This window comes from Acinetobacter lactucae (genome assembly GCF_001605885.1).
GTDB lineage: Bacteria > Pseudomonadota > Gammaproteobacteria > Pseudomonadales > Moraxellaceae > Acinetobacter > Acinetobacter lactucae.
The window spans coordinates 1-190,655 of the sequence record NZ_LRPE01000034.1 but is presented as its reverse complement, the minus strand read 5'-3'; the positions used below and the strand labels follow the sequence as shown (position 1 = coordinate 190,655).

Annotated in this window: 184 protein-coding genes and 2 pseudogenes; 101 read left to right on the top strand and 85 right to left on the bottom strand. The window is 39.2% G+C overall.

Features of this window, described 5'->3' with window-relative positions; genetic code table 11:
• Positions 1–300, top strand: a pseudogene (locus tag AWW73_RS12335) (KGG domain-containing protein); the annotation flags it as partial.
• Between the two features lie 62 nt (positions 301–362).
• Here AWW73_RS12335 and AWW73_RS12330 read toward each other — a convergent pair.
• The gene (locus AWW73_RS12330; protein ID WP_002114518.1) at positions 363–596 is read right to left on the bottom strand and encodes a hypothetical protein; all 234 of its coding nucleotides are present in this window, start codon (positions 594–596) and stop codon (positions 363–365) included.
• A gap of 286 nt (positions 597–882) precedes the next feature.
• Here AWW73_RS12330 and AWW73_RS12325 point away from each other — a divergent pair, with 286 nt between their 5' ends.
• A complete protein-coding gene (locus tag AWW73_RS12325) occupies positions 883–1,494 on the top strand; it encodes a LexA family protein (RefSeq protein ID WP_031948022.1) in 612 nt (203 codons plus the stop codon).
• A gap of 71 nt (positions 1,495–1,565) precedes the next feature.
• On the opposite strand, the gene AWW73_RS12320 is transcribed toward AWW73_RS12325, so the two are convergent.
• Positions 1,566–2,177: a LysE family translocator gene (locus AWW73_RS12320; RefSeq protein WP_057106261.1), complete on the bottom strand. Its 612-nt coding sequence runs from the start codon at positions 2,175–2,177 to the stop codon at positions 1,566–1,568.
• Between the two features lie 156 nt (positions 2,178–2,333).
• Here AWW73_RS12320 and AWW73_RS12315 point away from each other — a divergent pair, with 156 nt between their 5' ends.
• Entirely contained in the window at positions 2,334–2,789 is a 456-nt protein-coding gene (locus AWW73_RS12315; RefSeq protein WP_062849796.1) for an Lrp/AsnC family transcriptional regulator, read from the top strand.
• A 57-nt stretch (positions 2,790–2,846) separates the two neighbouring features.
• On the opposite strand, the gene AWW73_RS12310 is transcribed toward AWW73_RS12315, so the two are convergent.
• Positions 2,847–4,463, bottom strand: coding sequence for a purine-cytosine permease family protein (locus tag AWW73_RS12310; protein ID WP_016144950.1), 1,617 nt, complete (start codon positions 4,461–4,463; stop codon positions 2,847–2,849).
• A gap of 195 nt (positions 4,464–4,658) precedes the next feature.
• On the opposite strand from AWW73_RS12310, the gene AWW73_RS12305 reads away from it, so the two are divergent.
• The 3 genes from AWW73_RS12305 to AWW73_RS12295 all read left to right on the top strand — a co-directional run bounded on the left by AWW73_RS12305 (position 4,659) and on the right by AWW73_RS12295 (position 9,507).
• On the top strand, positions 4,659–8,123 hold the full coding sequence (locus AWW73_RS12305; protein ID WP_081409611.1) for a hybrid sensor histidine kinase/response regulator: 3,465 nt from the start codon (positions 4,659–4,661) through the stop codon (positions 8,121–8,123).
• Positions 8,120–9,079: a response regulator transcription factor gene (locus AWW73_RS12300; protein WP_062849794.1), complete on the top strand. Its 960-nt coding sequence runs from the start codon at positions 8,120–8,122 to the stop codon at positions 9,077–9,079. The genes AWW73_RS12305 and AWW73_RS12300 overlap by 4 nt, the downstream gene beginning before the upstream one ends.
• A 143-nt stretch (positions 9,080–9,222) precedes the next feature.
• On the top strand, positions 9,223–9,507 hold the full coding sequence (locus AWW73_RS12295; RefSeq protein WP_062849793.1) for a GNAT family N-acetyltransferase: 285 nt from the start codon (positions 9,223–9,225) through the stop codon (positions 9,505–9,507).
• 106 nt (positions 9,508–9,613) lie between these two features.
• On the opposite strand, the pseudogene AWW73_RS18695 reads toward AWW73_RS12295, so the two are convergent.
• Positions 9,614–9,726: pseudogene (locus AWW73_RS18695) on the bottom strand (hypothetical protein).
• 64 nt (positions 9,727–9,790) lie between these two features.
• On the opposite strand from AWW73_RS18695, the gene AWW73_RS12290 reads away from it, so the two are divergent.
• The 5 genes from AWW73_RS12290 to AWW73_RS12270 all read left to right on the top strand — a co-directional run bounded on the left by AWW73_RS12290 (position 9,791) and on the right by AWW73_RS12270 (position 13,679).
• The gene (locus AWW73_RS12290) at positions 9,791–10,450 is read left to right on the top strand and encodes an amino acid ABC transporter permease (RefSeq protein ID WP_002054848.1); all 660 of its coding nucleotides are present in this window, start codon (positions 9,791–9,793) and stop codon (positions 10,448–10,450) included.
• Positions 10,440–11,105 carry an amino acid ABC transporter permease gene (locus AWW73_RS12285; RefSeq protein WP_062849792.1) on the top strand — a complete coding sequence of 222 codons (666 nt, stop codon included), beginning with the start codon at positions 10,440–10,442 and terminating at the stop codon, positions 11,103–11,105. The genes AWW73_RS12290 and AWW73_RS12285 overlap by 11 nt, the downstream gene beginning before the upstream one ends.
• Positions 11,106–11,107: 2 nt before the next feature.
• Positions 11,108–11,839 carry an amino acid ABC transporter ATP-binding protein gene (locus tag AWW73_RS12280; RefSeq protein ID WP_001130360.1) on the top strand — a complete coding sequence of 244 codons (732 nt, stop codon included), beginning with the start codon at positions 11,108–11,110 and terminating at the stop codon, positions 11,837–11,839.
• A gap of 30 nt (positions 11,840–11,869) precedes the next feature.
• Positions 11,870–12,730: a transporter substrate-binding domain-containing protein gene (locus AWW73_RS12275; RefSeq protein ID WP_062849791.1), complete on the top strand. Its 861-nt coding sequence runs from the start codon at positions 11,870–11,872 to the stop codon at positions 12,728–12,730.
• Between the two features lie 82 nt (positions 12,731–12,812).
• Positions 12,813–13,679, top strand: a complete 867-nt coding sequence (locus AWW73_RS12270) for a cysteine ABC transporter substrate-binding protein (RefSeq protein WP_000209985.1) — start codon at positions 12,813–12,815, stop codon at positions 13,677–13,679.
• Positions 13,680–13,926: 247 nt separating this feature from the next.
• Here AWW73_RS12270 and AWW73_RS12265 read toward each other — a convergent pair whose 3' ends face one another.
• The gene (locus AWW73_RS12265; protein WP_062849790.1) at positions 13,927–14,862 is read right to left on the bottom strand and encodes a LysR family transcriptional regulator; all 936 of its coding nucleotides are present in this window, start codon (positions 14,860–14,862) and stop codon (positions 13,927–13,929) included.
• A gap of 91 nt (positions 14,863–14,953) precedes the next feature.
• Here AWW73_RS12265 and AWW73_RS12260 point away from each other — a divergent pair, with 91 nt between their 5' ends.
• Positions 14,954–15,592, top strand: a complete 639-nt coding sequence (locus tag AWW73_RS12260; protein ID WP_062849789.1) for a LysE family translocator — start codon at positions 14,954–14,956, stop codon at positions 15,590–15,592.
• A gap of 626 nt (positions 15,593–16,218) precedes the next feature.
• Here AWW73_RS12260 and AWW73_RS12255 read toward each other — a convergent pair.
• The 5 genes from AWW73_RS12255 to AWW73_RS12235 all read right to left on the bottom strand — a co-directional run bounded on the left by AWW73_RS12255 (position 16,219) and on the right by AWW73_RS12235 (position 21,773).
• The gene (locus AWW73_RS12255; protein ID WP_062849788.1) at positions 16,219–18,180 is read right to left on the bottom strand and encodes a family 2A encapsulin nanocompartment cargo protein cysteine desulfurase; all 1,962 of its coding nucleotides are present in this window, start codon (positions 18,178–18,180) and stop codon (positions 16,219–16,221) included.
• Positions 18,155–19,087 carry a family 2A encapsulin nanocompartment shell protein gene (locus AWW73_RS12250; protein WP_017481581.1) on the bottom strand — a complete coding sequence of 311 codons (933 nt, stop codon included), beginning with the start codon at positions 19,085–19,087 and terminating at the stop codon, positions 18,155–18,157. Before AWW73_RS12250 ends, AWW73_RS12255 begins: the two co-directional genes overlap by 26 nt.
• Before the next feature lie 240 nt (positions 19,088–19,327).
• Positions 19,328–20,269, bottom strand: coding sequence for a serine O-acetyltransferase EpsC (gene epsC, locus AWW73_RS12245; RefSeq protein WP_081409607.1), 942 nt, complete (start codon positions 20,267–20,269; stop codon positions 19,328–19,330).
• An 18-nt stretch (positions 20,270–20,287) separates the two neighbouring features.
• Positions 20,288–20,797, bottom strand: coding sequence for a rhodanese-like domain-containing protein (locus AWW73_RS12240; protein ID WP_062849786.1), 510 nt, complete (start codon positions 20,795–20,797; stop codon positions 20,288–20,290).
• A gap of 238 nt (positions 20,798–21,035) precedes the next feature.
• The gene (locus AWW73_RS12235; RefSeq protein WP_062849785.1) at positions 21,036–21,773 is read right to left on the bottom strand and encodes an SDR family oxidoreductase; all 738 of its coding nucleotides are present in this window, start codon (positions 21,771–21,773) and stop codon (positions 21,036–21,038) included.
• 125 nt (positions 21,774–21,898) lie between these two features.
• Between AWW73_RS12235 and AWW73_RS12230 the strand changes: the two genes are divergently transcribed.
• A complete protein-coding gene (locus tag AWW73_RS12230; protein ID WP_062849784.1) occupies positions 21,899–22,819 on the top strand; it encodes a LysR family transcriptional regulator in 921 nt (306 codons plus the stop codon).
• A gap of 36 nt (positions 22,820–22,855) precedes the next feature.
• On the opposite strand, the gene yghU is transcribed toward AWW73_RS12230, so the two are convergent.
• The 3 genes from yghU to AWW73_RS12215 all read right to left on the bottom strand — a co-directional run bounded on the left by yghU (position 22,856) and on the right by AWW73_RS12215 (position 25,379).
• A complete protein-coding gene (gene yghU, locus AWW73_RS12225) occupies positions 22,856–23,716 on the bottom strand; it encodes a glutathione-dependent disulfide-bond oxidoreductase (protein ID WP_062849783.1) in 861 nt (286 codons plus the stop codon).
• Positions 23,717–23,748: 32 nt separating this feature from the next.
• The gene (gene yfcF / locus AWW73_RS12220; RefSeq protein ID WP_062849782.1) at positions 23,749–24,375 is read right to left on the bottom strand and encodes a glutathione transferase; all 627 of its coding nucleotides are present in this window, start codon (positions 24,373–24,375) and stop codon (positions 23,749–23,751) included.
• A 98-nt stretch (positions 24,376–24,473) separates the two neighbouring features.
• Positions 24,474–25,379, bottom strand: coding sequence for a LysR family transcriptional regulator (locus AWW73_RS12215; RefSeq protein ID WP_062849781.1), 906 nt, complete (start codon positions 25,377–25,379; stop codon positions 24,474–24,476).
• 110 nt (positions 25,380–25,489) lie between these two features.
• Between AWW73_RS12215 and AWW73_RS12210 the strand changes: the two genes are divergently transcribed.
• Both AWW73_RS12210 and AWW73_RS12205 read left to right on the top strand, forming a co-directional pair.
• Positions 25,490–25,921 carry a CidA/LrgA family protein gene (locus AWW73_RS12210; protein WP_062849780.1) on the top strand — a complete coding sequence of 144 codons (432 nt, stop codon included), beginning with the start codon at positions 25,490–25,492 and terminating at the stop codon, positions 25,919–25,921.
• A gap of 11 nt (positions 25,922–25,932) precedes the next feature.
• On the top strand, positions 25,933–26,622 hold the full coding sequence (locus AWW73_RS12205; protein WP_004792992.1) for an LrgB family protein: 690 nt from the start codon (positions 25,933–25,935) through the stop codon (positions 26,620–26,622).
• Here the strand turns inward: AWW73_RS12205 and pdxR are convergent.
• Positions 26,605–28,119, bottom strand: a complete 1,515-nt coding sequence (pdxR, locus tag AWW73_RS12200) for a MocR-like pyridoxine biosynthesis transcription factor PdxR (protein WP_062849779.1) — start codon at positions 28,117–28,119, stop codon at positions 26,605–26,607. The genes AWW73_RS12205 and pdxR overlap by 18 nt on opposite strands.
• 115 nt (positions 28,120–28,234) lie before the next feature.
• On the opposite strand from pdxR, the gene AWW73_RS12195 reads away from it, so the two are divergent.
• A complete protein-coding gene (locus tag AWW73_RS12195; RefSeq protein ID WP_062849778.1) occupies positions 28,235–28,870 on the top strand; it encodes an FMN-binding negative transcriptional regulator in 636 nt (211 codons plus the stop codon).
• A gap of 42 nt (positions 28,871–28,912) precedes the next feature.
• The gene (locus AWW73_RS12190; RefSeq protein ID WP_062849777.1) at positions 28,913–29,506 is read left to right on the top strand and encodes a GNAT family N-acetyltransferase; all 594 of its coding nucleotides are present in this window, start codon (positions 28,913–28,915) and stop codon (positions 29,504–29,506) included.
• 7 nt (positions 29,507–29,513) lie between these two features.
• Here AWW73_RS12190 and AWW73_RS12185 read toward each other — a convergent pair whose 3' ends face one another.
• The 3 genes from AWW73_RS12185 to AWW73_RS12175 form a co-directional block, all read right to left on the bottom strand.
• Positions 29,514–30,701 (bottom strand): MFS transporter, encoded by a 1,188-nt coding sequence (locus AWW73_RS12185; RefSeq protein WP_062849776.1) that lies wholly within the window; start codon positions 30,699–30,701, stop codon positions 29,514–29,516.
• Positions 30,702–30,710: 9 nt separating this feature from the next.
• On the bottom strand, positions 30,711–31,385 hold the full coding sequence (locus AWW73_RS12180; protein ID WP_031948047.1) for a cupin domain-containing protein: 675 nt from the start codon (positions 31,383–31,385) through the stop codon (positions 30,711–30,713).
• Between the two features lie 135 nt (positions 31,386–31,520).
• On the bottom strand, positions 31,521–32,291 hold the full coding sequence (locus AWW73_RS12175; RefSeq protein ID WP_062849775.1) for an SDR family NAD(P)-dependent oxidoreductase: 771 nt from the start codon (positions 32,289–32,291) through the stop codon (positions 31,521–31,523).
• A gap of 145 nt (positions 32,292–32,436) precedes the next feature.
• Between AWW73_RS12175 and gcvA the strand changes: the two genes are divergently transcribed.
• The 10 genes from gcvA (at position 32,437) to madM (ending at position 40,799) form a co-directional block, all read left to right on the top strand.
• Entirely contained in the window at positions 32,437–33,351 is a 915-nt protein-coding gene (gcvA, locus tag AWW73_RS12170; RefSeq protein WP_062849774.1) for a transcriptional regulator GcvA, read from the top strand.
• Positions 33,352–33,460: 109 nt separating this feature from the next.
• On the top strand, positions 33,461–35,140 hold the full coding sequence (gene mdcA, locus AWW73_RS12165) for a malonate decarboxylase subunit alpha (protein ID WP_062849773.1): 1,680 nt from the start codon (positions 33,461–33,463) through the stop codon (positions 35,138–35,140).
• Positions 35,140–36,024, top strand: a complete 885-nt coding sequence (locus AWW73_RS12160; RefSeq protein ID WP_062849772.1) for a triphosphoribosyl-dephospho-CoA synthase — start codon at positions 35,140–35,142, stop codon at positions 36,022–36,024. Before mdcA ends, AWW73_RS12160 begins: the two co-directional genes overlap by 1 nt.
• 2 nt (positions 36,025–36,026) lie before the next feature.
• Entirely contained in the window at positions 36,027–36,326 is a 300-nt protein-coding gene (locus tag AWW73_RS12155; RefSeq protein ID WP_000448951.1) for a malonate decarboxylase subunit delta, read from the top strand.
• Positions 36,319–37,170, top strand: coding sequence for a biotin-independent malonate decarboxylase subunit beta (locus AWW73_RS12150; protein WP_062849771.1), 852 nt, complete (start codon positions 36,319–36,321; stop codon positions 37,168–37,170). Before AWW73_RS12155 ends, AWW73_RS12150 begins: the two co-directional genes overlap by 8 nt.
• On the top strand, positions 37,167–37,994 hold the full coding sequence (gene mdcE / locus AWW73_RS12145) for a biotin-independent malonate decarboxylase subunit gamma (RefSeq protein ID WP_062849770.1): 828 nt from the start codon (positions 37,167–37,169) through the stop codon (positions 37,992–37,994). The genes AWW73_RS12150 and mdcE overlap by 4 nt, the downstream gene beginning before the upstream one ends.
• The gene (locus AWW73_RS12140; RefSeq protein ID WP_081409606.1) at positions 37,985–38,593 is read left to right on the top strand and encodes a malonate decarboxylase holo-ACP synthase; all 609 of its coding nucleotides are present in this window, start codon (positions 37,985–37,987) and stop codon (positions 38,591–38,593) included. Before mdcE ends, AWW73_RS12140 begins: the two co-directional genes overlap by 10 nt.
• 12 nt (positions 38,594–38,605) lie before the next feature.
• Positions 38,606–39,538 carry a malonate decarboxylase subunit epsilon gene (mdcH, locus tag AWW73_RS12135; RefSeq protein ID WP_062849769.1) on the top strand — a complete coding sequence of 311 codons (933 nt, stop codon included), beginning with the start codon at positions 38,606–38,608 and terminating at the stop codon, positions 39,536–39,538.
• A gap of 53 nt (positions 39,539–39,591) precedes the next feature.
• Entirely contained in the window at positions 39,592–39,993 is a 402-nt protein-coding gene (gene madL / locus AWW73_RS12130; protein ID WP_031948058.1) for a malonate transporter subunit MadL, read from the top strand.
• Between the two features lie 44 nt (positions 39,994–40,037).
• A complete protein-coding gene (madM, locus tag AWW73_RS12125) occupies positions 40,038–40,799 on the top strand; it encodes a malonate transporter subunit MadM (protein ID WP_000338775.1) in 762 nt (253 codons plus the stop codon).
• A gap of 54 nt (positions 40,800–40,853) precedes the next feature.
• Here the strand turns inward: madM and AWW73_RS12120 are convergent, their stop codons facing one another.
• The 5 genes from AWW73_RS12120 to AWW73_RS12105 form a co-directional block, all read right to left on the bottom strand.
• Positions 40,854–41,771 carry a LysR family transcriptional regulator gene (locus tag AWW73_RS12120; RefSeq protein WP_000401810.1) on the bottom strand — a complete coding sequence of 306 codons (918 nt, stop codon included), beginning with the start codon at positions 41,769–41,771 and terminating at the stop codon, positions 40,854–40,856.
• A 112-nt stretch (positions 41,772–41,883) separates the two neighbouring features.
• Entirely contained in the window at positions 41,884–43,290 is a 1,407-nt protein-coding gene (locus AWW73_RS12115; protein WP_062849768.1) for an aminotransferase-like domain-containing protein, read from the bottom strand.
• A 92-nt stretch (positions 43,291–43,382) separates the two neighbouring features.
• Entirely contained in the window at positions 43,383–43,517 is a 135-nt protein-coding gene (locus tag AWW73_RS18680; RefSeq protein ID WP_000749813.1) for a hypothetical protein, read from the bottom strand.
• 14 nt (positions 43,518–43,531) lie between these two features.
• Positions 43,532–44,539 carry a cytochrome d ubiquinol oxidase subunit II gene (gene cydB / locus AWW73_RS12110; protein WP_005076463.1) on the bottom strand — a complete coding sequence of 336 codons (1,008 nt, stop codon included), beginning with the start codon at positions 44,537–44,539 and terminating at the stop codon, positions 43,532–43,534.
• Entirely contained in the window at positions 44,532–45,977 is a 1,446-nt protein-coding gene (locus AWW73_RS12105) for a cytochrome ubiquinol oxidase subunit I (protein WP_031948060.1), read from the bottom strand. Before AWW73_RS12105 ends, cydB begins: the two co-directional genes overlap by 8 nt.
• 643 nt (positions 45,978–46,620) lie before the next feature.
• Here AWW73_RS12105 and AWW73_RS12100 point away from each other — a divergent pair.
• The 4 genes from AWW73_RS12100 (at position 46,621) to AWW73_RS12085 (ending at position 52,083) form a co-directional block, all read left to right on the top strand.
• Positions 46,621–47,439 (top strand): hypothetical protein, encoded by an 819-nt coding sequence (locus AWW73_RS12100; protein WP_062849767.1) that lies wholly within the window; start codon positions 46,621–46,623, stop codon positions 47,437–47,439.
• Positions 47,440–47,557: 118 nt separating this feature from the next.
• Positions 47,558–48,853 (top strand): acyl-CoA dehydrogenase family protein, encoded by a 1,296-nt coding sequence (locus AWW73_RS12095; protein ID WP_062849766.1) that lies wholly within the window; start codon positions 47,558–47,560, stop codon positions 48,851–48,853.
• Between the two features lie 177 nt (positions 48,854–49,030).
• Positions 49,031–50,422, top strand: a complete 1,392-nt coding sequence (locus AWW73_RS12090; protein ID WP_057106780.1) for an LLM class flavin-dependent oxidoreductase — start codon at positions 49,031–49,033, stop codon at positions 50,420–50,422.
• 194 nt (positions 50,423–50,616) lie between these two features.
• On the top strand, positions 50,617–52,083 hold the full coding sequence (locus AWW73_RS12085; protein WP_057106779.1) for an MFS transporter: 1,467 nt from the start codon (positions 50,617–50,619) through the stop codon (positions 52,081–52,083).
• A 60-nt stretch (positions 52,084–52,143) separates the two neighbouring features.
• Here the strand turns inward: AWW73_RS12085 and AWW73_RS12080 are convergent, their stop codons facing one another.
• Positions 52,144–53,328, bottom strand: coding sequence for a hypothetical protein (locus AWW73_RS12080; RefSeq protein WP_062849765.1), 1,185 nt, complete (start codon positions 53,326–53,328; stop codon positions 52,144–52,146).
• A gap of 440 nt (positions 53,329–53,768) precedes the next feature.
• Here AWW73_RS12080 and tauA point away from each other — a divergent pair, with 440 nt between their 5' ends.
• From tauA to tauD, 4 genes are read left to right on the top strand one after another with little or no spacing between them, the layout of a single operon-like run.
• Positions 53,769–54,809, top strand: a complete 1,041-nt coding sequence (gene tauA / locus AWW73_RS12075; protein ID WP_081409604.1) for a taurine ABC transporter substrate-binding protein — start codon at positions 53,769–53,771, stop codon at positions 54,807–54,809.
• A 9-nt stretch (positions 54,810–54,818) separates the two neighbouring features.
• A complete protein-coding gene (locus tag AWW73_RS12070; RefSeq protein WP_062849763.1) occupies positions 54,819–55,613 on the top strand; it encodes a taurine ABC transporter ATP-binding protein in 795 nt (264 codons plus the stop codon).
• Positions 55,610–56,479, top strand: coding sequence for a taurine ABC transporter permease TauC (gene tauC / locus AWW73_RS12065; RefSeq protein WP_016144989.1), 870 nt, complete (start codon positions 55,610–55,612; stop codon positions 56,477–56,479). The genes AWW73_RS12070 and tauC overlap by 4 nt, the downstream gene beginning before the upstream one ends.
• Positions 56,480–56,487: 8 nt before the next feature.
• Positions 56,488–57,369, top strand: a complete 882-nt coding sequence (gene tauD / locus AWW73_RS12060; protein ID WP_062849762.1) for a taurine dioxygenase — start codon at positions 56,488–56,490, stop codon at positions 57,367–57,369.
• Between the two features lie 66 nt (positions 57,370–57,435).
• On the opposite strand, the gene AWW73_RS12055 is transcribed toward tauD, so the two are convergent.
• Positions 57,436–58,170 (bottom strand): aspartate/glutamate racemase family protein, encoded by a 735-nt coding sequence (locus AWW73_RS12055; protein WP_062849761.1) that lies wholly within the window; start codon positions 58,168–58,170, stop codon positions 57,436–57,438.
• Complete coding sequence (locus AWW73_RS12050; RefSeq protein WP_062849760.1) at positions 58,167–59,636, bottom strand: NCS1 family nucleobase:cation symporter-1; 1,470 nt, start codon at positions 59,634–59,636, stop codon at positions 58,167–58,169. Before AWW73_RS12050 ends, AWW73_RS12055 begins: the two co-directional genes overlap by 4 nt.
• A 395-nt stretch (positions 59,637–60,031) precedes the next feature.
• Here AWW73_RS12050 and AWW73_RS12045 point away from each other — a divergent pair, with 395 nt between their 5' ends.
• Positions 60,032–60,772 carry a GntR family transcriptional regulator gene (locus AWW73_RS12045; protein WP_081409603.1) on the top strand — a complete coding sequence of 247 codons (741 nt, stop codon included), beginning with the start codon at positions 60,032–60,034 and terminating at the stop codon, positions 60,770–60,772.
• Positions 60,773–60,820: 48 nt separating this feature from the next.
• On the opposite strand, the gene AWW73_RS12040 is transcribed toward AWW73_RS12045, so the two are convergent.
• The gene (locus AWW73_RS12040; protein ID WP_062849758.1) at positions 60,821–61,711 is read right to left on the bottom strand and encodes a LysR family transcriptional regulator; all 891 of its coding nucleotides are present in this window, start codon (positions 61,709–61,711) and stop codon (positions 60,821–60,823) included.
• Positions 61,712–61,907: 196 nt separating this feature from the next.
• Between AWW73_RS12040 and AWW73_RS12035 the strand changes: the two genes are divergently transcribed.
• From AWW73_RS12035 to AWW73_RS18670, 3 genes are all read left to right on the top strand, one after another.
• Complete coding sequence (locus AWW73_RS12035; protein WP_031948072.1) at positions 61,908–62,594, top strand: hydrolase; 687 nt, start codon at positions 61,908–61,910, stop codon at positions 62,592–62,594.
• 109 nt (positions 62,595–62,703) lie between these two features.
• Positions 62,704–64,578 carry an amidohydrolase gene (locus tag AWW73_RS12030; protein WP_062849757.1) on the top strand — a complete coding sequence of 625 codons (1,875 nt, stop codon included), beginning with the start codon at positions 62,704–62,706 and terminating at the stop codon, positions 64,576–64,578.
• Positions 64,579–64,634: 56 nt separating this feature from the next.
• Entirely contained in the window at positions 64,635–64,796 is a 162-nt protein-coding gene (locus AWW73_RS18670) for a DUF1427 family protein (RefSeq protein ID WP_058061669.1), read from the top strand.
• A gap of 68 nt (positions 64,797–64,864) precedes the next feature.
• Here AWW73_RS18670 and arsC read toward each other — a convergent pair whose 3' ends face one another.
• The gene (gene arsC / locus AWW73_RS12025; RefSeq protein WP_062849756.1) at positions 64,865–65,293 is read right to left on the bottom strand and encodes an arsenate reductase (glutaredoxin); all 429 of its coding nucleotides are present in this window, start codon (positions 65,291–65,293) and stop codon (positions 64,865–64,867) included.
• A gap of 83 nt (positions 65,294–65,376) precedes the next feature.
• Here arsC and AWW73_RS12020 point away from each other — a divergent pair, with 83 nt between their 5' ends.
• Genes AWW73_RS12020 through arsH form a run of 4 tightly spaced genes read left to right on the top strand, consistent with a single transcriptional unit; the run spans position 65,377 to position 67,942 of the window.
• Complete coding sequence (locus tag AWW73_RS12020; RefSeq protein WP_016141299.1) at positions 65,377–65,706, top strand: metalloregulator ArsR/SmtB family transcription factor; 330 nt, start codon at positions 65,377–65,379, stop codon at positions 65,704–65,706.
• 5 nt (positions 65,707–65,711) lie between these two features.
• Positions 65,712–66,185: an arsenate reductase ArsC gene (locus AWW73_RS12015; protein WP_016144999.1), complete on the top strand. Its 474-nt coding sequence runs from the start codon at positions 65,712–65,714 to the stop codon at positions 66,183–66,185.
• Between the two features lie 10 nt (positions 66,186–66,195).
• Positions 66,196–67,242: an ACR3 family arsenite efflux transporter gene (gene arsB, locus AWW73_RS12010; protein ID WP_062849755.1), complete on the top strand. Its 1,047-nt coding sequence runs from the start codon at positions 66,196–66,198 to the stop codon at positions 67,240–67,242.
• Positions 67,229–67,942: an arsenical resistance protein ArsH gene (arsH, locus tag AWW73_RS12005; protein WP_062849754.1), complete on the top strand. Its 714-nt coding sequence runs from the start codon at positions 67,229–67,231 to the stop codon at positions 67,940–67,942. The genes arsB and arsH overlap by 14 nt, the downstream gene beginning before the upstream one ends.
• Positions 67,943–68,001: 59 nt before the next feature.
• On the opposite strand, the gene AWW73_RS12000 is transcribed toward arsH, so the two are convergent.
• Entirely contained in the window at positions 68,002–68,904 is a 903-nt protein-coding gene (locus tag AWW73_RS12000) for a LysR family transcriptional regulator (RefSeq protein ID WP_016145002.1), read from the bottom strand.
• Positions 68,905–69,005: 101 nt separating this feature from the next.
• On the opposite strand from AWW73_RS12000, the gene AWW73_RS11995 reads away from it, so the two are divergent.
• The 3 genes from AWW73_RS11995 (at position 69,006) to ahpF (ending at position 71,831) form a co-directional block, all read left to right on the top strand.
• A complete protein-coding gene (locus AWW73_RS11995) occupies positions 69,006–69,566 on the top strand; it encodes a chromate transporter (RefSeq protein WP_001017026.1) in 561 nt (186 codons plus the stop codon).
• Complete coding sequence (locus AWW73_RS11990) at positions 69,566–70,087, top strand: chromate transporter (RefSeq protein WP_000501457.1); 522 nt, start codon at positions 69,566–69,568, stop codon at positions 70,085–70,087. Before AWW73_RS11995 ends, AWW73_RS11990 begins: the two co-directional genes overlap by 1 nt.
• Before the next feature lie 178 nt (positions 70,088–70,265).
• Positions 70,266–71,831, top strand: a complete 1,566-nt coding sequence (gene ahpF / locus AWW73_RS11985) for an alkyl hydroperoxide reductase subunit F (protein ID WP_062849753.1) — start codon at positions 70,266–70,268, stop codon at positions 71,829–71,831.
• A gap of 54 nt (positions 71,832–71,885) precedes the next feature.
• Here the strand turns inward: ahpF and AWW73_RS11980 are convergent, their stop codons facing one another.
• From AWW73_RS11980 to AWW73_RS11945, 8 genes are all read right to left on the bottom strand, one after another.
• The gene (locus tag AWW73_RS11980; RefSeq protein ID WP_062849752.1) at positions 71,886–73,892 is read right to left on the bottom strand and encodes an esterase/lipase family protein; all 2,007 of its coding nucleotides are present in this window, start codon (positions 73,890–73,892) and stop codon (positions 71,886–71,888) included.
• Positions 73,893–74,007: 115 nt separating this feature from the next.
• Positions 74,008–74,949, bottom strand: a complete 942-nt coding sequence (locus AWW73_RS11975; RefSeq protein WP_016145005.1) for an ABUW_2363 family tetratricopeptide repeat lipoprotein — start codon at positions 74,947–74,949, stop codon at positions 74,008–74,010.
• A gap of 105 nt (positions 74,950–75,054) precedes the next feature.
• A complete protein-coding gene (gene cysE, locus AWW73_RS11970; RefSeq protein WP_016145006.1) occupies positions 75,055–75,867 on the bottom strand; it encodes a serine O-acetyltransferase in 813 nt (270 codons plus the stop codon).
• Complete coding sequence (locus tag AWW73_RS11965) at positions 75,860–76,699, bottom strand: RNA methyltransferase (protein ID WP_016145007.1); 840 nt, start codon at positions 76,697–76,699, stop codon at positions 75,860–75,862. Before AWW73_RS11965 ends, cysE begins: the two co-directional genes overlap by 8 nt.
• Positions 76,700–76,713: 14 nt before the next feature.
• Positions 76,714–80,277: a DNA polymerase III subunit alpha gene (gene dnaE, locus AWW73_RS11960; RefSeq protein WP_062849751.1), complete on the bottom strand. Its 3,564-nt coding sequence runs from the start codon at positions 80,275–80,277 to the stop codon at positions 76,714–76,716.
• Positions 80,278–80,476: 199 nt separating this feature from the next.
• A complete protein-coding gene (locus AWW73_RS11955) occupies positions 80,477–81,544 on the bottom strand; it encodes a type II asparaginase (protein WP_016145009.1) in 1,068 nt (355 codons plus the stop codon).
• A 671-nt stretch (positions 81,545–82,215) separates the two neighbouring features.
• Positions 82,216–83,523 carry a dicarboxylate/amino acid:cation symporter gene (locus tag AWW73_RS11950; RefSeq protein WP_062849750.1) on the bottom strand — a complete coding sequence of 436 codons (1,308 nt, stop codon included), beginning with the start codon at positions 83,521–83,523 and terminating at the stop codon, positions 82,216–82,218.
• A gap of 473 nt (positions 83,524–83,996) precedes the next feature.
• Positions 83,997–85,427, bottom strand: a complete 1,431-nt coding sequence (locus tag AWW73_RS11945) for a pyridoxal phosphate-dependent aminotransferase (protein ID WP_016145011.1) — start codon at positions 85,425–85,427, stop codon at positions 83,997–83,999.
• Positions 85,428–85,666: 239 nt separating this feature from the next.
• On the opposite strand from AWW73_RS11945, the gene msrB reads away from it, so the two are divergent.
• From msrB to AWW73_RS11925, 4 genes are all read left to right on the top strand, one after another.
• Positions 85,667–86,086, top strand: coding sequence for a peptide-methionine (R)-S-oxide reductase MsrB (msrB, locus tag AWW73_RS11940; protein ID WP_002114184.1), 420 nt, complete (start codon positions 85,667–85,669; stop codon positions 86,084–86,086).
• Entirely contained in the window at positions 86,083–86,568 is a 486-nt protein-coding gene (locus AWW73_RS11935; RefSeq protein ID WP_002114194.1) for a glutathione peroxidase, read from the top strand. Before msrB ends, AWW73_RS11935 begins: the two co-directional genes overlap by 4 nt.
• An 8-nt stretch (positions 86,569–86,576) precedes the next feature.
• A complete protein-coding gene (locus AWW73_RS11930) occupies positions 86,577–87,413 on the top strand; it encodes an AraC family transcriptional regulator (protein WP_062849749.1) in 837 nt (278 codons plus the stop codon).
• 64 nt (positions 87,414–87,477) lie between these two features.
• A complete protein-coding gene (locus AWW73_RS11925; protein ID WP_062849748.1) occupies positions 87,478–88,110 on the top strand; it encodes a LysE family translocator in 633 nt (210 codons plus the stop codon).
• A 54-nt stretch (positions 88,111–88,164) separates the two neighbouring features.
• Here the strand turns inward: AWW73_RS11925 and dapC are convergent, their stop codons facing one another.
• From dapC to AWW73_RS11895, 6 genes are all read right to left on the bottom strand, one after another.
• Complete coding sequence (gene dapC, locus AWW73_RS11920; protein ID WP_062849799.1) at positions 88,165–89,334, bottom strand: succinyldiaminopimelate transaminase; 1,170 nt, start codon at positions 89,332–89,334, stop codon at positions 88,165–88,167.
• 25 nt (positions 89,335–89,359) lie between these two features.
• Positions 89,360–92,023: a [protein-PII] uridylyltransferase gene (glnD, locus tag AWW73_RS11915; RefSeq protein ID WP_062849747.1), complete on the bottom strand. Its 2,664-nt coding sequence runs from the start codon at positions 92,021–92,023 to the stop codon at positions 89,360–89,362.
• Between the two features lie 27 nt (positions 92,024–92,050).
• On the bottom strand, positions 92,051–93,268 hold the full coding sequence (purT, locus tag AWW73_RS11910) for a formate-dependent phosphoribosylglycinamide formyltransferase (protein WP_081174232.1): 1,218 nt from the start codon (positions 93,266–93,268) through the stop codon (positions 92,051–92,053).
• A gap of 102 nt (positions 93,269–93,370) precedes the next feature.
• Positions 93,371–93,760: a tautomerase family protein gene (locus tag AWW73_RS11905; protein ID WP_062849745.1), complete on the bottom strand. Its 390-nt coding sequence runs from the start codon at positions 93,758–93,760 to the stop codon at positions 93,371–93,373.
• Between the two features lie 131 nt (positions 93,761–93,891).
• Positions 93,892–94,233, bottom strand: coding sequence for an L-valine transporter subunit YgaH (ygaH, locus tag AWW73_RS11900; RefSeq protein WP_057105800.1), 342 nt, complete (start codon positions 94,231–94,233; stop codon positions 93,892–93,894).
• A 1-nt stretch (position 94,234) separates the two neighbouring features.
• Positions 94,235–94,957, bottom strand: a complete 723-nt coding sequence (locus AWW73_RS11895) for an AzlC family ABC transporter permease (RefSeq protein ID WP_062849744.1) — start codon at positions 94,955–94,957, stop codon at positions 94,235–94,237.
• 121 nt (positions 94,958–95,078) lie between these two features.
• Here AWW73_RS11895 and AWW73_RS11890 point away from each other — a divergent pair, with 121 nt between their 5' ends.
• Positions 95,079–95,549, top strand: coding sequence for a hypothetical protein (locus AWW73_RS11890; protein WP_205630325.1), 471 nt, complete (start codon positions 95,079–95,081; stop codon positions 95,547–95,549).
• Between the two features lie 56 nt (positions 95,550–95,605).
• On the opposite strand, the gene AWW73_RS11885 is transcribed toward AWW73_RS11890, so the two are convergent.
• On the bottom strand, positions 95,606–96,313 hold the full coding sequence (locus AWW73_RS11885) for a Crp/Fnr family transcriptional regulator (protein WP_062849742.1): 708 nt from the start codon (positions 96,311–96,313) through the stop codon (positions 95,606–95,608).
• Between the two features lie 92 nt (positions 96,314–96,405).
• Between AWW73_RS11885 and AWW73_RS11880 the strand changes: the two genes are divergently transcribed.
• Positions 96,406–96,927, top strand: coding sequence for an Mpo1 family 2-hydroxy fatty acid dioxygenase (locus AWW73_RS11880; protein WP_062849741.1), 522 nt, complete (start codon positions 96,406–96,408; stop codon positions 96,925–96,927).
• 47 nt (positions 96,928–96,974) lie between these two features.
• Here the strand turns inward: AWW73_RS11880 and ychF are convergent, their stop codons facing one another.
• The 8 genes from ychF to AWW73_RS11840 all read right to left on the bottom strand — a co-directional run bounded on the left by ychF (position 96,975) and on the right by AWW73_RS11840 (position 105,457).
• A complete protein-coding gene (gene ychF, locus AWW73_RS11875) occupies positions 96,975–98,066 on the bottom strand; it encodes a redox-regulated ATPase YchF (protein WP_062849740.1) in 1,092 nt (363 codons plus the stop codon).
• 93 nt (positions 98,067–98,159) lie between these two features.
• The gene (locus AWW73_RS11870; protein ID WP_001153960.1) at positions 98,160–98,819 is read right to left on the bottom strand and encodes a methionine ABC transporter permease; all 660 of its coding nucleotides are present in this window, start codon (positions 98,817–98,819) and stop codon (positions 98,160–98,162) included.
• On the bottom strand, positions 98,800–99,876 hold the full coding sequence (locus tag AWW73_RS11865; RefSeq protein WP_081409602.1) for a methionine ABC transporter ATP-binding protein: 1,077 nt from the start codon (positions 99,874–99,876) through the stop codon (positions 98,800–98,802). Before AWW73_RS11865 ends, AWW73_RS11870 begins: the two co-directional genes overlap by 20 nt.
• Before the next feature lie 5 nt (positions 99,877–99,881).
• The gene (locus AWW73_RS11860) at positions 99,882–100,715 is read right to left on the bottom strand and encodes a MetQ/NlpA family ABC transporter substrate-binding protein (RefSeq protein WP_062849738.1); all 834 of its coding nucleotides are present in this window, start codon (positions 100,713–100,715) and stop codon (positions 99,882–99,884) included.
• A gap of 13 nt (positions 100,716–100,728) precedes the next feature.
• Complete coding sequence (locus tag AWW73_RS11855; RefSeq protein ID WP_016145026.1) at positions 100,729–101,559, bottom strand: MetQ/NlpA family ABC transporter substrate-binding protein; 831 nt, start codon at positions 101,557–101,559, stop codon at positions 100,729–100,731.
• Positions 101,560–101,573: 14 nt separating this feature from the next.
• A complete protein-coding gene (locus AWW73_RS11850) occupies positions 101,574–102,986 on the bottom strand; it encodes an LLM class flavin-dependent oxidoreductase (RefSeq protein ID WP_062849737.1) in 1,413 nt (470 codons plus the stop codon).
• Entirely contained in the window at positions 102,986–104,209 is a 1,224-nt protein-coding gene (locus AWW73_RS11845; protein ID WP_062849736.1) for an SfnB family sulfur acquisition oxidoreductase, read from the bottom strand. Before AWW73_RS11845 ends, AWW73_RS11850 begins: the two co-directional genes overlap by 1 nt.
• 12 nt (positions 104,210–104,221) lie before the next feature.
• Complete coding sequence (locus AWW73_RS11840) at positions 104,222–105,457, bottom strand: SfnB family sulfur acquisition oxidoreductase (protein WP_081409601.1); 1,236 nt, start codon at positions 105,455–105,457, stop codon at positions 104,222–104,224.
• 345 nt (positions 105,458–105,802) lie between these two features.
• On the opposite strand from AWW73_RS11840, the gene AWW73_RS11835 reads away from it, so the two are divergent.
• The 5 genes from AWW73_RS11835 (at position 105,803) to AWW73_RS11815 (ending at position 110,367) form a co-directional block, all read left to right on the top strand.
• The gene (locus AWW73_RS11835; protein ID WP_016145030.1) at positions 105,803–106,567 is read left to right on the top strand and encodes a glutathione S-transferase family protein; all 765 of its coding nucleotides are present in this window, start codon (positions 105,803–105,805) and stop codon (positions 106,565–106,567) included.
• 532 nt (positions 106,568–107,099) lie between these two features.
• Entirely contained in the window at positions 107,100–107,993 is an 894-nt protein-coding gene (locus tag AWW73_RS11830) for an amino acid ABC transporter substrate-binding protein (RefSeq protein ID WP_016145031.1), read from the top strand.
• Between the two features lie 94 nt (positions 107,994–108,087).
• A complete protein-coding gene (locus AWW73_RS11825; RefSeq protein ID WP_016145032.1) occupies positions 108,088–108,930 on the top strand; it encodes an amino acid ABC transporter permease in 843 nt (280 codons plus the stop codon).
• Between the two features lie 2 nt (positions 108,931–108,932).
• Positions 108,933–109,610, top strand: a complete 678-nt coding sequence (locus tag AWW73_RS11820; RefSeq protein WP_016145033.1) for an amino acid ABC transporter permease — start codon at positions 108,933–108,935, stop codon at positions 109,608–109,610.
• A gap of 13 nt (positions 109,611–109,623) precedes the next feature.
• Complete coding sequence (locus tag AWW73_RS11815; RefSeq protein ID WP_002114298.1) at positions 109,624–110,367, top strand: amino acid ABC transporter ATP-binding protein; 744 nt, start codon at positions 109,624–109,626, stop codon at positions 110,365–110,367.
• Positions 110,368–110,415: 48 nt separating this feature from the next.
• Here AWW73_RS11815 and AWW73_RS11810 read toward each other — a convergent pair whose 3' ends face one another.
• Positions 110,416–111,729, bottom strand: a complete 1,314-nt coding sequence (locus AWW73_RS11810; RefSeq protein WP_205630324.1) for a DcaP family trimeric outer membrane transporter — start codon at positions 111,727–111,729, stop codon at positions 110,416–110,418.
• Positions 111,730–112,071: 342 nt separating this feature from the next.
• Here AWW73_RS11810 and AWW73_RS11805 point away from each other — a divergent pair, with 342 nt between their 5' ends.
• Positions 112,072–112,542, top strand: a complete 471-nt coding sequence (locus AWW73_RS11805) for an Lrp/AsnC family transcriptional regulator (RefSeq protein WP_002050132.1) — start codon at positions 112,072–112,074, stop codon at positions 112,540–112,542.
• Between the two features lie 47 nt (positions 112,543–112,589).
• On the opposite strand, the gene AWW73_RS11800 is transcribed toward AWW73_RS11805, so the two are convergent.
• From AWW73_RS11800 to AWW73_RS11790, 3 genes are all read right to left on the bottom strand, one after another.
• Complete coding sequence (locus AWW73_RS11800; protein WP_016145035.1) at positions 112,590–113,339, bottom strand: YebC/PmpR family DNA-binding transcriptional regulator; 750 nt, start codon at positions 113,337–113,339, stop codon at positions 112,590–112,592.
• A 161-nt stretch (positions 113,340–113,500) separates the two neighbouring features.
• Entirely contained in the window at positions 113,501–114,046 is a 546-nt protein-coding gene (locus tag AWW73_RS11795) for a 1-acyl-sn-glycerol-3-phosphate acyltransferase (RefSeq protein ID WP_016145036.1), read from the bottom strand.
• A gap of 185 nt (positions 114,047–114,231) precedes the next feature.
• Complete coding sequence (locus tag AWW73_RS11790) at positions 114,232–114,804, bottom strand: TetR/AcrR family transcriptional regulator (RefSeq protein WP_062849734.1); 573 nt, start codon at positions 114,802–114,804, stop codon at positions 114,232–114,234.
• Between the two features lie 327 nt (positions 114,805–115,131).
• Here AWW73_RS11790 and AWW73_RS11785 point away from each other — a divergent pair, with 327 nt between their 5' ends.
• The 6 genes from AWW73_RS11785 (at position 115,132) to acnA (ending at position 123,457) form a co-directional block, all read left to right on the top strand.
• Complete coding sequence (locus AWW73_RS11785; protein WP_016144331.1) at positions 115,132–115,995, top strand: hypothetical protein; 864 nt, start codon at positions 115,132–115,134, stop codon at positions 115,993–115,995.
• Positions 115,996–116,227: 232 nt separating this feature from the next.
• Complete coding sequence (locus tag AWW73_RS11780; protein ID WP_005066204.1) at positions 116,228–117,820, top strand: peptide chain release factor 3; 1,593 nt, start codon at positions 116,228–116,230, stop codon at positions 117,818–117,820.
• Positions 117,821–117,889: 69 nt separating this feature from the next.
• The gene (locus AWW73_RS11775) at positions 117,890–118,732 is read left to right on the top strand and encodes a hypothetical protein (RefSeq protein ID WP_062849733.1); all 843 of its coding nucleotides are present in this window, start codon (positions 117,890–117,892) and stop codon (positions 118,730–118,732) included.
• A 90-nt stretch (positions 118,733–118,822) separates the two neighbouring features.
• Positions 118,823–119,764, top strand: a complete 942-nt coding sequence (locus AWW73_RS11770; protein WP_081409600.1) for an RsiV family protein — start codon at positions 118,823–118,825, stop codon at positions 119,762–119,764.
• On the top strand, positions 119,764–120,576 hold the full coding sequence (locus tag AWW73_RS11765) for a TatD family hydrolase (protein WP_062849731.1): 813 nt from the start codon (positions 119,764–119,766) through the stop codon (positions 120,574–120,576). Before AWW73_RS11770 ends, AWW73_RS11765 begins: the two co-directional genes overlap by 1 nt.
• 124 nt (positions 120,577–120,700) lie before the next feature.
• On the top strand, positions 120,701–123,457 hold the full coding sequence (gene acnA / locus AWW73_RS11760; protein ID WP_062849730.1) for an aconitate hydratase AcnA: 2,757 nt from the start codon (positions 120,701–120,703) through the stop codon (positions 123,455–123,457).
• A gap of 46 nt (positions 123,458–123,503) precedes the next feature.
• Here the strand turns inward: acnA and AWW73_RS11755 are convergent, their stop codons facing one another.
• On the bottom strand, positions 123,504–124,259 hold the full coding sequence (locus tag AWW73_RS11755) for a DUF4261 domain-containing protein (RefSeq protein ID WP_032005567.1): 756 nt from the start codon (positions 124,257–124,259) through the stop codon (positions 123,504–123,506).
• Positions 124,260–124,369: 110 nt separating this feature from the next.
• Between AWW73_RS11755 and AWW73_RS11750 the strand changes: the two genes are divergently transcribed.
• The gene (locus AWW73_RS11750) at positions 124,370–125,131 is read left to right on the top strand and encodes a tRNA threonylcarbamoyladenosine dehydratase (RefSeq protein ID WP_039764299.1); all 762 of its coding nucleotides are present in this window, start codon (positions 124,370–124,372) and stop codon (positions 125,129–125,131) included.
• A gap of 70 nt (positions 125,132–125,201) precedes the next feature.
• Here the strand turns inward: AWW73_RS11750 and AWW73_RS18665 are convergent, their stop codons facing one another.
• Positions 125,202–125,324: a hypothetical protein gene (locus tag AWW73_RS18665; RefSeq protein ID WP_081033649.1), complete on the bottom strand. Its 123-nt coding sequence runs from the start codon at positions 125,322–125,324 to the stop codon at positions 125,202–125,204.
• Between the two features lie 96 nt (positions 125,325–125,420).
• Here AWW73_RS18665 and AWW73_RS11745 point away from each other — a divergent pair, with 96 nt between their 5' ends.
• On the top strand, positions 125,421–126,320 hold the full coding sequence (locus AWW73_RS11745) for a LysR family transcriptional regulator (protein ID WP_081409599.1): 900 nt from the start codon (positions 125,421–125,423) through the stop codon (positions 126,318–126,320).
• An 8-nt stretch (positions 126,321–126,328) separates the two neighbouring features.
• Here the strand turns inward: AWW73_RS11745 and AWW73_RS11740 are convergent, their stop codons facing one another.
• From AWW73_RS11740 to AWW73_RS11720, 5 genes are all read right to left on the bottom strand, one after another.
• The gene (locus AWW73_RS11740; RefSeq protein WP_061874674.1) at positions 126,329–126,841 is read right to left on the bottom strand and encodes a hypothetical protein; all 513 of its coding nucleotides are present in this window, start codon (positions 126,839–126,841) and stop codon (positions 126,329–126,331) included.
• A gap of 334 nt (positions 126,842–127,175) precedes the next feature.
• Positions 127,176–128,180, bottom strand: coding sequence for a tRNA dihydrouridine(20/20a) synthase DusA (dusA, locus tag AWW73_RS11735; protein ID WP_062849728.1), 1,005 nt, complete (start codon positions 128,178–128,180; stop codon positions 127,176–127,178).
• Positions 128,181–128,325: 145 nt separating this feature from the next.
• A complete protein-coding gene (locus AWW73_RS11730) occupies positions 128,326–129,513 on the bottom strand; it encodes an MFS transporter (protein ID WP_062849727.1) in 1,188 nt (395 codons plus the stop codon).
• Between the two features lie 18 nt (positions 129,514–129,531).
• A complete protein-coding gene (locus tag AWW73_RS11725; RefSeq protein WP_062849726.1) occupies positions 129,532–129,939 on the bottom strand; it encodes a RidA family protein in 408 nt (135 codons plus the stop codon).
• A gap of 68 nt (positions 129,940–130,007) precedes the next feature.
• Positions 130,008–130,934: a DMT family transporter gene (locus AWW73_RS11720; protein WP_061874677.1), complete on the bottom strand. Its 927-nt coding sequence runs from the start codon at positions 130,932–130,934 to the stop codon at positions 130,008–130,010.
• A 239-nt stretch (positions 130,935–131,173) separates the two neighbouring features.
• On the opposite strand from AWW73_RS11720, the gene AWW73_RS11715 reads away from it, so the two are divergent.
• Genes AWW73_RS11715 through AWW73_RS11705 form a run of 3 tightly spaced genes read left to right on the top strand, consistent with a single transcriptional unit; the run spans position 131,174 to position 134,094 of the window.
• On the top strand, positions 131,174–132,301 hold the full coding sequence (locus AWW73_RS11715) for a Re/Si-specific NAD(P)(+) transhydrogenase subunit alpha (protein WP_062849725.1): 1,128 nt from the start codon (positions 131,174–131,176) through the stop codon (positions 132,299–132,301).
• A gap of 11 nt (positions 132,302–132,312) precedes the next feature.
• Positions 132,313–132,627, top strand: coding sequence for a proton-translocating transhydrogenase family protein (locus AWW73_RS11710; RefSeq protein ID WP_000230434.1), 315 nt, complete (start codon positions 132,313–132,315; stop codon positions 132,625–132,627).
• A 12-nt stretch (positions 132,628–132,639) separates the two neighbouring features.
• Complete coding sequence (locus AWW73_RS11705; protein ID WP_016144344.1) at positions 132,640–134,094, top strand: NAD(P)(+) transhydrogenase (Re/Si-specific) subunit beta; 1,455 nt, start codon at positions 132,640–132,642, stop codon at positions 134,092–134,094.
• Positions 134,095–134,147: 53 nt separating this feature from the next.
• Here AWW73_RS11705 and AWW73_RS11700 read toward each other — a convergent pair whose 3' ends face one another.
• From AWW73_RS11700 to AWW73_RS11675, 6 genes are all read right to left on the bottom strand, one after another.
• Positions 134,148–134,969, bottom strand: a complete 822-nt coding sequence (locus tag AWW73_RS11700) for an SDR family NAD(P)-dependent oxidoreductase (protein ID WP_062849724.1) — start codon at positions 134,967–134,969, stop codon at positions 134,148–134,150.
• A 207-nt stretch (positions 134,970–135,176) separates the two neighbouring features.
• A complete protein-coding gene (rsfS, locus tag AWW73_RS11695; RefSeq protein ID WP_001047580.1) occupies positions 135,177–135,578 on the bottom strand; it encodes a ribosome silencing factor in 402 nt (133 codons plus the stop codon).
• Between the two features lie 81 nt (positions 135,579–135,659).
• Complete coding sequence (locus AWW73_RS11690) at positions 135,660–136,454, bottom strand: hydroxypyruvate isomerase family protein (RefSeq protein ID WP_062849723.1); 795 nt, start codon at positions 136,452–136,454, stop codon at positions 135,660–135,662.
• A gap of 13 nt (positions 136,455–136,467) precedes the next feature.
• Positions 136,468–137,337, bottom strand: a complete 870-nt coding sequence (locus AWW73_RS11685; RefSeq protein WP_057105186.1) for an NAD(P)-dependent oxidoreductase — start codon at positions 137,335–137,337, stop codon at positions 136,468–136,470.
• Between the two features lie 12 nt (positions 137,338–137,349).
• Positions 137,350–138,138: a crotonase/enoyl-CoA hydratase family protein gene (locus AWW73_RS11680; protein ID WP_016144348.1), complete on the bottom strand. Its 789-nt coding sequence runs from the start codon at positions 138,136–138,138 to the stop codon at positions 137,350–137,352.
• A gap of 94 nt (positions 138,139–138,232) precedes the next feature.
• On the bottom strand, positions 138,233–141,040 hold the full coding sequence (locus tag AWW73_RS11675) for a GacS-like sensor histidine kinase (protein WP_016144349.1): 2,808 nt from the start codon (positions 141,038–141,040) through the stop codon (positions 138,233–138,235).
• Positions 141,041–141,212: 172 nt separating this feature from the next.
• Between AWW73_RS11675 and cysM the strand changes: the two genes are divergently transcribed.
• The 4 genes from cysM to AWW73_RS11655 are packed head-to-tail and all read left to right on the top strand — an operon-like array spanning position 141,213 to position 146,714.
• Complete coding sequence (gene cysM, locus AWW73_RS11670; protein ID WP_016144350.1) at positions 141,213–142,145, top strand: cysteine synthase CysM; 933 nt, start codon at positions 141,213–141,215, stop codon at positions 142,143–142,145.
• A gap of 12 nt (positions 142,146–142,157) precedes the next feature.
• A complete protein-coding gene (locus AWW73_RS11665; protein WP_016144351.1) occupies positions 142,158–142,976 on the top strand; it encodes a 3'-5' exonuclease in 819 nt (272 codons plus the stop codon).
• A 9-nt stretch (positions 142,977–142,985) separates the two neighbouring features.
• Positions 142,986–144,377, top strand: coding sequence for a 23S rRNA (uracil(1939)-C(5))-methyltransferase RlmD (gene rlmD, locus AWW73_RS11660; RefSeq protein ID WP_062849722.1), 1,392 nt, complete (start codon positions 142,986–142,988; stop codon positions 144,375–144,377).
• 30 nt (positions 144,378–144,407) lie between these two features.
• On the top strand, positions 144,408–146,714 hold the full coding sequence (locus AWW73_RS11655) for a RelA/SpoT family protein (RefSeq protein WP_002117181.1): 2,307 nt from the start codon (positions 144,408–144,410) through the stop codon (positions 146,712–146,714).
• 48 nt (positions 146,715–146,762) lie between these two features.
• Here AWW73_RS11655 and AWW73_RS11650 read toward each other — a convergent pair whose 3' ends face one another.
• Positions 146,763–147,536: an SDR family oxidoreductase gene (locus AWW73_RS11650; protein WP_062849721.1), complete on the bottom strand. Its 774-nt coding sequence runs from the start codon at positions 147,534–147,536 to the stop codon at positions 146,763–146,765.
• A gap of 113 nt (positions 147,537–147,649) precedes the next feature.
• Here AWW73_RS11650 and mazG point away from each other — a divergent pair, with 113 nt between their 5' ends.
• From mazG to yjgA, 9 genes are all read left to right on the top strand, one after another.
• Positions 147,650–148,456, top strand: a complete 807-nt coding sequence (gene mazG / locus AWW73_RS11645) for a nucleoside triphosphate pyrophosphohydrolase (RefSeq protein WP_062849720.1) — start codon at positions 147,650–147,652, stop codon at positions 148,454–148,456.
• Entirely contained in the window at positions 148,425–148,829 is a 405-nt protein-coding gene (locus AWW73_RS11640) for a ComEA family DNA-binding protein (RefSeq protein ID WP_057105200.1), read from the top strand. Before mazG ends, AWW73_RS11640 begins: the two co-directional genes overlap by 32 nt.
• A gap of 125 nt (positions 148,830–148,954) precedes the next feature.
• Entirely contained in the window at positions 148,955–150,418 is a 1,464-nt protein-coding gene (gene pcnB / locus AWW73_RS11635; RefSeq protein ID WP_031947378.1) for a polynucleotide adenylyltransferase PcnB, read from the top strand.
• Entirely contained in the window at positions 150,415–150,897 is a 483-nt protein-coding gene (gene folK / locus AWW73_RS11630) for a 2-amino-4-hydroxy-6-hydroxymethyldihydropteridine diphosphokinase (RefSeq protein WP_016144358.1), read from the top strand. Before pcnB ends, folK begins: the two co-directional genes overlap by 4 nt.
• Before the next feature lie 45 nt (positions 150,898–150,942).
• Entirely contained in the window at positions 150,943–151,752 is an 810-nt protein-coding gene (gene panB / locus AWW73_RS11625) for a 3-methyl-2-oxobutanoate hydroxymethyltransferase (protein WP_002117298.1), read from the top strand.
• Between the two features lie 3 nt (positions 151,753–151,755).
• Positions 151,756–152,604 (top strand): pantoate--beta-alanine ligase, encoded by an 849-nt coding sequence (gene panC, locus AWW73_RS11620; protein WP_062849719.1) that lies wholly within the window; start codon positions 151,756–151,758, stop codon positions 152,602–152,604.
• Positions 152,605–152,627: 23 nt separating this feature from the next.
• A complete protein-coding gene (gene rapZ / locus AWW73_RS11615) occupies positions 152,628–153,479 on the top strand; it encodes an RNase adapter RapZ (RefSeq protein ID WP_005066272.1) in 852 nt (283 codons plus the stop codon).
• On the top strand, positions 153,476–153,745 hold the full coding sequence (locus AWW73_RS11610) for an HPr family phosphocarrier protein (protein ID WP_000567533.1): 270 nt from the start codon (positions 153,476–153,478) through the stop codon (positions 153,743–153,745). Before rapZ ends, AWW73_RS11610 begins: the two co-directional genes overlap by 4 nt.
• Before the next feature lie 2 nt (positions 153,746–153,747).
• A complete protein-coding gene (yjgA, locus tag AWW73_RS11605; RefSeq protein ID WP_014208401.1) occupies positions 153,748–154,284 on the top strand; it encodes a ribosome biogenesis factor YjgA in 537 nt (178 codons plus the stop codon).
• Positions 154,285–154,329: 45 nt separating this feature from the next.
• Here yjgA and AWW73_RS11600 read toward each other — a convergent pair whose 3' ends face one another.
• Entirely contained in the window at positions 154,330–155,967 is a 1,638-nt protein-coding gene (locus AWW73_RS11600; RefSeq protein ID WP_062849718.1) for an acyl-CoA synthetase, read from the bottom strand.
• A gap of 393 nt (positions 155,968–156,360) precedes the next feature.
• On the opposite strand from AWW73_RS11600, the gene thrS reads away from it, so the two are divergent.
• The 4 genes from thrS (at position 156,361) to AWW73_RS11575 (ending at position 160,172) form a co-directional block, all read left to right on the top strand.
• Complete coding sequence (thrS, locus tag AWW73_RS11595; RefSeq protein WP_062849717.1) at positions 156,361–158,283, top strand: threonine--tRNA ligase; 1,923 nt, start codon at positions 156,361–156,363, stop codon at positions 158,281–158,283.
• A 5-nt stretch (positions 158,284–158,288) separates the two neighbouring features.
• Entirely contained in the window at positions 158,289–158,840 is a 552-nt protein-coding gene (gene infC, locus AWW73_RS11590) for a translation initiation factor IF-3 (protein ID WP_075383312.1), read from the top strand.
• A 229-nt stretch (positions 158,841–159,069) separates the two neighbouring features.
• Positions 159,070–159,690 carry a glutathione S-transferase N-terminal domain-containing protein gene (locus AWW73_RS11580; protein ID WP_062849716.1) on the top strand — a complete coding sequence of 207 codons (621 nt, stop codon included), beginning with the start codon at positions 159,070–159,072 and terminating at the stop codon, positions 159,688–159,690.
• A 53-nt stretch (positions 159,691–159,743) separates the two neighbouring features.
• Positions 159,744–160,172 carry a YqaA family protein gene (locus AWW73_RS11575; RefSeq protein ID WP_061874688.1) on the top strand — a complete coding sequence of 143 codons (429 nt, stop codon included), beginning with the start codon at positions 159,744–159,746 and terminating at the stop codon, positions 160,170–160,172.
• A 40-nt stretch (positions 160,173–160,212) separates the two neighbouring features.
• On the opposite strand, the gene nreB is transcribed toward AWW73_RS11575, so the two are convergent.
• Entirely contained in the window at positions 160,213–161,463 is a 1,251-nt protein-coding gene (gene nreB / locus AWW73_RS11570; RefSeq protein WP_062849715.1) for a nickel resistance MFS transporter NreB, read from the bottom strand.
• Between the two features lie 238 nt (positions 161,464–161,701).
• Between nreB and rpmI the strand changes: the two genes are divergently transcribed.
• The 4 genes from rpmI to AWW73_RS11545 all read left to right on the top strand — a co-directional run bounded on the left by rpmI (position 161,702) and on the right by AWW73_RS11545 (position 163,478).
• Positions 161,702–161,896 (top strand): 50S ribosomal protein L35, encoded by a 195-nt coding sequence (gene rpmI / locus AWW73_RS11560; RefSeq protein ID WP_002054552.1) that lies wholly within the window; start codon positions 161,702–161,704, stop codon positions 161,894–161,896.
• Positions 161,897–161,907: 11 nt separating this feature from the next.
• Complete coding sequence (rplT, locus tag AWW73_RS11555) at positions 161,908–162,267, top strand: 50S ribosomal protein L20 (RefSeq protein ID WP_000124858.1); 360 nt, start codon at positions 161,908–161,910, stop codon at positions 162,265–162,267.
• A gap of 92 nt (positions 162,268–162,359) precedes the next feature.
• A complete protein-coding gene (locus AWW73_RS11550) occupies positions 162,360–162,917 on the top strand; it encodes an NADAR family protein (protein ID WP_062849797.1) in 558 nt (185 codons plus the stop codon).
• A gap of 57 nt (positions 162,918–162,974) precedes the next feature.
• Complete coding sequence (locus tag AWW73_RS11545) at positions 162,975–163,478, top strand: GNAT family N-acetyltransferase (RefSeq protein WP_062849713.1); 504 nt, start codon at positions 162,975–162,977, stop codon at positions 163,476–163,478.
• 6 nt (positions 163,479–163,484) lie between these two features.
• Here AWW73_RS11545 and AWW73_RS11540 read toward each other — a convergent pair whose 3' ends face one another.
• A complete protein-coding gene (locus AWW73_RS11540) occupies positions 163,485–164,477 on the bottom strand; it encodes a hypothetical protein (protein WP_062849712.1) in 993 nt (330 codons plus the stop codon).
• Between the two features lie 158 nt (positions 164,478–164,635).
• Here AWW73_RS11540 and pheS point away from each other — a divergent pair, with 158 nt between their 5' ends.
• From pheS to AWW73_RS11525, 3 genes are read left to right on the top strand one after another with little or no spacing between them, the layout of a single operon-like run.
• Positions 164,636–165,616 carry a phenylalanine--tRNA ligase subunit alpha gene (gene pheS / locus AWW73_RS11535; RefSeq protein WP_062849711.1) on the top strand — a complete coding sequence of 327 codons (981 nt, stop codon included), beginning with the start codon at positions 164,636–164,638 and terminating at the stop codon, positions 165,614–165,616.
• Positions 165,617–165,648: 32 nt separating this feature from the next.
• Positions 165,649–168,030, top strand: a complete 2,382-nt coding sequence (pheT, locus tag AWW73_RS11530; RefSeq protein WP_062849710.1) for a phenylalanine--tRNA ligase subunit beta — start codon at positions 165,649–165,651, stop codon at positions 168,028–168,030.
• A complete protein-coding gene (locus AWW73_RS11525; RefSeq protein ID WP_000126166.1) occupies positions 168,027–168,323 on the top strand; it encodes an integration host factor subunit alpha in 297 nt (98 codons plus the stop codon). Before pheT ends, AWW73_RS11525 begins: the two co-directional genes overlap by 4 nt.
• A gap of 145 nt (positions 168,324–168,468) precedes the next feature.
• On the opposite strand, the gene AWW73_RS11520 is transcribed toward AWW73_RS11525, so the two are convergent.
• Entirely contained in the window at positions 168,469–168,702 is a 234-nt protein-coding gene (locus AWW73_RS11520; RefSeq protein ID WP_062849709.1) for a hypothetical protein, read from the bottom strand.
• Positions 168,703–168,796: 94 nt separating this feature from the next.
• Here AWW73_RS11520 and AWW73_RS18660 point away from each other — a divergent pair, with 94 nt between their 5' ends.
• Positions 168,797–168,922 carry a hypothetical protein gene (locus AWW73_RS18660; protein WP_002117184.1) on the top strand — a complete coding sequence of 42 codons (126 nt, stop codon included), beginning with the start codon at positions 168,797–168,799 and terminating at the stop codon, positions 168,920–168,922.
• A gap of 194 nt (positions 168,923–169,116) precedes the next feature.
• Here the strand turns inward: AWW73_RS18660 and rho are convergent, their stop codons facing one another.
• Both rho and trxA read right to left on the bottom strand, forming a co-directional pair.
• A complete protein-coding gene (rho, locus tag AWW73_RS11515; RefSeq protein ID WP_016144371.1) occupies positions 169,117–170,385 on the bottom strand; it encodes a transcription termination factor Rho in 1,269 nt (422 codons plus the stop codon).
• 322 nt (positions 170,386–170,707) lie between these two features.
• On the bottom strand, positions 170,708–171,034 hold the full coding sequence (gene trxA, locus AWW73_RS11510) for a thioredoxin (protein WP_016142169.1): 327 nt from the start codon (positions 171,032–171,034) through the stop codon (positions 170,708–170,710).
• Positions 171,035–171,309: 275 nt separating this feature from the next.
• Between trxA and ppx the strand changes: the two genes are divergently transcribed.
• Genes ppx through AWW73_RS11485 form a run of 5 tightly spaced genes read left to right on the top strand, consistent with a single transcriptional unit; the run spans position 171,310 to position 176,409 of the window.
• Positions 171,310–172,830, top strand: coding sequence for an exopolyphosphatase (ppx, locus tag AWW73_RS11505; protein ID WP_031947390.1), 1,521 nt, complete (start codon positions 171,310–171,312; stop codon positions 172,828–172,830).
• Between the two features lie 18 nt (positions 172,831–172,848).
• The gene (locus AWW73_RS11500) at positions 172,849–173,670 is read left to right on the top strand and encodes an acetyl-CoA carboxylase carboxyltransferase subunit alpha (RefSeq protein WP_062849708.1); all 822 of its coding nucleotides are present in this window, start codon (positions 172,849–172,851) and stop codon (positions 173,668–173,670) included.
• Positions 173,607–175,007 carry a tRNA lysidine(34) synthetase TilS gene (gene tilS / locus AWW73_RS11495; protein WP_081409598.1) on the top strand — a complete coding sequence of 467 codons (1,401 nt, stop codon included), beginning with the start codon at positions 173,607–173,609 and terminating at the stop codon, positions 175,005–175,007. The genes AWW73_RS11500 and tilS overlap by 64 nt, the downstream gene beginning before the upstream one ends.
• A complete protein-coding gene (gene proC / locus AWW73_RS11490) occupies positions 174,982–175,818 on the top strand; it encodes a pyrroline-5-carboxylate reductase (RefSeq protein ID WP_081409597.1) in 837 nt (278 codons plus the stop codon). The genes tilS and proC overlap by 26 nt, the downstream gene beginning before the upstream one ends.
• Before the next feature lie 21 nt (positions 175,819–175,839).
• Positions 175,840–176,409, top strand: a complete 570-nt coding sequence (locus AWW73_RS11485; protein WP_016142164.1) for a YggT family protein — start codon at positions 175,840–175,842, stop codon at positions 176,407–176,409.
• Positions 176,410–176,463: 54 nt separating this feature from the next.
• Here the strand turns inward: AWW73_RS11485 and polA are convergent, their stop codons facing one another.
• The gene (polA, locus tag AWW73_RS11480) at positions 176,464–179,235 is read right to left on the bottom strand and encodes a DNA polymerase I (RefSeq protein ID WP_062849705.1); all 2,772 of its coding nucleotides are present in this window, start codon (positions 179,233–179,235) and stop codon (positions 176,464–176,466) included.
• A gap of 154 nt (positions 179,236–179,389) precedes the next feature.
• Here polA and AWW73_RS11475 point away from each other — a divergent pair, with 154 nt between their 5' ends.
• Entirely contained in the window at positions 179,390–182,194 is a 2,805-nt protein-coding gene (locus tag AWW73_RS11475; protein WP_062849704.1) for a DUF2339 domain-containing protein, read from the top strand.
• On the opposite strand, the gene AWW73_RS11470 is transcribed toward AWW73_RS11475, so the two are convergent.
• Together AWW73_RS11470 and AWW73_RS11465 are read right to left on the bottom strand one after the other, a co-directional pair.
• Positions 182,184–183,101 (bottom strand): mechanosensitive ion channel family protein, encoded by a 918-nt coding sequence (locus AWW73_RS11470; RefSeq protein ID WP_057105225.1) that lies wholly within the window; start codon positions 183,099–183,101, stop codon positions 182,184–182,186. The two genes, AWW73_RS11475 and AWW73_RS11470, sit on opposite strands and share 11 nt — an antisense overlap.
• Before the next feature lie 9 nt (positions 183,102–183,110).
• On the bottom strand, positions 183,111–183,932 hold the full coding sequence (locus AWW73_RS11465) for a hypothetical protein (RefSeq protein WP_031947397.1): 822 nt from the start codon (positions 183,930–183,932) through the stop codon (positions 183,111–183,113).
• Between the two features lie 96 nt (positions 183,933–184,028).
• Between AWW73_RS11465 and gspE the strand changes: the two genes are divergently transcribed.
• Positions 184,029–185,519: a type II secretion system ATPase GspE gene (gspE, locus tag AWW73_RS11460; protein ID WP_016144379.1), complete on the top strand. Its 1,491-nt coding sequence runs from the start codon at positions 184,029–184,031 to the stop codon at positions 185,517–185,519.
• Positions 185,520–185,575: 56 nt separating this feature from the next.
• Here gspE and AWW73_RS11455 read toward each other — a convergent pair whose 3' ends face one another.
• The 7 genes from AWW73_RS11455 to AWW73_RS11425 all read right to left on the bottom strand — a co-directional run bounded on the left by AWW73_RS11455 (position 185,576) and on the right by AWW73_RS11425 (position 190,515).
• Entirely contained in the window at positions 185,576–186,007 is a 432-nt protein-coding gene (locus AWW73_RS11455; protein WP_002117290.1) for an organic hydroperoxide resistance protein, read from the bottom strand.
• An 88-nt stretch (positions 186,008–186,095) separates the two neighbouring features.
• On the bottom strand, positions 186,096–186,533 hold the full coding sequence (locus AWW73_RS11450) for a MarR family winged helix-turn-helix transcriptional regulator (RefSeq protein WP_057105226.1): 438 nt from the start codon (positions 186,531–186,533) through the stop codon (positions 186,096–186,098).
• Positions 186,534–186,698: 165 nt separating this feature from the next.
• Entirely contained in the window at positions 186,699–187,073 is a 375-nt protein-coding gene (locus tag AWW73_RS11445; protein WP_002117255.1) for a DUF4951 domain-containing protein, read from the bottom strand.
• 14 nt (positions 187,074–187,087) lie between these two features.
• Entirely contained in the window at positions 187,088–187,912 is an 825-nt protein-coding gene (locus AWW73_RS11440; RefSeq protein ID WP_061874695.1) for a carbon-nitrogen hydrolase family protein, read from the bottom strand.
• A 20-nt stretch (positions 187,913–187,932) separates the two neighbouring features.
• Entirely contained in the window at positions 187,933–188,454 is a 522-nt protein-coding gene (gigB, locus tag AWW73_RS11435) for an anti-anti-sigma factor GigB (RefSeq protein WP_002117273.1), read from the bottom strand.
• A gap of 102 nt (positions 188,455–188,556) precedes the next feature.
• Positions 188,557–189,525 carry an RsbU family protein phosphatase GigA gene (gigA, locus tag AWW73_RS11430; protein WP_016144383.1) on the bottom strand — a complete coding sequence of 323 codons (969 nt, stop codon included), beginning with the start codon at positions 189,523–189,525 and terminating at the stop codon, positions 188,557–188,559.
• A gap of 111 nt (positions 189,526–189,636) precedes the next feature.
• The gene (locus AWW73_RS11425) at positions 189,637–190,515 is read right to left on the bottom strand and encodes an MlaA family lipoprotein (RefSeq protein ID WP_062849703.1); all 879 of its coding nucleotides are present in this window, start codon (positions 190,513–190,515) and stop codon (positions 189,637–189,639) included.
• Positions 190,516–190,655 lie beyond the last annotated feature (140 nt).

The following is a 190,655-nucleotide window of genomic DNA, read 5'->3' as shown; positions in this document are numbered from 1 at the left end:
GGTGGTCGAGGCCGAGGTCGCAGCCGTGATGACGACGACGATGATGATGATCGCGGTGGCCGTTCAGGCGGACGAGGTCGTGGCCGCAGTCGTGATGATGACGATGATGATGATCGCGGTGGCCGCTCAGGCGGACGAGGTCGTGGCCGCAGCCGTGATGACGACGATGATGATGATCGCGGTGGCCGTTCAGGTGGACGAGGTCGTGGTCGCAGCCGTGATGACGACGATGATTATGATGGCCGTGGTCAAAACTCTCGTAATCAAAAACGTGATGCCTACGGACGTTTTACGTCTTAAGCAGAATGTTTTAAAAACAAAGGAGGCTTTTGCCTCCTTTGTTTTTAGCTTACTTACTTTATTTACTGGGGAAGAGGTTGTAGGCCTTTTACAATATCAAGATATTCAGACCCGTTTAACCAAAAAGATTTCTTTAAAAATAGCGTCGTCATAATACTTTCGGCTGCTTCGCTATCTGGATTTTCACAGAATAACCCATAGCTTTCACCTAAAACCGCATCATTTTCAATGAGACGGATATAGTAAGCATGTTGCTCATTTGCATAACCTAAAACCGCATCACGTTGATTTTTCATTTCGCATGTCTCCATACCAAAAACTGAATTTAACCAGAATGTTAAATGTTCAGAATCTCATTTGATAAAAATCAAAAACAGTCAGCGATAAAGACTATTTCAAAATAGGTTTTGATTTTCTTCAAATTACCATTTCGCTTAAAACATCCCTGTTAAAAACAAAATGGATTAAAATCTGATCATGAGATTTATTGTTATGCAAAAAAAATATTTCGTCAACTTGAAAATGTAACTTTTTCAAGTTACATTGTGTGTGTAGGATTTGAACGGTGATAAGGGAGGCGATATGCCAAAGAAAAAAGAGTTCGAGCATGGTGGTGCACGAGAAAATGCCGGACGTAAAGCACAGTTCAATGAACCCACAAAAGTTATTCGTGTTCCCGAGTCCCAAGTTAACTTTATCAAAAATTGGTTACTGAATAATGTCAAAACCAATAACTTGACCGACTTTAACTCAAAACTTAATGTTCAACAGGTCCACCCGAATAACGATAAAATTTACCATATTCCTTTGGCAACTGAACGTGTTGCTGCAGGTTTTCCTTCGCCTGCGCAAGATGATATTGAGCAAGCACTCGATTTAAATGAATATTTAATTAGAAATGAAAATGCCACGTTTATTGTCAAAGCTAATTCTTTGTCAATGTTAGACGCTGGAATTGATATTAATGATCCACTTATTGTAGATCGTAGTATTCCCGCTAAATCGGGAGATATTGTGATTGCACTCATCGATAATGATTTTACCGTCAAGCGCTTAATGATTGATACTCAATTTCATCCACCTAAAGTTTGGCTAAAAGCAGAAAATCCTGATTATCAGAATATTTATATTGAAGAAGGGCAAGAATTGGTGATTTGGGGAGTTGTGACGTATAACCTCAAACGAATGAGATAAATTTTTCTTATATTTTATTATTTAAGTTACTGACCCGAAAAGTGAGTCAGTAACTTTTTGCTGAATATCTTTTAAATTTGCCCAATCAATAAGCACGTTGCAATAACGACCATCAAACCACCTGAAAAACGGCCAACTAACTGTGCTGCTTGTGGTCTGGTTTTCAAAATAGCCTCTGAACCATAACCCACCATTAAGTAAATAATTGCGCAGCTAATCATATGGACAACACCGAAGGCAAGAATCTGTGTCGTTACAGGCCATGAAGCAGTAGTGTCAATAAATTGAGGAAGCAGGGCTAAAAAGAGTAAAAAAACTTTTGGGTTTAAGCCACTCACATAAACACCTTTGGTTGCCCAGCTCAACCATGACTTAGCTTTTTCAGAATCGGACTCGTTGGGAGTAGGAGGGGTAAGTAATAAGTTTATTCCCATCCATAACAAATAAGCAGAACCCGCGACCGTGAGGATCATTAGAGCAGTTGGATTATTTGCTACAAGCAGACCAACACCCGCGGCTACCAATAAAATCGTAATCAAGTGCCCAAATAGCATACCTGCAACGGCGGGTACAACGACTTTTCCCTTAATTCCTGCCGAAATGGCATAGGCCCAGTCTGCCCCTGGCGTAATAATAAAAAGAATGGAGACACTCCAAAATGCAATAAAAATGTTAAAAGCCATATGCTTATCTCGGCAAACTATTTTCCAAAGGTTTCGCTCGTGATTTAGAAAAAATCCCTATTTATTCGAGCTTGTTGAAAATAATATGCTCATGTATTTAGAATGTGCTTTTAAATGTTTGCTCATATCACACTCATTTGGGGTAAATTTTTCTAAATGGATCGCATAGATAAAAAGATTCTTGCTGAATTGCAATTAAATGGCCGATTATCTATTACTGAATTGGCAGAAAAAGTAGGCTTGAGCATTTCACCTTGTCACAGACGAGTGAAGGCTTTGGAAGAGTCGGGAGCGATAAAAGGCTATCGGGCAGAGCTCGACCCAAACTTAGTGGGATTTGAATTTTCAGCGATTGTTTTTATTACGCTTAAAGAAGGTGATAAACAGGCCGTTGAGAAGTTTGAAAATGCGGTAATAGACATCCCGCAAATTATTCAGGCCCAACGTTTATTTGGTGAGCCAGACTATTTGCTGCATGTGGTGGCTAAAGATTTGCCGGCTTTTCAGCGTTTGTACGATGAAAAATTATCCGCTATTCCAAGTGTGCAACGGCTCATCTCAACCATTGTGATGAAAGATGTAGTGCCTGAACGTTTATTTCCGATTGGCTAAGAATCATCAGATGTAAAAAAAGAAGCTTTAAAGCTTCTTTTTTAGTTTTAACAATATTTAAGCATCGAGTGTTTTACACAAAGAGCAGATCGTGCCGTTATGTTTGTGAGAGAACATAATATCTGGACGCTCGTAACCTTGCTCACATACGCGGCAGTGGTAAACTGTTGCAACTGGTGTACCTTCAGCATCGTAACGTGGTTCTTTAATACCGTCATCGTGTGACTTGATGTAGTATTTTCCTTTGGTTAATAAACCCATGATTGGCGTTAATACAAAAGCAAGTACAAGTGCGATAAGTGGTGAGTAAGGTGCTAGGAAACTACCCAATAATCCGAAGAACGCTGCAATTGATAAGCCTGCTGATACAAGGAACGCCACCATACCAACAGGGTTTACGTTGTAGAGCATATCACGGCGGTATTCCGGCTCTTTCGGTGAAAGTTTTAACACATATTTGTTGATTGAAATATCTGTTGCAACAACCACAACCCAAGCAATCGCAAAGTTTGAATAGAACCCTAAGATTTTACCCAGTACCGCAAACATGTTGCCTTCCATCAAAGCAAGCGCAATTGCCAAGTTCACCATCACAAAGACAATACGGCCCGGATAATGTTTGCTAATACGAGTGTAGGCACTTGTCCATGCAAGGGAACCAGAGTAAGCATTGGTCACATTAATTTTAATTTGAGAAATAACCACCAAAATCACTGCAAGTGTTAAAGCAGCCCAGCCCGGAAGCATGTCATGAAACGCCGCATTAAACTGTTGAACAGGTTCAGTGCTGTTTACGCCCGGTATTTTAGTAAGTAAATAGAAACCTAGAAATGCCCCAATAATTTGTTTAATTGCGCCTAAAATCACCCAACCCGGACCCGCTGAAATAACTGCAGCCCACCATGCTTTGTTATTTTCTTTTGTTTTTGCAGGCATGAAGCGTAGGTAGTCAATTTGCTCACCGATTTGCATGATTAACGATAAACAAATACCAGCACCCAGCATGATTGCAGCCATGTCTACAGTTGCAAAACCTTCGTTACCTGTGAAAGTTGCAAACTGGCTGACTAAGGTAGGTTCTTGGTAAATTAGATAGGCTACAGGACCAATCATCAGAACGAGCCAAAGCGGGGTAGTCCAGACTTGTAATTTACTCAAGGCTTTCATGCCGTAAATGACGAGTGGAATGACCATAACGGTTGAGATGAGGTAGCCGGCCCAAAGCGGAATACCTAAACCGAGCAATAACCCTTGCGCCATGATTGAACCTTCAAGGGCAAAGAAAATAAACGTGAAACTGGCGAAAATGATACTGGTCAAGACCGAGCCGATATAACCGAAGCCTGCGCCGCGGGTAATCAAGTCAAGGTCGATGTTATAGCGCGCTGCGTAGTAGGCTAAAGGAATGCCAGTTAAGAAGATAATAATCGCTGCAAATAAAATGGAGAAAACAGCATTGGTTGTTCCGTAAGACATACCAATACTGGCACCAATAGAAAAGTCAGCAAGATAGGCAATACCACCAAGAGCAGTAATAGCGACAACTTTGGGACTCCAGCGCCGAAAGCTGTGTGGAGCATAACGTAAAGTATAATCTTCTAAGGTTTCATTCACTGCTTTTTGTGAATCTGTACCTTGCACAGTGTCCAGATTTGGATGTTCAGATACACTCATAACATCACTCTCCCAATCATTTTCGGTCAATCAACACAAATATTGATCATTGTTTTTTGATGGTTTTGAGTGTGTGATTTTTGGGGAAAATTGAAAATACGTTATTTTGCGTATATGTGCTTATTAGAAAAAATCGCCATGATAAATGACTTTTGGCATAAGGATTGCTGGGTTTAATGCAGCCACATGCCAAACATGAGTGTTATGCCAGATTCTTCCCGCCCCCAACAAGCGCCACAACGTGTGATCAAAACACGCCGTGAATATAATATTTGGGTGGCAGATGAAAGTATCGAAGACTATGCGCTCCGCTATGCACCTACCTCAGTAAGAAAATGGTCACCTTGGACTGTTACCAATACCGCAATCTCGACAGTCAGCTTTCTTGCGATGGAGGCCATTGGGGCGACCATGCTTTGGCAGTATGGCTTTAGCAATGCATTATGGGCAGCAATTGTCGTATGTACCATCATATTTTTGACCAGTTGGCCGATTAGTTACTACGCCGCAAAATATAATGTAGACGTCGATCTGCTTACTCGTGGTGCAGGTTTTGGCTACATTGGCTCAACCATTACATCTCTAATTTATGCCAGCTTTACCTTTATTTTACTTGCGTTTGAAGCCGCAATTATGGCGATGGCACTTGAACTTGCCTTAGGTATTCCACAAGTTATTGGTTACTTAATTTCTGCTTTAGTAATTTTACCTTTAGTGGTCAAAGGCATTGGTTTTATTAATAAAGTTCAGGCGATTACACAACCAATCTGGCTCTTATTGCTGTTATTACCGTGGTTTTTTGTACTTTGGAAACAACCACAAATTTTAAGTAGTAGCTTGCATTTTGTTGGGGCAGTTTCAAATTCAACCGACTTTAACGTGTATTACTTTGGTGCGGCGTGCACTCTTATTTTTTCATTTGTGATCCAAATTGGTGAGCAAGCTGACTATTTACGTTTCTTACCGCAGAAAGAAAAGAATAGAACCGCATGGCGGTTTGCCGTTTTTTTAGGTGGTCCATCTTGGATTATTTTCGGATTTCTAAAAGTATTGATGGGCATGCTGCTGATGGTGTTAGCTTTTCAGCTGTTTATTCCTGTCTCTGAACTAGACAATCCGACTTATCTGTATTGGGTTGCCTATCAACAATTTATTCCAAACCCTCAGCTTGCTTTAATTCTTACATTAGCACTGGTTTGCTTGGCGCAAATTAAAATTAATATGACCAACGCCTACGCTGGTTCATTGGCATGGTCTAACTTTTTTGCACGTCTGACGCATAGCCATCCTGGGCGAATTGTCTGGCTTCTTTTTAACGTTTTTATCGCCATCGTTTTGATGGAAATGGGCATTAGCCATGCAGTTGAACGCATATTGGGGCTATATAGCAATATTGCTTTGGCATGGATTGGCGCCGTTGTTGCCGATTTAATTATCTGTAAACCTTTAGGTTTAAGTCCAAAGGGAATTGAATTTCGCCGTGCTTATTTATATGACATTAATCCCGTAGGTGTGGGTGCCTTACTCATCGCTTCAGTGTTATCAATGCTGAGTTATTTGGGCTTTTTCGGACTCATGGCGAAAGGCTTGGCGAGTTTTATTGCTCTAGGGAGTGCGGTTTTATGCGTGCCTGTTATTGCTTACCTAACTAAAGGCAAATATTACATTGCACGTCAGCCTGAAAAAATTCAGGCGACTTCGGTTGCAAACTGTGTGGTATGTGAACGGGACTATGAACTTGCTGATATGGCGGGCTGTCCAGCCTATAACGGTACGATCTGCTCTTTATGCTGTTCACTTGAAGCACGCTGCCACGATTTATGTAAACCTGATGCGCGCTGGTCAGTACAGCTCAAAAAAGCCATTTGGCACTATTTACCAGAACGTTGGGCCAGCCGTTTAAATAGCAGGGTCAGTTTGTATTTATTGCTGACTCTAGGGCTGTCGATCGTTTTAGCAGTGAGTTTGAGTCTGGTTTATATCCAAGAAAAAACCTATTTAGAAACAATCAATGCGGCAGCCGTTCCTCAACTATTTACGCTGTTTGTAAAAATTTACACTATTCTATTTTTATTGATGAGTGTTGCTGCATGGTGGTTAGTGCTAAACGATGAAAGTCGTCGTAATGCCGAAATTGAGACACACCAGCAAACAGCATTATTGTTTGATGAAATTGCTGCCCATGAAGTCACTTCAAAAGACCTGCAAGATGCCAGAATTTCAGCAGAGCGGGCGAATGATGCAAAAAGTCGTTATGTCATTGGAATTAGTCACGAATTACGAACACCTCTAAATAGTATTTTAGGCTATAGCCAATTACTTCAAAAACAAGAACAGCTTTCAGAACAATGCAAAATGGCGCTCGGGGTGATTAGCCGTAGTGGACAGCATTTGACTTCACTGATTGACGGTTTACTGGATTTAGCACGAATTGAAACAGGCAAAATTTCTTTAAATGTGGTGGATGTTCATTTCCCAAATTTTATAGAACAGATTATTCAAATGTTTCAGCCACAGTTTGAACAGAAGAATTTACAGTTTATTTATGAAATTGGAGATAACCTGCCGCACTATGTTCGTACCGATAAAAAACGCTTAGAGCAAGTGCTCATCAATTTGCTGGGCAATGCTTTAAAATTTACGACAAGCGGCACAATTACTTTGAAAGTCGAGTACCGTTTTCAAACGGCTTATTTTGAAATTAGAGATACGGGCTGTGGTATTGCTGAGGCAGATTTAGAACGAATTTTTAATCCGTTTGAACGGGGCAGTAATGTGGTACAAGGTGGATTTACCGGAACAGGGCTGGGACTACCCATTGTAAAACTATTGGTCGATTTACTCGGCGGCCAACTATCTGTGACTAGTCAGCTCAATCAGGGTTCACAATTTAAGATTAAGTTTTATTTACCTTCAAAAGAAGTAGTTCATCCAATTTCCAATGTTTATTCCAACCAAATTACGGGCTATCAAGGCGAGCGGAAACGAATTTTGGTTGTCGATAATGAAGCGGTGGATCGAGGTTTAGTCGCTAATTTTCTAAAACCTTTAGGATTTATGATTGAAGAAGCCGAGTCGGGCATTGACTGTTTAAGACGTGTACCTATTTTTCAGCCTAATCTGATCTTGATGGATTTAAATATGCCTTTGATGGGCGGATGGGAAACTGCGCGATTATTGCGTCAGAATAATATTACTAATGTGCCGATCTTAATTATTTCAGCGAATGCAGGCGAGCGTGAAGTCAACCCACAAGATGCAGTCTTGAGTGAAGACTTTATGCTAAAACCAATCGATCTTAATTTGTTGTTGAGTAAAATTGGAGACAAGTTAGGGCTAGTGTGGATTGATTCCAAATCAGAAATACTCCTTGAAAATAATAAAGTTCAAGCACTTGATATAAACGTGTTTAAGCAGGAGCAAGCCGTTGTTCATACGCCAATCCAACAACCCGAAAATAATGATCTGCTTGAGTTATCGCAAAGCTTGCAGCAATTAAATGATTTAATTGGACAGGGTTACATTCGAGGAATTCAACAGACTTTAATGCAATGTCGTCAAAATTTTCCGGAGCATGATGAGTTATGGGAACAGCTTGAACAGGCTATCCAAAAATTTGATTTAAAACACGCTCAACGATTAATTCAGGATAAGCAATGAGTACGCAACATGTTTCTTTTCAGCAAGCTTCGCCAAACGAGCAGGCTGTTATTCTGATAGTGGATGATGTGCCGGAAAATCTGGGCTTGCTACATGAAAGTCTAGATCAGGCAGGTTATCGCGTGCTTGTCACAACCGATGGGTTAAGTGCTATTGAAATAGCACACCGATGCTTACCAGATATGATTTTACTCGATGGCAATATGCCACATATGGACGGTTTTGAAAGTTGTATACAGCTTAAAGCGAGCCCAATTACACAGTTTATTCCCGTCATTTTTATGACAGGCTTGTCAGAAACAGAGCATATTGTGCGTGGTTTTCAAGTCGGAGGAGTGGACTATGTAACAAAACCACTGAATATTGAAGAAGTATTAGCAAGGGTAAAAACACATTTGGCACATGCCAAACTATTGCAGCAACAAAAACAGGTGATTGATGCAACGGAAACAGCCATTCTTGCGCTAGATGTTCACGGTAAAATTGTGTGGAAAACCCAAAAAGCTAGTGAGCTACTAAATCAATATTTACCTGAATTAGAGGGTTTTGAGGCAGGTTTAAAAGCTTGGTTTTCAGACTTAGAGCATGAAAAAGACCCTAAAAAACTAACAAGTTGTTCTTATTCGACACCATCTCAGCAATTACAGCTTTTATTGCTTACGCCGTGGCAATCTGAAACGAGCATAGCAAAAAAATATCTGATACAGATTAAGACTTCTACACCTGCCTTAGAAATGGCTGATATTTTGAAATACTGTCCGCAGTTGACTCAGCGTGAGGCAGAAGTCATGCATTGGTTGTTGTTAGGAAAAACCAATAAAGATATTGCAGAAATTTTAGAGCTGAGCCCAAGAACTGTGAACAAACATTTAGAGCATGTTTTTGAAAAACTCTGCGTTGAAAATCGAACTGCTGCCGTGGCGCACATTAATAATTTGGTGCAAGAGTTTCACTAATTTAATTGACGATTGTATTTAAAAAGCATACAGACTCACTGCTAAAAATAGTCTATTTTTTTACACTTAAATTTGTTCTTATAGATAAAGCTTATACAAAGTCATTTCTAAATAAATATGAGTCGTAATACGAGGAATTCATTGTGAATATTCAACAAAAAGATGATACAAAACACGGCAGCTTTAGCTTACTTGATGGTGAAACGGTTGCTGGTGAAATGACTTATACATGGGCAGGCGAAGGCATGCTAATTATTGATGCCACAGATGTAAATGAAAATTATCGCGGCCAAGGCGTAGGTCGCCAATTACTTGATGCTTTGATTGCCTTTGTTCGTGAAAAAGAAGTGAAAGTAATTCCGCTTTGCCCATATGCAAAATCGGTTTTTGATAAAGACCCAAGCATTGGCGATGTACTTAGAAAGTAAGCAACAAATTGAAAATTATTTAATAGAAATCGGGCCTTGGTGTCCGATTTTTTATTGATTTTATTATTCATCTTTGTTTTAGTGAATATGTTTTGAGCGCTTGTATTCAACTGATTCGAAGATTTTCGATTGCCAGATCGAATTTATCAAACTTATAGAAAAGCTTATCTAATAAAAATAGTTTTAGACCAATTGGGAAAAAATAAACTCGTTGCACAAATATTTAATGGCTGACGAAAGCTAAATATTTATAACGTTTTAATATTATTTTTTGGAATTTTCCTTGAACTGGCAGTATATCCATAGTGTGTTGCCGCAATTTTTCTCTGCAACGTTGACCACGCTGAAAATCTCAATCATCAGCATTATTTTGGCGATTATTGTAGGGCTGATTTGCAGCATTTTAATCACATATCGCGTGCGGGTACTAAATAGAATTGCCCAGTTCTATATTGAGTTATCTCGAAATACCCCTTTATTAATTCAACTGTTCTTTTTGTATTACGGTTTGCCAAAACTCGGAATCAAAATCGATGGTTTTGCTTGTGGTGTGATCGGACTGACCTTTTTAGGCGGCAGCTATATGGCAGAAGCCTTCCGAGCAGGTTTGCAGTCTGTGGCAAAAGGGCAGATTGACTCGGCAAAAAGTATTGGTCTGCAACCGACTCAAATTTTTAGATATGTCATTTTTCCTCAAGCACTGGCTATTTCAATTCCGGCAATCGGGGCAAATTGCCTGTTTCTGATTAAAGAAAGTTCTGTGGTTAGTGCCATTGCGGTTGTTGAACTGCTTTTTGTCACTAAAGACTTAATTGGCATGGACTATAAAACCACGGAAGCTTTGTTCTTACTCATCATGGCTTATCTGATTATTTTATTGCCCGTATCTATTTTAACCAGTTATCTGGAGCATAAAAGTCGGAAGGTGAGCCATGGAACTTGATTATCTATTTCAAGCGAGTCACCTCGAACGTTTAATGTGGGGACTTTGGGCAACTGCAAAAATTGCTTTCATTTCTGTATTTTTTTCTGCAATTTTAGGCACAGTTTTAGGCGTCATTATGACCTCTAAAAATATAGCTATTAAAGCGTTGTGTCGTTTGTATTTAGAAGCCATTCGAATCATTCCAATTTTAGTTTTGCTATTTGTGTTTTATTTCGGCTTTGCGACATGGTTTAACTGGCAGTTTTCAGCAATGTGGGTATGCGTTGTTGTGTTTGTTTTATGGGGTACGGCTGAAATGGGCGATTTGGTCCGTGCAGCCATTACTTCAATTGATCAGCATCAACGTGATTCGGCCTATGCGCTCGGACTCACTCATGTTCAAGCTTTGATCTATGTCATTTTTCCGCAAAGTCTAAAACGAGTAACACCAGGCGCGATTAATTTATTCACCCGAATGGTGAAAACCAGCTCTTTAGCAGTCCTGATTGGTGTGGTTGAGGTCATTAAAGTTGGCCAGCAAATTATTGAAAATTCGCTGTTGACCGTGCCGAGCGCTTCACTTTGGATTTATGGCTTTATTTTTATTTTGTATTTTCTGATTTGCTATCCCTTATCTCGTTTGGCGGCACATTTAGAAAAGGTCTGGGAGTAATTATGCCTTTGTTATCGATACAACAATTACAGAAATCATTTGCACAAAGTCATATTTTACAGGGTATTGATCTGGATGTAGAACAAGGAGAGGTGGTTGTTATTTTAGGTCCATCGGGCTGCGGTAAAAGTACCTTACTGCGCTGTATTAATGGCTTAGAACCGATTCAGGGTGGCGAGATTCGTTTAACTGGCTCAGGTGTTTTGGGTAAAGATGTGGACTGGACTAATGCTCGTCAAAAAATTGGCATGGTTTTTCAGAACTATGAGCTTTTTGGGCATATGAACGTTATTGACAATATTTTGCTCGGGCCACTCAAAGTACAAAAACGCCACCGCGACGAAGCTGAACAAGTTGCAGATGAGTTGTTAAAGCGAGTGGGGCTATTTGAGCGAAAACTTGATTATCCACGACAGCTTTCAGGTGGACAAAAACAACGTATTGCTATTGTGCGTTCACTGGTCATGCAACCTAAAGTCATTTTGCTTGATGAAATTACCGCTGCGCTTGATCCAGAAATGGTCAGGGAAGTGCTTGATGTGGTACTCAAGTTAGCGAATGAAGGAATGACCATGTTGATTGTGACACATGAGATGTCCTTTGCCCGTAAGGTTGCTGACCGTATTATTTTTATGGATAAGGGCAAGATTATTGAACAGGCTTCACCAGAAGAATTCTTTGAACAGCCAAAAACAGAACGAGCGAAAGCCTTCTTAAATATTTTGTCGTACTAAATTTTTATTATTTGAAGCATGAGGAAGTGAATGTTTAAACGTAATTCAATAAAAATATTAAGCAGTCTTGCCGTTGCTGGGGTGTTACTCACTGCTTGCAGTAAAACGCCATCCACTGAACAGGCAAGTAATGCTCAAACAGACCATTCTTTAGAACAAGTCAAAAAAAATGGGGTTCTACGCGTTGCCGTTTTTGCCGATGATCCGCCATTTGGTTACGTAGATAGCGCGGGTAATAATCAGGGCTTTGATGTGGCTTTAGCAAAACGAGTCACTAAAGATCTTCTTGGCGATGAAAAGAAAGTTGAGTTTATTGTGACTGAAGCTTCAAATCGGGTGGAGTTTTTAAAATCAAACCGTGCTGATGTTGTATTCGCGACATTTACCGTAACGCCAGAACGTAAAGAGGTTGTCGATTTTGCTGACCCTTATTTAAAAGGTGCTTTTGGTATTGTCTCGCCTAAAGCTAAGCCGATTACTGACATTGCTCAATTAGAAGGTAAGACTTTAATTGTCAATAAAGGCACAAGTTCAGATACCTACTTTACCAAGCATTATCCAAAAGTAAATTTACTTAAGTTTGAAAGAAACTCGGATGCCTTTAAAGCCTTAACCGACGGTCGTGGTGACGCGATTTCACAAGATAGTACTTATGCTTTGGCATGGGCCGCGAAGAACCCAAGTTATGTAGCAGGCATTCAGTCTATTGGTGATCAAGAGTTTATTGCACCAGCAGTGAAAAAGGGCAATACCCAATTATTGAATTGGCTCAATACAGAAATTAAGCAGCTCAGAACAAGTGGCGAAATCAAGAGAATTTATGATGAAACCTTGAAACCAATTTACGGTGACTCGGTTAATCCGAATGTGTTTTTAGATGTAGGCCAATAATTTTCGATATCGCTAGAGCAGTGCCTAAAAGTAGGCGCTGCGATTCTAAATAAGACTTTTACAAGAACGAGAGGGTGAAATAATGACAACATTAACATTTCAAAACGTGAAGCATATTTTAGCTGCATCTTTACTGAGTTTAGGTTTAGTTGCATGTGACAAAGGGACTCAGTCTACTGAAAAAACGGCCGATACTACACAAACTGTATCGAGTATCGAACAGATCAAAAAGAATGGCGTGGTACGTATTGGCGTATTTAGTGATAAACCGCCGTTTGGATATTTAGATGCTCAAGGTAAAAATCAGGGGTTTGATGTAGAGATTGCCAAACATGTCGCTAAAGATCTGCTCGGTGATGAAAACAAAGTAGAGTTTGTTTTAACTGAAGCTGCGAACCGTGTTGAATATTTAAAAGCCAATAAAGTGGATATTATTTTTGCAAACTTTACGGTTACGCCAGAACGTAAAGAAGTTGTCGATTTTGCTAAGCCTTATTTAAAAGTTGCTTTGGGCGTGGTTTCTCCTAAAAGTCATCCAATTACAGATGTTGCTCAACTTAAAGATAAAACTTTGTTGGTAAATAAAGGTACAACGGCTGATTCATTCTTCACCAAGACTCACCCTGAAATTAAGCTACAAAAATATGAGCAAAACACTGAAACTTTTGATGCTTTAAAAGATGGGCGTGGTGCCGCGCTTGCCCATGATAACTTGCTGGTTTTAGCTTGGGCTAAAGAAAATCCAAATTACACTGTTGGCATTACCAATTTAGGTGAGCAGGACTTAATTGCACCAGCAGTGAAAAAGGGTGATAAAGAGTTACTGGACTGGTTGAACCAAGATTTAGAGAAACTGGCGAAAGAAGGCGTGATTCATCAGGCCTATGAAAAAACTTTAAAACCCGTCTATGGCGATACGATTAATCCAAAAGATTTATTGGTTGAGTAGTTTTACTCATAGCTCCTAATGACTAGGATTCTAGATAGGATTTGCTCGAGCTAAGATTCATCTACAGCCTGCCCATAATCTATAAAGATAATGTTTTTGCAATATTTTTTTATAGATGGAAACAGTGGTCAGGTTCTGTAGATGAGAAAGTTTTTTGGTTACTTTTTCCAAAAAAAGTAACAGTATTAGCTGATTGCTTTAGAGATTCAAAGATAGAATTTCATCGTGCTAATTCATTGAATTTATATTACTTTAACTTAAATAAAGTCGGCTCTGCTGCCAATTTATCTGCCAAATATTGAATTAATACACTCAATTTAGGTGGAACATGCCGTGTCGGTGGGTAAAGTAACCACAGCCCACCACTGTAATAAGTCTTAAAATACCAATCTGGTAAAATCTGAACTAAGGTACCTTGTTGTAGAGCATGGCGTGCAACGAAGTACGGCAAGCTTGCAATACCTAAGTGCTGTAATGCGGCACTCAAACGTACACCCGTATGGTTTGCAGCATAACGTCCACGCACAGCAACACTTATCGATTTATTTCCTTGTTGAAATTTCCATTTTGAGTCACTGGCTTGTTCACCCAAGTAAATACATTCATGCTGCTTTAAATCATGGGGATGGTTCGGTGTGCCATGCTTTGCCAAATATTTAGGTGTTGCACAAATCAAGTGATCAATATCAATAAGTTTTCGACCCATCAGCCCACCTGGTGGTTGCTCGGTAATTCGAAGGGTTAAATCGACGCCATCATCAATCAGGTCTACATAGCGATCTTCTAAAAGCATTTGTATATCAATTTTAGGGTAGCGTTCTAAAAACTCGGGTAAATGCGGATGAATCATAAAATGCCCGACGGCTTTCGGAACACTCATGCGAATAACACCTTCTGGTTCGACATGAAATTGGCCTGAACTTTCCATGACTGCTTGTGCCGCATTCACCATATCTAAACAACGTTGATAAACCTGTTGTCCACTTTCACTTAAACGAAGTTTCCGTGTAGTCCGATAGAGTAAGCGGGTGCCCAAAGCACGTTCTAAACGGGCAATGGCACGACTAACAGCAGAAGGTGTTGTACCAAGCTGGCGGGCAGTTTCAGAAAAGCTTTCCGACTCGACAACCTTAACGAAAGTCGCCATTTCGTTTAATAGAACCAGACTTTGATTTGTGCTCATGAGGCAAAAGTTATTTGGATTTTAATTAGATTATCGCGTCTAAAAAATCGCAATACAATCTTTTAAGTGATTTTCAGGAAAATAAATTGTTATGTGGCAGTTGTATGGACATGAGTTTTTAACGCTAGCTCTTATTCACTTTATGGCAGTGATTTTACCGGGACCAGATTTTGTAGTTACGGTAAGACAAAGTGTTCGTTATGGCTATTTAATTGGATGTCTGACCGCAATTGGTATTGGTGTCGGGATTTCAGTGCATGTGTTTTATACACTTGTTGGGATTGGCTTTTTGATTCAGCAAAGCGAATGGCTCATGTCACTGATCAGAACAGCGGGGGCAGCTTACTTGCTATATTTAGGATGGCAGTGTTTACGTAGCCAGCCGAATACCAATATTGAGATTAATGGCTCAGCAGACAGTGACACGCCGAGTTTATTTAAAGCTTTTACGATGGGTTTTCTCACCAATACGTTAAACCCCAAAGCCACTATCTTTTTTCTGGCAATTTTTACGACAATTGTGAGTACAACTACACCAATGAAAGTTCAGGTTTTTTATGGGGTATGGATGTGTATGGTGAATGCCATTTGGTTTATGGTGGTGAGTGTACTGTTTGCACAGCCTATAGTTCGTAAAAGGTTTTTGGAGTTTGGGGTGTATTTTGAGCGGGTAATGGGGGTGTTGTTAATTGGGATTGCATTGAGATTGATTTGGGGATTATTTGTTTAAGCGGGTTTTATTTGTAAGTGGATGGACTGTCGCGACGGAGTCTTACCGTTTATACGTCTATACGTCATAATAAAGTAGCTAATTCTGTTACTTTTTTTGAAAAAAGTAACCAAAAAACTTTCTCATCTACAGAACCTGTTTACTGTTTTCATCTATCAGGAAATGTTGCAAAAACATTATTTTTATAAATTATGCGCAGGCTGTAGATGACTCTTAGCTCGAGCCGAAGGCTAAGCTAGGAATCGAATTTAAAATAACAAGACTCCGTAGTGATAACTACTTTGAGTTGTCCGAACTATTGATGACTATTAATTCGAGCTAAAATCATCTGCAACCTGCGTGGTATTAAATAGTTTATGTTTCTGCGATATATCGATTAGATATAAGAAGAGGACAGGTTTTGCAGATGAAAATGCTTTTGCTCTTACGAAGCTTTAGACGCTTCTCAGGGCGAAACCAAAGTAAGTCTAGCCGAAGGCTAATTCAGAAATCGAATTTAAAATAATAAGACTCCGCAGTGAAAACTACTTTGACTTGTTCCTATATATGAAATTGAGTTCAAGAAGGTTCAGTAAATAATTTTTAAAAAAGACCGCTCGAAAGCAGTCTTTTCTGCAAAAATAAGTTCAATTACTACGCCTATTACGCGTCAGTTGATGTAATACCGACACCAATAAATCAATTTCTTCAGTGGTATTATAAAAGGCTAAAGACGGACGCACGGTTTGTTCTACACCCAAACGACGTAAAATTGGTTGTGCACAGTGGTGGCCAGAACGTACCGCAATACCATGTTGATTTAAAGCTTTGCCCACTTGTTCCGTTGAATAGCCTTGTAAGGTAAAGGACATAACACTGGCTTTGTGATGTGCCGTTCCAATCAAACGTAAACCAGACACACTGCTCAGTGCATTTTGACCATATTCGAGTAGATCATGTTCATAGCGAGCAATGTTATGAATGCCTAGACTTTCGACATATTCAAGTGCAGCGCCTAAACCAACAGCATCGGCAATGTTGCCAGTTCCAGCTTCAAACTTATTGGGTGCAGGTTGGTAAACTACCTGTTCGAAGGTCACATCCTGAATCATGTTACCGCCACCTTCCCAAACAGGCATGCTCTCTAGCAGTTCTGGTTTTGCATAGACCGCGCCAATACCCGTCGGCCCAAACACTTTATGTCCAGAGAACACAAAAAAGTCAGCATCAAGAGCTTGTACATCGGTAGGGATGTGCGAAACAGATTGAGCACCGTCAACTAAAACGCGAACACTTTTGGCATGAGCAATTTTAATCACTTCAGCAACAGGTGTGACTGTTCCTAAAGCATTCGATACTTGAGTAATCGACAGCAGTTTAGTGCGTTCATTAATCAGTTTTGGCAACTCTTCTAAAATAATTTGACCAGTGTCATCGACAGGAATGACTCGTAATTTCGCTCCAGTTTTTTTAGTGAGTTGATACCAAGGCACAATATTGGCATGGTGTTCTAAGTGAGAAACGATAATTTCATCACCTTCACCAATATTTTGCTCACCCCATGTTTTTGCAATCAGGTTAATGCCTTCGGTTGTTCCTCGAACAAAGATAATTTCTTTAGAAGAGGGTGCACCAATAAATCGGGCAACTACATTTCTTGCATGCTCATAGGCATCGGTTGCACGAGCCGCTAACTCATGTGCAGCACGGTGAATGTTTGAGTTTTCATGCTGATAAAAATAAGCAATCCGGTCAATCACGCGCTGCGGTTTTTGTGTGGTCGCAGCATTATCCAACCAGACTAAAGGTCGACCATTGACGCGTTCCAGTAAAATTGGAAAATCACGACGTATGGCATGTACATCGAGTGGTTGAGCACCACTTGCTACAAAAGTGGGTTGTGATGGTTGATAGTGACTATAACTTTGCCCAGTTTGAGGCAAGTCTAAAAAATAAAATGCAGAGCTTGCTGAACTTTGGGTTGGCGTGTTCGTTGCAAAACGATCTTTCGTCAGCAATGATTTTAGGTGGCCGCCATGCGGCAACTGAAAAGACTGCGCAACCGAATAATTATCTTCAACACTTTTAACAGAAGGTTCTGCTGCATTTGGAGCAGAAAAATCATTTAAAAAATAATAAGGTGATTCACCTGCACCCGTTGGTAAGTTTGGTTCAATGTGTGGCACATTGGGTTCACTATGAGCAGCTTGTGGCAAGTGTGGTTCAAATGGAGGGCGTGGCAAATTAGCTCCACCAACCACAGGCGCAGACGCTACAATTCGGCGTTCAGGGTAGTCTGGTAAATTTGGAATATGCTCAGGATATTCCGGATTGAGACTTTTCTGAAAGGCGATATTGGGCGCACGACCACTGAGTGCAGAAAATGGTTCACCCGGTTGTGGTGGGTGCGGTGGTGCTCCGACAGGTAAATCCAAGTTAAGGCCCGATGGAGAAGTCGAACTGCTTGAGCTTGGTAATGCTGAAAAAAACTCATTAGCAAGTCGAGCAATGGTGGACTCATCAGGGAAGTTGGCTGGTGGGTTAATACCAGTCACTTCAGGCCCCGTTGGACTACCTTGCAGATTACTTGTAGTTAACTGGGTAGTCATGATATTTGTCCACCTCCACATCATCTAATACTGCCAATGCATCATCAGTGAGTACAGCCAGTGAGCAATATAACGAGATTAGATACGACGCAATCGCGTTACGGTTAATTCCCATAAAGCGTACTGAAAGCCCCGGTGACTGTTCACCAGCAAGACCCGGTTGGAACAAACCAACAATCCCTTGACGCTTTTCACCAACACGAAGCAGCAAAATTTTAGTTTTGCCGTCTTCTACCGGAATTTTATTAGATGGAATGAGGGGAATCCCGCGCCATGTAATAAATTGCGAACCGAATAAACTCACTGTTGGAGGTGGTACACCACGGCGTGTACATTCACGACCAAATGCTGCAATTGCATCAGGATGCGCTAGAAAAAATCCCGGTTCTTTCCAGACTTTACGTAGCAAATCATCAAGATCATCTGGAGTAGGTGGGCCATTTAAAGTGGAAATACGTTGCTCATCTGTCACACTTGCCAGTAAACCATATTCAGGGTTATTGATGAGCTCACTTTCTTGACGTTCTTTAATGGTTTCAATCGTTAAACGGAGCTGTTCTTTAATTTGGTCGTGTGGGCTGCTGTAAAGGTCAGCAACACGTGTATGTACATCTAAAACAGTAGATACACCATTTAAAAAGTATTCGCGTGGTTCTGGGTCATAATCAACAAAAGTTTGAGGTAAAGTTGCTTCATCACGTTGTGTGCAAGCCACCTGAATATCATCGGTATTATTTACACGGTTTAAGCGATAAATACCTGCTTCAACAGGCAGCCATTGCAGTAAGTGAGTCAGCCATCGGGGAGTAATCGTAGAAAGTTGGGGAGCTGTCTTGGTGGCATTGGCCAGTTGACGTGCAGCATGATCCCCAAGGGCAAGTTGGGCTTTGTCAGTATTTTTCGCCATGAATCGTTTTTCCTTATTACATTGGCTTTTTGAAAATAAAAATTCTAGGATGCATATAAACTAGAATTAGTTCTGGTTTTAAAATTAAAATAGCGTTGTATGTTTTTAAAATAGAGGGCTTATTAATGGGTTATCTATTTTTTAAATAAAAATATATTTAAACTAGAAATAAGCATTTAATTAATACGTAAGTTTTTTGTTTATTCATCTCCTTATCTATTCATTTCATATCTATAGTTTTTAACTGGCGATATGATTTTTTTGATAAGACTCATTTGGTGACTGTAAAATCTGGCTACCCGCGGCCACACTATGTGTAAGCCAGACATTACCCCCAATGATGGAACCTCGGCCAATCGTAATACGGCCTAAAATAGTGGCGCCTGCATAAATCACGACATCATCTTCAACAATCGGATGGCGTATATAATCTTTTTTCAAACCCCCATCATCATTGGTTTCAAATCGTTTTGCTCCAAGGGTTACTGCCTGATAAATACGAACACGCTCCCCAATGACACTGGTTTCACCAATCACTACGCCAGTACCATGATCTATAAAAAATCCTTTACCGATTTGTGCACCCGGATGAATATCAATTCCCGTTGCAGAGTGGGCTAACTCGGAAATAATGCGAGACAATAAAGGCACTTGGGCATAGAGCTGATGTGCAATTCGGTGATGAATAATCGCAAATATGCCTGGATAGCAGAGCAATACCTCATCCACACTATGTGCTGCTGGATCACCTTCGTAGGCTGCACGCACATCGCCATCTAAAAGACGTCGTATAGAGGGTAATGTGTTGGCAAAATCCTGCACAATAGTTTGAGCAAGTTCCTCAGGTTGTTGGACTGGGCTTGAATAACCTAAATGTCGTTTTGCCTCATAATTCAAAGCCAGTTGTACTTGAGCATGTAAGGCTGTTAATACCCGATTTAAAGTATAGGCAATATAAGAATCTTCAGTTTCTTGGCGTAAGTCGGCAGGGCCTAAACGCATTGGAAATAAAATCCCGCACAGGTCATCTAAAATGGCCTTTAAAGCTTCTTTAGATGGAAGTTCACGGCCCCCAAATTCTTTTGTTCTGTGCTGTTGTTGACGCCAGTCATGCCTTGCTTGTTGTAAACCTTGTACAACCGCATTAATGTTCCATTGAGTCACAAGCTTTCCTTGATTCACTGAAAATTGATTGAAGTATTAGTCTTGTTGCCAAGGAAGTTGATAAATGCGCCAGCCATTTTTCTGATTACGCTGTTGCTGATCATTTAGATCACCTTCGAAGCCTTCAAGAACATTATAAATGTGCTCAAAACCAGCATTAAATGCGGCTTCGGCAGCTTGTGCTGAACGGTTGCCACTGCGGCATAACAAAAGAATGGTTTTATCTTTGCCGACCTTTGATTCAAGTTCTTTTAAAAAGCGTGGATTACGGTTAAATGATGTGCCTGTTGCCCATGCAACATGGATACTTTCAGGGACATAACCCACAAATTTACGTTCTTCATTGGTACGTACATCAACTAAAACAGCTTCTCCTTGTTGTACGAGTTGCCATGCGTCAATAGGTGATAAACTGCCACTAAAATTTAGTTCGTGTTCTTGTGCATATTGCTTTGCTTTAGAAAGAATTTCTTCGGCTGAAAAGGATGTATTTGAATCATTTGAGATAAAGCTTTGCGGAGCTTCTGTATTTAATTTAGCGTTCATTGAATATATCCTTATCTTTGATTCAGATTGTTAAGGTTCAATTTACGCGTTTTTAAATATAAGCAAAAATAAGGAATATCTATTTATATATATTATTTTGATAAATAAGAATGGAGGATATTTTTATAAAAAGTATGAATTAAGCTTATATCATTCTTTAATTAAAATTGATGGAACAATCATTTTAATAGTTAGTAAAACATCGTGTGAATTAAAATAATCCACACGGTTTTAAACATTAAGCAAACCCACCATTTACTCGAATAACTTGTGAATTTACCCAGCGCCCATCTGGACCAGCTAGCATGGCAACTACACTGGCAATTTCTTCAGGTGTTCCGATTCGTTCTAATGGAGCAAGTTTTGCAATAGCCGCCACTTGCTCGTCAGTTTTTCCATTATAAAAAAGGTCAGTGCCTGTCGGGCCGGGCGCAACGGCGTTTACGGTAATATTTCGACCGCGTAACTCATTTGCTAACACATGTACCAAACCTTCGACACCGGCTTTAGATGCTATATAGGGGCCATATGCCGGAAAAGATTTAGCAATTACACTGGTTGAAAGCGTAATAATTCGGCCACCATCCGGCACTGTTTCGGCCGCATGTGCCAACATTAAAAATGCGCCCCGTAAATTGGTATGGATTACTTTATCGAAATCAGACAGACTTTTAGGTGTAATTTTTGCCATAGGCATAATGCCTGCGCTATGAACCACCACATCTAATTGACCATTAATAGCTTTTACTTCTTGAAATAAACGGCTGACATCATATTCATTTGCAACATTGGCTTGAATGGCAGAAGCTTGACCACCTTGCTCAATAATGTGATCTACAGTCGCTTGGGCATGCACTTTATTGCCAGCATAGTTAATAATCACATAAAAGCCATCTTGAGCTAAACGTTCAGCAATAGCTCGACCAATACCACGTGATGCACCAGTAACCAGAGCTGTTTTTCTTGAAATATTCATTTTTAGATTGCCTGTTTGAGTAGGTATGGCTTATTTTAATAATATAGAAATATGGGATAAATCATCAGAATTGGATAAGATAATTCCATATTTATTAATAATAGATAGGGTTAAAAGCGAGCACTATGGATAAATTTGATACCTTGCAACTTTTTACCCGCATCGTAGAGCTGGGTAGTTTTAGTCAGGCAGCCGATCAGCTGAATATCCCACGTGCTACAGCAAGTAACGCCATTAAAGAGTTAGAAAATAATCTACAGTGCCGTTTGCTAGAGCGGACCACACGACATGTCAGGCCATCACTCGATGGACAGGCATTTTATGAACGCTGCACACAAATATTATCTGAACTGGATGATGCAGAATCATCTTTACGGAATGTAATTGCACAGCCACGTGGTTTATTGCGTGTGGATTTGTCAGGCGCACATGCGACTAAAATTGTTTTACCCAATATCGACCAATTTCACGAGTTGTATCCCGACATTGAACTCGTAATTAGTACGGGAGATCGTTTAGTTGATCTGATTCGGGAAGGGATAGACTGTGTGGTGAGAGCGGGGCGTTTGGATGATTCCACTTTAATTGCTAGACATTTGGTTGATATGCCACAAGTCATTTGTGCAAGTCCTGACTATTTAAATAAACATGGAACACCTCAGCAACCAGAGGATTTGTTATTACATTATTGTGTTAATTTCTTTTCGACTTCAGGCGGGCGAAATTATCCATTTGAATTAATGGTGAATGGCAAAAAACAAGATTATTTTTTGAAAAGCTGGATCGCGGTAAATGATGCTGAAAACTATGTATTATCTGCTTTACGTGGGGCAGGTTTAATTCAGGTCCCGCGCTATCATGTGGCGAATGAGTTGGAAGACGGGCAACTGGTTCAGGTTTTGTCTGAGTGGGAAATCCCGAAGATGTCAGTTTCTGCTTTATATCCGCAGCATCGGCAGCTCTCACCACGCGTACGAGTTTTTGTCGCTTGGTTGAGTGAGTTATATACGGGGTATTTTGCCAACTTTGAATACCCGCAAAAATAAAATATCTTGCGGGTAAGTCAAAAACTGAATGATATTTTAAGATTGATTCTGCAATTTATCTTGAGTTTTGTTCTCAAAATCACTGGCATCATGGCGTTCATGCAACTGCGTTTCTAAATCACCAAAAGTACGGTTGACCATACGACCACGTTGAACCGCAGGGCGCGCTAAAATTGCATCTGCCCAACGCTGAACATTTTTATATTGGTCAACACCTAAAAACTCCGCGCCGTTATACACCCAGTTTTTAACAAGACCTCCATACCAAGGGAACGCTGCAATATCAGCAATCGAATATTCAGAACCAGCCAAATATTCGTTTTTTGCCAGATGTTGATCTAATACATCAAGTAAGCGTTTTGTTTCCAAGGCGAAGCGGTTAATCGCATATTCAATTTTAACAGGGGCATAGGCATAAAAGTGTCCAAAACCACCACCTAGATATGGCGCGCTGCCCATTTGCCAGAATAACCAGTTAAGACATTCAGTACGTGCAGCAATATCAGTTGGAATGAAAGCTTTAAACTTTTCAGCCAAGTAAAGCAAAATTGAGCCAGATTCAAACACTCTTAATGGCGGGTTTTGGCTATGGTCAACTAACGCTGGAATTTTAGAGTTTGGATTAATTTCTACAAAGCCACTGCCAAATTGCTGTCCTTCACCAATTTTAATGAGCCAAGCATCATATTCAGCATCTTGGTGTCCTAGAGCTAAAAGCTCTTCTAATAAAATAGTGACTTTTTGACCATTAGGCGTTGCTAAAGAGTAGAGCTGGAGCGGATGTTTCCCTACTGGAAGTGTATGCTCGTAACGCGCACCTGAAGTCGGTTGGTTTAAATCGGTTTTTTCTCCAGTCCATTGCCAAACTTGTGGAGGAATATAGTTTGAATCACTCATTTTTTATCTCGTGTTTGGTGTACATAAAGGATTTAGTGATGTCGCAAGGCAAGCCATTTTTGTACGGTCGGTCTTTGCCATTGCTGTAATGCATAGTTTTTTAAACGTTCGGGTACAGCATCACCATTTTGAATAAGGCGTTGCAACATCAGGGCAAGTTCAGCATCCACAATGCTCCATGAACCAAAAAGAAATTCAGCATCAGACGCAAGAAGTTTTTCTGCAACAAAGAACAATTTTTCTGCTGCTTTTAAACCTTGTTCAGACAGTGGTGTAGATGTGGGCTGAATAAAAATAACATCGGTTGGACGTTCAGTTCTTAGTGCCACTAAGTCTGATCGGAGCCATGCTTGAATTTGTCTTGCTCTTGCACGGGTTTGAGTATCTTTTGGATAAATAGATGTGTTTGGATAAAGCTCTTCAAGATATTCCAAAATGGCAGAAGATTCTGATAAGGTAAAATCATTATGCTCAAGTACAGGCACTTTGGCAGTTAATGACTTTGCAACATAAGATTTTTCAAACTGGCCTTGCTGGTCTAAGTTGATAGTTGCTATTTCAAATGGAATTTGTTTTTCATGTAGCCCTACAAAAACTGTAAACGCATAGGGACTTAGAAATTGTGAATCTGTGTACAGCTTAAAACGTTCATTATTCATTGTTATTGTCCATGTCATAAAATAGATGCGATCTAGTCTAAGTGAGCTAAGCCAAGATTGGGTAGCTTTTTTGTGGAAAAGCTTTATCTGTTTTTGAATTAAGGTTTAATGTGCTGAAAATGCTGACGAACAATACTAAGCCACGCCTGTACCGCTGGTGACACAGGAAGATTCTTTTTCCAAGCCATGACTAAGTGCCACTGAATATTTGGTTTTTCAAGCGGTACTGCTGCAAATAAACTAGGGTCAAGCATGTCAGTATAATATTGAGGAAGAAGCGCGATACCCATGCGTTGTAACACCATATCTGCCAACAGGTGCCATTGGCTAGTACGGCAAGCAATGGTTGGGTAAAAACCATGCTGCTTACATGCATCGAGAATAATACTGTTTAAAGAGAAATTTTCTGGAAACATTAAAAATGATTGGTGCTGTAGCTCTTCTAGATTTATTTTTTTGCGGCTGGCCCAAGTCGCATCCCGACGTAAAAGGACCATTAAAGGGTAGTTACATAGCTCAATGCTATTGAAAATTTGTGTATCAAAAGGCTGCAATAAAACACCAACATCCAACTCGTTGTTGAGTAAGGCTTGTTCAATACCGCGTGAACCCACTTCCATAAAAGCCAATTCAATATCAGGCCACTGTTGGTGATAATCAAACAGGGCAGTCGTTAGAAGCTGCGAACCTAAAGGGGGTACGCCAAGTTTTAAAGTCCCTGTTTTTAATTGTTGATAATTTTCTATCTCAAGAAAGATGTTCTGTTCTGCCTGAAGAAGCTCGATTGCATGTTGATAAATACGCCCTCCAATTTCCGTTAATTCAATTTGTCTTTTTCGGCCATGATCGGGTTTGACCAAAAGTTGGACCTGAAGCTGTTCTTCAAGCTGCTGTATTATTTTACTAATGGTGGGCTGAGTCAGGTATAACTCGTCAGCAGCACGTGTAAAGCTTTTAGTTTTTACCAGTGTAACGAAGCATTGTAATGACTTTAGAGAAAGCATAATAAAGAATAGATTATTCCATTTTTGAATAATATTAACATGAATAATTCATATTTAGCAGGTTTAACCAAGATAGCATAATGGTGTAGTTAACCATTTAATTTTGCAAAATGAGTACTGAATCTGCTTCTGGAACACCCACACAACCTTCATTTTTAGTTTTAGTTAAACAAATTTTGATTTTGGCTGGATTTTGGTGGGTCGGATATCTTCTACACCAAAAACTCGGCGTGCCTGTGTCGGCAGGCATTTTAGGGATGTTTTTATTGCTTCTATGCCTGTTCTTTAAAATTATCAAAATGGATCAGGTCGCAATGGGAGCAACTGTTGTTTTAGGTGAACTGTTGCTCTTTTTCGTGCCCGTTGTGGTTGCCGTAGTTCAGTATAAAACCTTGTTTATGACCGAAGGCTGGCAAATTGTTTTGAGCATTGCGGTTGGGACTATTTCAGTCATGCTCAGTACGTGCCTGACGATTCACTATTACAATCGTTTAAAAGCTTATTTGCATGCTCGAAAACGTCTTCAACATAAGCATATCTAAGAGAAAACGGCATGAATATTTGGTCAATTCTTTGTCTGATCTGGACTTTGGTCGCCTATGTTGTGGCAAAGCGAATTTATCAGAAAAATCCAAAACTTTGGTTGTCGCCTGCGATTAGTGTGCCTGTACTCACCATTATTTTGATGACGATTTTTGGAATTTCATATCAAACTTACGCAGAAGATACCCAGTGGATTGTTAATTTATTAGGGCCTGCAACGGTTGCATTTGCTGTACCGATTTATCGCTATCGGGAAACGATTCGTAAAAACCTCGGGGTACTCTCAATTGCGATTATTGTAGGCATGAGTGTAGGTGTAATGTCTGCCTATGAAATGGCACAGTGGTTCCACTTTAGCCCTGAAGTCACCAATAGTTTGATGGCCCGTTCTATTTCAACACCATTTGCCATGATTTTAGCGGAAGATATTCACGGTTCGGCAGCATTGGTTTCACTATTTACGGTTATTACTGGTTTGGTTGGTATGATTTGCGGCGATGCGATTTTAGCGATTACTAAAATTCGTTCTAATGTGGCCAATGGGGCAGCCTTTGGAAATGCAGCCCACGGTTTTGGTACAGTTAGAGCCCAACAGCGCAATAGTGAAGAGGGCGTAATTGCAAGTTTAACTATGGTAATTGCAGGTATTTTAATGGTTTTGATTGGACCATTTGCGATTCATCTATGGTTGCTGTTGTAGGTTTTCCGAAGTTGGCTTGTCATGTTGTTGAATAATGTTTGATAGTTTTTTAATAGCTTGTTTCATCAGCTCAGGTTCAAAATCCCCTAAACCGACAATTAATCCCGGGCGCTGTTGCTCTGTTGAAAATGTTGGTGAAATTGCTTTAATGGCAATGCCTGCATCGACGGCCGAGTTTGCAACTTCAATATCATTAATATGATGAGCAAGCCATAACACCATATGCATGCCTTGATCACCCGGCTGTAACCAAGCCAGTTCTTGAGGTATGTATTTTTCAATCAAGCCAATAATATATTCTCGGACTTCTGCATAGACATTTCGAGTACGTCGGATATGCCGCTCTAAATAGCCTTCTTGAATAAAGGCAGCTAAAACATGTTGATCAGCAGCAGGTGGATGTCGATCAATTAATACTCTAAGTCCGCAAAAAGATGCTACTAATTCTTTAGGCAACACTGCATAGCCAAGCCTAAGGGACGGAAATAACACTTTGCTAAAAGTACCCAAATAAATCACTTGGTCGGGTGCCATGCCTTGTAAAGATGGGAAGGGCTGGCCGTTATAACGAAGTTCACTGTCATAGTCATCTTCAATGATCCATGCATTTTGCTGTTTTGCCCAAGCTAATAAAGCCGTACGTCTTGCTAGGCTCATTGGCATACCAAGTGGGTATTGATGAGATGGCGTCACAAAAGCAGCACGTGCATGTTCTGCAAGCTTAATACCAGTTTCAACCTGAATACCTTCTTCATCGACAGGAACACGCACCATCCGAATGTTTTGTACTGCATGCTCAAAAATCGCTGTCGTACCCCGATAAGCTGGATCTTCAATCCAAACTTCATCTTTTGCTTCAAATAAAATCTGGCTACAAATATAAAGTGACTGTTGAATGCCGGGTGTAATCACAATTTGGTCAGGTTCACAGTGTACAGAGCGTGATCGGCGTACATAGTCTGCTATAGCAATTCTTAGTGATAACACGCCTTGAGGTTCACCATATCCTGAAGGAACTCCTGCACCTCGTGATCTAAACTTATTGCCAAATTTGCGCCAGATATCACTTGGTTGGGTCCGACCGACGGGGACAGACACCGCAAATGGAACATGGGGAAGTGGTTTAAACTCTTTAAGTACTTGGGCATAAGAACGTGCCGACTTCGTCAAAGGGATTGAGCTAGGTATGGTTTCTTTTTGAGAATTTTGCAGTAGAGTTTTTTTAGTTAAAGCATGAGACACATAGGTGCCCGTTCGTGCTTGAGAGTCAAAAACACCTTCAGCTAAAAGCTGATCGTAAGCTTCGATAATTGTTCCGCGAGCGACCCCAAGTGTTTGAGCTAATTCGCGTGAAGAAGGCAATGGATCGCCTGGTTGTAAATCACCACTTTGTACAGCTTCGCGTAAAGCTTGGGTCAACTGAGCACTAATCTTTCCTTGGCTTTTATCAATCTTTGCAATAGACGGAAGTTCAACAACTTTTGCCATTCTTGCCATAATTCTGGTCTACTTAAAAAAACACAAAGTGGTTCTTTTTAATAAACCACATAAACCAGAAAATTTACAACACAAAATATAAATAACCCTGATATTTACAGCGAGGTTTTGAGCCATGTATATCCCTGATGATTTTGCAGAAAACCGTTTGGATGTGTTGCATTCTCTTATTACAGAATACCCATTTGGGGTGCTTTTTACTCATGGAAATAATGGCTTAGATGCAAACCATCTTCCATTTGAATTGCTGGCAAAGGAAGGAAACTTAGGTGTGCTACATGCGCATCTGTCTCGAAATAATTCTGTTTGGCAGGACATTAAAAATGGAGATGAGGTACTCGTCGTGTTTCAAGCGGGTGATGCGTATATTTCACCAAATTGGTACCCATCCAAACATGAACAGCATAGACAAGTACCGACATGGAACTATAGGGTTGTGCATGCTTATGGGAAAGTGACGATTCGAGATGATGAACGCTATGTTCGTGGTGTAGTGGCTCGTTTAACCCGTACCCATGAAGCATCTCAACCTGAGCCATGGAAAATGTCCGATGCACCAAAAGACTATCTTGAACCGATGTTAAAGGCGATTGTGGGAATAGAAATTGTAATTACTAAGCTGCAAGGAAAATCAAAACTTGGGCAAAACAAAGAACACCGAGACATTTTGGGTGCGGCAGATGGCCTATCGAAATCTGGTCATCAAACTATAGCGAATGCCATGTACAGTGTGGCTGAGTTAAATAAATAATTTTGAAAATATAAAACTTTAATATTAATTGAGGAGATAAAGATGTCTTTGACTACACCTGTTGAATTAGTGGGTGAGCACGTTATTTTAAAGCCGCTAGATGTAACTCAAGCTGAATCATTGGCAGAGGCCGTTTGCGATGGGGAGCTCTATAATCTTTGGTATACCCGTGTGCCAAGACCTGAAAAAATGACTGCTGAAATTGAAAGACGTCTTGGTTTGCAGCAATCAGGAAGCATGTTGCCATTTTATATTGAAGACCGAAAAACGAGACAAGCGCTGGGCATGACAACCCTAATGCATATTGAAGAAGCCCATCGCCGTGTAGAAATTGGCTCGACGTGGTATCGAAAGTCTGCGCAACGTACGCCAGTCAATACTGAATGTAAAAAGCTATTGTTGGCTCATGCATTTGAGACTTTAAACTGTATTGCGGTTGAGTTACGCACATCTTCTTTAAATGTTCAAAGCCAAGCCGCAATTGTACGCTTAGGTGCAAAGCTCGATGGTGTGCTAAGAAGTCATCAAATTGTGAAAGATGATATTTTGCGGGACACTCATGTTTATAGCATTTTGAAACATGAGTGGCCTGCGGTCCGTCAAAATCTCGAATGGCTATTGAGCAAACCGCGTTAAAAAGAATTTAAACAAACTGCTTTTCTCTTTTTTGGCTTAGCCAGAAGAGAGAAGCTGCGGCAATCACTAACCATGGTATTAACGCCATATTCATTGCTTTCCAGCCAAATAAATCCAGTAAAGCACCTGCACTAAACGAACAAATCAATCCCACAACAAAAACCGTCATATCATTAATTGCCTGAGCTTTGGCTTTTTCAGCCACAGAATAAGTACCTGTGAGTAAAGAAGTACTGCCAATAAATAAAAAGTTCCAACCAACGCCTAATAAAATTAAAGAAATAGCAAAAGATGCGAACTGAATACCTGAGATAGCAAATCCGATGTAGCAAGCAAATAATAAAAGACCTGCAAACATGATTTTAATTACTCCAAAACGTGCAATTAAATTTCCAGTAAAGAATGAAGGTAGGAACATACCAAGTACATGTAACTGAATGACAGTGGTAATCGATCCAAGTTCATGATGTGAATGTCGCATTGCAATTGGTGTGGCAGTCATACCTAAAATCATGATGCCATAGCCTGTTACTGCGCCAAATAACGCAACCAAATAGGTCGGTTGAAAGACAATCTGTTGCCATGGGCGACCAGCAGTAAAGTCAGACTTTTGCTCAACTGTATCGGCAATATGTAGGCTAGATAAAATTCCCATTGCTAAAAATGAGATAATACTAATAATTAAAAATGAACCGATATATTCTAAATGCTGGAATAAGGGTCCACCAAAACGGGCTAAAGTCGGACCAATCAGTGCTGCAACAATTCCACCTGCCATCACCCAAGAAATAGCACGTGAGCGAAACTCGTCAGTTGCCACTTCACTGGCAGCAAAACGGTAAAACTGAGCAAAGGACTGATAGGCCCCGACACATAGCGTACCCAAAGCCAGAAGCATGAGTGAACTATAAAAAATACCGATTGATGCAATAATGCCGCCGAGCGCACCTAAGAAAGCGCCGAATAGAAAACCGTTACGCCGTCCTACACGTGCCATGAGCATTGAGGCTGGAAACATCATTAAAGCTGTACCCAAAAACATAGATGCAATGGGCAGCGTTGCAAGTGTTGGGGTGTTTGCAATATTAGCGCCAGCCAAGCCACCAATGGTCATGACCATGACAGAAACGGTTTGGAAAAGTGATTGAGAACGCGCCAGAATTAATACTTGGCGGTGCATGGTATTTTGAAGCATAACGAGCCTTTAATTATATTCAGTAATGGCTGAAGCTAGGTGTCCGGTTTTTACATAAATAGAAGCGCCAGACAAACCCGCTTGAAAATGGGCATGTGTTTTCGGAGGTAGGCGTATCCATGTTCCAGCGTCATAAACCATTTCTTTATCGACCAACTGACCTTGGGTAATCAGAATTTCGATTCCACCCTCAGCTTCTTCAGTAAAAAGTTGCTGCGGCTTGAGTTTTTCTAAATAGGTGTGCTCATAACTTGCATCAACCAATGTGCAAATTAAACGCCAACCTATTTCTCGCCATTGTGTTGGATCGTTGGTATTGATCCGTAAGGTTTGCGTTTCTGACGTAGGAATTTGCATAAGTTTGACAAAAATCAATGCACCTTCTTCGCTCGACGGTTGATGTACCGACTGATGGGGACTCCGTAAATACCATCCAGCGGGGTAGTGCTGATTTTGATTTTCAGTAAATACGCCTGAAAGTACGAGGATTTCTTCACCATGATGATGTCGATGCTCAGGAAAGATTGTGTGGGGCGCATATTTCACCAAACTGGTCGCACGAGCTATTTCATCGCCAACACGATCAAGCATGACACGATCAACTTCCCCACGGGGAGATTTCACCCAATGATAGTCTTCAGGTTTGACAATCACAGCCTGTGAAAAATCGGCATGGATCAACATGAATACTTTCCTCGTAAACTAAATTCTCTTTATTCAATAACAAAATAAATAGAATGAATTAGCAAGTAAAATTAATGCTCTAAGGTCTTTTGATCAACTCGAACGTATATTGAACAGGTCAAGGTGGTTGGTAATTTAGTGACCAGCCATCACACCGCCATCTACAGGAAGAATAGTTCCTGTAATCCATGAGGCATTGGATGATGCAAGGAATAAAATCGCTTGGGCAATGTCAGCAGGTTGACCGTTGCGGCCTAATGGATGGAATGAGTTAAAAGTCGGTAAAGCTTCTTTAACCTGATCTTCACTCATAAACGTGTTGTAAACAGGTGTTTCCACTACGCCCGGTGCAACGGTATTAATGCGGATATTTGATTCGGCCAATTCAATGGCTAAGTTATGAGTGAGTGCATGGACTCCTGCATTTGCTGCTGAGTAAGCAGAAGAAGGGGTTGCTTTTACAGCTTGCAATGCCCAAAGCGAACCTGTTTGTACAATTGTGCCGCCTCCACGTTGTTGCATGGCTTTAGCAGCAGCTTGTGCCATAAAAAACTTGCCTTTCAAAATGGTATCTAAAAACCAGTCGTATTCGGTTTCAGTAATACCAAGGAAAGATTTTGGGTTAAATACACCTGCATTATTGATAAGAATATCAACACCGCCAAATGCTTCAGATGCTACTTTTACTAAGTTTTTTGCAGTTTCAGGTTCGGCTATATCCCCAGCAAAATAGCGAACTTTTGCACCTGTTGGATCTATTTCATGGGCAGCTTTTTGCAATTTGTTTTCATCGCGGCCACCAATGACAACATTGGCGCCTTCTTGAACCAAGCGAATTGCAACTTCTTTACCAATACCAGAACTGCCGCCCGTAACGATAGCAACTTTTAAAGAAAATCTACTCATGTATATATCCTTAAGGTTAAATAAAATAAATTGATTGATTCGTGAAGCTGATGTATTTCAATCAATATAGGTTTATTTTAGAAATAGTATTTTTTAATCACAAATGAGATAATCTGCTTCTTCAGTAAAGAAAATCTTTAGTGTTATGAATTCACCAGTTTATTTGAATGCACTTCGTGCTTTTGAAGCCAGCGCACGCCACAAAAGTTTTTCTGCAGCGGCAAAAGAGTTAAATGTTACTCCCGCCGCAGTGGGGCAATTGGTACGTACACTCGAAGATTGGTTAGGCTTTCCTTTGTTTCATCGGCAAACTAATGGTAAAAATCGACTGGTCGCTACTGAACTGGCTGAATTAGTTTTACCGGATATTCGGGCGGGTTTTGATAAGCTCACTTTGGCTTTAGAAAAATTAAAACAAGATTCTCTATCAGGTGTTCTTAATATTGCAGTGAGTCCAGCATTTGCTGAAAAATGGCTGTTACCAAGAATTGATCATTTTCAAAAACAATATCCAGATATTGATATTCGTTTGGATATTAACTTGAAAACCGTAGATTTTTTAGAACAAAAAGTTGATGTGGGGGTGAGATATGGGCAAGGCCAATGGCAAGGGCTAGAAGCAGTTAAACTCATGGATGAAGAGGTTTATCCCGTATGTTCATCCGCATTTTTAAATGAACATTCATCGCTCTTAACCCCAAATGATCTGAAAAATATCACTTTAATTCATGATCTTTCTATGGAAAAACATCAACAATTTCCGGGGTGGCAATCTTGGCTAAAAAGTGTAGGCTTGAATGACATCAATATTAATCGTGGTATGCAAATCAACAGTTCATCTGCAGTTTTACAGGCAGCAATGGAAGGACATGGTGTTGCATTAGCGCGTAGTGTTATGGTGCAAAAAGATATACAAACCGGGCGTTTGGTACGATTATTTCCTCAAATTCACTTCTCATCGCCCTTTTCTTATTATTTGGTGTACCGACCGGAATACGCAAATTTGCCTAAAGTCAAAATCTGTCTGGAATGGTTTTTTGAAGAAATTCATCGAATATAAAATTAATCGTTAACCTGAGGTTAATAACAGCTCATCTAGGTTGATTGATCGAAATCCCATAAAGCGTTTTTATAGATTCAGAACAAAACTGCGATCTATAGGTAAACACATGGAAGGCTCAGTTCAGAATAAAGAACGGTTATGGACAAAGCGGCGTCATGCCAAACGACTAAAACTAGAGATGGCAAACCAATATACCGATGGTGTGGTCATTCCAACTCAAGACATTATTAAAGTTTTAGAAACCCTGATTACACAGGGTGACAAAGTTGTACTCGAAGGGAATAACCAAAAGCAAGCAGATTTTTTATCGCGTTCTTTGGCACAAACCAATCCAGATGTTTTGCATGATTTACATATGATTATGCCAAGCGTCGGACGTCCGGAACATCTTGATCTGTTTGAAAAAGGCATTGCGCGTAAGCTCGATTTTTCTTTTGCTGGCCCACAAAGTTTGCGTATTAGTCAGTTAATTGAAGATGGATTATTAGAGATTGGTGCGATTCATACTTATATCGAACTATATTCACGCCTTGTAGTCGACCTCATTCCAAATGTGGTGCTCTCAGCGGGCTTTATGGCAGACCGTCAAGGCAATATCTATACAGGCCCAAGTACCGAAGACTCTCCAGCACTTATTGAACCTGCGGCTTTTAGTGACGGTATTGTGATTGTGCAAGTCAATGAATTGGTCGATGACGTCTCTGATTTACCACGTGTCGATATTCCTGCCTCTTGGGTGGATTATGTGGTTGTGGCAGACCAGCCTTTTTATATTGAACCGTTATTTACTCGCGACCCAAAACATATCAAACCTGTTCATGTGCTTATGGCCATGATGGCAATTCGCGGAATTTATGAAAAGCATAATGTGCAATCGTTAAACCATGGGATTGGTTTTAATACTGCGGCAATTGAACTGATTTTACCGACCTATGGTGAGTCTTTAGGTTTAAAAGGAAAAATTTGCCGGAACTGGACACTAAATCCACATCCAACATTAATTCCAGCGATTGAAACTGGTTGGGTTGAAAGCGTGCATTGTTTTGGTACCGAACTCGGTATGGAAAAATATGTTGCAGCTCGACCAGACGTTTTCTTTACAGGTCGTGATGGCGCGTTACGCTCCAACCGCATGATGTGTCAGCTCGCAGGTCAGTATGCCGTTGATTTATTTATTGGTGCAACTTTGCAAGTTGATGGTATGGGGCATTCTTCAACTGTTACCAAAGGTCGTTTAGCTGGTTTCGGTGGTGCACCAAACATGGGACACGACCCGCGTGGCCGCCGTCATGATACACCTGCATGGCTTGATATGCGTTTACAAGGTGCCAGTGAAACTGAAACCTATTTGGCACGTGGTAAAAAGCTAGTTGTGCAAATGGTGGAAACCTTCCAAGAGGGTGGCAAGCCCACTTTTGTAGATCGTCTCGATGCGATTGATGTCGCTAAAACAGCAGGCCTACCTTTAGCCCCGATCATGATTTATGGCGATGATGTCACCCATTTACTGACCGAAGAAGGCATTGCTTATCTATATAAAGCAAGCAGCCAAGAAGAGCGCCAAGCCATGATTGCTGCGGTAGCGGGTGTGACCAGTATTGGTTTAACTCAAGACCCGAAAACAACAGCACGTTTAAGACGTGAAGGTCTGGTGGTATTCCCTGAAGATTTAGGTATTCGCCGCACCGATGCAACACGTGAGCTTTTAGCTGCGAAAAATATTGCGGACTTGGTGACATGGTCAGATGGTTTATATCAACCCCCTGCAAAATTTAGGAGTTGGTAATGATGGCACAAGTTCAATATCAAACGCTCAGCGATAGTCAGCTTTTGGCAAGTTTAGCGGTCGAGGCTTTAATTGATGAAGTGAATCTGACTCCTAAACCAGCCTTAGTCGACCGTCGTGGTAGTGGTGCACACGATGACCTGACTTTGGAATTAATGGAACGCTCTGCGAAAAGCTTAGCGCCCATGTTTGAGGAAATGGCTCAGGCAGCCATGCATCATGGAAAAGTCTGTTTAGCTTTGCGTGAAGACATTGGTGAAATTGGTCGCCAAGGTGAAAAGACCATGATGTTGACAACAGATGGTGTTAACACACACCGCGGTGCAATTTGGGCATTAGGGTTAGTGGTTACGGCGGCGGCATTGGCACGTACCAATCAACAATATTTATCGGCTGTTGAGCTATGTCAGTTAGCAGGTCAGATTGCCCAGCTTGAAGATCGTTTTATTCCAAAGCAGGCTTTAAGTCATGGTCAGCAGGTACAGAAAAAGTTGGGCGTCTTAGGTGCAAAAGAACAAGCTCAGCAAGGTTTTCCAACGATTGTTAACTTTGGTTTAAAGCAGCTTTATCAAAGCCGTAGTAAACCCATGAAAGAAGAGTTCGCTCGTTTAGATGCCTTGCTTGCCATGATGACTGATCTAACCGATACCTGTGTGCTTTATCGATCTGGAACAAATGGCTTAAAGCGTATGCAACAAGGTGCTCAGCAAGTACTAGATTTGGGGGGTAGCTCAAGCTTGGAAGGTCGACGTGCTTTGCATCTTTTAGAGATTGACCTACTTCGGATGAAGGCGTCTGCTGGTGGTGCCGCAGATTTGTTGGCAGCAACATTGTTTATAGATTGTGCTCAGCAGTCATCTTTAAAAAATAAAGAGGGATTTTGATGATGGAAACACTTCATTTTGAATTTGTGGCGACAGAGCCACCTGTAAAAAAAGCACTAGTAGGATGTGTTGGCTCGGGCGATTTAGAAATTTTGATGGAACCTGGTGAAAAGGGAAAAGCCTCTATTCATGTCGTTACCTCTGTAGATGGCAGTGCAGCTCGTTGGCACAATCTTTTTGAACGGATTTTTACTGCGCAAATACCACCTGCCGTCAATATTGATATTCATGATTTTGGTGCAACCCCCGGTGTTGTTCGTTTACGTCTGGAACAAGCTTTAGAGGAGATTGCTCATGACTGATATCGAGAGCTTGTTAAATAAACAAGATTTTATTGAACTCAGTGCAAGAGGACGTGCCAAGGCATTATTGGATGAAGGAACATTTAGAGAGCTACTCGATCCATTTGCACGTGTTATGTCGCCTTGGCTCGTTAAGCAGAATATTGTGCCGCAAGCCGATGATGGTGTAGTGATTGCAAAAGGATCTATTCAAGAACGACCAGTAGTTTTGATTTCAATTGAAGGCTTATTTCAGGGTGGAAGCTTAGGCGAGGTGGGCGGTGCCAAAATTGCGGGTGCCTTAGAACTTGCGGTTGAAGACAATCTGAAAGGCATTCCAACAGCTGCAATTTTACTATTAGAAACGGGTGGTGTTCGCTTACAAGAAGCAAATCTGGGCTTGGCTGCAATTGCTGAGATTCAAGCTGCAATTGTGAACTTACGTCAGTATCAACCCGTGATTGGCGTGGTTGCAGGTAGTGTAGGGTGCTTCGGTGGTATGTCAATTGCAGCTGGACTATGTAGCTATATTGTAATGACACAAGAAGGACGTTTAGGACTAAATGGCCCACAGGTGATCGAACAAGAAGCTGGTGTACAAGAATATAACGCCAAAGATCGTCCATTTATATGGAGTATTACGGGTGGTAATCAGCGCTTTACTAGTGGTTTGGCAGATGCTTATGTAGACGATGATCGCCAGAAAATTCGTCAGCAAGTCATCGATTATTTAACTCAAGGCGTACCTCATCAGCATCGTAGTTCAAATTACTCATTTTATTTAGAAAAGCTACAACAAGTTGATACTGCTGAGCAGATTACCCCAGCACAAGTTCAAGCTTTGTATCAAGGAGAGCAAGCATGAATATCGCCGTTGATACATTAAAAGCATCTATTCGTGGTGCACATTGGTTTAAAGCACTCACGCAAGGCTTTAAGGCAGTTGAAGGTTTTCCAGCTTCGGTTTGGGTGGCTGATGGTCAGATTGATCAGCAAGCAGTACGTGTGATTGCAGTTGTCCAAGACAGTAATAATCTGTTCCCGCGAGCGAGGCAAGGTGAAGTTGGCCTTTTGGAAGGTTGGAGCTTGGCAAAAGCGGTTGATGAGGTGATTCAAGCTGATGCGCATGCCGAGACTAAACGCGGCATTTTATGTCTGGTTGATGTACCTAGTCAGGCCTATGGTCGCCGTGAAGAATTATTAGGTATTCATCAAGCTTTAGCTAGTGCAGTAGACAGCTATGCCAGAGCTAGACTAGAAGGTCATCCTATTGTCAGTTTATTGGTTGGTAAGTCGATGTCAGGCGCTTTCTTAGCGCATGGTTACCAAGCCAATCGTATTATTGCCTTAAAAGATTCAGGTGTTATGGTGCATGCAATGGGTAAAGAATCTGCTGCACGTGTAACCCAACGGTCGGTTGATGAGTTAGAGCAATTGGCCTCCAGCATTCCGCCAATGGCTTATGACATTGAAAGTTATGCAACGCTTGGTTTGTTATCTGAACTGTTATCTGTTGAAAACCCTGAACAACCTACAACCGCTGATCTTTCATTAGCGAAGCAGGCAATTGCACAAGCATTTAAAGAGATTCATGCTGATCAATCTAGAGGACTGGAACAGAGACTTCACGGCGCAAACCGTCAAATGTCAAAGAAAGTCCGTGAGTTATTGCGTGAGCAATGGTCATGAAACTTGAGCTTGAAGCCCATGATTTACTGTGGGGCATGACGGTCGATTGCTTGGCTGATGATGCTCCGTTTTGGGTGAAAGAGGTGTTACTACGAGGCGATCCTGTTGTGGTTCGACGGGCAATTACCCCTGTAGATCAGGTGGCTGTGGGGGTTAGAGGACAATTTCGTCATCAACGATATGCAGCTCAAATGCCAAGATCTGCTATTAACAGACAGCTTAAACCCGAAGCACTGACTCATGTAGATACGCAGCAATTTGCACACTTGGCAGAACGTTTACAGACCATTTCCAGCATTATGAAAAACTTTTCAGGATGTTGGGGATATACAGGAAGTTTCGGGTTTGAACTGGCAACGGGTATTAAGACAGTTACTCAGCAAAGTGACATAGATTTGTTGATTCGAGCTGAACAACCTTTTGCCAAAAAGCAGGCGATTGAGTTACTCGAAAATTTTCAGCAAGCAGGGCTCAATGTGGATATACAGCTTCAACTTCCACAAGGTGGTTTGGCGTTAAAAGAATGGGCTGGGAACAGTGGAAAAGTTCTATTGAAACGTCTTGATGGTGCTGTTTTAGTAGAAAACCCATGGAATTAGGGAATAGATATCATGGCTTCAATTTGGGTATATCCGGGACAAGGTGCGCAACGAAGCAATATGTTGCACGACTTACCTCAAACCGCACTGGTTAAAGAATACCTTGAGCGTGCATCGGATGCACTCAAAGAAGATGTCTTGATGTTAGATAGTCCGGCTGCATTTCAATCGACACGTGCAGTACAGCTTTGTTTACTGATTTCAGGTGTGGTGAGTTCAGCTTTATTAACAGCGGAAAACTTAACACCTGATTATGTTGCGGGTCTATCGATTGGAGCATGGTCGGCTGCAGTTGTAGCAGGAGTTCTAAACTATGAAGATGCAGTTCGTTTGGTTGATTATCGAGGTGAACTCATGCAAAACGCCTATCCAACAGGCTATGGCATGACTGCTCTGATTGGTACAGACCGTGCAGCTGTTGAAACATGGGTCAAACAGATTTATGAAATAACGCCAGAGGTGTTTGTCGCAAATATTAATGCACATAACCAGATCGTTATTTCAGGAAGCTTTGAAGCCATGAACCAAGTTGCTGTTTTGGCAAGGCAACAAGGCGTGGTGGCAAAAAAATTAGATGTATCGGTGCCATCGCACTGTGAATTATTAAGTCAGCAAGCAAAGCAACTTGCAGCGTCTATGGAGGGAGTCACTTTAAAGCCACCTAAAATACGTTATTTAAGTGGTACAACGGCTCGTACGCTTGGCAGACCAGAACAGATTGGTGATGACTTGGCTTTTAATATGAGTCGAACTGTAGATTGGGAAAGTACCATCCAAGCTGCATGGGAGCGAGGTGTAAGGTTGCAGATAGAAGCTTTACCGGGAACGGTACTTACTACACTTGCACGTCGAACGTTTAAAGAAGGAACTGTATTGTCATTTCAGGGAACACGTTTAGACAGCATTCAATTAGCAATGCAAAACGAAAATAATGCTTCTTTGTAATTACAATATAAATTAAAAATTGAGTAATAACCCAAGGATATGAGGGATTTATAATGATTATTTATGGAACAGCAATATTAGCGATCTGTCATTTATTAGGTGACTATCTTGGCAATACCCTAGGAATGCTATTAGGCGTTAAAGCGAATGTCGGTGGAGTTGCTATTTCGATGATTCTGTTGATTTTATCTAAAGAATTATTGGCAAAAAAAGGTTACTTACCTCAAGTCACACAATTTGGCGTTTTGTATTGGTCTGGTATGTATATTCCGATCGTGGTTGCGATGTCAGCGGGTCAAAATGTGGTTGCAGCTTTATCAGGTGGCATATTAGGGCTAATTGTCTCTATTGCATCGTTAATTGGTACGGTTTTAGTCATCCGTTATTTAAATAGAATTAGTGGCGACTATGAAACTTATGAATGGACAATAGAAACCAAAGAAAAAATAGCCTAAGCAAACATAAACTACAAAAAGTTCAATCAAAAAGGAATTAAATGATGGACGCTATAATTGCTGTGTTATCAAAAAATGCATTAGTTACTGCTCTTGCAGTAACGGGTTTAATGATGTTCGTTTCCCATTTACTTTCAAAATATTTGACGAAAGGAAAACTACAAAGTTCTGCAATCGCGATTACTTTGGGTTTGGTTGTTGCTTACTTTGCCGGAGTTTATACGCAGGGAACCAAAGGTGTTTCGGACATCGCTATTTTTTCTGGCTTTGCGTTATTGGGTGGAGCCATGATTCGTGATTTAGCGATTGCTTCAACTGCATTTGAAGTTGATGTGAAAGAAGTGAAGAAAGCAGGCAAAATTGGTCTAATCGCATTAATGCTTGGTTGCGTTGTGCCTTTTGCAATTGGAGTTTTGGTCGCATGGAGTATGGGCTATAGAGATCCAATTTCGATGACAACAATCGGTGCAGGCGCAATGACTTATATTGTTGGTCCAATTACAGGAACCGCAATCGGCGCGAGCTCTGATGTGATCGCACTTTCTATTGCAATTGGGTTAATCAAGTCAGTTTTCTTTATGGTAGGGACTCCACTGCTTGCGAAATTTATGTATCTAAAAAGTCCACGCTCTGCCATGGTATTTGGTGGTTTAGCAGGAACAACCAGTGGCACTGCTGCAGGCCTAGCTGGCACTGATGTACGACTTGTACCTTATGGAGCTTTGGTTGCAACCTTCTATACAGGACTTGGCTGTTTACTTGGACCTTCTGTATTTTTCTTAACGGTTAATGCAATTTTTGGATAAATTTTTGAAAATCGCACAACGGCAATTCATTATTCTTTAATAAGTTGCCGATATTTATCTTTTAAAATTAGAGGCAAACATTCGACATTCAGCAATCAGAGCAAGTAAGTTAGGGTCGCGTTCTTTACTTTTTAAAAAGACGAGACCAATTTCTTGTTGCATATGATATTGCTGTTTTAAAGGAATAAGTTTGACCGAACTTTCATAAACAGCAGAAATACGACCAGGTAGTAGAGCAAAACCGACACCTGAGCTAACCATACTAATGAGGGTAAAAATATCATTGACCTGTAAAGCAACTTTAGGTGAAAAACCAGCTTTTTTAAAAATGATGTCGCTGTCGTTATGAGTGGCAAAACCCTTAGTTAAAGTTAAAAAAGTTTCTTCTTTTAAAAGGCTTAAATCAATATCTTTAAACTCGGCATATTTAGAATCTTTATTGACTGCCAAAAAAATATCGTCTGAAAACATTGGCAAAATTTCAAAGTCATCATCTTGGGTGGTTTCATTTAAAGCCACGATAATCGCATCAAGCTCTGTCGCTTTAAGCTTTTTCACCAAATCCTGATTTGAACTGAGTAGGAGTTGAATATCAAGCTCACTACGTCTGAGTTTAAGTCCGCTAATCACATTTGGAATTGTGTTTACAGTCAGAGAATAAAGCGAACCTAAATGTAAAACTTTGGCTGCAAAGCCAGCAGCTTCTCTGGTTTTATTTACAGTGATAAAAATGTCTTGTACGATTTTCTGTGCGCGTTCTTCAAAGACATAAGCACTTTTTAAAGGAATCAGATTACGACCTTCATTTTTAAAAAGAGGACAACGTAAAGCGCTTTCTAAAGAGTGTAGTGCTTTATGAACACTGACATTACTCAGCTGCATTTCTGTGGCTGTTTTAGACAAATTTCCACAGCGCATAAAAGCTAAAAAAATCTGTATTTTTTTAAGAGTGAGTTCTTCATCAATTTCCATATTAATTCCTTGAACCTGTTTCCCTTAAAACTATAGATTTGAGCTATAAAGTTACCACAAAATAAAGTCTATAAAATTGTGCTTAGGTCGAAGTATTTCTTTAGATACTTGCTTAAACTTTTTGTTGAATGGTTTTAATCACTTGATCTAATGCATTTTGAATTTTAGTGTTCCATTCAAAAGAACAATTAATTCGTAAATAATGTTGCTGTGCAGGTAAAACACTAAACAGAGGGCTTGGTGCAACGCCAATATCTTGCTGAATCAACGCTTCATAAACTTGCATACTGTCTAGGGTGCTGGGAAGTTTGACCCATAGAAAATAACCACTTGGGTAGTAATACACTTCGCAAGAGCTAGGTAAATGCTGCTTTAAATAGTGATAAAACTGCTTTTTATAACGCTCAAGGGAAAGTCTAAGTGTACGCAAGTGCTTTTCATAATGATGATGAGATAAAAACTCAACCAATGCATTTTGAATGAGTGCATTGACTGAAATGGTACTCATAAGCTGCAAGTGTTGAATATGGTCTGAAAACTTACCCGCATAGACCCAACCGACCCGAAAACCAGCACCTAATGTTTTAGAAAAAGAAGAGCAGTGAAGCACCAGATTTTGTTGGTCAAAATACTTCATCGAAAGTGGTTTTTGGCCGCCATAAAAAAGCTCTTCATAGACATCATCTTCAATCAAATAAATTTGGTGTTCGTGAAGCAACTTGGCAATTTTATATTTAATGTCATCACTAACTGTGAAACCAATCGGGTTATGGGCATTCAACATGAGCCAACACACCTTGATTGGATATGTTTGAATGACCTGTTCAAAAGCCTCTAGGTCAAAACCATGTTGCGGATGTTCGGGAATGGTAATCACTTTAAGTCCTAAACGCTCGGCGGCTTGCCAAGCCCCATAAAACACAGTTTGCTGTAATAAAATATAATCACCGGGTTGAGCGACAGCTTGTAGTGAAAGGTTTAGTGCATCCAAACCACCTGATGTAATGACAATGTCATTTGGATCGGTCTGTATGCCTTGCATACAGTAGCGTTGAGCAATTAATTTTCTTAAGGATAAATTACCAGGAGGCAAACTGGTTGTCTGGTCATAACTTTGTCTTTGACGGGCCAGCTGTCCCATAATTTGAATAAGTTTGGGGGCTGTTAGAAGTTGACTATCAGGAAAAGCTGAACCAAAAGGTACGACAGATTCATGTTGAATTGACTTAAGATATTTAAAAACTAAGGAATTAATTTCAATTTTAGAATTCAGTGAAACAACTGAATATTGCTCTAAAGGTTTAAGTGCAATTTGCTCGGCAACAAAGTATCCAGATTTTTCTTTTGAATAGATCAGACCTTGTGATTCAAGCTCCTGATAAGCATTCATTACGGTCATTAAACTAAAGCCGGAGCGTTGTACCTGATCTCTTAATGAAGGTAATTTTTCATGTGCATTTAAAGTGCCGCTCTCAATGAGTTGGCGAATGCTATGAGCGAGTTGTTCTGATTTATACATGTATGGCTGCACGAAATAAAAAAAGATGCACTTAATCAATAATAAATGCCGTTTGCAGAATCTACAAACGGCATTTGTTTAGAAAGTTGGAATTACTTTAAGTAAGGGGCTGCATAAATCAATATCACTTTAAACAATCCCGCAATCACAGCTAAGGCTAAAAAACCACCGAGCCATAGCAGAATAAACCATTGGGTTTGATTGAGTTTAACGGATGACTTTTTCATAAAACCCTCCATACTTAATGGTAACCTTCATCACCTACACGCACTTTGTCACGGAATACCCAATAAGAGACAATGGTGTAAGCAATAATAATTGGAATCAGAATTAACGCACCGACCAAAGCAAACATCTGGCTTGAATGAGGCGCTGCTGCCTGCCAAATGGTAACTGATGGTGGAATAATATAGGGCCATAAACTAATCACAAAACCAGTAAATGCAAGGAAAACGAGTGCCAATGTATATGCAAATGGTTTAAGGTCATGATCCTGCTTTTTACATGCTGATAAAATCAGACCAACAAATAATAAGACCAAAATAGGTACAGGGCTAAAATAGAACAGATTTGGTAAAGAGAACCAGCGATCTGCAATTTCAGGATGAGTCAACGGCGTATATAAACTTACGCCCCCAAAAATAATGAGCAGTGCAATAATCAGCTTTGGCATAAGCTCATACATGCGTTGCTGTAAGCCTTTTTCAGTTTTTAAAATCAGCCATCCGCAGCCTAAAGTGGCATACATGGCAACTACGCCAATACCTGTAAAGATTGTAAACGGGGAAAGCCAATCAAAAGACCCACCAGCAAAAATACCATTTTCGGTTTTAATCCCTTGAATATAAGCACCCAAAATAATCCCTTGTAGGAAGCTGGTTAAAACCGAGCCCCAAATAAAAGCCAAGTCCCAAAGATGCTTGGTACGATGAGCTTTAAAACGGAATTCAAAAGCAACGCCACGGAAAATCAGGGCAATGACCATGAAAATAATAGGTAGGTAAAGCGCTGATAAAACTGTTGAATATACCAATGGGAAGGCAGCATATAGACCAGCACCACCGAGTACCATCCACGTTTCGTTACCATCCCAAACAGGAGCGACGGTATTCATCATGACGTCACGTTCTTGGCTATTCTTAATGAAAGGGAACATAATCCCGATTCCTAAGTCAAAGCCATCCATGACCACATAAATTAAAACACCTAAACCAATAATACCGACCCATATTAAAGAAAGATCAATCATGATGTTTCTCCCCAGATTTTTGATTATCGTCAATGTTTTCATCGACAGCACTGAGTGGACGCATTGGTGTTTTAAAGTGTCCAACGCCCCCAGATTCAATAGTTGGTGTATCGATAAATACAGGGCCTTTATTAATGAGTTTTAAGGTGTAGTAAATACCGCTACCAAAAACGATGGTGTATACCACTACAAAAATAAAGAGACTTAGACCCACCTGATCTGCAGAAACTGTATGTGAAAGCCCGTCTTTAGTTCGCATAATGCCATACACCACCCACGGTTGACGCCCAACCTCAGTGGTTACCCAGCCTGCAAGCATGGCGACATAACCAGATGGTCCCATCACCAAGGCAAATTTATGGAACCACGAAGTTTCATAGAGTTTTCCACGCTTACGTAACCAAAGTGCAATTAAAGACAGAGTGACCATGAGTACACCAAGACCCACCATCACACGGAAGCTCCAGAAAACAATCGTTGAATTTGGACGATCTTCAGGTGCGAAATCTTTTAAGCCTGTCACTTGGCCATCTAAGCTATGCGTTAAAATTAAGCTACCCAAATAAGGAACACCCACTTCAAAATGGTTTCGTTCTTCTTTCATATCTGGAATTGCAAATAGCAATAATGGCATCGGCTCATTGTGATTGGTTTCCCAGTGACCTTCCATTGCTGCAAGTTTAGCTGGTTGATGTTCACGGGTGTTTAAACCATGGTTATCACCAATTACCACTTGTAAACATGAAGTCACAAGCACCATCCAAAGACCCATCGAGAACGATTTTTTTACCAATTCATCACGACGGCCTTTTATTAAATGCCATGCAGATGTTCCGACGACCAATAATGATGAAACTAAGAAGGCGGCAGCACCCATGTGGGCAAAGCGGTAAGGGAAGGACGGGTTAAAGACAATAGCAAACCAGTCTTTTGGCACAATAATGCCATTTTCGATGGCAAAGCCTTGAGGGGTTTGCATCCAGCTATTAGAAGATAAAATCCAGAACATGGAAATACATGTTCCGATGGCAACCATAAGCGTTGCAAAGAAATGGGCTCGAGGACCAACACGCCCCCAGCCAAATAACATAATGCCTAAGAAGCCTGCTTCTAAGAAGAAGGCACTCAAGACCTCATAGGTCAGTAAAGGACCAGTAATACTTCCGGCGACACGTGAAAATTCACTCCAGTTGGTACCGAACTGGTAACTCATGACCACGCCCGAGACCACACCCATACCAAAGGCAACGGCAAAGATCTTAATCCAGTATTTAAATAGATCTTTATAAATCGGGTTTTGGGTTCTTAACCATTTCCACTCTAACACTGCTAAAAAGCAGGCAAGACCGATGGAAGTGGCCGGAAAAATAATATGGAAGGATACTGTAAAAGCAAATTGTATTCGCGCTAATTCTAGAGCGGTTAGACCGAGGCTCATAAACTTTCCCCCTGTGAACTAGCTGATGATGGTTGAATGAGTTAAATACTTATTTTCAGGCAACAAAGTATTTTGACGATTAAACTTGCTTCTGTGATAAGTGTTCTTAGCAAGTAAAATGCCAACAGGGTTAAGCAATATAATTGCTTGATATTTCAAGAGAATAGACTGATTGATTGTTCTCAATCTGTTAACAAAGTTTATGTTTGATGTTGCATTTGTAAAAAAGCATGTTGCATTGAAACATTGATGAAATATCTGGCGATATGCAATAGATCGTCTCATGAAAACTACCTACCTTAAGAAGTTTCATTAATCATGCACTTACTATTTTTGTATATGTAGATACAGAAATTTTTTATAAAACTATAACAGTCTGGAGCTGTCTTGAGGTGTGCTATAGTTTTTTTTCAATTATCTGTAGCTATATATCCATTCTTCAAAAGTCCAAAATAAATGAACGAGATTTACGAATGGCCAAAATCACTTTCCAAAACAAAGTGAATGCGACTTTGGGTAATAAGCGCAGAATAATTTCTTCTTTTTTATTCCTTTGTTGTTTTGCGTGAGGTCTGGTTATTACGTGGGTTATTAAAGACCTGATTTAAGTGTAGCTCTTCTAAAATAGCTTGGATGTTAAAAAATGTTTATTACTTCTCAACTCAATGTCCTGCATAAAATTATTAAAAATCAGCCTATTTCTGCATCTATATTGGCTCAGTTAGAGCAAACCTACGTTAATTTTGAAGCTACTTTATTAAGAGCGAAAGTACTCAGAGACTTTTCCAAAGCTGAAACTGTATATTTAATCCAATCTCATATTGAGCCACATCAAAGTAGCGTGGCCTACCTATTTTCACCTTTTATTTTTGCAAACTTAAACAAGCCTGCCATTTATACGACACCTGCGACTGCACCTGTACTTTCTATTCTCAATAAATATTATCAAGCAGATAAAAAGGTGCTATTTAAGGTAGATGAAGTTTTAGAAAGTCTAAAAATTTATATAGATTTGGAACTTGCAGAGCTTAATGAAGTTGAGTTTATTTATTTAAGCTTAATCAAAGCTCTGTGTCGAAGTGACCTTTCTACAGTTTTTTTAATTACAAGTTTAGATATAGATATCAATCATTTAGAAGCTCTTGAGCAATTTCTAAAAGTCAAAATTTATTGGATTAAAACGACAAAAGATGAGGACTTAAAAAACTTTAATAGCTTAGAAATGCGGAAATTATTATTCAAAAATAAAGATGAAACCTATGTACAGCTATGTGCACAATTTGCTCGGATGAATGCGGAGCTTGTGGGACTGTGTGACACCTTCACGACGCATCAAATGACTCATTTAATTGATGATATGTTTTATTCAGAGCATATTTTCGAAAAACTATCTGTCTATTCAGAATATATGCAAACCTTATTGCAAAGTCAGCATAGTCTTAACAAGAAAGAGATCGCTTAGCATTGGCAGGCTTTTGTTGTGCGTTATATAAAGTTTGAATACTGTTATAAAAAAATAATCGTTTTCATGTGAAATAAATATTTTATGGTAAAAGCAAAGCAATATTGGTTTTACTTACATGACAAATTTAAATTTTGAGCATCATCTCGGTTCACTAACGCATGCAGCACTTAGTCAGGCCTCAATTGTTTCTCGCGTGTGGGGAGAAGGGCCGTCATCACGTTATGATGAGTTGGCACAACATTTCAGACCGACTTTTGCCCGCATTAAAGAAGGGGCTTTAATCCGCGAGCAACAGCATATTTTGCCGTATGAACAACTTCAGTGGCTCAAAGATATTGGTTTTACAAGATTACGACTTCCTAAAGCACATGGTGGCTTTGAAGCCACTATTCCTGAATTATTTGCATTGCTCATTGAACTTGCAGAAGTTGATTCAAACTTACCGCAAGCTTTACGTGTGCATTTTGGTTTTACTGAAGATGTCTTGGTAAGTAAAGATAAAGCGTTTCAGCAGCGTTGGCTTAGCCGAATTGCCAATGGTGAAACAGTCGGTAGTGCATGGTCTGAGGGCGGAAAAGAGTCAATTGATCAGTTTGAAACTCATCTATATCGGGATAGTGACGGAAAAATTCGTGTTAAAGGTCAAAAGTACTACACCACAGGCAGTCTATATGCAGACTGGGTTGAAATTGGTGTAACAGATTTAAAGGGTGAGTCTGGATCAGTAGTTGTTCGACGTGAAGATGAGGGTGTTGAAGTTGTTGATGACTGGAATGGCTTTGGTCAGCAACTCACCGCAAGTGGTACAGCATATTTCCATGGCGTATTGGTCGACGAAACTGAAATCTTACCTGATGATGATCGTTTTAAATATTCAGCGGCTTACTATCAACTGGTACAACTGGCAATCATTACAGGCCTAGGGCGTGCTGCAACCTATGATGTTTCGCAAGCTGTTGCTAAACGTACCCGAAACTACACGCATGCGAATGCCCAATTCGTAAAACAGGATCCGCAAATTTTACAAGTAGTAGGACAAATTCGTGGTGCGGCTTACAGTGCAGGGGCGATTGTTGAAAAAGTCGCACAAAGCTTACAGCGTGCTTACTTAGCTGCATTTCAAAATAATGAGCAGCTTGAAGAAGAGCAAAATGCACTTGCCGAGCTTGAAAGTGCGCAGTCCCAAACGGTCATTACCGATCTAATTTTAAATGCTTCTACAATTTTATTTGACGCTTTAGGTGCTTCTGCAACAGACAAAGATTTAGGCCTAGATCGATACTGGCGTAATGTACGAACTTTATCTTCACACAACCCTAGAGTATTTAAAAATCGAATTGTCGGTGATTTTAGTGTAAACGGCACATTACCACCGTATCAATGGCGAATAGGGAATGTTGCTAAACAATAAATTTTAACTTTATATATTAAGCTGCTATTTTTGGCGGCTTAATATTATTTTGATTATTTAAATTAAATTATAAAAATCTATTAGAATAAAATCATATTTTGTTTGGGGTTTATATTATAAAGAAAACCTAAAAATTGCTTTAGTATAAAAATTAAATAAAATGCTGGCTGATATTTTATGACTAAGAAAATTAGTTTTAATGCTTTTGAAATGAATTGTATTGCCCATCAATCTCCTGGATTATGGCGACATCCTCAAGACCGATCTGTTGAATATAAAGATTTAGAATATTGGACAGATTTAGCACAAATTTTGGAACGCGGTTTTTTTGACGGTATTTTTATTGCAGATGTGCTTGGTATTTATGACGTTTATCATCAAAGCGCCGAACATGCCTTAACAGGCGCGGTACAAGTTCCGGTCAATGATCCATTACAGATTGTGCCAGCGATGGCAGCAGTCACAAAACACTTGGGCTTCGGTGTCACAACTTCGATTTCCTTTGAGCATCCTTATCCTTTTGCTAGACGTATCAGTACGCTGGACCATTTAACTAAAGGGCGAGTTGGTTGGAATATCGTGACGTCGTATTTGGAAAGTGGTTCGAAAAACTTAGGATTAAAAACTCAAGTTAATCATGACAATCGTTATGATATTGCTGATGAATACTTAGAAGTCCTTTACAAACTTTGGGAAGGTTCTTGGGAAGAAGGTTCGGTACTTCGTGATCGTGAAAGCGGTATCTTTGCTGACCATAAAAAAGTACACCCAATTCAACACGAGGGTAAATACTTTACTGTACCAGGTATCCATATTTGTGAACCATCACCGCAGCGAACACCAGTACTTTACCAAGCAGGCGCATCTTCACGCGGGCAGAAGTTTGCAAGTCAAAATGCTGAGTGTGTATTTATTGCAGCCCCGTCTAAAATTGCCACTAAAAAAGTGGTACAGGGTATTCGCCAAAAATTGGCTCAGGAAGGCCGTGACCCATACTCAGTTAAAATTTATGCACTTTTGTCGATTGTCACTGATGAAACCGATGCAAAAGCACAGACTAAGTTTAAAGAATATCAAAGCTATGGAAGCTACGATGGCGCTTTAACATTGCTATCTGGCTGGTCTGGTGTCGATTTTTCACAATATCAACCGACTGATAAAGTTGAATATATTCAAACCAACGCGATTCAATCTTTATTGGATTCTTATGTGAATGCGGACCCAGAGCGTATCTGGACTATTGAGGAAATTGCAAACTGGAACAGCTTAGGTGGTAATGGACCAGTACTCGTGGGTTCGGCAGAAACAGTTTCAGATGCTCTACAACAATGGGTTGAAGATACAGATGTCGATGGCTTTAACCTTGCCTATATTTTGGCGCATCAAACCTTTGCCGATGTGGTCGAATTTATTGTGCCAGAATTGCAAAAACGTGGGGTATATCAAACCTCATATGCACAAGGAACATTAAGAGAAAAACTATTTGGTGCTGGGCCATATTTGCCTGAAAATCACCGCGGTGCAAAATATCGTAATCTAAAAGAGTTAAAACTTGCTGAGGCGAGTTAATATTTTAGGAAGCCTTTAAATAAATAGCTGGTTAAATACCAGCTTTTATTTTGTTTTTTTATATCGGTTTTACTGCTGAGTTAATAATGAAAATATAATTCTATAATTTAGATTAAAACATCAGATTAATTTGTTTTTGTATTGTGTGAATAATCATTATTTTGTTTCTGTGATTAAAATACAGGAATTATTAAGTGAGCACGCAAGAACTCGATCATAACCATCGTTATGAAATTAAATCTCCCGATGATGTTTCACAGTTAATTTCCAAATTTGCAGGGAAGGGTAAATCGAATAAAGTTATTTGGTTGGCATTAATTGGTGTGTTTATTGATGCATATGATTTAACAACGCTCTCATTTGGTATTGAGCAAGTCATCTCAGAGTTTTCTTTAAGCCCTGTCATGACAGGTGTAGTAGCTTCAGCGATTGTTTGTGGAACCATTGTTGGTAATCTCATTGGTGGTTGGCTGACAGATAAAATTGGCCGTTATCGGGTCTTCATGGCGGACATGGTGCTGTTTGTTATTGCGGCAATTGTCGCTGGTTTTGCACCGAATGTATGGGTTTTGATTTTAGCCCGATTTATTATGGGAATTAGTGTTGGTATTGATTTACCTGTCGCAATGTCATACTTATCTGAGTTTTCCAAATTTAACGGTAGTAGCAACAAAGCAGCACGTTTAGCCGCATGGTGCCCAATGTGGTATGCCGCTTCTTCGGTGTGTTTTGGTCTGGTTTTGGCGCTTTACTTTCTTTTACCGCCTGAACATAGCAATTGGTTATGGCGAGCATCTTTAATTTTTGGAGCAGTACCAGCGTTACTCATTATTTTTATTCGCGGTAAATATTTAACTGAATCACCAATCTGGCTTGCAAACCAAGGTGATTTAAAAGGCGCAGCTAAAGTTCTACAAGAATCCTACGCAATTAATGCAGTCGCAACAGTCGAAAAAGTAGAAAGAACTACTGAAGAGAAAAAGCGCGAGGGTTTTGCAGTTTTATTCAATAAAACCTATTTGCCAAGAACGATTGTGGCAATCGTGATTCATATTTCGGTGGCATTTCAGTACACCACCATTGCCTTCTTTTTACCTTCTATTTTAACGCGGTTCTTTCATACTGATGTTTTAACAACGATTACTACAACACTCGGGCTTAATTTATTATTTGCATTTACGGGCGGGCTGTTAGGCGTATTTGTTGCAAGCAGATTTAAATCTCGTCATGTGTTGCTTACAGGCTTTTTACTTCAGTTTATTGCTCTCATTGCTTTGGCATTCATTGGTGAACCCGGGAACAGCTTTTTACTTTACACTGCAATTGGCATGCTCGGTTTATGGCTTTTTGCCGAAGGCTTTGGGCCCGGGGCACAAATGATGGTTTATCCAACTATGGCTTATCCTGCTTCGATTCGTGGTGTTGGGGTTGGCTTTAACCGTGCAGTAACGGGTGTTGCTCAAGCAATTGCTTTGTTTGTTTTACCGATCTGGATGGCGGGATATAAAACCGATGTTTACCTGATTATTTCTATCTTTGCCTTTATTCCTTTAATTGTGATTGGACTACTGATTAAGTTTGAGCCTACCGCTCAAGATGTCGATGTCATCTATGAAGATAAAACAGAACTTCCTCTAAATAATTCACCAGTAATCGACTAACGTAAAAATAAATATCTAAATGAAATAAAGGCCAACACATGTTGGCCTTTATTTTTGGAGTTAGAAGTAATAAGCAAAAATTACAAATGCTTTTTTATTCCATTTATCATTGGTTCCACCAGCTGCAAGGCCTTCACTGTCTCCTAGGTATGGATCATGTTTACCCATCAGTAATTCGGCTTGTACCGTCAGTTTTTGATAGTTAAAGGCAATGCCGGGAATAAAACGGGTAGAGTCTTTAAAGCCGTCTTGTTCTTTTCGATAAGAACTATAGTTCAAGTACGGGCGAACAGAGGTAATCGGTCCAAATTGCTGAGGAAATAAATAGCTGAGTTCGGCTGAATAAATCTGACCTTTGGTTGCAGAGTTAAATGAATAATCGAAACCGCCCAAAGTCAGGTGGTCTTTATATTGAGTGTCGGCATTATCGATGTCTTGATAACCGGCCAAAAGCTGTAAATTCCATTGGTTATAATTGGTATTGCTAAAAACTGAGTAGACTTGGCGATCACCATCTTGCCCTGAACGTTTATTTTCAATGGTGGAATACCATGCAGAAGCACCCAGTTGGGTAGAGAAATTCTCTTGGCCTAAGACATTCTTAAAGGTATGAGCACCGCGAACTACAAACGAGTTCTTTTCTTTGGTATTGGTGCCTTGCGGTACAGAGTCATCTGCATTGACAGGGTTGATACTAAATCGACTCGAGTCTTTGCTTTTACCTCTATAGGTGCCACCATCGGTAGGATAAAAGGCGAGTTGTGCTTCATTGGTTCCATCATTGAAATCATATTTTACGCCGAGGTTGTGTACATCTTCCCAACCCGCACTATTGGCAATGCCTAAATAATAAGTATTCCCCCAAAATCGACCCAAGCCAAAAGGAACAGGGTTTAAGCCAGCAATAATTTTACTGTTGTCATTAATTTTATAACCCAACCATGCATCGGTGAGCCAGTTGGCATCGCCTAAACGTCCATAATATTCATAAACCCGATAATCTAGACGGCCAATCCATTTTGGGGAATTGTAGTCCAGCCATAATACTGCGTCATTAAAGGAAAATTTACTGGTAGAGGGTTCAGAGTCAAAATCATAAACATATTTAGCCCGAACAGTACCACTTACTTTAAGTTGACCTTCTTCAGCATTGCCAAAGGTAAGGGCTGCATGACTTGAGAGGCTCAATGTAATCAAAGTCGTCGCGATGAATATTTTTTTGAAAGTTGTAGGACGTTTAAACAAGGGATGATTTCTCCTCTTAAAAATAAAAATTAAATTTTCCTCATGTATAAACCAGAAAAAGATTTGTCCAAATCTCAATATTTGCAGAAGATTCAAGATAAAAAGATAATAAAATCTGTACTTTATATAAAATAATGAAAATTAATTGGATGCAAAATTCTGGATGCGATAAGCAAAAATAAAAATGACGAAATGAGTAGGATAAAATACTTAGAGGATGTGTGTCAGCCTTTTCTCATCTTATCTTTTGTGAATATCGTTTTTAATTATTGATATATAAGTATTTTAATTTTACCGCTAATCTATAGGATTGCTTAAAATTTGCTTTTTACCAAAAGATAAAAACTTATAAGGAAAATTTATTTATAAAAATTAGATAAGCAACTCATATTTTTTTATTTTTCATTATAAAGCCAGCTGCATACCATGAACTTATATTATTGAAAGATCATGAAATTATGAGCACTAAAACCAAACCGTTGATTATCACGGCAATTGTAGTAGTCGCAATTGTTGCATTTATCGTATGGCAGAATAAGAAAGATAATAATACGGGTGCTTCAGTTCGTGACAACAAACCTGTCGTTATTGCTTATCAAACTGGGGTTGACCCAAGCAAAGTGGCGCAGGCGAATGGGGAATATGAAAAACATAGTCAACGTACTATTCAATGGAAAAAATTTGATGCGGGTTCAGATGTTGTAAACGCACTTGCTTCAGGCGATGTCGTACTTGGCAATATTGGTTCAAGTCCACTTGCTGCTGCGGCAAGCCGTGATTTACCTATTGAGGTATTCTTAATTACTTCAAAACTTGGTGCATCTGAAGCACTCGTGGTGAGTAATAAATCAGGCATTAAAACTCCTCAAGATTTAATTGGCAAAACCATTGCTGTACCTTTTGTTTCAACAACCCATTACAGCCTTTTGTCTGCACTTAAACATTGGAATATTCCAGAAGACAAAGTAAAAATTATTAACTTGCGTCCACCTGAAATTTCAGCTGCATGGGAACGTGGTGATATTGATGCTGCCTATGTTTGGGAACCTGCTTTAAGTAAAGCCAAAGCATCTGGTACGGTTTTAACCGACTCAAAACAAGTGGGTGAATGGGGCGCTCCAACTTATGACTTATGGGTTGTACGTAAAGATTTTGCAGAGAAAAATCCTGATTTCTTAAAAGCTTTTGTCCAAACCACACTTGAGCAACTCGAAAAATATAACCAAGACCCAGCCGCTTACGTTAAAGATGCCGATAACGTGCAAAAAATTGCGCAGCTCACAGGTTCTGATCCAAAAGATATCCCGCTTTTATTAAGTGGAAATATTTACCTTGACCACGCTCAGCAAAAACAAACGTTAGATGGTGAATTTGCGCAAAATATTTTTGATACAGCGAAGTTCTTAAAAGGTCAGGGCAAGGTCGATCAACTTAAAGCCGATTATAAAGGCAATGTGAATTCTTCATTTTTGCAGCCTTAAGGAGTTGTCATGAGTGTATTAGAAGCCAAACATATTCATCTGACTTTTCCTAAACAGCAAAAGCCAGTTTTACAAGACATTAACCTCACCATTGAAGACAGTTCTTTAACCGTGATTTTAGGTGAGTCGGGTTGTGGCAAAACAACTTTGCTTAATATCTTGGCAGGGTTTCAAAAGCCAAGTTCTGGTGATGTGCTTGTAAATCATGAAGTCGTAACTGGACCAGATGTAACTCGTGCTGTTGTATTTCAAGATCACGCCTTACTTCCTTGGCTAAATGTTGCAGATAATGTTGGCTTCGCTTTGCAGTTAAAAGGTTTAAAGCGTGCAGAGATTGAGGCAGAAGTAAACGCAATTTTGAAAATTGTGGGTTTAAGTCATGTTGAAAAAGCCAATATCTGGGAACTTTCCGGTGGTATGAAACAACGTGTTGGTATTGCCCGAGCTTTGATCAGTCACGCGCCGTTTATTTTATTAGATGAACCTTTTGCCGCATTAGATGCTTTTACGCGTGAAAACATGCAGCAGCTAGTTCTCGATTTATGGATTCAACAAAATAAAAGCTTCTTTTTAATTACACATGACATTGAAGAAGCATTATTGCTTAGCAATCAGTTAGTTCTAATGACAGCACATCCGGGCAAAATTGTAGAAACTCTACATCTCGATTTTGCTCAACGATATCGTCAGGGCGAGTCTATTCGCTCAATTAAATCGGACTCTCAATTTATTCAGCTTAGAGAACAGCTATTTGAAAGTTTAAGGGCACAAAAACAAAGCGGTAAGGAGGCGTTACCTACATGAACACTAAAGATAACGTTTATGAATATGACAAAGCAGAGCTTAAACCTGAGTTAAATGTGCAAAGAGAAAATGCTTCATTTCTATCGTCATTTTTTGAGAAGCATCGTACTTTAGCGGTCAGCATAATTAGTGTGGGGAGTGTAGTTGCACTCTGGTTCCTCATTACTGCTTTGCATGTCGTACCTGAACTGTTTTTACCGAGTCCACAGGCAGTATGGCAAAAATTTATATCGGTCAGTCAAGAAGGCTTTATGAAGGCTACTTTGTGGCAACACTTGGCAGCCAGCATCTCTCGTGTATTTTTAGCCTTGATTGTTGCCGTGGTGATTGGTGTTCCGCTGGGCTTATGGATGGGCCTAAACAAATGGGTTCGCGCTGTTCTAGATCCTTTGGTTGAATTATTACGTCCAATTCCGCCGTTAGCTTATTTGCCGTTACTTGTTATTTGGTTCGGTATTGGCGAAACCACAAAAGTGCTTTTGATTTTCTTCTCGATTTTGGCGCCTGTCATTATTAGTAGTGCGCATGGTGTGTTAAGCCATCAGCTTAACCGTGAACGTGCGGCACTGTCGCTAGGAGCAAGTCAGTCACAAGTCTTTTGGCATGTCATTTTGCCAACAGCTTTACCTCATATTATTACCGGTATTCGTATTGGTTTAGGGGTGGGCTGGTCAACATTAGTTGCAGCAGAGTTAGTTGCAGCGGACCGCGGTATTGGTTTTATGGTGCAATCGGCAGCGCAGTTCTTAATTACCGATACGGTGATTCTGGGCATTATTGTGATTGCGATTGTCGCAGTTAGTTTTGAACTGTTTTTACGTTGGTTACAAAAACAGTTTTCTCCTTGGTATGGTCAGCAGTTGTAGTAAAGAAGATGAATACAGAAGTAGCAAACTTAAATATTGAAGTGATCAAGCCTACCATTGGCGCAATTATTCACGATATTGATTTGAATGCGTTAAATGAACAGACAACGCAACAAATCCAGCAGGCTTTGCTTGATCATCAGGTCATTTTTTTTCGAAAGCAACAATTAGCGCCGCAAGGACAAGCTGACTTGGCACGTAGTTTTGGCAGCTTACATGTGCACCCGATTTATCCTTCAATTGAAGATGTACCTGAAGTGATGGTGCTCGACAGTTGGAAACAAGATTTGCGTGACAATGAACTTTGGCACACAGATGTGACTTTTAGTAAAACTCCACCTTTGGGCTGTGTGTTGCAAGCTATTAAAATTCCACCTGTAGGCGGTGACACGTTGTGGTCGAGCAATACAGCAGCTTTTAAAGGGCTACCGCTCGAACTACAGCAAAAACTACGTGGCTTAACTGCAACCCACGATATTCGTAAGTCTTTTCCGCTTGAGCGTTTTGCCCATAGCGAAGAAGAACGTGAAAAACTCTTGCAAACATTTAAGCGTAACCCACCAGTGGTTCATCCAGTAGTGCGTACTCATCCGGTTACGGGCGAGCCTTTGTTGTTTGTAAGTGAGGGTTTTACTACACACATTAATGAGTTACCTGAACAAGAAAGTGAGCAATTACTTAATTTCTTGTTTGAACATGCGACTCAAGAGCAATTTCATTTACGCTGGAAATGGCAAGACGGTGATGTTGCGATTTGGGATAACCGTTGCACACAACATAAAGCATTATTTGATTATGGCGATGCCCATCGCATCATGCACCGCGCAACCATTAATGGCGATGTACCATTTTATAAAGAAGAACAACAGCCAGAGTTAGCAGAGGCTTAATTCTTTTAATTATTCTTTGTTTCAATTCCAGCTCTAATTTTGAGCTGGAATTGAAACAGTAACTCTTTATCGCATTCCAAATCCTGATAATATGCCTGTGTAGTTTTTTACAGGAGGTGAAGCCCAATCACCAATTTTGCTGGTTTTTAAATTTAACTGGACTAACATTTCAGCTTGTTTAACGGCTGCTGCAACGCCGTCAATAACACTCACTCCCAACTCGGTTTGTAGTTTTACGCACAAATCACTCATGCCTGCACAGCCTAAAACAATCGCATCGCTTTTATCTTCTGCGAGCGCTTTTTTGCACTCATCTCGTATGGTCCTATAAGCGTCTGAGTCAGGAAGCTCCAACTCTTCAACTGCGATATCACAAGCTCGAACATTTTTGCAAAATGGTGTAGCCCCATAGCGATGGGCCAAATGCCAGCTCATATTCACTGTGCGTTGTAAGGTTGTGACTACACTAAAACCAGTACTAACGTAACTTGCAGTTCGCATAGCTGCTTCGGCAATCCCAATCACAGGTGCTGAAGTCATTTCACGTGCAGCATAAAGCACAGGATCACCAAAACAGGCAATAATATAAGCATCTACACCTAGAGGCTCACCTTGGCGAATTTCCTCCAGCACACCTACTGCACTTAGGGCTTCATCATAATAACTTTCAATTGTTGCAGGGCCCATTTGAGGACTCACGGCAATAATTTGAGTATCAGAATTTGTGACTATCTTTGCTGATGCAGCAATTTTGTCAGTCATACTTTGGGTGGTATTAGGATTAATAATTTTAATTTTCATTGTACTTTTACCTTAGTCATTGCCGATTTAGTATGGCCAAGCGGTTGGTTAAGAAATCGGTAGATAATGAAACCGAATCCCATCCCAATAAACCATGTGAAATTAGCCAGCCCAGAGAGTTGTGGTAAAAGTACGCAGAGAATAGGAATTAATGAAGCTGGAATTAAGGCATAAAAGGCAGAGTGGTTATAACCATTTTTGTACCAATATGAACCTTTGATATCTAAGGTATATAAATCATCTACCACGATTTTCTGTTTTTTAATGAGATAAAAATCGGCGAGCAATACGCCAAAGAGTGGACCAATAAATGCACCTAAAATATCAATGGTGTAATGGATCACTTGAGGGTTATTAAATAAATTCCATGGCGTAATAAAAATTGAACCCACTGCCGCAATCATTCCACCCATGCGCCAGCTAATTTTACTCGGTGAGACATTAGAAAAATCAAACGCCGGAGAAACAAAGTTAGCGACAATATTAATTCCGATGGTGGCAATCATTAAGGTCAAGCTACCTAAAATCACCACAAAAGTATTATCAAGTTTACCAACCATTTCGACGGGGTCGGTAATGAGCCTGCCGTACACTGGCAAAGTTGCTGCAATACAAACCACAGTGAGTAAAGAAAAACCTAAGAAGTTAATCGGTAGTCCAAGAAAGTTGCCCATTTTAATGGCATTAAAGCTTTTGCCATAACGAGAGAAGTCGCCAAAGTTCAACATCGGCCCTGAAAAATATGAAACAACGAGAGCAATAGCACCAATCATGACTGGGACAACTGCAAAACCGTCGTATTGAACCCCACTTAAATTTAAATCAATATTCTGCCAGCCAGCTTTCCAGATGAGCCAGACTGCCATCGCAAACATTACGATGTAGACAGCCGGACCCGCCCAGTCAATGAACTTACGAATGCTGTCCATGCCAGACCAAAAAACAATCGCTTGCAGTAGCCAAAGTAGCATGAAGCCAACCCATCCTAAATAGGAAAGTCCAAGAAAGCCATAAGTTGAAACATCGGCATAGACTGACCATTCTGGAAAGAACTTTAAAATAACCAATAAAAAGGCACTGGATGCCAAATAGGTTTGAATGCCATACCATGCGACAGCAATAAGCCCACGAATAACAGCAGGAATATTTGCACCAAGCACACCGAAGGTTGCGCGGCAAATAACAGGATAGGGTGTGCCAGTTTGCTGGCTAGACTTGGCAATGAGGTTTGTAAAAAACTGAACTATGGCGATGCCGATGAGTAAAGATAAAAGTACCTGCCAGCTATTTAGCCCAAGTGCAAAAAGGCTCCCAGCCATGACATAACCGCCGACACTATGAACATCAGACATCCAGAAAGCAAAAATATTATAAGCGCCCCATGTTTGCTTTTTTAAAGGAGCTAAGTCTTGATTTGTCAGTTTTGCATCATAAGAAGGTTTAATTATTGCTTCGGTATTATTCATCTTGAACACTCACTTCCTTAAGATGGAGGCACTTTCAGCAGCATTGTTGTTCTGTCTAAAAGAATGAAATTAAAATTGTGTACAATGTTATATTTAAATTGTGCACAATTTTAATTGAGCAAAAGTTATGCCAAATTTAAGAAGTGCGCTTATGAGTTATTTAAACTGGTATGAATTTTGGATATGAAGAGACAGATTTATAAAAGGAGAAGTGCTTAATTTTTTATAAAAAGTAAATAAATTTAGGTGTATAAGTAGATATTTAGGGATCTAATATTAAATTGTTCTGTTCAATAGAAGTGTTGTGGAAATGAGAGAAATATTTCCAAATGCTTAAGTTAAACTTACACTATTGTCATTAGATAAAGTTTTAAAAAGAGGAGGCATCAATAAAAATGGAGAAATCAATGCCATCAAATGCACCAAAAAAAGCCGTAGAAATGAGCAATGATGAAATTGATGACCATATATATAACGCAATTGTTGATGCGATTTTAAATCGACAACTTGCCCCTGGCGCACGTTTAGTTGAAGCACCTTTGTGTGAAGCATTCGGTGTAACGCGAGGAGTACTAAGACGTGTTTTTGTAAAACTTGCCCATGATAAGGTCATAGAAATTCAGCCCAATCGTGGAGCACTCATCGCAAAACATAGCCTTGATGAAACAAAAGAAGTCTTTGAAGCACGCAGCATGCTTGAAATCGCTACTGTAAAAAAACTAGCACAAAAGTCAGATGGCCTAGATTTTATTGAGCTTCGGACCTTGGTAGAGCAAGAGTCACAGGAGCGTTTAGTTGGAAATTGGGCTGAGTGGATTAAGCTATCAGGTCAATTTCATTTAAAGCTGATTGAAGCAAATCAGAATTCGATCATGACCAGTTATTTGCAGACACTAATTGCGCGAACTTCGTTATTAATTGGGTTATATGAAATTCCAAAACATAATAATTGTTCAGCAGATGAACACCGTGCGATTTTAGATGCCATTGAGCAAGGAAATGAAAAATTAGCTACTCAATTGATGGAAGAGCATTTAGAACACTACGCGACGACATTTATTGAAGAAAATAGTACAGCATCAGCAGAACAAAACTTATTAAATTTATTTAAAAATAAGAAAATTGAAGCTATTTAAACTAGCTAAAAGTATTGGGCCTTTTCTTATTGAAAAGGCCCACTCTGGTTATTTTATAGGAACGATTTGTTGCGTCAGAAAATCAATAAATAGTTTTACTTTCTTCGATAGAATTTTACGGTTTGGCCATGTCACATATAAGTGAAGCGGCTGACTGGTGTAGTCCTCCAAACACTTCTGTAATTTACCTTCTTTGTAGTAAGGTTCTGCAATAAACTCTGGAAGAAAAACAATACCGTGGTCTTTTAGGCACATATCTAATAATAATTCACCATTATTACAGGTCATTACTGGGAAGCAATTGAACGATACTTCTTTTTGATCTTTCTGGAAAATCAATTTCTTATGTCGACTATCTTGATAGTAAATCAGAAATTTATGTTCTTTAAGTTCTTCTAACGAATCCGGTAATCCATGCTGTTTAAAATATTCTGGTGTTGCATATAAATAGCGCTGATAGGTATTTAAAATTTTACTATTTGCCAAATTTGGAGGAGAACCATCTACACGAATAGTTAAATCAAATTTATTGTTATTCATGTCTAATAGTTGATCCGTCATGAATAAATCAATTTTTATGCTGGGATATTTCTCAATAAAGTCTGAAATGATCTGTTGAAGAAAAATATTGCTAAAAGACATTGGCGTATTGAGCTTGAGTTCACCTTCAGGATATTGCTGGTTATAGCTAATTTCATAGGCAGCCCATTCGAACTCACTTAAAATGACTTTACTATGCTGATAAAACTTTTCCCCACAAGAGGTGAGGTTCATCTGTCTGGTGGTGCGGGTTAATAGTGTGGTTTTTAGGTCATTTTCGAGGTAGCAAACACGTTTGGCCACTAAGTCACGAGAGATATCGAGTGCTCTGGCTGCGCTACTAAAATTCCCATGTTCTACGACACTTACAAAAGTGGAAATACAGTCTAATCGATCCATGGATAACTAAAAGTTAAAAAATATATATCCATGATTAAACTATAAAAATTAAAAAGCAATCATTGTTTCTATTGTATCCATACAGGATACAGATTCGTGCTGATTTGCTGTCTATGCTTTTACATTTTTATCTGTTTTGATAGTGACCAGTAAGCAATTTAAATGCATTACTCATAAGGAATATTGGAGTTTACCCATGAATAAGTCACTTTTAGAACAACTTTCACCAACGAATTGTCAGGTTATTTTTATTGATCATCAGCCACAAATGGCTTTTGGGGTACAGTCAATAGATCGCCAAGTATTAAAAAATAATACTGTAGGGTTAGCAAAAGCAGCTAAAACATTTAATATTCCTGTCACCATTACGACGGTTGAAACAGAAAGCTTCTCTGGACATACCTATCCAGAACTTTTAGATGTATTTCCGGATGCTCCTTTATTAGAACGTACTTCAATGAATTCATGGGATGACCAAAAGGTACGTGATTCGCTTGCAAAAAATAATCGTAAAAAAGTGATTGTTTCAGGTCTATGGACTGAAGTGTGCAATAACACCTTTGCTTTTGGTGCCATGCTTGAAGGGGATTATGAAATCTATATGGTTGCAGATGCTTCGGGTGGTACATCGAAAGAAGCACATGACTATGCCATGCAACGTATGATCCAAGCGGGTGTGGTTCCTGTAACTTGGCAACAAGTACTACTTGAATGGCAGCGTGATTGGGCACATCGTGATACGTATGATGCAGTTATGGCAATTGTACGTGAGCATTCTGGTGCTTACGGTATGGGTGTGGACTATGCCTATACAATGGTACATAAGGCACCTGAGCGTACAACGTCAAAACACGAAGTACTTGCACCAGTTTCTGCAAAATAAAACAGAACTGATTTAGGTAAAGGCATGTCTAGTATTCAATATTTAAGCGATATTAATACAGATATGCCTTTATTTTTTAGAACGATAATTCACAAGAATGGAGTTCAGAATGACCGAAATAAACCTCATACTCAAAAACGGTAAAATCACCACACTAGATCCTAAAAATCCAGAAGTACAAGCAATTGCCATAGCAGACGGTAAAGTTGTACGCACTGGCACAAATGATGAAATCATGAAGCTGGCAGCAGCAACCAGCAAAGTTGTAGACTTAAATGGCCGTCGTGTTATACCGGGACTAAATGACAGTCATCTGCACATTATTCGTGGCGGCCTAAATTATAATATGGAGCTGCGCTGGGAAGGTGTGCCATCCGTTGCAGATGCACTACGCTTACTTAAAGAGCAAGCAGATAATACGCCAGCTCCACAATGGGTCCGTGTAGTAGGCGGTTGGACTGAGTTTCAATTTGCCGAAAAGCGTTTACCGACTTTAGAAGAAATTAATAAAGCTGCGCCAGATACTCCTGTCTTTGTTTTGCATTTATACGCCAGCGCCTTGTTGAATCGAGCTGCCCTTGATGTATTAGGCTTTAACAAAGATACACCTGACCCACCTGGCGGCAAAATTGTACGAAATGAAAAAGGTGAGCCAACAGGACTGTTGCTTGCTACGCCATCGGCTATGATTTTATATTCGACCTTAGGGAAAGCACCGAAATTGCCAGTTGAAGATCAAGTCAATTCAACTCGTCATTTCATGCGTGAGTTGAACCGATTAGGTATTACTTCCGCAATTGATGCAGGCGGTGGCGGTCAAAACTATCCTGAAGATTATGATGTGATTAAACAATTACACGATCTAAATCAAATGACAGTGCGAATTGCTTATAACTTATTTGCTCAAAAGGCAGGCCAAGAGCTTGATGATTATCGACGCTGGACAGAAATGACATTTCCGGGCGATGGTGATGAACTATTTAGAATGAATGGAGCAGGTGAGAATCTGACTTGGTCGGCGGGTGACTTTGAAGATTTCTATGAGCCACGTCCAGATTTACCAGAAAAAATGGAAGGTGAACTCGAAGCCATCGTAGAGCACTTGGCTGAAAAGAAATGGCCATTCCGTATTCATGCAACCTATGATGAAAGTATTAATCGTTTACTCAATGTATTTGAGCGCGTCAATTCAAAACAGCCATTTGCCACTCGATTTATTATTGATCATGCCGAAACTGTATCTGAGCGTAATATCGAACGTATTGGTGCGTTGGGTGGTGGTATTGCCATTCAACATCGTATGGCATATCAAGGTGAGATTTTCGTAAAATGCTATGGTGCCGAGGCTGCTCAAGCAACACCACCAGTCAAGAAAATGTTAGAGCTCGGTGTTCCTGTCGGTGCGGGAACAGATGCGACTCGAGTTGCATCCTATAACCCTTGGGTGTGTTTGTACTGGCTAAGTACTGGTAAAACAGTCGGTGGTTTACCGCTCTATGATGAAAAAAATCTATTAGACCGTCAGACAGCACTTAAACTCTGGACTAAAGGTTCGGCTTGGTTCTCAGGTGAAAAAGATGTCAAAGGTTCACTCACAGCAGGAGAACTTGCTGACTTAGTTGTATTGTCAGATGACTACTTTAAAGTTGAAGCAGAAGATATCCAATGGATTGAGTCTGTACTGACCATTTTGGGTGGAAAAGTAGTATATGCAGGGGCAGAATTCAAGCAAGATGATCCATCGTTACCGCCAGCATCACCAACATGGTCGCCAGTAAAACGTTTTGGTGGTCAGTGGCGTTTATCTGAAAACCGTAATGCACCTTCGAATCAGTCATTACAGTCACAAAGTGCATTGTGTGCTTGTGCTAGCAGCTGTGGCGTGCATGGACATAGCCATGCGTGGATGCTTGATGTTCCTGTAAATGATAAGGACAAAACATCTTTCTGGGGTGCGCTCGGGTGCTCGTGTTTTGCATTTTAAATAAACAGTATGGGAATCTGCCTCGTTAAATGGCTTGATTCCTTAAGGTATGTACGATGAAAATGTACTTGTTATCTTTGGCTGTAGGGCTACTCGTTGGTATCTTATATTATGTTTTAAATGTGAAGTCACCAGCTCCGCCTCTTGTTGCATTAGTGGGGTTATTAGGCATGGTAATCGGAGAGCAACTTCTTCCTTTTATTAAGTCTTATTTTTAATCTGTTTCACTCAAAAAAGCTAAATGGTGTTACGCCATTTAGCTTTTTATATTAATAAGTATCTTTAATTACTTTATACGCCGACCTTGTTCATCAATGATCACTTCACCATCTTCTTTTGCGAAATAGCCTAAGTTTTGTGAATCTAAAATGTCTAATACAACCTCAGAAGGGCGGCAAAGGCGTGTGCCTTTGGATGTAACCACAAATGGGCGATTAATTAAAATTGGGTACTGAACCATAAAATCAATTAACTGTTCGTCGGTCCAATAGTCTTGTTCAAGTTCTAAATCTTTATAGGGATCAACATTTTTACGGATTGCTTCACGTACATTTAGATTTGAATCCTTAATGAGTTGAATCAGTTCATCTTTACTAGGGGGTGTTTTTAAATATTCAATCACTATAGGCTCAAACCCCGCATGACGAATGAGTGCCAATGTATTGCGTGATGTGCCACATGCTGGATTATGGTAAATCTTCACTAGTTCCGCCATGATAATTATTCATTGAATTAAGATATTGCATTTATATATGGATATCCGTATATTTGCAATAACGAATATAAGTGGCTGCATATATGATCACTCAAGTCGATTTCTTTAAATGTCTTTCTGATCAAACTCGGTTAAACATTCTTAAGTTAGTTCTGAGCAAACAAAATATTTGTGTCTGCGAGCTAACTGAACAGCTTGAGTTGAGCCAACCAAAAATTTCCCGACATTTAGCCCTATTACGCACGCATGGCATACTTCTTGATTCAAGACAGGGGCAATGGGTGTATTACAGCGTTAATCCTGAACTACCGATCTGGGCAAACAATATTTTGAATATTTTGGCGCAGCAAGATGACGATGCAATGAAACCATTGTCTGGTCAGCTAGGGTCTATTTCTACCTTTTGTGAGTAAAGATCATGAAATTTCTATTTCTATGTACGGGTAATAGTTGCCGTAGTATTTTGTCAGAAGTTTTATTTAATAGCCGCGCACCAGAAGGGTGGAAAGCTTATAGTGCGGGCAGCAAACCTTCTGGTCAGGTACATCCGCTAACGATTGAAACACTTGAAAATTTAGGTTTATCTACAGATGGCTTATGGAGTAAAACGATTGACGATTGCGAGCAATATCAACCAGATGTAGTGATTACTGTTTGTGACTCAGCAGCGCAAGAAGCATGCCCACTATATTTAGGTGGTGCGATTAAAGCACATTGGGGCTTAAGTGACCCGTCACATCTCGACTTACCAAAAGAAGAAAAACTCAAAGCGTTCCAAGAGACTGTCAATCATATTAACCGCCGTTTAGACGCTTTATTTGCATTAGATGTTGCACATTTGAGCCGTTCGCAACTTATTAATGAAATTAACCAAATCTCGCATATTGATTAAAGAGAATGACATGGCCAAATCTAAGCTATCATTTTTAGATAGAAACCTAACGCTATGGATTTTTATTGCTATGGCTTTAGGTGTAGCCATTGGTGTTTTCTTTCCTCAAGCATCAGTGTCTTTAAATCAGCTCAGTATAGATAACGTTAATATTCCAATTGCGATTGGTTTAATTTTAATGATGTATCCGCCTTTGGCAAAAGTAGACTATGCAGCTTTGCCAGAAGTGTTTAAAGATAAGAAAACCCTAACTTTATCGTTGGTACAGAACTGGATTATTGCTCCAGTCTTAATGTTTATTCTTGCGATTATTTTTTTACATAGCTATCCAGAATATATGACGGGTCTCATTCTAATTGGGTTAGCACGTTGTATTGCAATGGTTTTAGTCTGGAATGGTTTGGCATGTGGGGATAACCAATACGTAGCTGCTCTAGTGGCCTTTAATAGTATTTTCCAGATTTTATTCTTTAGTACTTATGCATGGCTATTTCTAACCTTTTTGCCACCATACTTTGGTGTGGCTGGACAAGTAATTAACGTTGACTTCTGGACGATTACCCATGCGGTATTGGTGTATTTGGGTATCCCATTTTTAATGGGTTTCTTAACACGTTTGGTTTTAGTTAAATCAAAAGGTTTGGACTGGTATCAAACTAAGTTTTTACCAAAAATTAGCCCGTTAAGTCTAATCGCCTTACTCTTTACTATTGTCGCGATGTTTAGTTTAAAAGGTGGCGATGTGGTGAGTTTGCCTCTAGATGTATTGCTGATTGCTGTCCCACTGACGATTTACTTTGTGGTGATGTTCTTTATCAGCTTCTTTATGAGTAAACAGATGGGGAATAACTACCCACGTACTACTGCCATTTCATTTACCGCAGCGGGTAATAATTTTGAGCTCGCTTTAGCGGTTGCCATTGCCACATTTGGTTTAGCTTCTCCGGTTGCTTTTACTACAGTGATTGGACCATTGGTTGAAGTACCTGTACTTATTTCACTCGTTTCAGTTTCACTTTGGTTAAAGAAAAAGTATTTCTCACATGAACAGTTATAATAATGATTTAGCAAATGTAGAGCTCAACCTTTTGGAGAAGCCTACATTCGAACAAATCCAAGCACAGCAGCTTGAACATCCACCCCGTATTTTATTGTTATATGGTTCGAATCGTGAGCGCTCTTATAGCCGTTTTGCTGTGCTAACTGCTGGGCGTATCCTTGAATACCTAGGTGCCGAAGTCAAAATTTTTCACCCTAAAGGTTTGCCTTTACCCGAAGATGCAGCAACTGATCATCCAAAAGTACAAGAGTTACATGAACTTTTGGCTTGGTCAGAAGGTATGGTGTGGTGTTCGCCTGAACGTCATGGGGCGATGAGTTCAATTTTAAAAGCTCAAATTGATTGGATTCCTTTAGCTGGTGGAGCAATACGTGCAACACAAGGTAAAACCTTAGCGGTTATGCAAGTCAGCGGTGGTTCACAGTCTTTTAATGCGGTTAATCAAATGCGCATTTTAGGACGTTGGATGCGTATGATTACTATCCCGAATCAGTCTTCAGTTGCTAAAGCTTTTTTAGAGTTTGAAGAAGATGGCAGTATGAAACCATCCTCTTACTATGATCGAATCGTTGATGTTATGGAGGAGTTGTATAAGTTCACATTATTAACACGTGGGCAAAAACAGTATCTGACTGATCGCTATTCGGAGCGGAAAGAATCGGCAGAAGAACTATCAAAACGAGTAAATCAAAAATAAACAGTTTCATCCCAAAAAGTGCTCTAGTTAGGGCACTTTTTATTGAGTATTTTTTGAGATTAAATCATTGTCGGTAATAGTTTCTGTAATAATTCAATAAAGTTTGCCACTTTGGCTGAATTTTCATTTTCTCTTGTAATTAAGTAAAGAGGCGCATTCAGCTTTATTGAATCATCAAACTCGCGGTATACAATTTCGTGTTCCCAAAAATTATGCATTGAGGCTGGCACAATCGTTATACCAATTCCAGCAGCGACTAAATTTAATGTAGCGGTAGGTCGAGGCGCTTCTTGAATAATGCGTGGACTAAAACCTGCCTGATAGCAGCTATATAAAATATTGTCGTATAAACCTTGTCCTGAAGAACGACGGTATAAAACAAAATTTTCATCTGACAAGTCATTTGAGCTAATTTTTTCTTTTTGTGTAAGTGGATGGCCTATAGGCAATGCTGCCATCATTGGTTCATCTAATATATGAAGATGTTTTAACCCAATATCACGGCTGATCGGTGCTCTTAAAAAAGCAATATCAAGTTTCTCTGAAATTAATCGATCTAATTGTTTTTGGCTACCTGCTTCTTCAAGTTTGGTTTGTACCTTTGGATATATTTCTCGATATGAGCGTAATACAAGTGAAATAAGCGGATGCAAACCTGCGGAACTTGTAAAACCAATATTAAGTTGTCCCGTTTTACCTTGGCTAACATCTTGGACTAATTTGGGAATATGTCTGGCATGCTCTAGTAAAATTTGTGCCTCTTTAAATAATGCTAAGCCTGCTTCTGTAGGTTCAATACCACGCGGTTGACGAATAAGTAATTGAGTACCGAGTTCTTCTTCGAGTTTTTTAAGTAAACGCGTTAGAGGTGGCTGTTGAATAAACAATCGGTTTGCGGCATGTGTAATATTCCTTTCTTCAACTACCACAACAAAGGCATGGAGCTTATGTAAATCGAGCATAGGAATACCTTTATGGTATGGTTAATGAAAATAAAAGCATTTGTAGATATACCACAAAAGTATCATCCTATCTTGGTCAGATAAAGTGAAAAGTAACGAAAATGAACCATGTTGAGATTGCCGTGCAGAAGGAGAGTGTCCCGACCTGCACAGAGTTATTTTTAGGTTTTTTAACATTAGGTTTAATTGGATTCGGTGGCGTGCTGCCTTTAGCCCGTAAAGTTATTGTAGAGCAGAGACAGTGGTTAAGCCCTGAAAAATTCACTGAGTTACTGGGTCTGTGTCAATTTTTACCGGGCGGCAATATTATTAATTTATCGGTTGCGATTGGCATGGAGTTTCGTGGTGTTCGTGGGGCAGTGAGTTCACTCATTGGTTTGATTCTTGCACCTACGATAATTGTTGTACTTTTACACTATGTCTATGAACAGTTCCAAGATAATTTAATGGTGAAGCATCTTTTTGAAGGGCTAGCTGCGGCGGCAGCGGGGCTGCTAGTTGCAACAGGTTTGAAAATGCTTAAGCCATTATTACGTAATCCATTAGCGATTTGCGTAGTTGTTGCTGCAATTATCAGTATTGCTTTTCTAAAAATCTCTTTACTAGTGACGATGCTGATTTTGTTGGCATTTTATTCAGCTATCATTTGGAGACGTGTGTAATGGGTGCAGTTCTACTTACTTTAGCGATCATTTTTACTCAATTGTCTCTTATTGCATTTGGTGGCGGGAATACAATTTTGCCCGAAATGCAACGCCAAGTAGTTGATATTCATCATTGGATGACGGCACAAGAATTTAGTGCTCTGTTTGCTATGGCTCAAGCAGCACCCGGTCCAAACATGATGATTGTACCGTTGGTAGGGTGGCATGTAGCAGGGTTGTCAGGTCTACTTGTGACTTCTACCGCTAAATTTTTACCTTCATCTCTTATTACTGTATTTGTGATGAGAGGTTGGTCAAAATTTAAAGATAAGAAATGGCGCCGTGTTTTACAGCTTGCTTTACAACCTGTCACTGTGGGAACTGTACTTGCCAGTGCATGGATTATTTCCGAAGCAGCTGCCATAAATACTTTACTCATTATTATGGTGGTCATTGCAACTTTATTATCTTTAATTAAAAAAGTTCATCCCTTGCATGTACTGATTGCTGGGGCTGTATTTGGTGTGGTCTTACTCTAGTTTAACCAGTTTGCTGACCTGCGCTGGGATGAGTTCAGGTTGGCTTTTTTTAATAGACGTGAATAACAAAATCTAAAAAACCGATCAAATCTATAAAAACATACTGTTTTACCTATTTTATGTTTTAACGTACTATGCATCTATTGAAAGAATTTGGATGCATTGGAGTAAAAAACAGATGTTAGATCAAAACATTAAAACTCAATTAAAAGCTTATTTAGAACGTCTAGAAAGTCCCATCGAATTAGTTGCTGCTTTAGATGAATCAGATAAAGCTGCTCAAATTAAAGAGCTGGTAAGTGAAATCGCCGAGCTTTCTGACAAGGTGACTGCCCGTTTTGACGGTAACAATACACGTCGTCCAAGCTTTGGTGTGGCTAAAGCAGGTGAACAACCTCGTGTGTTCTTTGCTGGCTTACCGATGGGTCATGAGTTTACGTCTTTGATCTTGGCACTGTTACAGGTGTCTGGTTATGCACCTAAAGTTTCAGATGAAGTACTCAACCAGATTAAAGGTTTAAACCTCAAAGCAAACTTTGATGTGTTTGTATCACTCAGCTGTCATAACTGTCCGGATGTAGTACAGGCACTTAACCTGATTGCAATTTACAACCCGAACACCACGGCAACCATGATTGACGGATCATTCTTCCAAGATGAAGTCGAACAACGCAAAATCATGGCTGTACCAATGGTATTCCAAGACAATGAACATATTGGTCAAGGTCGTATGACCCTTGAAGAGATTGTGGCAAAACTTGATACCAACTCTGCCGAAAAAGATGCAGTAGCACTTAATGCCAAAGATGCCTTTGATGTATTGGTCATTGGTGGTGGTCCTGCAGGTGCAACAGCTGCGATCTATGCTGCTCGTAAAGGCATTAACACCGGTATCGTGGCTGAACGCTTTGGTGGTCAGGTCATGGATACCATGGACATTGAAAACTTCACCTCTGTGCAAAAGACGCAAGGTCCTAAGTTTGCTGCCGAAATGGAAGCGCATGTTCGTGAATATGATGTTGATATCATGAACTTGCAACGTGTGAGCAAAATCACAGGTGCCAACCAAACTGAAAACGGTCTGGTTGAAGTTGAACTTGAAAACGGTGCAAAACTTGAATCGAAAACTGTAATCCTTTCAACAGGTGCACGTTGGAGAGAAATGAATGTACCGGGTGAGCAAGAATACCGTACCCGTGGTGTCGCATACTGTCCACACTGTGATGGCCCATTGTTTAAAGGCAAACGTGTTGCAGTGATTGGTGGCGGTAACTCAGGTGTTGAAGCAGCAATTGACCTTGCAGGGATTGTTGAGCATGTAACTCTGGTTGAGTTCGATACCAAACTTCGTGCAGACCAAGTATTGCAAAACAAATTGCATAGCTTGCCAAACACCACTGTGATTATGAATGCGTTAAGTACAGAAGTGCTAGGTGATGGTTCACAAGTGACTGGTCTTAAATATAAAGACCGTGCCACTGACGAAGAGCATGTGGTCGAGCTTGCAGGGATCTTTGTACAGATTGGTTTACTACCAAACACTGACTTCTTGAAAGACAGTGAAGTTGAGTTAACCAACCGTGGTGAGATCATTGTCAATGACCGCAATGAAACCAATGTTCAAGGTGTATTCGCTGCAGGTGACTGTACCACTGTACCTTACAAGCAAATCATTATTGCTACAGGTGAAGGTGCTAAAGCATCGCTCTCTGCATTTGATTACATCATCCGTTCTGGGCAGTAAAATTTAATCCCAAAACGAAAGAGCCAAAGGATATCCTTTGGCTCTTTTTTATTTTTATGGTTTATATAAACCATGTTCGACTAAATGTTCTCGTAAAATACGACGCAACTCTAATACAGCTTGCGGTGTAAGCTGGATGGAATGACCACCTGGAAGAACTTTCTCAGACTTTGCTCCGTCTAAGTGAGCACTTTTGTACGGAACAATACCATCGGTAATCACATTTGGATCATCACTCTTGGTAATATTTCCCATTATTGAATGGAAAACTAATCCTTGATGTGGATTAATATTTTTAGTCAGCTCCATAAATTTAGATTGATGACTTAGATCACTTGGTCCATTTTGAATCAAACCATTATCAATATTACTCAAGAAATCTTTAACATCTAAATTTTCGGTTGTCAGTGAAGTTGCTACAGCTGACAAGAATGCACCAGGTAAACGAATGATTTTACGTGCCGCCAAGGTAAACCAACGATCTGCATAATCTGTACCTCGATGAGGGGAAGCCAAGAAAATTGCGCGATCAAAATTATTGATTGAATGCATTTGCAATCGTTCGGTAACCATTGGATGTTTTTTAAAGCGATTTTGCTGACGGATCGTCATTAAATCTAAAGCAGGTTTCGTAATATCTCCATCACTGACCAGTAAACGGCTGATAATACCTCCCATACTATGTCCAACAAGAACAGCATCATGCGCGGCAGGGTCACTTGGGTTTAATGAACTAAAAGCTTGTTTGAGTAGTGCATAAATCTGGAAACGGCTTTCCAAAATTGGCATGTTAGTTGAATAGAAGACTTGCCAAACTTGATAATTGTCTCTTAATACCGTATCGCCCATAACATCATTGGTGAGCGCAATCCAAGCTTCCGGGCTACTTGCCAAACCATGGACTAACACAATAATTTTCTTATTTGGATTGTACGGTTCAAGCATGTAGAGATGCGGCATTGTTAAATGCTGATCACGATCAATCAGACTTAAATAGGCTGCAACCCCTAAATTGTTTTCGGCTAACCATAGACCATAAGGTGCTGAAAAGTTAGCAGCTAGAGGATATTGTTTGCCTGCTACATTAATATTATCTGTTCGATAGGGATCATAAACTCGAATCACGAATTCAGGATTATTTATGATTTCTTCGACAGTGGTCGCGTGTTTAGGTTCAGCTACAATCGTCGCAGCTAAATAGCGTGCATTATGAATATTTGGATTTACACCATTTTTATAATTATATTTAAGTGGATCTAGAATATATTCATTAATATCTTCATTTCCTGAACTCGGAAAAACAGCCACAAATTCAGATCCAAAACCATCACGGCGGTTAATAGTTCTTAAGCCTGAAAAATTTAAGTTATAACTTGAAATTAATTTTTCTAATTTTTGACCTGTGAGTTGTTTATGAAATTCAAAATCGATTGAGTAAACACTTTTACCAATATGAATTTGTGGTTCAACCACATTTTTTTTAGGATGTCTTAAATCATAAACACTGACCATTTTGGCAATTGCTTGATTATAGAAATCGCGAATCTGAACTTGTCTATTATCAAAAATACGGTCATTAGGCTGACGTTTTGTTGAAAATAGATAAGCATAGCTATAGCGAATACTTTTATCTAATAGACTCAATTGCTGGTCTAAGCAATCATCATATCTATTTAGAATATTCTTTTGTTCTTCTTCAGACTTATGCTTGGTAAATTTACTTACTTTACAGTTAGACGTATCTGATAAAGCCATTGCTTTTGCGAGATACATCTCACTTGCAGCCGATAAGAACTGTTCATCTAAAATTTGAGGAAGGTTTTTGAGTTGATTTACACAGGTTTCAGGTGTATCTGTACAAACTTTAGCTTCCTGCCCAGACATTGATAAAACATTCAGACTTGCTTCGCTGAGTTTATCTTGGGTAAGAATACTATTACGTTCATTTGCAATTGTTACATTCAAAGCTTGCTGTTTAACATTTACGACCTGACATCCACTCAGAATTGAACCGAGTAGCATGACCGTCAGCAGTGTTTTGTTTCTTTTTATTGAAAACATTAGGGTCAAAATATAGTGGCTCAATGGTAGGTAGATCATACAAATTTTAAAGTAATTTTCAAATGATCAAATATAAAAAAGGGCTGTCAAAACAGCCCTTTTTAAATCATTAAACTTACTTTTTAGGTGTTTGAGTAGGAGTAGCAGGAGACATTGCTGGGTTAGTTAAAACTTGCCATACGTTCCAACGACCTTGTTTTTCAATTTCTTGAATTAAACGATCAGCAATTTCCGCTTCATCTGGATATTTAACTTTATAGTTCTTCAGCGTCTGGATCGCGTTTTTCTTTTGTTCCATTGCAATATAGTTATTTGCAGCAGCTAGATATGCTTCTTGAACATTACCTTTAATGGCTTTGTCTAAGTATGGAATAGCTTCACGTTGGCCGCCACCTTCAGATAAACCAAAACCGAACCAGAAATTTGTTTCTGCATCATCTGGATTAATTTTCAAAAGTCTTTGAGCATATTCTAAAGATTTAGTTGTATGAACAGTACCTAAATCAAGGTTACGTGCAAGAACACTTGCTTTAAAAGCACGAATTAAAATATCAAATGATGCATTTTCATTTGCAGCAAGTGTATCGAGTTGCTGTGTGACTTCTTTAAGTTTACTTTCAAAGCCTTTACGTTCTTGGCGGTCAGTAAAGCGAGGTGGGTAGTGACGTGCTTTACCTTCTACTAATTGTAAAAAGTCATCAATAGTAGTCACGTCAATTTCATTTTCACCAGCTAAAACTGCGTATTTCATTGAACGTTGTGAATTATTGACAGTCGGAATAATCAGTTTGTTGACGTCGAGAGTAAGTTGTTTGGTCGGATCATCTTGACGATTAACCACCATTTTCGTTACAGGCTGTGCAGCAGCATCTTTTAATGCAACTTCAAATGCCGGTGGCTGATCATAGTTAAAAGGGTTTAGTGCATAAAAAGGAGGAGTAAGCTCTGGTTCCTTGAAAACAAAAGGCTCAATTTTTTGTTCTTTTACGGGTGCCATTGTACAAGCGGTTAAACTTGAGGTCGCAAGGATTATATATGCCAAAGGCTTAAAATTCATAGGATCTTCCGTTCATTTTAGTAAAGTCAGATTTGGTACAGGTAAGTCTAGGAAAAGCTAAACAGACATGCAAGGGTAAGCGTGTTACATTATGAATCAAGAATATTACGTTTTTGATGTCTTATCTTGCGCACCGCACTCACGACGAACTTCTTCAATAATTTTCAGCTCTTCATCACTAAAAGGCTGTTGATCCTGACTTTCTTTTTTGAAACTAGGGTCTAGCTCTGATAAACGCTGGCATAAATTATTCATACGCGTTTCATTATGTTGAATACGATCAAGCAAAACACGCATACCTTCTAAAATAGGGTCTGACTGATCAGCAGTTGTCGCATATGGAGCGAAACCAATACTTTGCGCATAATCACGACGACGTTCTTCATCTTTATTCTTGTCTGTGGCATCTTTATAAATATAGCGAGCCGGGTTTCCTACAGCAGTCACGCCGGCAGGAACGGCTTTAGTCACAACAGCATTTGAACCGACTTTTGCACCTTTACCTACCGTAAATGGGCCTAAAATTTTCGCACCCGCACCAACCACCACGCCATCTTCTAAAGTTGGGTGACGTTTGCCGGTCTTCCATGTTGTACCACCGAGGGTAACACCATGATAAAGCGTAACATCGTCGCCAATTTCAGCAGTTTCACCAATCACAACACCCATACCGTGATCAATAAAAAAACGTTTACCGATTTTAGCGCCTGGATGAATTTCAATACCTGTTGCAAAACGGCTAAATGAAGAAAGAAGGCGAGCAGCTCCTTTACAATCTTTTTGCCATAATTCATGCGCGACACGATGCATCATAATCGCATGAATGCCAGGATAGGTGGTAAGAACCTCAAGTGTATTGCGTGCAGCAGGATCTCGCGCAAATACAGCCTTTATATCTTCTTTAAGCTGTTTAAGCATTGGGTTGATCCTCCTTGTCAGATAATGCTTTTTTCCATTTACCACTTGTTAGGGCTTGTACACGACTAAAAATACCGCGAAGTAAATGATATTCCATACGATCTAATTGTATACGACCAAATAAACGACGCAAGCGTAAAGGTAATAAACGTGGATTGTCTGGATCTAAAAATTCAATTTCAGTCAACATTTTTTCTAGATGAGGATAAAACTCTTCCATTTGTTGCTGAGTCACCAATGGTTCATCCCATTGCATGCTTTGACCTTGAACTAATGGCATTTCTTCTGCATCTTGGTCCACGTTTTGTTGTTCTAGAGCAGACATGCGAAGTTCGTAACATACGACTTGGATTGCTTGCGCAACATTTAATACGCCATAGTCCGGATTTACAGGAATTGTTAAATGATAATTGGCCAGGGCTAATTCTTCGTTTGTTAAACCACGATCTTCACGGCCAAAAACAATCGCAATTTGTTGTCCTTGAGTGGTGGCTTTAATGGCTTCTTTAGCTGCAGGTCGTACATCAAGTAGAGGCCAAGGAATGGTACGGCTACGTGCACTTGTTCCAAACACTAAATGGCAATCTTTAATGGCATCTTCTAAAGTATCTACAATCTCAAGATGTTCAAATAAATCTTGAGCACCAGCAGCGAGCGCTTGTATATCTGGATGCGGATATGTTTTTGGAGCAACCAGAACTAATTTAATTAGTCCCATTGTTTTCATGGCACGTAAAGCGCTGCCAATATTAGCAGGCAAAGTGGTATTTACCATGACAATACGCACTTGTGCTAACTGTTTTGACACAGTGGTGTGATCAAACGAACTCATAAGATTTCCAGAAATTACGAATATTGAGAAACTTCGCTTTGGTATAAATCCAATGCATCGTCCATAGTCACGTCCGCGGGAGGGGAAGCAACGGTTTGCGGACGGACAGGTTCTGCTGCTTTAGCTGCTTTCGACTTTACTTGATATTCAATGTAAATATTATCTTTACCGAAATAATCTCTGAGTTTAGCAAGTAATTCATCTAAAGGAGCGACTTTCCATTGTGGACCAAGTTGAAGCTCGGCTTGAGCATAAGGTTGATCAATCAAGAGTTGTAAGGTGATATGTTGATGCATATCTACATTGCAAAATGGCAAGATGATATTTTGCAGATCTTTTGCCAAAGTGGCTTGCATAAACTCTTCAGTTAATTTGATCTGAATACTGTTAGCACGTTTTTGTCGTATTTCATTTAAAGTAAAAGCCTTGGTTAAACGGCCCATTGGACGTTCAAAGCCTTCTCTTTCATAAATTTCGCCTTCAAAGACGACAACGCGCTCAACTTGGATAATATCTTTAAAACGCTGGAAACGTTCATGATTGCAACTTACTTCAATACGAGCGGTACCATCATCTAGTACAATAACTACGCGGTTTGGAAAGTTTGCAACGTCAATCACTAGTCCTGCATAAACTGTTGTAACACCACGACGTGTAGCCGTAATTTCATTAAGTTTTACAGGAATAAAAGCTTTAAGTTCTTGTCGGTAAACATCAATTGGATGGCCCGTTAAATATAACCCAAGCGTATCTTTTTCGCCTTTTAGACGAACTTCATCACTCCACGGTTTTACCGGTTTAGCAGGCTTACGCTGAACTTCTTCAACTTCACCAAACAAGTCCATAATACCGCTTTCACGGTTACTGCGTGCTTGTTCGGCAGCTTGCACGGCTTCAGGCAATTGAGCCATTAAGCTTGCACGTTCGATTCCTAAGCAATCAAGTGCACCCGCACGGATTAAAGCTTCAAGAGTACGCTTATTAATTTTCTTCAGATCAATACGATGGCAAAAATCAAATAGATCTGTATAAGGGCCAAACTGTCGGCGAGAGTCAATTACGGACTGCATCGCTTGCTCGCCAACACCTTTAATCGCACCTAAACCATAAACAATCGTTTTATCATCGCTCGCATGGAAATGATAGGTCGACATATTGACGGATGGTGGTAAAACTTCTAGGCCATTATTTCGGCAGTCATCAATTAAAAATACAACACTGTCAGTGTTTTGCATTTCCGATGACATTACAGCTGCCATAAACTCGGCAGGATAATGAGCTTTTAACCATGCAGTATGGTAGGCAACGAGAGCATAAGCAGCGGCGTGAGATTTGTTAAAACCATAGCCTGCGAACTTTTCCATATAGTCAAAGATATGGTTGGCTGTACTTTCGTCAATCCCTTTTTCAGCAGCACCTGCTAAGAAAATTTGACGCTGCTTAACCATCTCCTCAGGTTTCTTTTTACCCATTGCACGGCGTAGTAAGTCAGCGCCACCGAGTGTATAACCCGCACATATCTGTGCCGTCTGCATAACCTGTTCTTGGTAAACCATAATCCCGTAAGTTGGTTCTAATACACCTTCAAGAAGGGGGTGAAGATATTCAAAATCCCCACCATGCATACGGTGAATAAAGTCAGGAATAAGATCCATTGGACCAGGACGGTACAATGATACAAACGCAATAATCTCTTCAAATTTACTTGGACGTGCTTCTTTAAGCATTCGTTTCATGCCGACGGATTCAAACTGGAATACCGCGGTTGTATTTGCATCCGCAAAGACAGAATATGCTTTAGCATCATCAAGTGGAACATGCGAAATAATGAGTGGATCATTACTATCGCGGTTTTTATTGATATTTTGAATTGCGTCTTCAATAACGGTTAAGTTACGTAAACCCAAGAAGTCGAACTTAACGAGACCGGCTGCCTCTACATCGTCTTTATCGTATTGAGCAACACGGCTGGTTCCGTCTTCATCACAAAGTACAGCCGAGAAATCGGTAATCTTACCCGGTGCAATGACAACACCACCAGCATGTTTACCAGTATTTCGGGTAATACCTTCTAGTTTTAATGCCATTTCCCAGATTTCACTGGCATCGTCATTATCTGGATTAGATGGATTGGTAACAATATCTTTAAGCTGAGGTTCCATCTCAATAGCAGTGGCTAAGTCCACACCGAGCGGTTTAGTAGGCACCATTTTTGAAATACGATCAGCTAAACCGTAAGATTTACCTAATACACGGGCAACGTCACGAATAGCTCCTTTCGCTGCCATCGTACCGAAAGTTGCAATTTGCGACACGGCTTCACGTCCATAAGTGCGTGAAACATAATCGATAACGCGGTCACGTCCAGCGATACAGAAGTCGACATCAAAGTCGGGCATCGAAACACGTTCTGGGTTTAAGAAACGTTCGAAAAGTAGATCGTAACGAAGAGGATCAAGATCGGTAATTTTTAAACTATATGCAACAAGAGAGCCCGCACCTGAACCACGGCCTGGACCCACAGGAACGCCATTATTTTTTGCCCATTGAATGAAGTCCATGACAATAAGGAAGTAACCCGGGAACCCCATTTTCAGGATAATGCCGACTTCATAATCAATTCGTTCATCGTAAGGCTTACGAATTTCTGGCCAGTCTTCGCCACGTTTTTCGACAGGGTAAAGATAATCTAAGCGTTCTTCTAAACCTACTTTTGACAAATGTTCAAAGTAAGTGTCGATGGTAAAGCCATCTGGAATTGGGTAATCAGGTAAAAAATAGGTGCCAAGTTGTAGGCTAACATTACAGCGTTTTGCAATGTTATAGGTGTTTTCGATAGCACTTGGGATATCGGAAAACAATTCGATCATTTCATCGGAGGTTTTAAAGTGCTGTTCAGGGCTATATAAACGTGGACGACGATCATCTGCTAATACATAGCCATCAGCAATACAAACACGAGCTTCGTGTGCCTCAAAATCTTCTTTTTCTACAAAGTGCACATCATTATGTGCAACTACACCCACATTATATTGGGCAGCAAGTTTAGCGGCTTCTTGAATAAAGTCTTCTTCACCGGGACGGTCAGTACGTGTTAAAGCAAGATAAACACGATTACCAAATTTTTCGATCCATGCTTCTAAAAGGGGAGCTGCTTTTTGAGGGTTAGATGAACAAAGCATCTGACCCACATCACTATGCTGGCCAAGTAAAACGATAATATCTTGATGCTGTTCAAGTACCCATTCTTTTTTTACACATGGAATACTGAGTTGTTGACCTTCAATAAAACCGCGTGAAACGATTTCAGTCAGACTTTTCCAGCCTACATTACTCATTGCAAGTAAAGTTGCACGATGTTGTGCATCATCAAGGCGAATTGTGCTACCTAAAAGCGGTTTAATTCCTTTTTTTAAACAAGAATTATAAAACTTTACTGCTGCATGTAGGTTTGAGAGGTCGGTTAATGCCAATGCAGGCATTTGGTCTTTAACCGCAGCATTGACCAAGTCGGGTATGCGAACTATCGACTCTGTAATCGAAAATTCTGTATAGATACCGAGATGAACAAACTGCATAAACCAATCCTTAATACGACTGCAGCATAGTTTAGCACGCAAAGTTAAAACGAAATGCTTAATATTTTGGCAAACTGTTAAGGATTTTATTATTTAAGAAGAATGATTTGAATATCTATTGTACAGATTTAATATAAAAGAGTTTCTTAATTAAGAAATAGGACCAACCCAAACTTTGAGTTTGGGTTGGTTGAAAAACTTAGTACTGCCAGAAGATGCGCTGAATTTCTTTCGTGTCATTCGTCTTAGTAAGAGCTAATGCTGCAAGAAGACGCGCTTTTTGAGGGTTTAAATCATGTGCTGCTACCCAACCATATTTAGAGTCAGGTTGTTCCGCATCACGTAATACGAAGCCTTGTGCAACACGTGATGAACGGATAATTTGAATACCGTTTTTATCGTGAAGATTTTGTAATGTTGGTACGATATATTTTGGTACAGAGCCGTTACCCGTACCAGCGTTAATAATCGCTTTAGCACCAGCTTTAGCATATGCTTCATATGCATCTGGAAGCATAGAGTCCGAACCATAAACGATCTGTACAGTTGGAAGTGCATCGCCTTTAATATTTTCAATATTAAATTCTGAAGCATTTGTATGACGTTTTACAGATTGTCTGAACCAGTACGGCTTGCCTTCAACTAATGTACCTAAAGCACCCCATTGGCTTACAAAAGCATTTGTATGAATGTTAATACCTTTAGTTACATCACGTGCAGCAAAAATAGAGTCGTTCATGAGAACCATAACGCCTTTATTTTTTGCATCATCTGAAGCTGCTAAAGCAACTGCACTATAAAGGTTAAGTGGACCATCAGCTGAAAGAGCAGTTGAAGGACGCATTGAGCCAACAAGTACAATCGGTTTATCAGTATGAACAACCAAATTTAAGAAAAATGCTGTTTCTTCTAAAGTATCTGTACCGTGTGTAATTACGACACCATTAACAGATGGCTTTTTAACAAGCTCATTCACTTGACGAGCAATTTCTAATAATTCCTTGTCAGTAATACTCTCAGAAGCGATTTGTAATGCTTGAATACCAGTTACATTTGCCAAATCTTTGATTTGTGGAACTGCGTTAATTAGCGTATCAACAGGAACTTTTGCAGCAGTATAAGTTGCACTATTTGCCGAGCTTGCACCAGCACCAGCGATAGTACCGCCAGTCGCAACTACAACAACATTATTTTTTGCATAAAGTGGGAGAGAGCAGGCTAATAAGCCCATCGCTAAACCTAAAGATTTAACAGTTTTAGTCAACATCGAAAATATCCTTATGAAGTGACGAAGTAAAAGTTTGTTGAATATGACTGCTTTTCCTAAGCAAAATACATACCATGTAAAACATATTCATAACTTGTTTGAATAAGAAGCATCCTTGAATAGCATTTTTGTTTCATCAACAATTGCTTAGTCATTGCTTTTATTTAGCGCTAATAAATAACATGAATAAAATAAAAAATCTATTAAGTTTTTCTAATTTATCTTACTTTGTTTACTTTTTAATATAATCAAAACTAATGATTTTTTTATCGTTATAAAATTAAAAAATATTAGACGTGTTTAAGTGCTGTTTTTCCATTTGATATTTTTATACTATTGATTTTTATTGTTATAATTTAATATTAAGATAATTTTAAATTTTGCACTGTAAGTTAAAAAATAATTCTATTAATTTAATATAATTTAATTGTGGTAAATTGAATTAAAATTTAATCAGTTAGTATTTATTTTTAAAAATATAAAATTTTTTTGAATAATTTTTATTCTATTTTTAAGGTTTGATTTAAGAAAATTTAATAGCAGTTTAAAGTCATTATTTAATATAAAAATATAGGTGAACATCTACCAGCAATTTTAAAATAAAAAAAGAGCAATTTTATAAGGTCATATAAAATTGCTCTTAAGTTGGGAGAGTGGGAGAAAAGAGAAACTTAAGCGATCGTTTGTTCTTGGTTTGATTTAATTAATACAGGTTCTGGTAGTTCTTCGGTGTCGATTACTTTGTCGCCTTCAAGCTTGGCAACAACTGCGGTCGCAATACTGTTACCTACTACGTTCGTTGCAGTACGCCCCATATCAAGGAATTGATCGATACCGAGTAATAAAAGGATGCCAGCTTCAGGTAAATGGAACATAGTGAGCGTCGCGGAAATAACGACAATTGAAGCTCGAGAAACACCTGCAATACCTTTACTTGTTACCATGAGAGTTAACAAAATTAAGATTTGTTGAGTGAAACTAAGATCAATATTGTAAGCCTGAGCAATAAAGAGTACAGCAAACGTTGTGTACATCATTGAACCATCTAGGTTGAATGAATAACCCAAAGGTAATACGAAGCTCGTTACTTTTTTAGGCACTCCAAACTTATTTAGTGCATCCATTACTTTAGGGTAGGCTGATTCACTTGAAGCTGTAGCAAAAGCAAGGGTTACAGGTTCACGAATTAATTTACCTAAGCGGAAAATATCTTTTTTAAGTACGATTGCGCCAACAGAGAATAAGATGATCCAAAGCAATAAAAGTCCGAAGTAGAATTCTGCGATTAAAATGCCATAGTCAACAATCAAGCCTAAACCTTGTACTGTAATTGCTGAAGCGATGGCTGCAAATACTGCAACAGGTGCAAACATCATGACGTAATCAGTAATGCGGAACATGATTTTGCTGAGTTCATCAGTCAAACGAATAATCACTGAATCTTTTTCTTTGCCCTGATTTACAAAAGCAAGAGCTGAACCAAAGAAAATAGAGAAAACAAGGACTTGTAAAATATCATTGTTTGCCATTGCTTCAGCAATACTGCGTGGGAAAACATGGCTTAAAAATGATTGTAGAGTGAAGCCTGTAGTCGCTGGAGCAGAAGAGCTACTCAATTGTTGTGCAGTTGGTAATACTAAATCTAAAGCTGCACCTGGTTGGAAAAAGTTTGCCAAACCCATACCGATAGCAAGCGATACGAACGAAGCAGTAATAAACCAAGTCATTGATTTAAGGGTAATACTGCCAATTGATGTAGATTTGCCCATTGATACAATGCCTGAAACAATTGTGGCAAATACCAATGGAGCAATAATCATTTTGATAAGGCGTAAAAAGATATCTGTAGGAATGTTGAGATAAGAAGCGATTTGCTTCAATTGTTCACCTTCATTAAAGAAGTGGTGACAAACCCAACCTGTTAGTACGCCAAGTAAAATAGCAATAACAATATACTTGAGCAATTTCTTTTGCTTCATGTGAACCTCTATCCATTTGATTCAATCATCCTTTGATGGGATTTGGATAATTGAAAGCTTTCCTTGTTAGTTCAGTCCGGTTGTTTTAACGATGTTATCTTCCTAGATCAGAATCTGTTTTAACCGAAACGAATATGGCGATGTTGTTATGGAGATGGATTGTTGCTTGATTTTGAAGCAGTGTGAAATGCAAAAATATATTGAACCATGCATTTTTTGCATAATAAAAATTTGCTAAGTTAAGAGAATGTAAATAATTTTTAACGTATGGTAAAAATATATAAATACAAAGTTGAACTCATTTTTAAATTTATAAGGATTGGAAATTTAATAAAATTACCTTAATTTCAATGTTTTATTTTTAGATAGTAAAGGCGTGGTGAAGGGGAGTAATTCTTCTTTTATAAAATTGAATAAAATAAATTTATAAAAAAAGGCATCAACTATAGGATGCCTTTTTATTATGCTTTTTTTTAACGACGATTGGCTAAGAAACGACCTAGACGAGTAATTGCTTCACGTAATTCATTTTCGGCAGGCAGGAAAACCACACGGAAATGATCTGGAGTCGGCCAATTAAAGCCAGTACCTTGAACCAGTAAAACTTTTTCTGCGCGTAGCAAATCAAGCATTAACTTTTCATCATCCTCAATTGGGTAAATGTTTGGATCGAGGCGTGGGAAACAGTACATTGCGCCGTCTGGTTTTACACAGCTTACCCCAGGAATCTCGTTTAGCATTTCCCATGCAATATTACGCTGTTCGTATAAACGGCCACCTGGACGAATCAAGTCATTAATAGATTGATAACCGCCTAGAGCAGTTTGAATTGCATATTGAGCTTGAACGTTTGCACATAGGCGCATTGATGCCAACATGTCTAGTCCTTCGATATAGTCGGCAGCACGGCTTTTATCACCCGTAATTGCCATCCAACCTGAACGGAAACCTGCAATACGATAAGCTTTTGATAACCCATTGAAAGATACGCAAAGTTGGTCGCCCGCTAATGATGCTACTGAAACATGTTCAATACCGTCATAAATAATTTTGTCGTAAATTTCATCAGCAAATAAAATTAGATCATATTTTTTTGCAATCGCTACAATCTGTTCAAGAATGTGGCGTGGATACACTGAGCCAGTCGGGTTGTTCGGGTTAATGATGACAATACCGCGAGTATTCGGAGTAATCTTACTTTCAATATCAGCAATATCTGGATACCAGCTATTTTCTTCATCACATTTATAGTGAATGGCTGTACCGCCTGAAAGATTAACTGCTGCTGTCCAAAGCGGGTAATCCGGCATTGGAATAAGCATTTCGTCTCCGTCATCTAATAGACCTTGCATAGCCATTACAATGAGCTCAGATACACCGTTACCAACATACACGTCATTAACGTGCATATTTAAGATGCCTTTTTGCTGGTAGTACTGGCAGATCGCTTTACGAGCAGGGAAAATGCCTTTTGAATCTACATAACCAATTGCATTTGGCAGGTTTAAAGCAACGTCATTAATAATTTCTTGTGGTGCTTCAAAACCAAATGGAGCAGGGTTGCCGATATTCAGCTTAATGATTTTATGTCCTTGCTCTTCCATTTCATTGGCGGCTCGCAATACCGGTCCGCGAATGTCATAACAAACATGCTCAAGCTTCGATGATTTTTTAATTTCTCGAGAAGTTGGCATAGATTGGAGAGTAGCAGTATTTTTAGACATAGCTGGATTCACTTTTGCATATCGGTATAAATAACTTTTAAATGTTTTAACTGTTACCAAATTCAGATCATGTTGATCTTTTAGTAATTCAACAATTTTTTCATGGGTAAAGCCCGATTGCTGATACTGTTTGATAATTGGTAGTAGCTGTTGGAAAACCACACTTTTTTTCTGAGACATGTTCTGTCCTATACAACCGTGCGCAATAAGAATAACACTAAGTTTGCTTGCTTTAAAGACGATTGACAATAAATTTGCTTACTTTTGATTTTGTATTTTGCTTACTTTTTGCTTTTTGTTCTTTATATGTTTAAATTCCAACAAATTTTACGTTCAGAGACTAGTGTTTTTGTGATGAATGGCGTAAATATAAAACTCGATCATCAGAAATGTTTACTTCAGAATAAAAGGTGTATGTCATGGGAAAAGTCAATAAAACAGACCGGGAATGGCAAAGAGAGTTATCACCAGAAGAGTATCGGATTACACGACAAAAGGGCACTGAACCTGCATTTACGGGGCAATACTGGAATACTAAGCAACATGGTACCTATGTCTGCCGTTGTTGCGGCGCAGAGTTGTTCTCATCAGATACCAAATATGATAGCGGTTGCGGTTGGCCAAGTTTCTTCCGTCCGATCAATGGTGCTGTCATTGATGAACATGAAGATTTAACGCATGGTATGGTCAGAACTGAAATAGTTTGTCATGATTGCGAAGCTCATTTAGGGCATGTATTTGAAGATGGACCACAGCCGACTGGTTTGCGCTACTGTGTAAACTCGGCATCATTACAACTGAAAACAGAAGAAAAAAATGATGAGGAAACCTATCCATGAGTAATATTTATCAGTTTGAAGCTGAGCTGTTAGAGGGTGAAGTTAAGCAATTGGCTGATTACAAAGGTAAAGTTTTACTAATTGTAAACACTGCTAGTAAATGTGGTTTTACACCACAATTTGCTGGCCTCGAAAAACTTTATGAAAAATATAAAGATCAAGGATTAGAAGTTTTAGGTTTTCCCTGCAACCAGTTTGGTGGGCAAGATCCAGGAAGTAATAAAGAAATTGGTAGCTTCTGTCAGCGTAACTATGGGGTGAAATTTCCCATGTTTGCTAAAGTTGATGTAAAAGGCCCAGAAGCCCATGTGATTTTTAGATATTTAACACGTGAAGCTAAAGGTATTTTAGGTAGTAGTAGCATTAAATGGAACTTTACCAAATTTTTGGTAGGCAAAGATGGTGCTGTTTTAAATCGCTATGCGCCTACGACTAAGCCAGAAGCTTTAGAAGCTGATATTGAAAAAGCATTAGCGAGTTAATCGTTTAAATGAACGCTATTCCTCAAGCTTTTGAGTTTTGGCAAGATGGGCGAATGCCGTATGTTGAAACCAGAAGGTCCTGTTTTAGCCGAACGTGTTATAAGTCTCATAGTCATCCAACGTTTTCTATCGGGGCTATAGACGAGGGGAATAGCGTTTTTCAAAGTTCATTTGGTACACTGCAAAAGATTGATGCTGGTACTTTGGTGATCGTACCAGCACATATTGAGCATTCATGTAACCCTTTGCCAGATCAAGATTGGAGCTACCAAATGCTACATTTGGACATAAGGTGGTTAAATCAGCTGTATTCAGAATTTCGAGAACATGGTCTGGATTTACATCTGCCTCAGCATAAGCCGCTCATAATAAAAGAAGAAACTTTATATCAGGCTTTTTCTGATATGAATGAAACTTTATTCGATCCTGAAAAATTAATTATTGAAAAAGAACAGTCGCTGATCTATTGCCTTACTCAGTTGTTACTCCCACATTTCGTATTACAAGAAATACAAAAAACTGAATATTTGTATGAAGATTTTTTGGACTTAATTCATATTATTAAATCGTCAGAACAATTTATTTCTCTTGAAAAGCTTGCAGAGCAGGTTGGTCTTAGTCGATATGCAATCATTCGTTTATTCAAGGCCAATGTTGGTTTAACTCCACATGCATTTCAAATTAATTTAAAGATTAATCAAGCCAGAGCTCAATTAAAGCAAGGGATTTCACTCGCAGAGCTAGCTGTCAATTTAGGCTTTAGTGATCAAAGCCATTTTCATAAAGCTTTTAAAGCACATACGGGAATTACTCCTCGACAGTTTCAACTTGCAGCCGCGCAATAATTTACAAGAAATTATTTTTCTCTATTTTTAAGCTACTCCATACAATTTTAAAGATGAAATCGTTATGGAAGTTTTTTTGGTTATCGCCTTTACTCACTTTTTAGCACTACTATCTCCAGGTCCAGATTTTTTTCTTATTTTGACCAGTCTTTTGCAAAAAGGAGCGCGTTATACCTATGGCGTTATTCTGGGAATTACTTTGGGTAATGCTGTTATCTTAATGGTGTGTATATTTGGATTTATGGTGCTTGGCAATTTAAGTACAACGATTCTTTTAGTACTTAAATGGCTGGGGGCTGGATATTTAGCTTATTTGAGTTTTCTCTGTTTTAGAGCCACTCAAGGAACAAACTTAAATATTACTGTTGCTGAAAATAGTTTGGTTGAACAAGAGTCTAATTATAAGAGTAAAGCTAAAAGCTTGGCTTTGGGTTTGCAATCCAGTCTTCTTAATCCTAAAAATATTATGTTTTATAGTAGCTTAATGCTACTTATTCAACAGGAGTTTAGCTTATTTCAAAAATTACTAATGAGTATATGGATGACAGGAGTGGTTTTCGGGTGGAATTTATTATTAGTTCGTTTATTGCGTCAAGAGCGTGTATTAGCACAGATTAAACGCTCTGCCAGAGGAATATATTATTGCTCCAGTCTGGCTTTCATTTTTTTCGCAGTGCTATTGGTTGCCTATAGTTAAAGCAGATCGCATAGCCTTCTAAATAAAATTGAAAGCTATGCAATTTTGCTGGGTTTAAAGAATCGCTTTTAAACGTTTAACAACTTCTTCACATTGTGCCAAATCTGCTACTAAAGCCATACGCACATGATTGGCACCAGGGTTACCTTGTTCGGTATCACGAGATAGATAACGACCCGGTAAAACTTTAATGTGTGCTTGTTCCATTAGCATTTTTGCAAAAGTTTCATCATTATCGACTTTTAACCAGTAATAAAAACCGGCATCAGGTTTTTGTAATGGGAGTAGATGACCTAGCTCAGATTGGAATAAATCAAACTTTGCACGATATTGCTTACGGTTTTCTTCAACATGGTTTTCATCGTTCCACGCTGCGATTGAAGCAAGCTGGTGTTGTACTGGCATTGCAGCGCCGTGATAGGTGCGGTATTGCAAATATGGCTTTAACAGATCGGCATCACCCGCTACAAAACCTGAGCGCAAACCCGGTAAGTTTGAACGCTTTGAAAGTGAATGGAATACGATACAGTTTTTGTAGTCATCGCGGCCAAGTTCAGCACAAACTTCTAATAGACCAGTAGGTGCTTGATCGAACCAAAGTTCTGAATAGCATTCGTCAGAAGCAATAACAAAATTATATTGATCAGATAAGGCAATTAGCTTTTTAAATTGTTCTTTAGAAAGCACTGTACCGGTTGGGTTACCTGGTGTACATACAAAAAGAAGGGCTGTCTTTTCCCAAACTTCTGCTGGTACAGCATCAAAATCACCTAAATAGCCATTTTCTTCTGTGCAATTGATGAAGTATGGCTTTGCACCTGCAAGTAAAGCCGCACCTTCATAAATTTGATAAAACGGGTTTGGCATCACCACATAAGGTGCATCTTCACGATTAATTAATGCCTGTACAAAAGAGAAAATGCCTTCACGTGTACCAGACACAGGCAAGATGTGGTTTTCAGCGCTAATGCTGTTAAGTTTAAAGCGCTTGGTTAACCAATTTGCAATGCTTTGGCGAAGTTCTGGTAAGCCTTTGCTGTTTGGATAAGTTGATAGATGGTTAAAGTTATCAATAATAGCCTGTTTAACAAACTCTGGTGCTGGATGCTTCGGTTCGCCAATTGATAGAGGAATCAAGGGAAGGTTAGCAGGAGTAGTATCCTTAAAAAGTTGGTTTAACTTTTCAAATGGATACGGATGTAATAACGACAAGCTAGAGTTCATTAAACAGTTACCAAGTAGTTGAGTTTCAGTGCTGACAAATTTGATTAGATGCTTCATCTAATGCAGCTTTCAGTTTTTCCGAGAAGAGTTTGACCTCTTCGTTATTCAGCGGTTTTCCATCCTTTTTGGTGACAAAGAAAATATCTTCGGCGCGTTCACCTAAAGTTGCGATTCGGGCTGAATGGATGTCTAAACCTTGCATCATAAATAAACCACCCACGCGTGCAAGTAGGCCAGGGTGATCGAGTGTTGAAATTTCGACCATATTTTGCTGTAAGGCTTCATTTAATGTTACATCGACTGTATTTTCAATGTCGAAGTGACGTAATTGACGTGGAATACGGCGTTGCATGAGTCCCGGATATTGGTCTGGTTGGCTAAGTGCCTTCACTAATGCATTTTTAACGGTTTCTTCACGTTCTGGGTCAGTAAGTAATGTACCGAAACGGTCAAGTACAACATAAGTGTCTAAACTAAATGCTGTACTTGCTGTGATAATTTTTGCATCTTGAACGTCTAAGTTCATTCGGTCTAAAACGGCAACAGTGGTGGCAAACAGGTTAGGTTGATCGCGAGTATAAATAAAGATTTGTACTGCATCTTGAGCTGCTTTACGGTGAGCACGCAAGAGCACTAATGGCTCTGGATTATCTCCATGCTTTAAAATTGCTTGTGTGTGCCATGCAATTTCATCTGCCGATTCTTTAATGAAGTATTCATCACCTAGTTCTTGCCATACTTTTTCGACATCTGCCAATGAGAAGTTATTTACGAGTAATTCACTTGCTGCAAATTTGGTGTCTTCAATCAGCATTTGATAATCAACAGGACGACCTAAACCAGTACGGATTACATCACGAGCATGCGTATAAAGTTGACGCATGAGAGATGCCCGCCATGTATTCCAGAGTTTTGGATTTGTCGCATTAATATCTGCAACCGTTAAGGTATAGAGATAATCAAGATGCTCCATATCGCCCAGTTTTTCGGCGAAATCTTTAACAACATCTGGATCAGAAATATCTTTTTTCTGAGCTGTCAAAGACATGAGTAAATGGTTTTGAATAAGCCATGCAATTAATTTACATTCACGTTCTGTAAAGCCATGTGCACGACCAAACTCAATCGCATCTTCAGCTCCAAGTTCACTGTGGTCACCACCGCGACCTTTTGCAATGTCATGGAATAAAGCAGCAATAAAGACAATATCTTGACGAGCAAGACGTTGGAAAACTGAACTTACTACAGGGAATTCTTTAGCGAATTCAGGTTCTCTAAAACGATTTAAATTACGTAGTAATAATAATGTGTGGGCATCGACCGTATAGATATGGAACAGGTCATATTGCATAAGGCCCATAATTTGGCCAAAAGCAGGAATATAGTTTCCTAAAACACCGTATCGTTTCATCGCAACCAAGGTATCGTATAAACGATACGGTGAACGAATAATCGACATAAATAGTGCTTGATGCTCTGGATTATCACGATAACTTTGGTTGATTCGTTTCGCAGCAAGAATGAGTAAGCGTAAGGTACGAGCGCGAATGCCTTCAATATCTGGTCGATTAGCCAAAATATAGAACAACTCTAAAATCGCACTTGGATGCTCTGCAAATATTTTGTGATGTTGTACTGCAAGTTTATTGTCGACAATCTTAAAGTGATCGTTAACAACTTCAATTTTGCGTTCATAGTTGGGGAGTCGAGGAGTAATGACTGACTCACTAAAATACGCCAGTAACATTTCATTGAGTGTTGAAACCTGCTGCGCCGTACGGTAGTAGCGTTTCATGAATTGCTCAACGCCATAATTTACAGGTTGGCCTTCTTGACGAACGTAACCAAATTTAGCAGCAATTTCTCTTTGGTGGTCAAAGAGTAACCGGTTTTCATCACGTTTGGCTAAACGGTGTAAATGATGTCGAATTTCCCAAAGAAAACTTTCAGCTTCTTCTAAAACCGCAAGTTCAAACTCTGAAATGAAACCTAAATGCACTAAGTCATAAATACGGTTCACACGGAAGTGACGTTTAGCAATCCAGCCAATCTGGTTAATGTCACGGATACCGCCCGGTGCATTTTTAATGTCAGGTTCTAAATTACTTTCAGTATTATTGTGTTGGTGATAACGCTTGGCTTGCTCTGCCATTTTTGCGTCATAAAATGTTTTATCTGTCCATGTTTGCGAAACAATACGGCGAGGCCATTTTGCAAGCTGACTATTACCTGTAATTAAACGGGCTTCAATTAAAGTTGTTGCTACGGTTAAATCGGTCGCAGCTTGTTCAACACAGCTTTGAATGGTGCGAACGCTAATGCCGGGTTTGAAATTACCCACGTCCCATAAAGAGGAAATAAAAGTAGAGATACGTTTTTCGTTTTCTTCGTTAATTTCATGCTCTGATAAAATCATGATATCGACATCAGAATAGGGCAACATTTCACGTCGCCCATAACCACCTACCGCAAATAAGCCGAGTCCAGTCTGGTCGAGTTCAGCATGTTTCCATAAAAAGATCAGTGCTTCATCAACCAGGTCTGAGCGCGCTTTGATGATTTCACGAATAGATTGCCCATTTTCATATGAATCTTGCAATTGCTTTTCTACATCCGTTCGCCATTGATTAATGGCTTTAATATCATGATGGCTTGTAACGTAGTTCAACAATGGCGATGTATTGATCATGAAAATGGGTCTACCAATAAGTAAATATTAAGAGTTAGTTTTTACGCTTACTTGATCAGCGGTTTCTTTTGCTAAAGTACGAGCAAGATCGGTATTTTCTGCACGTGCAGTTGCGACACCCATACGACGGCGTTTGAAACCTTCTGGCTTACCAAACAATCGCAGGTCAGTGTCTGGATTGGCTAACGCCGTATTTAAACCGCTAAAGCTTAAGTTGTTGGCATCTACACCCGCATAAATCACTGCACTTGCGGCAACACTATGGCGTGCAGTGTTTACAGGCAAACCTAAAATGGCACGTGCATGCAGTTCAAATTCACTTTGAAATTGTGACGCTAAAGTTACGAGTCCTGTATCGTGCGGGCGAGGTGACACTTCACTAAACCAAACCTTATCGCCTTTAATAAACAGCTCTACACCAAAAATACCACAACCACCCAGTGCCGTTGTCACTTTATTTGCAATACGTTTTGCTTCTTCAAGTGCTGCTACGGTCATGGGTTGAGGTTGCCAGCTTTCTACATAATCACCCGCATCTTGACGGTGACCAATTGGATCACAGTAGTGAGTTTCAATTTCACCAGTTTCAGGGTTTTTAGCACGAACAGTAAGTAAGGTAATTTCAAAATCAAAGTCAATTTGAGATTCAATAATGACTGTACCTTGATTAACCCGGCCACCTTGCATTGCATATTCCCATGCAGCGTCGACTTCATCGAAACTTTTTACACGAGATTGACCTTTGCCAGAAGAAGACATTACAGGTTTTACAAAGTTTGGATAACCAATGTCGTCACATGCAGCGCGGAAGCTTTCTAGAGAATCTGCAAAACGGTAGGCAGAAGTAGGTAGGCCGAGTTCTTCAGCCGCAAGACGGCGAATGCCTTCACGGTTCATGGTGAGATTTACAGCTTTAGCAGAAGGGATCACAGTTGCGGTTTGACTTGCTTCAATTTCTAGTAAAACTTCTGTCGCAATTGCTTCAATTTCAGGGACAATTAAATTTGGTTTAATTTTTTCGATGAGTTGTTTTAATTGAGCAGGATCTGCCATGTTTAACACATAAGAAAAATGTGCAACTTGCATGGCTGGTGCATGATCATAACGGTCGGCTGCATGTACTTCTACACCAAGGCGTTGTAAGGAAATTACAACTTCTTTGCCAAGCTCTCCTGAACCTAACAATAAAACTTTAAATGCAGAAGATTGAAGTGGGGTACCGAGTGTCACGCTCATGCGAATCATCCTGACAAAATTATTTTTTTAAGCATAGCAGAACTTATGGTGGAGTTAAGCCTTATAACGCATAAAAAAAGTAATTTTGTCGGACAATTAAAAATGTAGTTTTTAGATATTAACCTGATAGTTTAAAAGCAATTCATCTCCATTTTTACCACGGATGCCCCAATTTTCTTTAGGTGTTTCAAAAATAGTGATTTCGATATCTTGAGGTGCAATTTTGCATTGTTCTTGAATGTTGCGAAATAGGGTTTGAATGAGTTGTTTTTTAGTGGCTGGACTGCGGCCTACAAACATTGAAAGTTCGATAATAATGTAATGCTGGCTTCTGTCAGAAGGGTAAATGAAGTTCCCGGGTTTAAGACTAATAAAACGCTGAAATCTTTTCTCGACAGGATATTTCAATTCTTCAATAAGTGCTTGATGGATTGCATGAGAAAGTAATTCTCGATATTGCATAATAGTTTGTTCATTTGCATAAATTTTAACTTGTGACATTTTTATCTCTATTAAGTAGCTAAGGTTATCTTTTTAATCAATTCAAAAATTAGATTTTTCAACCCAGAAGTTTCAATCTTAAACGCTTCTGGCTAGGTTTTATTTTATATAAGGAAGATGAGTTTATCTATTCATAAAGGTAAATATGTATAGATGAGGCCATAAACAATTGCAGCAGTTAAAGTTGCTGGTACGATTTTCTTAAATTTAAAATAAAGTCCTGCTAAAACTAAAAAACCGATCAGCATCGCTAAGCTTTTATCTGGGGTTTCAAGGAGTGGTGGAAGAGTTGCAACCACAAGCATAGCGCTAATTGCAGAGATACCAATACTTCCTAAAGCAATTTTGATCCAGACTGAGCCGCGTCTTTGCTGCGAACCCTGTAATTTTTGTATTACAAAAAATGGTCCGAAACGTGAAGCAAAGTTGGCAATACCCACAATAATGCCGACCAGAATAATTTCTAGGTTCATATTAAACCTCAACTTCATCATGCTGTTTTAGCAGGTAGTGTTTAAACAGACCAGCTAAAATACCTGAAAGAATGCCAATAAAAATAGCAGCAGATAAGTTAATCCAATAACAGGCCAAGGCTGAAACTAATAACGATATAGCAACAACAAGGCTATGCTTTCGTTCAAATGCCGCTAATAAAAAACTTAAAAATAAAGCAGGTAATAAGAAATCTAAAGCTGCTTGTAAAAACTTTGGTAAATGAGCGACTTGATCGGCAAATAATCCGCCTAACAAAGAACCGGTTGCCCAAGCCATCCAACTAAATAGACTTAGGCCAAGCATCCAAGACTCAGACCATTGCTGTCTGCGCTGTGAAAGTTGGATCATCCCACTGGCAAAAACTTCATCCGTTAAGCCCCAAGCCCACACTGCCGTTTTCTTAAGATTTAATTTGTTTGGAATCAGGTTGTATAGAGCAGGCCCATAAAGAACATGGCGAATATCGAGGGCAATGACTGTTAATGCTGTTAGCCAAATGGATGAACCGCTAGCTAAAAGCGCGACAACCAAAAATTGGCTAGCGCCTGCATACATTGAACAAGATAGAAAAAAAGCTTCCCATGGTGTAAAACCAAACTGAGATGCAGAAACGCCAAAGGCAAAAGAAACGGGTAAATAGGTGAGTACGATAGCTTGGCTATCTTTGGCGCCTTGCCAAAAAGTTGCCGTTTGAGCAGGCATCAATTGTTGTTCGGACACAATACACCTTGGCGATAAACCAAATGATAAAAATACTTGAAAGATTGAGTATTGTAGCCGAATTTAATAGCATAGTGCCGAAATGTTTAATCGGCAGTTTGATATGTTCAAGGCAAAGATTCGTTTAGTTTATATCGCCATGATAAGTGCAGGTATTTTTACATTGCAGGGCTGTGATAATGGTAATCAAGGTGCAGAAAAAAAAGTAGAAATTAAGCCAGCACCGAAACTAACCAATGATGCAACTGTTTATGCTCAAAAAGCATGGACATTAATTAATACGGTTGAGCATTTAGTTTATGAAAAGCAACTCAGCCAAATTAATGACAAAGTTCGTAAACCTTTACGCCAATTGAGTACAGACTGGCGTATTAATGTAAAAATGACTGATTCTGTGACAGAAGGGAAATATGCACTCTGTCGTAAAGCCCTAACAAGTTTGGATATATGGGCGCGCGAAACGCTAGAAAACAATAGTTCAGTTGCCCAAAAGCAAGCAGATTATGAGCGTGATAAAGCTCAGTGTAAGGATGCGATCGATAAGCCAAACCTTGGAAATACTTCTCCAAAATAAAAATAACGAATGTACAAAAGCGAGATGATCAATCTCGCTTTTTTGCTTTGATAACATCAATAATGGGCTTGAGCAACAACTTTCAATTTCTCAATATCTAAAATTTCAATTTTTCTAAAAGCAATTTTGATGATTTCTTGTTTTTCGAGCAGGCTCAGCTCATGATTGATCGTCTGTCTAGATGTGGTCAACATATTTGCCAATTGTTCTTGAGAAATATGAATTTGGCGATCTTGAATAAGAACATGGTTGCCATATCCTTCTAAAATGAATAGAAGACGTTGAGCCAGCCTTTGAGAAATACTACGTGTTTGTATCGCAATCTGTTCTAAGAAAACATACCTGAGTTTTTGACTGGTTAAACGTGCAAAATAGTACCAATAATATGGATTGTCCTTGAGCAGCTCATTTAAAGGCTTCGCTGGAATATGTAGAACTGTGCTTTTTTTCAAGGCAATCGCATCGTGTGAGCGCGGTTCATGATCAATTAGTGATATTTCGCCAAACCACATAATCGGCTCAGCAATAGCAGAAAGTGCTTCATTACCATTTACATCGACATAACCCAAGCTAATTGAGCCTTCAAGTACGGTATAAATACCATCAAATATATCTTGAGCGTGGAAAACATAGCTATTTTTTTCAAAGGTGATTTGTTTGCCATGTTCTAGAATAAAATTTTGGAATGTTTCTGGAAGCACACTAAACCATGTGTTTTCTTTTAGTCGGTTAATATAAATAAGGTCCAATATCAGCACATCCATGAAAAAATTCTTTACTTTGTCAAATAGCTGACAACTTTAAGTTTTCCTTATATGTACAGTATGACTATATGTAAGTGAATAGGGAATAACTCATGTCAAATCTGGAGCAAGAGCTTAGCAAATATGCGGCTTATCATTTAAATCATAAAAATATTTTGACGCATTTTATTGGTATTCCGCTCATCGTGTTTTCAATTTTGTGTTTAACAGCAAGAGCAGGCATCGATATTGGTAATTTTAAACTGACTTTAGCCATAGTCCTGATTGCAGCTAGTACGATCTATTATTTATTGCTAGATAAAATTTTTGGCTTACTCATGCTCATTATCTTAGTTGCTGTGTATCCTCTGGCGAATCAAATTGCTCAGTTATCTTTTGGAGAGTGGTTAGCAGCAAGTATTAGTTTCTTTGTGGTGGGGTGGGGCTTTCAATTTATGGGGCATTATTTCGAAAAGAAAAAACCAGCTTTTGTTGATGATGTGATTGGACTTGCGATAGGGCCATTATTTGTATTGGCAGAATTTATATTTATGTTAGGTTTTAGAAAGCCATTGCATGAGCGTATTTTACAAGAGGCCCGTAGTAAACGAGAGGCAATGGATCTTAGCCATTAACAATAAAAAAAGCCCCAACATATTGGGGCTTTTTCTTAAGCTTTAACTTAAACGTTAAAACGGAAGTGCATTATATCGCCGTCTTGAACAACGTAAGTTTTACCTTCTAAACGCCATTTACCAGCTTCTTTCGCGCCGTTTTCACCGTTGTATTGTACGAAGTCATCATATGCAACAACTTCTGCACGGATAAAGCCTTTTTCGAAGTCAGTATGAATCACACCAGCGGCTTGAGGAGCAGTTGCGCCAACTTTTACTGTCCATGCGCGAACTTCTTGTACACCAGCAGTGAAATAAGTCTGTAAACCTAAAAGCGCGTAACCTGCACGAATAACCACATTTAAGCCTGGTTCTTCCATGCCCATTGCTTCTAAAAACTCAGCACGATCTTCATCTTCTAATAATGAAATCTCAGCTTCGATTTGGTTGCAAAGAGGAACAACAATTGCGTTTTCTTCCGCAGCAAGTTTTTTAACTGCATCTAAATGTGGATTATTTTCAAAACCATCTTCTGCAACGTTTGCAATATACATGGTCGGTTTTAAAGTCATTAAACCAAAACCACGAACTAATTTACGTTCGTCATCAGACAAATCAGCTGCACGCGCTGGTTTACCTTCGTCAAGTAAAGGTTGGATTTTTTCTAAAACTGCTTTAGTTGCTACAGCTTCTTTGTCACCGCCTTTAGCAACTTTAGTTAAACGTAAAATCGCTTTAGCCACAGTTTCAAGATCGGCAAGTGCAAGTTCAGTATTGATAGTTGCGATGTCGTCTAATGGATCAATTTTACCATTTACGTGAATCACGTTTTCATCTTCGAAACAACGCACAACATGAGCGATTGCATCAGTTTCACGGATGTTAGCAAGGAATTGGTTACCTAAGCCTTCACCTTTTGATGCACCAGCAACAAGACCTGCAATATCCACAAACTCCATTGTAGTTGGTAAAATACGCTGTGGTTTAACAATCGCAGCAAGTTTGTCTAAACGTGGATCTGGTACAGGAACAATACCTGTGTTTGGTTCAATGGTACAGAAAGGGAAGTTTTCCGCTGCAATCGCTGCTTTCGTTAATGCATTGAAAAGGGTTGATTTCCCTACGTTTGGCAGGCCAACAATACCGCAATTAAAACCCATGAAAACCACTCACAAATGTGTAAATTAAAAATTGTCGCTGATTTTACATGAAAGCCATGACAAAGTCATGGCTAGAGCAGGGTTGTATTGCTTTTAAACTTTACGTTTATCAAGTTGCTGGGCTAATGCATCGCCAGTCGCTTGTACTAACATGACTAAAACAATGAGTACCAAAATGACAGCCAACATAATTTGCATATCAAAACGTTGATAGCCATAACGATAAGCAATGTCTCCTAGGCCACCTGCACCAATAGCACCAGCAATCGCAGAGGAGTTAATCATCGTCACGATAGTCACGGTAAAGCCCGCAACAATTCCTGGTAAAGCCTCTGGTAAAAGCACATGCCAAATAATTTGTTTACGGTTACAACCCATGGCTTGAGCAGCTTCAATTAAGCCTTGGTCGACTTCGCGTAAGCTGACTTCTGCAATACGTGCAAAGAAGGGAATAGCAGCAATCGTCAATGGAACAACGGCTGCCCAAACGCCATAACTTGTACCTACAATCCAGCGAGTAAGCGGAATCAGTGCAACCATTAAAATAAGAAAGGGTACAGAACGAGTAATGTTGATTACCCAACCTAAAGCCTGATTAATCTTTTGTGACGGATGAATGCCGTGCTCAGAAGTACTCACTAAAATAACAGCAATGGGTAAGCCAATTAAAAAAGCAATAAATGCAGATGCGCCTACCATCAGTAAGGTATCTACAGTTCCAGTAATTAATAAATCAATGAGCTGGTCTTGCATAGCCAAGTACCTCAAATTGTGCAATTGCAGTTGACGTGTCTTGTCGTATAGATGAAAGATCAATTTCTACGTTAGAAATACCGACTAAAAGTGAACCAATAATGTGCCCTTGAATGGTATCGACCTGACTTTGATATAAATTGACGGGTGCTTTAAATCTAGCAAGTAGTTCTTGAATATCTGGAACCTGATGTGCTTCAGCTTCATATTTCAGTTTTACAATAATATGAGTCGAATTTTCATCAGGTAGAGGACTGATTTTAAAAGGCAGAGTGATCTGCTCAAGGTTTAACAATTCTTGGGTAATTTGTTGCTCTGGTCGTGAAAATACAGACCAGACTTGTCCAGCCTCTACTATCTCACCTTGATCAATCACTACCACTTGATCACAAATTTCTCGAATGACCTGCATTTCATGGGTGATTAATACAATGGTGAGACCAAGTTCCTGATTAATCTTTTTAAGTAAAGCCAAAATAGTGGCGGTACTTTCAGGGTCAAGTGCTGAAGTCGCCTCATCACAAAGTAAAATTTCTGGGTGGTGAACAAGTGCGCGTGCAATACCAACACGTTGCTTTTGTCCACCTGAAAGTTGTGATGGATAATAACCAGACTTATCTGCAAGACCTACGAGTGCTAGAACTTCATTTACACGTTGGTCGATATCTGCTTTGTTGTAATTGGAAACTTTTAAAGGCAATGCCACATTTTCCCAAACTGTTTTTGCAGACATTAAATTGAAATGTTGAAAAATCATTCCAATTCGCTGGCGTGTTTGGATGAGCTCAGCATGACTCAATTCAGCAATATTTTGTTGATGAATATGAATACTGCCTACATTTACTTGCTCTAAGCCATTTAAAGTACGGAGTAGGGATGATTTTCCGGCACCACTTTTACCAATAATGCCTAAAATTTTGCCTTGAGTAATATCAAGGTTAATCTCTTTTAAAGCATGTAGCTTTTGACCTTGTGATTGGTAAAACTTATTTAAACCACGAATTTTGATATGGGGTAGAGAAAAATCAACTTGTGATCCAAAACTCACCATCGTCATTCTCCTTATTTCCAGCCTTGAAACCACATACCTTGGCCAAAGTCTTTATCCAGAATGTCTTGTGCTTGTTTTGAGTTCTGGAATGCTTTAACAAAGGTTGCAAGTTTTTGGTTTTTATCTTGGTAATCGCGACGAGTCACAAACAAAATTGCATATTTTTTGTCGATTGGATCTAAAAATAATGCGCTATGCGGGTCGGTTACCTTTGCCATTTTTAAGTAGTGGGGGAAGCCGAAAATTAAATCGACATCGTTATATGCATGCGCAGTTTGAGGACCTTCAACTTCAACGAAGCTCAGCTGTTTCGGATTAACAATAATGTCTTGAGTGGTTGAAAGTTCATTATTAATATCTTTAAGCTGAATTAAGCCTGCACGGTGCAGTAAAATTAAAGCGCGAGCTAAATTGACGGGATCGTTTGGAATAGCCACACGTGCTTTTGAAGGTAAGTTCTTAAGTGATTTATATTTTTTTGAATATAAACCCACATGACTTCCTGAGCCCACGGCAAATGCATGTAAGTCATAACCCGTTTCTTTAACAGCATTACGTAGAAATACACTTTGCTGGAAAAAGTTTGCATCAATATCGCCGTTTTGTACGGCAACATTCGGTGCTCGCCAATCAGAAAATTCAACGAGTTTGACATGAACACCTTGCTTTTCAACTTCATTGGCCACGCTTTGTAATAGCTCAGCATAAGGCGGGCTAATGCCAATCGTTAAAACATCATCGGCTTGTTTATTTTTAATATAACGGTAACCGACGAGGCCCAGAACTACGATTAAAATCGTAATTCCGAGTAACCAAGGCTTATGCTGTTTGAACTGAATAGTCATAATCTTTCCGTTATTACTTCCAACCAGGGAACCAAAGTGTTGGCCCAATCTCAGCATCTAACACAGCTTTAACTTTTGGCGAGTTTTGATAGATCTCAACAAATTTCTTCAATTTGTCGCCCTTGTCCTGATAGTCGTCACGCACTACAAACAAAATGGCATAACGTTTATTGGTATTGTCATCAAGTAAAAGCGCACTTTCAGGGTCAGCAGTTTTTGCTAAGCGTAGGTAATGTGGATAGCCAAAAGCTAAGTCAACGTCATCAATTGCACGAGCAGTTTGTGGCCCTTCAACCTCAATGAATTGCAAATTTTTAGGGTTTGAGACTACATCTTTAAGTGCAGATAAATGATTATTTGAATCTTTAAGCGTAATTAATTTGGCTTGCTGTAAAAGTAGCAGGGCACGACCTTGATTGACTGGATCATTTGGAATGACTACACGTGCGTTTTGTGGCAATTCATCAAGGCTTTTATATTTCTTTGAATAAAGTCCCACATGTGATGCTGCACCCACTGCAAATGCCTTTAATTTAAAGCCAGTTTCTTTAATTGCATTGTCTAAGAATGGTTGATGCTGGAAAAAGTTGGCATCAATATCCCCATGATTTAAAGTAATGTTTGGTGTGTTCCAGTCAGAAAACTCGACCAGTTTTACGTTTAAACCCTGTTTCTTTGCTTCATCGGCAGCAGCTTGTAAAGTTTTTGCAAATGGGGGACTAATACCAATCACAAGTTCATTTGAGCCACTTTGACGGTGTTTATTCCAAAAGAATAAAGCAACAAAAAGGACTATAACGACTAAGCCTACACCTAGCCATTTTTTAGAGGCTGTTTGAGCCATGTCTATCTCCAAATTTAAGCGGTTATTTCTTCAATTGTTGTTAAGTTTTTGCTGTTGTTATAGGGACTACATCGGAACGCTTGAACAGGGTGCTGTTCTGGTAATTGATCACCCCGATTAAAAATTTTGTTCCGCAGTGAACCCGTTTTATATGCAGTTTTATAGCGACCACGTTGTTGTAGCTCAGGAATGACTAAGCGAATAAAGTCGTGGTGAGACTCAGGTGCAACAGTACGTGTTAAATTAAAGCCATCAATATCGGTTTCATCTAAAAGATGAATTAAGTATTCAGCAACTTCTTCGCCACTACCTACGATGAGGGGATAACGACCACCTAAAACATGTTGAGCTTTTAAGTCATTTTTCGTGATTTGTTGCTCTTTGAATTTTTCGGTAATCGAAACAATACTGTTACTTTTTTGGTAAGGAATCGCTTCATCGTCGGCAAATTTACTTAAATCGATGCCAGTTGAACTCGCATAATGCGCTAAGCCGGCTTCAGGACTTGCATACTGACGATATTCATTAAGTTTCTGTACAGCCAGATCATGTGTTTCGGCAACAACAACGGTTATACCAACAAAGACTTTAATGTCATTCTCTGAGCGGCCTTGCTGTTCTGCAAGCGCACGAATCTTTTTCACTTGTTCGCGTATCTTTTCGGGTCTATCCCCGCCAATAAATACACATTCAGCATGACGTGTTGCAAACTGCATACCTTTAGGTGAAGCACCTGCTTGGAACAGTGTTGGAGTGCGTTGCACAGAAGGAGATACCTGAAACACACCTTCGCTTTGGTAATATTTTCCTTGGTGGTGAATGGTGTGCACTTTGGATGGATCTGTAAAAACACGCCGTGCTTTATCTTTTTTTACTGCGTCGTTTTCCCATGAACCTTCCCAATATTTATAGCAAAGCTCTAAAAACTCTTCGGCTTGTTCATAGCGAGCATCGTGGTCTTTTAAACCCTTTTGGCCAATTAAGCGTTCTGCACTATCTAGATAGCCCGTAACTATATTCCAGCCAATACGGCCTTGAGTTAAATGGTCAAGACTCGCAAAGCGGCGGGCAAATTGATACGGATGCTCATAGCTTAAGTTCACAGTGACCCCAAAACTTAAATTTTGAGTGACTGCCGCCATAGCTGAAATGAGTGTAGATGGGTCATGGCTTGGAAGTTGAATAGACTCTTTTAAAGTGAGATCTATACCGTTTTGATAGACGTCATACACACCTGTAATATCAGCTATAAACAAGCCGTCAAATAAACCATTTTCTAAGGTTTTGGCTTGTTCTGTCCAATAGCTCAGTTCATTAAAGCGGTGTGACTCATCACGTGGATGTGTCCATAAGCCATGATTGATATGTCCAACACAGTTCATGTCAAAGGCGTTTAATAAAATCTCTTTTGCTTTGAAATCTGTCATTACAATGTCCCCCGACGAGGTGGTAGAACACCGTTAAGAACATAGTTCCCAATAAAGTAATATTTCCATCGTGCGGCATCATGCAACGTGTGCACACGTGCATTGCGCCAAAAACGGTCTAGACCATCTTGTGACTGACTTCCACGGCTCCCTGCAAGTTCAATCAGCTTAGACGACGCTTTGAGTGCTGTATCGCTACTATGAGCACGTACTTTGGCCACATCAATTGAAGCTTTTGCAATGGTTTCAGGAGTGGTTTCAATTTTTGCGGCATCAATTGATTGAGCAGCTTGTTTTAATAACACTTCACTAGCTCGTACATCTACGGCAATCCGTCCTAGCTCATAAATCGTTAATGGATCTTGGTTTGCAGTTTCTACATTTGAATCAATCCATGGGCGGGCTTGATGCACTCTTTGCAAGCTTTCTTCAAAGGCTGCTCGTGCAATGCCTACCTCAATTGAGGCATGCATAATTTGGGCAAAAGGGCCCACTAAGGTTGGTTGTAAAAATGCAGTATCGAAAGGAATAACATCATCTACATCGACAAAAACCTGATCAAACTTAACGGTGCCGCTGCCTGTGGTTTTCTGTCCAAAGCCAGACCAGTCATCAACAAGTTTTAGTCCTTGTGAACCACTTTTTACAAATGCTAAATACTCTCGACCTGCATCGTCTAAAACTAAGGTTGGAATACGGTGAGCAAACAAACTTCCTGTGCAATAAAACTTTTCTCCCTGAATCAAATATCCATTCTCATAAGGACGGATATTGGTTTGTTTATGAGTTGAAGTTTTGGTTTTAAACTCAGCAAGTGCATTACCAAAGCGAGTGCCATTTAAAACTTCGCCATATAAACGTTGTTTTTGAGCTTCTGTTCCCGTATTGCGTAAGACTTCTAAAGCATAAAAATGGTTTTGCGGAATTTGTCCAATTGAACCATCTGCACCGCTTAAAAGCGCAATTACTTTAGCAACTGTATGACTTGAAACTTCGGTACCGCCATATTGCTTTGGCACTGTAATTGCCCATAGGCCAGACTGGCTCAAAGCATCGATTTCTGTATACGGTAAAATCCGCTTAGCGTCTCGCTCAACAGCGGTTTTTTTAAATTGTTCGGCAAATTGTTTGGCAATTTCTAAAGCTTCAGCATCATTTTGAATAATGTGTGCTTGGTTTGATGCCGACGTTTGTTTCGTTTGAACTGATTGATATGAAGTCATGACAATTTCTCCTTAAATCCAAGCATGGCGGGCAGGGAAATGACCATTAAGGTAATAATTGCCAATGGCGTGTAATTTCCAGCGGACAGGGTCGTGTAAAGTATGTACACGGGCATTTCGCCAATGTTGATCTAAATTGTGTTGGCTTAAACTTGAACGGCTACCGCCCAGTTCTAGCAACTTTTCAGAAATTTGTAGGGCAGCATCATTAGCATAGACTTTTGCTTCTGCGACTAGAATTGAAGCTTTTGCTACTTGTTCGTCAGTCACCGTTTGAAGTTGATCAAGTTCATCTAAATACTCAGCAGCTTCATCAAGCAGTAAAATTGCAGCATCGAGCAAAATATTTAACTTACCTACTTCTTGCAGGGTGTAATGTTCAAAGCTGGCTTTTTCAACATTTGCATCAATAATTGGGCGTGCTTTATGAATAGTCGATAAAGTATCTTCAAAAGCAGCTTCAGCGATGCCTACATCAATTGCCACTTGTAATAACTGAGAATAGGCACCCCGATAGGTTGGGGTTTGCGTCAATAATCGCTCATCAAAAATAAGTTCAGGATTAACTTCAACTTGATTTAATTTAACTGTACCGCTCGCTGTAGTACGTTGACCAAATCCATTCCAGTCATTAATGACTTCAATGCCTTGGGCATCTCGATTAACAATCACTAAAACGACATGACCTTCGGAATGAATCGCTTTAATTGCGAGCCAATGTGAAAAACTGGTACCTGTCGAATAAAACTTTTCGCCATTTAAAATATATTTGCCGTTTTCAATAGTAAGAGTAGTTTTTAAGGTTTTTGAGTCATGAGTATTTCGTTCGGGGCCACCGTTGGCAAGACGTTTACCGGCTAGTATTTCTGAAAAGATAAATTGTTTTTGTTGTTCTGTGCCCATGATTTCGATCAGGTTTAACAGGCTAATCTGATTTTGTGGAATCTGACCAACATTCGCATCACCTTTACTCAAAATACGGAAAACTTGAGCCAAAGTTTTATTGGAAACAAAAGCTCCGCCGTATTTCTTTGCAATGCGAATTCCGCCTAAACCCTTTTGGCTAAAGCTTTCAATTTGCTCATGCGGTAATAAGCGTTGTTGATCACGTGTATTACGACCCTCTAAAGCAAAATCAGCTACTTGATAAGCAGCATTAATTGCTTGTTGATCATTTTGAATGATTTGGACGTATGCCGTCGTTTTAGATAGAGAATTAGACATAATGACACCTTGTATTGCTATCATTACCTTACAAAAGAAATATTTTTCCACTAAACGAGGACTTATGCTCAGCTTATGAATAAAAATGCAAAGCACTTTTTTTGATTTTTAATAGATAAATAGAGATATAGAAATACATTAAAAATCAACAAATTATGATTTTTATTTGTAAAATGAATAACTAAAATAGTTTTAATATGAAAAAGAGCTATAAGTACGGTAAAAAAAGATATAAAAAATATAGACCTAACTGTCAGTGAAAAATGAGCACAATATCCATTGTTTTAACTAAAAATAGCTTCTAAAGTATCTACTTACCATCGACCATTTTTGTACAAATAGTCAAATAAAAATAAACGTGGAGATTTTATGCGGGTTTTGTATCAGTTTCCTTTGTCCCATTATTGTGAAAAAGCTCGCTGGTTGTTAGACCATAAAGAACTTGATTATGTGGCTCATAACTTAATTCCAGGGTTCCATCGTGCTTTTGCACAACTCAAGACAGGCCAGAATTTACTGCCTATTTTGAAAGATGATCATCAATGGATTGCTGAATCGACTAAAATTGCACTTTATCTGGATGATACCTATCCGGAGCATTCACTGTTACGTCGTGATGAACAATTAAGACAGCAAACATTAAAAATTGATAGTTTGGCTGATGAGTTAGGTATTCATGTCCGTCGTTGGGCTTTGGCACACACGTTGGCACATGGAGACCATGCTTTAGAAATTATGATGGGTGAACAAGGTTATTTACGCCAGTTTGAAAAAATATCGAAGCCATTCCTCAAAACACTGGTAAAGAAGAACTATAAACTTGAAGAGGAGTTAGTCAACCAGTCAAAAGAGCGTATGGATGAACTCATCAATGAACTCAATAACTGCTTAATCGAAAATCAGGCACGTTATATGGTGGGCGATCGCTTAAGTCTTGCTGATATTTCTGTATGTTCTATGCTTGCTCCTTTATTGGAAATAAAGGGTACGCCGTGGGAACGTGAAGAGGCTGAAGATGTTTCGGAAGAATGGAATAATTATCAGCAAAATTTACTCGATTTACCCCTAGGTCAGTATGTTTTAAGAATATATCAAACTGAACGTAATGCGCGTGTAGATTGGCGTGGAATTTAAAGTTATAAAATGCCCTGAGAAAATCGGGGCTTTTTTAATCATTGATAATTGATTTAATTATATAGACATTACTATCAAGTTTCTAAATGATTTTTATTAGATCATTTGTTTATATTATTTTGCTACCTAAAATACTTTTTACGATATAAATTTAAATTTACCTAAATAACTAATAATTTTAATTTTTATGATTTTTTGGAAAATACAATTTTTTTAAACATTGTTTTTAGCCAAAGTTAAGCCACTTTATTGTGCGTGTGTTTACATTGTAATCAATAATTGCCACATTTAAGTGTAAATAGATGAGCTTAATAATAGACAGAAGATTAAAACATAGATTAAAGTAGAAACATGTGAGCAGTTTTAAAGGTATTAATTCTGCAAAACAGATTGAATAAAATAAGTGAAGCAAATGGATGTGCCTGACTTGGAAAAGTTGGCTCGATAATTGCAATTTAATAATAAATCACTCTATTGCTCTATATGAATGATTCTATAGATAAATAGAGAGAATGATCATCAAGGAGTTCTTATGAAACGTTCTGCAACCTCTCTCATTATTTCAACAGTTATGCTTTGTACGGTTGGCGCTACTTCTCAAATTCAAGCAGCAGATACATTAGCTAAAATTAAAAGTACCGGAAAAATCGTCATTGGTCATCGAGAATCCTCAGATCCAATTTCATATGTTGTTGCAGGTAAACCAGTAGGTTATGCAGTCGATATCTGTAACCAGTTTGCAAATGAAATTAAAAAAGAATTGAAAATGCCTGGCTTAAAAGTTGAATATAAGGCAGTAACTTCATCAACACGTATTCCTGAGCTTTTGGCCGGTAATATTGATATGGAATGTGGTACGACTACAAACTCTAAACAACGTCAGCAACAAGTCGGTTTCTCAACAAACTACTATGCGACAGAAGTGCGTATGGCGGTTAAAGCCACCTCTGGCATTAAGAGTTTGGCAGACTTAAATGGTAAAGCAGTTGTTACCACTCAAGGCACTACATCTGACAAATACATCAAGATGAATGAAAAAGGTCAGGCTGTTAATGTCCAAAATATTTATGGTAAAGATCATGCTGACTCTTTTGCCATGATGGCATCTGGTCGTGCTGCAGCATTTGTAATGGATGATAATATTTTAGCAGGCTTGATCGCGAAGTCTTCTACACCTAAAGCTTTTGCAATTGTGGGTCCGGTACTTTCATCTGAACCTTATGGCATTATGCTTGCTAAAGATGATCCAAAATTTAAAGCAGTTGCAGATCGTACTGTAAATAATCTCTGGAAAACTGGTCAAATGGACGCTTTATATAAGAAGTGGTTCTTATCACCAATTCCACCAAAAAATACTAATTTGAACATGCAACAAAGTTCATCTTATAAGAAATTAAAAGCTCGCCCAACAGATGCAGGAATCTAACTGGATCTTTTTGTCCTAAATTTACTTGTGTAAGTGTAAAGATGCATTTGCACAAGTGGTCTATTTTCTAAAGATATTAATTTAAGGGGCAAACATGTCAGTCGGCTCACTAAACTGGACTATATTCTGTGCGGAGTCTAATGAATATGGTGTCGATAAAGCCGCATGGGCAGAATCAGTTTGTAAAGCTATTGGTAGCTCAAGCTACAATGCTTATGCTGAGGCACCCACATGGTTACAAATGTTAGGTTCAGGCGTGTTCACTATGATTTGGACAGCTGTTATAGCCTTTCTTATCGCATTTTTATTAGGTTCTCTCCTAGGGGTAATTCGTACATTACCCAACAAACCTCTCGCATTTATCGGCAATTGTTACGTTGAAATTTTCCGTAATATTCCACTTATTGTGCAACTATTCTTCTGGGCCTTTGTTTTTCCGGAGTTTTTACCGGACAGCTTAAGTGCAGGTAGTGGGGATGTAGTTGCTGGTGGTTGGTGGAAAAATATTTTAAATCAGCAACCTGCGGTTATTGGTGTTTTTGCATTAGGTCTTTACACGGCTGCCCGTGTATCTGAGCACATACGTGCCGGAATTAATACCGTTTCTCGTGGACAGAAGTTTGCGGCTTCCGCTATGGGTTTTACGACAGCACAAAGTTATCGTTATGTCATTTTACCAGTTGCATATCGTACTGTATGGCCAACGATTACCTCTGAAGCAATGAACGTTTTCAAAAACTCAGCTGTTTTATATGCGTTGAGTGTTTTGAATTTCTTTGCTTACACGAAAACTATGCGTGAAGAAACTTCTCAGGACATTATCATTCTTATTCTCTCAACACCTGTTTATTTGATTATCACTTATAGCATTAAGTTTTTGATGGCATGGATTGAGAAACGAATGGCTGTACCTGGCTTAGGTTCAGGAGGGAAGTAATTATGGATTTTTCTTTATTACAAAATCCTGATGTGATTGCAGCACTTAAAGAAGGTTTCATTTTTACGCTTACCGTAACGGTATTAGCAATGATGGGCGGTATCCTTATCGGAACCCCATTGGCAATGATGCGTTTATCTAGCAATGCTATCGCAAGTAATTTTGCAAAATTTTATGTTGATCTGTTTCGTGGTATTCCACTGATTCAGGTGATCTTTATCTTCTACTTTTTGTTGCCGAAAATATTTGAGTTTCAATCTGATACATATTGGGGGCCGTTGTTTTCCAGTGTTGTTACTTTTGCTATTTTTGAAGCAGCCTTTTTTTCGGAAATTGTACGTTCTGGAATTCAGTCTATTTCAAAAGGTCAGGTACATGCAGGCTATGCGCTAGGTTTTACCTATGGTCAATCAATGCGCTATGTCGTTTTACCTCAAGCTTTCCGTAACATGCTCCCAGTATTGTTAACTCAAACAATCATTCTATTTCAGGACATCTCATTAGTTTATGTCATTAGTGCACCAGACTTTTTAGGTCGTGCAGATACATTGGCCAATACCTATGGACCTGAAACGAAAGCAACATTCTATTTAATCGTCGCTGTAGTGTATTTCTGTAGCTCGTTTGTGCTGTCTCATTTAGTCAAACGCTTACAGCAAAAAATTGCCATCATTCGCTAATTGGAGATTTTAAATGCCAATGATAGACATCCAACATATCTCTAAATGGTATGGTGATTTTCAGGTTTTAACAGATTGCACGACGAGTATTGAAAAAGGTGATGTCGTTGTTGTTTGCGGACCATCTGGTTCAGGAAAATCAACACTCATTAAAACAGTAAATGCTTTAGAACCATTTCAACAAGGTGACATTATTGTTGACGGAATTTCGCTTAAAGATCCAAAAACAGATCTTGCTAAATTCCGTTCCCGAGTAGGAATGGTCTTTCAGCACTTTGAACTTTTTCCACACATGACTGTTTTGGAAAATTTGACGATTGCTCAAGTTAAAGTGTTAAAGCGTTCAGTTGCAGATGCTCGTGCAAAAGGTTTGAAATATTTAGAGCGTGTAGGTTTACTTGCTCATAAAGATAAATTTCCGGGTCAGTTGTCGGGTGGTCAGCAGCAACGTGTAGCGATTGCGCGTGGCTTGTCTATGGACCCAATCTGTATGTTGTTTGATGAACCAACTTCTGCACTTGATCCTGAGATGGTGGGTGAGGTTCTTGAAGTTATGGTGCAACTTGCACATGAAGGCATGACCATGATGTGTGTTACCCATGAAATGGGCTTTGCTAAAAGAGTATCTAATCGATTAATTTTTATGGATGAAGGTAAAATTTTAGAAGACTGCCCAACGCATGAATTCTTTGATAATTTAGAAGCTCGTCATGAACGCGCTAAATTGTTCTTAGAAAAAATTCAGGCGATGCATTAATACCTCTAAAAAAAAGAGCCTTTAAAGGCTCTTTTTTTTATCTAATTCTTAGAAGTTATATTTTGCTAAGAGATTGATACGAGAATAGTCTCCCTTATCACCTGCAAAAGTTTCACGCTGGCCATATGTGTATTCTGCACCTAAATCAATATTTTTAACTGGATTCCAAATTAAATTGACCAAAGCATTATAAATTTCTTTGTTATAGCTGGTGCTGGTTAAATTGCTATTTGCATAGACACTATCATCTTTATATTGAATGCCTCCTATAGCAAAAGTAGAGCGGAGAATAGGACTCCATTTTCGTTGATACCCAATCACTGCACTATCAAATTCACCTAAATTAATGTCTTGTGTTGTTGTGTCATAAGCATAAGCAGAATTGCTATACGATAAATATCGACCATCTCCTTTAACATGATAATAGTTAGCTACTAAACTATCTTGAGGCGTTAAATCATATTTGCCCCCAACACCTACACCCCAACCAAATTTTTCTTCAGATGAGCTATCTTTTGGAGCCACTCGATTTTCATGCGCAAGCCCATGTAACTGTAATAAGCCTTTATTATCTGTAGTTTTAAAGTCATAGCGTGTAGTTAGAGCAGGGAAGCGACTGCCTCCTGCGGCATTACTTACTTTTTCAACATCGCCACCTTCTAGGGCAATTAATATTTTTTGCTGTGCATTGATTGGTTGAGTATATCGGACTTGTACAGTACGAGTGGTTCCTGTTCCGACTGCACCAGTAAAGTCTAGTGTTTCTGGTGATGTATCGGTATTTACAAAAGGTGAAGTTGTTTGGCCTGCTAACCATTTACCTAATGACATGTAGGCGTGGCGAACACGGAAGGTACCATTACCATTATCGCCGTTTCCACCCATGAAATCGGCTTCAATTTTACCTGTTAAATCTCCATACTGAGTTGGGCGAGTAATATCTAGACCAATCCGTGAAGTTGCAGCTGATACATTTAGTGAATCTTGTCTTGGGTCATCTTTATTTAAAGGATAGTTGGCTGCATTTGAAATACTACCATTTGAGCCTTTAAAGTCGTAGGTTGCATCTACTCGAACATTCCCATAAAGCTTAACTTGGGTTTGTCCATCTGCCATTGCCATCCAACCTGGTTTTGATGCTGGAGGCGTAGGAGACGCTGGTGCTGCGGGAATTGTTGCTGGAGCACTGACAGTTAAAGCAGTTTTTTGTTGATCAGATAGTTTCTGGATGAGTTGCTTTAACTCTTTTACTTCATCTCGTAAGGCATTAACTTCAGCATCTGTAGCGGCATGCACAGGTATTGTTACGCTCATTGCACCTAAAGAACTCATTGCTAACACTAATGTTTTGATCTTATTCACAGGAACTCCCCCGACATGGATAAAAATTTTCCTGCAAATACATAACAAAAATGATGCCAACTTTAAGAAACTTGAAAAACAAACAAATTTTGCTAATTACTTCCTTTCTAGCTTCAAATAGTAGTAAGAATAAGCATTTTACATAGATAATTCGGATTAAAGCATAAAGTTAACTCTCTAAAATGAACCGTACATGAAACTATTTGCACGTTTAAAAGGCATAAAAGAAATAAGTTTTATAAAAATAAATTTTTAGCTGCCTTTAAACCTTTGTATTTTCAATGCAGAAGTGAAGGTATAGGGTATACTGTCTTTACTTTGAAATTCTGGCTGGAGATAAGAGTGGAGTTAGATCGTTTTGATAAACAAATTCTAGAAATTTTGTCTCATGAAGACTTAAATTTGAATGAACTTTCAGAACGGATCAATCTGTCAGTCAGTTCTGTGCACCGCCGGATTAAGCACCTGATTGAAGCCAACATTATGGGGCAGCTCAAAAGGGAAATTAATTTTAGTAAGCTTGGTTTTACTTTACATATTTTATTGCAAGTTTCGTTGAGCAAGCATGATAGTGAAACATTTGATAAGTTTCTTTCTGAAATAGAAGCCATTCCAGAAGTAACCAATGCATTTTTGGTAACAGGGCAAAGTGCCGATTTTATTTTGGAGCTTGTGGCACGCAACATGGATGACTACAGTGAAATTTTATTAAGACGTATTGGAAAAATCGACAACGTAGTTGCTTTGCATTCGAGCTTTGTCATTAAAGAATATAATGTATTTAATTGTTATAACTTGCTCAACAAACTATAAAAAAAACGCACCAATTGGTGCGCTTTCTTTAATTCAAATGTTTGATTTTAAGCATCAAGTTGAGCTAAAACTTCATCCGAGAATTCAACGTTGGTATAAACGTTTTGTACATCGTCAAGATCTTCAAACATATCAATCATTTTAAGAATTTGTTTTGCTTGGTCAACATCTGTAATTTCAGCTTTTGTAGATGGACTCATCACAACTTCAGCGTTGTCAGATTTTAAACCAGCAGCAGCAAGAGCATCCTGAACTTCACCGAAAGTTTCTGGTGAAGTGATGACCAAGATTGCATCTTCAGAAACTTCAATATCTTCAGCGCCAGCTTCTAAAGCAACTTCCATGATTTTATCTTCTAAAGAAACATCTTCAAAAGTAATCTCACCACGTTTAGTAAATAGATAAGATACAGAACCCGCAGTTCCTAAGTTACCATTTGTTTTACTAAAACAGTGACGTACGTCTGGTACTGTACGGTTTAAGTTATCAGTCATTGTTTCAACAAGAACAGCAACCCCACCAACCCCATAACCTTCGTAAGTTACTTCTTTTAAATCATCATTATCTTCACCACCAGCACCACGTTGGATTGCACGGTTAATGGTGTCACGTGTCATATTAACTGAGAGAGCTTTTTCTACTACTGCACGCAGACGAGGGTTGCTAGCAGGATCTCCACCACCAAGTTTGGCAGCAGTCACAATTTCACGAATATATTTAGTAAAAACTTTACCGCGACTTGCATCTTGTTTCGCTTTACGATGCTTAATATTGGCCCATTTAGAATGACCCGCCATGGACGTGAACTCCAAAAAAAGAAAATGCAAAAGTGCTGGAATATTAGCATAGGCTTGGTTTTGTTGAAAACTGTTGCCCTGCGTTTTGTTAGCCAATTGAATAAGAACAATAAGCTTAAGACCTAATGATTGAGATTAGGTCAAATTAATTCCCATTTGATTTAGTTAATTTTTACATCTATATCAAATTGAGCATATAGCTCTTTAATGGTTTCCAAGTCTTTTTGTAAATCAGTCGGATAAATTTTACCTAAAATCCCCCCTTGTTTACTTCGAGCGTTTGCATACATTAAAACAATAGGTACATTGGCTGCTTTTGCAATATGCCAAAAACCTGTACGGATAGGCTTACGTTCAGAGCCATCTTTAGCACGAGTAGCTTCAGGAGCAATTACCAAGTTAAAGGTTTCATGTGATTGAAATTGTTCGACCATTTGTGAAACGATATCTTTACTTGCTTTACGGTCAACTGGAATACCACCGAGCTTTTCTAAAATTGGTTTAAGTGGACCCTTAAAAAGTTCTTTTTTTATTAAGGTATGAATTTTGATATCTAACATTTGGAAGAGGGCAATCGATAACACTGCATCTAGATTCGAAGTATGTTCAAAGCCAATAATAACTTGTTTTTTTTCAAGAATTTGAGGGTCTACATTGTAGGTCCAACCAACGGCTTTAAAAATAGAGTTACCTAGAAATTTTTTCATAGATCAGTGCATGGTGATAAATTTTCAGGATTCTAATATGAGTTCGTAAAAAAGCCTAGAGAAATTATGAAAGCTAAAGTAAAGCACTAAAATTTAGAATTATCTCAGTTATAAAGTATTTGAAAATTTATTTTTTATTTTTTCTCAAATTTTTTATTAAAATAACAAGCTTTGATAATTTTAAATTAAGATACGTACTCGGGAATCTCTTCTGTAATTAAAAACTCAATATATTTCCAGATTTTTTCTGGGTTAATTAGATTTTTATCCGTAGTCCCATCAATAATCATACCATCTATAATAGAAATAATGATATGAATGAGAGGGGTAGGATTTTCTATACCTAATTGAGTAAGCTTTTCATCCAATAAATTAGTTAACCATTTTGTATATTCATAAAATGGTTCACGAATCGAAGTATATTGTTTAGATACTTCAATAAATGCTTTTTTAAATAAACATCCATTAAATGTTTCGCTATTGATCCAGTCCACATACCACTTGAAAATAATATGAATTTTTTCGAGTGGGTTGGCATCTTGATGTAAATTTAATTGTTCATTGATTGAATTTTGAATATTTATATTCCGATGTTGCAAACATTCCATAATTAAATTTTCCTTTGAAGGAAAATATTTATAAAAAGTCATTTTTGCAACGCCAGAATCAGCAATAATTCGATCAACTCCAATGGAGGTATAGCTTTTTTGGTTAAAGAGGGCTGTTGCTGTTCTTATAATAGTTTCTCTTTTTGACATTGGTTTTCCCGTCGTGAATATTTTTTGATTAACTTTGCTATTGTAAAGTGTAGATGCTTAAATAAAACTTATTTTATAGTATTTAAAAAATTATATTTATTCAATAGTTTGGTTGATTTAAAAAAACAACATATTATGTATTTGGTTGGCAATAATTTACTTTTTTAAATATTATTAATTAATCCGTTGATTTGTTGAGATAATAAACATAGTATCAACTTGTTAAGCATAGGTGAGCGGAATTTATTTTGGCAATTGAATGCATAATTGAAATAAAGGGAAAACCTATAACTTAACTATAAGAACAACTTTCTACTGAGAATCATTATGTTAAAAAAATTTGAAGACTTTAATAATCCAAGAGAAAAAGCATTGCAGGGGATGAAAAATAGTATCCCTGCAAAACAATGGGATGAGAATTTACAATTTCTTCAACAGTTAAGAAAAAAAATTGCAGAATTACCGGTTTGTAAGCATCCTGCAATTGAGTTATTAAATAGTGGATATCTGGATAAGACGACTTTGAAGCATATTCATTTAGAGTATCGCCATGCGATTGTACAGATTTTTACTGATGCTCTATTAAAGGCCCAGTTTCTAACAAAACAATTGGAACCTAAACTTCATTCTGGAGCTAAGATGTATCCAAGGGTATTATTAAGTTTAAATATACTTGATGAGTTTGGTTTTCGTCCTGGACTCGATAAAGATAATTATTATTTGGGGAATCCTGAATACGCTCACTATCCTTTATATGAAGATTTACTTAATGATTATGGTTTAACTGAGCTTGACCGCCGTAATTATAAACCATCAAAATTTGCAGATCAGGTGAGATCATTCTTAGAATCTTCTTATGATAGCTATATTAACGTCGTAGCATTATTGGCTGTTGCAGAAGAAGAAGTCATTCTTTTCAGTCCACCATTACGTCAAGCGACTAAATTCGTAAATATTGATGTTGAAGGTGGGGGTTATTACCATGTACATGGTGTATCCACGGATGAAACATCTGAGGCTGCTGATGATGATCATCAAGATGACCTTTGGTTTGCGTTAGCGCAAGCGATTACAAAAGATGATTATGAAAGCTTAACCAAGCTATGTATTGATTACTGTGCTTTATGGAATGAGTTCTGGGATGCACAAATTGCAGATGTTCAATTTATTGAAGAAAAGAAACTGGCATAACCATTCTGATAAGTTTGAACAAAGCCCATCTATAAACAGATGGGCTTTTTAAATTACAAAGTTTCTTAGAAGCTAAACTATATTCTCAAATAAGATCTAAAAAGCTTATGAGTAACTTTTGGTTTATCAACAATCATTAAACAGTTCTATAAATCTGCTACAATTACGCCAATTTTTATTTTGATCGACTTTTAGGTCTTTGGCACTGCAATCTCCGCAGTAGGTGTATTTCATGAGTTTTAAAGATGAGTTAGCGGCACAGGTTGCTCAACGCCGCACATTTGCCATCATTTCCCACCCCGATGCCGGTAAAACCACTATGACAGAAAAATTACTGTTATGGGGTAAAGCAATTCAGGTTGCAGGGATGGTAAAAAGTCGTAAATCTGATCGCGCAGCTACATCTGACTGGATGGAAATGGAAAAAGAGCGTGGAATTTCCATTACCACTTCTGTTATGCAATTTCCTTATAAAGGTCACACCATTAACTTACTGGATACACCGGGACATGAAGACTTCTCTGAAGATACTTATCGTACCCTAACTGCAGTTGACTCTGCGTTAATGGTGATTGATGGTGCAAAAGGTGTCGAAGAACGTACCATCAAATTGATGGAAGTTTGTCGTATGCGTGACACTCCGATCATTTCATTTGTAAACAAGATGGACCGCGAGATTCGTGAACCACTTGAGTTGCTGGATGAAATTGAAAATGTCCTTAATATTCGCTGTGTACCTATTACATGGCCATTAGGGATGGGACGTGATTTTGCTGGTGTATACAATATTCTTGAAAATAAATTGTATGTCTACAAAGCAGGTTTTGGTTCAACCATTACCGATATTGAAGTGCGTGATGGTTATGACCATGCAGATATCCGTGAAAAAGTAGGTGAGCTGGCTTGGGCGTCTTTTGAAGAGTCACTTGAGCTCGTACAAATGGCGAACGAACCTTTAGACCGTGAATTATTTTTACAAGGTAAACAAACTCCAGTTCTATTTGGTACAGCATTAGGTAACTTCGGTGTTGACCATGTATTAGATGCATTTATGAATTGGGCGCCAGAACCTAAAGCACATCCAACACAAGAGCGTGTTGTCGATGCGAAAGAAGAAGGGTTTTCCGGTTTCGTCTTTAAGATTCAAGCAAACATGGACCCGAAACACCGTGACCGTATTGCCTTTATGCGTATCTGTTCAGGTAAATACGAGAAAGGTTTGAAAATGAATCACGTACGTATCGGTAAAGATGTACGTATTAGTGATGCATTGACATTCCTTGCGGGTGAACGTGAGCACTTAGAAGAAGCGTGGCCAGGTGATATTATTGGTTTACATAACCATGGCACAATTCAAATTGGTGATACTTTCACAAGTGGTGAAAATCTACATTTCACAGGTATTCCGCACTTCGCACCAGAGATGTTCCGTCGTGTGCGTTTGAAAGATCCATTAAAGTCAAAACAATTGCAAAAAGGTTTGAAAGAGTTGTCTGAAGAAGGTGCAACTCAGGTATTTATGCCACAAATTAGCAATGATTTGATTGTGGGCGCAGTTGGTGTACTTCAGTTTGACGTTGTTGCTTATCGTCTGAAAGAAGAATATAAAGTTGACTGCGTGTATGAGCCTGTAAGTGTTAATACGGTTCGTTGGATTCATTGTGATGATGACAAGATTCTCAATGAATTTAAGAAAAAAGCGCATGATCAGCTTTCTATCGATGGTGGCGGTCACTTAACCTATCTTGCACCAAGTCGTGTGAACTTGCAGATTATGCAAGAGCGTTGGCCTGATATTCAGTTCCGTAACACACGTGAACACTAATCTTTAAGATTTGACAGACAGCTTCGAAAAGAAGCTGTTTTGTTTTGAAAAATAAGAAAGGATGATGAGATGAATTTGAATAGAAAGACATTTATTGTGTTTTTAGTTGCGGTAATCATATTAATTTTGGCGATTTGTCTTTTTGTCTGGAAAAGCACTCAGCCTTCATCATCTTCTCAAATCAAATCAACTTCTACCCAGAATCAAAATATAGAGAAAGCCGAAGTACTACCATTTCTTAACATACAACAAGTAAAAGCTGATTATGCTTTGCCATTTTGTGAGAAGAAGAATTGTATTGATGTCGATATTCAAACGATAAAGACTCAAGATGCATGGCTAAATGAATGGATTGCGAAAAGTCAGGCTAAGGTAATTCAAGATCAAATTGATTTGAAAAAAGACTTAAGTTTGCAGCAAGCCATTAATGCTTATGTTAAAAGGTCTGATGAATGGCAAGATAAATATTCAAAGAATCGAGCTTACGAATTGCATCTTCATACCCGTATTGCATCACAGCGTAATCAATACGTTCTATTGCAATTAGGGCTTGATACCAAACAAGAAGAGCTTACGATTAAAGATCGTTATTACTTTTTTGTGGCTGACCGAAAACTGCATAAGAGCTTAACTTTGTTAGATGTTTTACAAAAAGATCAACAAACTACTGTGCATCAAATGGTGCAGGTGGCATATCAAGACTGGTTAAAAAAGCAGACTGCTGACATAAAGAAAGAAGCACCAAAAACTTTATATTGGGGACAGGCAGATTGGTTCTTTGATGGTGAAGGGGTTGGCTTACATTATCAGGCAAACCAGATTACTAAAGAAGCTCCACAGCTCGACATTTATTTATCTAAAGAACAGACCAAAAAAATATTACAACCCGAGGTTTATGAACAAATGTTTTAAGATGGTAGCAGAATTTGCAACCTCTATTTATATGCGCTAATTTCTTAGAAAGGCATAGCGTAATCTCCTTAGAATAAAAGGCAAAATATGATGTTATCTTCTAAAGCTTCACTGCGATTAACTTTGCTTGCTTCTGCTATATTTTTGGCAGCATGCCAACCTAAAGCTGATCCTAAAGATTCTCAAGAGCAGCAGAAACCAGCAGTCGAGGAACAAAAGCCAGTAGAGTTGACTTTGAAGGGTGAAACAATTCCTAGTAAGGTGGTTTTACCTGATTGTGATGGTAAAACTTGTCCAGAATTTACGGTAGAGCGCTTACAGAGTAATTTTCCTTTTATTGACAAAATTATAGATCAGCAAATCTTAAATACATTAAATCAAATTTTAGAAATTGCTAAACCTGATGCTAAGGGCACGCAAACGGAACAAAAAACAGAAGCTTCAGCGACTGCGGGTGCAGAGCAAAAAAATAGCTTTGATGCGCAGGTACAACGTTATGCAAATTCATTTATTGATCTAGATAATGAGTTAAAAGCTTTAAGTAGTAATCATCAGATCAATCTTTTAGTTAAACCTAAAATTTTGCAGGCTCAAGGCAAAGTTGTCACTGTCGTGCTTAATAGTAGTAGCTATTTGGGTGGTGCTCATGGCTCTGCTGCACAGCATTACTATAATTTCGATTTAAAAGAGCAAAAACAGATTGAGCTTGAATACTTGTTGCGCCCACAGAAAAAAGCTGTATTAGAAAAGTTAGCGCATGAAGCCTTTAAGACTTGGGTAACTGATTCCAAACTTGCTGATAATGTTGCTGACTATGAGCAGGCGTGGCCGTTTAAATTATCTAATAACTTCTTGTTGGGTGAGCAAGGTTTAATCCTTCAATACGGTGAATATGAAATTGGACCATATGTGGTTGGGCTTCCTCGATTAGTGATTCCTTATGCCCAATTACACGATGTGTTGAAAGAAGACTATTTGCCACAGCCTAAAGCTAAACCTGCTTCGGCACCAGTTGCAAAAAGTGCTGGCTAATGCATCTGTTTGATACTCATACGCATTTCGATGTTGCCGATTTTGATGAAGATCGGCAGCAATTAGCGCTTAATGCTAAAAAAGCGGGTGTAGATGCATTAGTCTTAATTGGCTTTTTACAGTCCCGCTTTGATGAGTTGGTACAGACTCATCATCAGTTAAAAAGTTGGGAAAATGTCCCCACTTCATATTTAGCACCAGGCTTACATCCGTTTTATATTGAGCAGCACCAACTAGACCATCTTTCTCATCTTGAGCAAATTTTGCAGCAACAGGACTGTGTAGCTGTGGGTGAAATTGGTTTAGATACTTTCTTAAAAGAACATAAGCAGCCAGATATCTATGCCAAGCAAAAACAATATTTTGCTGATCAGTTAGAATTGGCAGCCCAATATCAGAAACCAGTATTGCTCCACATTCGAAAAGCGCATGGTGATGTGCTTGCCATATTAAAAGCTCAAAAATTTAAATTTGGCGGAATTGCTCATGCCTTTAGTGGTGGGGTAGAAGAGGCAAAAGGTCTTATCAAGCTTGGTTTTAAAATTGGTGTGACGGGGCAGATTACCAACCCGAACGCAAAAAAACTTCATACCGTTGTGCAGGCTATAGGTGCAGAGCACTTGGTGATTGAAACAGATTGTCCAGATATGACACCGCTTTGCTGTCAAACCTCAACAGAACAGCGGACTCGTAATACCCCTGTTAATTTGCCTTATGTTTTACAAAGTTTGGCTGAAAATTTAAATATGCCAGAGTCGGATTTGGCTGAGTTGCTGTGGAAAAACTCTCTCACTGCATTGAAATTATCGTAATAAAAATCAAAGATTAAAAATAGTAACTAAAACAAAACACAGTGATTAAAAAAGAAGCTTAAAGTAAGAAAACAACATGTAAAAACGTGAAAAATAACATTGCCAGACATGGGAGGATAACCCAATGGCTAAGTATAGCAATATCAATAGTTTTAATGCTTTACAGACGCTAACAGTAGGTTCCAGCAATTATCAGATTTTTAGCTTAGCCCAAGCAGAGAAAACGCTAGGGGATATTGCCAAACTGCCGAAATCTTTAAAAGTACTATTGGAAAACTTATTACGGTTTGAAGATCAACATAGCGTTAAAATTGAACACATTCATGCTTTAGCAGAATGGCTAAAAACTCGTACCTCAGATCAAGAAATTCAATATCGACCTGCAAGGGTTTTAATGCAAGATTTTACCGGTGTTCCAGCGGTAGTCGATTTAGCTGCAATGCGAGCAGCGATGGCACAGGCGGGAGGCGATCCAGAAAAGATTAACCCGTTATCTCCTGTAGACTTAGTCATTGACCACTCTGTAATGGTTGATTATTTTGCCGATGATCAGGCCTTCGAAGAAAACGTTCAAATTGAAATGCAGCGTAATGGTGAGCGATATCAATTTTTACGTTGGGGGCAGTCTGCATTTAATAACTTTAGTGTAGTGCCACCGGGCACGGGTATTTGCCATCAAGTCAATTTAGAATATTTGGCTCAAGCGGTGTGGTTAGGTGAAGATAATGGTCAGACTTTTGCATTTCCAGATACTTTAGTCGGTACAGACTCACACACCACCATGATTAATGGTTTAGGTGTTTTAGGTTGGGGGGTAGGAGGAATTGAGGCCGAAGCTGCTATGTTAGGTCAACCCATTTCTATGCTTATTCCTGAAGTCATTGGTTTTAAACTGACTGGCAAATTACAAGAAGGAATTACTGCAACTGACTTGGTGTTGACCATTACTCAAATGCTCCGTCAAAAAGGTGTAGTGGGTAAATTTGTAGAGTTCTATGGAGATGGTTTAGCCGATTTACCTCTTGCTGATCGTGCAACCATTGCCAACATGGCACCAGAGTATGGTGCGACTTGTGGTTTCTTCCCGATTGATGAAGTGACACTAGGATATTTGAGATTAACTGGTCGTCAAAGTGATCGTATTGCACTGGTTGAAGCATATAGCAAAGCACAAGGCTTATGGCGAAATGCTGGTGATGAACCTGTTTTTACAGACACTTTAAGTCTTGATATGAGCACGGTTCAGGCAAGTTTGGCAGGTCCAAAACGCCCACAAGACCGAGTGCTTTTATCAGAAGTACCAAAAACGTTTAATGCGCTGATGGAGTTAACTTTAAAACCAGCCAAAGAAGCCAAAGAGCGTTTAGAAAATGAAGGCGGTGGCGGTACTGCTGTCGAAGCAAAAAAAGCAAATATCCAACATGAAAGTCCTTCTTGCGTGATTGAAGGAAAAGAATATCCATTAAATCATGGGGATGTTGTTATTTCAGCCATCACTTCTTGTACCAATACTTCTAACCCGAGTGTAATGCTGGCGGCGGGGTTACTTGCTAAAAAAGCAATTGAAAAAGGTTTGCAGCGTAAACCATGGGTGAAAAGCTCTCTTGCACCGGGTTCTAAGGTCGTTACAGATTATTTATTGGCTGCAGGTCTTACGCCATATTTAGATGAGTTGGGCTATAACTTGGTGGGATATGGTTGTACGACTTGTATTGGTAACTCAGGTCCATTACCAGAGCCAGTCGAAGATGCAATTCAATGCCATGATTTAAATGTCGCATCTGTACTTTCTGGTAACCGTAATTTTGAAGGACGTGTGCATCCATTAGTTAAAACTAATTGGTTAGCTTCTCCACCTCTTGTTGTGGCTTATGGCTTGGTGGGTAATATTCGTACCGATTTGACTACGCAACCTATTGGGCAAGGTAAAGATGGGCAACCTGTCTATTTAAAAGATATTTGGCCAAGTCAGGCAGAAATTGATGAAGTCTTGCAAAAAGTAAATACAGACATGTTCCACAAAGAATATGCGGCTGTGTTTGATGGTGATGCGACATGGCAAGCGATTCAAATTCCACAAAGTAAAACTTATGAGTGGGCTGATGATTCAACTTATATTCGTCATCCGCCGTTCTTTGAAGGCATTGGTGAGCCACCAAAAGCTATTAAGAATATTGAACAGGCCCATATTTTAGCTGTTTTAGGTGACTCGGTAACGACAGACCATATTTCCCCAGCCGGTAATATCAAAAAAGACAGTCCGGCAGGTCGATATTTACAAGAGCAAGGTGTTGAGCCAAAAGACTTTAACTCTTATGGTTCTCGACGCGGTAATCATGAAGTCATGATGCGCGGGACCTTTGCCAACATCCGTATTAAAAATGAAATGCTTGGTGGTGAAGAGGGTGGTAATACCATTCATGTGCCAAGTGGTGAAAAGCTTGCTATTTATGATGCAGCAATGCTTTACCAACAAGAGCATACACCGCTCATTATTATCGCTGGTAAAGAATACGGAACAGGTTCTTCACGTGACTGGGCTGCCAAAGGAACAAATTTATTAGGCGTAAAGGCTGTCATTGCCGAAAGTTTTGAGCGTATTCACCGTTCAAACTTGGTAGGTATGGGCGTGTTGCCCTTACAGTTTATTGATGGACAAACTCGACAATCTCTCAACTTAACTGGTCATGAGGTGATATCAATTCGAGGTTTGTCGGATGGGATTGAACCTCATCAAATTCTTGAAGTTGATGTCAAAGGACCAAATGGAGTAGCGAGCCATTTTAATGTGTTATGTCGAATTGATACGTTAAATGAGGTCGAGTACTTTAAGGCGGGTGGTATTTTGCATTATGTACTTCGGAATTTGATTGCTGGTTAGTTAAAAAAGAAACCCCGTAAAATATGGGGTTTCTTCTTATGAAAATCTAACTAAATTTAAATAATTTCTTCCAGCTAAATGATGACGTCAGTACCCAAACATCGAATGGATTAAAATATAGTGAATCTACATCAAAAAAATCGCTAGATGCTTTTAGGGAAAGCTTTAGTGGTTCTGATTCTTCATCAGCCGAAAAAGTTTGATTTTCTAATAACTCTGGGTTTTCTATAAGAAGATATAACAAGAAGTTATTCAAAATATAGGATGCTTGATCTACCTTTAGGTTTATACATCCATCTGGTTTGCCGAATTGCTGCATTCCACAAGAGTAGAGTAAATTATCATCAGAAATAATAGGGATAAAGGCTTTAAATAGATCTAATATATTTTCAGCGTTATAGCTAAGCCAATCGCTTTTAAGGTGTGTAAGACCCGAAGTCTCAACTTTAATTGCTAAGCCACCTGCTTTCATGAGGGCCTGACCTAATAACAGAGCTTGTTGTGCTAACTCTATTGATCCGCCATCACAAACAATATAAATAACCATATTATGTTGTTCAATTTTTTTTAATTCGCTTTCAGAAAAACGACCTAGACTAAATGATCTAAAAACCTCACTGACATTTGGATCATTTCCATATTCTTCAACTTCAGCATAATATTCATTTGTTAAAGATTTAATAATTGAGCCCGCATAAATATATCCAGTTTCATTAACAAGTAGGGCATGTAATAGAGCTTGATGATTTTCCCAAATACCAGGAATACATAAGATAATTTTTTGATTAAATTCTTGATTCATTATTAATAAGTTCTAAGGAGCTTTTCCCACTCATAATATCGTAAAAGATATGCGATACCAATTGATTGAGGTAAAATACCTCCCGTGTTTTATATCCCCACAGAGTAGCAATGACCGATCTCCAACAAGATGAATATGACCGCCGTTTTGCAGGTGTAGCCAAAGTTTATGGTGATTCATCGTTCCAGCACTATGAAAAAAGTCATGTGATGGTGATTGGTATTGGCGGTGTCGGTAGTTGGGCGGTAGAGGCTTTGGCACGCACGGGTATTGGTGAGATTACATTAGTCGATATGGATGTGGTTGCAGCATCAAATGTGAACCGTCAGCTACCTGCCATGACATCAACACTGGGCTGTGAAAAAGTTGAGATTATGGCGGAGCGTTGTCGCCAGATTAATCCACGTATTAAAGTTAATATTATTGATGACTTTTTAACCCCTGAGAATGTCACCGAGCTTTTAAACCCTGTACCCGATATTATCTTGGACTGTATTGATGACGTTAAAGCAAAACTGGCTTTAATGCTTCATTGTCGTTTTAATAAAATTCCTTTGATTGTTTCGGGCGGAGCAGGTGGTAAACTCGATCCCCTTAAAATCCGTGTGGCTGATTTATCAAAAACAGAACAGGACCCGATGTTAGCGAAGCTCCGTAGTCAGCTTCGTGCTCGCGGCATCTGTAAAAAGCCAAAAGAGAAATTTGGTATTACCTGTATTTACTCAATCGATAATCCATTTTCAAGTGCAGATGTTTGTCCATCGGCAGGCTTACGTTGCGGTGGATATGGTTCAGCGGTAGTGGTGACGTCAAGCTTTGCGATGATTGCTGTGGCTGAAGTATTGAAGAAACTCGATTTAAAGAAAGCGTAATTTAAATCTTAAAAGGCAGGCACTTATGTGAGTGCTTGCCTTTTGTTTTTTGAGTAAAGTTAAAATTGATTTAATCATATAACTCTATGCTGTCGTGTTTGGGCTGTGTTGGGAGCTGTTGATCATAAAATTTAAAGCACCATAAAATTAGAACAACAATGGTGAAGATGGCGAACCCTTTTAAATACTTCATGAATAATTCAATCAAGTGAATGGTCTTGATAAAATTCTAGCGAAGGCAACCTATCTAATCTAATATAAAAAATAGACCTTATGATCTAATTTTGAGATAGAAATGCTCACGTTAAAACAATTCCAATATTTTATAAAAATCGTTGAAGAAGGAAGCTTTACCGCGGCTTCTGAAAAGCTATTCATAGCTCAGTCTGCTTTAAGTCGGCAAATGAAATTATTAGAGGAAGAAATTGATTTTCAATTATTTGATCGTACTGATAAGAAAGTAAAACTCACGGCGGCAGGAGAGGTCTTCTATAAAAAAATAAAAGATAATATGCATTATTTAAATGAGATCATTGGAGTTACTAAGAATATTGCAGAAGGAAAAAATCGTCAGATTAAAATTGCTCACTCGAGCAGTATTGTTATGGATGATAAAAAGGTCCAGATATTAAAAGAAATTAGCTTAAAGCAAAAAATTAACTTTGAGATAAACACGTTGTCATCTGAGCATCAGGTTTTGGCTTTACTGAATGGGGAGATTGATATTGGTTTGATTAGACCACCAGTTCGGCACACATTAGATGACATCAATGTTATTAAATTATATGAAGAACCTTTAATGGTGGCCGTGCACACTGATCATGCTAAGTTTGCAAATAAAGAGAAGTTGGAAGTTAAAGATTTAAAAGATGAATACTTTGTTTCTACGCCACATTCTAAAAGAGGTGGATTAAGCTATTTAGTCTCAAATCTATGTTTAGCCGCAGGATTTACTCCACAAAAAGCTCCAATCCAGTCGCGTAAGACTTCACAGTTACAACTTGTGGCTGCAAATTTAGGTGTAAGTATTGTGCCTAAAGAATTTCAGCAGATCTTACCTGCTCAGGTGAAACTATTACCTTTAACCGATCAGTTATCACTTTCAGAAGTAGTTTTAGTCTATAGAAAAGATCATGATGAAATAATTCAGCATTGTGCCGAACACATTCACCAAATTTTTCAATCTTAAAAAATTGATTAGGCCGCTAATCTATAATAAGTATAAGTTACGCTGTCATCTTTATAGACATCATAGCTATTTTGTTTGAAGTCAGAGACCCATTCACTTCCCGTATAGCCTGCAATATGCCCATAAACATGGTTGCGGGTTCTGTGAATGATGTAAATATCGCCTTCTTGAGGTTCGTCAAAAGCTGGGTCAATTTGTTTGTAGCCAATTTTTTTAAGGGTATCGCCCCAATCGGAAGCTGCGATTGGATGGTTTTCAACATTAGCACCGGCTGACTCAAGAGCAAGGCGGATACTACGTGCACATCGAGCTTTACTACGTCTAGAGGTGATGCTTTCTAATTTAGCTACGAATTTATCAACATCTATTGCTGGAGTATTGGAAGTTTCAGTTTGATGATTATTGGGTTTCATGGTGAAAGGATAAGGGAGGCTTGGTGCGCTGTGCGATACAACAATGGCTGCCTGATTTGAATCCTGATACATGTAATTATCAGCTACTTGTCCGTCATAAATAATCATCGTGAAATCTCTACCGTGCTACTCATATCCATATTAAAAAAATCACCACCTACCTGTGGCGTTCAGAGATACTAATAGGCGTACCTTAAAAGTTTTGTTTATGTTATGTAATAACGTATCTTTTTTCCAGAAGTGTCTGCTTTGAAGAGAAAAGATACTTATAAAAGAGATGGTTAAAAATAGTAAAATTTAAATTATTGATATCATTATAAATAAATAACTAATCAGAGCTTAAATTTGAATATTTCGCTTCAACATTTGCGAATATACTCAAAATCTAAGTCTCTGATTTAAAATGCCACATTTTCTTACAATTTAAGAAGTCATCACTAACTTAAACTTGCTGCTCTTTTAAATACTCTTCAGTACGAATCATGGCCGCTCGCATGTTCTGAATTGCATTTTCAACGTCAGCTAAAGTTTTTGCATTTCCGCCACTTAGCGCCTGACGCCATTTACGAGCACCTGGTAAGTTTTGGAATAAACCTAAAATATGACGTGTAATGATGGAGAGTGGCGCACCTTCAGCCATGCGCTGTTCAATATAAGGCAGCATTTGTTCCATAATATCGAAACGATCTGGTGCTTCTAAATTCCAAAGCTGTCCCAGTTCAGCGAGTAGGTAAGGGTTGTGATAGGCTTCACGACCAATCATGACACCATCAACATGTTGTAAATGGGTTTGAGTTTCAGCAAACGTTTTAATTCCACCGTTAATTTCGATGGTGAGATGTGGACGTTCTTGCTTTAAACGATATACATCTTCGTAGCGTAAAGGAGGAACTTCTCGATTTTCTTTTGGAGACAAACCTTTCAAAATAGCAATACGGGCATGTACAACGAAATACGTACAACCCGTTGCCGCGACAGTATCTACGAAATGTAGCATTTCTTCGTAAGACTGCATGTCATCAATACCGATACGATGCTTCACCGTTACGGGAATATTAACCGCCTTTTGCATGGTATGAATGCATTCAGCAACCAAGTCTGGCTCTGCCATTAAGCAAGCACCGATTTTATTGTTCTGTACACGATCACTTGGGCAGCCTACATTGAGGTTGACTTCATCGTAACCCCAGTCTTCGGCCATTTTTGTGCAGGTCGCAAGCTCTTGCGGATTTGAGCCACCAAGTTGCAATACGATAGGGTGTTCTTGTGCGCTGTAGTCCAAATGACGTTTTGCATCGCCAAATAGAATCGCGCCTGTAGTCACCATTTCGGTATAAAGGATAACGTTTGGGTTAAACAACCGTGCAAAGAATCGGTAATCCTTCGTTGTCCAGTCCATCATAGGTGCGACAGAAATACGAGGTTGTAACGATTGAAGTGATTGCATAGCCAATAGACCCAAAAGTCGCTAAATTAATGAAAGGGCAGCATTATACGGGGTTTAGCCCTGAATCGACAGTGGCATTTAGCCGAGTAATTTATAACCACCCTTGTGTTAAATATAGGGAGATGATTTATAACAATTTACTTTGTTAATGAGCGAGTTGCTTTTTTTGTAAGAAAGCATCAATCACACTAAACAAAATGCAAAACATAACGAGTACAACACCAGCAAGACATGTCATGGTCCATCCACCACGATTCCATGCAAAAATCCCTAAAGCAGAGCCACCAGCTCCTCCAATAAAATAAGTCGTCATATAGATGGCATTAATACGAGATTTGGCATCTGGACGTAAACGGAAAATAATGCTCTGGTTACTGGTGTGTACCAGCGCAAGTGCCAATTGGATTAAAGCAAAACCAATAACATAAGCTGAAAGTAGAGTTTGTCCGAAATAGAAACAAATCCAACTTACCAAAAATAGCCCACACCCCATCCAAGTGAGTAATCGTGTGTAGCCTTGGTCGGCATATTTACCAATATAACGTGTTGATAAAGCGCCAAAGATACCGACTAGTGGGACTAGTCCGATAAATAGATCGGGCAAATGATGTGCCGAAGTCAAAAGTAAGGCGATGGTGGAATACAGAATACTTACTGCTGCAAATGCGAACGTACCCGTAAGTGCTCTTAATAATAGGCGCTTTTCCTCTTTTAAGAGTTGAGCCATGGAAACAAAAATTTGCCCATAGTTCATTTTCATGCGTAAGACATAAGGCAGACGACTTTTTAAGGTAAATGCCAACAGAAGCATTAATACGCCACTAACCACATATACGACTTTCCAGTGAAAAAGATTGGAAAATAAGCCAGCCAGACTGGTAGAGAGTAAAATCCCGACCAATAAGCCACTCATTAAAAAACCAATGATCTCGCCAGTTTTTTCAGGTTTTACAGTCATTGTAGCAAGTGGAATCAGGACTTGAGCTGCAACCGAAAACAAGCCCGCTAAAATTGTACCGATCCATAGCATGGGTAAGTTGACGGCAAAAGCAGACGTAAATAGACCAACTGCGCAAAGTACCATCAAAAACGGAATAGCCTTGGCCTTATTGACAATATCACCCATCGGTACAATAAAAAGTAAACCGAGGGCATAAGACACCTGAGCAAATGTCACTGTTAAAGCGGCTTGTGCTTGAGTTACAGCAAATTCTTGCTGAATCGAGTGAATCAGAGGCTGACAATAATAATTCACACCTGCACACAAGCCACATGCTGCTGCCATCAACCAAAGCAAAGGTTTATTTTGACTGATATCTTCAGGGGTAGACATGATGTTCTCTCAGTTTTATTAGGTGTATGCCGTTGCTTCAACTTCAATGAGCATGTGTTCTAGCGCAAGGCGTGGCACAGGAATGAGTGTACAGGCAGGAAAAGGATGATTTTTCCATAAATTTTGCATAATTTTAATCAAAATTTGATGTTTTTCGACTGAGTGGTCAACAACTAAAACTCTTAACACAGCAATATTACTAAGCTCTGCATTGGCGGCGTTTAAAGCATGTTGAATATTATCAAAAACTTGGTTCGCTTGTTCTTCAAAACTTGGGCTTAATTCCCCTTTGGAATTTTCGCCGCCTTGACCTGCCACATGAATAATATTCTTAAAGCTTTCTACCACAGCAACATGGCTATAACCATTTGGGGTGGGATCATATAAGGTTGATGGATTTATGATTTTAAAAGTTTCTTGACTCATTGGAACTCAACCGTTCATTAAAATTTAGATGAGTATCCAACCTCAACTTAAGTTGAGGTCAAGAGAATTTAATGTTTTAGTCTTTTCTTTCTTAATGTAATCATCATCACACCGACAATATTGAGTAGGCAGCCGACCCATTGCCACATATTGAGATGCTCATTTAAAAAAGCAACAGCAAGTAAAATTGTTAAAACTGGACCAATTGAAGCAATCATTGCTGATTGAGAGGCGCCTAGCCGTTCGATGCTTTGCATGAGCATAACGGTGGGTAGCACGGTAACTAAAAAGCCTAAGCCAATCCCATACAAGATCACGCTAGAGGGGAGTTGTAATAGAAGTTGAATTGGGTGAGGTGTGCTTAATACGTAATGAGTTAATGTGCCGATACAAGCCACAGTTAAGGCTAACCCTGTGAAATTCCAAGAACCAAATTTTTTAATGAGAGGGGGTGTTAGCAATAAATAGCCTGCAAAAGCCACGGCACTTGCAAATACGAAACTTGTACCTAGCCAGAAGTTGCCCTGAATTGGTGCGTTGTTATGTTCCTGAAGCATAACCAGCACGGTTCCACCATAACTAAGAAAAATGGCAAATAAACTTTTTGCATCTAATTTTTGTTTGTAGAGTAAGCTTGATACGATGACTGTAAGCGTGGGATATAAAAATAGAATAATTCGTTCTAGAGAGGCGCTAATAAACATGAGACCCATGAAATCGAGCCAACTTGCAAAGTAGTAGCCTAATAGACCGGCAAAAATTAAAATTAGCCAATCCTTCTTTTTTATGCCCTGATTATGATGCCTGTTAAACCAGCAAATTAATAGAAAAAACGGTAGAGCGCTTAACATGCGTAAAGCCATCAGGACCGTACCGTCTACTAATGGAGAAAGGGCATAAGTCTGTTTAATAAAGATTGCTTTTGTGCTGAATAGAAAAGCAGAGCAAAGAGCAAAAAAAGACCCGATTTGAAACGAAGATAAAGAAATTTTCATATACAGGACTGTATAAGAGAGACTATTGTCTGCAAAAAAAAGAAAAAGCTTCCTATGTTACACCTCTAAATAAATATCGTGAATCTTCAGTTCAAAATATGGGTATTTATTAAATAAATAGTGGGTGGTATTTTAAAAAAGTTCAATTAGAATCCAAATTCTGTACAAAGAATACACATGGGGGAAACATTGCAGCTTGCAATGTTTTTGACAATGAGAAATTAGCTTGAGGAACGCTCATGCAGATCGGAATCCCAACCGAAACTGTCGTCGGTGAAAATCGTGTAGCTGCTACGCCAGAGACAGTAAAGAAGTTGATTAGCGCTGGTCATGGCGTTGTGATTGAACGTGGTGCTGGTGTAAAGGCTGCGTACATTGACAGTGCTTATGAACAGGTCGGTGCAACCATTACGGATGATGCCTATACGGGTAGTCAAATTATTTTGAAAGTTCGCGCACCACAGGGCGGGGAAATTCAGAAACTTGCAGCAAATACCGCTGTTGTAGCAATGTTTGATCCTTATCGTAACACCGAGCTAGATCAGTTTGCGAATCAACAAGTGTCTGCTTTTGCTCTAGAACTGCTTCCTCGTACGCTTTCTCGTGCACAAAACATGGACGTGTTGTCTTCTCAAGCAAACTTGGCTGGTTATAAGTCAGTTTTACTTGCTGCTGCTGAATATCAACGCATGTTCCCAATGCTTATGACTGCTGCGGGTACTGTAAAGCCTGCACGTGTTGTAATCATGGGTGTTGGGGTTGCTGGTCTTCAGGCGATTGCAACTGCAAAACGTTTAGGTGCAATTGTTGAAGCGACTGACTTGCGTCCTACAGCAAAAGATCAAGTTGAGTCTTTAGGTGGTAAGTGGTTAGACGTACCAATGTCTGAAGAAGAGCAACAACGTGCAGCAGATGCCGCTAAAAATGGTTATGGATGGATGCCAGGTGAGCAGTACATCAAAGATCAGGCTGCGATTGTAGATAAAGCTGTTTCTAATGCAGACATCGTGATTACGACTGCATTGCTACCGGGTCGTGATGCGCCACGTCTGATTAAAGCTGAAACTGTTGCCAAGATGAAACCGGGCTCTGTCATTTTAGATATGGCAGTTGAAACTGGTGGTAACGTTGAAGGCTCTAAAGTGGGTGAGACTGTATTTACTGAAAATGGCGTGAAAATTTTGGGTGTCCCAAATATTCCGGCAACTGTAGCAACAGAAGCTTCTGCATTGTATGCGCGTAACGTTTTTAATTTCGTAGAGACTTTATTCGACAAAGAGAAAAACTTTGCGATTAATCAAGAAGACGAAATCCAAAAAGCCCTATTGGTCACTCATGGCGGTCAAGTACTGCTTAAGCGTGGTTAAGGAGATTTCTCATGGTTGAAACTATTACAATTTTCGTCCTTGCCATCTTCGTAGGTTATTACGTGGTTTGGGGCGTTACGCCAGCTTTGCATACGCCACTTATGGCAGTAACCAATGCGTTGTCATCTATTATTGTAGTGGGTGCGATGTTGCAAACTGTGGGTCTGCCAGTTTTAGGTGTAGATGCTAACGTTGCATTTCAAAGTGTGAATGTGGTGAGCGTACTCGGTGCGATTGCAGTATTTTTGGCAAGCATTAATATTTTCGGTGGCTTCGCAGTAACTGCACGCATGCTGGAAATGTTCAAGCCTAAGCAAAAGAAATAAGAGGGCTTTGACATGGAATTTATTCAAGCAAATGCAAACTGGTTGTACCTTGTTGGCGCAATTCTCTTTATCTTGACGCTTCGTGGCTTGTCTGGCCCTAAAACAGCAATTCAAGGTAACCGTTACGGTATGATCGCAATGGCGATTGCTGTGGTAACGACTTTCTTTGTTGCCAATAATCCAGTGATCTGGATGATCGTTGGTGCAATGGTGCTCGGTGCAATCGTAGGTATTGCACGTGCTCGTACTGTACCAATGACGCAAATGCCAGAAACTGTTGCACTTATGCACTCATTGGTTGGTTTGGCTGCTGTTCTCATTGCGATTGCTGCAATTTTGCATAACAACCAACTTACTGAACTATTCGCTCAAAATGAAGCGGCTTTAACAGCAGCTGGCGTGCAACATGCACACATGAGCAAGGTTCACTTGTTTGAATTGTTTGTTGGTTGTTTCGTTGGTGCGATTACCTTTACTGCATCTGTGTTTGCATACGGTAAATTAGCTGCGAAAAAATGGGCGAAAACAATTTCTGGTGCGTGGGTTAAACCTGTTCAAGCACTCATCTTTATTGCGATGTTGGCTTGTGGTTTCTACTTCTTCACGACTGGCAATATGACTGCATTCTGGGCAATGACAGCACTTGCACTTGCATTTGGTTGGGTTTGGATTGCACCAGTAGGTGGTGGTGATATGCCTGTAGTGGTATCGCTTCTTAACTCATTTTCTGGTTGGGCAGCAGCAGGTATTGGTTTCACACTTGAAAACAACATGTTGATCGTTGCAGGTTCGCTTGTAGGTTCATCTGGTGCGATTCTGTCGTATATCATGTGTAAAGCAATGAACCGTTCGATCATCAACGTATTGTTTGGTGGGGCAATGGGTGGTGCAGCAGTTGCATCTGCAGATAAAGGTGAACAAGTTCAACGTAACCACCGTTCTGGTTCTGCTGATGATGCTGGCTTCTTGATGTCAAATGCTGACAGTGTTGTGATTGTACCAGGTTATGGTATGGCCCAAGGGCGTGCACAAAATGCTGTAAAAGAGTTGTGTGAAATTCTAAAAGAGCAAGGTGTTCGCGTTCGTTTTGCAATCCATCCGGTTGCGGGTCGTATGCCTGGTCATATGAATGTATTGCTTGCTGAAGCAGACGTAGCATATGAAGACATCTTGGAAATGGATGAGATTAACTCGGACTTCCCTGCAACTGACGTAGTACTTGTAATTGGTGCAAACGACGTTGTTAACCCTGCTGCAAAAGATGATCCAAGCTCGCCGATTTATGGTATGCCGATTCTTGAGGCTCATAAAGCGCGTACAATCATGGTGATTAAGCGCTCAATGGCAACAGGTTATGCTGGACTAGATAACGATTTGTTCTATAACGAAAAAACAATGATGATCTTTGGTGATGCTAAGAAAGTTGTTGAAGATATGACGAAAGCAATTAACGGTACAGGCCACTAAGTTGCTTTGAAATAAAAAACCACCTTCGGGTGGTTTTTTATTTGGTTTTACTTTTAAAGAAATTTTTCTACAAGATCCATAGACTGTTGATAGAGGTCGCGTGCCAGTTGCTGGTTTTTAGCATGTGATGATTTCCAGTCTGGCATATGTGCACTGACATATTCGCCATTACGGTTTTGCCATACATCTCCAGTTGCCATTTCTGTAATGAGCTTTGCTGGAACTGAGGTTGGTACTAGTCCTAATTTCATCGCCGCATAGACAGGTTTTGGTAATTCACGATAAATATCAGAAGCAACACCGCCGGGGTGTAATGCATTATTGGTAATTGAACTTTCTGCGAGTTGCTCTGCTAATGCATTGCTAAACAGTAAATTTGCAAGTTTTGATTGCCCATAATAGAACAGGGGGTTGTAAAAACCTTCTGCACGAAATTTATTGGGTTTAATTGAGCCAACCCAGTGAGCAATCGAAGCTAGATGAATAATTCGTGCTTTAGGAGATTGTTGTAAAACTGGAAGTAATTTTTGAGTAAGTAAAAAATGGCCTAAATAATTAACCCCAAATTGTTGTTCAAAACCCTCTGTGGTTAGTTGCTTTGTTTTAGAGAATAAGCCTGCATTATTAATGAGTACGTCAAGGCTGCCATAGCGATCAGCAATTTCATCTGCTGCTTTTCGGGTTAACTCAAGGCTGTTTAAATCGAGGGAAACTAAATCGACTTGGCCTTGGTTAAGTGCGCGTAGTTTGTTTTGCGCATCTTGCGCTTTTTGTGGATTTCGGCACGCTAGAATGACATGTTGTCCTTGTTTAACGAGTTGTTCGGCTGTGGCAAAACCAATGCCTGTGTTGGCGCCCGTAATTAATATCTTCACTTTCTGTACTCCGGTTATGCTATTTATTGGTGAGAACTTTAAGAATTTGTATAGTGCGATAAATCTGACAATTTGTCATGTCAAATTTGGATATAGGTGATGATTGGTTTTTCTGGGGTGGGATATGGATATTTGAAAAGATTTAAAATCGCTATTAGATAAATAAAAAAGCGGCTCAAAAGAGCCGCTTTTTTTAAAAGCAAAATTTTAAGCAACCGACTCTGGAGCGGTACGCCATAAGCTTTCTAAATCATAGAATTTACGAGCTGTTGGTAGCATTACATGTACTACAACAAAGCCGAGATCAATTAAGATCCATTCTGCATCTCGTTCACCTTCAACGCCAATCGGGCGGAAACCGGCTTTTCGAGCTTCTTCTGCAACATTGTCAGCAAGTGCTTTGACATGGCGAGTAGAAGTACCACTTGCAATTACAATAGCATCAGCGACATTGCTAATTGAGCTAACATCTAACTGGAGAATATCTTTTGCTTTTACATCAACTAAAGCGTCGTGGACGACTTTGAGACAAGCTTGTACGTCTTTATTTGAGGTGTTCATTGCGAAATCGTGAGAATTAGACACGCTGGGCGATGGTTCTAAATTCATATAGGGTATATTTTCCTGACAATTACTCACTATCTAATATAGTGGTTTTCGCGCTAAATTTCAAACAGAAGTCGTAACAGTTTATATATTTACATCATCAGAAAAGTATTTTTTCTTCCATGTAAACGACTGATTTGAACCATTTTCAGGTTTATATTCTGCTGCAATATAGTTTTGATATGAGCTTTGCTTTAACCAAGAAAAAATTTGCTCATATGGGATTTGAGCTGTATCAGGTTCGTGGCGGCCTGGGCAGTCTGCAAATTGAATATGTCCAATTAAGTGAATATTCTCTTGTAAACCTTCAAGTACATCTTCACCCATCATCGCCATGTGATAGCAGTCATACTGCATTTTGAGAGAGGGGTGGTTGACCGCTTCGAGCATCTCTTGTGCTTGTGCAATGTTCTGCACTAAAAAGCGTGGCATATCCGTACCATTAATCATTTCGAAAACAGGCTCTATACCGTGTTCACCGAGTAAATTGCAGGCAAGTTTTAGATTAGCTGCTAAAGTTTTTAAACAAGGAAGTAAGTCGGCATCTAGCGGTTGTTTACCCGCTAAAATATTAACACGAGGAACGTTTAAAGCGGTGGCATAGCGAATAGCCAATTCTAATGCTTCATGAAAAGCTGCTTCTTGACCGGGTATGCCTGCTAAACCGTTCCCACCTTGCATAAGATCACCAGCAGGTACGTTAATTAGGCAAAGGCTAAGGTTGTAGCGTTCGAGTTGGGTTTGAATATCTTCAATCGTTAATTCATAGGAGAATTGAATTTCTACATATTCAAAGCCCTGTGCATGAGCCAGAGCGAAGCGTTCAATTAAAGGAACTTCGGTAAAAATCATGGATAAATTGACTGCAAGACGACCCATACTCAAACTCCGTTTATTTTTGCTCTATTAATTGAATCATAGTAGCTAAATCTTTCTCAGCAAAGCCATTTTTTTGGTGAGTTTGTAGCTGTAATAGAGCTTTTTGTGCAACGGGGATGTCTAAATTAACATTGTTAGCCAATGTTACTGCGTTGTTAAGATCTTTAGATAATGTTTGAACTTTCCATTGAATAGGCTCAAAGGTATGAGTTGCCATACGTGGAGTTAGAATTTGAAAGGGCTTAGAGTCTGCAAATCCGCCTGCTAAGGCTGGAGCGAGTAAAGTTGTATCTACACCCGCTCGGTCTGCAAGCGCGACAGCTTCTGCAATAAGTGCACTATTGGCTGCGACGATGAGTTGGTTACAAATTTTGGTGGCTTGACCAGTTCCTGTGTCTCCCATTCGTGTTACACGTTGAGATAGAACATTATAAATAGGCGTTAATTCTGTAATTGTTTGAGCATCACCGCCTGCAAAAATGACTAGCGTTCCTTGTTCTGCACCAGCTGTTCCACCCGAAACAGGAGAATCAATCCAAGTAACGTCATGCGCGGCAGTTGCTTGAGCAAGTGTTTTTGTTGCAGCAACAGATAAACTTGAGAAATCAACAATCACCTGTTTAGCTTTTAAGTGAGGTTGAATTTGCTCAAATACACTTTGTACGGCTTTGTCATCTGCGAGACAAGTTAAAATAACAGGATATTCGCCAATATTTATAAGATCTAAAGGCTGTGCGCCGATATCAATCAGTTCTTCACATGCAGAAGAGGTTCGGTTCCAAACAGCAACTTGAAAACCTGCCTGAATAAGACGGGTTGCCATGCGGCTTCCCATCAACCCTATACCTAAAAAAGCAATAGGGGTATTGCGATCAAAATTCATAATCTAAGCTCTTTATTTATATTGACGTGGTAAAAAATTAACTTCCGGATGTTTGTCTTTTTTACGAGCAAGTTTGCTATTTTTACCAAGTAATAATTTAAGTTGCCAGATTTTTTCTAAACGTAATGATTTTTCTGGTTGGTGCTCCATCGCATCAAGTACACGTTTTGCTGCAGTGAGCGCATCTGGTGAGCGCTGTAACATTTCAGCTGCAATTTCATTTGCTTTCTCTAGTGGGGAGTCACTTAAATGAGTGACAAGACCAATTTCTTTTGCATAATTTCCATCGAAAACACGAGCGGTTAAGGTAAGCTCTTTTGCAAGGTCAACGCCAATTAAACCTTTCAATGAACGAGTAAGTCCCATATCTGGAACTAAGCCCCAACGACTTTCCATAATCGACATTTTAGTGTCTGGGTGAGAAATTCGAATGTCGGCTGCTAAGGCAAGTTGCATGCCTGCGCCAAAACAATAACCTTCTAGTGCTGCAATCACAGGTACAGGTAAATTTTGCCAAATCAGAAATGCTTTTTGGAATAAGCTTTGTCCGGGTTTCACAAGCTCCCAAATCGCAAAGGCAGAATTTTTTGGATTATTAAGATCAGATAAATCAATTCCGGCACTAAAAACTTGTGCTTCACCTGTCAAAATCACACAACGGATCTCTCGATCTTTTTTAATAGCTTTTGCTGTTGAAACAAGTTCTTTTAATAAGGCAAAACTCATGGCATTGCGTTTGTCGGGACGGTTTAAATATACCGTTGCAATGCCATTATTTTTTTCAATACGTAAAAGTGCCATGAGATTCCCGCTTCTTTTTTTATAGATAAGCGGAGCATAACATGGCTGTAATTTGGAAACATGACAGCTCAGTCATGCCTATTTTGTAGATAGATTAGTCAGGAATCACCAATATTTGATGAGCAGCACTTTCTACTTCTTTTACAACAAGTCCTAGCTCGTCGAAGCGTCTCATAACTTCTTCAATGAAGCCTTCATCTGCTATACGGCGTTCTTTACGTAGTGTTGAAATAAATTGCTCAAAGTCACCTGTCACTTGTTGTAGTTTTGGAGTACCTACATAGCGAGTGGCGCCATAAAGACGATGTAAAACATGCTCAAGTTGAGGGAAGTCTTCAAGCTCAATGAGCTGCTGCATTTCATCTAGCTCGGTTGGGAAACTATCAACTAACATTTTAAGTAAGTCTTGAGCTAAATCTTCTTTATTTGCTGCAAGCTGCAAGCTTTGTTGCCAGTTGAGAATTTCTGGGTCTAATGCTTCTGCAACCACATGATGGTCTTTCTCTAGCGCTTTTGACGCAAAGTTGTTTTTGGTCCATTGCGTTAAAATCTGGATAATTTGTTCCATTTGAATTGGCTTGGTGACATAGTCATTCATGCCAACTTTAAGGAGTTTCTGCTTTTCATCGGCAAGGGCATGGGCTGTTAATGCAATAATTGGAAGTTGCATTTCACCATCTAAAGTTGACTCTAGCGAACGAATAGCGCGAGTTGTATCAATACCTGACATAACAGGCATTTGAATATCCATAAATACTAAATCAAATGGTTTGAGTTTTTGATCGATTCGCTCTTGGATGAGGTTGAGCGCTTCTTGACCGCTAATTGCTTTAGTCGTTTTAACATTCAGTTCTCCAAGCAGAGCTTCTAAAACAATTAAGTTAGGTAAGTGGTCATCCACTGCCAAAATGTGTAAACCCTGACCATTGAAATCTTGTTGTTCCTCTTCAAAAATAGGTTGATCATTTAATAATTGAATAAGTCCGCTTCGACTTAATGGTTGATATAGAGGTCGAGCACGATATTCATTGAGCATGTTTGGCTCAAGCGTCATTTGATAACCATAGACTGCCAAATTACCTTGATAACGACTACGGATTTCTTTTAATAACGCTTCAGTATCGCCACTATGGTCAACAATGAGCCACGTATTATCTTTTTGATCAAGATGTTTTAAACGACTAAATAAATCCAGAATCGATTGTGTCTCTATGTGAGGAACATGATAGTTTTCAAGATAATAACGTAAAACACTTGCTGTAGCAGGGTGTGCAAGATAAGACACCACTTGTAAATGCTCAAAGTGTGGATGTTCGATCTCGTAATCTTCATCTACTACAAATTGTGCGGTAAACCAGAACGTAGAACCTTTTTCTGTTGGTGCGCGCTCTTGGTTATCCTCAAAACCAATTTGACCATGCATGAGGTGAACAAGCTGTTTAGAAATAGCTAGACCTAAACCTGTACCGCCGAATTGACGTGTAACGGATGCATCACCTTGTGAGAATGATTCAAATAATTTTTTACGGTCTGTACCACTTAAGCCAATACCACTATCTTGAACACTAAAATGAAGTAGGCATTGTCCAATATCATCATGTTCCATACGAACACGAACAATAATTTCGCCGTCTGGAGTGAACTTAATCGCATTTGAAATTAAGTTAGTCAAAATTTGTTTGAAGCGTAAAGCGTCACCAATCACTTGTTGTGGAATGTTGTCGGCATAGTAAAAAGCCATAGCGATATGCTTTTGGGCAGCCAGTGGAGACAACATATCCATGACATCGAAGACAGCTTCTTCTAAATCAAATGGTGCTGTTTCTAGCTCTAATTTACCGGCATCAATTTTTGAGAAATCTAATACATCATTAATTAATGCTAATAAATGGGCAGATGACTTGCGAATAGTTTGTAGATAGAGGTTTTGTTCGTTATTTAGGTTTTGCTGGCGAAGTAATAAATGAATAAAGCCATCAATACTATTTAGAGGGGTTCGAAGCTCATGACTAATATTGGCAAGGAAAACTGATTTGGCTTGGTTCGATGAAATCGCTTGGTCACGTGCTTGACGATATGTGATGTTTTGAACTTCTAAGGTATCTAAAGTTCTGCGCAAGTCTTCTTCGGTTTGTTCGGTGTGTTCTTTTAACTCTAAAAAACTAAAGTGTAATCGTTTAACAACGTTTGCAATATCTCGCTGTAACAAGCGTAATTCACCAGTACTGTTAATGACCATATGCTGGTCTAAAGTGTCTGCATTTAAACGTTGCAACTGCATGCGAATTTCATACATCGGCGCAATCCAGCGACGTGAATAAAAATTCAAGCAAAGTAAAAGTAATAGTAAGGTCATTAAGCCAGTAATGACGAGGGCAATCAAAATACGGTAACGTGCCAGTTCTAGTGGCTGATTGTCCATTTCAATCACGAGCCAGACAGGTGCTTTTCCAGGTGTATCGCTAATCCGCAGTCCATAAATATTGTTGTGGTTATAAGAAATTGGACCAAAAAAACCATTACTTTTCGTAAAGTTTGGCCAGTAGCGATTATCGCGATAACCGATACTTAAATAGGTCTGACCATTACTGTCGATTAAAGCAGCACGTTTTAGATTTTTTTCACTAAACATGCTTTGCATGATGTGCTGGGCATGATCATATTCATCGGGCTCTAGTTCAACTAGCTTATATAAATCGATCGCGATTTGATTGTAGCGAGCTAAAATTGCAGAGGCATGATGTAGCTGTTGTTGTTTTACTGAATGTGAGGTTTCAGTTAAAACCAGAAAAGCGCCCACGCATGTTAAAATCATAATGGGCACAAAAATCAGAGCAATTAATTGCCCGTATGCATGATTCAGACGTAAGCGTTTCGATAAGGTTTTATTGAAATTAGACATGGCTACATCAGATTTATCTCTCTGTACGGCATCTTATCACGCTTTATTTTAAAACAGACGCCATTTTATAAATGACCGAGCTTTAATCGCTTTCTTGAAAAAGCATATTGAAATGGGTGCAGTACCGAGCATTTTTTCATACAATAGGCCCACCTCGATATAGGTGTTGATCATGAGTAATACACAACCTGATTTTTTAGCCGACGAATTTTTGTTAGATCACTATGTAGGTAAAACACCTCTAGTCCGTTTGCAGCGCTTGGCTTGTCATACGCAGGCAACGGTTTTAGCAAAATTGGAAGGTAATAATCCGGCAGGTTCTGTAAAAGATCGTCCAGCATATAACATGATTATGCAGGCAGAAAAACGTGGTCAAATTAAACCAGGTGATACATTAATTGAAGCAACCAGCGGTAATACAGGTATTGCGTTGGCTATGGTTGCGGCAATGCGCGGCTATAAAATGAAACTTATTATGCCGAACAATATGAGTCAAGAGCGTAAAGATGCGATGCTGGCTTATGGCGCAGAGCTGATTGAAGTAACACCACAGCAAGGTATGGAAGGTGCACGTGATTTAGCCTTGCAAATGGAAAAAGAAGGTAAAGGTCACGTTTTAAACCAGTTTGGTAATCCTGATAATGTTGAGGCTCATTACCTAACGACTGGTCCTGAAATCTGGAAGCAAACAGGCGGTAAAATTACTCATTTTGTGAGTTCAATGGGCACAACCGGTACCATTATGGGTGTTTCTAAATATTTAAAAGAACAAAACCCAGATATTCAGATTGTTGGTTTACAGCCATCCGATGGGTCAAGTATTGCCGGGATTCGCCGTTGGCCGAAAGAATATTTGCCTACTATTTTTGATAGTAGCCGTGTGGATCGTATTATTGATATTCCACAAATTGAAGCTGAAAAAACCATGCGTAAATTAGCACGTATGGAAGGTATTAGTGCTGGTACTTCTTCAGGCGGTGCAGTATGGGCATCAATCAAGATTGCTGAAGAAAATCCGGATGCTGTTATTGTTTGCATTATCTGTGACCGTGGCGACCGCTACTTGTCTACAGGTCTGTTTTCAGTACAGGACGATAACTCATAATTGAGAGAAATGATGCGTTTCCCAACCTTAGTTTTTGATATTGAAACTTTAACTGATTTAAAAGCGGGAGCGCATTTATATCATCTTGATTTACCTGAGGCCGATGTAGAGCAAGCATTGACAAAAATCCGTCGTCAAGAATCTGGCATGGATTTTCAGCGTTTGCCTTTGCATGAAATCGTTTGTATTTCTGGCCTATGGATAGATGAGTCTGGTTTTAGATTATTTTCTTTTAGTCGGGAACAATATTCTGAAGCTGAGATTTTGCAGAAATTTCTATCTATTTTTGATAAGCGTCATCCGACTCTAGTGAGTTGGAATGGCTCACAATTTGATTTACCTGTCATTCTATTTCGCGCAATGTATCATGGGCTTTCTGCACCGGGTTTATTTGATCAAGGTGAAATTGATAGCCAAAAGCGTTTTAATAATTACCAAAATCGTTATCACCATCGCCATATAGATTTAATGGATGTGATGGCAATGTTTAATGGTCGTAATTTCCAAAAGCTTGATGATATTGCCTGCATTTTAGGTTTACCGGGTAAGCGTGGTGAATCGGGTTATCATGTGCCTGAATATGTCCGTAATCAACAGTGGTTAAAATTGACGAGCTATTGTGAAGGGGACGTGCTCAATACATGGTTTATTTATTTGCGTTGGCTCGTGCTAAAAGGCCAATTGAATGCAGATGAACATGACCACTGGATTAGTTCGAGTATTGAATATTTACAGACTATGCCACAGCAGGCCGATTTCCTTGAAGTATGGGAACGTACTTCGAAACATACTGAATTTACTTCTCACTATTTTAATTCTTCAGATTTTTAGGTTCATCCTTTGAAACAACAAGCCAAATCTCGCAACCTGCTACAGCCCGAATATATTTTTCAGGTTGAAACACTTTCTCATGAGGGGCGGGGAATTGCGCATTATGGTTCTCATCCTGAGCATCCTGCAGATAAGCATGGTAAGAAAGTTTTTATTCGCTATGCATTGCCCGGAGAAACTGTAAAGGCTCGAATTACCCATCAAGCCAAGCGCCTTGAAGAGGCTGAGATGTTGCAGTTGTTAGGAGAGCCTTCAGCACATCGCATTGAGGCAGTTTGTCCTCACTATGGTATCTGTGGTGGATGTAGCATGCAGCATATCCATCCTGATGAGCAAATCCGTTTAAAGCAAAATGTACTCCAGTCACATTTACAGCATTTCGCAGGTATTCAACCTGAACAGTGGCTAGAGCCGATTCGATCTTCACAAAGTGATTATCGTCGCCGTGCTCGAATAGGCGTGCGCTATTTGCCAAAACCAGATCGCTTAATTATGGGGTTTCGCGAACATCATAGTAATCGATTAACTTCGATCCATAGTTGTAGTGTTTTGGATAAAAATTTATCAAATAGTCTGCCTGAGTTACGCACTTTACTCCAAAGTCTAAAAGGCAAAGCACACATTGGTCATGTAGAATTAGCAAAAGGTGATAATGAAGTTTCTTTATTGGTTCGTCATGTAGAAAAATTAAACAATTCTGATGTCAACCAATTAAAGCAATTTGCGTTACACAAAGGGTGGCAGTTGTATTTGCAACCTAAGGGGCCTGAAAGCATTCATCGTATTGATGATGAACAAGGTGCTTTACGTTTACACTATGCCTTGGAGAGGTTTAATGTAAATTTTGCTTTTTCGCCATTGGATTTTACTCAGGTCAATGCCACAGTAAATGAACAGATGGTTCAATTGGCATGTGAATTGCTTCAATTGCAAGCAGGTGAAAAGGTACTTGATCTATTTTGCGGTTTGGGCAATTTCTCACTCCCGTTAGCACGATGTGTTGGTGCGAGTGGTCAGGTTGTCGGGGTCGAAGGGAGTGAAGAAATGGTGCAGCGAGCAACAGCTAATGCGAAATGCAATGGTTTGGTGCAAGCAACCTTCTTTTCACAAGATTTAACAAAAGATTTTTCGCATCATTCTTGGGCAAATCAAGGATTTGATGCATTATTGATTGATCCTCCTCGTGCTGGTGCATATGAAATTATGCAGTATGTATCAAATTTTGGAGCAAAAAGAATCGTTTATGTATCATGTAATCCAGCTACACTGGCAAGGGATGCGGGTGTTTTGGTCCAATATGGTTACCAGTTAAAAAAAGCAGCGGTGATGGACATGTTTACGCATACCGAACATGTTGAATCCATTGCACTATTTGAAAAAATTCAAGAGATAAACGATTAAAAACATGAGTTACATATTGAGGAGAATGGTATGGTCACAGTACGTGAACAGTTACCTGAACAACTAACCGAGTTGTCAGAGGAAACGACTGTAGAGCATGCCGCCGAAACGCAAATCGGTTTAGCCTCATGGTTGGATCGGGTGCGTGAAATATTAGATGGGGCGGAGCTTGAACAACTTGAAAAAGTCGCTCATTTAACCCTGCAAAAAGAGTTAGATTCAACGGTCAATCATCGTTCCAATACTTTTGCTACAGGCGTTGGAATGGCCGATATTCTGGCACATCTGCATGTAGATGAAGATACTTTATCAGCAGCGATGCTTTATCGTAGTGTGCGTGAAGGCATTACCGATATAGAAGAAGTAAAACAGAAATTCGGGGAGCAAGTTTACAACCTTGTCAAAGGTACTTTGGCAATGGGTAAGCTCTCAGAACTTATTGAAAAAAATAAACGGTTAGAAGATCACTTTAATAATAATCAACGAGAACATTTAAGCGGCATTTATAAAATGCTGATTTCGGTGACCGAAGATGTTCGTGTTGTTTTAATTAAACTTGCTGAACGTACTTATTCCTTGCGAGAGCTTGCAAATTCCTCTCGCGAACGCCAAGAACGTGTAGCACGTGAAATTCTTACTATTTATTCGCCGCTTGCACATCGACTCGGTATTGCTCAGCTTAAATGGGAACTTGAAGATCTAGCATTTCGCTATTTGGCTCCAGATCGCTATAAAGAGATTGCCTCATTACTCAATGAAAAGCGTTTAGAGCGTGAGCATTATATTCAGTTCGTCATTGACCGTTTGAAAAATGAGTTAGCGTCTTACGGCATTGAAGCTGAAATTACAGGGCGTGCAAAACACATTTATTCGATTTATCGAAAAATGAAGAGCAAAAACCTGAGCTTCGACCAACTTTATGACATTCGTGCTTTGCGTGTGTTGGTCAATAGTGTGCCAGAGTGTTACCACTCTTTAGGTATCGTACATCAAATCTGGCGTCATATTCCGCATCAGTTTGATGACTATATTACTAACCCGAAAGCCAATGGTTACCGTTCTTTGCATACAGCTGTAATTGCTGAAAACAAATCTCTTGAAGTGCAAATTCGTACTCACGAGATGCATGATGAAGCAGAGCTAGGCGTATGTTCGCATTTTAACTATAAAGAAGGTTCAAAGAATACCGATCATTCCTTTAATCATCGTTTGCATTCATTACGTGCTGTTTTAGAACACTATCAAGAACGTAATGAAACGACGGTACACCAAAACGAAGATGAAACAGAAGGCTTTGAACAGTTACAAGACTTTGAAGGCTTTGAGAAGATTTATGTTTTCAGTCGTGATGGTGATATTAAGGAATTGCCGCGTGGTTCAACTGTTTTAGATTTTGCCTATCATGTGCATACAGAAGTAGGGAATAAGTGTTATGCGGCGCGTGTTAATCAGCGTTATGTGCCACTTACCTATACTTTAAAAACGGGTGAACAGGTTGAAATTTTAACTAAAAAAGATCGTGAACCAAACCGTGACTGGTTGGTGAACTCTCTAGGTTATATTAAAACTTCTCGTGCACGTGACAAGCTGCGTCATTGGTTTAGACAGCAAGACCGTAGTAAGAATCTTGAAGTAGGCCGAGAGCTGCTTAATAAAGAATTAGCTCGTCTAGCGATTCACCCAAAAAGTATCGACCTAAACGATTACTCTTCACACTTTAATGTGAAGACAGGCGACGACATTTTGGTGAATCTGGTCAGTGGCGATATTAGCTTACATGCCCTGATTAATCAGGTGAACCGCCAAATGCATCTAGATCAGGATGAGCCTGAGCTAGTACTTAAACCAACGTTAAATCCGCGTGCCAGCCATACGCTATCAGCACATGGCATTTTAATTGATGGTTTAGATAATGTAGAGCTGCACATCGCGCAGTGTTGTCAGCCGGTGCATGGTGAATCAATCGCTGGATATATTACTTTGAACCGTGGTGTCAGTATCCATAAAGTCATTTGTTCTGACTATCAGCGTATGATTAAGCAAGAGCCAGAGCGTGCTGTTGAAGCTGATTGGGAAATGCAGCCAACACGTGGTCAAAGCGTTCAGATTGTGGTGGAAGCTTATGATCGTCGTGGTCTGCTTAAAGACCTAACTCAAGTGATTTTCTCTGACCAAATCAATATTCGTCAGGTTAATACAATTTCTGAGGCAGATGGTATTGCCAATATGAAGTTGCTCATTGAGGTTAAAGGTTTAGCGCAGCTTTCTCGCTTATTGGCTCGCCTAGAGCAGCAACCGGGAATTATTAGTGCTCGACGCATGATTCAAGGCGTTTAATAAATTGAGTAAAAAGGCTGTCAAATGACAGCCTTTTTTTATTTTGGATTATTTTCTCGATAAATAAATATTGGTAAGTCGGTTTAAAAACTGAGGGCTTAATGTTGAGAGCTGATAAAGCAGTTTGGTTTTTATGCCAACTGGAGTATGAGTTGGCGTCCAAAAATGAGCTTTTTTCTCGACAAGCGTAAGCACCTGCTGAGCAATATCATTTGGAGTTAAATCTATCCCCATATTTTGAATGGTGCCTGCATCCATATTGTTAACCATTGCAGTCTGCACAAATAGCGGCATCACATCTAAAACACGAATACCATATTTTTTCCATTCGACATCTAAACCTTCAGTAATTCCGCGAACAGCAAATTTACTGGCTGAATAAGAGATTAAATCAGCTTGCCCATAAATTGCAGAAGCTGAAGATAGGTTGATAACGCGTGCAAAAGATGCTTGCTTTAAATAGGGTAGAGCAGCGTGACAGCCATTGATGACACCGTTTACATTAATATTTATTGTTCTTTGATGAGCTTTAATATCAGTCGTTTCAAACGCGCCAGAATATAAAATACCGGCATTATTTATCAATATGTTAAGTTCACCCGCCCAGTCGGTAAATTCTTTTAATCTATGTTGCCATTGGTCGTAATCACTTACATCTAGATAGCCGGCACGGGCATTTGCCCCTAAGTCATTTGCTAATTCTTGAGCAAGCGATTCATTAATATCATAAATGCCTACTTTATATCCTTGTTTGTAGAATACGCGTGCAATTTCAGCCCCAATACCTTGAGCGGCACCACTAATCAGAATACTGTATCCCATATTTTTTTCTCTTTGTCAGTACAATAGTGCGACTGATTTAATCGCTTTGATTTTGATCATAGCAAATTAAAATCTTAGTTTGACTGACCGACTTTTTAAACTTGAGGGTTACCATGGATAAATTGCTTAAAATTATGCAAGAGTTACGTGAAAGATGTCCGTGGGATCAACAACAAACCCCAATGTCACTGACTAAATATGCGATTGAAGAGGCATATGAAGTCGAGGCGGCCATTCGTCAGGGCGATATTAACGAGATTCGAAATGAGCTAGGCGATTTGTTATTGCAAGTTGTATTTCAATCACAGATGTTTAGTGAGCAAGGTGCTTTTAACTTTCAAGATGTTGTTGAGGCAATAAGTGAAAAGTTAATTCGCCGTCATCCACATGTTTTTCAGGCAGATCAATTTAATAACTTAACACCAGAACAAGTCAGTGAATTATGGAAACAAATTAAACAGCAAGAAAAGCAAGGAAAGCCGCAATCAAGATTAGATGAAATAAAGTATGGACCAGCGCTATTGCAGGCACAAGAAATTCAAGCAAATGTCGCTAAGATTGGCTTTGATTTTGAAACAGTAGAAGATGCTTATGAAAAACTAGAAGAAGAGTTGGATGAGTTTAAGCAGGCCCTAAAAAATCAAAATATTGATGAAATTCAAGATGAATTTGGAGATTGCCTGTTTTCATTAGTCAATGTTGGACGTAAACTTGCGATTTCAAGTGAAACATCACTTTTATCAACAATACATAAATTTAGAAGTCGTTTTGCTTTTATTGAAGATCAAGCGCGAAAACAGCAAAGAACATTAGAGGACATGACCTTGTCTGAAATGGATGAATTGTGGAATCAGGCAAAGCGGCAGTTAAAGTCAGGGGAAAAAACACATGCAGCTCAGCATGAATCTTTGGAAGAATAAACACTATATTTTTATTGCTCTATTTTGGAGCCTGATTTCATCAACCTTTGTTCAGGCTCAATCTTTTGATCAAAATTTTAAGGAGTGGAAGGCGAAGCAACAGATGTATGATCAGAAGTTGAGTATGCAGCATTCCTCTCATTCTAATGTTTCAAAAAGCTCAGCTATGACTGATTCGTCAGGGCAAATTCACTTGAATCAAGCTAATCTTGATGAGCTGCAAAAGCTAAAAGGTATTGGTGAGAAAAAGGCTCAGGCGATTGTGGAATACCGTCAAAAGAATGGTGGCTTTAAAAATATTGATGAATTTAAAAACGTAAAGGGCATTGGTCCAGCCATTTTTGAAAAAAATAAAGTGCGTTTGACTTTATAAATTATCTGTCTGTCAATTGTCATTTCATGCGTAAACTACAGAGAATCAAATTGCCCTTTGTGTGCGTTAGAGCTATGATTAGCGACAACTTGTTATTTACGTCCTGACGTAGGAGACAGCGTCTTTTGCAAACCTTGCGAGCGTCAAAATGTGGTTTGTCCACAGCCCAACTTCCTTCTTCGATTTTAGATGTGATCGATAGCCTGACTAAAGCTGGCTATGAAGCTTATATTGTTGGGGGTGGTGTCCGTGATTTAATGCTAGGGCTTAATCCTAAAGATTTCGATGCAGTCACTAATGCAACACCTTCCCAAATTAAAGAAGTTTTTGGTCGACGTTGTCGAATCATTGGCCGTCGATTTGAATTAGCACATGTCTATTCAGGACGTGAGCTTATTGAAGTTGCTACTTTCCGTGCTCCTCCTAAAAAAGCAGTCACCAGTGCTTCAGGCATGATTTTACGTGACAATAACTGGGGTACTATCGAACAAGACTTTGCTCGCCGTGACTTTTCAATCAATACGCTATATTACCAACCGCGTAAGGCTATTGTGCTCGATTTCTGCAAAGCAATTGACGATGTAAAAAATAAAACCTTACGTTTATTGGGTGATCCGGCACAGCGCTTTGAAGAAGACCCAGTGCGTATGTTGCGAACTCTACGTTTTGCAGCTAAATTAAATTTCAAAATTGATTCAGATATTCTCGATATATTTGATGCAGAGATGACGCAGCTCTTGCGTGATGTTTCTCCGCATCGTTTATATGATGAATCTCAGAAGCTCTTTACAATGGGGCATTTGGCGCGTGTTTTGCCAATGTTGATTGAGTTTGGTGTCTGGAAACAACTTTTTGCAGATATCCAGCCGAACCTCACTCCGTTTATTCTAAGAGCAGCAAAGAATACAGATCAGCGTATCCAAGTGGGTAAAACAATTAACCCAGCATTTTTCTATGCAGTCTTATTGTGGCAACCATTTTTAGAGCGTTGTGAATTTTATTTCTCTAAAGGTGTTGTACCAGCAGAAGCGCGTGCACAAGCTGGTCTAGATGTATTAAAGCGTCAAGCAACACGCACAGTGATTCCGCGTTTTGCAGAAACTTTTATTCGTGAAGTTTGGGAAATGCAGACTCGTTTGCTTAATCCGAAACCACAGCAAATTGAAGCATTGGCTGGACATGCGCGTTTCCGTGCTGGTTTTGACTTCTTATTACTTCGTGAAAAGTCAGGTGATGACACAACACAAGGGATGGGAAGCTGGTGGGAAGCCTACCAAGAAATGTCGAATGACGAAAAAGAAGCTGCAATTAGCCAGTACAATCGTCAGAAAGCTAGAAACCGTCGTAAAGCCGCTGCTGAACCTATTGAAAATAATAAAGTCGAGACGGAAATTGAACCTTTGGTTGATATTCCTGAACCACGCAGCCGTCGTGGGAAAAAAGAACGTGTTCGACAAGAACAATCGATGGGGCGTTTCGTTGAAAAAGCCACTGCTTCAGAAACAGGAGTGATGGGCGACCATCCGATTTTGAAGCGTAAGCGAGTTCAACGCGATTTAAGCCAAGTTATTTTTGGGCCAACGCAATGACAACGAAGACCTATATTGGTTTAGGAAGTAATTTGGGTGATTCACGCCAAATCTTATCTGAAGCCATTGCTAAGCTTAAAACTTTAGGTGGAGTAAAAGTTTCTAAACTTTATCAAAGTCCACCCATGGGGCCTCAAGATCAACCAAATTATTTAAATGCAGTTGCAGAGCTAAACACTGATCTCACGCCTTTAGATTTGCTAGACCAGTTACAGCAATTTGAGCAAGAAGCTGGTCGTGTACGCCTTCGTCGTTGGGGTGAGCGAACCTTAGATCTGGATTTGCTTATATATGGCAATGAAAAAATTCAAAATGAGCGCTTAACGGTGCCGCACATTGGAATTCTAGAGCGAGATTTCGTTGTAATTCCTTTATTAGATTTAGACGCTGATTTACATATTAATGATCAGCCACTTAAAAATTTAGAACTGATACAGCAGCCGACGCTGACTGTACTTGCTGATGAGTCTTGGGCTTAAAACCAGACTTATTACGTTCTGCAAACTCCTGTAGAGGATACCATCATGATTAGTCTAAGTGACTTAAGAAAATTTAAAGCCGAAGGACGTAAGTTCTCTTGTCTAACTTGTTACGATGCGAGTATGGCAAAAGCAATGGAACTTGCTGAAATTGATACTATCTTAATTGGTGATTCTCTTGGAATGGCAATTCAAGGTCGTGACTCAACTTTACCTGTAACTGTTGAAGACATGGCTTATCACACGGCAGCAGTTCGTCGTGGTAACCAGCATGCCTTGATTATGACTGACTTGCCATTTATGAGTTATGCAACCTTAAATGATGCTTTGCAAAACGCAAGAACAGTCATGCAAGCTGGTGCCCAGATGATCAAAATCGAAGGTGGCGCGTGGCTAAGTGAAACTGTACAAGTTTTAACACGTAATGGTGTACCTGTATGCGTACATTTAGGTTTAACTCCTCAATCTGTACATGTATTTGGTGGTTATAAATTACAAGCTAAAACGCGTGAAGCTGCAGATCAGCTTATTGCTGACTGTACCGCTGTGGTTGAGGCTGGTGCGGCAGTTCTATTACTTGAGTGTGTTCCTGCTCAGTTGGGACAAGAAATTGCTGAGTTATTCCCAAATACACCTGTGATTGGTATTGGCGCGGGTAATGCGACTGATGGCCAAGTACTTGTAGTACAAGATATGTTGGGTTTAACTTTTGGTCGAGTTGCACGTTTTGTCCGTAACTTTATGAAAGAGCAATCTGGTGAAACTGCCATTTTAGACGCTTTTAAAGCTTTTCATGCTGCTGTGCAGGATCAGTCATTTCCAGCCAAAGAACATACTTTCCACGTTGAGCTGTAATTCATGAAAACAGAAACCACCATACAAGGTCTTGCAGCTTCTTTAAATCCTGCTAGAGCTACACGTAAAATTATTGGTTTTGTCCCAACAATGGGAAATCTACATGAAGGACATCTCACACTTGTTCGTGAAGCGAAAAAGTTATGTGATGTTGTGGTTGTTAGCATCTTCGTAAATCCAACTCAATTTGGGCCGGGTGAAGATTTTGATAACTATCCTCGTACTTTAGAACAAGATAGTCGTCTATTAGCTGATGTAGGCTGTGACATTATTTTTGCACCATCAGTTGAGCAAATGTACGGTACTCAGCCACGTTTAACCAACATAAGTGTTAGCCAAATTACTGATGCTTTATGTGGTAGTTCACGTCCTGGGCATTTTGATGGGGTGGCTTTGGTGGTCACCAAACTCTTTAATATTGTGCAACCTAACTATGCTTTCTTTGGTCAAAAAGATTATCAACAGTTAGCAGTGATTCGCCAGTTTGTACAAGACTTAAATATCCCACTAGAAGTCATTGGCGTACCAATTGTTCGTGCAGCCGATGGCTTGGCTCTTAGTTCAAGAAATGGTTATTTAAGTCCTGAGCAACGTCAGGTCGCTCCGGTTATTTATCAGAGTTTAAAGCTAGCTGAGCAGCAGTTACATCAAGGCAAAGATCTACAACAAGTTTTAGAAGATATCAAAACTCAGTTGACAGATAATGGGTTTGTTGTGGATTATGTCGAAGCTCGTCAGTCAAATCTGTTACCTGCTACTCAGTTTGATCGTGATATTGTGTTGTTTATCGCGGCAAAATTGGGTGCAACTCGTTTGATTGATAATTTAGAAGTTGCCTTTACACCTCAATAAACAGATCAAAGGACAGCCATGCCATGAAGCGTATACTTATCGTGACAGGACAGTCTGGTTCAGGAAAATCTTCGGCTCTTCAAGTGTTAGAAGATTTGGGCTATTACTGTATTGATAATTTGCCTTTGGCATTGCTGCCCGAAATTGTGGCAAAGCTAGATCATGAAAATAATCTAGAGCAGTTGGCATTAGGTGTGGATGTTCGAAGCACTCGTGCAGATATGCAAGAGTTCGATCATGTTTTTGAGCAATTACAAAAACATGGCACAGTTGATGTGATTTATCTCACTACGCAAGATCAGGATTTGATCGCACGTTTTAGTGCATCGCGTCGTCCACATCCTTTGGCCAATCGTTTTAAAAGTCTGTTGCAATGTATTCATGAAGAAAAGCAGTTACTGCTCCCAATTCAGTTCCGTGCTACGGTTCATATCGATACAACAGATAAAAGTGTTCATGATTTAAAGCATATTTTACTGTCTAAATTGGGGCAGTCAGATAAGCTTATTGTCATATTGCAGTCATTTGGATATAAACATGGCATTCCTTTAGATGCTGATTATGTTTTTGATGTACGGCATTTACCAAATCCACATTGGGATTTAGAATTACGACGTTTTTCTGGTTTGGATGAGCCAGTAAGACAATTTCTAGAAGCAAGTCCACAAGCAAACGAAATGTTTGATGATATTCTTCACTTCTTAAAAAAATGGCTTCCAGCATTTGCTGAAGGACATCGTCACTATATGACGATTTCTATTGGTTGCACTGGTGGTCAACATCGTTCCGTTTATATCGTAGATAGACTAAAACAAGCACTTGAGGCAGAATGGTCTGTTCAGGTCTTACACAGAGAAATGAAGCACTGGTCATGATAGACACAACTGTTGATGTAATTAATAAACTCGGTTTACATGCTCGTGCATCAGGAAAACTGATAGAGGTCACTACAAAATTTCGTTCGTCGATCCAAATTGGAAAAGGCGATCATTTAGTAGATGCAAAAAATATTATGTCTTTGCTGATGTTAGGTGCAGGTAAAGGGACCACTTTGCGATTGGTCATTGATGGTACCGACGAAGAGCAGGCATTAAATGAAGTACAGGCGTTATTCGCCGCAAAATTTTATGAGGCAGATTAATCGTGGCACGTCGTCCCCAACGTTATACTGAAGAAGATTTTGGCTCTTTAGAAGGACGTGCAAGTAAGACAGAACAGAAAAAAGCAGTTCAACGTATGGCTGCTTTAGGTGAGCAATTAGCACAACTTTCTGTTAAACAGATTCAAAAACTCCCAGTGGATGAACGTTTAATTGATGCGTTAATGGAAGTACAGAACATTAGTTCTTTTGAAGCTCGTCGTCGTCAGTTTCAACGTATTGGTAAATTATTGCGTAATGAAGATGAGACCGTTATTTTGTCTTATTTAACTCCGCAGCAAGGTGCAAAAAAGCAGGCTCAATTGATGCGTTGGGTTGATCGTATGATCGAACAAGGCGACCCTGCAATTAATGAATTTAGTAAAATTTATAATGCATCGGAGCGTCACACCTTGCGTCAGCATGTATTGAGAATCAAGCGTGATAAAACTCAAGAAGTGAGTGAAGCAGAGCTTGAGGCATCAAAAGGTAAATTTGTTAACTATGTACAGCAGATTGCTTTATTGTCTGATCAAGGCTAATTGCTCTTCCATAAAAAGCGACGCTCAAAGCGTCGCTTTTTTTATTTATATATTTTCAGCTCGTTCTTTTGCCCATTCACGTAAAATGAATTTCTGTAATTTTCCTGTCGATGTCTTTGGAATCTCAGTAATAACCACATCTTTAGGCACTTTAAAGCGCGCTAACTCTTTTTGGCAATGTGCAATAATTTCTTCAGGTGTTGCCGTAGTGCCCATCTTTAATTCAATAAACGCACATGGTACTTCTTGCCAACGTGCATCGGGTTTAGCAACGACTGCAGCGGTTAATACAGCAGGGTGTTTATATAAAACATCTTCCACTTCTAAAGATGAAATATTTTCTCCACCTGAAATAATGATGTCTTTCGAACGATCAGTAATTTTTGCATAACCATCTGGGTGACAAACGGCTAAGTCGCCCGTGTGAAACCATCCACCTGCAAATGCTTCTTGAGTTGCTTTAGGGTTCTTTAAATAGCCTTTCATCACAATATTGCCACGGAACATAATTTCCCCCATGGTTTGACCATCATTCGGTACAGGTTCCATAGTTTCTGGATCTAGCACACGCATGCTGTCTTGCAGCGGGTAGGGTACGCCTTGGCGGGAATGAAGCTGGGCTTGTTCAGCAATTGATAACTCATTCCATCCAGATTGAGAGGCGCATAGTGCAGAAGGCCCATAAGTTTCTGTTAAGCCATATACGTGGTTTACGTTAATCCCCATGTTGCGCATGCCTTCAATAATGGCAACAGGAGGAGCTGCTCCAGCCACCATAACTTCAACATGATGATCAAAGCTGGTTTGTTTTTCTTTAGGTAAGTTAAGAATCATTGAAAGAACAATAGGTGCACCACAGAAATAATCAACTTTGTATTCTGCAATCAATTGCATGACTAATTCTGGATCGACTTTGCGTAAACAAATATTAGTTCCACCACTTGCTGCTATGCTCCATGCAAAACACCAGCCATTACAATGAAAGAGAGGTAGTGTCCATAAGTACACAGCACGCGGTTTCATTCCGCAAGCGAGAATATTACTTGCAGCATTAAGATAAGCCCCACGATGATGATAGATCACACCTTTAGGATTACCTGTAGTTCCAGATGTGTAATTTAAGCTAATCGCATCCCATTCATCTTCTGGTAAATGCCAAGAGAAGTTAATATCGCCTTGAGCGATCCATTCTTCATATTCAAAAGAGCCTAAAAACTGGTTTTCACCTTCATATTCTGTATCAGCTACATCAATCACAATAATGTGTTGGTTAGGAATAAGTGAGAGGGCTTCTCTTGCCAAATTCACAAATTCGGGGTCAACCAACAGCACTTTACTTTCTGCATGTTCCAACATGAAAGCGATTGTTTTTGCATCTAAACGTGTATTGAGGGTATTAAGTACCGCACCAGCCATAGGAACTGCAAAATGCGCTTCAATCATGGCTGGAATATTTGGCAATAAGACAGATACCGTATCATTTTTTTCAATTCCCAATTGCTTGAGCTGAGATGCAAATTGACAGCAGCGCTGATAAGTTTCTTTCCATGAAATTTGGCGCTTACCATGAATAATCGAAGCTTGATCTGGATAAATATAAGCTGCACGTTCTAAGTAGCGTAGAGGTGATAATGCAACAAAGTTTGCGGGGGTGCGTGGTAACTCGTTATAAGCACTAACCATGTGAAACAACTCCGTGTTTTATTTTTAATTCATTCTTTGAAAATATGACTTAATATTAATCAAAGCATTTATGCTTTAGTCTTAAAGGGCGATACCTTCCAGTCAAAAAATGAGCAGAAATGCTATTTTCTTCATCTTAAACCACTTGTGCTAAATATATTTAAAAATCGTCTCAATATATTTTTTAAGTCATTTATTGCTGTTTACCTGATAAGCAAAATGTATTTATGATTTTATGGACTCAAAGGTTTTCACATTGCTTGAACAAGTGTAAAATCTTTCAGGTTTTTTAACTTTGATTTACACCGTTTTTATATTTTGAGGTTCGCCTCGATCATAATCTCGCGGTGAAATGCTCCTTCGTATAGGGCATCACTCCTTAAGGATTTTTTTATGCCAATTATCACATTGCCAAATGGCGATCAAAAGAGTTTTGATCACGCTGTATCTGTTATGGAAGTTGCCCAAAGTATCGGGCCTGGTCTAGCAAAAAATACTGTTGCTGGCCGTGTAAATGATCGCTTAGTTGATGCATGTGACTTAATTACCGAAGATTCGACCTTACAAATTATCACTCCAAAAGATGAAGAAGGTCTTGAAATCATTCGCCATTCTTGTGCACACCTTGTAGGACATGCTGTTAAACAGCTTTTCCCTGAAGCTAAGATGGTGATTGGTCCAGTCATTGAAGAAGGTTTTTACTACGACATCTGGATGCCACGTCCTTTTACATTAGATGATATGGCAGCGATCGAAGAGCGTATGAAGAAGCTGATCGATCAAGATTACGATGTCATTAAAAAAATGACACCGCGTGATGAAGTTATTGCTGAATTCACTGCGCGTGGCGAAGAATACAAATTGCGCTTGATTGCAGACATGCCTGAAGAAACACAAATGGGCTTGTACTACCATCAAGATTATTTGGATATGTGTCGTGGTCCACACGTACCAAATACCAAATTCTTAAAATCATTCAAGCTCACTAAAATCTCTGGTGCATACTGGCGTGGTGATGCGAAGAACGAACAGCTTCAACGTATTTATGGTACAGCTTGGGCAGACAAGAAACAGCTCGCTGCATACATTAAACGTATCGAAGAAGCTGAAAAGCGTGACCATCGTAAAATTGGTAAAGCTTTAGACTTGTTCCATATGCAAGAAGAAGCACCAGGTATGGTGTTCTGGCATCCAAATGGCTGGACTATTTACCAAGTACTTGAACAATACATGCGTAAAGTTCAGCAAGACAACGGTTACCTTGAGATTAAAACACCACAAATTGTAGACTTTACATTGTGGGAAAAATCAGGTCATGCGGCGAATTATGCTGACAACATGTTTACGACTCATTCTGAAAATCGTAACTATGCGGTTAAGCCAATGAACTGCCCATGTCACGTGCAAGTTTTCAACCAAGGTTTGAAGTCTTACCGTGATTTACCAATTCGTTTAGCAGAGTTTGGTTCTTGTCATCGTAACGAACCATCAGGTTCTTTACACGGTATTATGCGTGTACGTGGCTTTACACAAGATGATGCGCATATCTTCTGTACTAAAGAACAGATTGGTCAGGAAGTTGCAGACTTTATTAAACTGACTTTAGATGTTTATAAAGATTTTGGCTTTGAAGAAGTGCAAATGAAACTTTCTACACGTCCAGAAAAACGTGTGGGTGATGATGCGCTTTGGGATATGGCTGAAAAATCTTTAGCAGATGCTTTAGATGCAGCGGGTCTAGAATGGGAATTACAACCAGGCGAAGGTGCGTTCTACGGTCCGAAAATTGAATTCTCATTGAAAGACTGTCTCGGACGTGTATGGCAATGTGGTACTATTCAGTGTGACTTCAACTTACCAGAACGTTTAGATGCGTCTTATGTGACTGAAGACAATGATCGTGATCAGCCTGTTATGTTGCATCGTGCAATTCTTGGCAGTTTTGAGCGTTTTATTGGTATACTAATTGAACACTACGCTGGTTTCATGCCACCTTGGTTGTCGCCGTTACAAGCATGTGTCATGAATATTACGGACTCTCAAGCTGAAGCTTGTGAGAACGTCGTAGCAAAACTCAAAGAAAATGGCCTTCGTGCTATTTCTGACTTGAGAAATGAAAAAATCGGATTTAAGATTCGTGAGCGTACTCTAGAGCGTATTCCTTACCTGTTAGTTCTTGGTGACCGAGAAGTTGAAGAAGGTACAGTGAATGTGCGTACTCGCTCAGGAAAAAATTTAGGTACTATGTCAGTAGATGCATTCATTGACTTAGTGAAGTCTGCCGTCGCCGAACGTGGCCGGTATATTGTGGAGTAAGAAAGATTAAACAGCCTGACCGTAACCAACAACAAGGTGCAAAAAGCAACCGCCCAGCAATTAACGACGAGATCCGTGCAAAAGAAGTACGCCTCGTTGGTGCTGACGGTGAGCAAAAAGGAATTGTTTCATTAAATGAAGCACTGCGCGCTGCTGAAGAGGCAGATCTTGACCTAGTTGAGATCGTTGCAAACGCCGAGCCGCCTGTTTGTAAAATTATGGATTACAACAAGCACTTGTTTGACCTTAAGCAGAAGCAAAAAGATGCGAAGAAAAAACAGCATCAAGTGCAAGTGAAGGAAATCAAACTGCGCCCTGCAACTGATGTTGGTGATTATCAAGTTAAGCTTCGTGCTATTTTGAAATTCCTTGAAGAAGGAAACAAAGTGAAAATCACCTTACGTTTCCGTGGTCGTGAAATGGCTCACCAACAACTTGGCTTAGCTCAATTACAAAAGATTGAAGCTGATGTTGCTGAGTTTGGGGTTGTGGAACAAGCACCTAAAATGGAAGGCCGTCAAATGGGTATGTTACTTGGACCTAAAAAGAAAAAGTAATACTCAAAAAAAGCACTGCAAAAGCAGTGCTTTTTTATATCCTTATCATAATAAAAAAGATGATTTAATTTTCTCTGTTCAGTTTTCTTTAAGACAATTACTATATCTTTTAAAAGAAATTCAATTCTTGAATTTTATGTATTTTTTTAGTGTTGGAAATTTCATCGTCCCTCGTAAAACATGCTATAACGCAAGACGCAGTCATGATAACGATGAATAGGAAAATAGAATGATTGATCTATATTATTGGGGAACTCCCAATGGACATAAAATCACAATTGCCTTAGAAGAAATGGGACTGGATTATACTCTTTATCCAATTAATATTTTAGAAAATGATCAATTTCAACCAGACTTTCTGAGAATTTCTCCAAATAATAAAATTCCGGCGATTGTTGACCAAGATGGACCTCGTGGTGAGCCAATTTCAATATTTGAATCAGGTGCTATCTTGCAATATTTAGGTCGGAAAACTGGCTTATTTTATCCAACTGATGAGCAAGAGCGAGTTGAAGTTGAACAGTGGCTCATGTGGCAAATGGGAGGGCTCGGGCCTATGCTTGGGCAGAATCATCATTTTAATCGTTTTGCACCAGAAAAAATCCCATATGCGATCGATCGCTATGTAAATGAAACTAAACGTTTATATGGTGTGCTGAACAAACAGCTGATTGGACAGAAGTTTGTTGCAGGTGAATACTCGATTGCTGATATGGCAATTTTACCTTGGATCTTACGTTATGAATGGCAGGGTATTGAATTAGAGGATTATCCTTATGTGCAAGAATATATTGTCCGCTTGACGGCACGTTCTGCGGTACAAAAAGCATTATCAATTAAAGTTATCTAATTCTTGTTGATACCGTAATGAATAAAGTGAAAGGTGATTTGGTCTAATTTAATATGCTAAGTTACTTTTTACTTTTTTTGAGTGCGTTTGGGGCGGCCACATTATTACCGTTACAATCCGAAGCTGTGCTCGCCACCTTGTTATTAAAAAAAGAACATTCTGCTTTCCTTCTAATTTCAATCGCCACTTTCGGAAATGTACTGGGCTCGTGTGTGAACTGGTGGCTGGGTTTAAAAATAGAGCAGTTTAAACACAAAAAGTGGTTTCCGGTTTCTGAAAAACGTTTAGAACAAGCTCAACGCTTTTATCATAAGTATGGATTTTATTCGCTGCTTCTAAGTTGGACACCTGTGATTGGAGATCCAATTACTTTAGTTGCTGGTTTATTCAAAGAAAATTTTTGGCGCTTTTTAATTATAGTTTTGATTGCGAAGGCGGGGCGTTATATTTTTATCTATTGGGTGATTACAGACATTATTTAAAATAAAAGCATCCGAAGATGCTTAGATTAAAATGATTTCATCAGTCTTCTGAGCTTTTAGTAATATCGACTTTAAATAAATCATTGGTTTTTAGCCAACAAAAAGTAACAACGACTAAAGTCATACAACCACCAAAAATAGTTGCTGTAATCGTTCCCAAATATTTTGCCGCCAAACCTGACTCAAATGCACCAAGCTCATTACTTGATGAGACGAACATTCCGTTTACAGCCGCAACGCGACCACGCATATTTTCTGGCGGGAAAATTTGCAAAATAGTTTGTCTAACTACAACCGAAATACTGTCACAAGCGCCTGTCATCGCCAGTGCAAATAGAGATAACCACATATTTTTCGAGAAGGCGAATAAAATAGTGAATACTCCAAAACCGGCTACGGCAAGTAACATGTTACGCCATGCATGCTGAGTTGGCGGGAATCGAGTCAAAGCAATCATAGTAACGAGAGCACCAATAGAAGGCGCCGCACGCAAATATCCAAGTCCTTCTGGACCAACTTTTAAGATATCTTCTGCGAAAATTGGTAATAACGCGATGACTCCACCAAATAAAACAGAAGCTAAATCAAGAGAAATTGCCCAAAGAACAATTTTGGTTTTCCAGATAAAACGGAAACCATCTCCTAAACTTTCTAAAACATTCGCAGTTTCAATTTTAGGGAAACTACGCTTATGCAATAGGTTAATTAAGATAAAACAAATACCAAGTAAAACAGCAACACTAAATAGACTTGTTTCTCGGCCTAAATAGGCAAGCATGAAACCACCAAGCATTGGCCCGATAATTACACCACTTTGCCAACCGATCGTCGTCCATGTTGCACCATTTGCATACAGTTCGCGAGGAATCAAAAATGGTTTTAAAGACGTTGCAGAAGGATTATAAAAACCACGAATTGTACCCAAACCAAAGATGACTGCATAAATCCCCCAAGAAAGAAAATTTACACTGATATGTCCTAAGCCATGTAAATGGAAAAGTAACCATAAAACTAAAGGGAGGGGAACCGAGAAAAATAAACAGATTTTCATAATAATCTGTTTATTAAACCTGTCTGCAAAATAGCCACCCCAAAGGGAAAGAGCAATAAACGGAATGGCTTCTGCAAGTCCGATTAAACCTAGAGTCAGTGGGTCTTTGGTGATTTGATATAGTGAATAGGCAACAATAATTTCTTGAATCAGAATTGCTAAAGTTAAGCAAAATTGATTAATCGTAACGATTGAGAAATCTCTGTAGCGTAAGGCAGCAAATGCATCATGTTTCTGCATTAGGAATATCGTATGTTGATAATTTGATCATATTATAAATGGAAAAAAGGACAACGGCTTTATTTATTATTGATATGGCTGCCATAGTTAAAATCGAAAAGTCTTTCTTTGTACCCATAAAAACAGTAACTAATAGTTTTAATTTTAGTCGGCATACTATAAAATACGCGCTTCCTTACCTGCAGGTCGATTTTGCAATGGTGCAATCGCGCCGAACAGGTGCCTAAAAGAGGTTACTATGGCTAAGTTAAAAACTCGCCGTGGTGCAGCTAAACGCTTCAAAGCGACTGCAAACGGTTTTAAGCGTAAACAAGCGTTCAAGCGCCACATCTTGACCAAAAAATCTGCTAAACGTATCCGTCAATTACGCGGCTGTGTAATGGTTCATGTTTCTGACATGAATTCAGTTCGTCGTATGTGCCCATACATCTAAGGAGATTATAAATGGCTCGTGTAAAACGTGGTGTAGTGGCTCATCGTCGTCACAAAAAAATTCTTGCTCGCGCTAAAGGTTACTATGGTGCTCGTTCACGCGTTTACCGCGTAGCGTTCCAAGCGGTAATCAAAGCTGGTCAATACGCTTACCGTGACCGCCGTCAAAAGAAACGTCAATTCCGTGCTCTATGGATTGCGCGTATCAATGCTGGTGCTCGTCAAAACGGTTTGTCTTACAGCCGTATGATCGATGGCTTGAAAAAAGCTCAAGTGATCATCGACCGTCGCGTATTAGCTGACATCGCTATGCATGATGCAGTAGCATTTGCTGCTTTAGCTGAAAAAGCTAAAGGCGCATTAGCTGCATAAGCTTAGAGATTCAAAGAAAGACCGCTTTTTAGCGGTCTTTTTTATTTTTAGTGGTTCTATTTAAAAAAAGAGAAAATAATCAGAGATAAATGATGAAAGACGAAAAATTTCTAAATGACTTAATTCAAAAAGTACAGCAAGGCCACCAGTTTAAGTACTTATGTTTCTGGGGGCATACTCCTAAACAAGCTGATCTTGTTGATAAAAGCTGTTTTAGCCAGTGGTTTCCTGCGCAATTTAAAGTGGAAGGTGATGAATACTTTACTGCTGAGCACTATATGATGGCGCAAAAAGCAAAATTATTTAATGATGAAGAAGTTTTTGCACGGATCTTGCAAGTTAAACATCCGAATGAGGCGAAACAGCTAGGTCGTAAAGTGCGTAATTATGATGAGCAGATATGGCAAGAAAATAGATTTGACATTGTCGTACAGGCGAACTTTGCTAAATTCTCTCAGCATCATAAATTGAAAGAATTCTTATTAGCCACAAAAGATCGTATTTTGGTTGAAGCATCTCCAGTCGATAAAATTTGGGGAATTGGTATGGCACAAGACCATCCACATATTCAAGATCCATCTCAATGGCAAGGCTTAAATTTGTTAGGTTTTGCTTTAATGCATGTTCGAGAGCGGTTTTTAGCTGAATAAGTTTGTATGAAACAAATTGGTGCTTCACTTTAAAAGTAGTGAAATGAGGGGAACGAATTGCAATCACTAAATGAAAGAGAAATTCGTATAGCTACTTTTAAGGATGCATTATCTATTGCAGAAGTACATGTGCAGTGTTGGAAAGAAACCTATACAGGTATGCTTAAGCAGGAAATATTAGATGAGCTTAACGTGCTAGATAGAGAACAGTTATGGAAAGAAATCACCAAAAGTTCTGATCATAAGTTATTTATCTATTCTGAAAATGGAATAGTAAAAGGCTTTCTCGATGGTTACTTAAACCCAGAAAATAATATTGCTGAAATTCTTGCTTTTTATCTTTTAAGAGAAGTTCAAAAACAAGGCATAGGCCGTGAGTTATTCCAAAAGTTCTATCAATGCGCTTTAAATCAAGGTTATGCTTTTATTCGTTTAGAAGTTTTTAATAAAAATCCAAGCCGGTTTTTTTATGAAAAAATGGGAGCCCAAATAATTGGCGAAACCGAACTACCTGAGTTCGGCTTCGAAATAACAGAATTACTTTATCAATGGAAAGTCTAATCTAAGTTAAAGCCCAAAATAATAAGCCAAAGCACAAATAATAATCGTCAAAACAATCAGCTTAATAACGCCTGAACCAGTGCCTTTATGATGGTGAGACTTGAAATGCTTTGGATTTTCATTTGATTGCTCAAATGGAGATGATTTAACTACAGGTACCATCTGAGCCGTTTGATAATGGTTGGCAACTTTCACAATAAGCTTGGCAAACAAATCATCAGTTTTTTGCGTAAAGTTTCTTAAATTGATGAGTTGCTCTTGGTCTAGCTCTTCTCCTAAAGGATCATTTGCACTACGTTTCTTTTGTTCTAAATAGTCGGCTAATGCTTGAGTACGAGATAAAAGTTGATGAGCATAATCTGCGGGATAACTCTCAGGAATTAATGCAAGTCTTGGCTCTAAGCTTTTAATATTTGTACCATCAAAAAGAACATTTTGAAGTTCTGGTTCTTCAAAGCCTGTCGCATACTTGCTACGGAATAATTCATTCTCCATAAAGTCGGCTATTTCTTGCCATGGTGGATTTTTTAGATCGGCTTCAATTTTTTTTGATAATTTTTCATTGAGTTCAAAACGCCAGAAAGTTTCTAAACGAAGCTCATAGGTTTGCGATGAAGGAGCTTCGAATTCGTTATCATTGTTATACCATTCGGCAAGCTCATGGCCAAAAATCCATGCAAACTTCTTATCATTTTGATGACTCACAATAAAATGAGTATAAGGTAATAGCTCGACGTTACTGTTTGGATTTTGCTCTTCATTGAGAAGGCTTGATAAATGTAAGCTAAGCTTGTGGGTGCCTTGTTTTTTTAATGCTTCTAGCCAAACTTGAAAGTGTTGGGCCAACAAATGTTGAGAAGTTAAGTCACGAAACTGAAAACTATGATGGTCGAAAATATGATGTTGTCGCCATTGGTTAAAGCTTAAATTCTGACGGAGGTATTCATTACCGTATGTTACAAGCGTAAGTTGTTGTTTCCAAATCTGATTAAGCGCCATAATAGTTGATCTCATTGACGATGCTATTATCTTATACGTTTTATCTTTTTGTTGCCTAATACATTTTTCATGATGGATAAACTTCATCAATTCGATGAAAAACTGTTAGAATGCAGTGTTTTATTATATTTTTTAAATTTGTTGCTTTGAGAGTTAATATGTCACTGGAAGCCCTGACCACAGAAGCGCTTGCTGCCATTGCAGCAGCTCACGACCTTGTTGCACTTGATCAGGTGCGTGTGCAATTTACAGGGAAAAAAAGCCAGCTTGCAGAACAATCGAAAGCATTAGGGAAAATGGACCCTGAAGAACGCAAAGTACAAGGTGCTGCGATTCATGCTGTTCGAGAAACAATTAATACTGCATTAACAGAACGTCAAACTGCATTACAACAGGCTGCACTTGCGCAAAAGCTAGCAAGTGAAACGATTGATATTACATTGCCGGGCCGTGGTCAACGTATTGGTACAGTCCATCCTGTTACTCAGGTACAAGAGCGAATTTGTCAGTTCTTCACTAAAGCTGGTTTTACAGTGGCGACTGGTCCAGAAGTTGAAGATGACTATCACAATTTTGAAGCATTAAATATTCCTGGTCACCATCCAGCACGTGCTATGCACGATACATTCTACTTTGATGCCACTCACTTACTACGTACGCATACCTCTGGGGTGCAGATTCGTACAATGGAAACAAGTGAGCCACCAATTCGTATCGTGTGTCCAGGCCGTGTTTACCGTTGTGATTCAGATCAAACGCATTCACCTATGTTCCATCAGATTGAAGGTTTATACGTTGCTGAGAACACCAGCTTTGCTGAATTAAAAGGTTTATTGATTAACCTGCTTAATGAATTTTTTGAGAAAGATTTAAAAGTACGTTTCCGCCCATCATATTTCCCATTTACAGAGCCTAGTGCAGAAGTAGATATCATGGATGAGCGTGGACGTTGGTTAGAAGTATTAGGCTGTGGCATGGTACATCCAAATGTATTGCGTGCTGCGGGTATTGATCCTGATAAATACAAAGGCTTTGCTTTTGGTTTAGGGGTAGAGCGTTTTGCAATGTTGCGTTATGGCATTAATGATTTGCGTATGTTCTATCAAAATGATGTGCGTTTCTTACGCCAATTTGCCTAACAGTTTTTCAGGATTAAAAAAGGTTTATAAAGATGAAGATTAGCGAAAATTGGCTACGCACATGGGTTAACCCAGCAATTGATAGTGAGACATTGTCTGATCAGCTAACTATGCTTGGTCTTGAAGTTGATGAACTTGCACCTGTTGCCAAGCCATTTATTGGTGTTGTGGTCGGCGAAGTTTTAACAGTTGAGCAACACCCTGATGCAGACCGTCTGCGTGTAACAACAGTTAATATTGGTTCGGATGAGCCTTTACAAATTGTTTGTGGAGCACCGAATGTTCGCGCTGGCATGAAAGCGCCTGTGGCAACTATTGGTGCTGTGTTACCGGGTGATTTCAAAATCAAAAAAGGTAAACTTCGTGGAGTTGAGTCACAAGGCATGCTTTGTGGAGCTTCTGAAATTGATCTTGAAGATAAAATCGATGGTTTGCTTGAGTTACCTGCCGATGCTCCAGTAGGGGTAAACATCCGTGAATACTTAAAACTCGATGATAATGTCATCGATATCAGTATTACACCAAACCGTGGTGACTGTTTCAGTATCCGTGGTATCGCCCGTGAGATTGCAGTAATTAACCAACTGCAAATGAATGAGGCTGAAATCAAATCAGTTGATGCAACAGTTGCTGATGAAAAAGAAGTTGTGATTAGCACTGATGGTGCTCCACGCTACTTAGGACGTGTAGTTAAAAACGTTAATGTAAAAGCTGCAACACCAGAGTGGATGGAGCAGGCTTTAGCTCGTTCAGGAATTCGCACGCACAGTATTTTGGTTGATGTGACGAACTATGTCCTTATGGAACTGGGTCAGCCAATGCATGCTTTCGATTTAGCTAAAATCGAAGGAACTGTACATGTGCGTCAAGCTCAGCCACAAGAAAAGCTACAACTTCTTAATGATCAAGAAGTTGAGTTGCAAGAAGATATAATGGTTATTGCGGATGACCAGAAAGCTTTGGCAATCGCCGGAATTATGGGTGGTTTAGCATCTAGTGTAACCGATGATACAACTGACATTTTCTTAGAAAGTGCTTTCTTTGCGCCACTTGCTATTGCTGGACGTGCTCGCCGTTTTGGTTTACACACAGATTCTTCGCAGCGTTATGAACGCGGTGTGGATTTTGAATTACCATTAATTGCGATGAACCGTGCTTCTCAGCTTATTCAAGAGTTAGCAGGCGGTGAGTTTGGTCCAATTACTGTAGCTGAAAAAACTGATCTACTTCCTAAACGTGAAGCAATTGATCTTAAACAGACTCAGGTAGACCAATTGTTGGGATATCAAGTCGCTGGTGAGTTTATTGCGGATGCTTTAACTCGACTAGGCTGTGAGGTAACTGTTAAAGCTGAAGGTGAGTGGAGTGTAGTCCCTCCGTCACATCGCTATGACATGGCTATTTACCAAGACTTAATTGAAGAAGTAGCGCGTATAGATGGTTATGACAATATCCAAATTAGTTTACCAAGCATGGATGTTCAATTAGCTAAATATCAAGACCGCTTTGAAATTGCAGAGTTACGTCAAACTATCGTAAGTTTAGGTTATCAAGAAGCAATTAGCTTTAGTTTTGCCGATGCAAAACTTGAAAAGCAATTAAACCCGAAAGTAAATCCGTTAATGCTGGCAAATCCAATTTCAAGTGATTTGGCTGCAATGCGTAGTACTTTACTTTCAAGTTTAATCCCTTGCGTACAATATAATCTCAACCGCCAGCAAAGCCGTGTTCGCTTCTTTGAATTAGGGCTACGTTTTGATTATCAAAATGCTAAAAGTATTGAAGATCTAAAACAGATTCCAACTTTAGCTTTGGTTGCAGTTGGCTCACAACAACCAGAATCTTGGCATGTTAAGCCTCAGCCAATGGATTTCTTCGACTTCAAAGGAGAGATTGAAGAGATTTTAGCTGCTGGTCGTGTCAAAGTTGAATATGTACGTTCTGAGCGTTCATGGTTGCACCCAGGGCAATCAGCTGAAATTTTAGTTGATGGACAATCAATTGGTTACTTAGGCCGTCTGCATCCATCTTTAGAAAATGAGCTAGATTTGAGCACGACTTGGGTAGCTGAACTTGATCAAACAGCTGTTTTGCAATCTTATGTATCTAATTTTACAGAATTATCACGTTTTCCTTCGATCAGACGTGATATTGCGCTTTTAATCTCTGATAATATAAATGTTAGAGATATTCAGCAGTTAATCGAAAAAACTGGTGGAGAGCTTTTAGACTCTACATGGTTATTCGATGTGTATACGGGGCAGGGTGTCGAAGAAGGTAAGCGCTCATTAGCGTTTGCGTTATTATGGCAACATCCTTCACGTACGCTTGAAGATGCTGAAATTAAATCTGGTATGGACAATATAATCCAAGTGTTGGAAAACACTTATCAAGCGACATTGAGGGCCTCATGACAGCATTAACTAAAGCAGACATGGCTGATCATTTAAGTGAGTTAACCAGCTTAAATCGCCGTGAAGCAAAACAAATGGTCGAGTTGTTCTTCGACGAAATTAGCCAAGCGCTTATTGCAGGAGAGCAAGTTAAGCTTTCTGGTTTTGGTAATTTTGAATTAAGAGATAAACGCGAACGCCCAGGACGTAATCCTAAAACAGGCGAGGAAATTCCAATTTCTGCACGCCGTGTAGTTACCTTCAGAGCGGGTCAGAAGTTTAGACAACGCGTTGGAAATGAGCAGATCGATTGATCTGCTTTTTTATATCTATACTTTGAGATAGCTTTATACAATTTTATTTGGCAGCAATATAGGGGCATTAATATTAGAATATCAGATTATAGATATAAAAAAAGAGGACAAAATGTCCTCTTTTTTATCTAATCTAGAATATAGATTAGTGTGCAGCAGAAGCTTCAGAAGCAGCAGCAGCAACGTCAGAAGCAGCAGCAGCAACGTCAGAAGCAGCAGCGTCAACAGCTACAGCAGCTTCAGAAGCAGCTTCAGTAGCTTCAGAAGCAGCAGCTACAGCTTCAGAAGCAGCAGCAGGAGCTTCTTCTTTCTTAGAACAACCAACGAAAGCTAAAGTAGCAGCAACGGCAGCAGCAACAGCAAATTTTTTGAATAACATGGCATCACTCTCACAAAAAAGATTTGAGATTAAAAAAACCTAAGTTGGACTGTTTTGCTTTTATTATTCCTAAAACGTAGCTAGGTAACAACGCATGGAGCAGTCTAACTGGTCTGCCGCTATGCTATCACTGCAAATGTTGAAATACTACTGCCGCCTATCAAAAAAACGTATGAAAAAGAGAAAAACAGACTGTTTTTTAACAGAAAAAAACAATTAACTAGCACGGGTATATTGGAAAAGGTAGAGGTAAGCTACTAAAAAAACTGAGAATTTTTATGTAAAAATATTTATTATCAAAAACTTATAAATAATTTTACATAAAAATGAGCGAAATGTATTTTTGTGTAAAGCTTGTCAACCAAATAAAAAAACCACTCAAAAGAGTGGCTTTTTTATTAAAGCTTTGATCAATTAAGTTGAAGCTTTGCGCTTCATTTGATCAAAGAAATCATCATTTGTTTTGGTTTCTTTCATACGGTCAAGTAAGAATTCCATTGCGGCCAACTCATCCATAGGGTGAAGGAGCTTACGGAGGATCCATACTTTACGTAATTTATCATCATCCATTAAACGCTCTTCACGACGGGTGCCAGACTTTTTGATGTTCATGGCAGGGAAGACGCGTTTTTCAGCAATACGGCGATCAAGTGTAATCTCTTGGTTACCTGTACCTTTGAATTCTTCATAAATTACATCATCCATTTTACTGCCGGTTTCAATCAAAGCAGTTGAGATGATCGTAAGTGAGCCACCTTCTTCGATATTACGTGCAGCACCGAAGAAACGTTTAGGGCGCTCTAATGCATGAGCATCTACACCACCAGTTAATACTTTACCTGATGACGGAATAACAGTGTTATAAGCACGTGCAAGACGGGTAATAGAGTCAAGAAGAATCACAACATCTTTTTTATGTTCAACAAGACGTTTTGCTTTTTCAATGACCATTTCTGCAACTTGTACATGGCGAGCTGGAGCTTCATCAAATGTTGACGCAATAACTTCACCGCGAACAGTACGCTCCATTTCAGTTACTTCTTCTGGACGTTCGTCAATAAGTAGAACAATCAAGAATACTTCTGGATTGTTTCTAACAATCGATTGAGCAATATTTTGAAGTAACATTGTTTTACCCGCTTTTGGCGGTGCAACAATAATAGAACGTTGGCCTTTACCAATTGGCGCAACTAAATCAACAACACGAGCAGTTAAATCTTCTGTCGTACCATTACCTAATTCCATAACCAGTTGTTCGGTTGGGAAAAGGGGAGTTAAGTTTTCAAATAAAATTTTATTTCGAGAATTTTCTGGCGTGTCGTAGTTAATTTGGTTAACTTTGAGCAACGCAAAATAACGCTCACCTTCTTTTGGAGGGCGAATAGTACCTGTGATGGTATCACCTGTACGCAAGTTAAAGCGTCGGATTTGTGAAGGACTCACATAAATATCATCCGGACCTGCTAAATACGAACCTGCGGCAGAGCGCAAAAAACCAAAACCATCAGAGAGAATTTCGAGAACGCCATCACCAAAAATTTCTTCGCCATTCATTGCATGGCGTTTCAAAATGGCAAAGATAATATCTTGCTTTCTGTTACGAGCCATACCTTCCAGGCCCATAAATTCAGCAATTTTAATTAGTTCGCCGATTGGTTTTTTCTTGAGTTCAGTTAAATTCATAAGGGTCAGAATTAGGAAAGAGTAGAGTGTGGTTTAAAAAGAAGAAAAATCGCTCGCATACAAAAAAGATTATCGCAATTGTATTTACACAATAACAATTCAGAAGTCTGATTAATTGTTTCGAAGAGAAATGTGAAAAAACAATTTCTGTTGCCGAGTGGCGATCTTTATGTTTGTGTCTTGTAAGAAGCCGGACGAAGATGATTCCCTTCAGTGCCTCTTGAGCATGCAATATAAGCCAGCCTAGCTAATTTGTCAATTTATAGCCGAAAAAAATACGCTATAAAAAAGTATAGCGTATTTTCTTTTTTAGCATTTTGGCTTAAACGTTTTCATCAATAAAGCTAACAAGTTTCGAGCGAGGTACAGCACCAATTTGTTGAGCTACAACTTCACCATTTTTGAAAAGTAATAAAGCAGGAATATTGCGGATGTTGTATTTCACCGCAGTATCTTCGCAAGAAGTCACGTCAACTTTAACAATTTTTACTTTACCAGCATATTCGCTTGATAAGTCTTCAAGAACAGGTGCGATCGCTTTACAAGGTGCACACCATCCTGCCCAGAAGTCTACAAGTACAGGTGTTTCAGAATCTAAAACATCTGCTTGGAAGTTATCATCAGTTGTATTTACAATAGTCGCAGACATGGTACGGCTCCAATTTTTAGAAAAAAGTGCTATTACAGGAGAAATTATCTCTATCAGTATTACATAGCTACTTAGTTCAATGTAAGGGTTTGATGCTATTATTCAAGGCTTATCTAAATTTGTCTAATGGATGCTCACGATATTCATCATCGACTTGTACAATCAACTTATAAATAGAAAAATTTAAATCACAGCTAATTGTTGATGAAAATGGCTTTTCAATTGCATTCTTGTGAATTACTCTAGGCGTGAATTGTTATGGGTTTAGTTCAATAATGTCTGACTTTCTGATTGATGAAGAATTACTTGCCGCCATAGATATGGGGTCAAACAGTTTTCACCTTGCAATTGCACGGGTAGACCATGGTGAAGTTAAAAAAGTTGCTTCGATGTCAGAAAAAGTACAGCTTGCAGCTGGTTTAGATGAGAATAAAAACTTAACAGAAGCGGCTCAGCAGCGTGGTTTAGCATGTTTAGCACGTTTTGTTGGAAGACTAAGTTCTGTTCAACCGAATCGCTTACGAATTGTGGCAACCAATGCTTTGCGTCAGGCAAAAAATGGTCATGAATTTATCCAAAAAGCAGCAGAGATTTTGCCTAAACCTATTGAGATTATTGCTGGGCGAGAAGAAGCGCGTCTGATTTATCTTGGTGTATCGCATACCATGGCAAATGGTGGTCGACGTTTAGTTGTAGATATTGGTGGTGGTTCTACTGAGTTCATTATTGGCGAAGAGTTCGAACCTATTTATACAGAGTCATTGCAAATGGGATGTGTGGCTTATACAAAAGCCTACTTTGCTGATGGTGAAATCACACAAAAAGCCTTTGATAAAGCAGTAGTTGCTGCGCGTAAAGAACTTTCAGCTATTGCAACAACTTATAAAATGGAAGGTTGGGATACCGTAGTTGGTTCTAGTGGAACTATTAAAGCTTGTCGCCAAATTATGGTGAATATGGGCTTGAGTGATGAACAAGAAAATGTCACTCGAGAGGGTTTATATAAACTCAAAGATAAGTTACTTAAGTTTAAAAATATTTCTGAAATTGATTTTGAAGGACTTCGAGAAGACCGACGAGCAGTTTTGCCAGCCGGATTGGCAATTTTGTACGCAGTTTTTGAAGTTTTAGAAATTGATCGTTTGGCATATTCTGATGGTGCATTACGTGAAGGAGTCATGTATGACCTATTGGGCCGTTTTAAACATGAAGATATCCGTGATCGTAGTGTACAAGCTTTAATGGGCCGTTATAACGCAGATCCAAAACAAGCAGAACGAGTTGTGAATACAGCACAACAATTATTTGATAGTGTTGCAGAGTCACTTAATTTAACTAGTGAAGACAGTGACTTACTGCGTCGATCTGCGTATTTGCATGAAATTGGTTTAGCAATTAGTCATGGTGGTTATCACCGTCATGGTGCTTATTTATTGCAGCATTCTGATATTCCAGGCTTCTCACAAATTGATCAAAACCATCTTTCACATTTGGTTGCTCACCACCGTCGTAAATTGCGAAATGATGTAAAAAACGAAATTTTGAAGGCTGGTGGAAATAAATTACTTTATCTATGTTTATTACTTCGCCTAGCAGTTTTACTCAACCATAGTCGAAGTGATCAGATGCTTCCTGCCATTGAACTGACCATCATAAATGATCAACAATGGCAGCTTAGTGTTTCTGGTGATGCCAAACAATGGCCATTGTTAGTTGCCGACTTGCATGATGAGCAAGAGCAGTTTAAGCATTGGGACATTGAATTGAATATTCAGTCGGAAAAATTTATCGATTAAAGGGATAATATTCGACCTATGAAAAAAGCTACTCAGTCCAAAGCGTGGACAACGGTTCAAATTGCACGTCATCCTGATCGTCCGCAGTTTCTAGATTATGTCGGTGAAATCTTTACAGAGTTTGATGCCTTGCATGGTGATCGTTTGTTTGGTGACGATGGTGCGATGGTAGGTGGTCTTGCTCGTTTTGATGGTCAGCCTGTAATGGTTATTGGTCAACACCGTGGTCGTAGTACCCGTGAAAAATTAAAGCACAACTTCGGTATGGCTAACCCAGAAGGTTACCGTAAATCTCAACGCCTATTAGATATGGCTGAGCGTTTTAATCTTCCGGTTTTCACATTTATTGATACGATGGGTGCTTACCCAGGTGTTGGTGCTGAAGAGCGTGGACAAGCTGAAGCAATTGCAACGAGTCTTGCTCAACTTTCAAGTTTGAAAGTTCCTGTTGTTGCAACAGTACTCGGTGAAGGTGGTTCTGGTGGTGCTTTAGGTATTGGTGTCGCTGACCGAGTAATCATGTTGTCGCATAGTATTTATTCTGTGATCTCACCAGAAGGCTGTGCATCTATTTTGTGGAAAACTGCTGAAAAAGCAGCTCAAGCAAGCGAAGCTTTAGGTTTGACAGCAGATAAATTACAATCTCTAGGTATTGTTGAATATGTAGTAGATGAAGGTGAAGGGGCTCATTTAGGCCCTGAGCAAGTCATGCAAAACCTAAAAGTAGTTTTGAAGCAAGCTTTGGAAGAGTTGCTACCAATGGATGCAAATGAACGATGCGAAGCACGTTATCAACGTTTAATGAAGTTTGGCAGCGAAAATTTAGGCATCACGTCTTAAAACAGGCTCAAGAGTCTTTAGAAAATAATACTTTTCTTATCGGATGTAGTGGCGGCATGGATTCAATGCTGCTGCTACATTTGATGTCTCAAATTTTCCCTCAAAAGATCCGAGTAATTTACATAGATCATCAACTGCAATCAAAAAGTGCAGAGTGGGGAAAACTCGTAGTTAAACAGGCTACTCGTTTAAATACTCCTTATATCATTCAAAAAGTTCAAGTTACTGACGGTAATTTGGAAGCTCAAGCACGTCAGGCACGCTATCAAGCTTATCGGCAACATTTGCAGACCAATGAAATTTTAGTGCTTGCTCATCATCAGCAAGACCAAGCTGAAACAGTGATGTTACGGTTATTATCGGGTGCAGGGGTTGATGGGCTGGCTGCTATGCAGTCTATTGATCATCGCGTAGATATGACAATTTGGCGACCTTTTTTAGATTTAACTCGCGAGCAAATTGTTGAGTGGACTACTCAGCTTGAGATTGAGTATGTAGTTGACCCTACAAATTATGATATTCATTATGATCGGGCATGGTCGCGTGAGGAGCTTTGGCCATTCTTACAAAACCGATTTCCAAAAATGCAGCAAGCCCTTAGTCGTACCAGTTATTTGATGCAAGACGCTTCTGAAATTTTAGAAGAGGTTTTAAAAGTTGATCTGCAAAATTGTGGGACGGATGAATGTTTGGATTTAACTCAGCTATTAAAATTATCCTCTGCCCGTCAGCGTCAATTGCTTTCGGTTTGGATGAAAGGTGAGGGACAATATCGGCCTGCATTTGAAATGGTTGAGCGCTTAAAAAATGAAGTAATTGATTCAAAGTCTGATGCACAAGCGGCATTACACTGGAACCAGTTTTACTATGTACGTTATCAACATCATCTTTATAGGTTGAGCAAGCAAGTTTTTCTTGCTGAAAAATTAAACCCAATTGAAACCGAGACAGAGCATTATTTCCAAATGGGGGAAATAGTGGATTGCGCTTCAGGACATTTTCAAATTACACAAAAAAAAATGGGGTTATCTTCATCTTTATTGGCTAAAAAATTAAGAATAATTGGTCGTCAAGGTGGTGAAAAAATCCATTTATATGGTCGCGTTGGGCAATGGCCCTTAAAAAAAGCAATTCAAGAGGCACATATTTTGCCTTGGCTTCGTCATACAATTCAAATATTAGTCGTAGATAATGTTATGCTTGGGGTTTTTACACCGAAAGGATTTTGGTTGGCTCAGTCTCCGTATTGTGAGCAAGGAGGATGGCAACCAGATTTAATTTCTTATTCTTGTAATCTGGTAAATGGCGAATATGGTTATGACAAGTGCAGTAAATAGTAATATCTGTTTTATTGGTGGTGGGAATATGGCCCAAGCTTTGATTGGCGGGCTCATTTCAAGAGGTTTACCGCCAACACGTATTACCGTTTCAGATCCTGTTGAGCAAATCCGCCAATTATTGCAAGAAAAAGAAGTCCATGTGACACAAGATAATGTAGCTGCAATTAAAAATGCTGATGTTGTTGTACTGGCAGTAAAACCACAGGTTTTGGCAACTGTTTTACGTCCTTTAAAGGGTCTATTATCAGATAAATTGGTTATTTCAATTATTGCTGGTGCTGAAATCCAAACGATATCAAACTTAATTGATAGCAATCGAGTTGTTCGAGTTATGCCAAATACGCCAGCTCTAGTTCAGACGGGTGCGCATGGTATCTATGCAAATGATGTAGTAGGTAATTCGGATCGTGAATTAACAAGTCAGATTTTAGCAGCCACAGGCTTAACAATTTGGGTAAACTCCGAAGCTCAAATTGATGCGGTAACAGCGGTTTCTGGCTCAGGTCCTGCATATTTCTTCTATCTCATGGAAAGTATGATCCGTGCGGGTAAAAATTTAGGACTTGATGAAAAAGTTGCAACTGCGTTGACTCTTCAAACGGCATTAGGTGCAGCTCAAATGGCAATTACTAGTTCAAATACTCCTTCTGAACTTCGTAAGAATGTGACATCGCCAAATGGCACAACTCAAGCTGCACTTGAAGTTTTTGACCGTGCACAAATCTCCCAAAATATTCAATCTGCATTGGCTGCTGCACAGAAGCGTAGTCAAGAATTGGCTCAAGAATTGAGTGACAGTGCGAAATAGCTTAAATAGGATAAGACAACTATGGGTGCAAATTCTGCGCTAATTTTTGGAATTTTAATTAATGTCGCGATTTTATTGGTCTTTTTCCGTTTTTTAATGCAATTGGCGGCAGTAAGTCCTTATAATCCTGTGGTTTTATCGACCGTAAAGGCGACTAAAATTGTTGATATTTTTGGCCGAATTTTTCCGACGGTCGCAAAAGGCCGATTTAATTTGGCTGCGTTGGTTCTTTTAATTATTTTATATTTACTGAAAATTTTCGGTGTGATGTATCTTTCTGGTTCTATGCCAAATAGTCCAGTTCACTTAGTGATTCTGACATTTGTGACGATGATTCAAGATTTGATTCGTTTCTGCCGTTATTTAATTTTTGCAACAATCATTTTGAGTTGGGTGGTGATGTTCACTCAATCGCGTTCACCTTATATTGAAGTAATTCAAGATTTAGCTGAACCATTACTTGCACCATTCCGTCGTATATTACCTAATATGGGAATGATTGACCTATCTCCAATTTTAGCATTTTTGGCGCTTTATATTGCCGAGATTTTAATGAATGAAGTGGCTAAAGTTCTTTTAACTGGACTTTAAGTTAACGCAAGAAAAAAGGGCTGTATTTCACAGCCCTTTTTTTATTTCTGCTAATTAATGGGCGTCATCCCAGTTTTGCCCTTGCCCAACTTCAACAACTAAAGGCACAGAAATTTTTACTACTGATTCCATGACACTTGCGATTTGCTTTGAGAGTTCTTCGGCAATATTTTGATCTGCTTCAAATACTAATTCATCGTGTACTTGAAGAAGTAACTTAGCTTGATCTTTTGGCAAGATTTTATCAACCTCAATCATTGCAAGTTTAATAATATCAGCCGCACTACCTTGTAAAGGTGCATTGATCGCAGCACGTTCAGCAGCCTTACGTACCATTACATTTCGGGCATCAATATCAGGCGTATAAAGGCGACGACCTAAAATAGTTTCAACAAAGCCTTGCTCTGATGCAACTTGACGTGTGCGCTGCATATATTCATAGATACCAGGGTAACGTTGGAAATATTGCTTAATATAGTTTTGCGATTCTTGACGTGTGAAACCTAACTGACGAATTAAACCAAACTCAGACATACCATACAGTAGGCCAAAGTTAACTGCTTTCGCTTGACGGCGTTGGTCATTGGTCACATCTTCAATTGCAATACCCAATACCTCGGCAGCAGTACGACGGTGAACATCTTGTCCATGCTGGAATGCATGTACTAAAGCATCATCTTGAGAAAAATGTGCCATTAAACGTAATTCAATTTGCGAGTAATCGGCAGCCAATAGTACTCGGCCTTCGGGTGCAATGAATGCTTTACGAATTTGACGACCAATTTGTCTACGAATTGGAATATTTTGTAAATTAGGATCAGAAGAGGAGAGACGGCCTGTCGCTGTAAGTGCTTGATGATAGCTCGTATGTACGCGGTGCGTGTCGTTATGAGATTGTTCAACTAAACGATCTGTATAGGTACTTTTTAGCTTTGCTAAACCGCGATGCTCTAGAATAATTTCCGCTAAAGGATGTTCAATTTTTTCTAAAACACTTTCACTGGTGCTGTATTGTCCAGTTGCAGTTTTTTTACCACCTTTAATTCCTAATTTATCAAATAGTATTTCGCCTACTTGTTTAGGAGATGCAATATTAAAAGTTTCATCTGCAATTTCCATCGCTTGATTTTCAAGCCCTTCCATCGTTTTTGCAAATTCAACGCTTAATTTATCTAAGAAAGCATGATCTAGACGAATACCATCTTCTTCCATACCCGATAAAATACGGGCAACTGGCATTTCGATGTTATATAAAATATTTTCTAGCTCAGGAAATGGCTTAAGTTTGTTTGAAAGCACTTCATACAAACGATAAGTCACATGTGCATCTTCTGCTGCATAGTGAGCAGCAACTTCAATCTCAATTTGATTGAAAGTCTTTTGTTTGGCACCCTTACCCGCAATTTGTTCAAAAGTGGTGGTTAAGTGGCTCAAGTAGACACGAGCTACATCATCCATGCCGTGACGAGTAGCAGCGGCATTTAGTACATAAGATGCCAGCATGCTATCGAAATACCAGCCTTTAAGTTCTATGCCATGATTGGCAAAGATATGGGCATCATATTTAAGGTGATGACCAATTTTTTTAACTGCTTCATTTTCTAGCACAGGCTTAATTTGAGCCAGAATTTGATCACGATCTAGTTGCTGCGGTGCATTTTCATAATTATGCGCTAATGGAACATAATAGGCATCTTTCGCATCAAATGCGATTGAAAAACCGACCATCTCTGCAATACGGTAGTCCAGACTTGTGGTTTCTGTATCAATAGCAAAATGATCGGCATTTTGCATGCGCTGCCAGAGCTGATCCCATGCTTCTTGGGTTAAAATAGTGTGATAATTTGCTGTTCCAAGCTGGTCATCTTGACTAGTTAAGCTTGCTTGATCTTCGGTTTCTATAGATTCAGCAGGTTTAACTTCATTTTGAACAACAGTCTGTGAAGCTTGTTGCTTATAGCTTGAGCTATTTGGATTGTTGGGATGATCAAGCGACTGTAACTGATTTCTAAACTCGAGTTCAGTATAGAGATTGCGTAGAGCTTCTACGTTTGGATCGGTAAGCTTTAATTCATGCCAGTCGAGTTCTAAGGGAAGATCACAGACAATGCTAGCTAGCTGATGATCAAGCTTAATATTGTCTAAGTTATCTTTAATATTTTGACTAAGTTTGCCTTTAAGTTGGTCTGCATTGGCAATGATATTGTCTAAAGTGCCATATTCAGTTAGTAACTTAGCTGCTGTTTTTGCACCTACACCCGGCACACCCATGATGCCGTCAGATGCATCGCCCATGAGGGTTAAATAGTCGATAATTTGATTTGGCCAAACCCCAAATTTTTCAAATACACCATCCGTGTCGAGTACGCGATCTTTAAAGCTATCTTCAAGTTTTACATGATCATTGACGAGCTGAGCCATGTCTTTATCTCCGGTTGAGATAAGTACATGATGGCCTTCGAGTACGGCACGTTTAGCGAGCGTACCGATAATGTCATCTGCCTCTGCACCCGGAAGACTATATAAAGGAATTCCTTGCGCTTTAATCAATGCATGCAAATATGGAATCTGTTGAGATAACTCTTCCGGCATGGTTGGGCGATCGCCTTTATAAATAGGTGAAAGCTTATGGCGGAAAGTTGGCTCAGGCGTATCAAAAATGACAGCCATATGTGTTGGCTGCATGCGGCGCATTAGTTTTTGAATGGCAGAAATTGCCCCACGTATTGCATTGGTATGTAACCCTGTAGAGGTCGTCAATGGTGGTAATGCATGATATGCACGAAATAAAAAATAGGACCCATCAACCAAGACAAATGGTGGCATTGAACAATTCCTTAATCTGAATTACGGGTATTTTACGTGAAAACGGCTATGAATGCAGGTTTATGATTTTTGCAGTATTTTGTATGTATAAATATACGCTTGTATTGGCTTGAAGTAAGATGACCTGTAATGAAGGTGTCATATTGCTAAGCCCATGTATAAAAAAGACAAACAGGGAATGATCATTGTTTTGATCGCTTTGACTTTGTTTTTAGCCATTTCAATTGGTTTTAAATTTCAGAGTGCTGTTGTTGCTTTATCTATTGCACTTACTGTCATTCTAGTTCAATTACTGTCAAATCTACATGAGCGCTTAACTCATTTAGAACAGCAGTTTTCTCATCAGAAAATGCCACTTTATTCTATTCATATGCAAAGAACAGTGATTTATGCAGCTGCCTTGGTTGCATTAGTTGCTTATATCAATCATTGGATGTGGATTGCTGGTGGGGCTTTACTGGTTTTATTATTATGTTTAATTCAAACCATCAGCGCATTTCATACTCGACTGTTGTACCTCGAATCAGCAAAACAAACTGTTCATGCAAATGAGACCATACAGTCTGAAGTTATAAATCCAGCGCTAGAGCAGGTTGGCCTCAACAATACCGACATGCTAGTAGGCCCTGCCGAAACGGCAACTTTCAATCAAACAGAACAACCGATTCCTGTAAAAACTGCATGGTGGCAACCAGCCGTAGATTGGATGATTCATGGCAATCCAATCTTAAGAGTTGCTGTTGCTGTGCTTATGGTTGGGGTGGTGTTGTTATTACGTTTTGCAAGCGAGCATTGGCAACTTAGTTTAGGTGTCAAACTTGGTTTTATTGCGATTGCTGGAGGTGTATTAACGGCATTTGGGTATATTTTGCAAAAGAAAAATCAGCTTTTTGCTGTGGCATTGCAAGGTGTCGGGTTGGCTGTTGTATTCCTAACACTTGTGTTCTCACATCATTTTGGTGTAATCGCCAACTTATCTACAGCGAGTATTCTGTTTGCGATTTTATTAGCTATTACGGTATTCCTGAGCTTAAAACAACAAGCTATTTATTTAGCAATTTTAGCACTTGGTATGGCCTATGCGGCTCCTTTAGTTATTCCGCAATACCGCCCTGATGTAGTCTTCTTATTTAGCTACTATCTTGTTATTAATCTTGCGGTTGCCGCTGTTAATTTTATTCAGCCTTGGAAAATTTTAAATCAAATTGCTTTCTTTGCCACCATGTTTATTGGTGGTAGTGCAATCGCATTTTATGCAGAACCAACAAAATTTGACACACTAGACTGGATCTTATGGCTTCATATAGCGCTGTTTATTTGGCTCAGTGTGCGTTATAGCCAAAATATATCTCGTGTTTCGGCACATGAAAAACAAGAGGGCATTCGTTTACCTCCACTCTTAGATGTAGGCCTTATTTTTAGTGTTCCTGTACTGGGCTTTACATTACATGCCTATTTAGTACATGAGTCTACGCAAGCGTTGACGATTGGTGCTGCTGTTTTGGCTGGTACATATGCAATATTAACTTTCTGGATTAAAAAGACTCATCCTCAGCTTTCAGTTCTTGCAAAAAGCTTTTTCATTCTCGCGGTTGCATTTTTTGCCTTAATTTTCCCGCTTGCAAAAGGAGCACATTGGACAGCAATTGGTTGGGTTGCTCAAGGTACGGCTTTAATTGTGTGGGGAGTAACTGAGCGCTACCGTTTAAGCCGATATATTGGTGTAGTTTTAGTTTTACTCAGCTCACTTGCACTGTTTTATCAGGTGTGGGCAAATGAAGAGTTCCCAACGCTAAGTACAAGCATATATGCACTTGCTCAATTTATTTCTGCCTTTTATTTATTGCAATACAACAGTAAAGAACAACGTTATTTTAGTGCCAGCATGATTAGTGGCATTTTCTTATGCTTAGGTATGTATGCGGGCGCCGTAGCTGGGATAGAAATAATGACATGGCATCATCATGGTTTGAGTCCATATTTGATGTTTGCCACTGCTCTAATAGCAATATTTAGTGCAGTTGTTCACTATAAATTACGTGTGCAATGGCAAAGTTTGCAGTTAATTTTAATTAGCCTGTTACTGTTGTTAATTTTGGGTGAAGCCTTTACCAGCCAAGTATTCACGCTGTATAAATGGGCCGACATATTACAGCAGGGTACTTTCCTTGTGAGTACCATTATTCTTAGTATTTTATTTATTATGGCTCAACCACAGTCAGATGAATCTGGATACTTAAACGTCTGGGCTGGTTTAAGCTGGTTGGCGTTAGCGATAGGTGGTTTGGCTATTTTTCCACAAATGCCAGTTGTTGCTCTGGCTTTTGTTCCTATGGTGTATTCACTTTGGGCATATAAGGCTCATAAAACGATACTGTTACATCAAATTCCAGTGTGGTGTTTGAGCCTACTGTGGTTGTTAGTCGTGAGTATTGATCGCCATTCTGCCGAATATCTTTATTTTGTTCCTTTGATTAACTTAACTGACTTTCTTTCAATTGTAGTATTTGCAGGTTTGCTCTTTATTATTTATCAACATACTTTTGATCAAGATAAGTCATTGGAATGGACTTTTAAAATCACAACCATTCTAGTGGGGTTGTTGGTGTTTAGTAGTGTGGTTGTCAGGGGCTTGCACCATTACTGGGCGACTCCATTGTGGAGTGCTTCAATTTGGACAAATGGTGAAGTGCAGTTAAGTTTGACATTGCTTTGGGTTATTTTGGCATTTGTATTAACTACATTCTCTAGTCGTAAAATGATTCGTCAACTCTGGTTTGTAGGTGCTGCGCTTTTAGGTATTGTTGTATTAAAGCTAATTTTGCTTGATCTATCGCAAAGTGCGACATTAACTCGTGTCATCTCGTTTATTGGAGCGGGTGGGGTAATGTTGATTATTGCTTATCTTGCGCCATTACCACCGTCTTCTGTAGAGAAGAATCAAGAGCCTAAGCTTTAGGCTCTCGTTTTAATTCTTTTTGATTACTGTATTGATCGATATCATCTTCAGCAAAAGCGGTAGGTGGTCGATCAATTAAGCCCATTTTCGGTACAGGAATTTCAATTTGATTGTCCAAAAATCCATTTCGGATACGTTCTTGCATTTCATCCCGAACTTTTAAAGAATTTTCTTGTCTACACCACATTGCAAATAAAAGTTCAATTGATGATTCTCTGAATGCCGTAACCGTAACAGCAGGTTTTGGGTCATCTAACACGAGCGGATAATTCGCTGCCACATTTAGTAAAACTTCGCGAACTTTAATAATGTCTTCGTGGAAGTTAATTGCAAGTGTAATTGGAATACGCCGTATTGGGTATTTAGATAAGTTGTGTACGGGGGCACGAATGAGTTGTTCGTTTGGCAAACGAATATAGACATTGTCGAGTGTAAGTAACTTGACCGAAAGCAAATCAATGGAGATGACTTCGCCTTCAATTGTGTTGCCACGAATAAGGGTGATCTGAATCGTGTCACCGACTTCGAATGAACCTTCCCCAATCAAGAATAAACCACTAATTAAGTTACTGGCAGAGGTCTGCGATGCGAAACCAAGTGCTACGGTTAGAATCCCCGCTGCACCAAGGAATACACTAAGTTTGAAACCAGCTTCTTTTAAACTCGTCATAATGAAGAGTAAGAAAATAAAATAAAAAATACCACGGCGCCATACAAGGCGTTGGTGAGCATTAAAGCGTGAGCCAATGGTTCTAATAAACGTATTTGAAATAATACGAGCAAGAACAAAACCAATAAAACACAGTACAACGGCGACTAAAATTTCACTAATGCGTTCGGTATTGATATTGGTAAATATGCTTTTGAGGCTATCAGCGATATCTTTTGGAATATTTGAATCAGCCATATAAACCTCTTAAAAGAATGAATCAAACATATTGAATAATGCTCCACCAGGTGAGCGTGGTGGATGAACATAAGTCACTTCACCAGCAAGAGGTGGCGTACGGTTTTCAATACGAATGCGTGCGGGACGATCAGAGCCCTCATAATAAACTTTAATTTGAGACGTCCATAAACGACCAGTACTTTCACTATAAAAAAGAGGAAGAGCAGTTACTGGTACGTTCATACGATCAAAGCGTAATTGATGATTACTGGTGTTATGAAAGTCAATTGGAGTTACAGCACGGAAAGCGCGTGGTGTTAATAGATTCAAATCAGTACGCCCATCCACTGAAGTGGCATAACAGATTTCACCTTGCTGGGCATTAGGACCAAACCACGTATCTTTAGGCTGAATAACAGGAATCTCAAACAATGGTTCATGCTGACTTTCAACTAAACCTGCAATCCATAATGGCGTACTTATATATAAAGTCCCACGTTGACCTGCTGGAATATAAATAGGGTCAACAGGTTTAATAACTACAGAACGATCTGCCAGACGTGGCATAAGTAAAAATTCTGGATTGGTTTTTCGAAACATATAACGTTCTACTTGAACATTATGAGGAAAAGCAAAATGTGGATCTGCGATTGGATGCCAATCTTGTTCATTATCGTCTTGAAGAGAAGGTCGATAATATTCAATGCGCCATTCTTTTATGCCACGTGTTAAACGAAAAAGCATTGAACCGAATTGCCATGCTTTCGACTGATTAATTTCAAAGTTCTGTTCTCCCCACCATTTTAAAGAATTCTGGGGGCGAGGCTGATATTCATTATTTTCAAACAAGACGCAAAATTCCTCTACCGAGTTGTTAAACAGACTTCACGCTGTAATCTGCTTAGAGTACACTCAAAATCATCTTACTCATCATTATAAATTGTGATGCAAATATTGAAACAAATACAAGTTCCATATAGTTTTGCCAAGCGTCATGGTGTTTTATTTCGTTATGACGGTGATCAGGTATTTATTATTAGACGTCAAAACACTGAAAAAATTGCATTGCAGGAAGCAAGACGCATCTTGGGAAAGCCAGCTCATTATCAATTATGTACTGAACAAGAATTTAATGCGCTCTTAAGTACGAGCTATGCAGGTGATACAGGGGAATCACAACAAGTTGCAGCCGGTTTAGAAGATCACCCGGATTTATTGAGTTTGGCCGATCAGGTTCCTGAAACAGAAGACTTAATGGATCAGGAAGATGATGCTCCTATTGTCCGTCTTATTAATGCATTACTTTCAGAGGCAATTCGGGTAGGGGCTTCAGATATTCATATTGAAGCTTTTGAAAAGAAACTATCTGTACGATTGCGTGTAGATGGTCAACTACGTGAGATTGTACAGCCACGCCGTGAGCTGGCACCTTTACTGGTCTCGCGTATTAAAGTTATGGCGAAGCTCGATATTGCTGAAAAACGTGTACCACAAGATGGGCGTATTTCTTTACGTCTTGCTGGTCGTGAAGTGGATGTGCGTGTTTCAACTTTGCCATCGTCACATGGTGAAAGGGTGGTTATGCGTTTGCTTGATAAACAAGCGGGCCGACTCAACATGACTCACTTGGGTTTAATGGCTAATGACTATGAGCGTTTAACTCAGTTAGTACATCGTCCCCACGGTATTATTTTGGTCACAGGGCCTACTGGTTCGGGGAAAACGACCACCTTATATGCAGCCTTATCTGATTTAAATGACAATACTCGAAATATCTTAACCGCTGAAGATCCTATCGAATATCAACTTGAAGGTATTGGTCAAACCCAAGTGAACACCAAAGTCGATATGACATTTGCGCGAGCTTTAAAGGCCATGTTACGTCAAGATCCTGATGTGGTGATGGTAGGGGAGATCCGTGATCTGGAAACAGCTGAAATTGCAGTTCAAGCCTCTTTAACAGGTCACTTGGTTTTATCAACACTACATACCAATACCGCTATTGGGGCTGTTACCCGACTTAAAGATATGGGAATTGAACCCTTTTTATTATCAAGCTCTTTAATTGGCGTGATCGCTCAACGTTTGGTTCGTACTTTATGCCCACATTGTATGACATGGCGTGAAGCCGATACTTTTGAGAAACAGGTTTTTCAGCATATTCATAATGAACCGTTGTTGCAGTTACCTGAGGCTAAAGGATGTGATCATTGCTCTCATCTAGGTTTTAATGGTCGTACAGCGATTTATGAAATCGTACCAGTTGATGAGCCCATGCGCCGTCTGATTCATGGTAATGCAGCTGAATATGAATTAGAAAATCATGCTCGTGAGTATTCAGGTTCTATTCGTGATGATGGTTTGCGCAAAGTACTTGCAGGTAAAACTACACTCGAAGAAGTGCTTCGTGTAACCAATGAGGCAAGTGAAGCATAATATTTAAGATGTAAAAAATGCCCGATTTGATTCGGGCATTTTTTAAATATCAAAACTTATTCAGTCACAATATTAAAGGTTACATCAATATTGTTGCGAGTTGCATTTGAATATGGGCAAACAATATGGGCTGCTGCAACTAACTTTTCAGCTTCTTCACGATCCATACCCACTAAGTAAACATTTAAAGTTACTTCGATGCTAAAACCTGTAGGAATTGGGCCAATACCTACTTCACCTTCTACATAAGCATCTTTACTAATATTAAATTTATCGCGGTTTGCAACAAATTTTAAAGCACCTAAAAAGCATGCTGAATAACCAGCTGCGAATAATTGCTCTGGATTTGTTACAGCACCACCAGCGCCACCCATTTCTTTAGGTACACCAAGTTGTACATCTAATACGCCGTCTGATGAAGTCGCACGGCCATCACGACCACCAGTTGCTTTAGCCTTTGCACGATAAACAACTTTTTCTAATGACATCTTTTTTATTCCTAAAATAAATTGAATACAAATATATCGTACACGACTTAATTATTTTGACAAGTCAATTTTGTAAAAAAATTGGTGATTATTTAGCTATATTTGTACGGAGTTTAGTAAGTTGATCTTTGAGGCCTATTAGCGTGGTCATATCACATGAACTTGCTTCTAGTACACCTGCTGGAATATGCATTGCTTGATCTTTTAATTTTTTTCCGTCATCACTCAACGTAATAATCACTTGTCTTTCATCTTGAGATGAACGGGTACGATGAAGCAAATGTTGGGCTTCTAATTTTTTCAAGATAGGGGTAAGGGTAGATGATTCTAAAAAAAGTTTAGCTCCAATTTCTGAAACAGTGACTTCATCTTGTTCCCACAACACTAACATCACTAAATATTGGGGATAGGTAATGCCCAAAGGCGCTAGAAGTTTTCTGTAGAGTTGATTAAGCGCTAAATTTGTTGAATAAATGAGGAAACATAATTGATTCTCAAGCTTTAAGTTTTGACAGTCTTGGTCCATATATTCCTCAAAGAAACTAATATTGCTTTTGTAGTATATCGCGTTCTATTCAGTTTCTTAAATGTTCATCAGAATAGGTTATGAATAAAACAAATTAACGCACATAAAAAATGGAATAATTACATCAATTATTCCATAAGATAAAAATATTCTAGATGAAAGTGTTTACCACAAATCTGCAATTTTTTTCATTAAACGCGCACGATATTTAGCGGTAGGATTATTTGCATTGCGTTGCTGCTCTTGTTCATAAAAATCTTGCCATGCAGTAATCATTTCAAGTGTGGTGCCTTGTTTTTTAATCACAGAAACATCTGCAGGCTGAATATTTTCTAAACGTTGTCTTGCTCCTTCTGCACCCGTACCCCAGCCAATAATTCTTTGGCCAAAAGCGGGCAAGGGAATATTTTTAGGAGTTGCTGGAAGAATATCTGAGTTGAGCTGTGCAGTAGGCGAAACAAAATGGTTTGTTGTACCAAACTCTGCATAACAATGAATATTTGCCCCCAAGCAAAAAATGCTAAATAAGTATTTCCACATGAATAATTAAACTTTTAATAATGAATCAATTTACGGTGAGTCATCAGAGGCATTGATGAGCGGACGAGTTCTTGTGCTGTTAAATCAAAGGGTACAGTGATTAAACCATTCCCTTCATATCCAATCATACTTAAAATTTGGCCACGACTATCTGTTGCCCCAGAGTGTCCCCAGGTTTGTCGTTTTTCACCATGCCAGCCCTGTTGTGCTGCGCCTAAAACATAACATTGGCTATCCATTGCTCGAGCTTGTAGCAAAAGCTGCCAGTGCATTTGTCCAGTTGTATAGGTAAACGCAGCAGGAGCAGTAAGAATATGAGCGCCTTGTTGTCTCAGGGTGAGAGCAAGCTCTGGAAAACGTAAGTCATAACATACCATTAAGCCAATATTGCCAAAAGGGGTAGATGTGACTACTACGTCTGTCCCAGGTTCAAAGAAACGAGACTCTTGATAACCACCGACAGCATCACCCACTTGTACATCAAATAAATGGATCTTGTCATAACGTGCTTCTGTACGCTCAGGGCTGATACAAAGACTAACAGTTCGGACTCGACCATCTTGAATAGTAGATCCATCTGGACGAAATGGGCATGGTAAAGTACCGGCCACAATCCAGATTTGATATTGATGCGCCAGTTTCTCAAGCCTTTGTTGAATAGACTCAAATTGCTCGGCTGTTTCGCGCTGTTTTCCAGCAGCAAAACATACAAAGTTTTCGGGGAAAACAATCAAGCTAGCATTTTGTGCCTTACTTTGTTGAATCAAAGACTCAATGACTTGAAAATTATTTTCAATATCATCTTGAGAATTCATTTGAGCAACAGAAACAAGGGTCATATTCTAGTCCGGCTTAAAAATCAGGCATTTTGCTTGTCAGATACTTGTTCAAGCGTATCTTGTTCTTTCTGTAACTGCTTCACAAGTGGCTCAAACATGTTCTGATTGTTTGCATTGAGTTTCATCAATGTCTTATGTGCATCCAGAACAGTTCTTAGCATTGCATTATGAGTGATCTGTTCATCAGTTAACGTTAATGTGCAAACGTTAGGATCGCCACAGTAATTCAAAATGACAAAAACCTGCCCTAGCCCCATACTGTTGGCTAAGGTAGTGATATCTGGATTGGTAGATAGCATCACAGCTTGAATATGATGAGTTTGTTTAAGCTTTAAACCTAGCTTAGCCAGGATGCCTAATACCGTACTATCAATAAATGTTGTTTGGGTTAAATCAACGATTGCACCAACAACATTCTCTTGCTGTTCAATTCTGTTTAAAAGTTTGTCTAGACTTATACAAGAATGGGCTCGCACTTCACCAATAAGTTTGAAAATATGCGTTCCATTTAAACTTGCATATTCAACATGACCTGTTGACATATAAATGCCATTTTCAGAGAAGGATAGAAAAATTATCACATAGTGCCATCTCAGACTCAAGAGTTCTTAAGTCGTATATTATGTAATTAATTGATTCGTAAATTAATTCATTCGACAAAGACTAAAGATGGCAATGTCATCAGCTACGTGATCGGGTGCTTGAAATGATTGATTTTGCAAATGATGAACCAATTGTTGGAACTGATCATTTAAGCCACCATCAAAAGGTTCAAGAGCTCCATCTGAGCAAACAATGAATCGTGATTGGTGGTTTAATGTACAAACATGCTCTTCAACTTCGAGTTCATCAGTTAAGCCTAATGGAAAACTACTGGTTGTTAGAATTTTCGGAGCTTGATTAGGTTCAAAAATGATAGGAGGAGGGTAGTGCCCTGCACTTGACCAGCGAAGCGTATGTGTTTCTAGATTTAAAATACCGACCACAATGGTAATGTGCTTTTCAATATTCTCTTGAACCAACATCCCATTTAGTTTTTTTATTAACTGTCTTGGTGTTTTAGAGCGGCCATGGAAAGCTGCCATCCATGATGTTAATAAACTACTGGTTACACCATGTCCTGAAACATCGGCAAGATAGAATAAAACTTCTTTATCATTTAATTTCCAGTAGTCATACCAATCACCAGAAAGATAAGCTGAAGGCTGAAAAAAAGTTTCGACTTGATAATTTAATAAATCAATTGGATTGGGTAATAGTCTTTTTTGTAGTTCAGCAGCCGAAGGCAAATCACGACTATCTTGATTGCGTTTATATTGCGCATCAATTCTTGATAATGCTTTATTTAAATCGTTAGGTAATTGATTCCACACCCAACCTGCTAGAGCACCAGCCTCCCAAGCTTGAGCTAAAGCAGTACCTTCATGTTCAAAAGCAATCACAATTGTTGGTAAATTCCATTTATAAGTTAGGAAATCTTGTACATCTGCAATTGCAATGATGGTTGGATCATATAAATCTAAATCATCTATGTTAATGACTTGTAAGCCTGGCAATTTATCCAAAGCTTGCTCTAAATAAGGAATAGAGCGTGTCGGTTTAATAAAATACATAGAAGAGATGGTAGTCCTTTTATATGATCACTTTATTCATCATAGAGTATGTATGATCAAAATCAAGGTATTGCCAAACTCTTAATCCGAGCAATACCTTGATTTCATGTTTTAAGGGTTTTGATTCTCATCTGGTGTATCTTCTAAATCATCATCAATGAAAGATACATCAGCTGAGTCGCCCTTTTTTTCTGCAATTTGGAATGCTTTACGTTGGAGATATAAGTCTCGAATCATGGCATATTGATCGCCCTGTAAAGTTTGATCTAAATCTAGATATTGAGCACGTGTATCAACGGCTTGTAACATATTACTTGACCAGTAAAGGCCGTCTTGATCATCCATAACATATTTCTGAGGACGAGCTTGGGCATCTACTGCTAAGCCAAAACCATCACGTAAAGTACTTGGACCAAAAAAAGGCAACATAAGGAATGGGCCAGAAGGAACACCATAGTAACCGAGCGTTACACCAAAATTCTCTTCTTCAGTCGGTAAACCTAAACGGCTTGCAGGGTCGGCTAAACCAAGAGTCGTTAAAGTATTAATTGTAAAGCGACCTAAAGTTTTTGCTGCACGACCAGGACGACCTTGAATAAGCTGGTTAACTGCATTCCATGGTTCGCCAAGATTTTTACGGAACTGGCGATAAGAACCACGTACATCTTCTGGAGTTTTTTCTTTATATTGAACAGCAACAGGACGTAAAAAATTTCGATCCAACATATCATTAAATGAATAAATTGGACGATTTAATGATTGTAATGGGTCTTTTACAGGATCTGGTTGTGCAGCATTTGCATTAATTTTTAAATCTTTAACTTTAATATTTTTTAAATCTTGAATGATTTGTGAGCGGTGATGAGTGGGCGCTGTATTTTCTAATGAGCTAGCATCAGAAGGGTCGCTTGTAGTAGTTTCTTGAGCATATATAGAGGTGCAAACACCTATAGATAACACGCTTAGTAAAATTAAATTAGAATAATTCATATAATTCCTTAACCGCCAGCCAGGCTAATACTTAATGTGCAGTTGGGTGGAGATATGTTTTAATACAAAATTGATAACCTATTATCAATGTAAAATTGATCAAATAATATAGATAAAATGCTAAAAAGCCTAAAAAGTAT

Bases quoted from the DNA above. Each gene is read 5' to 3' on its own strand.
- trxA (WP_016142169.1), bottom strand. From the start codon at position 171,034: ATGTCTGCGACTATTGTAAATACAACTGATGATAACTTCCAAGCAGAT.
- AWW73_RS11685 (WP_057105186.1), bottom strand. From the start codon at position 137,337: ATGAATTTTGATCGCAATACCCCTATTGCTTTTTTAGGTATAGGGTTG.
- AWW73_RS11450 (WP_057105226.1), bottom strand. From the start codon at position 186,533: ATGGACCAAGACTGTCAAAACTTAAAGCTTGAGAATCAATTATGTTTC.
- AWW73_RS12050 (WP_062849760.1), bottom strand. From the start codon at position 59,636: ATGAATAATACCGAAGCAATAATTAAACCTTCTTATGATGCAAAACTG.
- gcvA (WP_062849774.1), top strand. From the start codon at position 32,437: ATGAATTCACCAGTTTATTTGAATGCACTTCGTGCTTTTGAAGCCAGC.
- mazG (WP_062849720.1), top strand. From the start codon at position 147,650: ATGGATAAATTGCTTAAAATTATGCAAGAGTTACGTGAAAGATGTCCG.
- AWW73_RS12000 (WP_016145002.1), bottom strand. From the start codon at position 68,904: ATGCTCGATTTACATAAGCTCCATGCCTTTGTTGTGGTAGTTGAAGAA.
- tilS (WP_081409598.1), top strand. From the start codon at position 173,607: ATGCGAAGCACGTTATCAACGTTTAATGAAGTTTGGCAGCGAAAATTT.
- AWW73_RS11865 (WP_081409602.1), bottom strand. From the start codon at position 99,876: ATGACGATGGTGAGTTTTGGATCACAAGTTGATTTTTCTCTACCCCAT.
- AWW73_RS12215 (WP_062849781.1), bottom strand. From the start codon at position 25,379: ATGCTTTCTCTAAAGTCATTACAATGCTTCGTTACACTGGTAAAAACT.
- rpmI (WP_002054552.1), top strand. From the start codon at position 161,702: ATGGCTAAGTTAAAAACTCGCCGTGGTGCAGCTAAACGCTTCAAAGCG.
- ahpF (WP_062849753.1), top strand. From the start codon at position 70,266: ATGTTAGATCAAAACATTAAAACTCAATTAAAAGCTTATTTAGAACGT.
- AWW73_RS11855 (WP_016145026.1), bottom strand. From the start codon at position 101,559: ATGGCTCAAACAGCCTCTAAAAAATGGCTAGGTGTAGGCTTAGTCGTT.
- AWW73_RS11815 (WP_002114298.1), top strand. From the start codon at position 109,624: ATGCCAATGATAGACATCCAACATATCTCTAAATGGTATGGTGATTTT.
- AWW73_RS11750 (WP_039764299.1), top strand. From the start codon at position 124,370: ATGACCGATCTCCAACAAGATGAATATGACCGCCGTTTTGCAGGTGTA.
- AWW73_RS12280 (WP_001130360.1), top strand. From the start codon at position 11,108: ATGCCTTTGTTATCGATACAACAATTACAGAAATCATTTGCACAAAGT.
- mdcA (WP_062849773.1), top strand. From the start codon at position 33,461: ATGGAAGGCTCAGTTCAGAATAAAGAACGGTTATGGACAAAGCGGCGT.
- rapZ (WP_005066272.1), top strand. From the start codon at position 152,628: ATGAAGCGTATACTTATCGTGACAGGACAGTCTGGTTCAGGAAAATCT.
- AWW73_RS11720 (WP_061874677.1), bottom strand. From the start codon at position 130,934: ATGAAAATTTCTTTATCTTCGTTTCAAATCGGGTCTTTTTTTGCTCTT.
- AWW73_RS11895 (WP_062849744.1), bottom strand. From the start codon at position 94,957: ATGCCTGCTCAAACGGCAACTTTTTGGCAAGGCGCCAAAGATAGCCAA.
- AWW73_RS11540 (WP_062849712.1), bottom strand. From the start codon at position 164,477: ATGGCGCTTAATCAGATTTGGAAACAACAACTTACGCTTGTAACATAC.
- ychF (WP_062849740.1), bottom strand. From the start codon at position 98,066: ATGGGTTTTAATTGCGGTATTGTTGGCCTGCCAAACGTAGGGAAATCA.
- glnD (WP_062849747.1), bottom strand. From the start codon at position 92,023: ATGATCAATACATCGCCATTGTTGAACTACGTTACAAGCCATCATGAT.
- AWW73_RS11725 (WP_062849726.1), bottom strand. From the start codon at position 129,939: ATGAGTCAAGAAACTTTTAAAATCATAAATCCATCAACCTTATATGAT.
- AWW73_RS11690 (WP_062849723.1), bottom strand. From the start codon at position 136,454: ATGGGTCGTCTTGCAGTCAATTTATCCATGATTTTTACCGAAGTTCCT.
- polA (WP_062849705.1), bottom strand. From the start codon at position 179,235: ATGCCACCATTTGTCTTGGTTGATGGGTCCTATTTTTTATTTCGTGCA.
- AWW73_RS11715 (WP_062849725.1), top strand. From the start codon at position 131,174: ATGCAGATCGGAATCCCAACCGAAACTGTCGTCGGTGAAAATCGTGTA.
- AWW73_RS12090 (WP_057106780.1), top strand. From the start codon at position 49,031: ATGACTAAGAAAATTAGTTTTAATGCTTTTGAAATGAATTGTATTGCC.
- AWW73_RS12300 (WP_062849794.1), top strand. From the start codon at position 8,120: ATGAGTACGCAACATGTTTCTTTTCAGCAAGCTTCGCCAAACGAGCAG.
- AWW73_RS12255 (WP_062849788.1), bottom strand. From the start codon at position 18,180: ATGACTACCCAGTTAACTACAAGTAATCTGCAAGGTAGTCCAACGGGG.
- AWW73_RS11550 (WP_062849797.1), top strand. From the start codon at position 162,360: ATGAAAGACGAAAAATTTCTAAATGACTTAATTCAAAAAGTACAGCAA.
- AWW73_RS11880 (WP_062849741.1), top strand. From the start codon at position 96,406: ATGTCAAATCTGGAGCAAGAGCTTAGCAAATATGCGGCTTATCATTTA.
- AWW73_RS11930 (WP_062849749.1), top strand. From the start codon at position 86,577: ATGAACGCTATTCCTCAAGCTTTTGAGTTTTGGCAAGATGGGCGAATG.
- cysM (WP_016144350.1), top strand. From the start codon at position 141,213: ATGAGTAATACACAACCTGATTTTTTAGCCGACGAATTTTTGTTAGAT.
- AWW73_RS12320 (WP_057106261.1), bottom strand. From the start codon at position 2,177: ATGGCTTTTAACATTTTTATTGCATTTTGGAGTGTCTCCATTCTTTTT.
- gigB (WP_002117273.1), bottom strand. From the start codon at position 188,454: ATGTCAACAGGTCATGTTGAATATGCAAGTTTAAATGGAACGCATATT.
- panC (WP_062849719.1), top strand. From the start codon at position 151,756: ATGAAAACAGAAACCACCATACAAGGTCTTGCAGCTTCTTTAAATCCT.
- AWW73_RS11775 (WP_062849733.1), top strand. From the start codon at position 117,890: ATGAATTTGAATAGAAAGACATTTATTGTGTTTTTAGTTGCGGTAATC.
- AWW73_RS11650 (WP_062849721.1), bottom strand. From the start codon at position 147,536: ATGGGATACAGTATTCTGATTAGTGGTGCCGCTCAAGGTATTGGGGCT.
- proC (WP_081409597.1), top strand. From the start codon at position 174,982: ATGGTTATGACAAGTGCAGTAAATAGTAATATCTGTTTTATTGGTGGT.
- AWW73_RS12265 (WP_062849790.1), bottom strand. From the start codon at position 14,862: ATGAGCACAAATCAAAGTCTGGTTCTATTAAACGAAATGGCGACTTTC.
- AWW73_RS12205 (WP_004792992.1), top strand. From the start codon at position 25,933: ATGAATATTTGGTCAATTCTTTGTCTGATCTGGACTTTGGTCGCCTAT.
- AWW73_RS11780 (WP_005066204.1), top strand. From the start codon at position 116,228: ATGAGTTTTAAAGATGAGTTAGCGGCACAGGTTGCTCAACGCCGCACA.
- AWW73_RS12235 (WP_062849785.1), bottom strand. From the start codon at position 21,773: ATGAATATTTCAAGAAAAACAGCTCTGGTTACTGGTGCATCACGTGGT.
- gigA (WP_016144383.1), bottom strand. From the start codon at position 189,525: ATGTATTTTATTAAACCGACACGCTCTATTCCTTATTTAGAGCAAGCT.
- AWW73_RS11870 (WP_001153960.1), bottom strand. From the start codon at position 98,819: ATGCAAGACCAGCTCATTGATTTATTAATTACTGGAACTGTAGATACC.
- AWW73_RS18660 (WP_002117184.1), top strand. From the start codon at position 168,797: ATGGAGCAGTCTAACTGGTCTGCCGCTATGCTATCACTGCAAATGTTG.
- AWW73_RS12310 (WP_016144950.1), bottom strand. From the start codon at position 4,463: ATGAGTGTATCTGAACATCCAAATCTGGACACTGTGCAAGGTACAGAT.
- gspE (WP_016144379.1), top strand. From the start codon at position 184,029: ATGCAAATATTGAAACAAATACAAGTTCCATATAGTTTTGCCAAGCGT.
- AWW73_RS12105 (WP_031948060.1), bottom strand. From the start codon at position 45,977: ATGAGCCTCGGTCTAACCGCTCTAGAATTAGCGCGAATACAATTTGCT.
- AWW73_RS11795 (WP_016145036.1), bottom strand. From the start codon at position 114,046: ATGAAAAAATTTCTAGGTAACTCTATTTTTAAAGCCGTTGGTTGGACC.
- AWW73_RS11835 (WP_016145030.1), top strand. From the start codon at position 105,803: ATGCGGGTTTTGTATCAGTTTCCTTTGTCCCATTATTGTGAAAAAGCT.
- mdcE (WP_062849770.1), top strand. From the start codon at position 37,167: ATGAATATCGCCGTTGATACATTAAAAGCATCTATTCGTGGTGCACAT.
- pheT (WP_062849710.1), top strand. From the start codon at position 165,649: ATGAAGATTAGCGAAAATTGGCTACGCACATGGGTTAACCCAGCAATT.
- AWW73_RS11580 (WP_062849716.1), top strand. From the start codon at position 159,070: ATGATTGATCTATATTATTGGGGAACTCCCAATGGACATAAAATCACA.
- arsH (WP_062849754.1), top strand. From the start codon at position 67,229: ATGAACAGTTATAATAATGATTTAGCAAATGTAGAGCTCAACCTTTTG.
- AWW73_RS12275 (WP_062849791.1), top strand. From the start codon at position 11,870: ATGTTTAAACGTAATTCAATAAAAATATTAAGCAGTCTTGCCGTTGCT.
- AWW73_RS11575 (WP_061874688.1), top strand. From the start codon at position 159,744: ATGCTAAGTTACTTTTTACTTTTTTTGAGTGCGTTTGGGGCGGCCACA.
- AWW73_RS12270 (WP_000209985.1), top strand. From the start codon at position 12,813: ATGACAACATTAACATTTCAAAACGTGAAGCATATTTTAGCTGCATCT.
- AWW73_RS12155 (WP_000448951.1), top strand. From the start codon at position 36,027: ATGGAAACACTTCATTTTGAATTTGTGGCGACAGAGCCACCTGTAAAA.
- AWW73_RS11860 (WP_062849738.1), bottom strand. From the start codon at position 100,715: ATGACTATTCAGTTCAAACAGCATAAGCCTTGGTTACTCGGAATTACG.
- AWW73_RS12285 (WP_062849792.1), top strand. From the start codon at position 10,440: ATGGAACTTGATTATCTATTTCAAGCGAGTCACCTCGAACGTTTAATG.
- AWW73_RS11955 (WP_016145009.1), bottom strand. From the start codon at position 81,544: ATGTTGACTAAAACTGTTAAATCTTTAGGTTTAGCGATGGGCTTATTA.
- AWW73_RS11965 (WP_016145007.1), bottom strand. From the start codon at position 76,699: ATGAGTTCGTTTGATCACACCACTGTGTCAAAACAGTTAGCACAAGTG.
- AWW73_RS11680 (WP_016144348.1), bottom strand. From the start codon at position 138,138: ATGGCACTTTTACGTATTGAAAAAAATAATGGCATTGCAACGGTATAT.
- AWW73_RS11655 (WP_002117181.1), top strand. From the start codon at position 144,408: ATGGTCACAGTACGTGAACAGTTACCTGAACAACTAACCGAGTTGTCA.
- AWW73_RS11470 (WP_057105225.1), bottom strand. From the start codon at position 183,101: ATGGCTGATTCAAATATTCCAAAAGATATCGCTGATAGCCTCAAAAGC.
- AWW73_RS11785 (WP_016144331.1), top strand. From the start codon at position 115,132: ATGTTAAAAAAATTTGAAGACTTTAATAATCCAAGAGAAAAAGCATTG.
- AWW73_RS12115 (WP_062849768.1), bottom strand. From the start codon at position 43,290: ATGTATAAATCAGAACAACTCGCTCATAGCATTCGCCAACTCATTGAG.
- AWW73_RS11475 (WP_062849704.1), top strand. From the start codon at position 179,390: ATGTATAAAAAAGACAAACAGGGAATGATCATTGTTTTGATCGCTTTG.
- arsB (WP_062849755.1), top strand. From the start codon at position 66,196: ATGGCCAAATCTAAGCTATCATTTTTAGATAGAAACCTAACGCTATGG.
- AWW73_RS11485 (WP_016142164.1), top strand. From the start codon at position 175,840: ATGGGTGCAAATTCTGCGCTAATTTTTGGAATTTTAATTAATGTCGCG.
- thrS (WP_062849717.1), top strand. From the start codon at position 156,361: ATGCCAATTATCACATTGCCAAATGGCGATCAAAAGAGTTTTGATCAC.
- AWW73_RS11980 (WP_062849752.1), bottom strand. From the start codon at position 73,892: ATGTTTTCAATAAAAAGAAACAAAACACTGCTGACGGTCATGCTACTC.
- yfcF (WP_062849782.1), bottom strand. From the start codon at position 24,375: ATGAATAATGAACGTTTTAAGCTGTACACAGATTCACAATTTCTAAGT.
- AWW73_RS12260 (WP_062849789.1), top strand. From the start codon at position 14,954: ATGTGGCAGTTGTATGGACATGAGTTTTTAACGCTAGCTCTTATTCAC.
- pheS (WP_062849711.1), top strand. From the start codon at position 164,636: ATGTCACTGGAAGCCCTGACCACAGAAGCGCTTGCTGCCATTGCAGCA.
- ppx (WP_031947390.1), top strand. From the start codon at position 171,310: ATGTCTGACTTTCTGATTGATGAAGAATTACTTGCCGCCATAGATATG.
- AWW73_RS11885 (WP_062849742.1), bottom strand. From the start codon at position 96,313: ATGGATGTGCTGATATTGGACCTTATTTATATTAACCGACTAAAAGAA.
- dnaE (WP_062849751.1), bottom strand. From the start codon at position 80,277: ATGCAGTTTGTTCATCTCGGTATCTATACAGAATTTTCGATTACAGAG.
- AWW73_RS11705 (WP_016144344.1), top strand. From the start codon at position 132,640: ATGGAATTTATTCAAGCAAATGCAAACTGGTTGTACCTTGTTGGCGCA.
- AWW73_RS11440 (WP_061874695.1), bottom strand. From the start codon at position 187,912: ATGACCCTTGTTTCTGTTGCTCAAATGAATTCTCAAGATGATATTGAA.
- AWW73_RS11830 (WP_016145031.1), top strand. From the start codon at position 107,100: ATGAAACGTTCTGCAACCTCTCTCATTATTTCAACAGTTATGCTTTGT.
- AWW73_RS12055 (WP_062849761.1), bottom strand. From the start codon at position 58,170: ATGAAAATTAAAATTATTAATCCTAATACCACCCAAAGTATGACTGAC.
- AWW73_RS12100 (WP_062849767.1), top strand. From the start codon at position 46,621: ATGTTTATTACTTCTCAACTCAATGTCCTGCATAAAATTATTAAAAAT.
- cysE (WP_016145006.1), bottom strand. From the start codon at position 75,867: ATGCTTAAACAGCTTAAAGAAGATATAAAGGCTGTATTTGCGCGAGAT.
- AWW73_RS12040 (WP_062849758.1), bottom strand. From the start codon at position 61,711: ATGGATCGATTAGACTGTATTTCCACTTTTGTAAGTGTCGTAGAACAT.
- AWW73_RS11845 (WP_062849736.1), bottom strand. From the start codon at position 104,209: ATGACTTCATATCAATCAGTTCAAACGAAACAAACGTCGGCATCAAAC.
- AWW73_RS12330 (WP_002114518.1), bottom strand. From the start codon at position 596: ATGAAAAATCAACGTGATGCGGTTTTAGGTTATGCAAATGAGCAACAT.
- AWW73_RS12230 (WP_062849784.1), top strand. From the start codon at position 21,899: ATGGATAAATTTGATACCTTGCAACTTTTTACCCGCATCGTAGAGCTG.
- rplT (WP_000124858.1), top strand. From the start codon at position 161,908: ATGGCTCGTGTAAAACGTGGTGTAGTGGCTCATCGTCGTCACAAAAAA.
- AWW73_RS11840 (WP_081409601.1), bottom strand. From the start codon at position 105,457: ATGATAGCAATACAAGGTGTCATTATGTCTAATTCTCTATCTAAAACG.
- AWW73_RS11790 (WP_062849734.1), bottom strand. From the start codon at position 114,804: ATGTCAAAAAGAGAAACTATTATAAGAACAGCAACAGCCCTCTTTAAC.
- pdxR (WP_062849779.1), bottom strand. From the start codon at position 28,119: ATGGCAAGAATGGCAAAAGTTGTTGAACTTCCGTCTATTGCAAAGATT.
- AWW73_RS11425 (WP_062849703.1), bottom strand. From the start codon at position 190,515: ATGAATTATTCTAATTTAATTTTACTAAGCGTGTTATCTATAGGTGTT.
- AWW73_RS11990 (WP_000501457.1), top strand. From the start codon at position 69,566: ATGGGTGCAGTTCTACTTACTTTAGCGATCATTTTTACTCAATTGTCT.
- AWW73_RS11500 (WP_062849708.1), top strand. From the start codon at position 172,849: ATGAAAAAAGCTACTCAGTCCAAAGCGTGGACAACGGTTCAAATTGCA.
- dusA (WP_062849728.1), bottom strand. From the start codon at position 128,180: ATGCAATCACTTCAATCGTTACAACCTCGTATTTCTGTCGCACCTATG.
- AWW73_RS12035 (WP_031948072.1), top strand. From the start codon at position 61,908: ATGAATAAGTCACTTTTAGAACAACTTTCACCAACGAATTGTCAGGTT.
- purT (WP_081174232.1), bottom strand. From the start codon at position 93,268: ATGATTCGCATGAGCGTGACACTCGGTACCCCACTTCAATCTTCTGCA.
- AWW73_RS18665 (WP_081033649.1), bottom strand. From the start codon at position 125,324: ATGAAGTATTTAAAAGGGTTCGCCATCTTCACCATTGTTGTTCTAATT.
- acnA (WP_062849730.1), top strand. From the start codon at position 120,701: ATGGCTAAGTATAGCAATATCAATAGTTTTAATGCTTTACAGACGCTA.
- AWW73_RS11925 (WP_062849748.1), top strand. From the start codon at position 87,478: ATGGAAGTTTTTTTGGTTATCGCCTTTACTCACTTTTTAGCACTACTA.
- AWW73_RS11950 (WP_062849750.1), bottom strand. From the start codon at position 83,523: ATGAAGCAAAAGAAATTGCTCAAGTATATTGTTATTGCTATTTTACTT.
- rho (WP_016144371.1), bottom strand. From the start codon at position 170,385: ATGAATTTAACTGAACTCAAGAAAAAACCAATCGGCGAACTAATTAAA.
- AWW73_RS12150 (WP_062849771.1), top strand. From the start codon at position 36,319: ATGACTGATATCGAGAGCTTGTTAAATAAACAAGATTTTATTGAACTC.
- AWW73_RS12210 (WP_062849780.1), top strand. From the start codon at position 25,490: ATGAGTACTGAATCTGCTTCTGGAACACCCACACAACCTTCATTTTTA.
- AWW73_RS11610 (WP_000567533.1), top strand. From the start codon at position 153,476: ATGATAGACACAACTGTTGATGTAATTAATAAACTCGGTTTACATGCT.
- folK (WP_016144358.1), top strand. From the start codon at position 150,415: ATGACAACGAAGACCTATATTGGTTTAGGAAGTAATTTGGGTGATTCA.
- AWW73_RS12325 (WP_031948022.1), top strand. From the start codon at position 883: ATGCCAAAGAAAAAAGAGTTCGAGCATGGTGGTGCACGAGAAAATGCC.
- tauD (WP_062849762.1), top strand. From the start codon at position 56,488: ATGAATACAGAAGTAGCAAACTTAAATATTGAAGTGATCAAGCCTACC.
- AWW73_RS11710 (WP_000230434.1), top strand. From the start codon at position 132,313: ATGGTTGAAACTATTACAATTTTCGTCCTTGCCATCTTCGTAGGTTAT.
- AWW73_RS11820 (WP_016145033.1), top strand. From the start codon at position 108,933: ATGGATTTTTCTTTATTACAAAATCCTGATGTGATTGCAGCACTTAAA.
- AWW73_RS11770 (WP_081409600.1), top strand. From the start codon at position 118,823: ATGTTATCTTCTAAAGCTTCACTGCGATTAACTTTGCTTGCTTCTGCT.
- cydB (WP_005076463.1), bottom strand. From the start codon at position 44,539: ATGATTGATCTTTCTTTAATATGGGTCGGTATTATTGGTTTAGGTGTT.
- AWW73_RS12190 (WP_062849777.1), top strand. From the start codon at position 28,913: ATGTCTTTGACTACACCTGTTGAATTAGTGGGTGAGCACGTTATTTTA.
- AWW73_RS12180 (WP_031948047.1), bottom strand. From the start codon at position 31,385: ATGTTGATCCATGCCGATTTTTCACAGGCTGTGATTGTCAAACCTGAA.
- msrB (WP_002114184.1), top strand. From the start codon at position 85,667: ATGGGAAAAGTCAATAAAACAGACCGGGAATGGCAAAGAGAGTTATCA.
- AWW73_RS12070 (WP_062849763.1), top strand. From the start codon at position 54,819: ATGAGTGTATTAGAAGCCAAACATATTCATCTGACTTTTCCTAAACAG.
- AWW73_RS12015 (WP_016144999.1), top strand. From the start codon at position 65,712: ATGAAATTTCTATTTCTATGTACGGGTAATAGTTGCCGTAGTATTTTG.
- AWW73_RS12095 (WP_062849766.1), top strand. From the start codon at position 47,558: ATGACAAATTTAAATTTTGAGCATCATCTCGGTTCACTAACGCATGCA.
- AWW73_RS12240 (WP_062849786.1), bottom strand. From the start codon at position 20,797: ATGAACGCTAAATTAAATACAGAAGCTCCGCAAAGCTTTATCTCAAAT.
- madL (WP_031948058.1), top strand. From the start codon at position 39,592: ATGATTATTTATGGAACAGCAATATTAGCGATCTGTCATTTATTAGGT.
- AWW73_RS12030 (WP_062849757.1), top strand. From the start codon at position 62,704: ATGACCGAAATAAACCTCATACTCAAAAACGGTAAAATCACCACACTA.
- AWW73_RS11600 (WP_062849718.1), bottom strand. From the start codon at position 155,967: ATGGTTAGTGCTTATAACGAGTTACCACGCACCCCCGCAAACTTTGTT.
- AWW73_RS11825 (WP_016145032.1), top strand. From the start codon at position 108,088: ATGTCAGTCGGCTCACTAAACTGGACTATATTCTGTGCGGAGTCTAAT.
- tauC (WP_016144989.1), top strand. From the start codon at position 55,610: ATGAACACTAAAGATAACGTTTATGAATATGACAAAGCAGAGCTTAAA.
- nreB (WP_062849715.1), bottom strand. From the start codon at position 161,463: ATGCAGAAACATGATGCATTTGCTGCCTTACGCTACAGAGATTTCTCA.
- AWW73_RS12045 (WP_081409603.1), top strand. From the start codon at position 60,032: ATGGAGAAATCAATGCCATCAAATGCACCAAAAAAAGCCGTAGAAATG.
- AWW73_RS11945 (WP_016145011.1), bottom strand. From the start codon at position 85,427: ATGTCTCAGAAAAAAAGTGTGGTTTTCCAACAGCTACTACCAATTATC.
- panB (WP_002117298.1), top strand. From the start codon at position 150,943: ATGATTAGTCTAAGTGACTTAAGAAAATTTAAAGCCGAAGGACGTAAG.
- AWW73_RS11975 (WP_016145005.1), bottom strand. From the start codon at position 74,949: ATGAATTTTAAGCCTTTGGCATATATAATCCTTGCGACCTCAAGTTTA.
- AWW73_RS11640 (WP_057105200.1), top strand. From the start codon at position 148,425: ATGCAGCTCAGCATGAATCTTTGGAAGAATAAACACTATATTTTTATT.
- AWW73_RS11525 (WP_000126166.1), top strand. From the start codon at position 168,027: ATGACAGCATTAACTAAAGCAGACATGGCTGATCATTTAAGTGAGTTA.
- arsC (WP_062849756.1), bottom strand. From the start codon at position 65,293: ATGGCGGAACTAGTGAAGATTTACCATAATCCAGCATGTGGCACATCA.
- AWW73_RS12020 (WP_016141299.1), top strand. From the start codon at position 65,377: ATGATCACTCAAGTCGATTTCTTTAAATGTCTTTCTGATCAAACTCGG.
- AWW73_RS12250 (WP_017481581.1), bottom strand. From the start codon at position 19,087: ATGGCGAAAAATACTGACAAAGCCCAACTTGCCCTTGGGGATCATGCT.
- AWW73_RS18670 (WP_058061669.1), top strand. From the start codon at position 64,635: ATGAAAATGTACTTGTTATCTTTGGCTGTAGGGCTACTCGTTGGTATC.
- AWW73_RS11445 (WP_002117255.1), bottom strand. From the start codon at position 187,073: ATGTGGAAATACTTATTTAGCATTTTTTGCTTGGGGGCAAATATTCAT.
- AWW73_RS12305 (WP_081409611.1), top strand. From the start codon at position 4,659: ATGAGTGTTATGCCAGATTCTTCCCGCCCCCAACAAGCGCCACAACGT.
- AWW73_RS11765 (WP_062849731.1), top strand. From the start codon at position 119,764: ATGCATCTGTTTGATACTCATACGCATTTCGATGTTGCCGATTTTGAT.
- AWW73_RS11675 (WP_016144349.1), bottom strand. From the start codon at position 141,040: ATGTCTAATTTCAATAAAACCTTATCGAAACGCTTACGTCTGAATCAT.
- ygaH (WP_057105800.1), bottom strand. From the start codon at position 94,233: ATGAACCTAGAAATTATTCTGGTCGGCATTATTGTGGGTATTGCCAAC.
- AWW73_RS11850 (WP_062849737.1), bottom strand. From the start codon at position 102,986: ATGACAGATTTCAAAGCAAAAGAGATTTTATTAAACGCCTTTGACATG.
- madM (WP_000338775.1), top strand. From the start codon at position 40,038: ATGGACGCTATAATTGCTGTGTTATCAAAAAATGCATTAGTTACTGCT.
- AWW73_RS12315 (WP_062849796.1), top strand. From the start codon at position 2,334: ATGGATCGCATAGATAAAAAGATTCTTGCTGAATTGCAATTAAATGGC.
- AWW73_RS11740 (WP_061874674.1), bottom strand. From the start codon at position 126,841: ATGATTATTTATGACGGACAAGTAGCTGATAATTACATGTATCAGGAT.
- dapC (WP_062849799.1), bottom strand. From the start codon at position 89,334: ATGAACTCTAGCTTGTCGTTATTACATCCGTATCCATTTGAAAAGTTA.
- rsfS (WP_001047580.1), bottom strand. From the start codon at position 135,578: ATGAATTTAGAACCATCGCCCAGCGTGTCTAATTCTCACGATTTCGCA.
- AWW73_RS11800 (WP_016145035.1), bottom strand. From the start codon at position 113,339: ATGGCGGGTCATTCTAAATGGGCCAATATTAAGCATCGTAAAGCGAAA.
- AWW73_RS11730 (WP_062849727.1), bottom strand. From the start codon at position 129,513: ATGTCTACCCCTGAAGATATCAGTCAAAATAAACCTTTGCTTTGGTTG.
- yghU (WP_062849783.1), bottom strand. From the start codon at position 23,716: ATGAGTGATTCAAACTATATTCCTCCACAAGTTTGGCAATGGACTGGA.
- AWW73_RS11455 (WP_002117290.1), bottom strand. From the start codon at position 186,007: ATGTCATTAGAAAAAGTTGTTTATCGTGCAAAGGCTAAAGCAACTGGT.
- AWW73_RS12140 (WP_081409606.1), top strand. From the start codon at position 37,985: ATGGTCATGAAACTTGAGCTTGAAGCCCATGATTTACTGTGGGGCATG.
- AWW73_RS12120 (WP_000401810.1), bottom strand. From the start codon at position 41,771: ATGGAAATTGATGAAGAACTCACTCTTAAAAAAATACAGATTTTTTTA.
- AWW73_RS11995 (WP_001017026.1), top strand. From the start codon at position 69,006: ATGAACCATGTTGAGATTGCCGTGCAGAAGGAGAGTGTCCCGACCTGC.
- AWW73_RS12185 (WP_062849776.1), bottom strand. From the start codon at position 30,701: ATGCTTCAAAATACCATGCACCGCCAAGTATTAATTCTGGCGCGTTCT.
- AWW73_RS12195 (WP_062849778.1), top strand. From the start codon at position 28,235: ATGTATATCCCTGATGATTTTGCAGAAAACCGTTTGGATGTGTTGCAT.
- AWW73_RS18680 (WP_000749813.1), bottom strand. From the start codon at position 43,517: ATGAAAAAGTCATCCGTTAAACTCAATCAAACCCAATGGTTTATTCTG.
- AWW73_RS12160 (WP_062849772.1), top strand. From the start codon at position 35,140: ATGATGGCACAAGTTCAATATCAAACGCTCAGCGATAGTCAGCTTTTG.
- AWW73_RS11905 (WP_062849745.1), bottom strand. From the start codon at position 93,760: ATGTCACAAGTTAAAATTTATGCAAATGAACAAACTATTATGCAATAT.
- AWW73_RS11755 (WP_032005567.1), bottom strand. From the start codon at position 124,259: ATGAATCAAGAATTTAATCAAAAAATTATCTTATGTATTCCTGGTATT.
- AWW73_RS11665 (WP_016144351.1), top strand. From the start codon at position 142,158: ATGCGTTTCCCAACCTTAGTTTTTGATATTGAAACTTTAACTGATTTA.
- AWW73_RS11890 (WP_205630325.1), top strand. From the start codon at position 95,079: ATGTTCAAGGCAAAGATTCGTTTAGTTTATATCGCCATGATAAGTGCA.
- AWW73_RS11520 (WP_062849709.1), bottom strand. From the start codon at position 168,702: ATGTTATTCAAAAAATTTGCTGTTGCTGCTGCCGTTGCTGCTACTTTA.
- AWW73_RS12175 (WP_062849775.1), bottom strand. From the start codon at position 32,291: ATGAGTAGATTTTCTTTAAAAGTTGCTATCGTTACGGGCGGCAGTTCT.
- AWW73_RS11935 (WP_002114194.1), top strand. From the start codon at position 86,083: ATGAGTAATATTTATCAGTTTGAAGCTGAGCTGTTAGAGGGTGAAGTT.
- mdcH (WP_062849769.1), top strand. From the start codon at position 38,606: ATGGCTTCAATTTGGGTATATCCGGGACAAGGTGCGCAACGAAGCAAT.